Origin of the sequence: Microbacterium sufflavum, from assembly GCF_023101165.1 — a bacterium.
Classification (GTDB): Bacteria; Actinomycetota; Actinomycetes; order Actinomycetales; family Microbacteriaceae; genus Microbacterium; species Microbacterium sufflavum.
The window spans coordinates 3281411-3509298 of the sequence record NZ_CP078076.1 but is presented as its reverse complement, the minus strand read 5'-3'; the positions used below and the strand labels follow the sequence as shown (position 1 = coordinate 3509298).

217 protein-coding genes, 3 tRNA genes, 3 rRNA genes, 1 pseudogene and 1 riboswitch (2 of these 225 running past the window's edge) are annotated in these 227888 nt (G+C 70.5%); of the genes and pseudogenes, 146 read left to right on the top strand and 78 right to left on the bottom strand.

Annotated elements, in window-relative coordinates; translation table 11 throughout:
* Positions 1–39, top strand: partial view of a thioredoxin domain-containing protein gene (locus KV394_RS17045; protein ID WP_247981972.1) — the 3' portion only. Its footprint begins 1764 nt before the window's first position; 39 of the gene's 1803 nt are visible here — the last part of the coding sequence; its start codon lies off the left edge, out of view; its stop codon occupies positions 37–39.
* A 3-nt stretch (positions 40–42) separates the two neighbouring features.
* On the opposite strand, the gene KV394_RS17040 is transcribed toward KV394_RS17045, so the two are convergent.
* Positions 43–261: a hypothetical protein gene (locus KV394_RS17040; protein ID WP_247981971.1), complete on the bottom strand. Its 219-nt coding sequence runs from the start codon at positions 259–261 to the stop codon at positions 43–45.
* Positions 262–451: 190 nt separating this feature from the next.
* Between KV394_RS17040 and hisC the strand changes: the two genes are divergently transcribed.
* The 3 genes from hisC to KV394_RS17025 are packed head-to-tail and all read left to right on the top strand — an operon-like array spanning position 452 to position 3439.
* Positions 452–1564 (top strand): histidinol-phosphate transaminase, encoded by a 1113-nt coding sequence (gene hisC / locus KV394_RS17035; RefSeq protein WP_247981970.1) that lies wholly within the window; start codon positions 452–454, stop codon positions 1562–1564.
* Positions 1561–2952, top strand: a complete 1392-nt coding sequence (locus KV394_RS17030) for an amino acid permease (RefSeq protein WP_247981969.1) — start codon at positions 1561–1563, stop codon at positions 2950–2952. The genes hisC and KV394_RS17030 overlap by 4 nt, the downstream gene beginning before the upstream one ends.
* Before the next feature lie 4 nt (positions 2953–2956).
* Positions 2957–3439: an Lrp/AsnC family transcriptional regulator gene (locus KV394_RS17025; protein ID WP_136028578.1), complete on the top strand. Its 483-nt coding sequence runs from the start codon at positions 2957–2959 to the stop codon at positions 3437–3439.
* A gap of 31 nt (positions 3440–3470) precedes the next feature.
* Here KV394_RS17025 and KV394_RS17020 read toward each other — a convergent pair whose 3' ends face one another.
* Positions 3471–5024, bottom strand: coding sequence for a dolichyl-phosphate-mannose--protein mannosyltransferase (locus KV394_RS17020; RefSeq protein WP_247981968.1), 1554 nt, complete (start codon positions 5022–5024; stop codon positions 3471–3473).
* A gap of 185 nt (positions 5025–5209) precedes the next feature.
* Between KV394_RS17020 and KV394_RS17015 the strand changes: the two genes are divergently transcribed.
* The 13 genes from KV394_RS17015 (at position 5210) to KV394_RS16955 (ending at position 19223) form a co-directional block, all read left to right on the top strand.
* Positions 5210–5536 (top strand): hypothetical protein, encoded by a 327-nt coding sequence (locus tag KV394_RS17015; protein ID WP_136045277.1) that lies wholly within the window; start codon positions 5210–5212, stop codon positions 5534–5536.
* Positions 5537–5568: 32 nt separating this feature from the next.
* On the top strand, positions 5569–5805 hold the full coding sequence (locus tag KV394_RS17010; protein ID WP_136045276.1) for a hypothetical protein: 237 nt from the start codon (positions 5569–5571) through the stop codon (positions 5803–5805).
* 9 nt (positions 5806–5814) lie between these two features.
* The gene (gene rsmI / locus KV394_RS17005) at positions 5815–6636 is read left to right on the top strand and encodes a 16S rRNA (cytidine(1402)-2'-O)-methyltransferase (protein WP_206253074.1); all 822 of its coding nucleotides are present in this window, start codon (positions 5815–5817) and stop codon (positions 6634–6636) included.
* A 16-nt stretch (positions 6637–6652) separates the two neighbouring features.
* Positions 6653–7279 carry a class I SAM-dependent methyltransferase gene (locus KV394_RS17000; RefSeq protein ID WP_247981967.1) on the top strand — a complete coding sequence of 209 codons (627 nt, stop codon included), beginning with the start codon at positions 6653–6655 and terminating at the stop codon, positions 7277–7279.
* Positions 7280–7330: 51 nt separating this feature from the next.
* A complete protein-coding gene (locus KV394_RS16995; protein ID WP_247639076.1) occupies positions 7331–8440 on the top strand; it encodes a LacI family DNA-binding transcriptional regulator in 1110 nt (369 codons plus the stop codon).
* Positions 8441–8583: 143 nt separating this feature from the next.
* The gene (locus tag KV394_RS16990; RefSeq protein WP_247981966.1) at positions 8584–10248 is read left to right on the top strand and encodes an ABC transporter substrate-binding protein; all 1665 of its coding nucleotides are present in this window, start codon (positions 8584–8586) and stop codon (positions 10246–10248) included.
* A complete protein-coding gene (locus KV394_RS16985; RefSeq protein WP_136028586.1) occupies positions 10245–11225 on the top strand; it encodes an ABC transporter permease in 981 nt (326 codons plus the stop codon). Before KV394_RS16990 ends, KV394_RS16985 begins: the two co-directional genes overlap by 4 nt.
* A 55-nt stretch (positions 11226–11280) precedes the next feature.
* The gene (locus tag KV394_RS16980) at positions 11281–12195 is read left to right on the top strand and encodes an ABC transporter permease (protein ID WP_136028587.1); all 915 of its coding nucleotides are present in this window, start codon (positions 11281–11283) and stop codon (positions 12193–12195) included.
* Entirely contained in the window at positions 12192–13919 is a 1728-nt protein-coding gene (locus KV394_RS16975) for an ABC transporter ATP-binding protein (protein WP_247639073.1), read from the top strand. The genes KV394_RS16980 and KV394_RS16975 overlap by 4 nt, the downstream gene beginning before the upstream one ends.
* Positions 13920–13961: 42 nt before the next feature.
* On the top strand, positions 13962–15131 hold the full coding sequence (locus KV394_RS16970) for a glycoside hydrolase family 1 protein (RefSeq protein ID WP_247981965.1): 1170 nt from the start codon (positions 13962–13964) through the stop codon (positions 15129–15131).
* Between the two features lie 28 nt (positions 15132–15159).
* Entirely contained in the window at positions 15160–16701 is a 1542-nt protein-coding gene (locus tag KV394_RS16965; protein ID WP_247981964.1) for a molybdopterin-dependent oxidoreductase, read from the top strand.
* A gap of 40 nt (positions 16702–16741) precedes the next feature.
* Positions 16742–18319 carry a methionine--tRNA ligase gene (gene metG, locus KV394_RS16960; RefSeq protein ID WP_247981963.1) on the top strand — a complete coding sequence of 526 codons (1578 nt, stop codon included), beginning with the start codon at positions 16742–16744 and terminating at the stop codon, positions 18317–18319.
* A 10-nt stretch (positions 18320–18329) separates the two neighbouring features.
* On the top strand, positions 18330–19223 hold the full coding sequence (locus tag KV394_RS16955) for a TatD family hydrolase (protein ID WP_247981962.1): 894 nt from the start codon (positions 18330–18332) through the stop codon (positions 19221–19223).
* Here the strand turns inward: KV394_RS16955 and KV394_RS16950 are convergent.
* Positions 19202–20485, bottom strand: a complete 1284-nt coding sequence (locus KV394_RS16950; protein WP_136036522.1) for an MFS transporter — start codon at positions 20483–20485, stop codon at positions 19202–19204. The two genes, KV394_RS16955 and KV394_RS16950, sit on opposite strands and share 22 nt — an antisense overlap.
* 54 nt (positions 20486–20539) lie before the next feature.
* Between KV394_RS16950 and rsmA the strand changes: the two genes are divergently transcribed.
* Entirely contained in the window at positions 20540–21409 is an 870-nt protein-coding gene (gene rsmA, locus KV394_RS16945; RefSeq protein WP_247981961.1) for a 16S rRNA (adenine(1518)-N(6)/adenine(1519)-N(6))-dimethyltransferase RsmA, read from the top strand.
* Positions 21410–21589: 180 nt separating this feature from the next.
* Here rsmA and KV394_RS16940 read toward each other — a convergent pair whose 3' ends face one another.
* On the bottom strand, positions 21590–22423 hold the full coding sequence (locus KV394_RS16940) for a carbonic anhydrase (RefSeq protein ID WP_247981960.1): 834 nt from the start codon (positions 22421–22423) through the stop codon (positions 21590–21592).
* A gap of 271 nt (positions 22424–22694) precedes the next feature.
* Between KV394_RS16940 and mgrA the strand changes: the two genes are divergently transcribed.
* The 6 genes from mgrA to KV394_RS16910 all read left to right on the top strand — a co-directional run bounded on the left by mgrA (position 22695) and on the right by KV394_RS16910 (position 30181).
* Entirely contained in the window at positions 22695–23762 is a 1068-nt protein-coding gene (gene mgrA, locus KV394_RS16935; protein WP_247981959.1) for an L-glyceraldehyde 3-phosphate reductase, read from the top strand.
* Positions 23763–23769: 7 nt separating this feature from the next.
* Positions 23770–24702 carry a 4-(cytidine 5'-diphospho)-2-C-methyl-D-erythritol kinase gene (locus KV394_RS16930; RefSeq protein WP_247981958.1) on the top strand — a complete coding sequence of 311 codons (933 nt, stop codon included), beginning with the start codon at positions 23770–23772 and terminating at the stop codon, positions 24700–24702.
* 118 nt (positions 24703–24820) lie between these two features.
* A complete protein-coding gene (locus tag KV394_RS16925) occupies positions 24821–25834 on the top strand; it encodes a LacI family DNA-binding transcriptional regulator (RefSeq protein ID WP_247981957.1) in 1014 nt (337 codons plus the stop codon).
* A gap of 185 nt (positions 25835–26019) precedes the next feature.
* On the top strand, positions 26020–27633 hold the full coding sequence (gene mmsA / locus KV394_RS16920) for a multiple monosaccharide ABC transporter ATP-binding protein (RefSeq protein ID WP_407665449.1): 1614 nt from the start codon (positions 26020–26022) through the stop codon (positions 27631–27633).
* Positions 27630–29003, top strand: a complete 1374-nt coding sequence (gene mmsB, locus KV394_RS16915; protein ID WP_136028597.1) for a multiple monosaccharide ABC transporter permease — start codon at positions 27630–27632, stop codon at positions 29001–29003. The genes mmsA and mmsB overlap by 4 nt, the downstream gene beginning before the upstream one ends.
* A gap of 59 nt (positions 29004–29062) precedes the next feature.
* Positions 29063–30181 carry a substrate-binding domain-containing protein gene (locus KV394_RS16910; RefSeq protein WP_136045801.1) on the top strand — a complete coding sequence of 373 codons (1119 nt, stop codon included), beginning with the start codon at positions 29063–29065 and terminating at the stop codon, positions 30179–30181.
* Positions 30182–30333: 152 nt separating this feature from the next.
* Here KV394_RS16910 and KV394_RS16905 read toward each other — a convergent pair whose 3' ends face one another.
* Both KV394_RS16905 and KV394_RS16900 read right to left on the bottom strand, forming a co-directional pair.
* On the bottom strand, positions 30334–31605 hold the full coding sequence (locus tag KV394_RS16905; protein WP_247981956.1) for an MFS transporter: 1272 nt from the start codon (positions 31603–31605) through the stop codon (positions 30334–30336).
* A 304-nt stretch (positions 31606–31909) separates the two neighbouring features.
* Complete coding sequence (locus KV394_RS16900) at positions 31910–33286, bottom strand: HNH endonuclease signature motif containing protein (protein ID WP_247981955.1); 1377 nt, start codon at positions 33284–33286, stop codon at positions 31910–31912.
* 102 nt (positions 33287–33388) lie between these two features.
* Here KV394_RS16900 and KV394_RS16895 point away from each other — a divergent pair, with 102 nt between their 5' ends.
* From KV394_RS16895 to KV394_RS16870, 6 genes are all read left to right on the top strand, one after another.
* Positions 33389–34129, top strand: coding sequence for an alpha/beta fold hydrolase (locus tag KV394_RS16895; protein WP_206253086.1), 741 nt, complete (start codon positions 33389–33391; stop codon positions 34127–34129).
* A gap of 45 nt (positions 34130–34174) precedes the next feature.
* Positions 34175–35998, top strand: a complete 1824-nt coding sequence (locus KV394_RS16890; protein WP_247981954.1) for an ABC-F family ATP-binding cassette domain-containing protein — start codon at positions 34175–34177, stop codon at positions 35996–35998.
* Between the two features lie 41 nt (positions 35999–36039).
* Positions 36040–37806 carry a Na+/H+ antiporter gene (locus KV394_RS16885; protein ID WP_136036320.1) on the top strand — a complete coding sequence of 589 codons (1767 nt, stop codon included), beginning with the start codon at positions 36040–36042 and terminating at the stop codon, positions 37804–37806.
* Positions 37807–37931: 125 nt separating this feature from the next.
* Positions 37932–38834, top strand: coding sequence for a MetQ/NlpA family ABC transporter substrate-binding protein (locus KV394_RS16880; protein WP_136030435.1), 903 nt, complete (start codon positions 37932–37934; stop codon positions 38832–38834).
* Between the two features lie 103 nt (positions 38835–38937).
* Complete coding sequence (locus KV394_RS16875) at positions 38938–39981, top strand: methionine ABC transporter ATP-binding protein (protein ID WP_136030433.1); 1044 nt, start codon at positions 38938–38940, stop codon at positions 39979–39981.
* The gene (locus KV394_RS16870) at positions 39981–40640 is read left to right on the top strand and encodes a methionine ABC transporter permease (protein WP_247981953.1); all 660 of its coding nucleotides are present in this window, start codon (positions 39981–39983) and stop codon (positions 40638–40640) included. Before KV394_RS16875 ends, KV394_RS16870 begins: the two co-directional genes overlap by 1 nt.
* A gap of 18 nt (positions 40641–40658) precedes the next feature.
* Here KV394_RS16870 and KV394_RS16865 read toward each other — a convergent pair whose 3' ends face one another.
* From KV394_RS16865 to KV394_RS16850, 4 genes are all read right to left on the bottom strand, one after another.
* Entirely contained in the window at positions 40659–41582 is a 924-nt protein-coding gene (locus tag KV394_RS16865; RefSeq protein WP_247981952.1) for a pseudouridine synthase, read from the bottom strand.
* A 65-nt stretch (positions 41583–41647) separates the two neighbouring features.
* Positions 41648–42397 carry an SDR family oxidoreductase gene (locus KV394_RS16860; RefSeq protein WP_247981951.1) on the bottom strand — a complete coding sequence of 250 codons (750 nt, stop codon included), beginning with the start codon at positions 42395–42397 and terminating at the stop codon, positions 41648–41650.
* A gap of 73 nt (positions 42398–42470) precedes the next feature.
* On the bottom strand, positions 42471–42965 hold the full coding sequence (locus KV394_RS16855) for a MarR family winged helix-turn-helix transcriptional regulator (protein ID WP_247981950.1): 495 nt from the start codon (positions 42963–42965) through the stop codon (positions 42471–42473).
* Entirely contained in the window at positions 42962–43474 is a 513-nt protein-coding gene (locus tag KV394_RS16850) for a GNAT family N-acetyltransferase (RefSeq protein ID WP_247981949.1), read from the bottom strand. Before KV394_RS16850 ends, KV394_RS16855 begins: the two co-directional genes overlap by 4 nt.
* A 114-nt stretch (positions 43475–43588) precedes the next feature.
* Between KV394_RS16850 and KV394_RS16845 the strand changes: the two genes are divergently transcribed.
* The 6 genes and pseudogenes from KV394_RS16845 (at position 43589) to KV394_RS16820 (ending at position 49168) form a co-directional block, all read left to right on the top strand.
* Positions 43589–43660: transfer RNA gene (locus KV394_RS16845), tRNA-Gln, on the top strand.
* A gap of 1 nt (position 43661) precedes the next feature.
* Complete coding sequence (glmU, locus tag KV394_RS16840; RefSeq protein ID WP_136045702.1) at positions 43662–45092, top strand: bifunctional UDP-N-acetylglucosamine diphosphorylase/glucosamine-1-phosphate N-acetyltransferase GlmU; 1431 nt, start codon at positions 43662–43664, stop codon at positions 45090–45092.
* Positions 45093–45099: 7 nt separating this feature from the next.
* Entirely contained in the window at positions 45100–46134 is a 1035-nt protein-coding gene (locus tag KV394_RS16835; RefSeq protein WP_136030418.1) for a ribose-phosphate diphosphokinase, read from the top strand.
* An 81-nt stretch (positions 46135–46215) separates the two neighbouring features.
* Complete coding sequence (locus KV394_RS16830; RefSeq protein ID WP_247981948.1) at positions 46216–46686, top strand: FMN-binding protein; 471 nt, start codon at positions 46216–46218, stop codon at positions 46684–46686.
* A 15-nt stretch (positions 46687–46701) separates the two neighbouring features.
* Complete coding sequence (locus tag KV394_RS16825) at positions 46702–47580, top strand: FAD:protein FMN transferase (protein ID WP_247981947.1); 879 nt, start codon at positions 46702–46704, stop codon at positions 47578–47580.
* A gap of 14 nt (positions 47581–47594) precedes the next feature.
* Positions 47595–49168 (top strand): annotated as a pseudogene (locus tag KV394_RS16820) (FAD-dependent oxidoreductase).
* On the opposite strand, the gene KV394_RS16815 reads toward KV394_RS16820, so the two are convergent.
* Complete coding sequence (locus KV394_RS16815; RefSeq protein WP_240753228.1) at positions 49162–50670, bottom strand: sensor histidine kinase; 1509 nt, start codon at positions 50668–50670, stop codon at positions 49162–49164. The pseudogene KV394_RS16820 and the gene KV394_RS16815 overlap by 7 nt on opposite strands.
* 11 nt (positions 50671–50681) lie before the next feature.
* Positions 50682–51410 carry a response regulator transcription factor gene (locus KV394_RS16810; RefSeq protein WP_136030408.1) on the bottom strand — a complete coding sequence of 243 codons (729 nt, stop codon included), beginning with the start codon at positions 51408–51410 and terminating at the stop codon, positions 50682–50684.
* Positions 51411–51514: 104 nt separating this feature from the next.
* On the opposite strand from KV394_RS16810, the gene KV394_RS16805 reads away from it, so the two are divergent.
* The gene (locus KV394_RS16805; RefSeq protein ID WP_247981946.1) at positions 51515–52765 is read left to right on the top strand and encodes an FAD-binding oxidoreductase; all 1251 of its coding nucleotides are present in this window, start codon (positions 51515–51517) and stop codon (positions 52763–52765) included.
* A gap of 60 nt (positions 52766–52825) precedes the next feature.
* On the opposite strand, the gene gndA is transcribed toward KV394_RS16805, so the two are convergent.
* Positions 52826–54280 (bottom strand): NADP-dependent phosphogluconate dehydrogenase, encoded by a 1455-nt coding sequence (gndA, locus tag KV394_RS16800; protein ID WP_136030406.1) that lies wholly within the window; start codon positions 54278–54280, stop codon positions 52826–52828.
* A gap of 149 nt (positions 54281–54429) precedes the next feature.
* Here gndA and KV394_RS16795 point away from each other — a divergent pair, with 149 nt between their 5' ends.
* Together KV394_RS16795 and KV394_RS16790 are read left to right on the top strand one after the other, a co-directional pair.
* Complete coding sequence (locus KV394_RS16795; RefSeq protein ID WP_136030404.1) at positions 54430–55488, top strand: D-2-hydroxyacid dehydrogenase; 1059 nt, start codon at positions 54430–54432, stop codon at positions 55486–55488.
* Between the two features lie 11 nt (positions 55489–55499).
* Positions 55500–56021, top strand: coding sequence for a gluconokinase (locus KV394_RS16790; protein WP_247981945.1), 522 nt, complete (start codon positions 55500–55502; stop codon positions 56019–56021).
* Here KV394_RS16790 and KV394_RS17405 read toward each other — a convergent pair.
* Positions 56006–56131: a hypothetical protein gene (locus KV394_RS17405; protein ID WP_275090547.1), complete on the bottom strand. Its 126-nt coding sequence runs from the start codon at positions 56129–56131 to the stop codon at positions 56006–56008. The two genes, KV394_RS16790 and KV394_RS17405, sit on opposite strands and share 16 nt — an antisense overlap.
* 222 nt (positions 56132–56353) lie before the next feature.
* Between KV394_RS17405 and KV394_RS16785 the strand changes: the two genes are divergently transcribed.
* The gene (locus tag KV394_RS16785) at positions 56354–56968 is read left to right on the top strand and encodes a 50S ribosomal protein L25/general stress protein Ctc (protein ID WP_136030399.1); all 615 of its coding nucleotides are present in this window, start codon (positions 56354–56356) and stop codon (positions 56966–56968) included.
* A gap of 96 nt (positions 56969–57064) precedes the next feature.
* The gene (pth, locus tag KV394_RS16780; RefSeq protein ID WP_136036311.1) at positions 57065–57646 is read left to right on the top strand and encodes an aminoacyl-tRNA hydrolase; all 582 of its coding nucleotides are present in this window, start codon (positions 57065–57067) and stop codon (positions 57644–57646) included.
* A gap of 12 nt (positions 57647–57658) precedes the next feature.
* Here the strand turns inward: pth and KV394_RS16775 are convergent, their stop codons facing one another.
* Entirely contained in the window at positions 57659–58336 is a 678-nt protein-coding gene (locus KV394_RS16775; protein WP_247981944.1) for a hypothetical protein, read from the bottom strand.
* A 49-nt stretch (positions 58337–58385) separates the two neighbouring features.
* A complete protein-coding gene (trpS, locus tag KV394_RS16770) occupies positions 58386–59390 on the bottom strand; it encodes a tryptophan--tRNA ligase (RefSeq protein ID WP_136044440.1) in 1005 nt (334 codons plus the stop codon).
* A gap of 60 nt (positions 59391–59450) precedes the next feature.
* Between trpS and KV394_RS16765 the strand changes: the two genes are divergently transcribed.
* Positions 59451–60110: a DUF4166 domain-containing protein gene (locus KV394_RS16765; protein ID WP_136036309.1), complete on the top strand. Its 660-nt coding sequence runs from the start codon at positions 59451–59453 to the stop codon at positions 60108–60110.
* A 43-nt stretch (positions 60111–60153) separates the two neighbouring features.
* On the opposite strand, the gene KV394_RS16760 is transcribed toward KV394_RS16765, so the two are convergent.
* The 6 genes from KV394_RS16760 to sdhC form a co-directional block, all read right to left on the bottom strand.
* On the bottom strand, positions 60154–60993 hold the full coding sequence (locus tag KV394_RS16760) for an exodeoxyribonuclease III (RefSeq protein WP_136030390.1): 840 nt from the start codon (positions 60991–60993) through the stop codon (positions 60154–60156).
* A gap of 9 nt (positions 60994–61002) precedes the next feature.
* Positions 61003–62217 (bottom strand): YihY/virulence factor BrkB family protein, encoded by a 1215-nt coding sequence (locus KV394_RS16755; protein ID WP_247981943.1) that lies wholly within the window; start codon positions 62215–62217, stop codon positions 61003–61005.
* A 101-nt stretch (positions 62218–62318) separates the two neighbouring features.
* A complete protein-coding gene (locus tag KV394_RS16750; protein WP_136030386.1) occupies positions 62319–63086 on the bottom strand; it encodes a succinate dehydrogenase iron-sulfur subunit in 768 nt (255 codons plus the stop codon).
* Between the two features lie 2 nt (positions 63087–63088).
* Positions 63089–64915: a succinate dehydrogenase flavoprotein subunit gene (gene sdhA, locus KV394_RS16745; protein ID WP_136030384.1), complete on the bottom strand. Its 1827-nt coding sequence runs from the start codon at positions 64913–64915 to the stop codon at positions 63089–63091.
* Positions 64916–64934: 19 nt separating this feature from the next.
* On the bottom strand, positions 64935–65375 hold the full coding sequence (locus KV394_RS16740; protein ID WP_136030382.1) for a succinate dehydrogenase hydrophobic membrane anchor subunit: 441 nt from the start codon (positions 65373–65375) through the stop codon (positions 64935–64937).
* On the bottom strand, positions 65375–65809 hold the full coding sequence (gene sdhC / locus KV394_RS16735; RefSeq protein ID WP_136030381.1) for a succinate dehydrogenase, cytochrome b556 subunit: 435 nt from the start codon (positions 65807–65809) through the stop codon (positions 65375–65377). Before sdhC ends, KV394_RS16740 begins: the two co-directional genes overlap by 1 nt.
* A gap of 227 nt (positions 65810–66036) precedes the next feature.
* Here sdhC and KV394_RS16730 point away from each other — a divergent pair, with 227 nt between their 5' ends.
* The 10 genes from KV394_RS16730 to KV394_RS16685 all read left to right on the top strand — a co-directional run bounded on the left by KV394_RS16730 (position 66037) and on the right by KV394_RS16685 (position 77492).
* A complete protein-coding gene (locus tag KV394_RS16730) occupies positions 66037–67152 on the top strand; it encodes a mannose-1-phosphate guanylyltransferase (protein ID WP_136030378.1) in 1116 nt (371 codons plus the stop codon).
* Between the two features lie 149 nt (positions 67153–67301).
* On the top strand, positions 67302–68414 hold the full coding sequence (locus KV394_RS16725; protein WP_136030376.1) for a BMP family lipoprotein: 1113 nt from the start codon (positions 67302–67304) through the stop codon (positions 68412–68414).
* A gap of 106 nt (positions 68415–68520) precedes the next feature.
* Positions 68521–70035, top strand: coding sequence for an ABC transporter ATP-binding protein (locus KV394_RS16720; protein WP_136044442.1), 1515 nt, complete (start codon positions 68521–68523; stop codon positions 70033–70035).
* A complete protein-coding gene (locus KV394_RS16715) occupies positions 70032–71351 on the top strand; it encodes an ABC transporter permease (RefSeq protein WP_136030370.1) in 1320 nt (439 codons plus the stop codon). Before KV394_RS16720 ends, KV394_RS16715 begins: the two co-directional genes overlap by 4 nt.
* Positions 71348–72634 (top strand): ABC transporter permease, encoded by a 1287-nt coding sequence (locus KV394_RS16710; protein WP_136036306.1) that lies wholly within the window; start codon positions 71348–71350, stop codon positions 72632–72634. The genes KV394_RS16715 and KV394_RS16710 overlap by 4 nt, the downstream gene beginning before the upstream one ends.
* A 25-nt stretch (positions 72635–72659) precedes the next feature.
* The gene (locus KV394_RS16705; RefSeq protein ID WP_136030366.1) at positions 72660–73058 is read left to right on the top strand and encodes a cytidine deaminase; all 399 of its coding nucleotides are present in this window, start codon (positions 72660–72662) and stop codon (positions 73056–73058) included.
* Positions 73055–74347: a thymidine phosphorylase gene (locus tag KV394_RS16700; RefSeq protein WP_247981942.1), complete on the top strand. Its 1293-nt coding sequence runs from the start codon at positions 73055–73057 to the stop codon at positions 74345–74347. Before KV394_RS16705 ends, KV394_RS16700 begins: the two co-directional genes overlap by 4 nt.
* Before the next feature lie 50 nt (positions 74348–74397).
* A complete protein-coding gene (locus KV394_RS16695; protein WP_247981941.1) occupies positions 74398–75513 on the top strand; it encodes an adenosine deaminase in 1116 nt (371 codons plus the stop codon).
* 2 nt (positions 75514–75515) lie between these two features.
* The gene (locus tag KV394_RS16690) at positions 75516–76637 is read left to right on the top strand and encodes a polysaccharide deacetylase family protein (RefSeq protein WP_247981940.1); all 1122 of its coding nucleotides are present in this window, start codon (positions 75516–75518) and stop codon (positions 76635–76637) included.
* A 3-nt stretch (positions 76638–76640) separates the two neighbouring features.
* A complete protein-coding gene (locus KV394_RS16685) occupies positions 76641–77492 on the top strand; it encodes a carbohydrate kinase family protein (protein ID WP_240744532.1) in 852 nt (283 codons plus the stop codon).
* A 10-nt stretch (positions 77493–77502) separates the two neighbouring features.
* On the opposite strand, the gene KV394_RS16680 is transcribed toward KV394_RS16685, so the two are convergent.
* From KV394_RS16680 to KV394_RS16635, 10 genes are all read right to left on the bottom strand, one after another.
* Positions 77503–78249, bottom strand: coding sequence for an alpha/beta hydrolase (locus KV394_RS16680; protein WP_247981939.1), 747 nt, complete (start codon positions 78247–78249; stop codon positions 77503–77505).
* A gap of 10 nt (positions 78250–78259) precedes the next feature.
* Entirely contained in the window at positions 78260–79216 is a 957-nt protein-coding gene (locus KV394_RS16675; RefSeq protein WP_247981938.1) for an SDR family oxidoreductase, read from the bottom strand.
* Positions 79216–80166: a bile acid:sodium symporter family protein gene (locus KV394_RS16670; RefSeq protein WP_136030355.1), complete on the bottom strand. Its 951-nt coding sequence runs from the start codon at positions 80164–80166 to the stop codon at positions 79216–79218. Before KV394_RS16670 ends, KV394_RS16675 begins: the two co-directional genes overlap by 1 nt.
* Positions 80163–81455, bottom strand: coding sequence for a flavin-containing monooxygenase (locus KV394_RS16665; RefSeq protein WP_247981937.1), 1293 nt, complete (start codon positions 81453–81455; stop codon positions 80163–80165). Before KV394_RS16665 ends, KV394_RS16670 begins: the two co-directional genes overlap by 4 nt.
* 95 nt (positions 81456–81550) lie before the next feature.
* Entirely contained in the window at positions 81551–82708 is a 1158-nt protein-coding gene (locus KV394_RS16660; RefSeq protein ID WP_136035780.1) for a mannitol-1-phosphate 5-dehydrogenase, read from the bottom strand.
* Positions 82705–83139 (bottom strand): PTS sugar transporter subunit IIA, encoded by a 435-nt coding sequence (locus tag KV394_RS16655; RefSeq protein ID WP_136030348.1) that lies wholly within the window; start codon positions 83137–83139, stop codon positions 82705–82707. Before KV394_RS16655 ends, KV394_RS16660 begins: the two co-directional genes overlap by 4 nt.
* Complete coding sequence (locus KV394_RS16650) at positions 83136–84770, bottom strand: PTS mannitol transporter subunit IICB (RefSeq protein ID WP_136030346.1); 1635 nt, start codon at positions 84768–84770, stop codon at positions 83136–83138. Before KV394_RS16650 ends, KV394_RS16655 begins: the two co-directional genes overlap by 4 nt.
* Positions 84767–86452, bottom strand: a complete 1686-nt coding sequence (ptsP, locus tag KV394_RS16645) for a phosphoenolpyruvate--protein phosphotransferase (RefSeq protein WP_247981936.1) — start codon at positions 86450–86452, stop codon at positions 84767–84769. Before ptsP ends, KV394_RS16650 begins: the two co-directional genes overlap by 4 nt.
* Positions 86449–86730, bottom strand: coding sequence for an HPr family phosphocarrier protein (locus KV394_RS16640; RefSeq protein WP_136030342.1), 282 nt, complete (start codon positions 86728–86730; stop codon positions 86449–86451). Before KV394_RS16640 ends, ptsP begins: the two co-directional genes overlap by 4 nt.
* A complete protein-coding gene (locus KV394_RS16635; protein WP_136030339.1) occupies positions 86727–87044 on the bottom strand; it encodes a PTS sugar transporter subunit IIB in 318 nt (105 codons plus the stop codon). Before KV394_RS16635 ends, KV394_RS16640 begins: the two co-directional genes overlap by 4 nt.
* Positions 87045–87210: 166 nt before the next feature.
* On the opposite strand from KV394_RS16635, the gene KV394_RS16630 reads away from it, so the two are divergent.
* Entirely contained in the window at positions 87211–89133 is a 1923-nt protein-coding gene (locus KV394_RS16630; RefSeq protein ID WP_206253138.1) for a BglG family transcription antiterminator, read from the top strand.
* Between the two features lie 2 nt (positions 89134–89135).
* Here the strand turns inward: KV394_RS16630 and KV394_RS16625 are convergent, their stop codons facing one another.
* Genes KV394_RS16625 through KV394_RS16615 form a run of 3 tightly spaced genes read right to left on the bottom strand, consistent with a single transcriptional unit; the run spans position 89136 to position 91902 of the window.
* Positions 89136–89399: an HPr family phosphocarrier protein gene (locus KV394_RS16625; protein WP_136030335.1), complete on the bottom strand. Its 264-nt coding sequence runs from the start codon at positions 89397–89399 to the stop codon at positions 89136–89138.
* Positions 89400–89401: 2 nt separating this feature from the next.
* A complete protein-coding gene (locus KV394_RS16620; RefSeq protein WP_247981935.1) occupies positions 89402–91072 on the bottom strand; it encodes a phospho-sugar mutase in 1671 nt (556 codons plus the stop codon).
* On the bottom strand, positions 91069–91902 hold the full coding sequence (locus tag KV394_RS16615; RefSeq protein ID WP_136045840.1) for a purine-nucleoside phosphorylase: 834 nt from the start codon (positions 91900–91902) through the stop codon (positions 91069–91071). Before KV394_RS16615 ends, KV394_RS16620 begins: the two co-directional genes overlap by 4 nt.
* A gap of 48 nt (positions 91903–91950) precedes the next feature.
* On the opposite strand from KV394_RS16615, the gene KV394_RS16610 reads away from it, so the two are divergent.
* Entirely contained in the window at positions 91951–93399 is a 1449-nt protein-coding gene (locus tag KV394_RS16610) for an NAD(P)H-quinone dehydrogenase (RefSeq protein WP_136030329.1), read from the top strand.
* Between the two features lie 73 nt (positions 93400–93472).
* Here KV394_RS16610 and KV394_RS16605 read toward each other — a convergent pair whose 3' ends face one another.
* Together KV394_RS16605 and KV394_RS16600 are read right to left on the bottom strand one after the other, a co-directional pair.
* The gene (locus tag KV394_RS16605; protein ID WP_136030327.1) at positions 93473–95239 is read right to left on the bottom strand and encodes an acetyl/propionyl/methylcrotonyl-CoA carboxylase subunit alpha; all 1767 of its coding nucleotides are present in this window, start codon (positions 95237–95239) and stop codon (positions 93473–93475) included.
* A 78-nt stretch (positions 95240–95317) separates the two neighbouring features.
* On the bottom strand, positions 95318–95953 hold the full coding sequence (locus tag KV394_RS16600) for a Maf family protein (protein ID WP_241115746.1): 636 nt from the start codon (positions 95951–95953) through the stop codon (positions 95318–95320).
* A gap of 23 nt (positions 95954–95976) precedes the next feature.
* On the opposite strand from KV394_RS16600, the gene KV394_RS16595 reads away from it, so the two are divergent.
* From KV394_RS16595 to KV394_RS16575, 5 genes are all read left to right on the top strand, one after another.
* Positions 95977–97215, top strand: coding sequence for a class I SAM-dependent RNA methyltransferase (locus KV394_RS16595; RefSeq protein ID WP_247981934.1), 1239 nt, complete (start codon positions 95977–95979; stop codon positions 97213–97215).
* A 41-nt stretch (positions 97216–97256) separates the two neighbouring features.
* Positions 97257–97916: a response regulator transcription factor gene (locus tag KV394_RS16590; RefSeq protein WP_247981933.1), complete on the top strand. Its 660-nt coding sequence runs from the start codon at positions 97257–97259 to the stop codon at positions 97914–97916.
* Positions 97906–99141, top strand: coding sequence for a sensor histidine kinase (locus KV394_RS16585; protein ID WP_136036327.1), 1236 nt, complete (start codon positions 97906–97908; stop codon positions 99139–99141). The genes KV394_RS16590 and KV394_RS16585 overlap by 11 nt, the downstream gene beginning before the upstream one ends.
* The gene (locus tag KV394_RS16580) at positions 99126–100157 is read left to right on the top strand and encodes a DUF962 domain-containing protein (RefSeq protein ID WP_247981932.1); all 1032 of its coding nucleotides are present in this window, start codon (positions 99126–99128) and stop codon (positions 100155–100157) included. The genes KV394_RS16585 and KV394_RS16580 overlap by 16 nt, the downstream gene beginning before the upstream one ends.
* A gap of 216 nt (positions 100158–100373) precedes the next feature.
* Positions 100374–101606 carry an ROK family transcriptional regulator gene (locus KV394_RS16575; RefSeq protein ID WP_247981931.1) on the top strand — a complete coding sequence of 411 codons (1233 nt, stop codon included), beginning with the start codon at positions 100374–100376 and terminating at the stop codon, positions 101604–101606.
* Between the two features lie 21 nt (positions 101607–101627).
* Here KV394_RS16575 and KV394_RS16570 read toward each other — a convergent pair whose 3' ends face one another.
* The 5 genes from KV394_RS16570 to KV394_RS16550 all read right to left on the bottom strand — a co-directional run bounded on the left by KV394_RS16570 (position 101628) and on the right by KV394_RS16550 (position 106197).
* Positions 101628–101876: an acyl-CoA carboxylase subunit epsilon gene (locus KV394_RS16570; RefSeq protein WP_206253146.1), complete on the bottom strand. Its 249-nt coding sequence runs from the start codon at positions 101874–101876 to the stop codon at positions 101628–101630.
* Complete coding sequence (locus tag KV394_RS16565) at positions 101873–103462, bottom strand: acyl-CoA carboxylase subunit beta (protein WP_206253148.1); 1590 nt, start codon at positions 103460–103462, stop codon at positions 101873–101875. The genes KV394_RS16570 and KV394_RS16565 overlap by 4 nt, the downstream gene beginning before the upstream one ends.
* 90 nt (positions 103463–103552) lie before the next feature.
* A complete protein-coding gene (locus KV394_RS16560; RefSeq protein WP_247981930.1) occupies positions 103553–104560 on the bottom strand; it encodes a hypothetical protein in 1008 nt (335 codons plus the stop codon).
* Positions 104561–104641: 81 nt separating this feature from the next.
* Positions 104642–105334: a phosphocholine cytidylyltransferase family protein gene (locus KV394_RS16555; RefSeq protein WP_136030312.1), complete on the bottom strand. Its 693-nt coding sequence runs from the start codon at positions 105332–105334 to the stop codon at positions 104642–104644.
* Between the two features lie 71 nt (positions 105335–105405).
* The gene (locus tag KV394_RS16550; protein WP_247981929.1) at positions 105406–106197 is read right to left on the bottom strand and encodes a hypothetical protein; all 792 of its coding nucleotides are present in this window, start codon (positions 106195–106197) and stop codon (positions 105406–105408) included.
* Here KV394_RS16550 and KV394_RS16545 point away from each other — a divergent pair.
* The 3 genes from KV394_RS16545 to KV394_RS16535 are packed head-to-tail and all read left to right on the top strand — an operon-like array spanning position 106178 to position 109435.
* A complete protein-coding gene (locus KV394_RS16545; protein WP_247981928.1) occupies positions 106178–107587 on the top strand; it encodes an ATP-binding cassette domain-containing protein in 1410 nt (469 codons plus the stop codon). The genes KV394_RS16550 and KV394_RS16545 overlap by 20 nt on opposite strands.
* A complete protein-coding gene (locus KV394_RS16540) occupies positions 107563–109128 on the top strand; it encodes a hypothetical protein (RefSeq protein ID WP_136030619.1) in 1566 nt (521 codons plus the stop codon). The genes KV394_RS16545 and KV394_RS16540 overlap by 25 nt, the downstream gene beginning before the upstream one ends.
* A 40-nt stretch (positions 109129–109168) precedes the next feature.
* Positions 109169–109435 (top strand): DUF3039 domain-containing protein, encoded by a 267-nt coding sequence (locus KV394_RS16535; protein ID WP_028503536.1) that lies wholly within the window; start codon positions 109169–109171, stop codon positions 109433–109435.
* A gap of 2 nt (positions 109436–109437) precedes the next feature.
* On the opposite strand, the gene KV394_RS16530 is transcribed toward KV394_RS16535, so the two are convergent.
* Positions 109438–110763: a nicotinate phosphoribosyltransferase gene (locus tag KV394_RS16530; protein WP_247981927.1), complete on the bottom strand. Its 1326-nt coding sequence runs from the start codon at positions 110761–110763 to the stop codon at positions 109438–109440.
* A gap of 61 nt (positions 110764–110824) precedes the next feature.
* Here KV394_RS16530 and murI point away from each other — a divergent pair, with 61 nt between their 5' ends.
* The 4 genes from murI to KV394_RS16510 all read left to right on the top strand — a co-directional run bounded on the left by murI (position 110825) and on the right by KV394_RS16510 (position 114051).
* A complete protein-coding gene (gene murI, locus KV394_RS16525; protein ID WP_136030623.1) occupies positions 110825–111661 on the top strand; it encodes a glutamate racemase in 837 nt (278 codons plus the stop codon).
* Between the two features lie 32 nt (positions 111662–111693).
* A complete protein-coding gene (gene rph, locus KV394_RS16520; RefSeq protein WP_136030625.1) occupies positions 111694–112431 on the top strand; it encodes a ribonuclease PH in 738 nt (245 codons plus the stop codon).
* Positions 112428–113027, top strand: a complete 600-nt coding sequence (rdgB, locus tag KV394_RS16515; RefSeq protein WP_247981926.1) for an RdgB/HAM1 family non-canonical purine NTP pyrophosphatase — start codon at positions 112428–112430, stop codon at positions 113025–113027. The genes rph and rdgB overlap by 4 nt, the downstream gene beginning before the upstream one ends.
* Positions 113028–113130: 103 nt before the next feature.
* Positions 113131–114051, top strand: a complete 921-nt coding sequence (locus KV394_RS16510; protein WP_136046235.1) for a cation diffusion facilitator family transporter — start codon at positions 113131–113133, stop codon at positions 114049–114051.
* Positions 114052–114066: 15 nt separating this feature from the next.
* On the opposite strand, the gene ligD is transcribed toward KV394_RS16510, so the two are convergent.
* A complete protein-coding gene (gene ligD / locus KV394_RS16505; RefSeq protein WP_247981925.1) occupies positions 114067–116055 on the bottom strand; it encodes a non-homologous end-joining DNA ligase in 1989 nt (662 codons plus the stop codon).
* A gap of 57 nt (positions 116056–116112) precedes the next feature.
* Here ligD and ku point away from each other — a divergent pair, with 57 nt between their 5' ends.
* On the top strand, positions 116113–116922 hold the full coding sequence (gene ku / locus KV394_RS16500; protein ID WP_136030633.1) for a non-homologous end joining protein Ku: 810 nt from the start codon (positions 116113–116115) through the stop codon (positions 116920–116922).
* Between the two features lie 24 nt (positions 116923–116946).
* Here ku and KV394_RS16495 read toward each other — a convergent pair whose 3' ends face one another.
* The 5 genes from KV394_RS16495 to KV394_RS16475 all read right to left on the bottom strand — a co-directional run bounded on the left by KV394_RS16495 (position 116947) and on the right by KV394_RS16475 (position 120161).
* Positions 116947–117711: a DedA family protein gene (locus KV394_RS16495; protein WP_136030635.1), complete on the bottom strand. Its 765-nt coding sequence runs from the start codon at positions 117709–117711 to the stop codon at positions 116947–116949.
* A 78-nt stretch (positions 117712–117789) separates the two neighbouring features.
* Positions 117790–117871: transfer RNA gene (locus KV394_RS16490), tRNA-Leu, on the bottom strand.
* A gap of 66 nt (positions 117872–117937) precedes the next feature.
* Positions 117938–118519 carry a hypothetical protein gene (locus KV394_RS16485; RefSeq protein ID WP_136035702.1) on the bottom strand — a complete coding sequence of 194 codons (582 nt, stop codon included), beginning with the start codon at positions 118517–118519 and terminating at the stop codon, positions 117938–117940.
* Entirely contained in the window at positions 118516–119364 is an 849-nt protein-coding gene (locus tag KV394_RS16480) for an endonuclease/exonuclease/phosphatase family protein (protein ID WP_247981924.1), read from the bottom strand. The genes KV394_RS16485 and KV394_RS16480 overlap by 4 nt, the downstream gene beginning before the upstream one ends.
* Positions 119361–120161 carry a glycosyltransferase family A protein gene (locus KV394_RS16475; protein WP_240753253.1) on the bottom strand — a complete coding sequence of 267 codons (801 nt, stop codon included), beginning with the start codon at positions 120159–120161 and terminating at the stop codon, positions 119361–119363. Before KV394_RS16475 ends, KV394_RS16480 begins: the two co-directional genes overlap by 4 nt.
* A gap of 297 nt (positions 120162–120458) precedes the next feature.
* On the opposite strand from KV394_RS16475, the gene KV394_RS16470 reads away from it, so the two are divergent.
* A complete protein-coding gene (locus KV394_RS16470) occupies positions 120459–121496 on the top strand; it encodes a CpaF family protein (RefSeq protein ID WP_247981923.1) in 1038 nt (345 codons plus the stop codon).
* Positions 121497–122114: 618 nt separating this feature from the next.
* Here the strand turns inward: KV394_RS16470 and KV394_RS16465 are convergent.
* The 4 genes from KV394_RS16465 to KV394_RS16450 all read right to left on the bottom strand — a co-directional run bounded on the left by KV394_RS16465 (position 122115) and on the right by KV394_RS16450 (position 129797).
* The gene (locus tag KV394_RS16465; RefSeq protein WP_247981922.1) at positions 122115–125246 is read right to left on the bottom strand and encodes a type ISP restriction/modification enzyme; all 3132 of its coding nucleotides are present in this window, start codon (positions 125244–125246) and stop codon (positions 122115–122117) included.
* Between the two features lie 609 nt (positions 125247–125855).
* Entirely contained in the window at positions 125856–126248 is a 393-nt protein-coding gene (locus KV394_RS16460; RefSeq protein ID WP_247981921.1) for a hypothetical protein, read from the bottom strand.
* A gap of 93 nt (positions 126249–126341) precedes the next feature.
* Complete coding sequence (locus KV394_RS16455) at positions 126342–127253, bottom strand: hypothetical protein (RefSeq protein WP_247981920.1); 912 nt, start codon at positions 127251–127253, stop codon at positions 126342–126344.
* A 933-nt stretch (positions 127254–128186) separates the two neighbouring features.
* Positions 128187–129797 (bottom strand): recombinase family protein, encoded by a 1611-nt coding sequence (locus KV394_RS16450; protein WP_247981919.1) that lies wholly within the window; start codon positions 129795–129797, stop codon positions 128187–128189.
* A gap of 38 nt (positions 129798–129835) precedes the next feature.
* Here KV394_RS16450 and KV394_RS16445 point away from each other — a divergent pair, with 38 nt between their 5' ends.
* The 7 genes from KV394_RS16445 to KV394_RS16415 all read left to right on the top strand — a co-directional run bounded on the left by KV394_RS16445 (position 129836) and on the right by KV394_RS16415 (position 133415).
* Positions 129836–130126, top strand: a complete 291-nt coding sequence (locus tag KV394_RS16445; protein WP_247981918.1) for a CpaF/VirB11 family protein — start codon at positions 129836–129838, stop codon at positions 130124–130126.
* Positions 130123–130980, top strand: coding sequence for a type II secretion system F family protein (locus KV394_RS16440; protein WP_247981917.1), 858 nt, complete (start codon positions 130123–130125; stop codon positions 130978–130980). The genes KV394_RS16445 and KV394_RS16440 overlap by 4 nt, the downstream gene beginning before the upstream one ends.
* A complete protein-coding gene (locus KV394_RS16435; RefSeq protein ID WP_247981916.1) occupies positions 130977–131915 on the top strand; it encodes a type II secretion system F family protein in 939 nt (312 codons plus the stop codon). The genes KV394_RS16440 and KV394_RS16435 overlap by 4 nt, the downstream gene beginning before the upstream one ends.
* Before the next feature lie 65 nt (positions 131916–131980).
* Complete coding sequence (locus tag KV394_RS16430; protein ID WP_136030645.1) at positions 131981–132160, top strand: hypothetical protein; 180 nt, start codon at positions 131981–131983, stop codon at positions 132158–132160.
* 1 nt (position 132161) lies between these two features.
* Positions 132162–132563 (top strand): TadE/TadG family type IV pilus assembly protein, encoded by a 402-nt coding sequence (locus KV394_RS16425; RefSeq protein WP_247981915.1) that lies wholly within the window; start codon positions 132162–132164, stop codon positions 132561–132563.
* Positions 132553–132987 (top strand): TadE family protein, encoded by a 435-nt coding sequence (locus KV394_RS16420; RefSeq protein WP_247981914.1) that lies wholly within the window; start codon positions 132553–132555, stop codon positions 132985–132987. Before KV394_RS16425 ends, KV394_RS16420 begins: the two co-directional genes overlap by 11 nt.
* Positions 132984–133415, top strand: a complete 432-nt coding sequence (locus KV394_RS16415) for a hypothetical protein (RefSeq protein WP_136045845.1) — start codon at positions 132984–132986, stop codon at positions 133413–133415. Before KV394_RS16420 ends, KV394_RS16415 begins: the two co-directional genes overlap by 4 nt.
* A 12-nt stretch (positions 133416–133427) precedes the next feature.
* On the opposite strand, the gene KV394_RS16410 is transcribed toward KV394_RS16415, so the two are convergent.
* Positions 133428–134657: an MFS transporter gene (locus KV394_RS16410; protein WP_247982877.1), complete on the bottom strand. Its 1230-nt coding sequence runs from the start codon at positions 134655–134657 to the stop codon at positions 133428–133430.
* Positions 134658–134779: 122 nt separating this feature from the next.
* Between KV394_RS16410 and prfB the strand changes: the two genes are divergently transcribed.
* Entirely contained in the window at positions 134780–135892 is a 1113-nt protein-coding gene (gene prfB / locus KV394_RS16405; protein ID WP_136030651.1) for a peptide chain release factor 2, read from the top strand.
* A 47-nt stretch (positions 135893–135939) separates the two neighbouring features.
* Here the strand turns inward: prfB and KV394_RS16400 are convergent, their stop codons facing one another.
* The gene (locus KV394_RS16400) at positions 135940–137070 is read right to left on the bottom strand and encodes a DUF2510 domain-containing protein (protein WP_247981913.1); all 1131 of its coding nucleotides are present in this window, start codon (positions 137068–137070) and stop codon (positions 135940–135942) included.
* A gap of 31 nt (positions 137071–137101) precedes the next feature.
* Positions 137102–138526 (bottom strand): DUF2510 domain-containing protein, encoded by a 1425-nt coding sequence (locus KV394_RS16395; protein WP_247981912.1) that lies wholly within the window; start codon positions 138524–138526, stop codon positions 137102–137104.
* A 163-nt stretch (positions 138527–138689) separates the two neighbouring features.
* On the opposite strand from KV394_RS16395, the gene ftsE reads away from it, so the two are divergent.
* From ftsE to smpB, 3 genes are all read left to right on the top strand, one after another.
* Positions 138690–139778: a cell division ATP-binding protein FtsE gene (gene ftsE, locus KV394_RS16390; RefSeq protein WP_136034315.1), complete on the top strand. Its 1089-nt coding sequence runs from the start codon at positions 138690–138692 to the stop codon at positions 139776–139778.
* Positions 139775–140689, top strand: a complete 915-nt coding sequence (ftsX, locus tag KV394_RS16385; RefSeq protein WP_136034313.1) for a permease-like cell division protein FtsX — start codon at positions 139775–139777, stop codon at positions 140687–140689. The genes ftsE and ftsX overlap by 4 nt, the downstream gene beginning before the upstream one ends.
* 62 nt (positions 140690–140751) lie before the next feature.
* Positions 140752–141228 carry an SsrA-binding protein SmpB gene (gene smpB / locus KV394_RS16380; RefSeq protein ID WP_136034311.1) on the top strand — a complete coding sequence of 159 codons (477 nt, stop codon included), beginning with the start codon at positions 140752–140754 and terminating at the stop codon, positions 141226–141228.
* A 9-nt stretch (positions 141229–141237) separates the two neighbouring features.
* On the opposite strand, the gene KV394_RS16375 is transcribed toward smpB, so the two are convergent.
* The gene (locus KV394_RS16375; RefSeq protein WP_247981911.1) at positions 141238–143106 is read right to left on the bottom strand and encodes a S9 family peptidase; all 1869 of its coding nucleotides are present in this window, start codon (positions 143104–143106) and stop codon (positions 141238–141240) included.
* Positions 143107–143293: 187 nt separating this feature from the next.
* Here KV394_RS16375 and KV394_RS16370 point away from each other — a divergent pair, with 187 nt between their 5' ends.
* On the top strand, positions 143294–144241 hold the full coding sequence (locus tag KV394_RS16370; RefSeq protein WP_136045909.1) for a methylenetetrahydrofolate reductase: 948 nt from the start codon (positions 143294–143296) through the stop codon (positions 144239–144241).
* Positions 144242–144263: 22 nt separating this feature from the next.
* Entirely contained in the window at positions 144264–146576 is a 2313-nt protein-coding gene (gene metE, locus KV394_RS16365; RefSeq protein ID WP_247981910.1) for a 5-methyltetrahydropteroyltriglutamate--homocysteine S-methyltransferase, read from the top strand.
* A gap of 55 nt (positions 146577–146631) precedes the next feature.
* On the opposite strand, the gene lexA is transcribed toward metE, so the two are convergent.
* Positions 146632–147324 carry a transcriptional repressor LexA gene (lexA, locus tag KV394_RS16360; protein WP_136034303.1) on the bottom strand — a complete coding sequence of 231 codons (693 nt, stop codon included), beginning with the start codon at positions 147322–147324 and terminating at the stop codon, positions 146632–146634.
* Positions 147325–147612: 288 nt separating this feature from the next.
* Here lexA and KV394_RS16355 point away from each other — a divergent pair, with 288 nt between their 5' ends.
* Genes KV394_RS16355 through hisH form a run of 4 tightly spaced genes read left to right on the top strand, consistent with a single transcriptional unit; the run spans position 147613 to position 150356 of the window.
* Positions 147613–147981 carry a LysM peptidoglycan-binding domain-containing protein gene (locus tag KV394_RS16355; RefSeq protein ID WP_136034301.1) on the top strand — a complete coding sequence of 123 codons (369 nt, stop codon included), beginning with the start codon at positions 147613–147615 and terminating at the stop codon, positions 147979–147981.
* A gap of 34 nt (positions 147982–148015) precedes the next feature.
* Positions 148016–149110: a histidinol-phosphate transaminase gene (locus KV394_RS16350; protein ID WP_205812823.1), complete on the top strand. Its 1095-nt coding sequence runs from the start codon at positions 148016–148018 to the stop codon at positions 149108–149110.
* The gene (hisB, locus tag KV394_RS16345; protein ID WP_136034298.1) at positions 149107–149724 is read left to right on the top strand and encodes an imidazoleglycerol-phosphate dehydratase HisB; all 618 of its coding nucleotides are present in this window, start codon (positions 149107–149109) and stop codon (positions 149722–149724) included. Before KV394_RS16350 ends, hisB begins: the two co-directional genes overlap by 4 nt.
* A complete protein-coding gene (hisH, locus tag KV394_RS16340; RefSeq protein ID WP_136034296.1) occupies positions 149721–150356 on the top strand; it encodes an imidazole glycerol phosphate synthase subunit HisH in 636 nt (211 codons plus the stop codon). The genes hisB and hisH overlap by 4 nt, the downstream gene beginning before the upstream one ends.
* A gap of 48 nt (positions 150357–150404) precedes the next feature.
* Here the strand turns inward: hisH and KV394_RS16335 are convergent, their stop codons facing one another.
* Positions 150405–151271, bottom strand: coding sequence for a MinD/ParA family ATP-binding protein (locus tag KV394_RS16335; protein ID WP_240745374.1), 867 nt, complete (start codon positions 151269–151271; stop codon positions 150405–150407).
* A 924-nt stretch (positions 151272–152195) separates the two neighbouring features.
* Here KV394_RS16335 and priA point away from each other — a divergent pair.
* Together priA and KV394_RS16325 are read left to right on the top strand one after the other, a co-directional pair.
* Positions 152196–152942, top strand: a complete 747-nt coding sequence (gene priA, locus KV394_RS16330) for a bifunctional 1-(5-phosphoribosyl)-5-((5-phosphoribosylamino)methylideneamino)imidazole-4-carboxamide isomerase/phosphoribosylanthranilate isomerase PriA (protein WP_247981909.1) — start codon at positions 152196–152198, stop codon at positions 152940–152942.
* Entirely contained in the window at positions 152926–153723 is a 798-nt protein-coding gene (locus tag KV394_RS16325; protein WP_136035895.1) for an SseB family protein, read from the top strand. The genes priA and KV394_RS16325 overlap by 17 nt, the downstream gene beginning before the upstream one ends.
* An 18-nt stretch (positions 153724–153741) precedes the next feature.
* Here KV394_RS16325 and KV394_RS16320 read toward each other — a convergent pair whose 3' ends face one another.
* The gene (locus KV394_RS16320; RefSeq protein ID WP_136035894.1) at positions 153742–154140 is read right to left on the bottom strand and encodes a DUF1844 domain-containing protein; all 399 of its coding nucleotides are present in this window, start codon (positions 154138–154140) and stop codon (positions 153742–153744) included.
* Between the two features lie 207 nt (positions 154141–154347).
* Between KV394_RS16320 and infC the strand changes: the two genes are divergently transcribed.
* From infC to argH, 23 genes are all read left to right on the top strand, one after another.
* On the top strand, positions 154348–155022 hold the full coding sequence (infC, locus tag KV394_RS16315; protein WP_136034288.1) for a translation initiation factor IF-3: 675 nt from the start codon (positions 154348–154350) through the stop codon (positions 155020–155022).
* Between the two features lie 74 nt (positions 155023–155096).
* Positions 155097–155291 carry a 50S ribosomal protein L35 gene (gene rpmI / locus KV394_RS16310; RefSeq protein ID WP_136034285.1) on the top strand — a complete coding sequence of 65 codons (195 nt, stop codon included), beginning with the start codon at positions 155097–155099 and terminating at the stop codon, positions 155289–155291.
* Between the two features lie 31 nt (positions 155292–155322).
* The gene (gene rplT / locus KV394_RS16305; RefSeq protein WP_017202428.1) at positions 155323–155709 is read left to right on the top strand and encodes a 50S ribosomal protein L20; all 387 of its coding nucleotides are present in this window, start codon (positions 155323–155325) and stop codon (positions 155707–155709) included.
* Positions 155710–155793: 84 nt separating this feature from the next.
* Positions 155794–156606, top strand: coding sequence for a TrmH family RNA methyltransferase (locus tag KV394_RS16300; protein WP_136034283.1), 813 nt, complete (start codon positions 155794–155796; stop codon positions 156604–156606).
* Positions 156607–156644: 38 nt separating this feature from the next.
* A complete protein-coding gene (locus KV394_RS16295) occupies positions 156645–157316 on the top strand; it encodes a response regulator transcription factor (RefSeq protein ID WP_136034281.1) in 672 nt (223 codons plus the stop codon).
* 3 nt (positions 157317–157319) lie between these two features.
* Positions 157320–158696 carry a sensor histidine kinase gene (locus KV394_RS16290; RefSeq protein WP_247981908.1) on the top strand — a complete coding sequence of 459 codons (1377 nt, stop codon included), beginning with the start codon at positions 157320–157322 and terminating at the stop codon, positions 158694–158696.
* On the top strand, positions 158693–159652 hold the full coding sequence (locus KV394_RS16285; RefSeq protein WP_247981907.1) for a TAXI family TRAP transporter solute-binding subunit: 960 nt from the start codon (positions 158693–158695) through the stop codon (positions 159650–159652). Before KV394_RS16290 ends, KV394_RS16285 begins: the two co-directional genes overlap by 4 nt.
* Positions 159653–159925: 273 nt before the next feature.
* Positions 159926–160672: an amino acid ABC transporter ATP-binding protein gene (locus tag KV394_RS16280; RefSeq protein WP_136034321.1), complete on the top strand. Its 747-nt coding sequence runs from the start codon at positions 159926–159928 to the stop codon at positions 160670–160672.
* A 42-nt stretch (positions 160673–160714) separates the two neighbouring features.
* Positions 160715–161629, top strand: coding sequence for a glutamate ABC transporter substrate-binding protein (locus KV394_RS16275; RefSeq protein WP_136034279.1), 915 nt, complete (start codon positions 160715–160717; stop codon positions 161627–161629).
* 81 nt (positions 161630–161710) lie between these two features.
* Entirely contained in the window at positions 161711–162358 is a 648-nt protein-coding gene (locus KV394_RS16270; RefSeq protein WP_136034277.1) for an amino acid ABC transporter permease, read from the top strand.
* Positions 162355–163281, top strand: coding sequence for an amino acid ABC transporter permease (locus KV394_RS16265; RefSeq protein ID WP_247981906.1), 927 nt, complete (start codon positions 162355–162357; stop codon positions 163279–163281). Before KV394_RS16270 ends, KV394_RS16265 begins: the two co-directional genes overlap by 4 nt.
* Before the next feature lie 49 nt (positions 163282–163330).
* Positions 163331–164371, top strand: coding sequence for a phenylalanine--tRNA ligase subunit alpha (gene pheS, locus KV394_RS16260; RefSeq protein ID WP_136034273.1), 1041 nt, complete (start codon positions 163331–163333; stop codon positions 164369–164371).
* Complete coding sequence (gene pheT, locus KV394_RS16255) at positions 164371–166875, top strand: phenylalanine--tRNA ligase subunit beta (protein ID WP_247981905.1); 2505 nt, start codon at positions 164371–164373, stop codon at positions 166873–166875. Before pheS ends, pheT begins: the two co-directional genes overlap by 1 nt.
* An 81-nt stretch (positions 166876–166956) precedes the next feature.
* Positions 166957–167946, top strand: a complete 990-nt coding sequence (locus KV394_RS16250) for a Rossmann-fold NAD(P)-binding domain-containing protein (protein ID WP_247981904.1) — start codon at positions 166957–166959, stop codon at positions 167944–167946.
* 7 nt (positions 167947–167953) lie between these two features.
* Positions 167954–168047, top strand: a riboswitch (TPP riboswitch).
* Complete coding sequence (gene thiM, locus KV394_RS16245; RefSeq protein WP_136044253.1) at positions 168038–168886, top strand: hydroxyethylthiazole kinase; 849 nt, start codon at positions 168038–168040, stop codon at positions 168884–168886. It overlaps the preceding riboswitch by 10 nt.
* On the top strand, positions 168883–170733 hold the full coding sequence (locus KV394_RS16240) for a bifunctional hydroxymethylpyrimidine kinase/phosphomethylpyrimidine kinase (protein ID WP_247981903.1): 1851 nt from the start codon (positions 168883–168885) through the stop codon (positions 170731–170733). The genes thiM and KV394_RS16240 overlap by 4 nt, the downstream gene beginning before the upstream one ends.
* Complete coding sequence (locus KV394_RS16235; protein ID WP_247981902.1) at positions 170730–171035, top strand: thiaminase II/PqqC family protein; 306 nt, start codon at positions 170730–170732, stop codon at positions 171033–171035. The genes KV394_RS16240 and KV394_RS16235 overlap by 4 nt, the downstream gene beginning before the upstream one ends.
* 239 nt (positions 171036–171274) lie before the next feature.
* On the top strand, positions 171275–172339 hold the full coding sequence (argC, locus tag KV394_RS16230; protein ID WP_247981901.1) for an N-acetyl-gamma-glutamyl-phosphate reductase: 1065 nt from the start codon (positions 171275–171277) through the stop codon (positions 172337–172339).
* A complete protein-coding gene (argJ, locus tag KV394_RS16225) occupies positions 172336–173493 on the top strand; it encodes a bifunctional glutamate N-acetyltransferase/amino-acid acetyltransferase ArgJ (RefSeq protein WP_247981900.1) in 1158 nt (385 codons plus the stop codon). Before argC ends, argJ begins: the two co-directional genes overlap by 4 nt.
* Complete coding sequence (gene argB, locus KV394_RS16220) at positions 173490–174407, top strand: acetylglutamate kinase (protein WP_247981899.1); 918 nt, start codon at positions 173490–173492, stop codon at positions 174405–174407. The genes argJ and argB overlap by 4 nt, the downstream gene beginning before the upstream one ends.
* Positions 174404–175609, top strand: a complete 1206-nt coding sequence (locus KV394_RS16215; RefSeq protein WP_247981898.1) for an acetylornithine transaminase — start codon at positions 174404–174406, stop codon at positions 175607–175609. Before argB ends, KV394_RS16215 begins: the two co-directional genes overlap by 4 nt.
* A complete protein-coding gene (gene argF / locus KV394_RS16210) occupies positions 175606–176535 on the top strand; it encodes an ornithine carbamoyltransferase (protein WP_136035884.1) in 930 nt (309 codons plus the stop codon). Before KV394_RS16215 ends, argF begins: the two co-directional genes overlap by 4 nt.
* Positions 176535–177965: an argininosuccinate lyase gene (argH, locus tag KV394_RS16205; protein WP_206253210.1), complete on the top strand. Its 1431-nt coding sequence runs from the start codon at positions 176535–176537 to the stop codon at positions 177963–177965. The genes argF and argH overlap by 1 nt, the downstream gene beginning before the upstream one ends.
* Positions 177966–178025: 60 nt before the next feature.
* Here the strand turns inward: argH and KV394_RS16200 are convergent, their stop codons facing one another.
* Entirely contained in the window at positions 178026–178604 is a 579-nt protein-coding gene (locus tag KV394_RS16200) for a DUF1349 domain-containing protein (RefSeq protein ID WP_247981897.1), read from the bottom strand.
* Positions 178605–178672: 68 nt separating this feature from the next.
* On the opposite strand from KV394_RS16200, the gene KV394_RS16195 reads away from it, so the two are divergent.
* Both KV394_RS16195 and KV394_RS16190 read left to right on the top strand, forming a co-directional pair.
* Positions 178673–179317 (top strand): SatD family protein, encoded by a 645-nt coding sequence (locus KV394_RS16195; protein WP_136034247.1) that lies wholly within the window; start codon positions 178673–178675, stop codon positions 179315–179317.
* A complete protein-coding gene (locus tag KV394_RS16190; protein WP_136044744.1) occupies positions 179314–180117 on the top strand; it encodes a hypothetical protein in 804 nt (267 codons plus the stop codon). Before KV394_RS16195 ends, KV394_RS16190 begins: the two co-directional genes overlap by 4 nt.
* 1 nt (position 180118) lies before the next feature.
* On the opposite strand, the gene KV394_RS16185 is transcribed toward KV394_RS16190, so the two are convergent.
* Positions 180119–180481 carry a MerR family transcriptional regulator gene (locus KV394_RS16185; protein ID WP_136044743.1) on the bottom strand — a complete coding sequence of 121 codons (363 nt, stop codon included), beginning with the start codon at positions 180479–180481 and terminating at the stop codon, positions 180119–180121.
* 53 nt (positions 180482–180534) lie between these two features.
* On the opposite strand from KV394_RS16185, the gene KV394_RS16180 reads away from it, so the two are divergent.
* Genes KV394_RS16180 through KV394_RS16170 form a run of 3 tightly spaced genes read left to right on the top strand, consistent with a single transcriptional unit; the run spans position 180535 to position 183641 of the window.
* Positions 180535–181488 carry an aldo/keto reductase gene (locus KV394_RS16180; protein WP_247981896.1) on the top strand — a complete coding sequence of 318 codons (954 nt, stop codon included), beginning with the start codon at positions 180535–180537 and terminating at the stop codon, positions 181486–181488.
* 38 nt (positions 181489–181526) lie between these two features.
* On the top strand, positions 181527–182828 hold the full coding sequence (gene tyrS, locus KV394_RS16175; RefSeq protein WP_205812629.1) for a tyrosine--tRNA ligase: 1302 nt from the start codon (positions 181527–181529) through the stop codon (positions 182826–182828).
* A gap of 12 nt (positions 182829–182840) precedes the next feature.
* Entirely contained in the window at positions 182841–183641 is an 801-nt protein-coding gene (locus KV394_RS16170; RefSeq protein ID WP_136044741.1) for a DUF4184 family protein, read from the top strand.
* Positions 183642–183681: 40 nt separating this feature from the next.
* Here KV394_RS16170 and KV394_RS16165 read toward each other — a convergent pair whose 3' ends face one another.
* On the bottom strand, positions 183682–185037 hold the full coding sequence (locus KV394_RS16165) for a CoA transferase (protein ID WP_247981895.1): 1356 nt from the start codon (positions 185035–185037) through the stop codon (positions 183682–183684).
* A 594-nt stretch (positions 185038–185631) separates the two neighbouring features.
* Here KV394_RS16165 and KV394_RS16160 point away from each other — a divergent pair.
* From KV394_RS16160 to rrf, 3 genes are all read left to right on the top strand, one after another.
* Positions 185632–187156: ribosomal RNA gene (locus KV394_RS16160) — 16S ribosomal RNA — on the top strand.
* A gap of 421 nt (positions 187157–187577) precedes the next feature.
* Positions 187578–190679: ribosomal RNA gene (locus KV394_RS16155) — 23S ribosomal RNA — on the top strand.
* Positions 190680–190790: 111 nt separating this feature from the next.
* Positions 190791–190907 (top strand): 5S ribosomal RNA (gene rrf, locus KV394_RS16150).
* Together the 16S, 23S and 5S rRNA genes form the textbook arrangement of a ribosomal RNA operon.
* Positions 190908–190916: 9 nt before the next feature.
* Here the strand turns inward: rrf and KV394_RS16145 are convergent.
* Positions 190917–191774: a hypothetical protein gene (locus tag KV394_RS16145; RefSeq protein ID WP_247982882.1), complete on the bottom strand. Its 858-nt coding sequence runs from the start codon at positions 191772–191774 to the stop codon at positions 190917–190919.
* Positions 191775–191780: 6 nt separating this feature from the next.
* On the opposite strand from KV394_RS16145, the gene KV394_RS16140 reads away from it, so the two are divergent.
* The 17 genes from KV394_RS16140 to KV394_RS16060 all read left to right on the top strand — a co-directional run bounded on the left by KV394_RS16140 (position 191781) and on the right by KV394_RS16060 (position 208271).
* Positions 191781–192791: a tetratricopeptide repeat protein gene (locus KV394_RS16140; RefSeq protein WP_247982876.1), complete on the top strand. Its 1011-nt coding sequence runs from the start codon at positions 191781–191783 to the stop codon at positions 192789–192791.
* The gene (locus tag KV394_RS16135) at positions 192791–193831 is read left to right on the top strand and encodes an HAD-IIA family hydrolase (RefSeq protein WP_247981894.1); all 1041 of its coding nucleotides are present in this window, start codon (positions 192791–192793) and stop codon (positions 193829–193831) included. The genes KV394_RS16140 and KV394_RS16135 overlap by 1 nt, the downstream gene beginning before the upstream one ends.
* A gap of 51 nt (positions 193832–193882) precedes the next feature.
* Positions 193883–194059 carry a hypothetical protein gene (locus KV394_RS16130; RefSeq protein ID WP_168387201.1) on the top strand — a complete coding sequence of 59 codons (177 nt, stop codon included), beginning with the start codon at positions 193883–193885 and terminating at the stop codon, positions 194057–194059.
* On the top strand, positions 194056–194853 hold the full coding sequence (locus KV394_RS16125; protein WP_247981893.1) for a TlyA family RNA methyltransferase: 798 nt from the start codon (positions 194056–194058) through the stop codon (positions 194851–194853). The genes KV394_RS16130 and KV394_RS16125 overlap by 4 nt, the downstream gene beginning before the upstream one ends.
* Complete coding sequence (locus KV394_RS16120) at positions 194850–195770, top strand: NAD kinase (RefSeq protein WP_136031201.1); 921 nt, start codon at positions 194850–194852, stop codon at positions 195768–195770. Before KV394_RS16125 ends, KV394_RS16120 begins: the two co-directional genes overlap by 4 nt.
* Positions 195767–197449, top strand: coding sequence for a DNA repair protein RecN (gene recN / locus KV394_RS16115; RefSeq protein ID WP_247638893.1), 1683 nt, complete (start codon positions 195767–195769; stop codon positions 197447–197449). The genes KV394_RS16120 and recN overlap by 4 nt, the downstream gene beginning before the upstream one ends.
* Positions 197450–197475: 26 nt before the next feature.
* Complete coding sequence (locus KV394_RS16110; protein WP_247981892.1) at positions 197476–199170, top strand: CTP synthase; 1695 nt, start codon at positions 197476–197478, stop codon at positions 199168–199170.
* Complete coding sequence (locus KV394_RS16105; protein ID WP_136035357.1) at positions 199163–199759, top strand: NUDIX domain-containing protein; 597 nt, start codon at positions 199163–199165, stop codon at positions 199757–199759. Before KV394_RS16110 ends, KV394_RS16105 begins: the two co-directional genes overlap by 8 nt.
* Before the next feature lies 1 nt (position 199760).
* On the top strand, positions 199761–200663 hold the full coding sequence (gene xerD / locus KV394_RS16100; protein ID WP_247981891.1) for a site-specific tyrosine recombinase XerD: 903 nt from the start codon (positions 199761–199763) through the stop codon (positions 200661–200663).
* A 153-nt stretch (positions 200664–200816) separates the two neighbouring features.
* Entirely contained in the window at positions 200817–201650 is an 834-nt protein-coding gene (locus tag KV394_RS16095; protein WP_136031369.1) for a ParA family protein, read from the top strand.
* Complete coding sequence (locus KV394_RS16090; RefSeq protein WP_136044934.1) at positions 201634–202482, top strand: segregation and condensation protein A; 849 nt, start codon at positions 201634–201636, stop codon at positions 202480–202482. Before KV394_RS16095 ends, KV394_RS16090 begins: the two co-directional genes overlap by 17 nt.
* Entirely contained in the window at positions 202472–203146 is a 675-nt protein-coding gene (gene scpB / locus KV394_RS16085; RefSeq protein ID WP_247981890.1) for an SMC-Scp complex subunit ScpB, read from the top strand. The genes KV394_RS16090 and scpB overlap by 11 nt, the downstream gene beginning before the upstream one ends.
* Entirely contained in the window at positions 203143–203940 is a 798-nt protein-coding gene (locus tag KV394_RS16080; RefSeq protein WP_136035354.1) for a pseudouridine synthase, read from the top strand. The genes scpB and KV394_RS16080 overlap by 4 nt, the downstream gene beginning before the upstream one ends.
* The gene (locus tag KV394_RS16075; RefSeq protein ID WP_247981889.1) at positions 203937–205073 is read left to right on the top strand and encodes a prephenate dehydrogenase; all 1137 of its coding nucleotides are present in this window, start codon (positions 203937–203939) and stop codon (positions 205071–205073) included. Before KV394_RS16080 ends, KV394_RS16075 begins: the two co-directional genes overlap by 4 nt.
* The gene (cmk, locus tag KV394_RS16070; RefSeq protein ID WP_136031217.1) at positions 205066–205764 is read left to right on the top strand and encodes a (d)CMP kinase; all 699 of its coding nucleotides are present in this window, start codon (positions 205066–205068) and stop codon (positions 205762–205764) included. The genes KV394_RS16075 and cmk overlap by 8 nt, the downstream gene beginning before the upstream one ends.
* A 40-nt stretch (positions 205765–205804) precedes the next feature.
* Positions 205805–207277: a ribosome biogenesis GTPase Der gene (gene der, locus KV394_RS16065; protein WP_206253550.1), complete on the top strand. Its 1473-nt coding sequence runs from the start codon at positions 205805–205807 to the stop codon at positions 207275–207277.
* Positions 207278–207338: 61 nt separating this feature from the next.
* On the top strand, positions 207339–208271 hold the full coding sequence (locus KV394_RS16060) for an NUDIX domain-containing protein (RefSeq protein ID WP_247981888.1): 933 nt from the start codon (positions 207339–207341) through the stop codon (positions 208269–208271).
* 37 nt (positions 208272–208308) lie between these two features.
* Here KV394_RS16060 and KV394_RS16055 read toward each other — a convergent pair whose 3' ends face one another.
* From KV394_RS16055 to KV394_RS16045, 3 genes are all read right to left on the bottom strand, one after another.
* Positions 208309–208680, bottom strand: a complete 372-nt coding sequence (locus tag KV394_RS16055) for an RNA-binding S4 domain-containing protein (RefSeq protein ID WP_136045540.1) — start codon at positions 208678–208680, stop codon at positions 208309–208311.
* Complete coding sequence (locus tag KV394_RS16050) at positions 208680–209348, bottom strand: lysoplasmalogenase family protein (protein WP_247981887.1); 669 nt, start codon at positions 209346–209348, stop codon at positions 208680–208682. Before KV394_RS16050 ends, KV394_RS16055 begins: the two co-directional genes overlap by 1 nt.
* A 65-nt stretch (positions 209349–209413) precedes the next feature.
* A complete protein-coding gene (locus KV394_RS16045) occupies positions 209414–210010 on the bottom strand; it encodes a GNAT family N-acetyltransferase (RefSeq protein ID WP_247981886.1) in 597 nt (198 codons plus the stop codon).
* Between the two features lie 108 nt (positions 210011–210118).
* Between KV394_RS16045 and KV394_RS16040 the strand changes: the two genes are divergently transcribed.
* A tRNA-Pro gene (locus KV394_RS16040) sits at positions 210119–210192 on the top strand.
* A 118-nt stretch (positions 210193–210310) separates the two neighbouring features.
* Here KV394_RS16040 and KV394_RS16035 read toward each other — a convergent pair.
* Both KV394_RS16035 and KV394_RS16030 read right to left on the bottom strand, forming a co-directional pair.
* Positions 210311–210772: a hypothetical protein gene (locus tag KV394_RS16035; RefSeq protein ID WP_247981885.1), complete on the bottom strand. Its 462-nt coding sequence runs from the start codon at positions 210770–210772 to the stop codon at positions 210311–210313.
* A gap of 64 nt (positions 210773–210836) precedes the next feature.
* A complete protein-coding gene (locus KV394_RS16030; protein WP_247981884.1) occupies positions 210837–211295 on the bottom strand; it encodes a hypothetical protein in 459 nt (152 codons plus the stop codon).
* Positions 211296–211557: 262 nt separating this feature from the next.
* Here KV394_RS16030 and KV394_RS16025 point away from each other — a divergent pair, with 262 nt between their 5' ends.
* On the top strand, positions 211558–212169 hold the full coding sequence (locus tag KV394_RS16025; protein WP_247981883.1) for a GNAT family N-acetyltransferase: 612 nt from the start codon (positions 211558–211560) through the stop codon (positions 212167–212169).
* A gap of 4 nt (positions 212170–212173) precedes the next feature.
* Here the strand turns inward: KV394_RS16025 and KV394_RS16020 are convergent, their stop codons facing one another.
* Both KV394_RS16020 and KV394_RS16015 read right to left on the bottom strand, forming a co-directional pair.
* A complete protein-coding gene (locus tag KV394_RS16020; protein ID WP_247981882.1) occupies positions 212174–212827 on the bottom strand; it encodes a response regulator transcription factor in 654 nt (217 codons plus the stop codon).
* A complete protein-coding gene (locus tag KV394_RS16015; RefSeq protein ID WP_456085678.1) occupies positions 212824–214017 on the bottom strand; it encodes a sensor histidine kinase in 1194 nt (397 codons plus the stop codon). Before KV394_RS16015 ends, KV394_RS16020 begins: the two co-directional genes overlap by 4 nt.
* A gap of 171 nt (positions 214018–214188) precedes the next feature.
* On the opposite strand from KV394_RS16015, the gene KV394_RS16010 reads away from it, so the two are divergent.
* The 4 genes from KV394_RS16010 to KV394_RS15995 all read left to right on the top strand — a co-directional run bounded on the left by KV394_RS16010 (position 214189) and on the right by KV394_RS15995 (position 218559).
* Positions 214189–215763, top strand: a complete 1575-nt coding sequence (locus KV394_RS16010) for a multicopper oxidase family protein (RefSeq protein WP_282187162.1) — start codon at positions 214189–214191, stop codon at positions 215761–215763.
* Between the two features lie 155 nt (positions 215764–215918).
* Positions 215919–217154: a Dyp-type peroxidase gene (locus KV394_RS16005; RefSeq protein ID WP_247981879.1), complete on the top strand. Its 1236-nt coding sequence runs from the start codon at positions 215919–215921 to the stop codon at positions 217152–217154.
* A 39-nt stretch (positions 217155–217193) separates the two neighbouring features.
* Complete coding sequence (locus KV394_RS16000) at positions 217194–218075, top strand: phosphotransferase family protein (RefSeq protein ID WP_247981878.1); 882 nt, start codon at positions 217194–217196, stop codon at positions 218073–218075.
* Between the two features lie 58 nt (positions 218076–218133).
* On the top strand, positions 218134–218559 hold the full coding sequence (locus KV394_RS15995) for a DUF2000 domain-containing protein (RefSeq protein WP_247981877.1): 426 nt from the start codon (positions 218134–218136) through the stop codon (positions 218557–218559).
* Between the two features lie 61 nt (positions 218560–218620).
* Here KV394_RS15995 and KV394_RS15990 read toward each other — a convergent pair whose 3' ends face one another.
* The 3 genes from KV394_RS15990 to KV394_RS15980 form a co-directional block, all read right to left on the bottom strand.
* Positions 218621–219187 (bottom strand): flavin reductase family protein, encoded by a 567-nt coding sequence (locus KV394_RS15990; RefSeq protein ID WP_136031245.1) that lies wholly within the window; start codon positions 219185–219187, stop codon positions 218621–218623.
* A gap of 189 nt (positions 219188–219376) precedes the next feature.
* The gene (locus KV394_RS15985) at positions 219377–219883 is read right to left on the bottom strand and encodes an NADPH-dependent FMN reductase (RefSeq protein WP_247981876.1); all 507 of its coding nucleotides are present in this window, start codon (positions 219881–219883) and stop codon (positions 219377–219379) included.
* A gap of 93 nt (positions 219884–219976) precedes the next feature.
* On the bottom strand, positions 219977–220447 hold the full coding sequence (locus KV394_RS15980) for a VOC family protein (RefSeq protein WP_136031248.1): 471 nt from the start codon (positions 220445–220447) through the stop codon (positions 219977–219979).
* A gap of 141 nt (positions 220448–220588) precedes the next feature.
* Here KV394_RS15980 and KV394_RS15975 point away from each other — a divergent pair, with 141 nt between their 5' ends.
* Both KV394_RS15975 and KV394_RS15970 read left to right on the top strand, forming a co-directional pair.
* Positions 220589–220906 (top strand): sugar ABC transporter ATPase, encoded by a 318-nt coding sequence (locus KV394_RS15975; protein ID WP_247981875.1) that lies wholly within the window; start codon positions 220589–220591, stop codon positions 220904–220906.
* Entirely contained in the window at positions 220906–221112 is a 207-nt protein-coding gene (locus tag KV394_RS15970; RefSeq protein ID WP_136031250.1) for a DUF2188 domain-containing protein, read from the top strand. Before KV394_RS15975 ends, KV394_RS15970 begins: the two co-directional genes overlap by 1 nt.
* A gap of 4 nt (positions 221113–221116) precedes the next feature.
* Here KV394_RS15970 and KV394_RS15965 read toward each other — a convergent pair whose 3' ends face one another.
* On the bottom strand, positions 221117–221275 hold the full coding sequence (locus tag KV394_RS15965; RefSeq protein WP_168387264.1) for a hypothetical protein: 159 nt from the start codon (positions 221273–221275) through the stop codon (positions 221117–221119).
* 52 nt (positions 221276–221327) lie between these two features.
* Positions 221328–223460: an RNA polymerase recycling motor ATPase HelR gene (gene helR / locus KV394_RS15960; protein ID WP_247981874.1), complete on the bottom strand. Its 2133-nt coding sequence runs from the start codon at positions 223458–223460 to the stop codon at positions 221328–221330.
* A 128-nt stretch (positions 223461–223588) separates the two neighbouring features.
* On the opposite strand from helR, the gene KV394_RS15955 reads away from it, so the two are divergent.
* Positions 223589–224170, top strand: a complete 582-nt coding sequence (locus KV394_RS15955) for an NADPH-dependent FMN reductase (protein WP_136031252.1) — start codon at positions 223589–223591, stop codon at positions 224168–224170.
* 10 nt (positions 224171–224180) lie between these two features.
* Here the strand turns inward: KV394_RS15955 and KV394_RS15950 are convergent, their stop codons facing one another.
* Complete coding sequence (locus KV394_RS15950; protein WP_247981873.1) at positions 224181–225044, bottom strand: DUF72 domain-containing protein; 864 nt, start codon at positions 225042–225044, stop codon at positions 224181–224183.
* A 99-nt stretch (positions 225045–225143) separates the two neighbouring features.
* On the opposite strand from KV394_RS15950, the gene KV394_RS15945 reads away from it, so the two are divergent.
* Entirely contained in the window at positions 225144–225371 is a 228-nt protein-coding gene (locus tag KV394_RS15945; protein ID WP_136031254.1) for a hypothetical protein, read from the top strand.
* Between the two features lie 532 nt (positions 225372–225903).
* Complete coding sequence (locus KV394_RS15940) at positions 225904–226287, top strand: hypothetical protein (protein WP_206253268.1); 384 nt, start codon at positions 225904–225906, stop codon at positions 226285–226287.
* Positions 226288–226396: 109 nt separating this feature from the next.
* On the opposite strand, the gene KV394_RS15935 is transcribed toward KV394_RS15940, so the two are convergent.
* Positions 226397–227888, bottom strand: the 3' portion of a protein-coding gene (locus KV394_RS15935; protein ID WP_247981872.1) for an error-prone DNA polymerase. The gene runs 1961 nt beyond the window's last position; only the last 1492 of its 3453 coding nucleotides appear in the window; the start codon falls outside the window, past its right edge; the stop codon is at positions 226397–226399.

Below are 227888 nucleotides of genomic sequence, written 5' to 3'. Positions count from 1 at the left end.
CCCACCGCCGACCCCGCCGAGGTCACGAGGGAACGCTGACGCTCATCCCTGGTTGCGCGGATGCCGCCGCGCCACGCGCTCGTTGCCCCGCCGGTAGTCGCCGGTGAGGCGGGCCATCAGCAGTTGCGGGTCGCCGCTCTCGACCTCCGTGAGGAAGTCCCGTGCCCGCGGGCCGCGGAGGACCGTCGCGCGGACGCCGCGATGACGGATCTCGACCTCGTCGCCGTGCACCGTGTACTCGAATCCGGAGGGGCGTCCCATGCGGCGAGCGTACCGCGCGGCGCCCTCCACCCGCTCCCGGAGTCGACTGGGCAATCTGCCCAGGGTGGACGGCACGCCGGGCGTTCGATTGCGCGCGATGCCCACCATTCGCTGCACCGATTGCCCAGGGGGTGACGTGCGTTCTAGGGTGGCGCGACACCACCCGGATCACAGCAAGGATGCTCTGACGATGCCCCTCTCCGCCCGTCCCGGCCTCGACGCCGTCCCCGCCTACCGTCAGGGCCGCTCGGCCCCCGCCGGTGCCTCGAAGCTCTCGTCCAACGAGTCCCCGCATCCGCCCCTGCCCTCCGTCGTGCAGGTCGTCCAGGAGCGCGTCGCCGGCATCCACCGCTATCCCGACATGAGTGCCGCGGCCGTGCGGCAGGCGCTCGCCGCGCGCTACGGCGTCGACGTCGACGAGGTCACGGTGGGAGCCGGATCGGTGGAGATCGCGGCCCAGCTGATCCACGCGGTCGCCGGCGCGGGTGACGAGGTCGTGTTCGCGTGGCGGTCATTCGAGGCGTACCCCTCGCTCGTGCGCATCGCGGGGGCCACGCCCGTGCCCGTTCCGCTCGACGCGCAGCACGGCCACGACCTCGACGCGATGCTCGCCGCGATCACCCCGCGCACCCGACTGGTGTTCGTGTGCAACCCGAACAACCCCACCGGCACGGTCGTCGACGCGGACGCGCTCGAGCGCTTCGTGGCCGCCGTGCCGCGCGACGTGCTCGTGGTGATCGACGAGGCGTACGTGCACTTCGATCGCACGGCGAGCCGCGGCGCCGGCATCGAGCTGTTCCGCCGCCACCCGCACGTCGCGGTGCTCCACACGTTCTCCAAGGCCTATGGTCTCGCCGGCCTGCGCATCGGCTATGCGATCGCCCCGCGCGAGATCGCCGAGGCGCAGCGCAAGGTGGCCGTGCCGTTCGGTGTGACCGACCTGGCGCAGGCCGCCGCCCTCGCGTCGCTCGCGGCGGAGGAGGAGCTGGCCATCCGCATCGACGAGGTGGTCGCGCAGCGCGAGCGCCTGTACGCCGTGCTCACCGCCGCGGGCTGGCCCGCCGTCCCGTCACAGGCCAACTTCGTCTGGGTCCCGTCGGGGGAGCGCACCGCCGAGCTCGACGCCCTCCTGCACGCCGGGGGTGTCGTCGCCCGCGCCTTCCCCGGCGAGGGCATCCGGATCTCGTCCGGCTCCGCCGCCGACATCGACAGGGTCGAGGCCGCCCTCGCCGCCGCGGTCTCCGGCGGCGACGCCGCGCACGATTCCGACCGCGACTCCGACCTGATGGGGGTGTCCGCGTGAGCGTCGAGGTCCCGGTCACGACCACCACCACGAAGGGCCTGCATCCCGGGCTCACCCGGCGCCAGATCTCCATGATGGGGCTCGGCGGCGCGATCGGCGCCGGGCTGTTCGTCGGCTCCGGCCAGGCGATCGGGATCGCCGGTCCCGCGGTCCTCATCTCGTATCTGGTCGCCGGCGGCATCGTCGTGCTGGTCATGGCGATGCTGGCCGAGATGGTCGCGGCACGCCCCAGCTCCGGCGCGTTCAGCTCCTACGCCCAGAAGGCGATGGGGCGCAGCGCCGGCAGCGCGGTCGGCTGGCTCTACTGGATCCAGCTGATCGTGGTGATCGCGGCCGAGGCGACCGGGGCGGCGGGCATCGTGGCCGGCTGGATCCCCGGCGTGCCCGCGTGGGTGTGGGTGCTGGTGTTCGTGGTCGCCCTCACCGCGGTGAACCTGTTCGGGGTGCGCAACTACGGCACCTTCGAGTTCTGGTTCGCGGCGATCAAGGTCGCCGCGATCATCGCGTTCCTCGTGGTCGGCGTGTGCGCGATCGTCGGCCTCATCCCCGGTGTTCCGGCCACGGGTGTGTCGAACCTCGTGGACGAGGGCGGCTTCGCACCCAACGGCATCACCGGCATCGCGGCGGCGCTCCTGATCGTGGTGTTCGCGTTCGGCGGCACCGAGGTCGTGGCGATCGCGGCGGCCGAGTCCGACGACCCGGCGCGCAACATCCGCCGCATCGTGCGCGAGGTGCTGGTGCGCATCCTCATCTTCTACGTCGGCTCGATCTTCGTGATCGTCGCGGTGCTGCCGTGGGACGACCCCGCGGTGGAGGCCGGTCCGTTCTCGGCGGTGCTCGACACGCTCCATGTGCCGGGTGTCGGTCTGGTGATGGACCTCATCGTCGTGGTCGCGCTGCTGTCGGCCATGAACGCCAACATCTATGGCGCCTCCCGCATGGCGTATTCGCTGGGGGAGCGCGGACTGGCGCCGCTGGCGGTCACCCGCACGAGCCTCACGGGCGTGCCGTACCTGGCGGTGCTGGCGTCGGTCGCGTTCGGGTTCGTCACGGTCGGGCTGAACTGGGCGTTCCCCGATGTGGTGCTCCCCGCCCTGTTGAACGTGGTGGGCTCGACGCTGCTGGTGATCTGGACGGCGACCGCGGTCTCGCAGATCGTGCTGCGGCGCCGGGCGGACCGCGCCGGCGAGGCGATGCCGATGCGGATGTGGGGCTTCCCGTGGATCTCGTGGCTGTGCTTGGCCCTGCTCACCGGGGTGATCGCCCTCGCGATGATCGACCCCGCGGCACGCACGCAGCTGCTGCTGACCCTCGGGCTGACGGTCGTGCTGCTGGTGGTGGCGCGGCTCACCCGTGGTGTGTCCCGTCCCGGCGTGGTGCGGGAGTAGCGGCGTGCGCATCGACCGGCTGGACGCCGCGCTGATCCGGTTGCTCACCGAGTCGCCGCAGCTGCCCATCCTGGAGTGTGCGCGGCGGCTGGGCATCGCACGCGGCACCGCCACCAGCCGGCTCGCGCGACTGCACGAGGGCGGGGTGATCGAGGCGATCGTGCCGCGCGTCGACCCGGCCGGCTTCGGATACGGCATGGTCGCGTTCTGCCTGGTCGAGATCGATCAGAAGGTGGGGCACGACGAGGTGGCCGCCGCGCTCGCGGACGCGGTGCCGGAGATCGTGGACATGCACACCGTGACGGGGGCGAGCGACATGCAGCTGCGCCTGGTCGCGCGCGATGCCACGCAGCTGCAGGAGGTGCTCGACCGGGTCGCCGTCGTGCCGGGGGTGGCGCGCACGGCGTCGTCCATCGCGATGCGTACGCACCTGTCGGGGCGCGTGCTGCCGCTGGTCGAGCACGTGGCCACCGACGACGCCGGCTGAGCACCGGCCTCGCCGTCGGGGGCTCCCGTGCTCAGATCCAGCCGGGCAGCCAGTTGTGCAGCCGCCAGAAGTCGTACGGCACGCTGATCCCCAGCCACAGCGGCAGGAAGAACGCCGACACGAGCACGACCACGGTCAGGAACACCACCACGGTGCGCTGTCCGGACTGGCGCCGGTGCAGCGGATCGTCGCGTGTCCCGGCGATGATCCGCAGCGTCATCGTCAGCGCGAGCACCAGGAACGGCATCATGACCACCGTGTAGAACTGGAAGATCGTCCGCTCGGGGAACATCAGCCAGGGCAGGTAGGTCACGGCGAGCCCCACGAGCGGCAGCGTGAGCGCCGGTTCGATCGGCTGACGGGCGATCCACGCGCGCACCAGGCGGTACAGCAGGTACACGCCCGCGGCGACGCCGCCGTACCAGATCAGCGGGTTGGGGATCGCGGAGATCACGCCGATGCAGTGGTCGACCCCGCACGCGGTCGGATCGGGGTCGACCCAGACGGCGGTCGGTCTCAGCAGGAACGGCCACTCCCACGCGGGGCTGGCGTAGGGGTGCCCGCGGCTGAGCCCCACGTGGAAGCCCAGCATCGCCTGGTGGTAGTTCCACAGCGCGAGCAGGGGGTTCGCGTCGCTGCCGCGGTCGTAACCCTTGTCGGTCACGAGCCACCCGGTCCAGCTCGCGAGGTACACGGCCGCGGCCGGCAGCACCAGCAGCACGAACGACACGGGCCCCTGGCGGAACACGGCGGACGCGGGCCACACGACCACACCGCCGCGGCGCCGGGCCAGCGCATCGGTGACCACCACGTACAGCCCGAAGCCGGCCAGTACGTACAGGCCCGACCACTTCACGGCGCACGCCGCCCCCAGCGCGAGACCCGCGGCGACGAGCCACGGGCGGCGCCACAGCACCGGACCCCACAGCGGGTCGGGGGCGTCGGGGTCGCGACGCTCCAGGAGGGGGATGGTGCGTTGCCGGTCGAGCAGCACGAACAGCACGCCGAGCAGCACGAAGAAGGTGAGGATGCCGTCGAGCAGCGCGATGCGGCTCAGCACGATGCTCAGTCCGTCGATCGCGAGAAGGGTGCCCGCCACGGTGGCCGCGACCACTGATCCGGTCAGCCGGCGGGCGATCAGGTACACCAGCAGCACGGAGCCCGCACCCAGCAGGGCCGTGGCCAGCCGCCAGCCGGCGCTGTTGTCGGGGCCGCCGATGGCCATGCCGAGCGCGATGAGCCACTTGCCCAGCGGCGGGTGCACGATGAACGCGCCCTTGTTCGTGAGCGGCAGCTCCTGCAGGGTCTGGAAGGCCTCGTCGGCGCCCTGCCCCCAGACGCCCTCGTAGCCGAGGGTCCACAGCGACCAGGCGTCCTTGACGTAGTACGTCTCGTCGAACGCCAGCTGGTGGGGGTGCCCGACGTTCACGAGCCGCAGCACCGCCGCGAGTGCCGTGACCACGAGCGGTGCGAGCCACCCGATGGCCCGTCCCCAGTCGGCGGCGTGCAGCACGCGGTCGCGCAGCCGCTCGTACCGCGTCGCCCGCGCCTCGGGGGGAGGCAGCAGGGGCTGGGGCGCGGTCACCGCTCCAGCCTAGACACCCCGCTTCCGTGTGCCCGGAAGTGTGCGCTTCGCCGCGGTTTCGCCGCGTGCCGCGTCAGAGCACGAATGCCGATATTCCAGGAGTTCGAGGGCGGGAGCGAGAGCAGTCGAGTATCCGGCGCTGTAGCGTGAGACTGTCCACGTGTGAGGACAGATAGGACGCGTTCATGATCATTCGGTTCTCCTCAAGACTCACCGCGGCCGCGGCTCTGGCCGTCGCATCCGCCCTGGTTTTCCCGCCTTCGGCGTCAGCAAGCGTTGAAGCGGCGATGGGGCGAGGGGCGTCGGTCTCCGAAGTCGCGGTCGTGGGGCGCGCGCTGCCGTCGCGCGACCTCGGTCCGTGTTGGGCGCAGGCCGGGAGAGTTGTCGGAGGCTTTTTCGGTTCGATCGGTGTGACGATCGTCAGTCCCGGCTGGAGTGTCGCCGCATGGGCGGCGTATCTGGGACAGATTGCGCAGGAGAAGCGCACGAGCACCGGGGACTTCGCATGTTGACTCATCCTGTCGAGACGGAGAGGAGGTCCCCCATGGATCAGAGTCCGACGACGAAGGCGCGGCCCAGCGGGGCACGGATCACTGGGTGGATCGCCACTCTGTTCTGCGCCGGCCTGGCTTTCCTCAACGCCGCTCTTGCGACCGAGGTCGCTTTCCGGATCTTCTTCGTCGCCTGCGGGGTGCTGCTCGTGGTGGGCGTGATCTCCATGGTCATCCGCTGGTATCGCGAGAGCCGTCGCGGCGATCAGGATGGCCACCCGCCCGCCTAAGCTGGGCGGGTGATCATCCTCGCCGCCACGCCCATCGGGAATCTCGGGGACGCGTCCCGGCGTCTGGTGGAGGTGCTGGAGAACGCGGAGGTCGTGGTCGCGGAGGACACCCGCACCACGCAGCGGCTTCTGCAGGCGCTGCAGATCGCCAACCGCCCGCGCCTGATCGCGCTGCACGACCACAACGAGAAGCAGAAGGCCGCGGAGCTGGCGGCCCTCGCCGCGGACACCGATGTCGTGGTGATGAGCGACGCGGGCATGCCGACCGTGAGCGACCCGGGCTACGGGCTCGTGGCCGAGGCCGTGGCGCAGGGGGTCACGGTCACCGCGATCCCCGGTCCGAGCGCCGTGCTCATGGCGCTGGCGATCTCGGGTCTGCCGACCGACCGCTTCACGTTCGAGGGGTTCCTGCCGCGCAAGCCGGGGGAGCGCCGGGCGACCCTGACGGCGCTCGCCGCGGAGCCGCGCACCATGGTGTTCTTCGAGTCGCCGTCGCGCCTGGCCGCGACGCTCGCCGACATGGGGGCGGCGTTCGGCGAGGACCGCCGGATCGCGGTGTGCCGGGAGCTGACGAAGCTGTACGAGGAGGTGCGCCGCGGGACCGCCGCCGAGCTCGCCGCCTGGGCCGCCGACGGCGTGAAGGGCGAGATCGTGGTCGTGGTCGAGGGCGCGCCCCGCCGCGCGGTGTCGGCCGACGACGCGCTGGCCCAGGTGCAGGCCCTGGTCGCGGACGGCACGCGCCTGAAGGAGGCCGCGGCCGAGGTGGCGGCGCAGACCGGCCTCTCCACGCGCGACCTCTACCAGGCCGCCCTCGCCGCCCGTACCCGATGAGCTCGGGGGGCACCCGGTGACGACACCGGCGGAGGCGCACGACGCCATCGCGGCCGCCTACGACCGCCGCGCCGCGGAGTACGTCGCGATCGCCGGCACGGTGGAGCAGCTGGACCCCCGCGACCGCGACACGATCGATCGCTGGCGCCGAGCCACCTCGGGTGCCCTGCTCGACGCCGGGTGCGGTCCCGGGCTGTGGACGCGGTTCCTCCACGACGCGGGGCACGACGTGTCGGGCATCGACCTGTCGGCGGAGTTCGTCGCGGAGGCCCGCACGCGGCACCCCGGCCTCGACGTCACCCAGGGCTCCTTCCTCGCGCTGCCGCAGCCCGCCGGGTCGCTGGGCGGCGTCCTCGCGTGGTACTCGCTCATCCACACGCCGCCGACCGAGGTGCCCGCCGCGCTCGCCGAGTTCGCGCGCGTGCTCGCGCCAGGGGGACGACTGCTGCTGGGCTTCTTCGACGGCGAGCCGCGCGCGCCGTTCGACCACGCGATCACGACCGCGTACTTCTGGTCGGCGGAGGCGCTCACGCCGCTGCTCGCCGCCGCGGGGCTCGAGGTCGAGGAGACTGAGACCCGCGCCCGCGTGCCCGGGGAGGCGAGCACGCGCCCGCACGGTGCGCTGATCGCCCGCCGGGTCTGATCTACGCTGTCCTGACACCCGATCCGACGACTCGACCCTGGGGGATCCGCCGTGAGCAAGGCCGCGACCGTGTACGACGTCGCCGCGCACGCGGGCGTCTCGATCGCCACCGTGTCGCGGGTGCTGCGGTCGCCCGATGCCGTACGACCGGCGACCCGCGAGCGGGTGCTCGATGCGGTCACGGCTCTCGGCTACGTCCCGAGCGGGAGCGCGCGCGGGCTGGCCGAGCGCCGGACGGGCGTGCTGGGCCTGTACTTCCCGGGGTTCGACGCGGCGGAGGACGCCCCCGCGCTCGACGTCCTGTCGAGTGCGGGAGCCGCGGCCCCGCCGTTCACGGTGGTGGAGGACGAGGGCGAGCCCGGCGCCCCTGCCACCTCGATGCTGTTCCTGGACGAGGTGCTGCGCGGGGCCGAGCTGGAGGCGTGGAAGCAGGGCTTCGTGCTGATGGTGGGCGTGGGGCGCGACGACCCCGACCGGTCGACCGTGCGGGACATGGCTGGTCGTGTCGACGGGCTCATGGTGCTCGCGAGCAGCGTGCCGGACGACGTGCTGGCGCGGCTCGCGCGCCGCATCCCGGTCGTGGTCCTGTCCGGTCCGCCGCGCGGCGACGACTACGACCATGTCACGGTCAGCAACGCCGAGGCGATGGGCGAGCTCACGCGGCACGTTCTCGCGCAGGTCGGGGAGGGTGCGGTCGCGTTCCTCGCGGGTCCCGCGGACTCGCCCGACGCGGAGCAGCGGCGCGAGGGCGTGGTGGCGGCCGTGGCGGCGTCGGGCCGGGCGACTGAGGAGCTGCGGCTGCTGCGCGGCGACTTCACGCGGGCGTCGGGGCGGCGCGCGGCCGAGGAGCTGCTGCGCGACGGCGCACCCCCGTCCGCGGTGATCGCGGCGAACGACCAGATGGCGCTGGGGGTCGTCGACGTGCTGCACCGCGCGGGCGTGCGCGTGCCCGACGACGTGCTCGTGACCGGGTTCGACGGCATCGATGCCGCCGCCCTCTCCGTCCCCCCGCTGACGACGATCCGGCAGCCGATGATCGAGCTGGGCCGGGCCGCGGTGCAGGTGCTGGCGCGCCGGCTGGAGGAGCCGGAGGCCCCGCCCGCGGTGGTGCGGCTGCCGTTGCAGATCCTCCTGCGGGAGAGCTCCGCGCGACCCGCCTGACGCGCCTCGAACGGACGGGAGCGCGGTGTCAAGGGGTTGCCGATCGCAAATGTATGCGCTTACACTCGCTCATGCGGCTTCGGCCGACGGACGCTCCGACCCGTGGGGCGCCCATCATGACAGAGACGACATGAGGTCCCCCAGTGGCAGAGACGCACACCTTCCGACGCTGGCGCAGAGCCGCCGTCGTGGGGCTCGCGGCCGCGGCGATCGCGCTCAGCGGCTGCAGCATCCAGATCAGCTCCCAGCCCGACCCCTCCATCGGCGAGGACACGATGCTGATCAACGCCGACCACGGCAACCCGTTCTTCACGAAGAACTTCAACCCGTACCTGACCAACACGCGCACCGCCTCGCGGTGGATCTACGAGCCGCTGATCCTGGTGAACCCGCTCGACGGCGAGCTCAACCCGTGGCTGGCCTCCGCGTGGTCGCAGCCCGACGCCCGCACGATCGTGATGACGCTGCGCGACGGGGTCGAGTGGAGCGACGGCGAGGACTTCACGGCCGACGACGTCGCCTTCACGTTCCAGCTGCTGAAGGATGAGCCGTCTCTCGACATCAAGGGCGCCTGGCAGCACATCGACTCGGTCGAGGTCGACGGCTCCGACGTGATCTTCCACCTGCAGAGCGAGGATGCCCCGTCGCTGTCGATCCTCGGCCAGACCATGATCGTGCCGGAGCACATCTGGAAGGACGTGCAGGATCCGGGCACCTGGCGCAACGAGGATCCGGTCGGCACCGGCCCGTTCGTGCTCGGCAACTACAACGACCAGCAGTACTCGATGGACCGCAACCCCGACTACTGGCAGGCCGACCGGATCGAGATCGAGCACATCATCCTCCCGGCGACCAACAGCCAGCTCGACACCGTCACGCGCGGCTACGACTGGGCGTACGCGTTCATCTCCGACGTGGAGGGCACGTGGGGCGCCGCTAGCCCGGACAACACCTGGTGGTTCCCGCCGGGCGGCGTGATCTCGCTGGTGCCGAACCTCGAGGTCGCCCCGTTCGACGACGTCAACGTGCGCCGCGGCATCGCGCTCGCGCTCGACCGCGAGGAGATCGCCGAGACCGCGTCCGAGGGCTACATGAAGCCCGCCGGCCAGACCGGCCTGATCCTGCCGAACCAGGAGCAGTACCTCGACCCCGAGATCCCCGACGCGGGCATGATCGCGCAGGACGAGGACGCCGCGCTCGCCGCCTTCGCCGAGTCCGGCTACACGCTCGACGGCGATCGGCTGGTGGGGCCGGACGGCGAGCAGCTGGAGTTCTCGCTCACCACCGCGAACGGCTTCTCCGACTGGACCCGCGCCGCGCAGACCGTGCAGCGCCAGCTCGGAGACATCGGCATCAAGGTCTCGCTGAAGCTGCCGCAGCCCGCGGGCTACCAGAGCGCGATCGGCAACGGCGACTTCGAGATGGCGATCGGCGGCATGGGCAACGGCGACGTCTACCAGGCGTTCAACAGCCTGCTCTCCAGCGACTTCTACGTGCCGTCCGGGGAGTCGACCACGAACAACTTCGAGCGCTACCGCTCGCCGGAGGCCGATGCGCTGCTCGCGGAGTACCGCGCGACGGTCGACCCGCAGCGCCAGGGCGAGATCGTGCACGAGCTGCAGAACATCGTGTACGACGAGCTGCCCGTGATCGGCATGTATTACGGCGGCATCTGGGGCCTGTTCAACGACGCGAAGTTCACCGGGTGGCCGTCCGCCGACGACCCGTACATGATCCCGCAGAACTACGACTCGGCGCCCCTGATGATCTTCACCCACCTGAAGCGAGTGAACGGAGACGACCAGTGAAGTACGTCGCCCAGAAACTCGGCCTGTTCGTCCTGACCCTGTGGGCCGCGGTCACGCTGAACTTCTTCCTCCCGCGCATGATGCCCGGCTCGCCCGCCGACGCCGCGATCGCCAAGCTCTCGCAGAACGGACCCGTGTCGGATGCGACCAGGGCCGCGATCGAGGCGCAGCTCGGCGTGCCGACCGGCTCGCTGTGGGACCAGTACGTCGCCTACCTCGGTCAGGTCGTACGGCTCGACTTCGGCGTCTCGTACACGTTCTACCCGCAGTCGGTGTCGAGCATGGTGTCCACGGCGCTGCCGTACACGCTGGGCCTGGTGGGCATCGTCACGATTCTCGCGTTCGTGATCGGCACCCTCATCGGCGTGATGGCCGCGTGGCGGCGCGGCACCTGGCTCGACTCGCTGCCCACGCTGACCGGCTCGTTCCTCAGCACGTTCCCCTACTTCTGGACCGCGCTGCTGCTGCTGTTCTTCCTCGGGTACGTGCTGCACTGGTTCCCGACGACCGGCGCCTACTCGGCGACCACGACGCCCGGGTTCACGTGGGACTTCATCGTCGACCTGGTGCGTCACGCGTTCCTGCCGGCGCTGACGATCCTGCTCACGTCGCTCGGCGGCTGGATCATCGGCATGCGCAACGCCATGATCAACACGCTCGGCGAGGACTACATCACCTTCGGTGAGGCCAACGGGCTGCGCGGGCGCACGATCGCGCTCCGCTACGCCGCGCGCAACGCGATCCTGCCGAACCTCACCGGCTTCGGGCTCACGCTCGGCGGCGTGGTGGGCGGCTCGATCCTCGTGGAGCAGGTGTTCGGGTATCCGGGCATCGGCTACCTGCTGTTCAACGCCGTGATCGGGCAGGACTACCCGCTCATGCAGGCGCTGTTCCTGATGATCACCGTGAGCGTGCTCATCGCCAACTTCCTCGTGGACATCCTCTACGGGGTACTCGACCCGAGGACGCGCCGATGATGATCCCTCCTTTCCCTGTCCGCCTGCACTGCGTGCTCGACCCGAGGACCAGACGATGACCTCCACCATGAACGTCAAGATCCCGGCCGATCGGATCGCTGCCCCCAGCCCGTGGCGCTCCTTCGGGCGCATGGTCGGCACCCTGTGGGCCAACGGCAAGGCACGGCTCGGGCTGTGCATCCTCGCCTTCTTCGTCCTGGTCGCGGTGTTCGCGCCGCTCCTCGCGCCGTACGGCCCGAAGGAGAACGGCTTCGAGCGCAACGCCGACGCGTCGTGGGAGCACTGGCTCGGCACGACCGCCGCGGGCGAGGACGTGCTCAGCCAGCTGATCTACGGCGCGCAGGTGAGTCTGCTGGTCGGCTTCGCCGCCGGCATCCTGTCCACGATCGTCGCGGTGCTGATCGGCCTGAGCTGGGGGTACATGCGCGGCTTCGCCGGCGAGGTCGTCGGGTTCATCGTGAACCTGTTCCTCGTGATCCCCGGCCTGCCGCTCATGATCGTGATCGCCGCGTACCTGCAGAACGGCGGCATCCTCATGATCATCGCCGTGATCGTGGTGACCGGATGGGCGTGGGGCGCGCGCGTTCTGCGCAGCCAGACCCAGTCGCTGCGCGGCAACGACTTCGTCACCTCGGCCCAGTTCTCCGGCGACAGCAGGGCCCGCATCGTGTTCCGCGAGATCCTCCCGAACATGACCTCGATCATCGCGGGGACCCTGTTCGGCGCGGCCACCGCGGCGATCCTGGCGGAGGCGGGCCTGGAGTTCCTCGGCCTCGGCGACTCCAGCATCGTCAGCTGGGGCACCATGCTCTACTGGGCGCAGAACTCCAACTCGCTGCTCACCGGGCAGTGGCTGCTGCTGTTCGCCCCCGGTCTGTGCATCGCCCTGCTGGCCCTCAGCCTCACACTCATCAACTTCGGCGTGGACGGCATCTCCAATCCGCGCCTGCGGGAAGGGAAGGGGCGATGAGCGCCATGACCGCGCACACCTCGGATCGCAACGCCGGAATCCTCCTCGACGTGCAGAACCTGTCCGTCGAGTACGCCTCCCCGGGGCAGCAGCCCGTGCAGGCCGTGCACGACGTGTCGTTCACGCTGCGACGCGGCGAGTTCGTCGGACTCGTCGGCGAGTCGGGCTCGGGCAAGTCCACGCTCGGGTTCGCGCTGACCCGGCTGCAGAAGCCCCCGGCGCGCATCAGCGGCGGTCGCATCCTGTTCGACGGGCGCGACATCCGCGAGCTCGACGCCGAGGGACTGCGCCGCCAGCGGCAGGGCGGCTTCGCGATGGTGCTGCAGTCGGGCATGAACGCGCTCAACCCCGTGCGCACGGTCGCAGGTCACTTCCGCGACATCTTCGCCGCGCACGGGCATGTGCCCCGCGAGGCCCGTGAGGCCAGGGCCCGCGAGCTCGTGGGGAAGGTCGGCCTGAAGCCCGAGGTGCTCGACCGCTACCCCGGGGAGCTCTCGGGCGGCATGCGGCAGCGCGCCTCGATCGCCCTCGCGCTGTCGCTGGAGCCGCAGCTCATGGTGTTCGACGAGCCGACCACGGCCCTCGACGTGCTCGTGCAGCACGCGGTGATGGACACGATCCAGGAGCTGCAGCGGTCGGAACGGTTCACGGCGATCCTCATCAGCCACGACCTCGGCATCGTGCTCGAGGCCACCGACCGGGTCATGGTGATGCACGAGGGCCGCATCGTGGAGGACGCCCCGAGCCACGACATCCTGCACCGTCCGCAGGACGAGTACACGCGCATGCTGCTGAGCCACTACGCCGACCCCCGGGCGGAGAAGATCGAGATCCCCGGGTTCCTCGATGTGGGCACCCGCCGCCGCGAGGGCCGCAGCCGCACCGACGTCACCGAGACCCTGCCGACCGTGTCTGCGCGCGACACCCGGCGCGCGGACGCCGCGATCGTGGTGGACGGCGTCACCAAGCGGTACCCGGCGCCGCGGCGCGGGCAGGAGCCGGTGGTCGCGGTCGACGACGTGTCCTTCCGGCTGGAGCCGGGGGAGGCCCTCGCGCTGGTCGGCGCCTCGGGGTCGGGCAAGTCGACGATCGCGAAGATGCTCACCGGCGTCGAGAAGCCCACCGCCGGCACGATCCGCTTCGGCGACACCGACGTCGCCGCACTGAAGCGCCGGGGCCTGCGCGACCTCCGCAAGGACGTGCAGATGGTGTTCCAGGACCCGTATGCGGCCCTGAACCCGCTGCACACGGTCGAGTATGCGCTGTCCCGCCCGATCCGCAACTACACGACGCTGCGCGGCACCGAGGCACGGGCGCGCGTGCTCGAACTGCTGGAGACCGTCGGCCTCACGCCCGTCGAGCAGTTCGCGGCCAAGCTGCCGCACCAGCTCTCCGGCGGACAGCGGCAGCGCGTCGTGATCGCCCGTGCGCTCGCGAGCGACCCGCAGGTGCTGATCGCCGACGAGCCCGTGTCGATGCTCGACGTGTCGCTGCGTGCCGGCGTGCTCGCGCTGCTGGAGGACCTGCGTGAGCGCTGGGGCATCAGCATGCTCTACATCACGCACGACCTGCTGAGCGCGCGCCTGGTCACCGAGAACATCCTGGTGCTCAACGGCGGACGGGTCGTGGAGCGCGGCGAGACCTCGCACGTGCTCCAGCACCCCGAGGACCCGTACACGGTCGAGCTGCTCGACGCCGTGCCCAACCCCTCCCGCGCGCGCTGAACCGCGCCGGGAGATCTGCAAGAAAGAGAGAGGAGCGCATCCGTGCTCGCATTCCCCGACGGCTTCCTCTGGGGCGCCGCGACCGCCGCCCATCAGGTGGAGGGCAACAACACCACGAGCAACTGGTGGGCGATGGAGCACGCCCCCGACTCGCCCATGGTCGAGCCCTCCGGCGACGCCGCCGACCACTTCCACCGCTACCCGGAGGACATGCGGCTGCTGGCCGAGGCGGGGCTGAACTCCTACCGCTTCTCGGTCGAGTGGGCGCGGATCGAGCCGGAGCGCGGCTTCGTGTCACGGGCGATGCTCGACCACTACCGCCGCATGATCGACACCGCGCGGGAGCACGGGCTCGACCCGACGGTCACCCTCATGCACTTCACGGTGCCGCAGTGGTTCCAGCGCGACGGCTTCTGGCGCGCGGGCGACGCGGTCGACCTGTTCTCGCGCTACGTGGAGACCGTGCTGCCCATCCTCGACGGCGTGCGCTACGTGTGCACGATCAACGAGCCCAACATCGCCGCGATGCTGGCCGGGGGAGAGGACGCGGCCAACCTCGTCGCCTACGGCCTGCCCAATCCCGACCTCGCCGTGGCGGACACACTGCTGGCCGCGCACCGCCGGGCCTCCGAACTCGTGCACACCGTGCCGGGCGCGCAGGCGGGGTGGACCATCGCGACCCAGGCCTTCCACTCGACGGGCGAGCCGGGCGCCGACGAGATGCTGGCGGCCTACGGCGACCCGCGCGACCACTGGTACCTGGAGCAGTCGGCCGGTGACGACTTCGTGGGCGTGCAGGCGTACACGCGCACGTTCATCGGTCCGGAGGGCCCGCGGCCGGTCGCCGACGACGTGGAGACGACGCTGACCGGGTGGGAGTTCTACCCGCCCGCGCTCGAGCTGGGGGTGCGCAGCGCGTGGGAGCGCAGTGGCGGGGTGCCGGTGATCGTGACCGAGAACGGCATCGCCACGGCCGACGACACCCGCCGCATCGCCTACACGCAGGGCGCACTGGAGGGCCTGCATCGCGCGATCGCGGACGGCATCGAGGTGCGCGGGTATCAGCACTGGAGCGCGCTGGACAACTACGAGTGGGCGAGCGGCTTCCGGCCGACCTTCGGGCTGATCGGGTTCGACCACGAGACGTTCGAGCGGTTCCCGAAGCCGTCGCTGGCGTGGCTGGGCGAGGTCGCACGACGCAACGCGCTCTGATCCGCTGCGCCGGGGTTACCCTCGGTTCATGACGCACGGGGCGGGGTCGGCCCGGCGGGACCGGCTCCGGTCGGCCGCCGCCGGGCTGAGCGCCGCCCTGCTCGGCGTCGCGCTGGGCGAACTGGCGGCCGCGCTCGTCGAGCCGGCGGCGAGCCCGTTCGCGGTGATCGGCGGCGGGCTGATCGACCTCGCGCCGAGCTGGGCGAAGGACGTCGCGATCGCGCTGTTCGGCACCGGCGACAAGGTCGCGCTGCTCACCGGGATCGCGATCGTGCTCGCGGTGGTCGCCGCGCTCGCCGGGATCGCGGAGCGTCGCTGGTCCGGCGCTGGCGCCGCGGTCCTCGGGGCGCTGGGCGCCGTCGCCGTCGTCGTCGCGCTGATCCGCCCCGGCTCCGGCCCGTTCGCGTGGCTTCCCGGGCTGGTCGCCGGTCTCGTCTCCGTGATCGTGCTGCGCCTGCTGATCCGCCGCCTCCGCCCGGTCGCCGGACTCGCACCGGACCACGAGGATCGCCGCCGCTTCCTGCTGTGGACGGCCGGGGCCGCCGCGGTCGGGCTCGTCGCGCTCATCGGCAGCTCGCTCGCCCGGGGCGCGACGCGCTCCGTCGAAGCCGTCCGTGCGGCGCTGCGGCTGCCCTCCCCGGCTCGCCCCGCCGCTGCTGTGCCCGCCGGGGCCGAGCTCGACATCCCCGGTCTCGCGCCGGTGGTCACCCCGAACGCCGAGTTCTATCGCATCGACACCGCTCTCATCGTGCCGCGCGTGGACCCCGCCGACTGGTCGCTGCGCATCCACGGCATGGTCGATCGCGAGGTCGTGCTCACGTGGGAGGAGCTGCTCGCCCTGCCGCTCGTGGAGGCCGATGTCACGCTCGCGTGCGTGTCGAACGAGGTGGGCGGCTCGCTGATCGGCACCGCGCGCTGGCTGGGGTACCCGGTGCGGGAGATGCTCGCCCGCGCGGGCGTCGACCCCGATGCCGACATGGTGCTCTCGACCTCGGCCGACGGCTTCACGGCCTCGACCCCGCTCGAGGCCCTCACCGACGACCGGGACGCCCTGCTCGCGGTGGGCATGAACGGCGAGCCGCTGCCGCTCGAACACGGCTTCCCGGTGCGGATGGTGGTGCCAGGGCTGTACGGCTACGTGTCGGCGACGAAGTGGGTGACGCAGCTGGAGGTCACCCGCTTCGACAGGGCCGCCGCGTACTGGACGACCCGGGGGTGGTCGGAGCGCGGGCCCGTCAAGCTGCAGTCGCGCATCGACGTGCCGCGCCCCGGGCAGCGTATCGACGCGGGCGACGCGGTGATCGCGGGCATGGCGTGGCAGCAGCACACCGGCATCGAGGGCGTCGAGGTGCGGGTGGACGAGGGGCCGTGGCAGCGCGCGGAGCTGGCCGCCGCGATCTCCGCCGACACGTGGGTGCAGTGGCGTCTGCCGTGGACGGCGGAGAGCGGCGCGCACACCATCGAGTGCCGCGCCGTGAACGCCGAGGGGGAGACCCAGACCGCGGACCGGGCGGCTCCCGTGCCGGACGGCGCCCAGGGCTGGCACCGCGTCGAGGTGACGGTCGCGTGAGCGCGTAACCACAAGTGCCGCGCCACCTAGAATTGTCCCCATGCCCGCAGGCGAATCCTTCTACATCACCACGCCCATCTACTACCCGTCCGACGTGCCCCACATCGGCCACGGGTACACGACGGTGGCGGTCGACACGCTCGCGCGGTGGCACCGCCAGGCGGGGGATGACACCTGGATGCTCACGGGCACCGACGAGCACGGGCAGAAGATGCTGCGGGCGGCGGCGGCCAACGGCGTGACGCCGCAGGAGTGGGTGGACAAGCTGGTCAGCGAGAGCTGGTTCCCGCTGTTGAAGACCCTCGATGTCGCCAACGACGACTTCATCCGCACGACGCAGGAGCGCCACGAGACCAACGTGCAGACGTTCTTCCAGCGCCTGTACGACCGCGGCTACATCTACGCGGGCGAGTACGAGGCGCTCTACTGCGTGGGCTGCGAGGAGTTCAAGCCGGAGTCCGAGATCGTCGACGGCACCGGTCCCTTCGAGGGGCTGAAGGTGTGTGCGATCCACTCCAAGCCGCTGGAGCTGCTGCAGGAGAAGAACTACTTCTTCAAGCTGAGCGAGTTCCAGGACCGGCTGCTCGAGCTGTACAAGACCGAGCCCGACTTCGTGCGGCCGGACTCGGCGCGCAACGAGGTCGTGTCGTTCGTGAGCCAGGGGCTCAAGGACCTGTCGATCTCGCGCTCCACGTTCGACTGGGGCATCCCGCTGCCGTGGGACGAGTCGCACGTGATCTACGTGTGGGTCGACGCGCTGCTCAACTACGCCACCGCCGTGGGCTACGGCTCCGATGAGGAGACGTTCGCGCGCCGCTGGCCCGCGTACCACGTGGTCGGCAAGGACATCCTGCGCTTCCACGCGGTGATCTGGCCCGCGCTGCTGATGGCGGCGGGGCTCGACGTTCCCAAGGGCGTGTTCGCGCACGGCTGGCTGCTGGTCGGCGGCGAGAAGATGTCCAAGTCGAAGCTGACCGGCATCGCGCCGACCGAGATCACCGACGTGTTCGGCTCCGACGCCTACCGCTTCTACTTCCTGTCGGCGATCGCGTTCGGCCAGGACGGCTCGTTCTCCTGGGAGGACCTGTCCGCCCGCTACCAGGCCGAGCTCGCGAACGGCTTCGGCAACCTCGCCTCCCGCACGACCGCGATGATCGAGAAGTACTTCGAGGGCATCGTCCCGCCGGCGGCCGAGTACACCGAGGCGGACCTCGCGATCCAGAAGATCGTCGCCGACGCCGCGACGAAGGCGGATGCCGCGATCGGCCAGTTCCGCATCGACGAGGCGATCTCCGCGATCTGGACCATCGTCGACGCGCTCAACGGCTACATCACCGAGAACGAGCCGTGGGCGCTGGCCCGCGACGACGAGAAGCGCGAGCGTCTGGGCACGGTGCTGTACACGTGTGCCGAGGGCCTGCGGGCCCTGGCGGTGCTGTTGTCGCCGGTGATGCCGCAGTCCACCGAGAAGCTGTGGATCGCACTGGGCGCCGCCGAGACGCTGGGTCGTCTGCAGGACCAGCCGATCCGTGAGGCGGGGGCGTGGGGCGTGCTGAAGCCGGGCACGAGCGTCAACGGCCTCGCGCCGCTGTTCCCGCGCGTGGAGTCCACGGCCTGACCGACACCCCATGACCGAGACGTACGTGCAGCGCCGAGACGGCGACGGGCGCGAAGACCTGCGGTATCCCGCAGCCCCTGAGCCCCTCGCCGTCCCGGTGTACGACAACCACGCGCACCTGGAGATCATGGACGGCGACGAGCCGTTGAGCCTGACGGAGCAGCTCGACCGCGCCGAGGCCGTGGGCATCGCCGGGGTCGTGCAGGCATCGGGCGACATCGAGTCGTCGCGCTGGGCGGTCGAGGCGGCGGCTTCCGACCCGCGCGTGCTCGCCGCGGTGGCGATCCACCCGAACGACGCGCCGACCTATGCCGAGCAGGGCCGTCGCGGCGGTGTCGGTCTCGACGAGGCCCTCGCGGTGATCGACGAGCTGGCGGCGCATCCGCGCACCCGCGCGATCGGCGAGACCGGGCTCGACTTCTTCCGCACCGAGCCGGAGCGCCGCGGGCCGCAGTTCGAGTCGTTCGAGGCGCACATCGCGCTCGCGAAGAAGCACGGCATCGCGATGCAGATCCACGACCGCGACGCGCACGACGCGGTGCTGGAGACCCTGTCGCGTGTGGGCGCTCCCGATCGCACGGTGTTCCACTGCTTCTCCGGCGACGCCGCGATGGCCCGGGTGTGCGCCGACGCGGGCTACCACCTGTCGTTCGCGGGCAACGTCACGTTCAAGAACGCGCAGAACCTGCGCGACGCGCTGAAGGTCACGCCGCTCGACCGACTTCTGGTGGAGACCGACGCCCCGTTCCTCACGCCGACGCCGCTGCGGGGCCGTCCGAACGCGCCCTACCTCGTGCCGATCACGGTCCGCTTCCTGGCCGCCGAGCTCGGCATCGGCGTCGACGAGCTGTCCGCGCAGCTCGCCGAGAACACCCTGCGGGTCTACGGCTCGTTCACCGACTGAGCGTCCACGTCGTCCGGGCCGGTCTGGGCGACCGGTTTCGCGCTCACGATCTGCGAGATCGGCCTCCACACCAGCAGCAGCGTGATCGCTGCGCCGCCGAACGCGAACCACCACGGTGCGGTGAGCCCCCACAGCTGGGCGATCACTCCGCCGAGCGCCTGGCCGACGATCATGCCCCCGAACACCCCGACCATGTTGACCGAGGCGACGCGCCCCTGCAGCTCGGCGGGCACGAGACGCTGCCGGACGGTCGTGGAGATCGTGCCCCACACGAAGGCGTACGCGCCGAAGAAGAACATGATGATCAGCGCCACCCAGCCGGCGGTGGTGAGCGCGAACGCCAGGTGCATCAGCACCTCCAGCGAGAGCACGATGCGCATGAGGGTCGCGAACGACACGTGCCGTTCGAGCCACCCGAAGCTGAACGTCGCGAGGATGCCGCCGGCCGCGGACGCCGTGGTGAGGGCGCCGTACCCCACCGGGCCCATCTGCAGGTGCTCGGTCGCGTACAGCACGAGCACGCCCCACGGCGCCGCCCACGTGACGTTGAAGACGAGGATGATGATCACCAGCATGCGCACGGGCGGGTTGCGCCACAGCCAGCGCAGCCCCTCCGCGATGTCGGTGTGCACGGGCGGGTGTGCGGCGGCGTCCGCCCGGGGCGGCACGGGCGTGCGGGCCATGCGGGAGATCAGCACGACCGCGAGGCTGACGCACAGCACCTCGACCAGGAACGGCCAGGCGTGCCCCGCGGCGAACAGGAACGCCCCGAGGGGAGGACCGGCGAACTGGTTGGCCACGAGGTAGCCGGCCTGGAGCCGCGCGTTGCCGATCCCGAGGTCATCCGGCTTCACGATCATCGGCAGCAGCGTGCTGCTCGCGGTGTCGACGAACACCTCGGCCGAGCCGTACAGGAAGGCCACCGCGAGCACGATCCCGATGTTCGCGGTGCCCGTCACGAGGAACACGCACAGCGCCGCGAGCACGACCGCCCGCGCGGCGTTCGCGATCATCACCAAGCGCCGACGGTCGAAGCGGTCGGCGATGGCCCCCGCGTGCAGGCCGAACAGCAGCCAGGGCAGGAACTGGAGGACGGCGCCGGAGGCGACGAGGATCGGCGACGAGGTCATCGAGGCGATGAGCAGGGGAGCGGCGGCCAGCGCCACGCCGTCGCCGATGTTGCTCGTCCACGACGACGCGAGCAGCCAGCGGAAGTCCCTGCCCATGCGCCGCGGAGCGATCAGTTCACCGAGGGAGGGCATCCCCGCAGGATAGCGAGTGCCGGGGACGGTCGGGCTTTCGGCGAGAATGGACGCATGACCGTCACCCTGCTCGGAGCCGCCGAGATCCGCCGACTGGCCGCCGAGCTCGATGTCACCCCCACCAAGAAGCTGGGCCAGAACTTCGTCACGGACGCGAACACGGTCCGCAAGATCGTGCAGGCCGCGCGCGTGCAGCCGGGCGAGCGCGTGGTCGAGGTGGGGCCCGGCCTGGGTTCGCTGACGCTCGCGATCCTGGAGACCGGGGCCGCCGTCACCGCCGTGGAGATCGATCACCGCCTCGCCGCCCGCCTGCCGCAGACCGCCGCCGAGCACGGCGTTCCCGAGGGGGCGCTCACGGTGGTCGATGCCGACGCGCTGCGGGTGGCCGAGCTGCCCGGCGAGCCGACCGTCCTGGTCGCGAACCTGCCGTACAACGTGTCGGTGCCGGTGCTGCTGCACTTCCTCGAGACCTTCCCCTACCTGCAGCGGGGCGTCGTGATGGTGCAGGCCGAGGTGGCCGAGCGCCTGGCGGCGAAGCCGGGGTCGAAGATCTACGGCTCGCCGAGCGTGAAGGCCGCGTGGTACGGCGAGTGGCGGCTCACCGGCACGGTGTCGCGGCAGGTGTTCTGGCCCGTCCCGAACGTCGACAGCCTGCTGGTCGGGTTCGATCGGTCGGACGGGGAGCGCGGCTCCGAGGCCGAGCGTCGCCGCACCTTCGAGATCGTCGATGCCGCGTTCAACCAGCGCCGCAAGATGCTCCGCCAGGCGCTGTCCGGCGTCTTCGGCAGCTCGGCCGCCGCGACCGAGGTGCTGACGGCCGCCGGCGTGGCTCCGACCGCCCGCGGCGAGGACCTCACGGTCGACGACTACCAGCGCATCGCGCAGCAGGCACCGGCGGTGCCGGACGCGGCGGCCGCGGTCTGACGCCCCGCGCGCGGCCTGAGGTTCTGCCCCTCGACACCGCCGCCTGACGCCCTGCGCGCCGCCTGACGCCCAGCGCGCGGCCTGACGCCCCGCGCGCGGCCTGAGGTTCTGCCCCTCGACACCGCCGGGCTCCCGCCGTCGCGGCGGGAGCCCGGCGGAGGTGCGGGCAGGACGCGGAGCTCAGACCCCCGAGGGGATCTCCGTGAGCGTGCGGTCGTGCAGGGGCTGCACGGGTCGGTGGTTGTCGGGGTACACGGCGGTGAACGCGGCGAGCTCCTCCGCCGACACCGTCACCGGGGTGAGGTAGACGTTCCAGCGCACGCCCTCGGTGCACGGCGGCGTGGTGAGCGAGCCGTCGTACTGCACGCTCATGCCGTCCGCCGGGATGAGCGCGCTCGGGTCGATCTCGTGGCTCAGCGGTGTGCCCTTCTCGCTCACGGTGGTGGTGATCGACGAGAAGAACTCGTCGAGTGCCGTGCTGGCCGGCCCAGCCTGCAGCATCACGCCGAGCACGAGCACCGAGCCGTCCTCGGCCTTGTGCACCAGGTGGAGTTCGGCGGGGGCCGTGCGTCCGTCGATCGTGTGCTCGCTGCTGGCGTGCAGGTGGAACTGCTGCAGCTCGTACGTCTTGCCGTTCACCTCGATCGAGTCGGCCGCGGGGTCCTCCGGGATCGCCTCGATGGTGTGGCCGTTGTTCTCGATGTCGAACGCGGCGGGGGCGTAGTGCGTCACGACCTTCTGCGCGGCGGTCCCCATCTGCACCGTCGAGGTGTCGATGGCGATGGGGGACTCGTGGGAGCTGTCGACGTTCTCGCACGCGGCGCCGAACTTCCCCCAGTGCTCGGGGCCGTTGGAGCCGCGGTACGACCACTCGGCGTCCGCGGAGGCGCCGGGCGAGGGCGACGCAGACGCGGCGGGGGTCGTGGCGGGGGTCGTGGCGGCGGGTGCGCAGCCGGCGAGAGCGCCGATCGCGAGGGCCGCGGTGGACAGAGCGAGAGCGGGGCGGATCTTCATGTTGTTTCCTTCGGAGTGTGCGGCGCGCGCTGCAGGCACAGCGGATCGCCGCGCACCACACCGCGACGCCATCGGGACGATGCCCTGGCGGACTGCGTGATCACCCGGACGGCCAGTTGTCACTGCCCCGCGGCGTCCGAGCGGCACGAGTGTAGGCGACGAAACCCGGAGTTGCCCGTGGTCCCGCACCGCCCGTCGTCCCCGCCTACCAGCGCATCGGGCGCCACGCAACGGCGATCCCGGATCCCACACCGCCCGGTAATCTGGCACCGTGACTGACTCCCCGCGCTTCCGTCCCGATGTCCCCGAGCTCCACCGCCCGTACGCCGCCGACGAGGGCCGCTACGGACGGTTCGCCTACCGTCAGGTCGGGTCGTCCGGCCTCTACCTGCCGCCGATCTCGCTCGGGCTGTGGTGGAACTTCGGCGACAACATCCCGCTCGACAACCAGCGCGCACTGCTGCGTCACGCGTTCGACGGCGGTATCACGCACTTCGATCTCGCGAACAACTACGGTCCGCCCTACGGCTCCGCCGAGAAGAACTTCGGTCGCATCTTCGCGGAGGACTTCCGGCCCTACCGCGACGAGCTCATCATCTCGTCGAAGGCCGGCTGGGACATGTGGCCGGGCCCGTACGGCGACTACGCGAGCCGCAAGTACATCCTCGCCAGCGCCGAGCAGTCGCTCACGCGCATGGGCCTGGACTACGTCGACATCTTCTACTCGCACCGCGTCGATCCGGTCACCCCGATCGAGGAGACCGTGGGCGCGCTCGACACGCTCGTGCGGCAGGGCAAGGCCCTCTACGTGGGCATCTCGTCGTACAGCGCCGAGCGCACGGCCGAGGCGGTCGCCGTGGCGAAGGACCTCGGCACCCCGCTGGTCATCCACCAGCCCGCGTACTCGATCCTGAACCGGTGGATCGAGGACGGCCTCACGGCCACGCTCGAGGAGTCGGGCCTCGGGGCCATCGCGTTCACGCCGCTCGCGCAGGGGCTGCTCACCGACAAGTACCTGGGCGACGGCACCGCCGACCGGGCGCAGCAGCGCGGCTCGCTCCCGAAGGGCAAGCTCACCGACGAGGCCGTGCAGACGCTGCGGTCGCTGAACGACGTGGCGAAGGGCCGTGGACAGTCGCTCGCCCAGCTGGCGCTGCAGTGGACGCTGCGCACCCCGGTGGTCGCCTCGGCCCTGATCGGGGCGTCCCGGCCAGAGCAGCTCGACGAGAACCTCGCCGCGCTCGACGGGCCCGAGTTCTCCGCGGAGGAGCTCGCCCGCATCGACGAGCTGTCCGGAGGGATCGACGTGAACCTCTGGGCCACCTCCTCGGATCTGTGACCCGGTCATGAGCCTCGCCTCGGCCGCCGGATCCGTGCACGTGCGCGCGCCGGGGAAGATCAACGTCTACCTGGGGGTCGGCGGCCGCCACGACGACGGCTACCACGCCCTCGCCACGGTGTTCCAGGCGGTGTCGCTGTACGAAGACGTGATCGCGCGACCGGCGGACGACTTCTCGATCACGGTGTCCGGGGTCGAGGACGACGGCTCCGTTCCGCTCGACGACCGCAACCTGGCGATGCGCGCGGCGAAGCTGCTCGCCACGGCCACCGAGCACACCGGCGGGGTGGCGCTCGAGGTGCGCAAGAGCGTCCCGGTCGCGGGCGGCATGGGGGGCGGATCGGCCGATGCCGCCGCGGCCCTGGTCGCGTGCGATGCGCTGTGGGGGACCGGTCTGTCGCCCGCGCGTCTGCACGACCTCGCGGCGCGGCTCGGCGCCGACGTCCCGTTCGCCCTGCACGGCGGCACGGCGGTGGGCACGGGTCGCGGTGATCAGCTGAACCCCGCACTCGCGCGCGGCCGCTTCGACTGGCTGCTGGTGACGAGCGAGCAGGGCCTGTCGACCCCGGTGGTGTACGAGCGGCTCGACCTGCTGCGCGAGGAGGAGGGCGCGCTCGCCGACGACCCGCCGCTGTCGCTCGACGTGCCGATCCCGGTGCTCCAGGCGCTGCGCACCGGAGACCCGCGGCAGCTCGCCGATGCCTTGCACAACGACCTGCAGGCGGCGGCGCTGCACGAGCGCCCCGACCTGGGTGACACGATCGACCTCGGGATCGCGGCGGGTGCCCTGCACGGGATCGTCTCGGGCTCCGGTCCCACGGTCGCGCTGCTGTGCCCCGATCCCGAGACCGCGCAGGACGTGCAGACTCGGCTGCGGGACGAAGGGCTCGACCCGCTGCACGTGCACGGGCCGGTGCCCGGCGCCCGCATCATCGGCTGAGGTCTCCAGCCGCGACGTCCTCCGGCCCACCGGCCCGTGACGCCTTCGGGATGCACGGCGCGGTCCTGGCAGACATAATGAAGTGACGATGTGACCGTGCACACGCGAGGAGGCAGTGATGTCCACGTCCTCCGAGCGTGCCCGCCTGCCGAGCATCCGCGATGTCGCCCGGCTCGCGGGGGTGTCGCATCAGACGGTGTCCCGCGTGCTGAACGACCACCCCAGCATCCGGCCGGAGACCAAGGCGAAGGTGCTCGACGCGATCGCCGTGCTGGACTACCGACCGAACCTCGCGGCGCGCGCGCTGGTGACGAGCAAGTCGAACATGCTGGGCATCCTGTCCGCCACGATCGGCGAGTTCGGCCCCACCTCGTCCATCGCCGGGATCGAGGATGCGGCGCGCGAGGAGGGCTACTCGGTCTCCACGCTCAACCTCCCCTCGACCACGCCGGAGGCCATCGGCAACGCGGTGCGTCAGCTCGAGCGGGAGCAGGTCGACGGGATCGTGGTGCTCGCGCCACAGGTGCGCGTGTTCCATGTCTTGCGCGGCATGTCCGGCGCGATGCCCTTCGTCACTCTGCAGACGGCGTCGGGCTCGGACGGCGTGAGCCTGTCGGCCGATCAGGTCGCCGGTGCCAAAGCCGCGACGGAGCACCTCATCTCGCTCGGGCACAGCGACATCCTGCACCTGGCCGGACCGCAGGACTGGATCGAGGCGGAGTCGCGCATGCGGGGCTACCTCGACGCGCTGCGCGATGCCGATCTGCCCACGTTCCCGCCCATCCGCGGCGACTGGACGGCGGACTTCGGCTACTTCGCGGGCAAGGAGCTGTCGCACCGCCGCGACTTCACGGCGGTGTTCGCGGCGAACGACCTGATGGCGATCGGACTGCTGCACGGCTTCCGCGACGCCGGGGTGCGGGTGCCGCATGACGTGAGCGTGATCGGCTTCGACGACATCCCGGTCGCGGCCCACGTGGCACCGACGCTGAGCACCGTGCACCAGGACTTCCCGGAGCTCGGGCGCCGTGCGGTGCGCATCCTGCTGGCGCAGATCCGCGGTGAGGATCAGCCCGCGTTCGGGGCGCTGCAGACGCTGCTGCGGGCTCGCGAGTCGGCCGCCGCCCGCTGAGCCGATCCGGCGCGTTCGGAGCGTTCGAATCCCGCGGGCCGCGCCCCTCCACTGATCGAATCCTTTCGATCCGCCGCGCAGCCGGGATGCCCGTGTTCCTGCGGATCGCGGGGAGGTCACGGTCGCGACACGGAATGCCCGCGCCGACTTGACACCGCTCCCGCGGGAGACGACGATGTATCGATGTGAACGGTCACATCGAAGGTGACCGCACGTCGCGAGGAAGATCCGTGAGCACCACTGCAACGTTGCCGACCGTGTCAGGCCCGATCCTGGAGATGCGCAGCATCACCAAGGAGTTCCCGGGGGTCAAGGCGCTCGCCGACGTCTCGATCACCGTCCGCGCCGGCGAGATCCACGCGATCTGCGGCGAGAACGGCGCCGGGAAGTCGACGCTGATGAAGGTCCTCTCCGGGGTGTACCCGTACGGCAGCTACGACGGGGAGATCCTGCTGTACGGCGAGGAGCAGCGCTTCAAGGACATCGCCGCGAGCGAGCAGGCGGGCATCGTCATCATCCACCAGGAGCTGGCGCTCATCCCCGAGCTGTCCGTCACCGAGAACATCTTCCTCGGCAATGAGATCCGCCGCTTCGGCCGCATCGACTGGCAGGCGCAGAAGGAGCGCACGATCGAGCTGCTCGCCCGCGTCGGGCTGAGCGAAGACCCCGACGTGCCGATCAAGACCCTCGGCGTCGGCAAGCAGCAGCTCATCGAGATCGCCAAGGCCCTCAACAAGGACGTCAAGCTCCTGATCCTCGACGAGCCGACTGCGGCCCTGAACGAGAACGACTCCCAGCACCTGCTCGACCTGATCCTGGGGCTCAAGGCCAAGGGCATCGCGTCGATCATGATCAGCCACAAGCTCAACGAGATCGAGCAGATCGCCGACGAGATCACGATCATCCGCGACGGCCGCACGGTCGAGACGCTCGACATCTCCCGCGGCGAGATCAACGAGGACCGCATCATCCGCGGCATGGTCGGCCGGTCGCTGGAGAGCCGCTACCCCGACCGCACGCCCGAGATCGGCGAGGTGTTCTTCGAGGTCAGGGACTGGTGGGTGCAGCACCCGACGGTGCCGGAGCGCATGGTCGTGAAGGGGTCGAACCTGAACGTGCGCCGCGGGGAGGTCGTCGGCATCGCCGGGCTCATGGGAGCCGGGCGCACCGAGCTCGCCATGAGCATCTTCGGCCGCTCCTACGGCACGTTCCTCTCCGGCACGCTCGTGAAGGACGGGCAGGAGATCGAGCTGCCCGATGTCGCCGCGGCCATCAAGCACGGCCTCGCCTACGTGAGCGAGGACCGCAAGGTGCTGGGACTCAACCTGCTCGACACCATCAAGCGGTCGATCGTGGCGGCGAAGCTGTCGAAGATCGCCCACAACGGGGTGGTCGACGCGCGCGAGGAGTTCGCGGTCGCCGAACGCTACCGCAAGGCGCTGCGCATCAAGACTCCGTCGGTGGAGGAGGGCGTCGGCAAGCTCTCGGGCGGCAACCAGCAGAAGGTCGTCCTCGCGAAGTGGATGTTCACCGACCCCGACCTGCTGATCCTCGACGAGCCGACCCGCGGCATCGACGTCGGCGCGAAGTACGAGATCTACGCGATCATCAACGAGCTCGCCGCCCAGGGCAAAGGCGTGATCGTGATCTCCAGCGAGCTGCCCGAGCTTCTCGGCATCTCCGACCGCATCTACACCGTGTTCGAAGGCCGGGTCACCGACTGCATCCCGGCCGACCAGGCGACCCCCGAGGACCTCATGCGCAGCATGACCTCCGCGACCCAGAAAGCATCCGCATGACCACCGACTCGACCACCGCGAAGCGCGGCTTCCACTTCAAGGACATCACGAAGATGTTCGGCGGCGGCGGCACCTCCACGCTGCGCCAGTTCGGCATCCTCGGCAGCCTCGTCGTCATCCTCGTCGTCTTCCAGGTGCTGACGTGGATCGTGAAGGGCACCGGGCTCACGCTGTCGTCCGGGAACCTCATCAACGTCGTCAACCAGTACTCGTACATCCTGATCCTGGCGATCGGCATGGTGATGGTCATCATCATGGGGCACATCGACCTCTCGGTCGGTTCGGTCGCCGCGTTCACGGGCATCGTGGTGGCCAAGGCGATGCAGGACTGGAACCTCCCCTGGCCGCTCGGCATCCTGCTGGGACTGGGGGTCGGTGTGCTCGTGGGAGCCTGGCAGGGCTTCTGGGTCGCCTATGTGGGAGTGCCGGCGTTCATCGTGACCCTGGCCGGCATGCTGTTCTTCCGCGGGGCGAACCAGTGGGTCGGCGACTCGCAGTCGGTGCCCGTTCCCGAGGGCTTCAAGATCATCGGCGCGGGGTACCTGCCGGAGATCGCACTGCCGCTGCCGTTCAACATCCCGACCATGCTGCTGGCGCTCGCCGGTGTGGCGTGGATCGTGTTCTGGGAGATCCGTACGCGTCGCGTGCAGCGCAAGATGGGCTCCGACATGGCGCCGCTGTGGGTCAGCGTCACCAAGGTCGTGCTGATCTCGGCGGTCATCCTCATCGCGGGCTGGCTGTTCGCCACCGGCCGTGAGGGCACCAGCTTCCCGATCTCGGGCGTCATCCTGCTCGCCCTGGTCATCCTGTACTCGTTCATCACGAACAACACCGTGTTCGGCCGGCACATCTACGCGGTCGGCGGCAACCGGCAGGCGGCGCGCCTGTCGGGCGTGAAGGACCGCTGGGTCGACTTCTTCGTCATGATGAACATGTCGGTCCTGGCCTCGCTCGCCGGCATGATCTACGTCGCGAGGGCGACCGCGTCCGGTCCCCAGGACGGCAACGGCTGGGAGCTCGACGCGATCGCCTCGGTCTTCATCGGCGGTGCGGCCGTCTCGGGCGGCATCGGCACCGTGATCGGGTCGATCATCGGTGGTCTCGTGATGGCGTTCCTCAACAACGGCCTCGCCCTGCTCGGCGCCGGCGCCGACGTCGTGTCGATGATCAAGGGCCTCGTGCTGCTGTTCGCGGTCGGCATCGACGTGTGGAACAAGCAGCAGGGACGCCCCTCGATCACCGGCTTCCTCACGCGCCGCTTCGGCCGCAAGCAGGACCCGGCCACCGACACCTTCGACCCGACGAAGACGAATTACCCCACCAGCCAGAAGTACGAAGCCCCCGCCGTCGAGGAGACGCGCGGAAAGTAAGGGCCGCGTCGCGCAGCGCACGCGCGACGAGACCTGCACACACCAGAGAAAGAGATCACATGAAGAAGATTCTTCTGTCGGCGACAGCGCTTGTCGTCGCGGGCGCATTCGCCCTCACCGGCTGCTCCTCAGAGCGCGGCGGTGACACGGGATCGGGTTCCGGCGACGAGGCCACGAAGGGCTTCGCCGCCGACGCCACGATCGGTGTCGCCCTCCCGGACAAGACCTCGGAGAACTGGGTCCTGGCCGGCCAGCTGTTCACCGATGGCCTGGAGAAGGCCGGGTTCAAGGCCGACGTGCAGTACGCGCCGGCCAGCAACACGGTCGCCGAGCAGCAGAACCAGATCCAGGCGATGGTCACCGGCGGTGCCAAGGTCATCATCATCGGCGCGAAGGACGGCAAGCAGCTCACCACCCAGGTCGAGGCCGCGCGCGACGCCGGTGTCGCCGTCATCGCGTACGACCGCCTGATCGAGAACACCGACGCGGTGGACTACTACGTCGCGTTCGACAACTTCGAGGTCGGCAAGCTCCAGGGCCAGGCGCTCCTCGACGGTCTCGCCGAGCGCGCGGGCCACGAGGCGCCGTACAACATCGAGCTGTTCTCGGGTTCGCCGGACGACGCCAACTCCGCCGTGTTCTTCAACGGCGCGATGGAGGTGCTGCAGCCGAAGATCGACGACGGCACGCTGAACGTCGTCTCCGGTCAGACCGAGATCTCCCAGACCGCGACCGAGGGATGGAAGCCGGAGAACGCCCAGCGCCGCATGGACTCGATCCTCACCTCGACGTACGGCTCGGAGACGCTCGACGGCGTCCTGTCCCCGAACGACACGCTCGCGCGCGCCATCATCACCTCGGTGCAGGGTGCCGGCAAGCCCGTCCCGGTCGTGACCGGTCAGGACTCCGAGGTCGAGTCGGTGAAGTCGATCATGGAGGGCGTCCAGTACTCCACGATCAACAAGGACACCACGCTGCTCGTGGAGCAGGCCATCAAGATGGTCGGCCAGCTGCAGAAGGGCGACGAGGTCGACGTCAACGACACCGACCAGTACGACAACGGCAAGAAGGTCGTTCCGGCCTACCTGCTCCCGCCGGTCATCGTCACCAAGGAGAACGCGGCCGAGGCGTACGCCAACGTGCCGAGCCTCCTCGAGATCGTGAAGTCGTACCAGTAACACGATTCGCACAGCGCACGAGCCGTCCGTCCCATCAGGGGCGGGCGGCTCGTCCGCGTGAGGGCCCGTGCCTGTCCGGCGCCCGCGTCACGGGGCTGTGTCGTTCGCGGCGCCCGTGACGCCAGCGCACCGGCGCCGATCACGAGGTCGCGTCACGAGGTGCGCGTCATGGAGGCGCGGGTGAGGAGCAGGAGGGTGAGGGCGATCCCGGTGAGGGCGACCGCGACCCAGACCGGTCCGAGAGGTCCGGTGCCGGTCGCCAGTGCCGCGGCTCCGAGCACGGGGCCCGCGGCCGCTCCGACGTTCAGGGCTGTGGTCGCGGCGGAGCCGGCCATGGTCGGTGCCCCGGTCGCGGCGTACAGCACCCGTGTGACCAGGGTGCTGCCCACCCCGAACGACAGCACCCCCAGCACGAGCACGCCGGCGAGCAGAGCCGCGGGGTGGGTCGCGAGGAGCGCGAACGACGTCCAGCCGGCGAGCAGCAGCGGTCCGCCGATGCCGACCACCAGCCCGGGGTGCCGGTCGGAGAGTCGCCCAGCGACGGTCACACCGACGAACGACCCGACGCCGAAGAGCACCAGGGCGATCGCCACCCATCCCTCGGCCAGGTGCGCGGTCTCGGTCACGATCGGCGCGAGGAACGTGAAGGCGGCGAACGTGCCGCCGTTGATCAGCGCTGCGAGCGCCAGAGCGATGGCGACCGGTCGGGTGCCGAAGACGCGCAGCTCGGCACGCAGGGTCGGCGTGGCCGTGGCCGTGGGTGTGGGTGTGGGTGTGGGTGTGGGTGTGGGTGTGGGTGTGGGTGTGGGTGTGGGCGTGGCCGCGGGCGCGGGCGCGGGTGTGGGTAGGGGTGCGGACTCTGGCCGGAATGGAGCGATCACGCGCGCGGGGACGCCGCGGACGATCCCAAGGAGGGCGGGCACGCAGAGCAGCGCGACCGCCCAGAAGGTGGCGCGCCACCCCCAGACCGCGCCCAGCACGGCGCCCGCGGGAACGCCCGCGACCGTGGCGACGGTGGTGCCCGCCAGGAGCACTGAGATGGCGCGCCCGGTCTGGCCGGGCGGTACCAGCGACGTCGCGGTGCGCAGGGCGACGGCGAGGAAGCCGGCGTTGGCGATCGCGCTCGCCGCCCGCGTGAGGAGCAGGACCTCGAACGACGTGGTGAGGGCGCCGAGCACGTGGCACGCGCCGAACGCCAGCAGGCACAGGAGCAGGGTGAGGCGAGGCGGCCATCCGCGCGCGAAGGCCGCCATCACCGGGGCGCCCACGACCATTCCGATCGCGAAGGCGGAGGTGAGCAGTCCCGCGGACCCGACGGGGATGGCGAGATCGTCGGCGATCGCGGGGAGGAGCCCGGCGAGCATGAATTCGGACGTGCCCATGACGAACACCGTCAGGGCGAGGGAGTAGAGGGCAAGAGGCATCGAGGACTCCGAGGTGAGAGAGCAGAAGGGGTCTTCTGGTCACCACGGCCAGCCCGGTGCGACGGGTGCGACGGGTGCGACGGGGGAGCGCCCGCCCCGGGGGCGGATGCGACGAGTCAGCGAGTGTCGGGACTGGCGGTGCGACCGGCAGCCCCCGACCTGTCTGATTCGGGGCTCGACATGCTTCCACTCTAGGGGGAGGCGCACCCGCCGCACCTGCCGCGCTCGCCGCACTCGCCACACTCGCTGCATCCACCGCTCGCCGCACCCGCCGGCATCATCATTGCGCTCGCAGCCTCGCGACTCAGAACGGTGCCGCGCCCATGTCCGCACCCGCGTCCCATGCGCCTCCACCGGTCCCCGCGCCGCGGCCATCCTGCACACCCGCCTCCGCGAACACCACCGATGGCCGAGGCGGCGGGCGGTCGAGGTAGCTCCGTCCGGCCGGACTCGTCCACTCCAGAAGGCCGCCCGGCCGCTGCCGCACCTGCCACGGGGAGTGGTGCTTGAGGGTGTGGTGTCTGCGGCAGAGGGTCGCCAGGTTCCGGTGCTCGGTCTTCCCGCCGTGGGCCGCATCGTGGCTGTGGTCGAGGTCGCTCTTCCGCGCCGCGAGGCCGCATCCGGGGAAACGGCAGTGCTGGTCGCGCGCTCGCAGGTGCCGGCGGAGCTCCTCGCTCGGCCGGTAGCGGTCGACCGCGAGCATCGCGCCGCTGATCGGATGCGTGAGCACCCGGTCCCACCCCGCGGCGCCGCCGGTCAGATGTCGGGCGGTCTCCGCATCGATCGGCGTCTGGCCGTCGAGCTCAGCCGGAGCGCCCACCGCCGTGGGGTGATCGTCACGAAGAAGGGTCAGCACAGGCACCGTCACCTCCACGCGCGCCCGCAGCTCGCCCAGCAGACCGTCCGCCGTGTCGTGGCCGGCCGGGGTGCCAGTCAGCACCAGATTGGAGAGCAGGTCGGCTCGCAGCTGGTCGACCGTGCGGGTGTCGGGTGTGGCAGGGGAGGGCTCGGTCGCGCCCCGCTCCGCGCGCGCGTTCTCCTGCTGTACGGCGTGAGCCATCTGCGACAGCCGGTCGAACATGCCGTGGACGAGTGCCGCCGGTCCGTGCATGCCCAGGTCGGCCATCCCGTCGCCTGCGTCTTTCACCCAGACCCGCCGCTGCTCGCGGGCGTCGCGGTGCCGTTCGGTGACCGTGCGCTCCTGGAAGCGTTCGGCGAGGCGTCGCACGAGCGGCCGCAGCCGGTTGGGCGAGGTGGTCTGCGCGAGGGCTACGGCGTCGTCGGCGAAGGCCGACCGCTCGGAAGCGTCGTGGAGATGCGCGCCCGCGTCGAGGATCGCGCGCGCGTGCGCCGCGCTGATCAGCCCGCGGCCCTGCGCCTCCCACACCGCGGGGAAGCGCTCGACCAGCCAGGACGCCTCGGACATGCGCCGTTCGACCGCGCGATCGCTCGCGCGCTGGGCCGCGCCGATCTCGGCGGCGACCGTGCGGATCGCCAGGTCGCCGTGGTCGGGGTGGCGCCCCTGCCGGGCGATGTCGACCGCGAGGCGCCCGGCCAGGGCCAGCAAGCCGTCGCGGGCGGCCTGCATGCTGCTCAGCGTCTGCTCCGCCGCGACCAGGCCCGCGACCAGCTCGGCGAGCATCGCCCGCTGGGAGTCGGTGGCGTCGAGCAGCGCGGTCATGACTTCACTCCATCACCGACCACCGACATTCGAACAAAGGATCGAACGAGTATGGACGAAAGTCAGGTCACGGAAAGGTAACGGTCGTGGTTTACTGACGCGATGCTTCTCAACGTCGTCGAAGCCGGTTCGGGCGAGCACACGGTCGTGCTCCTCCACGGCATGATGGGCTCCGCCGAGAGCTGGCACCGCGTCGTGCCCGCGCTGACGGAGCGCGGTTTCCGCGTGCTCGCGCTCGATCTCCCCGGTCACGGACTCTCGCCGCGCGACCCGCAGCTCACGATCGAGAGCGCGGCCGACGCGGTCGTCGAGACCCTGGCGTGCCTCCTCGAGCCCCCGTCCGCCACCCCCGGCCCGCCCCTGATCGCCGCGATGGGACACTCCTTCGGTGCCACGGTCCTCGCCGCGGCCGCCCCGCGACTCGAACCGGCGCTCGCCGTCTACGTCGACGCGGCGCTGACCCTGCAGGGCGGTCAGGATCGCGCGGCGCTGGTGTCGCAGTACGAACACGACCGGCGTGCACGCCTGTCGCCGGCCGAGCTGCGCCGCGCGCGTCCGTTCTATTCGGTCGCCGATGCCGAGGCGGAGGCCCGCGCGGCCGAGCGGTTCGATGCCGCGACGGCCGCGTCCGTGTCGTGCGGCTCCGATGGGCACTGGAGCGCCGCACCGGGCTCGATCGTGGTCCGCGCCGACCCCAGCGCGTGGGTCACCGACGAGGACGCGCGCCGGTTCGAGCACGAGGGCGTCCGCGTGCGGAGCATCCCCGGCGCGGCGCACACCGTCTGGTACAGCCACTTCGACGTGTTCACCGCGGCGCTGCCGGAGCTCTTCGGCTCCCGCTGACGACAGGGCGGGCGGCCGGCGATCCGCGACTACCCTGGAGAGGACATGGCACATCTTCTTGGGGCCGAAGCCCTGCACCTCGAATACCCGACCCGCGTCGTCTTCGACTCCGTCACCCTCGGCATCGAGGAGGGGGACCGCATCGGGATCGTCGGCCGCAACGGCGACGGCAAGTCCAGCCTCCTCGGCATGCTCGCCGGCACCAAGGAGCCGGACTCCGGCCGGGTGACCGTGCGCGGCGGCACCCGCATCGGTGTGCTGACCCAGGCGGATACGCTCCCGGACGACCTCACGATCGGCGCGGCCGTGGTCGGCGACGTGCCGGAGCACGAGTGGGCGGGCGACGCCCGGGTGCGCGATGTGATCGACGGGCTGCTGCGGGAGCTCCCGTGGGACGCGCGGATCGGATCGCTCAGCGGCGGCCAGCGGCGGCGTGTGTCGCTCGCCAAGCTCCTGACCGGCGACTGGGACGTGATCGCGCTCGACGAGCCCACCAACCACCTCGACGTCGAGGCCATCACCTGGCTCGCCGGTCATCTGAAGAAGCGCTGGTCCCCGAACGCCGGGGCGCTGCTGGTCGTCACGCACGACCGCTGGTTCCTCGACGAGATCTGCACCGAGACGTGGGAGGTGCACGACCGCATCGTCGAGCCGTTCGAGGGCGGCTACGCGGCGTACATCCTGCAGCGGGTCGAGCGCGACCGCATGGCCGCGGCGACCGAGGCGAAGCGGCAGAACCTCGCCCGCAAGGAGCTCGCGTGGCTGCGCCGCGGCGCCCCCGCGCGCACCAGCAAGCCGAAGTTCCGCATCGACGCGGCCAACGAGCTGATCGCGGACGTGCCGGAGATCCGCGACAAGGTTTCGCTGCAGTCGCTCGCGGTGTCGCGGCTCGGGAAGGACGTGGTCGACCTGCTCGACGTCGGCGTGACCTACCCGACCGAGGACGGCGGCACCAGAACGGTGCTGAAGGACGTGGAGTGGCGCATCGCACCGGGGGAGCGCACCGGCATCCTCGGGGTGAACGGGGCGGGGAAGTCCACGCTGCTCGGGCTGATCTCCGGTGCCGTCGAGCCGACAGAGGGCCGGGTCAAGCGCGGCAAGACCGTGCAGGTGCGCACCCTCACGCAGCGCCTCGACGAGCTCACGCCGCACTGGAACGACCCGGTGCGCGTGGTGATCTCCGGGTTGCGCACCTCCTACACGCTCGGCGCCGGGTCGAAGGCGCAAGACCTCACGCCCGGTCAGCTGCTGGAGCGGCTCGGGTTCTCGTCGGCGCAGCTGTCGACACCGGTCAAAGACCTCTCGGGCGGCCAGCAGCGCCGGTTGCAGCTGCTGCTCGTGCTGCTCGACCAGCCCAACGTGCTGATCCTCGACGAGCCGACCAACGACATGGACACCGACATGCTCGCCGCGATCGAGGACCTCCTCGACTCCTGGTCGGGCACCCTCCTGGTCGTCAGCCACGACCGGTACTTCCTGGAGCGCGTGACCGACCAGCAGTACGCGATCCTCCCGGGGCCCGACGGCGCCGGACGGCTGCGCCACCTCCCCGGCGGCGTGGACGAGTACCTGCGGCTGCGCGAGCGGGTGGAGGCCGAGGGGCCGAAGCCCTCCGCGAGTGCCGCTGCGGCGGCACCGACCGGCCTCGACGGTGCCGCGCTCCGCACGGCGCAGAAAGAGGTCGCGGCGCTCGAACGACGCATCCAGAAGCTCACCGCGCAGGTCGACGCGGCCAAGCACGCGCTCGCCGACCACGACCAGTCCGACTACGCCGGACTGGGGGAGCGGATGAAGGAGATCTCGGCGCAGGAGGCCGAGATCGAGGAGCTCGAGCTGCGCTGGTTCGAACTCACCGAACAGATCGGCTGAGACCAGGAATATCCTTCTCCCCATAGCGTTGGGAGGTAGGGATGGAAGGCCTTGAAGTCACCGTCCTGCTCGGACTCACGATCCTCGTCGGAACCCTGATCGCCCCGCGCGTGCGTCTCGCGCTCCCGCTCGTCCTCGTCCTGCTCGGACTGCTGCTCGGTTTCGTGCCGGAGCTGCGCGAGGTGCAGCTGCCGCCGGAGACCGTGCTGCTGCTGTTCCTGCCCGTGATCCTGTTCTGGGAGAGCCTCACCACGTCGCTGCGCTCGATCCGCCGCGACTTCCGCTACATCCTGCCGATGAGCACCCTGCTCGTGGTGGCCTCGGCGTTCGCGGTCGCGGGCATCGGCGTGCTGTTCGGGATGCCGTGGGAGGTCGCGCTCATCCTGGGCGCCGCCGTCGCCCCGCCCGATGCCACCGCGGTTGCCGCGCTCGGACGTCTGCTGCCGCGACGCATGTTCATGAAGCTGAAGGCGGAGAGCCTCACGAACGACGGCACCGCGCTCGTCCTGTATGCGATCGCGGTGTCGCTCGCGCTCGGCGGCCAGGTCACGCCGCTCTCCGTCACGTGGGACGTGCTGGTGTCGTACGTCGGCGGGGTCGCGGCGGGCGTCGCGGTCGCCGCGATCGCGTACCTGCTGCTGCGTCGCATGTCGTCGACCATCGTCATCAACGTGACGCTGCTGCTCGTGCCGTTCTCGGCGTTCCTGGTCGCCGAGATGGTGCACGCCTCGGGGGTGCTGGCCGTGGTCGTGGCCGGACTCATCGTGGCCTGGGTGTCGCCGCGCGTGACGACTGCGGCGTCGCGGCGCCAGGCGGACGCGGCGTGGCCCTTCGGCGTGTTCCTCCTCAACGGCGCGCTGTTCGTGCTCATCGGGCTCGAGGTGCAGTACGTGGTGCACGAGGTGCCGCCGTCGGTGATCGGGCGACTGGTGCTGATCACGCTCGCGGTGTGGGCCACGCTGCTGGTCGTGCGCTACCTGTTCCAGCTGCTCAACGTGCTGTTCCAGGGCAGGCCGTCCGCCCGCCCGGCCCCTGGCTCGCGCTCCCGTGCCCGCCTCGTGTCCACCGTCGCGGGGATGCGCGGAGCCGTGTCGCTCGCGATCGCCCTGTCGGTGCCCACGACCGTGACCGAGGGCGGCGCGATCGCCGGCCGCGACGAGATCGTGCTCGTGACGGCCGGGGTGATCCTGCTCAGTCTGCTCGCGCAGGCCCCCATGCTGCCCGCCCTGGTGCGCTGGGCGCGGTTCCCGGTCGACCACGCGGAGGCCGAGGAGTTCGAGCTCGCGGAGCGCGCGATCTCCGGCGCCGCTCTGGCCGCGCTGGACGACCTGGCCGCCGAGCACGGCGTCGGCGCGGAGGTGCGCGATCACGTGCGGGCCGAGGGGTATCGCAACCTGGAGTTCGCGAACGCCCGGACCCTGGCGCGGGAGCAGGCCCTGATCGACGCGGAGGCCGAGGCGCTGGACGACATGCTCGGCGAGCCCGACCCCCTGGGCATCGGCGGGGAGGAGGGCACCGGGGAGCCGGAACCCGACGGCGGCGTCGGCGGCGCGGTCGACCCCGAGTCGAGCGACGGCACGGTGCTGCAGATGATCGCGACCTCGGCCGACGTCGACCTGGCCCAGCGCTCTCCGCTCATCCGGCACGAGGAGCACACGCGACTCAAGCTCGCGCTGCTCGACCGCAAGCGCGAGGTGCTGCTCGGGCTGCGCAGCGCCGGGACCGTGGACGACCTGGTGGTGCGGCGCATCTCGGCCCGGCTCGACCTCGAACAGGTGCGTCTGCAGGGCATCGAGGAGTTCGACTGACCCTCACCCGGTGGTCCGCCCCGGGCGCCGCCGGGACCTGTGACGCCGTGTGACGGCGCGATTCCGCCGCCTGCGCCCGACCTGCCTAACGTAGTCGGGTCCCGCCAGGAAGGAACCCCCTCATCATGTCCCGCCGCACCACCACCGTCCTCGCCGCGCTCGCCGCGGTCCCGCTGTTCGTCGCGCTCTCCGGATGCGCGACGGCCTCCTCCGACGCCGGTTCCGGCGACGCGGGGAACGAGACCGTCAAGATCGGGGTCGTCGGCAAGGGCGACGCGCAGTGGCCCGCCTTCGTCGAGGCTGCCGCCGACGAGGGCATCACGGTCGAGCTGGTCGACTTCGGCTCCTACGAGCAGCCGAACCCCGCGCTGAGCGAGGGCGAGATCGACCTCAACCAGTTCCAGCACATCGTGTACCTCGCCGAGTACAACAACGCCTCGGGCTCCGACCTCACGCCGATCGGCTCCACCGCGATCTACCCGCTCGGCCTGTACTCGAAGAAGTACGACGACGTGGACGACATCCCCAAGGGCGAGACCGTCGCCGTGCCGGACGACGCGTCGAACCAGGCCCGCGCGCTGAACGTGCTGCAGCAGGCCGGCCTCGTCGAGCTGAAGAGCGGCGGCACGCCCTACTCCGACCTCGCCGACGTCGACACCGAGAAGTCGAAGGTGCAGGTGAAGGCGCTGGAGGCGGCGCTCATCCCCACCTCGCTGCCCGATGTCGCCGCTGCGATCATCAACAACGACTTCGTGGAGGACGCCGGGCTCACGTTCGACGACGCGATCGCGCAGGACGACCCCGAGGACCCGAGCGCCCTGCCGTACGTGAACATCTTCGCGGCCCGCGCGGAGGATGCCGACAACGAGACCTACAACAAGCTGGTCGAGATCTTCCAGACGAACGAGGACGTGCAGGCGGGACTCCTCGAGTCCTCCGGTGGCACGGCGGTGGCGCTGCAGACGCCGGTGAAGGACCTCGTGGCCTCGCTGGAGAAGGTCCAGAAGGACGCCGACGCGAAGAAGTGACGCAGTGGGGGTGCGGGGCACCCCCACCCCATGAGGGAGAATCGGGTGGCGCCTCTCGCGTCGCCCGATTCTCCGTTTCCCGAGACCCAGACCGGAGCAGCACATGCCGATCGTCTCCCTGACGAACGTGTCCAAGACCTACCCCTCCCGCAGTCACGGTGAACCGGAGGTCGTCGCCGTCGACGACGTGACCCTCGACATCGACCAGGGCGATGTGTACGGCATCATCGGCTACTCCGGCGCCGGCAAGTCGACGCTGGTGCGCCTGATCAACGCCCTGGAGCCGGCGACGAGCGGCACCATCACGGTCGACGGCGTCGATCTCACCACGCTCGGCGAACGCGAACTGCGCCGCGTGCGCGGCGGCATCGGCATGATCTTCCAGCAGTTCAACCTGTTCTCCTCGCGCACCGTGCGGTCGAACGTGGCCTACCCGCTGACGCTGGCCGGCTGGTCGAAGCCCGACATCGAGGCGCGGGTGACCGAGCTGCTGTCGTTCGTGGGGCTGTCCGACAAGGCGAAGGCCTACCCCGAGCAGCTGTCCGGCGGCCAGAAGCAGCGCGTCGGCATCGCCCGGGCCCTGGCCACCAAGCCCGCGATCCTGCTCGCCGACGAGGCCACCAGCGCCCTCGACCCGCAGACCACGCACGAGGTCCTCGACCTGCTCAAGCGGGTCAACGAGGAGCAGGGCGTCACCATCGTGGTCATCACCCACGAGATGGACGTCATCCAGACGATCGCGACCAAGGTCGCCGTGATGGAGAACGGTCGCGTGATCGAGCGCGGCGACGTGTTCGACGTGTTCTCGGCGCCGCAGAACCCGGCGTCGCAGCGCTTCGTCGGCACGGTCGTGAAGGGCGTGCCGTCGCCGTCCGAGCTCGCCGTGCTGCGCGAGCGGCATCGCGGGCGCCTCGTCACGTTCTCGTTCCGCGACGGCGACTCGTCGCAGGCGCAGGTGTTCCTCGACCTCGCGGCCGCCGGACTCGACTTCGAGCTCGTGTACGGCGGCATCAACGACATCCGGGGCAGGGCGTTCGGGCACCTGACGCTCGCGATCCGCGGCGACTCCTCCGCGATCGACAGGGCGCTCACCACGATCGGTGAGCGCGTGGACGTGACCGTGATCGCCGCAGAGGAGGCCCGCTGATGGATCGTCTGAACGAACTGTGGCCCGAGTTCTGGTCGGCCGCACTGGAGACGCTGTACATGGCGTCGTTCGCGCTCGTGCTCGGCGGGATCCTCGGTCTTGCGATCGGCATCATCCTCTACATCACGCGCCCCGGTGGACTCCTGCAGAACCGGGTCGTCTCGGTGCTCGTCAACCTGGGGGTCAACTTCTTCCGACCCATCCCGTTCGTGATCTTCATGGCCGTCGCGCAGCCGTTCGCACGGCTCGTGGTGGGGTCGGGCATCGGCACCACGGCGGGCGCGTTCATCATCGGGCTCGCGGCGGCGTTCGCGATCGGCCGCATCGTGGAGCAGCACCTCGTGTCGGTGTCGCCCGGCGTGATCGAGGCGGCGCGGGCGATGGGGGCGGGGCCGTGGCGCATCCTGTTCACGGTCGCGATCCCGGAGTCCCTCGGACCGCTGATCCTCGGCTACACGTTCATCGTGGTCGCGCTCATCGACATGACCGCGATGGCCGGTCTGATCGGCGGCGGCGGCCTGGGTGCGTTCGCGCAGATCTACGGTTTCCGGCAGTTCGAGCCGATCGTGATGTGGGCCGCCATCATCCTTATCGTGGTGTTCGTGCACCTGGTGCAGTTGCTGGGAGCGCGGCTCGCCCGGAGGATCATGCGACGCTGACCCCCGGTGGGGCGCGGGTCAGCGTGCCGGGGCGTCCTGCAGGCTCCGGCGGGTGGTGAACACGCGCTCCTCACCGGTGAGCGGGTCGAGGAACCGCAGTTCCCGCGCCAGGAGCTGCAGGGGCCGGGAGAAGTCGTCGGGCTGCTCGGGCAGCAGCTCCGGGTAGAAGCCGTCGTGCAGGATGCCCAGTCCGAGCGCGGCCAGGTGCACGCGCAACTGGTGCATCTTGCCGCTGTGCGGGCGCAGCAGGGTGTGCACCACGCGGTCGTCGGCGTCGATCACGTCGATGAGCGTCTCCGAGTTGGGCTCCCGGGTGTCGTCGACCTGCACGCGCACCTCTCCGCGGTGCTTCTCGATGTGGGTGCGGTACACCAGCGGGAAGCGGGAGGGATCCCAGCCGGCGGGCCGGGCCGATACGGCCTCGTACACCTTCTCGACCCGTCGATCCTCGAACAGCAGCTGGTAGGCGCCGCGGGTGGCGGGGCGGACGGAGAACATCAGTAGCCCGGCGGTCGCGCGGTCGAGGCGGTGGATCGGCGTGAGCTCCGGGTTGCCGAGCCGGTTGCGCAGCCGCACGAGAGCGGAGTTCTGCAGGTACTTCCCGCCCGGGGTGGTGGGCAGGAAGTGCGGCTTGTCGATCACGACGAGGTGGTCGTCCTCGTGCAGGATCTCCTCGGTGAAGGGGATCTCCTTCTCGACGGGCGGCTCCCGGTAGTACCAGACGAACTCCTCGGCGCCCAGCGGCGTCTCCCGCCTGAGCGGTCGTCCGTCGCGGGCGACGATCTCGCCGCGGTCGAACCGCACGAGCAGCCGCTCGGGGTCGAGGTGGAAGAACCGCTCGACCATGTAGTCCGCGATCGTCGGCCAATCCCCGGTCAGCGGAACGTGCAACCGCGTGGCGCCGACGCCGTCGCGCACGGGGAGCGGGGAGGGCATGCCCATTGTTCGGCCTTCGGCAGGAGGGGCGGGACCCCTCCACCCTAGGCGACGGCGCCGGTCGGCTCGGCTCAGTCCGCCCCGGCGGCGATCCAGTCGTCGAACGTGGTGGGGGCGAGCCGGGCTCCCTCGGCGGGGAGCAGCACCTCGCCCGCGAACTCGACGCCCAGAGCCGCACCGCGCCACGAGGCGCGCAGCGGAAGCTCTCGTCCGCGGGCGGCGAAGGTGCGCCTGGCCATGTCGACGGCGTCTTCGGTGCGGGGCCCGGCGATGTCGAAGGATCCGCCCAGCGCGGGGGCAGCGGCCGTCTCGACGAGGGCGACCGCCACGTCCGCCGGGGCGATCGGCTGCAGCAGCAGCGGGGGGACGACGCCCTCGCCGTCGACGATCGACCACTCGGCGATCATGGCGGGGAAGTCGTGGAACTGCGTCGCGCGCACGATCGTGAAGGGCACGGCGCCGCGGGCGACATCGCGCTCCTGGGCCCGCTTGCCGAAGTAGTGCGGGTTGCCCTGCACCCGATCGAGCGCCGCGATCGACAGGGCCACGTGGTGGGCGACCCCGGCGGCGGCTCCGGCGACCAGGAGGGTGCGCGTCACCGTCGCGAACACGCGCTCGGCCTCTGCGACGTCGGACACCGGGGGATTGGTCGCGTCGATCACGGCCTCGACCCCGTCGAGCCTCGCCGCGAGACCCTCGCCCGTCGTCAGGTCCACCCCTTCGCCGCGGCTGAGGGAGATCGCGTCATGGCCTCGCCGTCGCGCCTCCTCCACCACGAGCCGCCCGATCCGTCCTGTCCCGCCTGCCACTGCGATGCGCATGCCGCTCCTTTGTCGTGATCCGTGGCTATCCTGCCCCGGGCCGCCGACATCCGCCGCGCACGCGTGAGCGGCGTCAGGCGTCGAAGCTCAGGCTGAGCTTGCGCAGCAGACCGGCGAGCCGTTCGCGGTCGCCGCGCGACAGTGCCCTGAGCAGCTCGGCCTCCGCGTCGACCAGCCGGGTGATCGCCGCGTCCACCCGGATGCGCCCGTCGTCGGTGAGCGTCACCAGCACGCTGCGGCCGTCGCCGGGGTCGGCCTCCCTGCGCACCAGCCGCCGCCCGACCAGCCGGTCGATCCGGTTGGTCATGGTGCCGCTGGACACGAGGGTCTGCTGCAGCAGCTGCTTCGGAGAGAGCTGGAAGGGGGCGCCGGCGCGGCGCAGCGCCGACAGCACGTCCCACTCCCACGACTCGAGGTCGCTGCGGCGGAACACCTCGCGGCGGGCGCGGTCGAGGTGACGCGACAGCCGGTCCATCCGCGACAGCACCTCGAGCGGGGAGAAGTCGAGGTCGGGCCGCTGCGTGTTCCACGCGCCGACGATCCGGTCGACCTCATCCGCCTCGCTCATGCGTTCATTATCGCGTGCGCCCCGTCGTCCGCCGACCCGCGGGCGGGCAGCTCCAGAGTCAGGAACACGCTGTGCGGATCCGGCCGGTAGCGGCCGAACGCCGCGCACTCGCGGAAGCCCGCGCGGGTGTACATCGCGACCGCGGGCAGGAAGAAGTCGTCGCGCCCGGTCTCCAGCGACACCCGGCGCACCCCGCGGGCGGTGGCGTCGTCGAGGAGGAACCGCACCAGGGTGCGTCCGATGCCGCGGCCGCGCAGTGCGGGGTCGGTGCGCATCGACTTGAGCTCCTCGTGCCCGTGGTCGACCGTGGCGAGGGCGCCCGTGCCGACGATGCGGTCGTCCAGGGTGGCGGCGAACAGGCGCACGTGCGGTGCGAGGAGTCCGTCGATGGGCAGGGCGTGCTGGCTCTCGGGTGGCGCGGTGCCCTGCATCTCGGCGTGATGCGCGGACACGAACGCCGCGAGGTCCGGCGTGGCGGAGGCGATGCGGGTGATGACGACGTCGCTCATGGCCCCAGCATCGCAGAGCCGTGTTTCGTCGCGATGTCGGCCACCCGGGCGTGCATCGGAACACGAGCGGGGACGTGGCAGACTTGTCGGGCGGTGCCCACGCGGGGGCCGCGGTCCGCCGTGGTGTAATGGCAGCACGACAGCCTTTGGAGCTGTGAGGTCTAGGTTCGAGTCCTGGCGGCGGAGCATGACTGGGAACAATCTCGCCATCGTCGTCCTCGCCGCAGGTCAGGGCACCCGCATGAAGTCGCGGCTGCCCAAGGTGCTGCACCCCATCGGCGGCCGACCGCTCGTCGGGCACGTGCTCACCACGGCGCGTCGGCTGCAGGCCGCGCACATCGAGGTCGTCGTGCGTCACGAGCGCGACCAGGTGGTGGCCGCGCTCGCGGAGGACTACCCCGATGCGGTGTTCGTCGACCAGGACGACGTGCCGGGCACGGGGCGGGCCGTGCAGGTCGCGGTCGATGCGCTGCCCGGCGACTTCGACGGCGATGTGCTCGTGCTCTCGGGCGACTGCCCGCTCGCGGACGCCGAGACGCTCACCGCGTTCCTGGAGGAGCACCGCGCCTCCGGTGCGGCGGCCACCCTCATGACGGCCCTGGTCGACGACCCCACCGGCTACGGCCGGGTGATCCGCGACGCGGACGGCGGTGTCGACCGCATCGTCGAGCAGAAGGACGCGACGGCCGAGGAGGCCGCGGTCACCGAGATCAACGCCGGCATGTACGTGTTCCGTGCCGCGACGCTGCGCACGTACCTGCCGCAGGTGGGCGTCGACAACGCGCAGGGCGAGATGTACCTGACCGATGTGCCCGGGCTGCTGCGCCGCGACGGCGACCGCGTGGCCGCCTCGGTCGTCGACGACGTCGAGGTCACGTTCGGGGTGAACGACCGTGCGCAGCTCGCCGAGGTCGGCCGCCGCTTGAACGCCCGCATCGTGCGCCGCTGGCAGCTCGAGGGCGTCACGGTGATCGATCCGGCGACCACGTGGATCGACGACGACGTCACCCTGGCACCCGACGTGACGCTCCTGCCGAACACGCAGATCCTGCGCGCGACCACCGTCGCCGCGGGCGCCACGATCGGTCCCGACACGACGCTGGTCACCTGCGAGGTGGGGGAGGACGCGGTGGTGCGGCGCACCGACGCCACGCTCGCCGTGATCGGCGCCGAGGCGACCGTCGGGCCCTTCTCCTTCCTCCGTCCCGGCACCGTGCTGGGCGCCAAGGGCAAGATCGGCGCGTACGTCGAGACGAAGAACGCCGAGATCGGCGAGGGCAGCAAGGTGCCGCACCTCTCCTACGTGGGGGATGCGACGATCGGCCGCGGGGTCAACCTGGGCGCGAGCACCATCACCGCCAACTACGACGACGTGAACAAGCACCGCACCGAGATCGGCGACGAGGTCCACACCGGCTCGCACACGGTCCTGGTCGCGCCCGTTAGGCTGGGTGCTGGTGCGAAGACCGGTGCCGGCGCCGTCGTCCGCAAGGACGTCCCCGCCGGTGCCCTGGCCATGAGCGTGGCCCCCCAGCGCAACGTCGAGGGGTGGGTCGAGAAGAACAGAGCAGGCACGGGGGCGGCGGACGCCGCGGCCCGGGAGAACACGGCGGAATAGGCGGAGCATGGCCCGGAAGAAGAAGACGGTCGACCTGGATCGCGACAACGGGGTGGCCCCCGGGATCATCGCGAAGACCAAGAAGCGGCTCGTCGTCGCGGGCGGGCGCTCCCACCCCGAGCTGACAGCGGCCGTCGCCGAGGCCCTGGGCACCGAGATCGCGCCGGTGGAGCACCGCACGTTCGCGTCGGGGGAGATCTACGCCCGCTTCGAGGTTTCGATCCGCGGCGTCGACCTCTTCCTCATCCAGACCTTCGGCGAACCGGTGAACGAGTGGCTCATGGAGACGCTCATCATGATCGACGCCGCCAAGCGCGCGTCGGCCAAGCGCATCACCGTCGTCGCCCCCTACTATCCGTATTCGCGCCAGGACAAGAAGGGCCGCGGCCGTGAGCCGATCAGCGCCCGCCTGGTCGCCGACCTGCTCAAGACGGCCGGCGCCGACCGCGTCATGAGCGTCGACCTGCACGCGGCGCAGATCCAGGGCTTCTTCGACGGCCCGGTCGACCATCTCTTCGCCAAGCCGGTGCTGCTCGACCACTTCGAGCGCACGCTGAGCCCGGAGGACCGCGAGATCCTCACGGTCGTCTCGCCCGACATGGGCCGCGTCCGCGTCGCCGACACGTGGTCGGACAGCCTCGGTGCGCCGCTCGCGATCATCCACAAGCGCCGCGACCCGAAGGTCGCCAACCAGGTGTCGGTGCACGAGATCGTCGGCGCCGTCGAGGGGCGCACGTGCCTTCTGGTCGACGACATGATCGACACCGGTGGCACGATCGTGAAGGCCGCTCAGGCGCTCAAGGCCAACGGCGCGCACCGTGTGATCGTGGCCGCGACCCACGCGATCTTCAGCGACCCCGCCTCGGAGCGGTTGCAGGACGCCTCGATCGATGAGGTCGTCGTGACGGACACGATCCCGCTGTCGGCGTCGCGCCGCTGGGACAACCTCACGATCCTGCCGATCGCCCCCCTGCTGGCCAGGGCGATCCACGAGGTGTTCGAGGACGGCTCCGTGACGAGCATGTTCGGCGGCGACGCCTGACGCATCGGCACAGCACAGCCGGAGCATAGGCGCGGTCCCTACCGTCGAAGGATCGACAGACCCCGACCCACGGAGGCCCCCATGATCCGCACGACCGCACCCACGTCCGTCCGCACCGGTTCCGCTCTTCTCGGGGTCGCCGGCCTGGTCGTGCTCGCGGGGTGCGCGGGCACCCCCGACGCCGCCGACTCGTCGAACGCTTCGACGGCGCCGACGGGTTCGATCTCGTCATCCGGCGGGGGCGACGCCGCGGGCTCCTACAACGACGGCACCTACACCGCCGAGGGGTCGTACCAGACCCCGGAGACGGTCGAGCAGATCTCGGTCACTCTCACGCTCGCGGACGGCGTCGTGACCGACGTCGAGGTGACGGGCGACCCGAAGGCACCCGAGACCGAGCAGTATCAGGGCCAGTTCATCGACGGCATCGCGGACGAGGTCGTGGGCAAGCCCATCGACGAGCTGAACGTGAGCCGCGTCGCGGGGTCGTCGCTCACCAGCGGCGGCTTCAACGACGCGCTCGAGTCGATCAAGGAGCAGGCCGCCTCCTAGGCGCGGGGCCTCGTCATGGCGGGTTGGCGTTTCGAGGCGATCGGCACGCACTGGGAGATCGAGACGTCATCGCCGCTCCCGGAGCCCGTCCGATCCGCCGTGTCGGCGGTGATCGAGAGGTTCGACCGCGCCTGGTCGCGGTTCCGGGCCGACTCGGAGGTCTCGCGTCTCGGGCGCGAGGGCGGGACGCTGGCCTCCGCCGACGCGGCGCCCATGCTCGACGCGTATCGCGCGCTGACCACGGCGACCGACGGGGCCGTCAACCCTCTCGTCGCCGACAGTCTCGCCGCCCTGGGCTACGACCGTGAGTACTCGCTCGTGCCGCGGGACCCGCTCGCCGCGCCCGCGGACTGGACGGAGCGGGTCTCGTGGACCTCGACCGGGGTGACCGCGTCGGCTCCGGCCCTGCTCGACGTCGGCGCGCTCGGCAAGGGTCGCCTGGTGGACCTGGTGATGACGGAACTGGCGGAGGTGCCGGACGACGTCGTGGTCGACGCGGGCGGTGACCTCCGGGTCCGCGGCTCCGGTGAGCGCGTCGCCCTGGAGCATCCGTACGACCCGCGGAAGGCCGTGGGCGTGGTCGAGGTGCGTGACGGCGCGCTGTGCGCCTCGGCCGTGAACCGCCGCGCGTGGGGAGACGGGCTGCATCACGTGCTGGACGCCCGCACCGGGGTGCCCGTGCGCACCTGGGCGGCGACCTGGGCGCTGGCGCCCGACGCGATGATCGCCGACGCCGTGGCCACCGCGCTGTTCTTCGACGGGGGCCCGGCGCTCGCCCTGGCCTGGGGCGTGGAGTGGGTGCGCATGACCACCGATGGGCGCCTGCAGTGGTCGCCGGGCTGTCCGGCCAAGCTGTTCACGGTGGGCGGGCCTGGCCGGGCGGCCGCTGACTAGGGAAGAGTGGAACCGTGATCACGACATTCGCCGCTGCACGCCAGCGCGTCCTCGCCGTGCTGGGCGCGCTGTCGATGTACCGCCTGGTGCTGTTCGCCCTCATCGCCCTCGCCGCGATCGCCCTCGTCCTGTCGCTGTTCGGGGTGATCGTGTCGCCGACGCCCGTCGAGCTCGTGGTGTCGTTCGCGGTGCTCGCGGCCGTGATCTCGGCGGTGGACGCGGCGGCGCAGCGTATCCTCCGGCTGCCGTGGCGGATCGAGTCGTCGCTGGTGACCGCGCTCATCCTGCTGTTCGTGCTGCGTCCCGGTGTGGAGCCCGCAGCCTTGCTCGGGTTCGCGATCGCGGGCGCCATGGCGAGCGTGTCGAAGTACGTGATCGCCTGGCGCGGCCGCCACATCTTCAACCCGGCGGCCTTCGGTGCGGCGGTCGTCTCGATCCTCGGCGCGTTCGGAGCCTTCGCGTGGCTGGGTACCTCGTCGTCGTGGTGGGTCGGCACTCCGGTGCTCGCCGTGCCGGTGGTGCTGCTCGGGCTCGCCGTGCTCTGGCGCACCGAGAAGATCCGGGTCGTGTCGTTCTTCCTCGTGGCCGCGGTGGCCACGTCCCTGGTGCGCCAGGCCGTGCAGGCGGCGCAGTTCGACATCCCGTTCGACCTCGTCACGGCGCTGTCGTTCGCGGTGCTGCAGTCGCCGTTCCTGTTCCTCGGCGCGTCATGCTGTCCGAGCCGCTCACGCTCCCGCCGCGACGGCGACAGCAGCTCGCGGTCGCGGTCCTGGTCGGTGTGCTCGCCGGCTGGCCGATCTCGGTGGCCGGGCTGTTCACGCTCGGCCAGGAGCGGGCGCTGCTGATCGGCAACCTGCTCGCCTTCGCGTTCGCGCTGCGCGGCTCGGTGCGGCTCGTGCTGGAGCGTCGCACCTTCGTCACCCCGACCGCGCAGGAGCTCACGTTCCGCGCGAAGGGGCGGGTCCGGTTCCTCGCCGGCCAGTACCTCGAGCTGGACGTGCCGCACCGCCGTCCCGACGCGCGGGGCACTCGACGGGAGTTCAGCATCGTCTCGGCACCGGCCGACCTGCCGACGCTGCGCATCGCGTACAAGAACGGCGACCAGAAGCACCCGTCCAGCTACAAGCGCGCGCTGGCGGCCGCGGAGCCGGGGGCGACGTTCGCGGTCACCGGCACGTGGGGCGACTTCGTCCTGCCGCGCGGCGAGCAGCCCGTGCTCATGGTCGCGGCGGGCATCGGCGTGACGCCGTTCGTGTCGCAGTTGCGGCAGCTGCGGGCCACGGGTCAGCAGCGCGACGTGGTGCTGGTCTACGTCGCCGCGGAGGCCGCGGAGCTCGCGTTCCGGGAGGAGCTGGAGGCGACCGGCGTGCGGACGGTGGTGTTCACGCGCGACGAGCCCACCGGGCTTCCCGCGCACTGGTCCTGGGCGCGGGGCGCGCGCCTGGGTGCGGAGTCGCTCGAGCAGGCCGTGCCCGACCTGGCCGAGCGGCACGCGTTCATCTCCGGACCGCCGCGGCTGATCGCCGACCTCGCGCCGGCGCTGCAGAGGGCGCGCAGCCTCACGACCGACGCGTTCGCGGGTTACTGAGCGGGGGCCGGAGCGGGCGCGGACGGGATCCGCACCGTGAAGGTGGTGTCACCCGGCTCGCTGGTCACGTCGATCACGCCCCCGTGCCCCTCGACGATGGCCTTCACGATCGCGAGGCCGAGCCCGGTGCCGCCGGTCTGACGGGCGCGCGAGGTGTCACCGCGGGCGAAGCGGGCGAAGAGCTCGTCGCGGATCGCGGGGTCGATGCCCGGCCCGTCGTCGTGCACGCGGAGCACGGCGTCGTCGCCCTCCCTGGCGACGCTGAGCGTCACCGTGGTCCCCGCCGGGGTGTGTGCCCTGGCGTTCGCGAGCAGGTTCGCGACCACCTGGTGCATGCGCCCGGCATCGCCCAGGATCAGCACCGGCTCGTCCGGGACCTCGATGCTCCAGTGGTGCTCGGGTGCGGTCGGCCGCGCGTCGGAGAGGCCCTCCAGCGCGAGCTGCGCGAGGTCGACGTTGCTGTAGACGAGCTCACGGCCCTCGTCGAGCCGGGCGAGCAGCAGCAGGTCCTCCACGAGCCTGGTCATGCGCAGCGACTGCGCCTGGATGCGCTCCAGCGACGACGTGGTGCCCTCGATCGCCTCCGGGGCCTTGGCGGGGTCGGTCGCGGCGTCCGCCTGACGGAGGGCGCGCAGGGAGAGCTCGGAGTAGCCGCGGATCGAGGCGAGCGGGGTGCGCAGCTCGTGGCTCGCGTCGGCGACGAACTGCCGCATGCGCTCCTCGTTCTTCTGCCGAGCGGCGAGGGAGACGTCCACGTGGTCGAGCAGCTTGTTGAGCGCCGCGCCCACCAGTCCGGTCTCCGTGCGCGGATCGGCCTCGGCGGGCGGCACGCGCTCGGTGATGCTGACCTCGCCGCGGTCGAGCTGCTGGTTCGCGACCCGGGTGGCGGTCGCGGCGACCGCGCGCAGCGGACGAAGGCTCACCCGGATGGTCACCGCGGTGGTGAGGGCGAGGAGGATCAGGCCGCCCACGGTCGCGAGCACGATCACGGTGAGCAGCTGCGTGAGCTGGTTCTGGATCTCGTCGCGGGGGAGTCCGGTGACCACGACGACGCCGTTGCTCGCGGTGGTCGCGAAGACGCGGTACGAGCCGAGCCCGTCGAACGTGATGGTGCCTTGGGTGCCGAGGGCGACCGTGCCGTACAGCTGTCGCAGCTGCTCGGAGGTGAGGGTGGTCGACCGGTTGCTGAGCTCGGCGCGGTTGTCGTGGAACGCGACGCCCGTGGCACCGGCGACGGGGCTTCCCACCGAGAGCAGCAGCCCGGGCACGGGGTCGATGCGGTAGAGGATGTTCTCGACGGTCGCGTCGGACGGCGCGACCCGCTCGACGACCTGGTCGCGGATCGTGACCGCGTAGCCCTTGACCTTGTCGTCGAGCTGCTGTTCGAGCGTGCTGCCGAGGGTGGCGCTGGTGATGATGGCGACGATGACGAGGATGAGCGACACGAAGCCGATCACGGCCGTCATGAGCCGCGTCTGCAGGCTCATGGGGCGTCGCGTCATCGTCGCTCCGCTCACTGCGGGGCCTTGATCATGTAGCCGACGCCGCGCACCGTGTGCAGCAGAGGAGTGCGTCCGGCGTCGATCTTCTTGCGCAGGTAGGAGATGTACAGCTCGACCACCGACGACTTGCCGCCGAAGTCGTAGCTCCACACCCGGTCGAGGATCTGCGCCTTCGACAGCACGCGGCGCTCGTTGCGCATCAGGTAGCGCAGCAGCTCGAACTCGGTCGCGGTCAGCTCGATCTCGGTGCCGTCGCGCACGACCTCGTGGCTGTCCTCGTTGAGCGTGAGGTCGGCCACGCGGAGGATGGACTGCCCGTCGTCTGCGGTGGCGTGGCCGGTGCGGCGGATGATCGCGCGCAGGCGGGCGATCACCTCTTCGAGGCTGAACGGCTTGGTCACGTAGTCGTCGCCGCCGGCGGTGAGGCCCGCCACGCGGTCGCCGACGGCGTCCTTGGCCGTGAGGAACAGCACGGGCACGAGGTTGCCCGCATCGCGGAGCCGCTTGAGCACGGACATCCCGTCGAGGTCGGGCATCATGATGTCGAGCACGAGCGCGTCCGGCTCGAACTCCTTGGCCACCTGGATGGCCTCGAGGCCGGACGACGCGGTGCGCACCTCCCACCCCTCCATCCGCAGGGCCATGGCGAGCAGGTCGGTGAGCATCTGCTCGTCGTCCACGGCGAGGATGCGCAGAGGGGAGCCGTCGGGGCGGCGCAGTTCGGGCAGGTCGCTGGTCATAGCGTCTATTCTGCGGAATCTCCTATGCGATTTCTATGGAGGCCGCTATGTGTTCTCTGGGAACAGCCCTCCCGAATGTCTGCGCCCGGGTCTACCGTGTGCTCATGACCGACAGCGTCGAGCATCCTTCCCCCATCGTCCACCGTCCCTCCACCGTCTCCGAGGTCGCCGACCTCGTCCGTCGCGCCGCGCGGGAACCCGTCCCGCTGACCGTCGTCTCCGGCGGCCACGGCCCCTGGTCGCACGCCCCCGCACCCGGCATCCGCATCGAGCTCGGCGCCCTGTCCTCCGTCGAGGTCGAGGGCACCAGGGTCCGCATCGGCGGCGGCGCCGTCTGGGGCCACGTGGCCGCGGAGCTCGCGAACCACGGCCTCGCGCTCAGCTCGGGCGACACCGCGAGCGTCGGCGTGGGCGGTCTCACCCTCGGCGGCGGCATCGGCTGGATGGTCCGCGCCTGGGGCCTCGCGGTCGACCAGCTGGTCGGCGCGCAGGTCGTGACCGCGACCGGCGACGTGATCGAGACCTCCGCCGACGAGCACCCCGACCTGTTCTGGGCGCTGCGCGGCGGTGGCGGCAACTTCGGCATCGTCACCCGCTTCGACTTCGAGGCGCACCGGCTCCCGGGCATCGCGCTGGCCGAGAACGTCGTCGACGGTGATGCCACCGACGTCCTCCGGGCGACACGCGACCTGATGCGCGATGCCCCGCGCGAGCTCACCGTCACGTTCATGGACGTGCCGCCGATGGACCCGAGTGCTCCGGCGGGCGCCAGGCTCACCGCGGTCTGGGCCGGCCCCGAGCCCAAGGCGCTGCAGGCCGCCCTCGCCCCGATCGCCGCGCTCGATGGCGTGCACAGTGAGGTCAGTACGCCGGCCTACCGCGACATCCTGCTGGAGATGCCGCAGCCCGAGGCGGAGGAGGCCCCCGCTCCTCCCGGGTTCATCGCGGCCAACGGGCTCATGTCCGACCTCGATGACGAGCTGATCGACCGCCTGATCGCCTTCCGGAGCGCCTATCCGGCGTCGGTCGTGTTCCTGCGCTCGCTCGGCGGCGCCTTCGCCGACGTGCCCCAGGAGGCGACCGCGTTCCCCGCCCGTTCCGCGACCTGGTTCGTGATGGCGGCCGCCTTCGACATCCCCGGACTGCTCGACGACGCCGCGCGCGAGCGCGCTGCCGTCGAGGTCCAGCGGATCGCCGCGGGGCGCCTCGCCGAGTACAGCAACTTCGTCGACACGGAGCAGTCCGAGACGGTCGCCGGCATGTATGCCGAAGAGGCGTTCGCCCGGCTCCGCGAGGTCAAGCGGCAGTGGGACCCGCAGAACCTGTTCCGCCGCAACCACAACATCAGCGTCTGAGCGACGACGCACGAGGGCCCGGGAACCATGCGGTTCCCGGGCCCTCGTCGCACGGAGGCGTCAGTGCGTGTCCTCGGCCTCGATCTCGGTGCGGTCGCCCGACCACAGCGTGTGGAACGTCCCGTCCTTGTCGATGCGCTTGTAGGTGTGGGCGCCGAAGAAGTCGCGCTGACCCTGCACGAGCGCGGCGGGGAGGCGGTCGGCGCGGATGCCGTCGTAGTACGACAGCGACGACGAGAACGCCGGGGCGGGGATGCCCGACTGCGCGGCCGTCACCACGACGCGGCGCCAGGCGGACTGGGCGCGGGTCAGCGCCTCGGCGAAGTACGGCGCCGTCATCAGCACGGGAAGGTCGGGCGTCTCGGCGTAGGCGTCCGCGATCCGGTTCAGGAACTGCGCCCGGATGATGCAGCCGCCGCGCCAGATCTTGGAGATCGCGCCGAGGTCGATGTTCCAGCCGTACTCGGCGGCCCCCGCGCGGATCTCGTCGAAGCCCTGCGAGTACGCGACGATCTTCGACGCGTAGAGCGCCAGGCGCACGTCCTCGATGAACGCATCGACCTGATCGGCCGGCACGGTGAACTCCTCGTCGGGTCCGGGGAGCGACGCGGCGACGGCGCGCTGCTCGGGGTGCGAGGAGAGCGAGCGGGCGAAGGTCGCCTCGGCGATGCCGGAGACCGGGACGCCGAGCGACAGCGCGGTCTGCACGGTCCAGGCACCGGTGCCCTTGGCGCCGGCCTGGTCGAGGATCACATCGACGAGGGGCTTGCCGGTCTCCGCATCCACCTGACGGAGCACCTCGGCGGTGATCTCAATCAGGTACGACTCGAGCTCGCCGCGGTTCCACTCCGCGAAGATCTCGGCGATCTCGGCGGGCGACTTGCCGGTGCCGCGACGGATGAGGTCGTAGGCCTCGGCGATCAGCTGCATGTCGGCGTACTCGATGCCGTTGTGCACCATCTTGACGAAGTGGCCGGCACCGTCGTGACCCACGTGCGTGACGCACGGTTCGCCCTCGGCGACCGCCGCGATGGACTTGAGGATCGGGCCGAGCGTGACCCACGACTCGTCGGAGCCGCCGGGCATGATCGAGGGACCGGTGAGCGCACCCTCTTCGCCGCCGGAGATGCCGGCGCCGACGAAGTTGATGCCCGTCTCCCGCACGGCCTTCTCGCGGCGGATGGTGTCGGGGAAGTAGGCGTTGCCGCCGTCGACGATGATGTCGCCCGGCTCGAACACCTCGACCAGCGAATCGATCACCGCGTCGGTCGGGGCACCCGCCTTGACCATGATGATGGCCGTGCGCGGCTTCTGCAGCGCATCGGCGAACTCCTGGTACGTCCGGGCGGGGATGAAGCCGGCTTCCGGATGCTCCTCGAGGAGGGTCTCGGTCTTCTCGTAGCTGCGGTTGAAGATCGCCACGGTGTTGCCCTCGCGGCTGGCGAGGTTGCGGGCGAGGTTCGACCCCATGACGGCGAGTCCGACGACTCCGATGTTCGCTGATGCTTCGGGCACAGAGGGCTCCTCGATCGTGAAGAAGGGTTGTGTTCAGCGTATCGCTGTGCGGTCGGTCGGTGCGCGATCGTGTCCGCGTGAGGCAGCGGCGGTGCGGCCCGCCTCGACCTCTACGCTGGTCGGAGCAGGCCTGCAGAGAGGGAGTCGCCGTGACGGAGTCCGAGAAGAAGGTGCGCGCCGTGGTGGCGGTGCCGCTGCCCGAGGAGCTGTGCCGGCTCATCGAAGAGCTGGAGCCGCGCCTGGAGGTGGTGAGCGATCCGTCGCTCGTGCCGCCGATGCGCGGGCCCGCGGACTGGTCGGGCGACCCCGGGTTCACGCGCACGCCGCAGCAGCAGGAGGCCTTCGACGCCCTGGTCGACTCCGCCGACGTGCTGTTCGGGATCCCGGACGTCGATCCCCGCGCCCTGGCGCGCACGGTGTCCGCGAACCCGCGGCTGCGCTGGGTCATGACCACGGCGGCGGGCGGCGGGAGCACGGTGCGCGCCGCGGACCTCGGTCGCGCCGACCTGGACCGGGTCGTCTTCACCACGAGCGCCGGCGTGCACGGTGGCACGCTCGCCGAGTTCGCGGTGTTCGCCGTGCTCGCCGGTGCCAAGGGGTTGCCGCGTCTGCTGGAGGATCAGCGCGACCGTCGCTGGCCCGAGCGGTGGGAGATGAGGCAGGTCGAGGAGATGACGGTGCTCGTCGTCGGGTTGGGCGGGATCGGAGCGGAGTGCGCGCGCCGATTCGATGCGCTGGGTGCGCGGGTGTGGGGCACGAGCCGTTCCGGCCGCCCGGTGGAGGGGGTCGAGCGGCTCGTCTCGCCGGATGCGCTGAGCGAGGTGGTCGCGGAGGTCGACGCGATCGTGGTCACGCTGCCCGGTACCGCGCAGACCCGGCACCTGATCGGCGACGACGTGCTGCGGGCGGTGCGCCCCGGGGTGATCGTCACCAACGTGGGCCGGGGGAGCGTGATCGACGAGGCCGCGCTGCTGCGGGCGCTGGACGACGGGCGCGTGGGGTTCGCCGGGCTGGACGTGTTCGAGGAGGAGCCGCTGCCGGAGGACTCGCCCCTGTGGTCGCACCCGCGCGTGCTCGTGAGTCCGCACACCGCGGCGCTCAGCTCCCGCGAGGAGGAGCGCATCGCCCGCCGCTTCGCGGAGAACGCCACCCGCCTGCTCGACGGCCGCGAGCTGCGCGCCGTGGTCGACACCGTCGAGTTCTACTGATCCGGGCGGCGATGAGCGTCCGCATCGTGGTGATGGGGCCGAGCGGCTCGGGCAAGTCGACGGTGGGCCGGGCCCTCGCGGAGGCGCTGGACGCGCGGTTCGTCGACGGTGACGATCTGCATCCGCTCACCAGCGTCGACAAGATGGCTGCCGGTGTCCCGCTCGACGACGAGGACCGCCTGCCGTGGTTGCGGGTCGTGGGCGAGACGCTGCGCGCGCACGACCGGATCGTGATCGCCTGCTCCGCGCTGCGGCGTCGCTACCGCGAGGCGATCAGGGCGGGGGCGCCGGAGGCGTTCTTCGCGGAGCTCGTCGTCGATCCTGCGGTGCTGGCCGCGCGGATGCGGGCGAGGGAGGACCACTTCATGCCGGCGTCGCTGCTGGACTCGCAGCTCGCGGCGCTGGAGCCGCTGGAGGGCGATGAGCGCGGGGTGCGGGTCGAGGCCACGCGGAACCCCGCCGGGGAGGTCGACGCCATCGTCGCCGCGTGGCGGGACGAGGAGCGTCGGAGGGGCGATCAGTCCTTGCGGTAGCCGGAGCGGCCGAGCGAGAACAGTGCGCCCGCGGTGCCGATCGCGGCGCAGAGCGTCATGGCGCCGATGAGCCAGAGGAGGACGTGCGAGAGGAAGGCGCCGTCGAGCATGGGGGTACTCCGAGTTCTGCAGAAGGGACGGTGTCCTCAGCCTATCGGGTGATCCGGTACCATGGACACGTACCTCGGCGAGGGATGCTTCTGCGCGTGCGCGGATCTCCGTAATCGACGCGGCGAAGCAAGCCCGGTGGCTTTCCTCACGCGTCCGCGTTCGAGTTCACAATTCCAAGACCACCGCGCGGCGCCTTCGCTGCGTGCCCCGAAGGAGAACCCATGTCTGAAGACACCACGGTCCACGCCGAGCTGCGCAACAGCTTCGGCAAGGGCTTCGCCCGTCGTCTGCGCGCCGCCGGCAAGATCCCCGCCGTCATCTACGGCCACGGCACCGAGCCCGTGCACGTCGCGCTCCCGGGCCACCAGGTCTCGCTGATCGTGCGTCGCGCGAACGCGCTGCTCGACCTCGACATCGAGGGCACCTCGCAGCTCGCGCTCGTCAAGGACGTGCAGAAGGACCCGGTGCACCAGATCATCGAGCACATCGACCTGCTGGTCGTGAAGAAGGGCGAGAAGGTCGCGATCGACGTTCCCGTCGTCGTCACGGGCGAGTCGGCTCCCGGCACCATCGTCAACCTCGACGCGACCACGCTGTCGGTCGAGGCCGAGGCCACCCACATCCCGGAGCACATCGAGGTGTCGGTCGAGGGTCTCGAGGAGGGCGCGCACATCACGGCCGCCGACGTCACCCTGCCCAAGGGCTCGTCGCTGCTGACCGACCCCGAGGTCCTGGTCGTCGCGATCGCCGTTCCGGCCGCTCCGGTCGAGGACGAGGCCGAGGCCGCCGAGGGCGAGGCTCCCGCCGAGGCTGCCGAGGAGGCCGCCGCGGAGTGATCTCCGACAGCTTCACCACGGAGGGGACGCGATCGCATCGCGTCCCCTCCGTCGTATCCTGACCGGGTGCGCGGCGCCCGCGAGAGAGGACGAGGAATGGCAGTCACTTGGCTCGTTGTCGGACTCGGCAACCCGGGCCCGCGGTACGAGGCGACCCGCCACAACATCGGCCAGCTGGTCGTCGACGAGTTGGCGAGCAGGCGCGGCGAGACGTTCCGTGAGCACAAGGGCGGTGCTCGTGTGGTGGAGACGTGGCTGCGCCCGGGGGCGGACAAGCTCGTGCTCGCCAAGCCGAACACCTTCATGAACGTCTCGGGGACACCGGTCGCCGCACTGGCCCGGTTCTACTCCGTCGCGCCGGAGCACGTGGTCGTGGTGCACGACGAGCTCGACATCCCGTTCGACACGGTGAAGCTGAAGACGGGCGGCGGCCACGGCGGACACAACGGCGTGCGCGACGTGGCGCGCGCGCTCACGACGCCCGAGTTCCCGCGCGTGCGCGTGGGGATCGGGCGCCCGCCCGGGCGTCAGGACCCCGCCGATTGGGTGCTGTCCCCGTTCGGGAAGGACGAGCGGGCGAACCTGCCGCTCCTCGTCGCGGATGCCGCCGATGCGGTCGAGCTGCTGGTGGACGAGGGGCTCCTGGCCGCGCAGCAGAAGCACCACGCGCCCCGCTGAGCGGTCGTGCGCTCAGGCGGGGGAGCCCGCGAATCCGGCGGCACCACCGACGGCGAACGTGACGAGCACGACGGCGGAGAAGATCACGACGCCGAGCACGGCGAGCACGAGCGCGGCGATCCCGGCACCGCGACCCTGCCGACGGCGGATCGCGATGATGCCGAGGACGAGCGCGGCGATACCGAACACCGTCCCGGTCCAGAACGACAGCTCCGCCCACAGCACCTGATCTCGCGCCGGGCTGAGGACGCTCAGGTCATTACCGCTCGAGACGCCGTTGGGGAGTCGTCGGCCGATCTCGAAGGCGCTGATGCCGCCGAGGATCGGGGCCACGACAGCCGCGACGAGGGAGAAGACGAGGGCGAGCGAGCCCAGGACGCCGGAGCGCTGCGGAGCCGCATCCGGCACGCTGTAGGCCCCGGACGGCACCGCGTAGCCGCCCACGGGCACGGCGTAGGCACCGGGAGGGGCGGCGGGTGCGACCGGAGCCGCGGTCGGGTACGCGCCGGGGGCAGCGGCGTATGCCGGGGGTACCGGGGCGGCTGCGTACGACGGCGGGACCGGGGCGGCATCGTATGCGGGCGGGACCGGGGCGGCGGTCGGCGCGGGGGCGTATGCCGGGGGTGCCGGCGGGGGTCCGTCGGGGGTCGAGCGTGCGCCGGGGGGAGGAGGCAGCTGGGGATCGGTCACGCCCCCATCCTAGAGGCGCTGCCGTCCTCGCCCCCGGGCGCCGCAGCCGTCAGACCCGCCGGAGCAGTCCGACGCGGTCGTACACGTCGGACAGCGTCGCATCGGCGACGGCGTCCGCGCGGGCGGCGTTCGCGGCGAGGATGCGGTCGAGCTCGGCCGGGTCGTCGAGGAGCTCGAGCGCGCGCTCCCGCACCGGCCCGAACTCCGCCACCACGACCTCTGCCAGGCCCTTCTTGAAGTCTCCGTAGCCACGGCCCGCGTACTCGTCCTCGATCGCGGCGATCTGCCGACCGGTGAGGGCTGCGTAGATCGTCAGCAGGTTCGAGACACCGGGCTTGTTCTCGCGGTCGAACCGCACCGAGCCCTCGTTGTCGGTCACGGCCCGCATGATCTTCTTGGCCGACTTGGCCGGGTCGTCGAGCATCCACAGGACGCCGGCGTCGCTCTCCGCCGACTTCGACATCTTCGCGGTCGGGTTCTGCAGGTCGTAGATCCGTGCCGTCTCCTTCTGGATGACGGGGATCGGCACCGTGAAGGTGGGACCGAAGCGCGTGTTGAAGCGCTCGGCGAGGTCGCGCGTGAGCTCGACGTGCTGCTTCTGGTCGTCGCCGACCGGCACGACGTCGGTCTGGTAGAGGAGGATGTCCGCGGCCATGAGCACTGGATAGGTGAAGAGTCCGACGCTGGTCGCGTCAGCGCCGTACCGGGCGGACTTGTCCTTGAACTGCGTCATGCGACCGGCCTCGCCGAAACCGGTGATCGTGCTGAGGATCCAGGCCAGCTCGGCGTGTGCGCGCACGTGGGACTGCACGTACAGCGTCGACTGCGAGGGCTCGATGCCCGCTGCGATGTACTGCGCAGCCGTCCGGCGCGTCTTCTCCCGCAGCTCCGCCGGCTCCTGGGCCACGGTCAGGGCGTGCAGGTCGACCACGGAGAAGAAGGCGTCGTACGAGTTCTGCAGCTCTCGCCACTGCAGGAGAGCGCCGATGTAGTTGCCGATCTGGAGGGAGTCGGCGGAGGGCTGCATTCCGGAGTAGAGACGAGGCTTGTTCACCCGTCAATCCTATGCGCCCGTCGCGCGGCCCTCCGCGCGGCCGTCGCCTACGCTGGCGGCATGACCGAGACACCCCCGCCCGCACGAGGCCAGGTCTTCCTCGACGCCCTCGGAGCGGAGGCGGAGCGACTGCATCCGGAACTGCTCGCCTCGTTCCGTCGCCCCTCGGCCGTCGGTCACGCGGAGGGGGTGTTCGCGATCGCGGGAAGCCGCTTCGGTCGATGGTCGGCGCTCGCCCGTCCCGTCGTGGGCCCGCGTCTGCTCGTCACCGCCCGGGGCCGCGCGGTGCCCTTCACGCTGATGACGGTGTCCGGGCGGTCTCCGTCGGGGCGTGCCACGCTCGACTCCGTCCGCGTGTTCGGCTTCTCCCGCGGTGCGCAGGAGATCGCCGACCGTCTGACCGTGAGCGTCCGCCCTGGGCTGGTGCGCAACCTCCTCGGCTCGCGCGGTCGGGTCGAGCTGATCGAGGCGTGCTCCGTGACACCGGAGGGGTTCCTCCGCATGAGCACGGTGCGGGTCGCGCTGCGTCTGTGCGGTCGACGGGTCGCGCTCCGCGGACCCCTCGGCGTGCACGTCGATCTCGTGGACGGCTGGGACGAGGAGCACCGTCGTCGCACGATCGACATGCGCGCGGTGAACCCGGTGCTGGGGACGGTCTTGGAGTACCGCGGGTGGTACCGCGAACAGGACCGGCACGCTGCTGCGCAGCCCGGCTCTTAGCCCGGCTCCTAGCGAGCCGATCCGTGTCCGGGGTGAGGCGTCGTCAGTACGAGTAGTCGACGACGACCGGTGCGTGGTCGCTCCAGCGCTGGTCGTAGGCGGCGGCCCTGGCGACGTGGTAAGCCTCGACCCGTTCCGCGAGAGCGGGAGTTGCGAGGTGGTAGTCGATGCGCCACCCGGAGTCGTTGTCGAATGCCTTCCCGCGCATGGACCACCACGTGTACGGACCGTCGACCTCACCGTGGAAGCGGCGCCCGACATCGACCCAGCCGAGGCCGGTGCCGACCGAGCCATCGGTCCCCGTGATCGACGTGCCCGCCTCGCCGAGGAACCGGTCGAAGTACGCGCGTTCCCGCGGGAGGAAGCCGGCCTTGGTACGGTTCCCGCGCCAGTTCTTGATGTCGAGCTCGCGGTGGCCGACGTTGAGGTCGCCCGTGACGAGGGCGAGGGCGCCGTCGGTGTTCAGCGACGCGAGTCGGGCCTCGAACGCGTCGAGGAACTTCCACTTCTCGTCCTGCTTCGGGGTGTCCGCCTCGCCCGAGTGCACGTAGGCGCTGACCACCGTCAGCGGCCGGTCGCCGATCACGTAGTCGGCCTCGATCCAGCGACCCTTCGAATCGAAGTCCTCGGGCCCGAAGTCGGTGCGGGAAGCGACGGCGGGGAGGCGGCTGGCGATCGCGACGCCTGCGCGCCCCTTCGCCGTCGCCTCGTCGTGCACGAAGGTCCATCCGGGGAGGGCGGCCTCGATGTGCTCGTCCTGACCGCGGACCTCCTGCAGGGTGAGGATGTCGATGTCCGCCGCGTCGAGCCACGAGCTCATCCCGTTGCGAGCCGCCGCTCGGATCCCGTTTACATTGACCGTGGCGATACGCAGATGAGGCATTCCTCCAGCCTAACGAGCGCCTCCGACATCACCGCGGTCCTGGCGGTGGTTGAGCTCCGTGAGCAGACGCTGTGCCAGCGGGGAACCCGCCGGCAGCGGCGGCGGGGCAGTGGCCTCGAGGTGCGCCACTTCCTCCCGTGCGCGGCGCAGCGCCCGCTCGGTCGCCCACACGCGGTACCAGGGGGCGGCATCGCGGTCCGCCTGCGCGTCTCGGGCTCGGATGCGCGCGGCGACGAGCAGCGCCCGGTGCTCGTCGATGCGGCGCTCCGCCTCGGTCTGGGCGAGGAGCGGCAGGTCGCGGTCCTGCGCCGTCACCGCCATCCACGACGCCGCGACGAGCATCACGACGCCGTTCACGCGGAACCACAGCAGCAGTCCGACGAAGATCGCGAACGTGGCCAGGAGAGGGTTCGACGGCGTGTAGCTCAGCAGGAAGCCGACACCGAACTGCAGCACGGTCATGGCCGCACCGCCGAGGAGTGCGCCCGGCCAGATCACTCCCCAGTGCAGCGAGGTCCCGGTGAGGAATCGCACCATCGCGGCCAGGGCCCCGGTCAGGAGCACGAAGGACACGAGCACGGTCCCGATCCGGATGCTGAGGTTCAGCCCGTCCGATCCGGAGTCCCACCCGAGGAGGGTGAGGAGCCAGCGCAGCACGGCCGCACTGGCCGAGCTGAGGGCCGACCCGAGGATCAGGGCCACCCCGAAGATGAGGGCCGCGAGCAGATCGCGGGCCTTCAGCAGCAGGTAGCTGCGGCGGTCGGGCTCGAGCCCGAAGATGTCTCGCACGGCGCGGCGGGAGAAGGTGACCCAGCCGATCGCGGTCCAGATCACCGTGCCCAGGGCGATGAGGCCGGTGACGCCGAGCACGCCGGTCGTGTTGGAGGCGATCTCCTGCACCTGCTGCGGTGTGAACACGCCGCCCTGATCGAGGATCAGGTTCGGGATGTAGTTGTTGATGATGTCGATGAGGCCGTTGACGGCATCTTCGCTGCCGCCCAGCCAGAGACCGGCGATGGCGAAGGCCAGGTACACCGCGGCGAAGATGGCGAACAGCGCCTGATAGCTCACGCCCGCGGCGAGCAGGAAGCCGTTGTGCTGCAGGAAGTGTCGCCACACCCGTACCGGGAACAGTCCCAGGGTGCGCTGCGTCAGCGCGGTCGCGCGCTCGACCGCCGCATCGAGACGACCGGGCTCGGTCGCGGCACCAGTGGGGTCGGACACGACCCCACCCTATCCAAGGCGCCCCACGCCGGGACGCCTCCGAGACGCGCGAAGGGCGGCTCCGCAGTCGGAGCCGCCCTTCGCGCGGGGGAGGAGATGCCTCAGGGGCGTCCGCGAAGGACCGCCTGCTTGACCTCTGCGATCGCCTTCGTGACCTCGATGCCGCGGGGGCACGCCTCGGAGCAGTTGAAGGTCGTGCGGCAGCGCCACACACCCTCCTTGTCGTTGAGGATGTCGAGGCGCACGGCGGCGTTGTCGTCGCGCGAGTCGAAGATGAAGCGGTGCGCGTTGACGATGGCCGCCGGGCCGAAGTACTGACCGTCGGTCCAGAACACGGGGCACGAGGAGGTGCACGCGGCGCACAGGATGCACTTGGTGGTGTCGTCGAAGACCTCGCGGTCGGCGATGGTCTGCAGGCGCTCCTTGCCCTTCTCCGGCACGGAGTTCGCGACGAGGAACGGCTGCACCTCGCGGTACGACGCGAAGAACGGCTCCATGTCGACGACGAGGTCCTTCTCCAGCGGCAGACCCTTGATGGCCTCGACGTAGATGGGCTTCGAGATGTCGAGGTCCTTGATCAGCGTCTTGCAGGCGAGGCGGTTCCGTCCGTTGATGCGCATGGCGTCGGAGCCGCAGATCCCGTGGGCGCAGGAGCGGCGGAACGTGAGCGAACCGTCGACCTCCCACTTGATCTTGTGCAGGGCGTCGAGCACGCGGTCGGTGGAGTAGAGCTCCACGTCGTAGTCGACCCAGTGCGGCTCGGCGTCGACCTCGGGGTCGAACCGGCGGATGTTGAACGTGACGATGAAGGACTGGATGCCGGTGTCTTCGGTCGTCTCCGCGGGGGCTTCGGCGATGGCGTTCGACATGGTCAGTACTTCCTCTCCATCGGCGGGTAGTTCAACTCGCCCTTGTCGTTCTTGGTGAACACGACGGGCTTCCAGTCGAGCTTGATGTGGTCGCTGGGGTCCGACGAGTGCGGGTCGCCCGTCAGGTAGGCCATGGTGTGCTTCATGTAGTTCTCGTCGTCGCGCTTCGGGAAGTCGTCGCGCATGTGACCGCCGCGGCTCTCCTCGCGGTTCTGCGCCGCGTAGACGACGACCTCGGCGATGTCGAGCAGGAAGCCCAGCTCCACGGCCTCGAGCAGGTCGGTGTTGAACCGGTGGCCCTTGTCGTCGACGTGCACGTTCTTGTAGCGCTCGCGCAGCTCGGCGATCACGCCCAGCACGTGCTGCAGCGACTCGTGCGTGCGGAACACCTGCGCGCCCTTGTCCATCTCGTCCTGCAGCGTCTTGCGCAGCACGGCGATGCGCTCGGTGCCCTGGTTGTTGCGCAGGTCCTCGAGCATGCCGGAGACGAACGCGGCGGGGTTCTCGGGGAGCGGAACGAACTCGGCGGTCTTGACGTACTCCACGGCGTTGCGGCCGCTTCGCTTGCCGAAGACGTTGATGTCGAGCAGCGAGTTGGTGCCGAGGCGGTTGGCGCCGTGCACCGAGACGCACGCGCACTCGCCGGCGGCGTACAGGCCGGGCACCACGGTGTCGTTGTCGGCCAGCACCTCGCCGTTGTTGTTGGTGGGGATGCCGCCCATGGCGTAGTGCGCGGTCGGCATCACGGGGACGGGCTCCACGACCGGGTCGACGCCCAGGTACGTGCGCGCGAACTCGGTGATGTCGGGGAGCTTGGTCTCGAGCACCTCGGCACCCAGGTGCGTGCAGTCGAGCAGCACGTAGTCCTTGTGCGGTCCGGCGCCGCGGCCCTCCGCGACCTCCTGCACCATGCAGCGCGCGACGATGTCACGCGGCGCGAGGTCCTTGATGGTGGGGGCGTATCGCTCCATGAACCGTTCGCCCGAGGCGTTGCGGAGGATCGCGCCCTCACCGCGGGCACCCTCGGTGAGGAGGATGCCGAGTCCGGCGAGTCCGGTCGGGTGGAACTGGAAGAACTCGAGGTCCTCCAGCGGGAGGCCCTTGCGCCAGACGATGCCGACGCCGTCGCCCGTGAGCGTGTGCGCGTTCGACGTGGTCTTGAAGATCTTCCCGAAGCCGCCGGTCGCGAAGATGACGGCCTTGGACTGGAAGACGTGCAGCTCACCCGTGGCGAGGTCGTAGGCGACGACGCCGGCGATCTGGGTCTTGCCCGCCTCGTCCTTCACGGTGATGAGGTCGAGCACATAGAACTCGTTGAAGAAGTTGATGCCGAGCTTGACGCAGTTCTGGAACAGCGTCTGCAGGATCATGTGACCGGTGCGGTCGGCGGCGTAGCAGGCGCGGCGGACCGGGGTCTTGCCGTGCTCGGCGGTGTGACCGCCGAAGCGACGCTGGTCGATCTTGCCCTCGGGCGTGCGGTTGAAGGGAAGGCCCATGTTCTCGAGGTCGATGACCGCGTCGATGGCTTCCTTCGCGAGGATCTCCGCCGCGTCCTGGTCGACGAGGTAGTCGCCGCCCTTGACCGTGTCGAAGGTGTGCCACTCCCAGGAGTCCTCCTCGACGTTCGCGAGCGCCGCCGCCATGCCGCCCTGCGCGGCACCGGTGTGCGAGCGCGTCGGGTACAGCTTCGAGATCACGGCCGTCTTCGCGCCGGGGCCCGCCTCGATGGCCGCCCGCATCCCGGCGCCGCCGGCGCCCACGATGACGATGTCGAACTGGTGGTAGTGCACGCCGTCACGGACGACGGAATCCTGGGTCTGGGTAGTCACTTCTCGTATGCCTCTTCTTCTAGCCCTGCGCCTGGCAGGTCTCCCACAGCGTGCTGGACTCGGTCACACCCAGGCAGGGGTCGAACGTGAAGACGACCAGCGTGCCGAGGATGATGAGCAGGCCGGCGGCCAGCCCGAGTGCCCACACGAGTGCCTTGCGGGCGGTGGCGTTGGTCACGTAGTCGTTCACGATCGTGCGCATGCCGTTGGCGCCGTGGATGAGCGCGAGCCACAGCATCAGCACGTCCCACCACTGCCAGAACGGCGTGGCGAACTTGCCGGCGATGAACGCGAAGTCGAGGGCGTGGATGCCCTCGCCGAGCATGAGGTTGACGAAGAGGTGGCCGAAGATCAGCACGACGAGCACGACGCCCGACACGCGCATGAAGACCCAGCCCCACTTCTCCAGGTTCACCCCGCGCTGACGGCGGGCGGGGGCGACGGCGGTCTGAGCGCTCATCAGTGTCCTCCTCCGAAGCCGGCGAATGCGAGCATCAGGTGGCGGGGCACGAAGCCGGCCATGATGATGCCCCAGACGAGCAGAACGCCCCAGAAGAGCTGGCGCTGGTACTTGGCGCCCTTCGACCAGAAGTCCACGGCGATGATGCGCAGACCGTTCATGGCGTGGAACACGATGCCGGCCACGAGCACGACCTCGCCGAGCGCCATGACCGGGTTCTTGTACGTGCCGATGACCGCGTCGTACGCCTCCGGCGACACCCTGATGAGCGCCGTGTCGAGCACGTGCACCAACAGGAAGAAGAAGATGGCGACTCCGGTGATGCGGTGAAGCACCCACGACCACATGCCTTCGCGACCCCGGTAGAGGGTGCCGCGGGGGGTCTTGGACGTGGTTTCCGAAATCGACGGTGTCAAGCGAGCGCTTGTGGACACGGTCGTCCTCCCTGGATCGATGTGACTCGGTCGCGTGCGCCGTCTCGACCCCTCGAAGTGCTGGGGAGGGGCAGGCACGCCCGATCGCCCTCCATCCTATTCCTGTGAGAAGGCCGTGGGCGACGAAGGGGACCCTAACCAGCGGGCGCCGCCCGGATCCGGTCGGGACCGCGTCGCCGCGGAGCGGCTCATGGGGACCGAGCGGGCCGGCTGGGTACGCTGGCCGGGTGAGCGAACCCATCGAGGACTTCTACGCGGTGATCCCGGCCGGAGGCATCGGCAGCAGGCTGTGGCCGCTCTCCCGGGCGGATGCGCCGAAGTTCCTGCACGACCTGACCGGCTCCGGCCACTCGCTGCTGCGCGACACGTGGGACCGCCTCGAGCCCCTCGCCGGACCCGATCGGATCGCGGTGGTCACGGGACGGGCGCACCGGGCGGCGGTGGAGGCCGAGCTGCCCGGCATCGCCGATCTGAACGTGTTCCTGGAGTCGGAGCCGCGCGAGTCCGCCGCGGCGATCGGACTGGCCGCCGCCGTGCTGCACCGGCGCGACCCCGATGTGATCATCGGCTCGTTCAGCGCCGATCACGTCATCCGCGGCACGCGCGTGTTCGAGTTCGCGGTGCGAGACGCGGTCGAGGTCGCTCGCGAGGGGTACATCTGCACGATCGGCATCGCCCCCACGGAGCCCGCGGTCGGCTTCGGATACATCAAGAAGGGCTCCGAGCTCGTCGTCGAGCGTGCCCGTGAGGCCGCGCTCGTCGAGAGCTTCGTGGAGAAGCCCGACCTGGAGACGGCCAAGGCGTACCTCGCCGACCGGGGCTACCTGTGGAACGCGGGCATGTTCATCGCCAAGGCGAGCGTCCTGCTCGACGAGCTCGCCGCGAACGAGCCGGAGCTGCACGCCGGGCTGCTCGAACTGGCCGAGGCGTGGGACGATCGCGAGCGACGGGGCCCCGTCGTCGACCGCATCTGGCCGCGCCTCAAGAAGACGGCGATCGACTACGCGGTCGCCGAGCCCGCCGCGCGTCGTGGTCGCCTCGCCGTCGTCCCCGGGCACTTCGACTGGGACGATGTCGGCGACTTCGCGTCGCTCACCAAGCTCATCACCAACGGCAGGAAGAACGACCTCGCCGTTCTCGGGCCGCGGGCGCGGGTGCTCACGGATGCCGCCAGCGGCATCCTCGTCAGCCAGACCTCCCGCGTCATCAGCCTCGTCGGCGTCAAGGACATCGTCGTGGTCGACACCCCCGACGCGCTTCTCGTCACGACGGTGGAGAACGCGCAGCGCGTGAAGGGCGTCGTGGAGTCGCTGAAGCTGAACGGACAGGGCGACGTGCTCTGATGAGCAGTGATCGGTGCTCATCGGGTGGGTTGATTTCAGCTTTGTAACCTTTCGCCAGCGCCGGGGGCGACGTGCGTGCACGAAGGCTGAAACACTAGGTAACTTTGATCGATCCGCGATGGTCGCGGTTCCGTTGAGGGAGGCATGAGTTGACCATCTCCACCACCAAGAAGCTTCTCGGCGCGACCGTCGCCGCGGGCGTCATCTTCGCGCTCGCCGGTTGCGGCCAGGCACCGACCGACGAGGCCGGGGGATCGGACAAGCCGGCCGACTCCGACTTCCTGCCCTGCCTGATCTCCGACGCGGGCGGCTGGAACGACAAGTCGTTCAACCAGTCGGCCAAGGAGGGCATGGACAGCGCCGCCGAGGAGCTCGACATCAAGCCGCTCGAGTTCGAGTCGGCGAACGACAACGACTACGCGCCGAACCTCGAGACCGCGGTGTCCGAGGGCTGCTCGCTCATCGTCTCGGTCGGCTTCAAGCTGTCGGCCGCCACGGTCGAGTCGGCGCTCGCGAACCCCGAGATCGACTACGCGATCATCGATGACTGGGCCGACAACGACTTCGACGGCGAGGTCGACGCGCCCAACATCAAGCCCCTCGTGTTCGACACGGCTCAGGCCGCCTACCTCGGCGGCTACGCGGCCGCGGCGTGGTCGGCGCAGAGCGGTGTGAACAAGGTCGGCACCTTCGGCGGCATGCAGATCCCGTCGGTCGCCGTGTTCATGGACGGCTACCAGCTCGGTGTCGAGAAGTACAACGAGGACAAGTCGGCTTCGGTCCAGGTCTTCGGATGGGATGCGGCGACGCAGGAGGGCTCCTTCACGGGTGGCTTCGACGCGAACGACACCGCCAAGCAGACCGCTCAGGGCGTGCTCGACCAGGGCGTCGACGTGATCCTCCCGGTCGGTGGCCCCGTCTACCAGAGCGCCGCGGCGGCCATCACCGACAGCGGCAAGGACACCCTGATGCTCGGCGTGGACAGCGACCTCGCGGTTGCCGACCCGAGTGTTGCCGGCATGACGCTCGTGTCGATCATGAAGGCCATCGACGTGGCTGTGCACGACGCGACGATCGCGGCCGCCAAGGGCGACTTCGACCCGGAGCCCTACGTCGGGACGCTCGAGAACGAGGGCGTCAAGCTGTCCGGCTTCGGCGACTTCGAGTCCCAGCTGCCCGAGGGCCTGATGGACGAGCTGAAGACGCTGCAGGAGCAGATCATCTCCGGCGACATCACGGTGGAGTCGAAGAACTCGCCGTGATCTGAAACGGTCCGACACGGGGCGAGTGGTGAGCAGGCTGCCACTCGCCCCGTGCCGTGGACGGACGACGATTCTCCTGAATGACACTTCTGGATAAGGTGCAGATATGAAGCTCGAACTTCGCGGCATCACCAAGCGATTCGGCAGCCTCGTGGCCAACGACCACATCGATCTGGTGGTCGAACCGGGGCAGATCCATGCCCTCCTCGGGGAGAACGGCGCGGGGAAGTCCACCCTCATGAACGTCCTCTATGGCCTGTACCAGGCCGATGAGGGAGAGATCCTCCTCGACGACGAGGTGCAGCACTTCCGCGGCCCGGGTGACGCGATGGCTGCGGGGATCGGCATGGTGCACCAGCACTTCATGCTCGTACCGGTGTTCACGGTCGCCGAGAACGTGATGCTCGGCCACGAGCAGACCAAGGCGCTCGGCACCCTCGACATCGCGAAGGCCCGCCAGCACGTGCGGGACGTCGCCGCGCGCTTCGGCTTCGACATCGACCCCGACGCGATCGTGGGCGACCTGCCCGTCGGCGTGCAGCAGCGGGTCGAGATCATCAAGGCGCTCTCGCGCGACGCGAAGGTGCTCGTGTTCGACGAGCCCACCGCGGTGCTGACCCCCCAGGAGACTGATGAGCTCATGGGCATCATGCGGCAGCTGCGCGACGAGGGCACCGCGATCGTGTTCATCACCCACAAGCTCCGCGAGGTGCGGGAGGTCGCCGACACCATCACGATCGTCCGCCTCGGCCGGATCGTGGGGGAGGCGTCGCCGACTGCGTCGAACGCGGAGCTCGCCTCGCTCATGGTCGGCCGCGCGGTCGAGCTGACGGTGCACAAGGAGGCGCCGCGACTCGGCGAGGGCGGGCTGGCGGTGTCCGGACTGCGGGTGCTCACCCCGGGCGGCGCGATCGTCGTGGACGGCGTCGACTTCACCGTGCGACCGGGCGAGGTGCTCGCGATCGCCGGCGTGCAGGGCAACGGCCAGACCGAGCTCGTGGAGGCCATCGTCGGTCTCGCGGCGCGCGTCGAGGGCAGCATCGTGCTCGACGGCAAGGAGCTGGTCGGCAAAAGCGTGCGCGCCATCCTCGACGCGGGTGTCGGGTTCGTCCCGGAGGACCGCACGGAGGACGGCTTGGTCGGCGGGTTCTCGGTCGCCGAGAACCTGGTGCTCGACCGCTCGGACGACCCGGCGTTCAGTCGCGCCGGCACGCTCAAGCGCGCCGTGCTCGAGGAGTTCGCGCGCGAGCGCATCAAGGAGTACGACATCCGCGCGCAGGGGCCCCACACCCCGGCGGGCACGCTGTCGGGTGGAAACCAGCAGAAGGTGGTCATCGCCCGGGAGATGAGCCGCGACCTGCGCCTGCTCGTGGCGGCGCAGCCCACTCGCGGCGTCGACGTCGGCTCGATCGAGTTCATCCACAAGCGGATCATCGAGACGCGCGACGCCGGGATCCCCGTCGTCGTGGTCTCCACGGAGCTGGACGAGGTCGCAGCTCTCGCGGACCGGATCGCGGTCATGTACCGCGGCACGATCGTCGGCATCGTCCCGGGTGACACGCCCCGGGAGACACTCGGACTCATGATGGCCGGTGCGGCCGAAGGAGAGGTGGCCGCGTGAGCGGAGCGACACCAGGCGCAGGGGACGCGACCAAGGGGCTCCCACCCGAACAGCTCGCCACGAGCACCGGCACCGTGCCGCGCGACCCCTCCGACGTCCCGCCGCCTCCCCGCGCGAACGTCGTCCTGAAGGAGATCCTGCGGGGGAGCGCCGTCACCACGATCCTGGCGATCGTGCTCGCGCTCATCGTGGGCGGCATCCTCATCGCCTTCACGAACGAAGACGTGCAGGAGGCGTCCGGGTACTTCTTCGCCCGTCCGACCGACACGTTGGCGGCGGCCTGGAACGCCGTCTACAACGGCTACGAGGCGCTCTTCCGCGGCGCGATCTTCAACGCCCGCGGAGCCGACTTCGCCGCGCAGATCCGTCCGCTGACGAACACGCTCGGGTTCGCCGCGCCGCTCATCGCGGCCGGTCTCGGTGTGGCGCTCGCGTTCCGCGTCGGTCTGTTCAACATCGGTGCGCGCGGCCAGATGCTCATCGGTGTCGCGGTCGCGGCGCTGCTGACCTTCTCCCTCGACCTGCCGCTGTGGCTGCACCTGCCCGTCACGCTCCTCGCCGGCATCGCGGGCGGGGCGCTGTGGGGTGCGATCGCCGGTCTCATCAAGGCCCGCACGGGTGCGCACGAGGTGATCCTCACGATCATGCTCAACTACATCGCGTACTACCTGCTGCTGTGGATGATCCGGACGCCCGGCCTGCTGCAGAAGCCGGGCACGAACCAGGCGCTCGGCTCGCCGACACCCGAGTCGGCGCAGTTCCCGACGCTGCTGGGCCCGCAGTTCCCGCTGCTGGACGTGGGCTTCGTGATCGTGATCATCGCGACACTGTTCGTCTGGTGGCTCCTCGAGCGTTCCTCCCTCGGCCTGCGCATGCGCGCCGTGGGCGAGAACCCGCACGCCGCCCGCGCCGCCGGCATCAGCGTGCAGCGCATCTACGTCTACGCGATGCTCTTCGCGGGAGGCCTCGCCGGACTCGCGGGGATGAACCAGCTGCAGGGCGCCGTGACCACCGGCGTCACCGAGACCATCGACGCGGGCATCGGCTTCGACGCGATCACCGTCGCTCTCCTCGGCCGCAGCCGCGCGTGGGGCACGTTCGCCGCCGGCATCCTGTTCGGCGCGCTCAAGGCCGGATCGTTCTCGATGCAGGCGCAGGACATCCCGGTCGACATCGTGCTGGTCGTGCAGTCGCTCGTGGTGCTGTTCATCGCCGCGCCTCCGCTGCTGCGCACCGTGTTCTTCCTGCCCAAGTCCGACGCGGAGAAGGCCGCCAAGGCGAGAGCCAAGGCCGCGAAGAAGGCGGTGACGGCATGATGTCGCTCGCACAGACCGAGGCCGCAGACGGCACCGTCCAGCTCGCGACCGTGAAGGAGCGCCACCTCAAGGCGCCCATCGTGCTCGCCGTGCTGACCGTGCTGCTCGCGCTGCTGTTCCTCGCGGTACCCCGTAGCGGCACCAGCACCTTCCGGCTCTCCGACCAGTCGTCGGCGTTCGCACTGCCCGACGTGGCCCTGCCCACCTCGTCGACCTTCTGGTTCGTGTTCGCCGTGCTGGTCGTGATCACGGTCGCCTCGTTCCTGAGGGCATGGGTGTATCGTCCGACCTCGCTCTGGCTGGTCGCTGCCTACGGTGTGTTCGCGGTGTTCGGGTTCCTGGTGTGGGCGTCCGCGGGCGGCCTCGTCCCCGTCACGAGCCTGCTGTTCGGCGCGGTGTCGCTGTCGGTCCCGCTGGTATTCGGTGCCCTCGGCGGCGTGATCGGCGAGCGCGCCGGTGTGGTCAACGTCGCCATCGAGGGGCAGCTGCTGCTCGGCGCGTTCTCGGCCGCCCTGCTGTCGAGCATCACCGGCAACCCGTTCGTGGGTCTGATCGGCGCGATGGTCGGCGGCGTGCTGGTCGCCAGCGTCCTCGCCGCGTTCGCGATCAAGTACCTCGTCGAGCAGGTCATCGTCGGTGTCGTGCTGAACGTGCTCGTCACCGGTCTCACCGGGTTCCTGTACGGCGCGCTCCTGGCACCCAACGAGGCCGAGCTGAACACGCCGGTGCGGTTCACGCGGATCGAGATCCCGCTGCTCAGCGACATCCCGATCATCGGTCCCGTGCTGTTCAACCAGACGTTCATCGGCTACCTGATGTTCCTCACGGTCGCCGTCGTCGCGTGGGGGCTGTACCGCACCCGCTGGGGGCTGCGGCTCCGCGCCGTCGGTGAGCACCCGCAGGCCGCCGACACGGTGGGCATCAAGGTCAACCCGACGCGGTTCTGGAACGTGCTGCTGGCCGGTGCGATCGCGGGCATGGGCGGTGCGTACTTCACGCTCGTCTCGGTGCCGCAGTTCGGCAAGGACATGACGGCGGGACTCGGCTTCATCGCCCTCGCCGCGGTGATCTTCGGCCGCTGGGACCCGATCAGGGCGACGCTGGCGGCACTGCTGTTCGGCTTCGCGACGAACCTGCAGAACCTGCTGTCGATCCTGAAGACGCCGATCCCTGGCGAGTTCATGCTGATGCTGCCGTACGTGGTGACGCTGCTCGCGGTCGCCGGGTTCGCCGGGCAGATCAAGGCACCTGCCGCCGACGGCAAGCCGTACATCAAGTCGTAGGACGCAGGAAGAAGGAACGACCGTCATGACCGACATCGACTGGGACGAGCTGCGCCAGGTCGCCGCCGACGCGATGACGAAGGCGTACGCGCCGTACTCGCGCTACCGCGTGGGAGCGGCCGCCCTCGTCAGCGACGGACGCATCGTCGCGGGCTGCAACGTGGAGAACGCCTCGTACGGCGTCACGCTGTGTGCGGAGTGCGCGCTCGTCGGCGACCTGCACATGTCGGGCGGTGGGCAGCTCGTGGCGTTCGTGTGCGTCAACAACGACGGCGACACGATCATGCCGTGCGGCCGGTGCCGCCAGCTGCTGTACGAACACGCCGTGCCCGGCATGCTGCTGGAGACCGTCTCCGGCATCCGCACGATCGACGAGGTGCTGCCCGATGCGTTCGGGCCGCGCGACCTGGAGGACGCACGATGACCGTTGAGCCGTTCGACGCCGTGGATGTGATCCGCGCCAAGCGCGACGGCGGGGCGGTGCCGGAGTCGGCGCTGCGCTGGATGGTCGACGCGTACACGCGCGGCTACGTCTCGGACGCGCAGATGGCCTCGTTCGCGATGGCGGTGTTCCAGCGGGGCATGGAGCGCGACGAGATCCGCGTGCTGACCGACGCCATGATCGCCTCCGGCGAGCGGATGAGCTTCGCGACCCTCGGCAAGCCCACGGTCGACAAGCACTCCACGGGTGGTGTCGGCGACAAGATCACCCTGCCGCTCGCACCGCTGGTGGCCTCGTTCGGCGTGGCCGTTCCGCAGCTCAGCGGACGCGGCCTCGGTCACACCGGGGGCACGCTCGACAAGCTCGAGGCGATCCCCGGCTGGCGCGCCGCGCTCAGCAACGAGGAGATGTTCGCCCAGATGCAGGGCGACGTGGGAGCGGTGATCTGCGCCGCGGGTTCCGGCCTCGCCCCCGCCGACAAGAAGCTGTACGCGCTGCGCGACGTGACGGGGACGGTCGAGGCGATCCCGCTGATCGCGTCGAGCATCATGTCGAAGAAGATCGCCGAGGGCACCGACGCGCTCGTGCTCGACGTGAAGTTCGGCTCCGGCGCCTTCATGCAGGACATCGACCGCGCGCGGGAGCTCGCACGCACGATGGTCGCACTCGGCACCGACTCCGGCGTCGCCACGACCGCGCTGCTCACGGACATGAACGTGCCGCTGGGCCGCGCGATCGGCAACGCCAACGAGGTGCGCGAGTCCGTCGAGATCCTGGCGGGCGGGGGCCCGGCCGACGTGCGGGCACTGACCGTCGCCCTCGCCAGGGAGATGCTCGCCCTCGCCGGGCAGCCCGACGCCGACGTGGAGGCCGCTCTCGACGACGGCCGCGCGATGGACAGCTGGAAGGCCATGATCCGCGCGCAGGACGGCGACCCCGACGCCGCGCTCCCGGTCGCGAGGGAGACGCACGTCGTGACCGCCGCGTCCGACGGTGTCGTGACGCGCATGGACGCGCTGCCCTTCGGGATCGCCGCGTGGCGCCTCGGTGCCGGGCGGGCCAGGGCCGAGGATCCGGTCATCCACGAGGCCGGCATCGACCTGCACGCCAAGCCGGGCGACCGCGTGACCGCCGGGCAGCCGCTGTTCACCCTGTCCGCGGCCGACGAGGCACGGTTCCCCCGCGCGATCGAGGCGCTGGAGGGGGCGTGGGAGCTCGGCGACCGGGCCCCGGAGGCCGGGCCGATCGTCCGCGAGCGCATCACGGCCTGAGGCCGCGGACGGTAGCCTGAAACCGAAGTCCCGCGACCGAGAGGATCCCCATGTCGATCGATGCGAACGGCGATGCCAGCCTGAACGGCGTCTCCCTGCGGAGCCTGCCCAAGGTGTCGTTGCACGACCACCTCGACGGGGCCGTGCGGCCGGCGACGATCATCGAACTCGCGGACGCCATCGGGCTCGACGTGCCGGAGAACGACCCGCGCGCGCTGGGCACCTGGTTCGCGAAGCAGAGCGACTCCGGCTCGCTGGTCGAATACCTGAAGACGTTCGACCTCACGACGGCCGTCATGCAGACGCGCGAAGGGCTCACCCGGGTCGCGCGCGAGTTCGTGCAGGATCTCGCGGCCGACGGCGTGATCTACGGAGAGGTGCGCTGGGCGCCCGAGCAGCACCAGGCCGCGGGGCTCACGCTGGAGCAGGCCGTGGAGGCCGTGCAGCAGGGCATCGAGGAGGGCGAGGACGCCGCCGACCGCAGCGGTCGCAGCATCCGCGTCGGCCAGCTGATCACCGCCATGCGGCACACCGACCGCGCCAGGGAGATCGCGGAGCTCGCGGTCGACTTCCGCGGCCGCGGTGCCGTGGGCTTCGACATCGCCGGGCCGGAGGACGGCTTCCCGCCGTCGAACCACCGCGCCGCGTTCGACTTCCTCGCCGAGAACTTCTTCCCCGTGACCGTTCACGCGGGAGAGGCCGCCGGACTCACATCGATCCGTTCGGCGCTGCTCGACGGGCGCGCGCTGCGGCTGGGCCACGGTGTGCGCATCGCGGAGGACCTGGAGGTCGTCACGCAGGAGGGCGACGAGGTGCAGGTGCGCTTCGGCGAGCTCGCCCGCTGGGTGCGCGACCGCGAGATCCCGCTCGAGCTGTCGCCGTCGTCGAACCTGCAGACCGGGGCCGTCGCGGCCTGGGGCAACGTGCTGGCCGACCACCCGTTCGACCTGCTCTACCAGCTGGGCTTCGCCGTCACCGTGAACGTGGACAACCGCACCATGAGCGCGACCTCGCTCACGCGGGAGCTGGCGCTGCTGGTGGAGACGTTCGACTACGACCTCGACGACCTCGAGACCTTCCAGTTCAACGCCGCGGCCGCCGCGTTCCTCCCCGTCGAGGAACGCGAGGAGCTCGTGGAGATGATCGCCGAGGGATTCGACGCCTGACCGTGGCTTCCGGGGGGAAGCGACGGGGGCGCGTCGCACTGATCATCTCGCTCGCCGCCGTGCTGGTGGTCGGGGGTGGCGCGGCGGCATACCTGCTGCTGAACCGGGGGGCGGCCGAGGCGGCACCGGCGCGGACGGAGTCGCCGCGCCCCGAGCCGTCGCCGTCGCCGACGCCGCTGACCGCGGTCGAGCAGCTGCTGGCCGACGCCGACAACCCGCTGGCGTGTGCCGTGAGCTTCGCCGGCGAGGGCGCCCCGGCGGATCCGCAGCTGCAGTGGCAGAACGGCCTGTACGTCGCGCTGCCGATCCCGGCCGTGGCGGGGAAGGTGTTCGCCGGGTGGTACCCGACGGCGGCCGACGCGGCGGCCTTCACTCCGGAGGCCCGCGTCAACGGCGCCGACCCCGTGGTGTGCGACGACCAGCGGATCGAGCTGTTCGCGGCCTGGAAGACCCCGGAGGAGAACGCGGCGGAGGGCACGCGCGTGCCGATCCTCATGTACCACCAGTTCACATCGAACCCGGACGGGGAGACGGGCTGGCTGCGCGGGAACTACGCCTACATCGGCGACTTCGACGCGCAGATGAACCACATCGCCACCACGGGCTTCTACCTGCCGACGTGGGACGAGCTCAGCGCGTTCATCGACGGCCGGCTGTTCCTGCCCGCGCGCTCGGTCATCATCACGGACGACGACGCCGACCAGAGCTGGTTCGACCTCGCCGTGCCCGTGATCGACAAGTACCGCCTGCTGTCGACCTCGTTCATGATCACGGCCTACCGGACCGATCCGCCCCCGTCGATCTACGTGCTGCGGCGCTCGCACACCAACGACATGCACCAGGCGGGGGAGAACGGCAAGGGGCGGATGGTGAACTGGACGGCCGATCAGATCGCCGCCGACCTCAACGCCTCGGGCGACGTGCTGGGCGTCCGTGAGGTCATGGCCTACCCCTTCGGACACTACAACGACACGGCGAAGCAGGGCGTGGCGCAGGCCGGCTTCGAGATGGCGCGGACGATCGAGCCCGGGTACGTGCAGATCGGTACGGACAAGCTCGCGCTTCCCGTGGTGCGCATCGACTACGGCATGGGGCTCGACGCCCTGGTGTCGCGGATCGGCTGACGCGTGGCCGCGGTCGTCATCGTCGGTCCCGCCGCCTGGAACAGGATCGTCGTGCTCGACCGGCTGCCGGAGCCGGAACCGCACATGCAGTTCGCCGAGGACAGCTGGGAGACGGTCGGCGGCACGAGTGCGGGCAAGGCGCTGAGCCTGACCGGGCTCGGGCGCGCGGTGGCACTGCACGCGATCGCGGGGTCGGACGACGACGGCCGGCGGGTGCGCGACGCCCTGGCCGCTGCCGGAGTGCCCGTGCACTGGTCGGACGGCGTGACGGAGCGCCACCTGAACCTCATGACGAGGGCGGGGGAGCGCGTGTCGCTGTACCTGGCGACGCCGGAGGCGGGCGACGGGCGCGACGATGCGGCCCTGGCGGCAGAGCTGGCGGTGGCGGACGCGGTCGTGCTCGACCTGGCCGCTGAACCGTTGCGCCTGCTCCCGCTGGCACGGCGGAGCGGCACGCCGCTCTGGGTGGACGTGCACGACTACGACGGCACGGCCGCGTTCCACCGGCCGTTCCTCGCCGCCGCGCATGCCGTGTTCTGCAACGCCGACCGCCTGGACTCTCCGGTGGAGTTCCTGCGGGCCACGGTCGACGCGGGTGCCCAGCTCGCGGTGTGCACGCTCGGCGCGGACGGCGCGGTGGCGATCGATGCGGACGGGACCGAGGTGCGCGTGCGCGCGGTGCCCACCACGGTCGTCGACACCAACGGCGCAGGCGACGCGTTCCTCGCCGGCGTGCTGGACGCCCGACTGGGCGGAGCCGGGCTCGCCGCCGCGCTGGAGGCCGGGGCGCGGACGGCGTCGCTCGTGCTCGGCACCCGGCACCTGCACCCGCTGCTCGACCCCGTCCTCGGCTGAGAGGTGCCGGTCAGCGGGGGACCGACAGCAGGAACCCGCCCACGATGTCGGTGAGCTGCGCGCGCATCTCCTTCTCGGACAGGGTCGGCTCGCCGTCGCCCGCCTGTGGCCCGTAATCGCCGAACGAGGCATGAGAGGCGCCGTCGATCTCGACGAGTTCGGCGTCGGCCGGGAGCATCGGCCGCGCATCGGCGATCTTCTCCGGAGTGGACAGGCCGTCCTCGCTCCCGGCCACGCTGAGCACCGGGAGCTCGGAATCGGACAGGTCGTTCGCGCAGTACGACGCGAACAGCACCAGAGCATCGGCGGCGGTGGCGAGCTGGCAGGCGCGGACGCCGCCCAGGGAGTGGCCGCCGACGGCCCAGGACTCGACATCGGGCGCCGCGGACGTGAAGTCGTCCAGGCCGCGGGGGTCGAAGAACGCGAGGTTCAACCACGGCCGGGTGATGACGACCGTGATGCCCTCCTCGGCGAGGCCCTGGAGCGGGGCCGCATAGGCCCACGGATCGACCTTGGCGCCCGGGATGAACACCAGGCCCCGTTCGGAGTCGCCGTCGGCGGGTTCCAGCACGATGCCTTCGTCGGCGTCGGTCACGGTGATCGCCGAATTGTCACGGACCTCGGCGAGCGGACCCGGTTCGGCCGGCATGACCCCGATCTGGGTGTAGGCGAGCACACCGCCGATCGCGAGGACCAGCACGATGGCCAGAGCCCACAGGACACGTCTCAGGATGCGGCGGCGGGGCTTCTTCTGCACGGAGGCAACGCTACTCCCGTCGGCGGGAGACGGAGGGGTGCGTGGCCAGGTACTCCTCGAACGCCTCCGCCGAGGTGCGCGTGGGCGTGAAGCCGAAATCCTCGATGAGTCGGCGGTTGGACAGCACGGGCCGCCAGCGCAGGAACGGCACCTTCTCCGGCCCGTGCTCGGTGAGCCGGAGCATCCGTCCCAGGCGGAGCGCCGCGTCCAGTGCCCACGCGGGGACCACGAGCTGTCGCTTGCCGAGCCGCGCGGCGATCTGCGGCACCGTGAGACGCCCGTCTCCGGCGACGTTGAACACCCCCGCCGGTCCGTCCGTCGCCGCCCGCACCATCGCGGTCGCGACGTCGTCGACCCAGACGAACACGAAGGGGGAGTCGGAGCCCGCGATGCCCAGGATGCGCCGCCCGTCCCAGAGCGCGGTGATCTGATTCCGCACGGTCGGACCGAGGATCGTCCCGATGCGGAACACGACCTGCTCGAGTCCGGGGTGCTCGCTCCGGCAGTCGGACAGCATCTCCTCGACCAGCCGTTTGTGGCGCGCGTACGGGAACGCGTCGTTGCCGCGCAGAGGCGTGCTCTCGTCGATCCAGGCAGGGTTGTCGGGGTGGTAGCCGTACGCGGCGCCCGAGCTCGACACGACGATCCGACGGACGCCGGTCTCGACGCACGCGGCGAGCACGTTCGCGGAGCCGATCACATCGACCCGGTACTCCCGGTCGACGTCGCGACCCGGGTTCACGATCGCGGCGAGGTGCACCACGGTGTCGATCCGGTGGGCGCGCAGCAGGGGCGCGACGGCTGCGGCATCGGTCACGTCGAGCAGCGCGTTCACGACGCCGTCCCGCGCGGGGGCATCCCGCACATCCGCGGCCACGACCAGCTCCACGTCGTCACGGCGCGCGAGGGCGCTCGCGACGTGCGTGCCGAGGAAACCCGCGCCGCCCGTGATCAGCACCCGCCGCATCAGGCCGCCTCGATGCTCATGCGACCACTCGCATCGCCGTCGGGGCTTCCGGTCCGCCGTCGGGTGTGCCGCGCCCACAGTCCGGCGAGCACGAGTCCGGCGATGATGTCCCAGATGCCCCACCAGCCCGCCACGATGGCCATGCCGCCCAGCCCGTCGAAGAACAGGAAGACCAGGCCCAGGCCGAGCCCGGCGTTGCGGATGCCCACCTCGAAGGTCATGGCCTTGCGCTCGCGGGTGCCCAGTCCGCCGACCACGGCCGTGCCGTAACCGAGGGCCAGCGCGACCGCATCGTGCACGGCGACCACCAGGAGGATGATGCCGAGCACCTGCACGAACACCGTCCAGTTGCCGATCAGGGCGGCCACGATGAAGCCCAGCAGTGCGAGCAGGCTGAACCACTTCACGAAGGGCTGCACGCGCGCGCTCACCCCCGGCAGCTTCGCCCGCAGCAGCAGCCCGAGGGCGAACGGGAGACCGACGATCAGCAGGATCTCGAGCAGCATGCGCCACGGGTCGAGCGAGATGTCGCGCAGCAGCGTGCGTGCGGTCGGGTGCAGCGACCCCCAGAACGTGATGCTCAGCGGCATCGCGACGATGTAGACCAGGTTGCCGACCGCCGTGAGCGACACGGACAGCGCGACGTTGCCGCCCGCGCGATGCGTGAGCACCTGCGAGATGTTGCCGGGCGGACAGCACGCGACCAGCAGCATCCCCAACGCCATCGACGGCGGGACGGGCAGCACCAGCGTGAGCAGGAACGTCGCGACGGGGAGCAGCAGGAGCTGGGCGAGGATCGCGATCGCGAACGGCTTCGGGTGCTTCGCCACGACGCGGAAGTCCTGCGGTGACGTGTCCAGCGCGATGCCGAACATGATCAGGCCGAGCACCACGTTGAGGATCGTGAGTGTGCCGGGGGTGAAGGAGAGCACCACGTCGTCGACGTTCACGCCCCGGCCTCCAGCGACTGCCGCTCCTGCCGGACCGCGCGGCGATAGGCGTCCTTGTTCACGTAGTAGGCCATCCGGTCGAGGCCGAGGTAGTGGTAGCCGCCGGTCACGTCCGGCCACGGGGCCCCGGTCACCCGCTCGCGGAATCGCGCGCCGCGCTCGGGAGCCGTCTCCACCGCGTGCAGGTAGGAGGCGAGGAGCTCGGCCTGCTCGTAGCGCCCCTGCCACCCGATCCCCGACGCCTCGATCATACCCATCACGAACAGCCCGTTGAAGGAGGAGGGGAACACGTTCAGGAACAGCCTCGGGGCCGCTCCGCGCCAGTGCAGGTGCTCCGGATCGACGAACGGGTAGTCGAGGCGGTAGCCGGTGGCGAGCAGGACCAGGTCGTAGTCGTCCGCGCTCCCGTCGCGGAAGTGCACCGTGGAGCCGTCGAAGCGGTCGATGTCGGGTCGGATGCGCAGGTCGCCCTGGCCGAGGTGGTTCAGGACGAGCGTGTTCACGATCGGGTGCGACTCGTACAGCCGGTAGTCGGGCCGGGGGAAGCCGAACCGTACCGGATCGCCCGTGAACGCCCGCAGCACGCGGGTGTCGATCGCCTGCTTGAGCCGGGCGGGCAGCGGTCGGCCCTGGTTGAGCGTGTCGCTGGGACGCCCGAACAGGTAGCGCGGCACGAAGTAGTAGCCGCGGCGCACGCTCATGTCGACCGACGCCGCATGGTGCACGGCGTCGACGGCGATGTCGCACCCCGAGTTGCCCGCGCCGATCAGCAGAACGCGCTTCCCCGCGAGCTGCTGCGGCGACCGGTACGCGCTGGTGTGCTGCAGCTCGCCCGTGAACGCACCGCGGAACGAGGGGACGTTCGGCGTGGCGAGCGTGCCGTTCGCGAGCACCACGCCCGCGTACCACCGGGTGTGCTCGCCGTCCGGTCCCGTGGCGGTGAGGTCCCAGCCGCCGTCGCGGGGTTCGAGCCTGGTCACGGCCGTGTCGAAGCGGAACAGCCCTGTGAGGCCGAAGTGCTCGGCGTAGTCGGTGAAGTACCCCTTGAGCACGCGGTGCCCCGGGTAGTCCGCGGTGGTCCGCATCGGGAACTCCGCGAACTCGGTCGTGGTGCGCGAGGAGATCAGGTGCGCGGACTCGTACATGGTGCTGCGCGGGTTGTCGATGTCCCACAGGCCGCCGACGCCGTGCGACGCCTCGTACCCGTCCACGGCGATGCCGCGCTTCTGCAGCGCTCTGGCTGCTGCCAGGCCCGATGGCCCCGCGCCGATCACGGCGTATCTGTTCATCCCGCTCCCCGCACGTCGCTGTGCTCGAAAAAACGCCCCCGCGCACCGATCGTAGCGGTGCGCGGGGGCGCGTCGTGGACGGTCGCGGCGGCGGATCAGGTGTCGCGCAGGACGGCCTGCCGGGCGGCGACGGCCTCGCGCACCGCGTCGTACAGCGGGTGTTCGGGGTCGAGTCCGGTGGCGCGGGTCGTGAACGCTCCGGCGTCCTCGCTGCGCAGGAGCGCCTGGAGCTCGACGGACTGCTCATCCGCGGGGTCGTCGAACTCGAGAGCGGCGGCGACGGCGGCCACCAGCGCCCCGGTCGGCAGCCCGCGCTCCGCGGCCATCGCGGCGGGGCCGATGAAACGCTCGTGGCGGGAGATCTTGCGCAGCGGCTGCCGCCCCACGCGCTGCACCGTGTCGACCAGTTCCGGGTTGCGGAACCGGTCGAGGATCGTGGCGCGGTACGCGGCGAGCTCGGCCGGATCGAGACCGTGCACCGCCGCGAGCACGGCCGATGTCTCCTGCAGGGCCGCGGACACCCGGGCGGCGATGTCGGGGTCGGCCAGCGCGTCCGAGATGCGCTCGATGCCCGCGCGAGCGCCGAAGTACGCGGTCGCGGCGTGTCCCGTGTTCACCGTGAACAGCTTGCGCTCGATGTACGGCGCGAGGTCCGCGACGAAGTGCGCCCCCGGGATGTGCGGCGGCGCGTCCCCGAACGGCCCCGACTCGATGGCCCACTCCACGTACGGCTCCACCGTGACGTCGACGCCCGCGCCCTCGGGCTGCGCGGGCACGATGCGGTCCACCGCGGTGTTCGCGAACACCGCGCGCGACAGCAGGGCCTCGGCGTCTGCCCCGGCGGCCGCGGCGACCTCGGCGCGCAGCTGGTCGGTGGCGCCGATCGCGTTCTCGCACGCCATGACCTGCAGCGGCGCGGCCGAGGGGGAGCGGAGCGCGAGCCCCGCGACGATCGACGGCGCCACGAAGCGCAGCACCGTCGGTCCCACGGCCGTGGTGACGACGTCCGCGGTCGCCACCTCCTCCGCGACGGCATCGGGGTCGGTGCGGCTGTTCACCGCGCGGAACCCGGTGACGACGTGATCGGTCCCCCCGGGGCCGGCCTCGTGCACGGTGTACTCGTCGACCGCGTTGATGGCGTCGACGAGAGCCCCGGCGACATCCGAGAACACGACCTCGTACCCGCCCTCGTGCAGCAGCAGGCCGACGAATCCGCGCCCGATGTTGCCGGCCCCGAAGTGGACCGCCTTCATGCCTCGTTCACCTCCGACAGGAGCGTGTAGAGCTCCTCCGGGGTCTGCGCCGCGGCGAGCTTCGCGACGTCGTCCTCGTCCGAGAACAGGATCGCGATGCGCGACAGGATCTCCAGGTGCTCGTCCCCGACACCGGCGATGCCGATGACGAAGGTCGCCTGCTCGCCGTCCCAGTCGACGCCGCCGTCGTAGCGCACGACCGAGAGGGCCGAGGCCAGGATGGCGTCCTTCGCGTCGTTGGTGCCGTGCGGGATCGCGAGCCCGTTGCCCATGTAGGTCGACACGGTCTGCTCGCGCTGCCGCATCGCGTCGACGTAGGCGGGGGTGACCGCTCCGGCGGCGACGAGGATGTCCGTCGCCTCCTGGAGGGCGTCGTCCCGCGTCGCACCCGACGGGTGGATCCGGATCTGCTCGAGGGTGAGCACGCTCATTCTTCGTCCTTTCGCTGTTCCCTGACCATCTCGACGACCTCTTCGTACTTCGGCGAGTTCATGAAGTTGTCGACGGAGACATGGATGGAGTTCGGCGACTTCGTCTGCGCCCGCTCCGTGAGCTGCTGCTGCGTGATCACCAGGTCGGCGGTGCCGTCGAGGTTCGCGATCGCCGCGTTGGTCACGGTGACGCCCTCGATCCCGGCCTTCTTGATCTTGTTGCGGAGCACGCTGGCACCCATGGCCGAGGAGCCCATGCCGGCGTCGCACGCGAACACGATCGTGGAGATCGGCCGGTCGGCGACCGCGGTCGCGGGCGCCTCGGTCGCGGCGGTGGCTGTCGCAGCGCCCGACGAGGTGCGCAGCGCGTCCATCGCAGCGGACGACTTGCCCTTGTTCGCCTCGGTCTGCGCGATCGCCGCACCGAACGTGTCGCCCTCCGCCGCGAGGTCGCGCTTGCGCGAGGCCCGCAGGATCACGGCGGTGAGCAGGAACGTGACGGCCGCGGCGAGGATGACGGACAGGTAGACCACGAGCAGGTTCGCGACGCCGGGGCCGATCGCCGCGGCGGTCACCGCGATGATGCTGCCGGGCGCCGCGGGGAAGGCGAGCCCGCCGCCGAGGAGCATATTGGTCGTGACACCGGTCGCTCCACCCGCGATGAGCGCGAGGATCGTCGCCGGCTTGCTCAGCGCGTACGGGAAGTAGATCTCGTGGATGCCGCCGAAGAACTGGATGATCGCGGCACCGGGCGCGGACGCCCGCGCGGCGCCGACCCCGAAGAAGCTGAACGCCAGCAGCAGGCCGATGCCGGGACCGGGGTTCGCCTCGATGAGGAACAGGATCGACTTGCCGGTCTCGGTCGCCTGCTCGATGCCGAGCGGGGTGAACACGCCGTGGTTGATGGCGTTGTTGAGGAACAGCACCTTCGCGGGCTCGACGATGATCGACACCAGCGGCAGCAGGTTCAGCCCGACGAGCCAGTCGACGGCGGCCCCCAGCGCGGTGCTGATGCCGAGCATGACCGGTCCGAACGCGAAGAAGCCGACGATCGCGAGGATCATGCCGAGGATGCCCGCCGAGAAGTTGTTCACGAGCATCTCGAACCCGGGGCGGATCTTGCCGTCCCACAGGCGATCCATCTGCTTCGTGAGCCATGCGGCGATCGGTCCCATGATCATGGCGCCGAGGAACATCGGGATGTTCGTGCCGACGATCACGCCGACCGTGGCGATCGTGGCCACGACGCCACCGCGCTCGCCGTAGACCAGGCGGCCCGCGGTGTTGGCGATCAGCAGCGGCAGCAGGTACGTGACCATCGGGCCGACCAGCCCGACGTACGCCAGGATGTTGCCGCCGTCACCCTCGGCCACGGCGGTCATGGCACCCTGCCAGCCGATCACGGCCGAGTCGCCGCCGCCGCCGATGATCTCGGCGACCCCGGCCCAGTGCCAGCCGAACGGGCTGTCCGCGCCGAAGAAGCCGGCGGGGATGAAGAGCATCGTGATGAAGCCCCAGGCGATGAAGGCCGCGATGTTCGGCATGATCATGCCCGAGAGGAAGGTGCCGAAGCGCTGGACACCCAGGCGGAGGCCGCCGGGTCTCGTGGCGGCAGGTGACGTCGTCGTCATGATGTCGTCTCTTTCTGGTGAGGGGGGAGTGCCGCGGCGAGGGTCGCCACGGCGGTTCGGGCGGAGGAGGCGTCGTCGGCGTCCAGCGCGGCTTCCGCCAGGCTGAGCGCGTCGGACGCGGTGCGTTCGGAGAGGGCGCGGCGCACGTCGGCCAACGCGGACGGCGCCATCGAGAGACTGGTCGCCCCGAGACCCACGAGCACGACCGCGAGGAGGGGGTCGGCCGCGGCCTCCCCGCAGATGCCAACGGGCTTGCCGAGACGGGCACCGGCCGCGCCGACCTCGCGCACCAGGCGGAGCACCGCGGGGTGCCACGGGTCCTGGAACGACGCGACCGAGCCGAGCAGGCGGTCGGCCGCCATCGTGTACTGCGTCAGGTCGTTGGTGCCGATCGAGGCGAAGTCCGCGTGGGCGAGCACCCGGTCGGCGAGCAGGGCGCTGGACGGGACCTCGACCATGACCCCGGCGGTCTTCAGCCCGTACTCGCGTGCGAGTCCCGTGAAGTACACGGTCTCCTCGACCGTCGCGACCATGGGCGCCATGACCCACAGGTCGGCGTCGGTCTCGGCGTCGGCTTCCGCGAGCGCCGTGAGCTGCTCGCGCAGGATGTCCTCGCTCGCGCGCAGCGCCCGGAGGCCGCGGAGCCCCAGGGCCGGGTTCTCCTCGTGCGCGTCGTTGAGGAAGGCCAGGGGCTTGTCGGCGCCCGCGTCGAGCATGCGCACCACGACCTTCCGGCCGGGGAACGCCGCCAGGAGCTCGCGGTACGACTCGCGCTGCTGCGCCACCGTCGGGGCCTGGGACGCCGAGAGGAACAGGAACTCGGTGCGGAACAGCCCGACGCCCTCGGCCCCCCGAGCGACCGCATCGGCGGCGTCCGCAGGCTTCCCCAGGTTCGCCAGCAGCGCGATGGGCGTGCCGTCGGCGAGGGCGCCGGGAGTGGCTGGTGAATCGACGGCCGAGCGTCGGGCCGCGGCGCGCTCCGCGGCTCGGGCCAGGGCCTCGGTGCTGGGCTCGCGGGTCACGACCCCGGCAGCGGCGTCGACGATCACGGTCTCGCCCGTGGTGAGGGCGGTGCCCTCGGACGCCCCGACGATCGCGACGATGCCCTTCTCACGGGCGAGGATCGCGGTGTGCGACGTGGGGCCGCCGTCCGTGGTGATGAGCGCGAGCACCTGGTCGAGGTCGAGCAGCGCGGTGTCCGCCGGGGCGAGGTCGCGCGCGACCAGCACGAACGGGTGCCCGGGGTTCGGCACGCCGGGGGCGTCGACCCCGCGCAGGCGGGCGAGCACGCGCTGGGCGATGTCGTCGAGGTCGGCGGCGCGCTCCCCGAGGTAGCCGCCCACGGCCTCCAGCGTCGCGCGGAACCCGGCGAACGCGTCGTGCACGGCCCACTCCGCGGTGGCGCCGCCGTCGATGCGGGCATCCACCTCGTCCTGCAGCGTCGGGTCCTCGGCGATCATGGCCTGCGCCTCGAGCACCTCCTGCGCCGCTCCTCCGGCGGCCTCGCCGCGCGCGGTCAGCTCCCGCGCCACCGTGGCGACGGCCTCGCGGGCTCGCGCGCGCTCGGCATCGGCGCCCGCGGTGCTGGGCGAGTCGTCCGGCGCCGGCAGCGCCTCGGTCATCCGGACGACCGGTCCCTGGGCGACGCCGAGGCCGATTCCCACCCCGCGCAGCTCGCTCATCCGGCCGCGTCCTGATCGTGATCGGTGGTCAGCAGCTCGGTGAGCGTGTCCAGCACGTCCTCCGCGCCGTCGCCCTCGGCCGTGAGCGTGACGTAGTCGCCGTGCTCGACCGCGAGCGCGATGACGCCGAGGATGCTGGCGGCGTTGACCGGCTTGCCGGAGTCCTTCGCGATGGTCACGGCGAGACCGGAATCCTTGGCCGCCTGCGCGAAGATCTTCGCGGGGCGGGCGTGCAGGCCGTGCGAGGAGCCGATCCGGACGGTGCGAGTGGCGGTCATGGTGTTCCTTTCGGTGTCTCGCCGGCGTCGGCGAGGATCGAGCGGGCGAGCCGGAGGGTGCGGCTGCCGTCGCGGTCGGCGAAGACGTCGTCGGGCAGCAGCGCCACCGGGCCGTCGGCGACGCGGCGGATGTCGGCGAGCCGGTCGCCGAGGTGCGGGCCGATGAGCACGAGGTCGTGGCGCCCTGCGGCGACGGAGCTCTCCGTTCCGGCCGCCGCATCCCAGTCCAGGCCGACGGACTCCGCCGCCCTGCGCAACCGCTGCGCGACGAACGTGCTCGACGCGCCAGCGCCGCACACCACGAGGATCCTCATCGATGCCGCCTTTCCTGAGAACAGTCTGAGAACGCGGAGCGGGGTCGCGCCAACACGTTCCTTTCCGCCCCTGCGGAACCTCGGTTTCCGCGCGCCCCGCCCGTCGGGCTGACATCATGGAGACACGTCGAGACAGTGCGGTCAGCACGCCAGAGCAGGGGGAGTCATGTCGCGCCAGCGCCAGGATCAGCTCCTCGCGCTGCTGCTGCGGCAGGAAGGCTGGGCGACCGCCGGGAGCCTGGCCGACCTCCTCGGCGTGACCCCGCGGAGCATCCGGTCGTACGTCGCCGCCCTCAACGCCCGCACGCCCGGCGCGGCCGTGGTGGAGTCGGGACCCGCCGGCTATCGCGCGGGGTCGGGCGCCCGTGGCGCGCAACGGGTGCGCCAGGGCCGCGAGGCCACGCCCCGCGACCGGTTGCACGCGCTCGTGCGCATGCTGCTCGACGCGCCGGAGGGCGTCGACGTGTTCGACGCCGCCGACGAGCTGCACGTGAGCGAGGCCACCCTGGAGGCCGACCTCGTGCGCGTGCGCGGTCTGCTCGACGGCACCGACCTCACCCTCGACCGCTCGCGCGAGATCGTGCGGCTGCGTGGCGACGAGGCGGCCCAGCGGCGGCTGCTCAGCCGGCTCGCGCACGACGAGATGGACGACGCGTCCTTCCACCCGGAGGTGTTCCGCCGCGCGCTGTCCGGCACGGCGGTCGATCCGCGGGCGGTCGCGCCCTTCAAGTCGGCCCTGGTGGGGGAGCTCGGACAGCTCGGCTACTACGTCAACGAGCTCGCGATCGCCGACGTGCTGCTGCACATCGCGATCGCCGCGGAGCGGGTGGCCGCCGGGCGGTCACTCGACACGCCGCCGACCGGGGCCAGGCCCGAGATCCCTCGCGTGGGCGCGGTGATCGCGCGTCTCGCCGCCGAGCACTTCGGCGTGATGCTCGGCGAGGGCGACAGCGCCCACCTCGCGTCCCTCGTGCTCACACGCATCGTGGCGCCGGGCGGCGACGAGACCCGCGAGGTCGCGCGCAGCGGAGTGGCGCCGGAGGTCGACGCGGCCGTGCGGGCCGAGATCGCCAGGGCCGCGGACGACTTCCAGGTCGACCTGGTCGACGAGACGTTCGTGCTGCGGCTCGCGCTGCACGTGCAGAACCTGCGGCGACGGGCGGAGGAGAGCGCCCTCACGCGCAACCCGCTCACGCGGTCGCTCAAGACCACGTATCCGATGATCTTCGAGGTGGCGGTGTCGATCGCGAGCGGGCTGCACGACCGCCTCGGCACCCCCGTCCACGACGACGAGATCGCCTACATCGCGATGCACGTCGGCGGGCGTCTCGAGCGCAGCCGCAAGGCCGAGTCGATCCTCACGGCGACGATCGTGTGCCCCGGCTATTACGAGCTGCACGAGCTGCTGCGATCGAGCGTCGACCGCTCCCTCGGCTCCGCGATCGAGGTCACGAGCGTCGTCACGAACGTCGACCCCGACTGGGCGTCGTTCGACACCGACCTGGTGCTCAGCACGATCGAGCCCGGCTCACCCGGTGAGCGGTTCGTGCGCATCCAGCCGTTCCTCACCGACGCCGACGTCGACCGCGTGCAGCAGGCCGCGGCCCGCGTCCGCCGCGGCCGGCGTCTCACGCGGCTGCGGGCCGAGCTGGCGCGCTACTTCCTGCCCGACGCCTACGTCTTCCCGCTGCCCGATGCGGGGGAGGAGGAGATCATCCGGCTCCTCGGCGCGCGGCTGGTGGCGGCCGGACTGATCGGCGACGACTACGTGGAGAACACGATCGTGCGCGAACGCCTGTCGTCCACGGCGTTCACCGACGCGCTCGCCGTGCCGCACGCGCTGCAGATGACGGCCACCCGCACCGCGATCGCGATCGGGGTCGCCGAGGGGTCCGCGGCCTGGGGCGACGCCCGCGTGCAGGTCGTCGCGCTCGCCGCGTTCAGCGAGGGCGACCGCGCGGCCTTCCAGACCGTATTCGAGCAGCTCGTCGAGGTGTTCAGCGAGCGCGACAGCGTGCAGCGCATCGTGCGGCGCGGCACCACGTTCGAGGCGTTCCTCGACGAGCTGGTGGCGGTGATCGACGGCTGAGCTCAGCCCCGTGGTGCGAGCACGTCGGCGAGCCGGTCCAGCAGCGTCTCCGCGGCGGGGGATGCCGCCGTCTCCAGCACGACGGCATCCCCCGGCACGATCGCGAGGTCCATGACCGCCAGCACGCTGCTCAGGTCGACGGTCGTCCCGTCGGCGGTGCGCAGCGTCACCGGGCGGTCGTGCGCCTGCACGAGCCGGACGATCTCGGCGACCGGGCGCGCGTGCACGCCGTTGTGCGCGCTCACGACGACGGTCCGCTCGGGCATGGTCAGGAGCGCTCGTCCAGCAGGGCGCGCACTCCGGCCTCGAGCTCGGCGACGGCCGCAGCCGCTCCCTCCGCCGAGTCGCCCCGCGCATCGATGTACACCTTGAGCTTCGGCTCCGTGCCGCTCGGGCGGACGATGACGCGCGAGCCGTCGCTCAGTCGGTACCGGAGCACGTCGCCCGACGGCTGACCGTCCGCGGCGTTCAGCAGGTCCTCCGCCGAGGCGATGGAGCGCCCGCCGATCTGCGTGGGCGGCAGGGTCCGCAGCGCCAGCATGACGGTGCCGATGAGGGCCAGATCGGCCACGCGCACCGACACCTGGGCGCTCGCGAAGTGCCCGTAGGTGTCGCCGAGCTCGCGGAGCAGGTCCGCGATGGTCGCGCCGCGCCCGCGCGCCTCCGCGGCGAGCCCGAGCAGCGCCACGGCGGCGGAGATGCCGTCCTTGTCCCGCACGGTCTCGGGGTTCACGAGGTAGCCGAGCGCCTCCTCGAAACCGAACACGATGCCCGGGGCCCGCGAGATCCACTTGAAGCCGGTGAGCGTCTCGTGGAAGTCGAGGCCGTGGTGCGCGGCGACCGCGCCGAGACCGGGGGAGGAGACCAGCGAGCAGGCCAGCGAGGCTCCGGGCGTGCCGGCGGCCGCACGGGCGGCGCGGGCGCCGAGCAGCAGGCCCACCTCGTTGCCGGTGAGCCGGCGCCAGCCCTCCGGCGCGGTGTCGTCGGGAATCGCCACGGCGAGCCGGTCGGCGTCCGGGTCGTTCGCGAGGATGAGGTCGGCGCGCGTCCGCCGGGCCTTCGCGAACGCGAGGTCCATGGCTCCCGGCTCTTCCGGGTTGGGGAACGACACCGTGCGGAAGGTGGCGTCGGGGCGCAGCTGCTCGTCGACCACGAGCGGCTGCGGGTAGCCCGCGGCCTTCACGATGCGCGACACCGTCTCCCAGCCCACGCCGTGCATGGCCGTGTACACCCACCGCAGCCCGGCCGCGTCGTCCGGAGCCGGGGCCACGGCGGCGGTCGCGGCGATATAGGCCTCGACCACGTCTTCGCGCGCCGTCTCGTACTCCGTGGAGCGCGGCAGCGACCGCACGTCTCCGGCGTCCGCGACCCGCTGGATGTGCGCGGCGATCTCGGCGTCCGCGGGGGCCACGATCTGCGAGCCCTGGTCGGCGCCGCCGAGGTACACCTTGTAGCCGTTGTCGTTCGGCGGGTTGTGGCTCGCCGTCACCATCACGCCGGCGGCGGCGTCGAGGTGGCGTACGGCGAAGGCCAGCACCGGGGTCGGCAGCAGGCGCGGCAGCAGGATCGCGCGCAGTCCCGCCCCGGCGAAGAGCTCGGCAGAGTCCTGCGCGAACACCCGGGAGTTGCGTCGGCCGTCGTAGCCGATCACGACGGTGGGCGTGCCGGCCCCCGCGCGCTCGCGGAGGTACGCGGCGAACCCGGCGGCGGCCTGGGCGACGAGCACCCTGTTCATCCGGTTGCTCCCGGCGCCGAGCTCACCGCGCAGTCCGGCCGTGCCGAACGCGAGCCGACGGCCGAAGCGGTCGTCCAGGTCGGCGACGGCCGCGGCGTCTCCCGCGGCGGCCCTGGTCACGACGCCGGCGAGTTCGTCCCTGGTCTGCGGGTCGGGGTCCTGCCGCAGCCAGGCGCGGGCCTGCGCGAGCCGCTCCTCGCTCACAGGGCCTCGACCACCCTCGCCAGCAGCGCGGAGATCACCGGCTCCGCCTCCCGCCCGGCCTCGATCACCTCGGCATGGCTGAGCGGCGTCTGCTGGATGCCGGCGGCGAGGTTCGTGATGAGCGAGAACCCGAGGATCTCCATGCCCGCCTCGCGCGCCGCGATGGCCTCCAGCGCGGTGGACATGCCGACGATGTGCCCGCCGATCGCCTTCGCCATCTGCACCTCGGCCGGGGTCTCGTAGTGCGGACCGCGGAACTGCGTGTAGACGCCCTCGTCCAGGCCGGGGTCGATGCTCCGAGCGACGTCGCGCAGACGCTTCGCGTACAGGTCGGTGAGGTCGATGAACGTCGCCCCCTCGAGCGGCGAGTCGGCGGTCAGGTTGATGTGGTCGCTGATCAGCACCGGCTGGCCGGGCTTCCAGGTCTCGCGGATGCCGCCGGCACCGTTGGTGAGCACCATGATCTTCGCCCCCGTCGCAGCGGCCGTTCGCACGCTGTGCACCACGCGACGCACGCCGTGGTTCTCGTAGTAGTGGGTGCGCGCGCCGATCACCAGCACGTTCTTCCCGCCGGGGGTGCGGATGCTGCGCAGCGTCCCGACGTGTCCCTCGAGGGCGGGCTTGGAGAATCCGGTGACCTCGGTCGCGGGGATCGTGGCGACCGTCTCGCCGATGAGGTCGGCGGCCTTGCCCCAGCCGCTGCCGAGCGTGAGGGCGATGTCGTGCTTCTCGACGCCGGTGAGGCGCGCGATGTCGGAGGCGGCCGCGGCGGCCACCTCGAACGGGTTCGCGGAGGGGTCGTCGAGGGGGTTGCTGTGCGTTTCAGGCATGGATCCACTCTAGGAAGGTGCAGGCTCGGGGGCCAGGATTGGGGAAGAATGGAAAGCATGTCTTCCACCACTTTCGAGCGCACTCAGCGCGTCGCCGTGCTCGGCGGCGGACCCGGCGGTTACGAGGCGGCCCTGGCGGCCGCCCAGCTCGGCGCCGAGGTCACCCTGGTCGAGCGCGTGGGGGTGGGCGGCTCGGCCGTGCTCACCGATGTGGTGCCGTCGAAGAGCCTCATCGCGACCGCCGACGCCGCGGTCGCGATCTCCGAGGCGAGCGATCTCGGCGTGAACTTCTACGCGAAGGGCGAGAACGGCAAGCCGCTCAAGCCCGAGATCGCGATCAACCTCGCCGCGGTCAACAAGCGGCTGGTCGCGCTGGCCGGGCAGCAGTCCGAGGACATGCGCACGACCCTTCTCGACGCGGGCGTGCGCATCCTCTCCGGCCACGGTCGTCTGGAGGGTCCGAACGCGATCGTCGTCTCGACGGGGGAGCGCGGCACCGACTTCGACCGCGTCGAGGCGGACACCATCGTGGTCGCTGTCGGCGCGTCGCCGCGCGAGCTCGACTCCGCCAAGCCCGACGGCAGGCGCATCCTCACGTGGACGCAGCTGTACGACATGAAGGCGCTTCCCGAGCACCTCATCGTGGTCGGCTCCGGAGTCACCGGCGCCGAGTTCGCCTCCGCCTACATGAACCTCGGCGCGAAGGTCACCCTCGTCTCCAGCCGCGAGCAGGTGCTCCCCGGCGAGGATCAGGACGCCGCCCGGGTGCTCGAGAAGGTGTTCAAGCGCGGCGGCATGCAGGTGCTGTCGAAGTCCCGCGCCGAGAAGGTGGAGGTCACGGGCGACGGCGTGACGGTGACGCTGTCCGACGGCCGCACGGTCGAGGGCAGCCATTGCCTCATGGCGGTCGGCTCGATCCCGAACACCGCGGGCATCGGGCTGGAGGAAGCGGGCGTCGAGCTCGATGACTCCGGCCACGTGCGCGTGAACCGGGTGGCCCGCACGTCGGTGCCGAACGTGTACGCGGTGGGCGACTGCACGAACTTCTTCCCCCTGGCCTCGGTGGCCTCGATGCAGGGCCGCACGGCGGTGTTCCATGCCCTCGGCGACATCGTGATCCCGCTCGAGCTCATCAAGATCACGTCGAACATCTTCACCGCCCCGGAGATCGCCACGGTCGGCTACGGGGTGAAGGACGTGGAGGACGGCCTGGCCGACGGCATGGTCTACAAGCTGCCCCTCGCCGCCAACCCGCGCGCGAAGATGATGGGCATCAAGGACGGGTTCGTCAAGCTCATCGCCCGCAAGGGCTCCGGCACCGTGATCGGCGGCGTGATCGTCGCGCCGAAGGCGTCCGAGCTGATCTACCCGATCGCGATCGCCGTCGAACGGCGCCTCACGGTCGACCAGGTCTCGCGCGTGTTCGCGGCGTACCCGTCGCTGTCCAGCAGCATCACCGATGCGAGCCGGGCCATGCACCTGGTGAACATCTCCTGAGTCCCGCTCCTCCGGGCACACAGGAGAGGGCACCCCGCTGCGGCGGGGTGCCCTTTCCTGTGTGTTCCGGGTGTCAGCTGATGGTGAGGAGCTGGTGCCCGGCGGACACCGTGGCCCCGGCGTCGGCGTTGATGTTGCCCACGACGCCGTCCTTGTGCGCCTGCAGCGGCTGCTCCATCTTCATGGCCTCGAGCACGACGACCAGGTCGCCCTTGACGACCTGCTGGCCGTCTTCGACCGCGACCTTCACGACGGTGGCCTGCATGGGCGACTTGACGGCGTCGCCGGAGGCGCCGGCGTTCGCGGTGGTCGTGTGGCTGCGGCGCGACGGCGGCACGACAGCGGGCCGTCCGGACGAGCCGGCGGAGACCGCGACGCGGTCGGGGAGGCTCACCTCGAGGCGCTTGCCCCCGACCTCGACGACCACCGTGTGCCGAGCACCTGCGGCGGCGGGGGACTCCAGTTCGCCGTCCCACGCGGGGATGTCGTTGTCGAACTCGGTCTCGATCCAGCGCGTGTAGACGCCGAAGTCGCCGTCCTCCGCCGTGAAGGCGGCGTCGCGCACCACCTTGCGGTGGAACGGGATGACGGTGGGGAGACCCGCGACCTCGAACTCGTCCAGGGCGCGGCGCGAGCGCTCGAGCGCCTCGGCCCGGTCCTTGCCGGTGACGATGATCTTCGCGAGCAGGGAGTCGAAGGCGCCAGAGACGGAGTCGCCAGCGGTCACGCCGGAGTCGAGGCGGATCCCGGGGCCGCCGAACGTCTTGAACACGTGGATCGGGCCCGGCTGGGGGAGGAAGCCGCGACCCGGGTCCTCGCCGTTGATGCGGAACTCGATCGAGTGGCCCTGCGGCTGGGGGTCGTCGTAGTCGATGGTGCCGCCCGCGGCGATGCGGAACTGCTCGCGCACGAGGTCGATGCCCGTGACCTCCTCCGACACCGGGTGCTCGACCTGGAGGCGCGTGTTGACCTCGAGGAACGAGACCGTGCCGTCGGCGCCGATCAGGAACTCGCACGTCCCCGCGCCCACGTAGCCGACCTCCTTGAGGATGGCCTTCGACGCGGTGTAGAGCTGCTCGTTCTGCTCCGGGGTGAGGAACGGGGCCGGAGCCTCCTCGACGAGCTTCTGGTGACGGCGCTGCAGCGAGCAGTCGCGCGTGGAGATGACGACGACGTTGCCCGCGGCGTCGGCCAGGCACTGGGTCTCGACGTGCCGCGGCTTGTCGAGGTACTTCTCGACGAAGCACTCGCCGCGACCGAAGGCCGCGACCGCCTCGCGCGTGGCCGACTCGAACAGTTCGGCGACCTCGTCGAGCTCACGGGCGACCTTGAGCCCGCGTCCGCCACCGCCGTACGCGGCCTTGATGGCGATGGGCAGGCCGTACTCCTTCGCGAACGCCACGACCTCGTCGGCGCCGGCGACGGGGCCGGGGGTGCCGGGGGCGAGCGGGGCGCCGACCTTCTCGGCGACGTGACGCGCGGTGACCTTGTCGCCGAGGGCCTCGATGGCCTCTGGCGACGGGCCGATCCAGGTGATGCCCGCGTCGATCACGGCTCGTGCGAACTCGGCGTTCTCGGCGAGGAAGCCGTAGCCGGGGTGCACGGCGTCGGCACCGGCGCGGCGGGCGACGGAGAGGATCTTGTCGATCTGGAGGTAGGTCTCGGCGCTGGTCGAGCCGCTCAGCGCGTAGGCCTCGTCGGCGAGACGCACGTGCAGCGCGTCACGGTCCTGGTCGGCGTAGACGGCGACCGAGGCGATCCCGGAGTCGCGTGCGGCACGGATGATGCGGACGGCGATCTCGCCGCGGTTGGCGATGAGCACCTTGGCGATTGCAGGCATGCTTGCCAGCCTAGCGAGTAGCCCCCCGATCCCTTTGACGACTCTCGACAAGAAACAATTGAAAACGTGGAGGGGAGTCTACGACCACAGGTCGGTCCAGCGGACCCCGAGCTCACCCGCCAGGCGGCGCACGGTCGACAGGGACATGCCGACCACGGTGGACGGGTCGCCCTCCACACGGGTGATGAAGGCACCGCCGAGGCTGTCGACCGTGAAGGCACCGGCCACGAGCAGGGGCTCACCCGACGCGACATAGGCGGCGATCTCCGCGTCGTCCAGGTCGTCGGCGAAGGTCACCGCGGCCTCCGCGACGGCGGTCGCCTCCACCGGGGTCGCGCCGGGGGAGACCCGGAAGACGGAGTGCCCGGAGTGCAGCACCCCGGTGGCGCCGCGCATCTCCTGCCAGCGGCGCGTCGCCTCCTCGGGGGTATACGGCTTCCCGTACACGCGTCCGGCGAGCTCGAACATCGAGTCGCCGCCGATCACCAGGCCGTCGAAGTCGCCGTCGGCGCTCAGCCGCTCGGCGACGGCCGCCGCCTTGGCCCTGGCGAGCAGCAGCACCAGGTCGGCGGGTGCGAGCGGGCCCACGCGCTCCTCGGCCGCGGCGGCGAGGGCGTCCTCGTCGACATCCGGCGCGAGGGTGAGCGGCTCGATGCCGGCCTGGCGCAGCAGCATGAGCCGGGCGGGAGACGTGGAGGCAAGGCAGACGCGCATGTGCACCACCGTATCCTCGAAGGATGACTTCCTCCGCAGCCGACGTGCTCGAACTCGACATCACCGGCATCGCCCACGGAGGGACCTTCGTCGCCCGTCACGAGGGTCGTGTGGTGTTCGTCTCCGACGCGATCCCCGGAGAGCGCGTGCGGGCGCGGCTGCTCACCCCCGCGGGTGCTGCGGACGCGGAGACGCGCAGCTTCTGGCGCGCCGAGACGGTCGAGGTGGTCGAGGCCTCCCCGCACCGGCGCCCGCACCTGTGGCCGGAGGCCGACGTGTCGCGCGACCCCGCCGACCGTCCGGGCGGCGCCGACCTGGGCCACATCGAGCTCGGGCAGCAGCGTGTCCTGAAGCGCCAGGTGCTGAGCGAGGCGTTCGACCGCTTCGCCGGCGCCGGGCTGGAGGCGCCGGAGATCGAGGCCGTGGAGTCCGGAGATGGCGCGCGCTGGCGCACCAGGGTGACCCTGCACGTGGACGACCGCGGTGTCGTCGGCCCGTTCGCGGCGCGCAGCCACCGCGTGGTGCCGGTCGGCTCGTACCCGCTTGCGCGGCCGGCGGTCGAGGCCGCCGCTCTCGCGCTCGACGGTGGTGAGCCGGGCCGCATCGAGCTCGTCGAGCCGACCGACGGCGAGGTCCGGGTGCTGCGTCACCCCGAGTCCGAGCGGCGGGCGCCGCGCCGAGGCCGCCGACCCGCGCCCGAGGTCGTGCACGAGCGCGTGGGCGACCGTGTGTTCCAGGTCGACGCCGGCGGCTTCTGGCAGGTGCACCCGCGCGCGGCCTCGGTGCTCGACGCCGCCGTCTACGGGCTGCTCGACGGGCGGGTGGACCCGGGTGCGACGCACTACGACCTGTACGGCGGGGTGGGACTGTTCGCCCGCACGCTGGCGGATCTGGGCGGCACCGACATCGTCACCGTCGAGTCGAGCAGGCGGGCGACCGAGCACGCCAAGGTCAATCTCGCTCCGGTCGAGGTGTCGGCGGTGACCGCCAGGGTCGACCGTTTCCTCTCCGGCGCGTCGAGCCGCGGCCGTACGGGCGCCGTGGTGCTCGACCCGCCGCGCGCCGGTGCGGGTCGCGCGGTCGTCGAGGGTGTGCACGCTCTCGCCCCGGAGGCGGTCGTGTACGTGGCGTGCGACCCCGTGGCGCTCGCCCGCGACCTCGGCACGTTCCGCGAGCTCGGGTGGCGGGTGGGGACGCTGCGCGGCTTCGACCTGTTCCCGCACTCGCATCACTTCGAGGTCGTCGCGCTCCTCACCCGCTGACGGCGCGGCGACCCGCGAGCGGGACTCAGTAGGCTGTGGGCATGAGCACCGTCGCCCTCATCGACGACCACGAGTCCGTCCGCCTCGGTCTCGAGGCCGCGTTCGCCCGCGACGGGCAGACCGTGGTGTTCTCCGGCAGCACGGTGGGGTCGTATCTGACGTGGCGGTCCAGCGCGGTCGTACCGCCCGCCGACGTGGTGGTGCTCGACCTCACCCTCGGTGACGGGACGACCGTCACCGAGAACGTCACCTCGCTCGTGGCAGACGGGGCGAGCGTGGTCATCCACAGCGTCGCCGACCGGCCGGCCGCGGTGCGGGAGGCGCTCGCGGCGGGTGCCGCCGGCGTGGTCAGCAAGTCCTCGTCCCTCGACGACGTGCTCGACGCGATCCGCACGGTCGCCCAGGGCGAGGCGCTGAACAATGTCGAGTGGGCGAGCGCGGTGGATGGCGACCGGGCCTTCGCGGATGCCCAGCTCTCCACGCGAGAGCGCGAGGTCCTGCGGCTGTATGCCACGGGGCTGCCGCTGAAGGCGGTCGCCGAGCGGCTCGGCGTCGCCTACTCCACCGCGAAGGAGAACATCACCCGCATCCGGGTCAAGTACGTCGAGGTCGGGCGGCCCGCCCCCACCAAGGTCGACCTGTTGCGACGGGCGATGGAGGACGGCATCGTGGCCGCCGACGGGGCGCCGAGTGCCCACTGAGCCGCTCAGCGTCCGCGACGCCTGGAGCAAGATCCCGTCACCCGGCAGCGTGGAGAGCGGTTTCGAGCGCTTCACGTCGAAGCGGATGGAGCGGATCCTCGCGATCGTGGTGGCGCTGGGCTCGGCGGTGCTCGGCGTGCAGGCGCTCATCGCCGCGATCGCGACCCTGTCCAGGGCCGATGTGCCGCACATGCTCCTGCTCGTGGTCGTCTTCGTCCCGCTCATCGTCATGCTCGTGGCGTGCCTGGTCGGCCGCGCGGTACGCGTCGCGGCGGGGATCTTCGCGGTGGTCTACGTGGTCGCGCTCGCCGCGTGGCCCGTCGTCGTCGATCCCGCCGACAAGGTCGCCGGCGCACAACCCTGGATCTTCTTCCTGGTGAACGTCGGGGTGGTCGCCGCGATGCTGGCCTTCCCGCTGCGGCTGCAGTTCGCGTGGGCGGTGGGCGTGCCGTTCGTGTACGGCTACGTCCGGCTGGTGCAGGGCGGGTTCTCGCGCGAGTTCTGGGTCACGACCGCGTTCGACGTGTCGTTCACGCTGATCCTGGGCGTGGTCATCGTGTCGCTCGGCTGGATGTTCCGGTCGGTGGCGGGGGGCGTCGACGAGGCGAGGGGCACGGCGGTGGCGTCCTACGCCACTGCGGCCGCCGCGGCCGCCGCGGAGGAGGAGCGGGTGGCGATGTCGGCGCTCATGCACGACAGCGTGCTCGCCGCGCTGATCGCCGCGGAGCGTGCGGACGGGGAGAGGGCACAGGAGCTCGCGGTCGCGATGGCCAGGGAGGCGCTGACGCGGCTGGCCAACACGGAGGCCGCGGTGGCGGAGGAGGGCAGCGACGAACCGGTCGGCACCGCACAGATCGTCGTCGAGCTGCGCCGGGCGCTGTCGGAGCTCGGCGCGGACGCCATCGTCGAGGAGCGCGGAGGCATCGGCCTCATCCCCGGACGTGCCGCCAGAGCACTGGTGCTCGCGGCGCGGCAGGCGATCGGCAACGCGGTGACGCACGCGCACGGACGGGGACTGCACATCGTCGCGGAAGGCCACGGCGACGAGGGGATCGCGGTCACGATCTCCGACCACGGTCCCGGCTTCGACGTCGACGCGATCGGCCCCGATCGGCTGGGCATCCGCGCATCGATCCTCGCGCGCATGGCCGGTGTCGCCGGCACCGCGCAGATCGTGTCGGATGAGGACGGCACGACGGTCACGCTCGGATGGGAGCGCTCGTGAACCGGACGGTGCGCAGTATCGCGACGTCGCTGGCCGTGGGCTTCGCGCTGTACTTCGTCGCGCGCGGTGTCTGGTGGATCGAGCAGCCGACGGCACCGCTGCTCATGGTGCTCGGTATCGGACTGTTCCTCGCGGTGGTCACCGTCGCGATCCTCGGCCATCCCGCGACCGTGCGGATGCCGCTGTGGACGTCGCTGCTCGCGCTGGCGGCGACCGCGGTGATCCCGGTCCTGGTCACCGTGTCCCTCGACCCCGCCGACCGTACGGCACCGTTCGCCACGTGGTACATCGGCGGCCTCGGGTTGCTGGCCGTCGTGTGCGTCGTTCGGCGGCGACCCGTCATCGGGTGGTCGGCCCTGGCGATCCTGGTCGCCACGGCGTCCGCGGCGCTCGGCGTCGGCGTCGCTCTGAACCTGGGCGTGGTCGGCTCGATCATGTGGGTGGTGGTCGCGCAGCTCCTGGTGATGTTCTGGGACAGGGCGGTCAGGGACACGGAGCGGCTCTCCGAGATCCAGCAGGCGGTGTCGGCCTGGCACGCCACGCAGCGCGTGCGGCAGCGGGAGCGGCGGCTGCGCACGCAGTTCGCCCTCGCCGTCGCCGGGCCCGTGCTGAGTCGGGTCGTCGCCACGCGCGGTGCGCTGGACGAGGACGAGCGGCTGGAGGCGCGACTGGCGGAGGGGCGGCTGCGCGACGAGCTGCGCGGGGCGGACCTGCTGAACGACGACGTCCGCGATGCGATCGAGGCCGCCCGTCGACGCGGTGCATCGGTGACGGTGTTCGACGAGGGCGGGCTGGACGGCATCGGTGAGGACCGACGGATCGAGATCCGGGACGAGCTGGCGCAGGTGCTGCGCTCGGCGGGGACCGGTCGCATCATCATCCGCTCCGCCAAAGACCCCCTGGTGGCGGTCACCGTGGTGGGTCGTGCCGGACGGCGCGCGGCGGACGACGACTCGGTCGACCTGTGGCACGAGATCGTGCGCGAGGCGGGCAGCGAGCCCGCACGGCACTCGTGAGGAGAGTGGGCGAGGGGCGGCGATATCGCCTGCCCCTCGCCGTGCGGACAGTTACCCGAAAACCGTCCGCTGGTGGCCGATCAACGTCTGTCTACCCTGGGACAGAGAGACCAGCCGAACGCGAAGCGTCCCCTTCAGTCTGCGGGGTCGTCAACACCTTGTCTGTAGGTATTTTGGGGGACACGCGCAGCGACGCGTGAGGAGGATCATCGAACGATGGGTACACGGCGGGGAACCAACCTTCCGCGGATGGGCGACTTCAACCAGTCGGTCATCCTCGAGGCGGTCCGGCATGCGGTCGATGGGCTGAGCCGTATCGAGCTGGCGCAGGTCACCGGGCTCTCGGCCCAGACCGTGACGAACATCACGCGCCGGCTGCTCGACGAGGGGCTCATCCGGGAAGCCGGTCGGACCATCAGCGGACCGGGCAAGCCGCGGGTCATGCTGCGGCTGGTGGAGGAGAGCAGGTTCGCGGTCGGCGTGCACCTCGATCCGGCGGTGACGACCTTCGTGCTGCTCGACCTCGCCGGGGAGGTCGTGCGGCGGTCGAGCATGGCGACGCCCGCTGAGGCCCCCTCGTTGATCCTGGCCGATCTCGCGGCGCAGATCGAGGAGCTCGTCGAGGGCTCGGGAGTGCCGCGCGAGCGGATCGCGGGGGTGGGCGTGGCTGCTCCGGGACCGCTCGACGCCACCCGGGGCACGGTCATCGATCCTCCCAAGCTGCCCGGCTGGCACCGGGTGGCACTGCAGGACGATCTGGCGGCCGCGATCGGCTTGCCGGTCGTGCTGGAGAAGGACACCACGGCAGCGGCTGTCGGCGAGCTGTGGACGCGGCGCGGGCCGTCCGACGACTCGTTCGTGTTCCTCTATCTCGGTACCGGCCTCGGCGCCGCCGTGGTGCGAGACGGCGAGGCGGTGCGTGGCAGCACCCGCAACCTCGGGGAGATCGGGCACATCGTGGTCGATCCGGAGGGGCCGAGGTGTGCGTGCGGCTCGCGGGGCTGCGTCGACGTGGTGTGCACCCCCGAGGCGATCGTGGAACGGGCGGAGCAGCTCGGGGTTCTCGCCGGAGGTCGGCGCCCCGGGGACAGGGCCGCACTCGACGCGAGCCTCACCGAACTGTGTGTCAGGGCCGTGGCCGGGGAGGCGTCGGCGGGGGCTGTCGTGCAGCGTGCCGCCGAACACCTGGCGACGCTGACGCTCGTGCTCACGGACCTGCTCGACGTGGACCGGGTGGTGTTCGGCGGTCCGTTCTGGAGACGCCTCGCCGACCTGTCGCTGCCGGAGGTCGCCGCGCGGCTCGCGCGGTCCAGCGCGACGCGAGCCGTCCGGGCGCTCCCGGTGCAGAGCACGGTGGTGGGCGACGATGTCGGTGCGGTCGGCGCGGCGTGCGTCGTGCTCGATTCGATGCTCACGCCGCGCACGTCCGACCTGCTGCTGGGCCGGTGAACGTGCCTCCGGCCGAGCCCGTCAGCCTCGGCCGGAGAAGCGGCCCCAGGGGATGTCGCGGCGCAGGGGACGCCGGAGCGGGCGCTGCGTGCGTTCCCACGCGGAGACGCGCGGCTCGTCGACCGTCGCCTCCGCCTGTTCGGTGGCGTAGGCGTCTCCGATCACGGCGATCAGGGCGGCGAGCTCTTCCTCCGTCGCCGTGCCCCGGGTGATCTCGAGCATCGGAGGGGCCGCTGCCGTGCCCTCCGCCGCAGCGTCCTGCGCCGTCACAGCGGGATGTTCCCGTGCTTCTTGGGCGGCAGCTCGGCCCTCTTGCCGCGTAGAGCGCGCAGGGCCTTCGCCACGGACACCCGAGTGTTGGCCGGCTCGATGATGCCGTCGAGCTCACCCCGCTCTGCGGCGAGGAAGGGGGATGCGACGTTGTATGTGTACTCGTTCGCGAGTCGCGTCCGGACGGCCGCCACGTCCTCCCCGGCCTCCTCGGCCTTCTTGATCTCCCCGCGGTACAGGATGTTGACGGCGCCCTGGCCGCCCATGACGGCGATCTCGGCGGTCGGCCAGGCCAGGTTCACGTCGGCACCGAGCTGCTTGGACCCCATGACGATGTAGGCGCCGCCGTACGCCTTGCGCAGGATGACCGTGACGAGCGGGACCGTCGCCTCCGCGTACGCGTACAGCAGCTTGGCGCCGCGGCGGATCACGCCGGTCCACTCCTGATCGGTGCCGGGAAGGTAGCCGGGCACGTCCACGAGCGTCACGATCGGGATGGAGAACGCGTCGCAGAACCGCACGAAGCGACTGGCCTTCTCGCCCGCCTCGATGTTGAGGGTCCCCGCCATCTGCGAGGGCTGGTTGGCGATGATGCCGACGGAACGTCCCTCGATGCGGCCGAAGCCGATCACGATGTTCGGCGCGAAGAGCGGCTGCACCTCGAGGAAGTCGCCGTCGTCGACGACGTGCTCGATGACGGTGTGGATGTCGTACGGCTGGTTGGGGGAGTCGGGGACGATCGTGTTGAGCGTGCGGTCGGCGTCGGTGGTCTCGAACTCGAACGCGCTCTCGTACGAGGGGAGCTCCGCCATGTTGTTGTCGGGCAGGAAGCCGAGGAGCGTGCGCGCGTAGTCGATCGCATCGTCCTCGTCCTCCGCGAGGTAGTGCGCCACGCCCGAACGCGTGTTGTGCGTGTAGGCGCCTCCCAGTTCCTCCATGCCGACGTCCTCGCCGGTCACGGTCTTGATCACGTCGGGACCGGTCACGAACATCTGGCTGGTCTTGTCGACCATGATGACGAAGTCGGTGAGCGCGGGGGAGTACACGGCGCCGCCCGCGGCCGGGCCCATGATGATGGAGATCTGGGGGATCACGCCGGACGCGCGGGTGTTCAGGCGGAAGATCTCGCCGTACTTCCCGAGCGCGACCACGCCCTCCTGGATGCGCGCGCCACCCGAGTCGAGGATGCCGATGCACGGCATGCCTCCGGCGAGGGCGAACTCCATGATCTTGACGATCTTCTCGCCCGCGACCTCGCCCAGCGAGCCGCCGAACGTCGAGAAGTCCTGGGAGTAGACCGCGACGGTGCGCCCGTGGATGGTGCCGACGCCCGTGACCACGGAGTCGCCGTAGGGGCGCGAGCGGTCCATGCCGAAGGCGGTCGTGCGGTGGCGCACGTACTCGTCGAACTCGACGAAGCTCCCGGGGTCGACGAGGAGTTCGATGCGCTCGCGGGCGGTCATCTTGCCCTTCGCGTGCTGCTTCTCCTTCGCCTTCGCCTCGGCGTCGACGACGGCCTCGGTGTAGCGGGCGCGGAGATCCGCGATCTTGCCGGCGGTGGTAAAGAGGTCGGGCTTGTCCGTCACGGATTCCACCCTAGCGTCGCCGTCGTCGCGTCCGTTGGATGCTCGGCACAACGGGTCGGGCGATCCTTTGGTGAGGTGCGCGCCCTGCCGTCACCGCTCGGCGGTGTCCGCACCCGGACGCTCGGGCAGGCTGTGGTCGCCCGCGCCCGCGACCTCGCCCTCGCCCTCGCCCTCGTCGAGCTCCGCGACCGCGTCCCCGCGACGTCGCCCCGCGACCTCGCCCATGCGGTGGCCCACCCAGCCCGCTCCACGAGCGACCGTTCCGGCTGCTCCCGCGACCGCGTTGCCGGCGTAGCGGGCTCCGCGGAGCATGCGCAGCTCCAGCTTCTCCGCACCCGGCACCGGCTCCAGCTCCGAGGGCAGATCGACGGGGGCTGCCCCGAACGCCCGGTGCGAGGTCGTCAGCACGCGGCGGCCCAGGAGGTGGTTGCCTGCCCCGCCGATCGCCGCGCCGATACCGAACGGCATGGCTTTGCCGACGAAGGATGCGCCGCCCTTCGCCGCGAACTGCTTCACGAACATGCTCTTCAACTGATCGACCAGCGGGCCGACGGCAGCACGAGGCAGCGACTTGGTCACGAGTTCGCCCCAGTACGCCGAGCGGCTGACCCCGCGCCCCGCGATCTGTCCCGCCAGCTGACCGACCAGGTCGACGCCCTCCTTGCCGAGCATCAACGTCATCACCAGCGCCCGCGCGCGGTCGGGATTCCCGACAGCGATCCCATGGACCTCGGCCACCGACTGCGCGAAGAGCGCCGTCGACTCCACGAAACCGACCGTCTCCACGCCGGACAGCGCGAGTGTGACGCCGGTGCCGATCCCGGGGACCACCGCGGTCGCACCGACGGCGGCGCCGCCGGCCGTGACCGCCGCGAGGTACCGCCGCTCCAGGATGCGGATGATCTCCGCGGGCGTGGCGTGCGGATGGCGAAGGCGGATGCTCCGGATGTGCGCCAGGACGAGCGGTCGCTGGATAGAGAGAACGCGGTCGAGGCCGCGCACCATCATCGGGTGTTCGGGTGAGCCGGTCGGCGGGATGCCTTTGTCCCACGGGGCGTCATCCGGCAGGGAGTGGATCTTGTGCACCTTGGGGGCCATGGCGCCGATCCTACGGAATTCCACCGCGAAAACACCGAGAGCCCCGGTCCGCGGGGGACAGGGGCTCTCGGTGTCGTGGAATCAGACGAAGAGGTTCGCGCGCTCCAGGTCTTCTGCGAAGTCGACCTCGACCGCGTAGAGGTCCGAGACGTCCATCGGCTCGAGCAGCAGGCCGTCTTCGGCGATCGCGAGCTCGAGGCCGCGCTCGAAGTAGTCCTGGTCCTCGACGCGCTGCAGCTGACGCATGAACGCCTTCTTCTCGCGGGACGAGATGTAGTTGATGCCGACTGCCTCGCCGAGCCCGCCCTTGACGGTCTTGGACAGCTCCTTGATGTAGCCCTCGGCCGTGACCGTGTACTTGACCTCTTCGTCGCTCACCTTGGCGGTGTTGACGGTCACGAACGACTGGTCGCGCTCGATGTACTCCACCGCGCGGCCGAGGATCATCGGGTCGAACACGACGTCGCCGTTCATCCAGAGCACCCCGCCGCGGCCGGTGGCGCCGAGCGCACGAAGGAGGCTCTTCGACGTGTTGGTCTCGTCGTAGCGGTCGTTGTGGACGTAGTTCACGTTCGGGAACGCCTCGATGATCGTCTCGGCGCGATAGCCCACCACGGTGGTGATGCGCGCATCAGAGCCGAAGGCGGCGCGGATGTTGTCGTGCTGCTGGCGCATGATCGTGCGGCCGTCGTTGAGTTCGGTCAGCGGCTTGGGCAGCGCGCGGCCGAGTCGAGAGCCCATGCCGGCTGCGAGGATGACGGTCTGAAGAGTCACGAGTGCTCCTAAAGGAAGTTGTGTTCACGGTCGGTTCACCGACCAGACACTTCGTCGTGCCGGGAATCATGCTAGCGATTCGGCCTGGGAAGCCCGGGGCCCAGAGGTCCCTGTTGCCATTTCGTGACCGAGTACACACGCAACGCACAGCCTCGGCAACCCCCTTGCATTCCTCCTCGCGTTGCGGTCCGGATGTCGGATTGTCGCGTGGGGCCTTGGCTGGAAGCCGCCCATTGATACCGTAGGACGGTGACTTCCTCCCCTGACGACCGCACCGCCGAGGTGGACACGAACGAGACCCCTTCGGGAACGCCCGACGCGAGCGCGTCAGCGGCGGAGAGCGCGAAGAAGGCGACCGCCGCGACCGCGGCCAAGAAGCCACGTGCGCCTCGCCGCAGCACCACCACCGTGAAGAAGGCGACGGGCGGGGCGGCGGCGAAGAAGAGCGCCGACGAGAGCGGCGCGACGCCACAGCCCACGGGCGCGAAGACGTCGGCTGCGAAGACGTCGGCAGCGAAGACGTCAGCATCGCAAGGCGCGGGATCGAAGGCCTCGTCATCGAAGGCCACGGCATCGAAGGCTGCGGCGTCGAAGGCGGCGCCGAAGACCTCCGCATCGGCGAAGAGCGTCAGCGCAACGGCGGCACCGGCCAAGGCGGCCGCAGAAAATGCCGCCGCGTCGCTCGAGGTCGTGGTGGAGCCGACACCCAAGGGCAGCGTTGATGCTTCAGCCGTGGCGCCCGCAGCGCGCAGCGCCGATGCGGCGCGACTCGCGGCGGCGAGGAACACGGCAGCGCGCACACCCGCGCGACCCCGACAGGCCGGCGCCTCCCGGGCGGCGGCGGTGAAGAACGCGGCGGCCACGCCGACGTCCCCACGGGCGGCGACGTCCACAGCGACCGCTGCGAAGACGGCGGCGGCGAAGGCGGCGGCGGCCAAGTCGGCAGCGGCGAAGAGCACGGCGCGCTCCGCGTCGGCGAAGACGGCGGCGGCCAAGACGGCTGCCGCGAAGGCCGCGGCCGAGAAGGCGGCAGCGGAGAAGGCCGCAGCCGAGAAAGCCGCGGCCGAGAAGGCCGCAGCTGAGAAGGCGCCAGCCGAGATGGCGGCAGCCGAGCAGGCGACGCACGAGGGGACCGGCGAGGAGGCGGCGGCCGACGGGGCTGCCGCGTTCGAGACCGTCACGGAGACGCCCGCCGTGGACGGTGAGGGCGTCGCGATTGCGTCCGCCACCGCGGTGGCGGACGACACGGTAGCTCCGATGTCCGCCGGCTCTGTGGGTGAGGCGGTGTCCGATCATCCGGGCGCGGACACCCTCGTCGCAGAGCTCGAACCGACCGCCGAGAGCACAGCCGTTCCCGTGCCCGCCGATGCGGTGGAGCCCGTGCAGAACCCCACAGCCGACGCGCTGACGGACGGCTCCGTCGTCGTCGTCGATCCGGAGACCTCGCAGGAGCCGCCGCTGCGTGCCGAGGGTTCCCGTGAGGACCAGCCGAGCACCGAGGCGATCCGCATCCGCGGCCTGGTGAAGCAGTTCGGCGACAACCGCGCCGTCGACGGCATCGACCTGTCGGTGCCCGCCGCCTCGTTCTACGGGATCGTCGGACCGAACGGTGCGGGCAAGACCACCACGCTCTCGATCGTCGCGGGGCTGCTGCGCGCCGACGAGGGGAGCGTCGTGATCTGCGGCATCGACCAGGCCGTCGACGCTCTCGCCGCCAAGCGCGTCATGGGAGTGCTTCCCGATCGCCTTCGCACCTTCGACCGCCTGACCGGCCGACAACTCCTCTACTACTACGGACTGCTTCGCGGGCTGGCGGCTGACGTCATCGAGAAGCGCGCCGCGGATCTGGCTCGCGCCTTCGACCTCGGAGACGCGCTCAACCGCGTGGTGTCGGACTACTCCGCGGGTATGACGAAGAAGATCATGCTCGCCGGTGCGATGATCCACTCGCCCCGCGTGCTGGTGCTCGACGAGCCCTTCGAGTCGGTCGACCCCGTGTCATCCGCCGTCATCCTCGACATCCTCCGCGCCTACGTCGCCCACGGGGGCACCGTGATCCTGTCGAGCCACGGCATGGACCTGGTCGAGCGGGTGTGCTCGCGTGTGGCGATCATCGTCAACGGCGAGGTGCTCGCGGAGGGGACGATCGACGAGGTCCGCGCGGGGCAGACCCTCGAATCGCGCTTCGTCGAGCTCGCGGGCTCCAGCGGCGAGGTGGAGGGGCTGGAATGGCTGCACACGTTCTCCGACTGAGGTTCGCGCTCCTCCTCGGCGCACTCCGCGGTGAACGCCGGATCCGCACGCTGCTGTCCTTCGGGGCCGTCGTCGCCGTGACGGTCGTGGTCTGCGTCGCGGTGTTCAGCCTGACCGACGCCTCCGTGCCGGTCGCCAGCGCGGTCACCGTGCTCGGCGGTGCGGCGGTGCTGCTCGGCTTCCTCGTCGGGCCGCTGCTGGTCGGGGCGGTGGACCAGCTCGACCCCCGTCGGTTCGCGGTGTTCGGCGTCGACGAGCGCCGGCTGCCCTGGGTGCTCATGCTCGCCTCGCTGGTGAGCGTGCCGAGCCTCGCCCTTCTCGCCGTCTATGCCAGCGTGTGCATCGTCGCGATCGAGGCGGGCGCGCCGTGGCCACTCGCGGTGATCATGTCTCTGCTCGGCCTGTTCATCACGGCCCTGATCGCCCGGATCGGCATGGCGCTGAACGCGATGCTGCTCCCGGAGCGTCGATCGAGGGAGCTCACCGCCCTGTTCGCGCTCGCCCTGATCGTGATCGCATTCCCCGTCGCCGTGTTCCTCGGTTCGTTGCGATGGGACGGTGACGTGCCCGCGTCGATCGCGACGCTCACGTCGGTGATCGGTGTCACTCCGTTCGCTGCGGCTCCGGCCTCTGCGTTCGCCGCGGCGGCAGGAGAGACCGGGACGGCGTGGGCGAGCGGTGCCGTCGCTGTGGTCACGGCCATCGCCCTCGCCCTCGTCTGGGCGTGGTTCGTCCGTCGTCTGCTGACGACCACCGAGCGGCCCGTCACAGCACGGGAGCGCACGGGCCTCGGCTGGTTCGGCCTGCTGCCGTCCAACGCTTTCGGAGCGATCGCGTCGCGCAGCCTCGTGTACTGGCTGCGGGACCGTCGCTACATCATGAACGTGATCGTCGTGCCCGTCGCCGGGGTGCTGACGGTGCTGCCGCTCATCGTCGCCGGTGTCCCGATCGAGATCGCGGCCCTCATCCCGGTTCCGGTGATGGCGCTGTTCTTCGGCTGGCTCCCCCACAACGACATCGCCTACGACTCGACCGCGCTGTGGACGCACGTGGCGAGCGGGGTACGCGGCCTTCCCGACCGCCTCGGACGGCTCGTCCCGGTGCTCCTCGTGGCCGTGCCGGTGCTCGCGATCGCGGTGCCGCTGTCGTTGCTGCTCGTGGGGAGCTGGACCCTCCTCCTTCCGCTGGTGGGTCTCGCGGTCAGTCTCCTGCTGTGCGCCCTCGGCATCTCGAGCGTGGTGTCGGTGGTCGCACCGTACGCGGTGTCGCGACCCGGGGACAGCCCCTTCCAGCAGCCGCAGCGGCCGACGTCCCACGGTGCCTACGGCCCCGCCGCGGCGTTCCTCGGATCCATCGTCCTGAGCGTGCCGACGATCTGGCTCTTCGCCGCCACGATCGTCTCCGGTTCGGCGTTCGCGCCCGCGGCGTTCTGGGTGGGGCTGTTCACCGGCGCGATCGTGCTCGTCGCCGGGGCTGTGCTCGGCGGGCGCATCTTCGAGCACAGCGGAGAGCGGCTCATGGAGTTCGTCGAGACCGCGTGACGGCCGCCCACCGGCCCCCCGACGCGGCTAGAATCGCGGAATGAGTACTCCGCTGGACAGCCCCGATCAGGGCGGCGTGGCAACGCTTGATCGCGAACTGGAAGAGCTCCTCCGGGAGGAGAACCTCGAACCGGGCGACCACGAGCGCTTCTCGCACTACGTGAAGAAGGACAAGATCCTCGAGTCCGCGATCACCGGGAAGCCGGTGCGCGCTCTCTGCGGCAAGAAGTGGACGCCGGGCCGCGATCCGGAGAAGTTCCCGATCTGCCCGACGTGCAAGGAGATCTACGAGTCGATGGTCGGCTGACCTCAGTCGGCCTCGAGGTAGACGGTCGGGATCGCCGGGTCGGACTTGCTGAGCGCCAGGGCGCGCACCGGCAGCTCCTCGCGCACGCGAAGGTGATGTGCGCGGGCGGCCGCCGTCCCGGCGACTCCCTCGTGCGCGGTATCGATGTCGCCGTCCTCGACGAGAGTGACCTGGAGCGGCCGGCCGTCCGCGTGCTCAGCGGGCGTGTCGAGCTCTTCGAACCCGTCCGAGACGACGACGGTCTCCGCCGTCGCGACGCCGTCGGACAGCGTCCGGAACGCTGCCTTCCGCCCCCCGAACGACGCCTTGTCGGCGGAGGCCTTGGCCACCCCGATCCAGGCTCCGTCGGCATCCTGCCGCGCGACCAGCTTGTACACCATGCTCGCAGTGGGGTAGCCGGACCCGGTCACGACCGAGGTGCCGACGCCGTACGCGTCGACGGGTGACGCGGCGAGAGCGGCGATCGCGTACTCGTCGAGGTCGCTGGTGACGGTGATGCGCGTGCCCGTCGCTCCCAGCTCGTCCAGCTGTGCGCGGACCTCGGCGGCCACGATCGGCAGGTCACCGGAGTCGATCCGGACGCCGCCCAGCTCGGTTCCTGCCACGCGGATCGCCGTCTCGACGCCGCTGCGGATGTCGTACGTGTCGACCAGCAGGGTGGTGTCGACGCCCATGCTCGCGACCTGGGCGCAGAAGGCGTCCTCCTCGGAGTCGTGCAGCAGCGTCCAGGAGTGCGCCGCCGTGCCCATCGTGGGGATGCCCCACGTGCGGCCGGCCTCCAGGTTGCTCGTGGCGGTGAAACCCGCGATGTAGGCGGCGCGGGCCGCGGCGACGGCGGAGCGCTCGGCCGCACGGCGAGATCCCATCTCGGCCAGCGGTCGCTCACCGGCCGCGATGCTCATGCGCGCCGCCGCCGTCGCGACCGCGGAGTCGTGGTTGAGCACGCTCAGCGCGAGGGTCTCCAGGACGACGGCATCCGCGAAGGATCCCTCCACCGTGAGGATGGGGGAGCCGGGGAAGTAGAGCTCGCCCTCGCGGTACCCGCGGACCGAGCCCGTGAAGCGGTAACGCTCGAGGTGGGAGAGCGTCTCGGTGTCGACGACCTGCTCGTCGCGCAGGAAGCGCAGCTCGTCGTCGCCGAACCGGAAGTCGCGGAGCAGGCTCAGCAGGCGCCCGGTGCCCGCGACGACGCCGAAGCGCCGGCCGCCGGACAGGCGACGCGAGAACAGCTCGAACACGCTCGGACGGAACGCGGTGCCGTCCCGGAGCGAGGCGGCGAGCATCGTGAGCTCGTAACGGTCGGTGAGCAGCGCCGTCGACGTGGTCATCCGCCCAGCATAGTGAGCCGCGATACGCGGGCCCTGCCGCGCGCGGGTAGGCTGGGGAGTCATGAATGACGCGCCGATCGGGATCTTCGACTCCGGTGTCGGCGGGCTCACGGTGGCCAGGGCCATCCGCGCCCAGCTGCCCAGAGAATCCTTCGTCTACATCGGCGACACCGCGCACTCGCCCTACGGCCCGAAGCCGATCGCCGACGTGCGCCGCTACGCTCTCGAGGTGCTCGACACCCTGGTCGACCAGGGCGTGAAGATGCTCGTGATCGCCTGCAACACGGCCTCGGCGGCGATGCTGCGCGATGCGCGCGAGCGCTACGACGTCCCGGTGGTGGAGGTCATCGGCCCCGCGGTGCGCCGAGCCGTCTCGACCACGCGCAACGGCCGGGTCGGCGTGATCGGCACGGTCGGCACGATCGGCTCCCGCGCGTACCAGGACATGCTCGAGGTGAACGAGCGCCTGCAGGTCTTCACGGCCGCCTGTCCGCGGTTCGTCGAGTTCGTTGAGGCCGGGGTCACCGGAACCCCGGAGGTGCTCGCCGTCGCGGAGGAGTACCTCGCGCCGCTGCGAGAGGCCGACGTGGACACGCTCGTCCTCGGCTGCACGCACTACCCGTTCCTCCGCGGTGCCATCAGCTACGTGATGGGCGAAGGCGTGACCCTCGTGTCGAGCGATGACGAGACGGCCGGCGACGTCTACCGTCAGCTCGTGCGCGGCGATCTGCTGGCCCCTGCGGATGCCACCGCCACCTACGTCTACGAGGCGACGGGCGACTCGGCCGACGATTTCACCGCGCTCGCCAACCGACTGATGGGCCGCGAGGTGCGCGACGTGCAGCTCGTCCACACCGGCGTCATCACCCTCCCCGACCCCGCGCTCGACGCGCGCTGATCCGCTCGCCCGTCCCGAACCGAGAGAAGCCCATGACCGACATCGTCCGTGCCGACGGCCGTTCCGCCTCGCAGCTGCGCGAGATCACCATCGAGCGCGGCTGGAGCGCGCAGGCCGAGGGATCGGCCCTGATCAGCTTCGGGGGCACCAAGGTGCTGTGCACCGCCTCGTTCACGAACGGCGTGCCGCGCTGGCTCACCGGCAAGGGCAAGGGCTGGGTGACGGCGGAGTACGCGATGCTCCCGCGCGCGACCAACAGCCGCAACGACCGCGAGAGCGTGAAGGGTCGCATCGGCGGTCGCACGCACGAGATCTCGCGGCTCATCGGCCGTGCCCTGCGCGCCGTGGTCGACACCAAGGCGCTCGGCGAGAACACGATCGTGATCGACTGCGACGTGCTGCAGGCCGACGGCGGCACCCGCACGGCGGCCATCACGGGCGCCTACGTCGCCCTTGCCGACGCCATCGAGTGGGGCCGCGAGAAGAAGTTCATCGGGCGCAACTCGACGCCGCTGCTCGACTCGGTCGCGGCGGTGTCGGTCGGGATCGTCGACGGCGAGCCCCTGCTCGACCTCGCGTACGTCGAGGACGTGCGCGCCGAGACCGACATGAACGTGGTCGTGACCGGTCGCGGCCTGTTCGTCGAGGTGCAGGGCACCGCCGAGGGGGCGCCGTTCGACAAGCGCGAGCTCGACGCGCTCCTGGAGCTGGGACTCGCGGGCTGCGAAGACCTGAAGGCGCGGCAGCTCGCGGCGCTGGCGGGGGAGTGACCGTGCGCGTCGTCCTGGCGACCCACAACCCGCACAAGGTCGAGGAGTTCCAGCAGATCGTCGCCCAGGCCAGGCCCGACCTGGAGGTGGTCGGCTATGACGGCCCCGAGCCCGTGGAGGACGGCGTGACCTTCGCGGAGAACGCGCTGCTCAAGGCCAGGGCGGCCGCCGCGCACACCGGGCTTCCGGCGCTCGCCGACGACTCGGGCATCTGCGTGGACGTGCTCGGCGGATCACCCGGTGTCTTCTCCGCGTACTGGGCCGGACAGAAGAAGGACGCGGTGGCGAACCGGGAGCTGCTGCTCGACCAGCTCCGCGACATCGCCGACCCGCACCGAGCCGCACACTTCACGTCGACGATCGCGCTCGTGGTCCCGGGTGGGGCCGAGCACGTGGTCGAGGGGATCTGGCCGGGACGGCTCGCGCACGCGGCGTCCGGCGACGGCGGCTTCGGCTACGACCCCGTGTTCGTCCCGGACGGCCAGGACGCGGGAGCCGAGCGCACGGTCGGGGAGTTCACCGCCGAGGAGAAGCAGGCGCAGTCGCACCGCGCCCGCGCCTTCACCGCCCTGGTGGCCCTGCTCGCAGGACTCTGACCTGGGCGGTCGCGGAGAAGTCCTGCTGACGGTGAGAATCGTTACCCTTCCCGACTAGCCAGGATCGGCCGTTCCGGGGCGATCCCCGGTCTAGCCTGGAGGCATGCACGATCACGCGCCCGCGCCCGGCGGTCTCCGCTCGGCGAGCAGCAGACGCCTGCTCGCCATCTCGTTGACGCTGACCGCCACGGTCATGATCGTGCAGGTGGTCGGCGCTCTGCTCACCGGATCGCTGGCGCTGCTCGCCGACGCGGCCCACATGTTCACCGACGCCTCCGCGCTCGTGATCGCGCTCATCGCGGCCACCGTCGCCGCCCGACCCGCGGACGACCGTCGGACGTTCGGCTACCAGCGCGCCGAGGTGTTCGGCGCGCTGATCAACGCGGTGATCCTGATCGCGCTGGCCACCGTGGTGGCCGTCCAGGGGGTCGAGCGCCTGCTGAATCCGAACACGGTGGAGGTCGCCGGCGGTCTCATGCTCGTCGTCGCGGTCGTCGGCCTGGTGGCCAACGCCGTGTCGATGTGGCTGCTCAGCCGAGCCCAGAAGACCAGCATCAACGTGCGCGGGGCCTACCTGGAGGTGATGGGCGACCTGCTGGGCTCGCTGGCCGTCATCGTCGCGGCCGCCGTGATCCTGCTCACGGGCTGGATGCCGGCCGACGCCATCGCCTCGCTGTTCATCGCGGCCATGATCATCCCGCGGGCGATCTCGCTGTTGCGCGAGGTCTTCTCGGTGCTGTCCGAATCGGCTCCGAAGGGCACGGCCGTCAGCGAGATCCGCACACACCTGCTCGGCTATGCAGGGGTGGTCGGCGTACACGACGTGCACGTGTGGCAGCTCACGCGCGGAGCCCCGGTGTTCACCGCCCACGTGAGTGTGGAGCCCGCACTCCTGGCGGACGGGCGCTCCGCCGCTCTCCTCGCCGACATGCAGTCGTGCCTCGCCGACCACTTCGACGTGGCGCACTCCACCTTCCAGATCGAGCCAGCCGAGCAGTCGGACTGCGAGCCGCACCACGCGTGACACGGCGACCGGCGCTCACTCCTCGACGGTGATCTCGTCAGGGGTCTTGTCCGGCCGGAGGCCTCGCCACCGCGCGTGACGGAGGATGCCGTCCGGTGTCCAGTTGCCGAACTCGACCTCGCCCACGAGCTCCGGTCGCACCCACAGCGCGTCCGAGGCGTCGGGCCTCGGCACGCCGTCGAGCGGCGGAGCGGACACCCGCAGCGGCTCGAGGCGCGCCATCAGCTCGCGGAGCATCCGGTCGCTGAACCCCGTGCCGACCCGTCCCACGTAGCGCAGTTCTCCCTCGTCGGGCACGGCCAGCAGCAGGGACCCGAGCGTGCCGTCGCGTTCGCCCTTGCCCGGACGGATGCCCACGATCACGGCCTCCTGCATGCGCGTGTTCTTCAGCTTGAGCCAGGACGGTGAGCGGACGCCGGGGCGGTAGCGGGACGCGGGGTCCTTGACCACGACGCCCTCGAGACCGAACTCGTCGCTCGCGCCGAGGGCCGCGTCCACGTCGTCGAACACCGGCGGCACCTGGACCGGCGCCTCGAGGTCGGCGACCAGGTCTTCCAGCAGCGTGCGGCGTTCGCGCAGCGGCATGCCCGTGAGGTCGTGCCCGTCGAGCCGGAGCAGGTCGAACAGCATGTAGACGACGGGCGTGCGCACCACCTCGCGCTCGATCTCGCGCGGGCGGGTCAGGTGCATCCGGTTCTGCAACAGGGAGAAGCTCGGCCGTGCGTGGGCGTCGAACGCGACGATCTCCCCGTCGACGATCGCCTCGTCGACCGGGAGGAACGGCGCCCCGTCGGCCGTGAGCTCGGGGTATCGCGCGGTGATGTCGGTGCCGCGCCGGGCGTGGAGCAGCATACGGCCGTCGCGCCAGGTGCCGATCGCCCGGATCCCGTCCCACTTCACCTCGACCCACGACGGGGAGCTGAGGCCCCGAGCGAGCGCCGGCGTGCCGGTCTCGGCGAGCATCGGGTCGAGCGAGGGCAGTGTGGTGCCCGCGGTGGGCGCGGCGGCGGTGGCCAGCGGGCGCCGCTTGCGGGCGGGGGACTCGGCCGGCCGGGATGTGGCGGCGACCGCGGACTCGCGCGCGGGAGGCGCCGCGACCGGAGCGGCGGTGTGGGGGGACGGGTGGAGCGATGCGAGCGGATCGATGCCCGAGGCGGCCCGTGCCAGCACCTCGTCGAGTTCGAGGTGCGCGAGCCCCGGATCGTCGAGCTCGTCCCACGTGCGCGGCGCCGCGACCCACGGCCGCTCGCGCCCCCGCAGCGAGTACGGGGAGATCGTGGTCTTCTTGGCGTTGTTCTGGCTCCAGTCGAGGAACACGCGCCCGCCACGGACGGCCTTCGACATCACGCTGGTGGCGAGGTCGGGGTGCTCGTTCTCGATGATGCGGGCGAGCTCCTTCACGACCGCGGAGACCTCGGTGCTGGTCTGTTCCCCTGGCAGGGCGGCGTAGAGGTGGATGCCCTTGCTGCCGCTGGTCACCGGGAGCGGATCGAGGCCCATGCCCCGCAGGAGCACCCGGGCCAGGCGGGCGACCTCGGCGCACGCGGGCAGCCCGACGCCCGGGCCGGGATCGAGGTCGAGCACCAGGCGGTCGGGGCGTCCGGGCAGACCGTCCGCCGTGAACCGCCACTGCGGCACGTGCAGCTCGATCGCGGCCACCTGGGCGAGCCACACCAGCGTCGGCACGTCGTCGACCAGCGGATACTCCTTCGGTCCGTCGGAGTGCTGGATGGCCTGGCGGGCGATCCACTCCGGGGCGCCGGGTTCGAGCTGCTTCGTGAAGAACGCGTCGGCCGGGGCCTCTGCGGTCCCCACCCCCTCCACCCAGCGCTTCCGGGTGACGGGGCGACCGTGCAGGAGCGGCAGCAGCTGCGGCGCGATCGCGGTGTAGTAGGCGATGATCTCGCCCTTGGTGGTGCCGGTGGCGGGGTACACGATCTTGTCGAGGTTCGTGACGCGCAGCCGTCGGCCGTCGATCTGCACGACCTGCGCCTCTCCCACCATGGGCCCAGCGTAGTCAAGGGCTGGTCGTGACAGGTGGGGCTGGTGTCTACTGGTGGGATGAGGACCATCTGGAAGGGCGCACTGACGTTCGGGCTCGTGAACGTCCCGGTCAAGGTGTACTCGGCGACGGAGGACCACGACGTGCCGCTGCATCAGGTGCACGACAAGGACGGCGGGCGCATCCGCTATCAGCGCACGTGCGAGGTGTGCGGCGAGACCGTCGCGTACTCCGACATCGACCGCGCCTACGTGGAGGACGGACAGACGGTCGTGCTCACCAAGGACGACCTCGCGGCCCTCCCGGCGGAGAAGAGCCGGGAGATCGACGTGGTCGAGTTCGTGCCGTCCGACCAGGTCGACCCGCTCACGCTCGACAAGCCCTACTACCTCGAGCCGGATTCGAAGTCGCCCAAGGCGTACGTGCTGCTGCGCAAGACGCTCGAGCAGACCGACCGCACGGCGATCGTGCGCTTCACCCTGCGGCAGAAGACGCGACTCGCGGCGCTGCGCGTGCGGGGCAAGGTGCTGGTGCTGCAGACGCTGCTCTGGTCGGACGAGGTGCGCGAGGCGGAGTTCCCCTCGCTCGACGAGGACGTGCGGATCTCGAAGAAGGAGCTCGAGCTGTCGTCCTCCCTGGTCGACAGCTACTCCGCCGACTTCGACCCCGAGGAGTTCGTCGACGAGTACCAGAAGGAGCTCCGGACCCTGATCGACGCGAAGATCGACGCGGGGGAGACCTTCGATGTCGCGGAGACCTTCGGAGACACCGAGAAGGCGGCGGACGGCGGCGAGGTGATCGACCTCATGGAGGCCCTGCGGGCGAGCGTGGCGCGGTCGAAGGAGAAGCGCGCGAAGAGCGCCGGCTGACCGTGCCGGACCCGGTGGACCGGGTCAGTGCTTGCCGTCGCCGTCCAGGTCGGGCGCGCGGTCGAACACCTCAGGATCGAGGGCGAGCTCCTCGGCCTCGCGGTGGTCGGTCACCACATCCTCGCCCGCCGCCGCGGCCTTCTTCGCCTTGTGACGCTCCGTGAGGTAGTGCCACAGCGTGACCGCGGCCGTGCCGCCGACGGCGATCAGGAGGATCACGTCGATGTAGTCGACGACGAGGTCGCGCACCCAGGGGATGTACGCGATCAGGTAGCCGACCATCGTGAGTCCGAAGCCCCACAGCATCGCGCCGATGAGGTTGTAGAGGGTGTAGCGCCGCCACGGCATGTGGCCCACCCCGGCCGCGACCGGGGCGAAGGTGCGCACGATGGGGACGAAGCGGGCGAGGATCACGGTGATGCCGCCGAACCGCTCGAAGAAGGCGTTGGTGCGCTCGACGTTCTTCCTGCTGAAGAGGCCGGACTCCTTGCGTTCGAAGATGGCCGGACCGCCCTTGTGGCCGATGTAGTAGCCGACCTCGCCGCCGATAAATGCCGACAGCGCGATGAGGAGCGTGACGACCCAGATGTTCACGCCGAAGACGTTGCTGGTGTGGGTGAGCAGCCCGGCGATGATCAGGAGCGTGTCACCGGGGAGCAGGAAGCCGACCAGGAGCCCGGTCTCGGCGAACACGATGAAGCACACGACGAGCAGTGCCCAGGGCCCTGCCGCGGCGATGATCGTCTGCGGATCCAGCCAGGGGATGAGGGCGGTCGGTGCGTGCAGCATGCTTTCGAGCACGGAAGGAGTCCCGTCGGTCGTGAATTGTCGGCGGTAGTGCGATGAGGGATGCCACAGCACCCGTCGTGCGGAAGGTGGGACTTGAACCCACACGCCGTGAGGCACAGGAACCTAAATCCTGCGTGTCTGCCAATTCCACCACTCCCGCGCGGTGGGTTCAGTCTACTGACCCGGGCCGAGCTCCATTCTGGGGATCGGCCCGCAGTTTCCCGTCTCAGCGGCGCGGATCGCGCTCGAGTCCGACCACCGCGACGACGGCTCCCGCGACCAGGGCGCCGAGCCCGCCCATCGCCATGTCCCCGATCGTGTCCTCGTAGGTGACGAAGATCTCCGTCGTGATGAACGTGCGGCCCGCCCACTCGACCATCTCCCACAGCGCGCTGGCCGCGAGTCCGATGAGCGGGCAGACGACGAGCGGGAGACGCGGGCGGAACGCGGGGGAGCCCTGGGGAGGGACGATGCCGAGGCGCGCGAGCACCACGTAGCCGGTGGCGGCGATCACACCCGTGCAGAGGAAGTGCACCACGAGGTCCCAGCCCGGCAGCGAGCGGTACAGGTCGAACACGTTGCTCACGGCCGCGATCAGCACGATCGCTCCGACCGCGAGGTCGGCTCCCCCGCGCAAGCCGAGCGCTCGGGGCAGCATGAGGGCCGGGAGCGCGAACGCCAGCACGCCCGCGTCGGTGGGGGTCGACCAGATCGCCGCGATGATCACGCTCAGCACGCCGATCGCCCGCACGCCGTCGGCCGCGTACTCGGCGACGGTGCGGGGCGGGCGGAGGAAGTCGTCTTTCATGCGCCCTCCCCGAGGGGAGCCGGTGCCGGCGGAGCGAGGTCGACCAGGGCCTGAACCGGAAGGTGGTCCGACGGCCAGCCGCCGCCGTGCTGCCGCGGATCGATCCCCGCCCGGACCACGTGGACCTCCGCGGACGCGAGGATCGCATCGATGCGTCGGCCGACCCGGGGGGTCCGGTAGTGCGCGAACGTGCCCCACGCCGGCGTCGCCCTGGTGTCTGCCACACGCCAGGTGTCGCGCAGCGCCCCGTCCGCGGTGAGTGCCCGCCACGGCGCCGAGCCCTCGGCCGCGTTGAGGTCTCCGGTGACGACGACCGGTGTCCGCACCGCGACCGCTGCGGCATGCACCTCTGCGGCCTGCCGCCTCCGGGCCCACGGCGAGAACGCGTCCAGGTGCGTGTTGAGGAGCGTGAACTCGACCCCGCAGCGCCGGTCGCGGAACCGCGCGCCCACGACGACCCGCGGCAGGACGCTCGTCCACGCGATCGAGCCCGGCACCTCGGGACGGTCGGACAGCGCGCGCTGCCACCCGTCGAGCAGCTCGAGCCGCTCCCTGTCGTAGAACACCGGGCATCCCTCGCCGCGGGGACCGGGACGCCGACCGTGGCCGATCGAGCCGTACGCAGGGCCGAGGGCCGCCCGGATCGCACGCGCCTGCGCGGGCAGGGCCTCCTGCACCGCGAGCACCGTCGGCTGCTCGGCGCGCAGCATCGCGGCGACGCGGTCCCGGCGGGCGCTCCAGCGATCGGCCGCCCGCACCGCCAGCACACCGAGGTCGCGGCGCACGTTGACGCTCATGATCAGCAGCTCGGTGTCGCGCGGACGGCCGAGGAGCGGCGCGCTCACGACCGCGACCTCGCCGGAGCGGCGACGCCGAGCCGATGCAGCGTGCGGCGCAGGGCCAGCCGCGTCCACCGCACGGGCGGGAAGTCCTCCGGCCAGTGGATCAGCACCGTGCGGACGCCGCGGTGCACGCGGCGGGCGAACGAACGGCCGCTGTGGAAGGGACGCATCGAGATGCCCATCCCCGCCTCGCGCGCCCAGCGGATGCGGTGGCGTTCGCCGAGGTGGAACGCGAGGTCGAGGTCGTCGTGCACCTCGGGGTCGTCGCGGTGCACGCGGTCGCGCACGTCGCGCCACGCCCAGCGCCGGAGCGCGAGGTTCGAGCCGAACAGCGGTGCATGTCCGAGGGCGCTGCCGCACACCAGGGCGTAGGCGAGCAGATACGCGGTCGCGAGCGGGCGGCGCAGCGGTCGCGGTCCGTCGAGGAAGAGCGCGCCCCCGGTCCACGCCGCGACCCCGGGGTCGCGCACGCAGGCCGCGAGCATGACCTCGACCCACTGCCGGTCCGGGATGCAGTCGGCATCGAGACGCAGGAGCACGTCTCCCGACGCGGCGTCGTAGCCGGCTGCGCTCGCCGCGGCCGTGCCGGGTGTCGCGCAGTGGATGAGCCGCACGCCGTGAGCGGACGCGACCGCGCCGGACGCGTCGGTGGAGGCGTTGTCGACCACCAGGATCTCGTCCGGGGCGCGCGTCTGCGCGGCGAGCGCCGTGAGGCAGCGGTGCAGTTCGGCGGCGTCGTCCTTGACCGGGATCACCACCGTGACGGTGGGGTCGGGGGTGGCTGGTGTGGCGCGCTGCACGTCGTCTCCTCGCGGCTCGTCGGCCCAGCGTAGGCGGCGGGTGGGACCTGCCGCGACACGGTTGACAGCGCCCGGGGCTGGTCGATAGGGCGGTGTGGATAACTCCGGAGGGGCAGCGGCGATCCTTGTCAGGATGCTCGGGTGATCCATCCCTCCACGGCCATCGCCGAACACGTCCGTCGTCGCCTGCGTGCCGAGGGCGTCGACCCGGCCGACGACCCGGAGCGTGCGAGATCCATCGCGCGCTCGGAGGTGCGGCGCTACGACGATCTCGCGCTGGCGCGCGGGGCGGAGCCCGTGGACGACGAGACCGCGTGCATCAGCGAGGTGCTCGCCGCGATCGGCGGCTTCGGCGTCCTGCAGCCGCTCCTCGATGCGCCGGACATCGAGGAGATCTGGGTCAACGGCGACGGGGGCGTGCACGTGGCCCGCGGCGGCACATCCGAGCGCACCGGCCTGCGCCTCGACGAGACCGTCGTGCGCGACCTCGTGGAGCGCATGCTGCACTCCTCGGGACGCCGCGTCGACATCGGCCAGCCGTTCGTCGACGCGTCGCTGCCCGACGGCTCTCGGCTGCACGTCGCGATCGCCGACGTGGTGCGCGGCGCGTGGAGCGTGAACATCCGCAAATTCCTCACCGGGCACCGCACGCTGGACGAGCTCGTCGCGCAGGGCTCGCTGCCGCCCGCGACGGCGGCGGAGCTGGCGACCGCCATGCGCGAGGGGGCGACCGTGATCGTGTCCGGGGCGACGCACGCGGGCAAGACGACGATCCTCGGGGCGCTTCTCGCGGCGTGCGCGTCGTCTCAGCGCATCGTCACGGTGGAGGAGACCTTCGAGCTGGCGGTCGGCGGGCCTGACGTGGTGGCGTTGCAAGGACGGCAGCCCAGTCTGGAGGGCACGGGGGAGATCACCCTGCGACGGCTGGTGAAGGAGGCGCTGCGCATGCGCCCGGATCGGCTCGTGGTCGGCGAGGTGCGCGACGCCGAGGCTCTCGACCTCGTCCTGGCGCTCAACACCGGTGTGCTCAACAACGCAAAACACACATTAGACGAAGTGGACGTAGCTCTACTGATTCGTACTCCAGCGACGAAGGTCTGCCTCCAGCTGGGCGTAGATACGTCTGACCGAGGGGGCACGGATTTCGAGTGGACGCGCCCGGAAGCCGCCCGCGCTGCGGCGTCCATCACGACGCCAGATCAACTTGTCGATCAGCGGCCAATAGTCGGCAGCTGCCGAGTGGCTGATCCGGTTTGCTCCGACTTGGGAGGATTCATTCACGCAGCACCGAAAAGCACCGAGACAGATATCCACCGCCGAACTCAGGTGGGATGAATTGTTGTTGGTCATACCGAACAGCAGTATCCGGTCGTCCACTCGACGATTTCGGCCCGCCACGTCGAGCCCTTCTGTGAAACGCCTCGTGAAGTTCCGAAACTCGTCGTGGCCCCGCGCCGTATCGACGCGGTCGATGAGCATGATGCCCTTGTCCTGAGCGTCGCCAAGGAACTCCCAGTAGGCCATGGTCAAGGTGTTGATGGCCTGTTCGATGACGGCGTTGATATGTTGATCGCCCCGAATTCGAGAGTGCACCAGCGTCGCCGCGAATTGGACGCCTGCGTCTGGCAACCGAGCTAGCAAGTCTGCCTTCGCCGCCTCATGCGTCGCGACCTCCTGCCCTGAGCCGCCAACGGAGAACTTGAAGCTGGCATCTGGCGCGTAGCCATACTCGCGACGTACCGCTCTAACAGCCTGGTCAACGGATCCGGCCGAGTCGGAGTTCAGGAGCAGCCCGCCGTAGATGAAGAACTGATCCTCCAGGGGAGGCTTATTTGTCTCGTCAGTGAGCATCCAGTGCATCTCAGGATGCTACCCGAGACGAATTCGCGCGCTACAAGTAGTAGTTAATCGCCCCCGTTTCATGCGTCGGCCCCGAGCCAAGAGAGCTCGGTATCACCCACTCGTTGTGCCGACGTAGTCGGGAGACGCCGCATCTAGCTCATCCATCGCCACCGCTGTTGCCTCGAGCGTCGCGACGATCTGCTGATATCGAGTGAAGTCGGCGTTCGACAATGACTTATTGCGGCGATCCTGAAGCCACTGATACGCCGGTCGGTAGCCCCCGATGAACTGAGACCAAGCGGCCTCGCTCACATCCCCGAAGAACTGCGTTTCGTTGATCCAAACAGATCCGTCTTTGTACCTAACGGTGCGGACCACGTCATCGCCAACGATCGGGAACGTCGTCCTGGTCGGTAGCTTTCGCGAGAGCAGATGGAGCTCTCGAAGCTGTGCGCCGAGCTCAGCGATCTTGTGGAACGAATCGGCCGTAGTTGGCTTCGGTATCTTCGGGAATCCCGAGACCATCAGTTCCGCGTATGCCTCTCTAAACTTCGGTGTGTAGAGGACACCATATACGTAGTCGAAGATTTCCTGTGGGGAAGGAGACATGGCAAGCCCAGCCGTGAGCTCGGCTACCTGAGCAGGATCGAGGTTGGACTCTTTCGTGCCGTCGCTCGCAAATACGTATAGCGGAAAGAGCGAGTTTGAGTCGTACGAGTTGAACGCCTTGTGTCCAATCGGCATATTGCTTACGAATGCGCCAGGGTTTGTCTTCTGTAGCCGAGTAGTTACGAGGCCCACGTTAGGCCGCTTCGCTTGTAGAAAGTGGGTCATGACCTCTTCGCGCCATCGCCAGAGGACCTTGTTGCTGAAATAGGTGTAGCGATGGTCAAACGGTCGATAGGCAATCGATATGAGCTTGCTGCTATCGAAGTTTAGTGCGCCCCGGTTGGCGAGCACCCAAGGCGCGTACGCTTCGCCTAGTCCAAACTCTTCGGTCATGGCTGCTGCGTCGTAATCGCCCTTGACAAGTTTCTTCACTCGTTGCTCGATGACGCTCTTGTTCGTATCGACTATGAAGCTGTCGCCTCGGGTGACAATTCCCGTTGATCCGACGCGGAAAAGTTTGTCGACCGGGATGCCGCGATCGTACTCTTCCTTTCCGCGCGTCCCTCGGGGAACGAAAAAGAGGAACTCAGGATCGAGTTCAAGATCCTGCCATTCCAGCTCGTGATCGATCATGGCCGCGAACTTGTCAGCACGCTTACCCCAGAGTTCGCTGTGGTGAACGGTCGCCAGATCAGAACTTTCTGTAGTCTTTACCGCGATGATGATACCGACACCTTGGCGTATCGGGAAGACGTTCTCATCCTTTGACCCATCCGGCGCGACTTCTCCTTTGTTAGCGTTGCCGTGAAGGTCGAGCACGTAGATGTCGTCGAACGTGCGCAGCAGATGCCAGCGCATCCCTCTGAACGTTGGATTGTCCAAGTAGCCGTTATTTGTGATCATCGCGACTATACCGGTGCCGTTAGCTGCGATCATTCCCTCAGCGAACGAGAGGAACTTCACATAGTCGTCGTTCAGCCAGGTCTTTTCCTCATCGAGTTTACCCAAGCCACCAGGCTCAACCTTGTACTTTTCAACGAGCTTGTTTGCGAACTTGGTGCGGTTGTTGCTACTGGCTGAGTAGGGGGGGTTCCCGAGAATAACCATGATCGGCCGGTTGGTCTTGACATCCGCGGCGAGTTGGCTCTCCTCAGTGACCGCCTCGGACAGGCCGAACTCGAGCAGACCCGGTTCGGAGGCGAGACCTTCCTGGAGTGTATTAGTGAGAAACACATTCACGCGTGCCGCACTTTTTGGAGCGCCGGTCTCAGCAAGCGTCATCCCAAGCTTGAGATGTGCGACGGTGTAAGGCGCCATCATGAGCTCGAAACCGTGCACGCGAGGTAGCAGATCCTCGTCGACGTACTTCGGCCAACGCCCTTGCTGACCAGCAAACTGCGTGTGAATGTACTTGATCGTCTCATTAAGGAAAGTGCCGGTTCCGACGGCGGGATCGAGCAATTGCACTCGGTGAAGGTCGACTTCAGCGGACGACTCGACACGGGCGGCTTCGGCTTCCGCGGTGAGCGGGTGCGTGCTGGTCTTAGGCGTATAGGAGACCTTTTCTGTGTCCGCTAGTCCGTCAGATATCCCGAAATGCTGCTGCAGCACTTCGTCCACCCGGCGCACGATGTACCTCACCACGGGAACTGGGGTGTAATACGCACCCATAGATCGTTTCATTCTCGGGTCATAGGTAGCGAGGAAGTCCTCGTAGAAGTGGATGATCGGGTCCTTTTCGGATCTCGTCACTTCAGACACCTTTAGGTGCTTTGTTACGATGCCTTCGACATCGCTGACGCGGAATACTGCACACAACTCGTCGACGATATACCCAAGCCTGTCGTCGAACTCGGCGCCCGCGATGTGGTCGAAAAAAGCGCGGAGGAACGGGTTTGTTTTTGGGACAAGGTCCCTGGCTTCCTGACGGGAGAAGGTTGCAGGACTGTTATCAGCATATCGCGCAACGAAAAGTCCGTAAACAAGCGTCTGTGCGTACATGTCCGCAAACTTGGGCGGGTCGATGTCCGGCACAAGTCGGTCCTTGATCATCTGCATGATCTTGCTGAGTTCTTCGTCGCCATTCTTCACGAAATTGTCGACGTCGTCCCGGAGTCGTCGAGCCTTTGCACCCATGAGTGTGGCCAGACGGCGGCCAGACGTGATCTTCTCTGGGGGCAGAGCTACGAACTCGGATATCTCGCGGATCAGTGCATCGATCGCTTCCGCGTCGAATGTGAGCCCGGTGGGCGTGCGGGATCCAATCACAATGGTCTTGTACTTTTCGCCGTTCCGATAGAATCGGAAATCGAGATAGTTAGTCAGAAACAGGTTGGCGTACCCTCGATATCTTTCCATCTGTTCGGAACCCTCGACGCTGTCGAGTTTGATATCGATGTCTTTTGCCTCAGCGTATCCCCGCACAATCGCCGAGTTGTCCTTTTGAAGGAAAACAAAATCGGGGTTGCCGTGCTCGGATTTCTTCGGGTCATTGATGGCGATGATGTTCTCGAACGCCTCCATGACCGTCTTCAAAGCCGGGCGATACGCGTGCTCTTTCGCGTGTCCCGTTGCGTACTGACTGCTGAGTTCCTTGCAGTATGAAGTTAGGGCGGCGCGCAGAGAGCTGTTCATGGTGAGCGTCAGTCTATCCACGGCCTTCGGCACCGCGACAGCTCCACGAGTCCATCGACGCTCCGCAGCGATGGACTCGTGCTCCGCGGCGCCCGCCGCTGCTAGAACGACGAAAAGCCCCCGCACGAGGCGGGGGCTAGAGGGCGCGAGAAAACAATCGACCGATACGTATGGAGGAGAAGACGCTATGCCGCACCGGGGAGGCAACGGCCCGGGGAGGGGAGTAGCCCCCCACCGGGATCGGCGACGCGAGTACCCACGTTTACACGTCTCGCGATAGTTGTGAGGAGCCCGTCGCGCCGAGTTCCAGTCGGCCACGGGCTCACACCGCGCGGCTCCCAGTCCGCCGTGTGCACTCGCAACGCCTCATAAGGGGAAGGGCTGCAAGCTCACTAAGGACACCATGGCGGGGAGCGCCGTGCAGATGGGATATGTCCGGCGCACCGGAGCGATCGTTCTACACTCTGGCGGCGCGCTCCCGCAGTGCCGCGACGCGCGCTGCCCGGGCGGCAGGTGCCTCGCCGAAGGCGGGAGCCGTGCCAGCCTTGCGCATGTCCCGGCGGGCGATGCGGACCGCTCGCTCGGCGCTGGAGGTGTTCGTACGGCGGCTCATGCGAGTGCTGTCCCGGCGGACATGGCGGCGCGGGCGGGCGTCGCCCTGTATCCGTAGTTGGCGAGCCACTCGCGCAGTTCGTCAAGGGTTGCCTCGTTGGGGCGGGCGAGGACAAACGCTCCCATGGTCGGAGTGAGCGTGCAAAGCGCTGCGGCGGTAAGGAGCTCGACGATGTCTTCGGGGATACCGAAGCGGGACGCGGCGGCGTGCCGTGCAGCGGCCCATCGGCCCTCGTAGGCCTCTAGTGCAAGGCCAGCGCCGACTAGAACAAGGGCGTCGTCGGCGACCGTGGCCAGCCCGCGGGCGGCATCTTCGTCACGCACGAGACGGACGAATGCGGCGGTGCGGGAGCCGGTCGGATCGGAAATCGGGAGGGGAGCGACATGCATGAGTGATGGTCCATTCGCAAATAAAAGGGGCGAGCCCGCCCGCCGTGAACGCGGGCGGGCTCGCAGGGATGGCGTCAGGCGCGAGAGAAGGTGCTACACGCCGGTCGAGATCCGGACGGCGCCGCCGTGGTCCAGGAGAGTGACGCTGCCGTCCTCGTTGTCGACGGGGAGCGGCATTGCTTGCACCGCGGCGAACGTACCCACGAGGGAACGGTCGGCGGCCACGTTGCTGTCGTAGTCGTTCACCACGCGAACAGCGAATTGCGCACTGTTGTCGTCGCTGAACACGGGCGTCACGATGCTCGCGCCGTACGCGGCGCCCTGGGGCACCATGGGGGCACGCGCGACGAGCGTGAACGCTTGCGGGACGAACGCGACGATGTCCTCGGGGTCGAGGCGGGTGGATTCGACGACCTCGAAGCCGCGGACCTTACCGTCGGCGTCGAAGCCCTGTCCGACGGGCGCGTCGAGGAGGTCGGCGTACACCGACGAGCCGACGGCGGCACGGAGGATCGCGTCGCCGGGGACGCCGTTGTCGCGGAGCTCGCGACGGGCGGCGGTGAACGCCTTGGCCGGAGTAGCCGCCGAGTACATGATGCTCGCCTCGGCGGGCGTGGCCGACATCGCCGAGGCGGTGAGAGCCTCGATCTTGGCGGCGATGGCTCGCGTCTGCGGAGCCAGGACTTGGCGCCCGTAGTCGGTCATCGAAAGCGAGAGGTCGCCCTCGGAGAGCACGGCGAGGTTATAGACGTGGTCGGCGAGCGTGACCTCGATGAATTGCTCCGAGAGCTCGTCGGCCACGAGCGCCGTTGTCTTGTCGTACACGCCGCGGGTGCGCGTCGGGATGGCCGCGGGAACCGGAACGCGGACCTTGTTGCCCTTGCCGGGCATGAACTCGGCCTCGACGTCGCGGCTGATGAGCGCGGCGAGGTTGAAGTCGCGTCCCACGAGGACGGCGGCGAGCTTGGCGACGTTGTTGATGTCGAGATTGAAGGTGTTAGCCATGGTGGCGGGTCTCCTAGGGGAGTGTTAGCGCTGGCGCGCCTGAAAATGGATGGGTGGAGACCGCGTCTAGCGGTGGTGACGTGCTCGCGCCTTGGCGGTCACGTCGGATTAGACGGTGGCGCCCTGGGGGCTTCCACTTGGAGCCGCGACGAGGGCGTCATCCCGCGCCGGAGCGACCGGTGCGGGGTGCCCGCTGTCCCTCGTGCCGTCGCGAATCGGCTGTGAGGCGGGCGGGTGGGCCGACTCGTGGGATAGCGAGACGGATGCATGTGGGGGCTCGCCCTACGAGGCGAACTTGAGCGCGAAGCCCTCGCGAGCGAGTACCGAAAGATCCGCTGTGAGAGCGGCTCGGCGCTGAGCATGGCGACGGACTCGACACGAGCCGGAGCACGTCAGGGCGTGACGGCGGGCCGCGATGAACGTGCGGCCACAAGTGAGACAGTCGAGGCGGTGAGACAATGCAACCCCTTTCCGAAGGGTGAAGTAACGATTTCTCGTGCTACTTGGATATACCGCCTCGGTGCCCACCCATGCCCAGGGGGTCTCGACGCGTAGCTAAACAACGGGACCGTTTTTTAACTACGCGGTCTCTTTTTAACTACGCGGTCTCGACTTTTTAATTACGCGGTCTCGACCCGCATTAGAAGTTAGTGGTTGGGAAATAGCGAAAGCACCGTCCCTGAGGCGGCTTTTTCCGCGAAAACACGCGGAAAAACCAGGGACGGTGCCCAGGGACGGTGCCTCAAAGCACCGTCCAATTCCGTCGAGCACCGTCCCTGAGACCTCAAGCACCGTCCCTGCGGGAGGGTGAATAGGTGAACATAGGCGGCCCGTTGTGCACCTAGTAACACACCAACGCGCGACGAGGGACGGTGCTCAGGGACGGTGCTCAAGAGGCACCGTCCCTGCCGCAAGGGCAGCGGAGTCTGACTTCTACTCGTTCACCCGATCGGCAGACGCCGCGCGGCGAGCCTCTTGCCGCTCGCGGACCCATGCCACACCGCGGGGGCCAGAGTTCCCCACGGACACGACGCCGAGTTCCTCGGGCGAGGGCCGCCAGACGATGCCGAACCGCTCCGGGTCGAACTTTTTCCCGCCGCGCTGACCGTTCGCCACGGTGATGTGGACGATGGCTGCCGAGAGGAATGCTCGCCGCTCTTCAATGTCGGCGCGCTCCCAAATCTGGGCAATAGTCTCGCCAGTGTTGACGAGCTCGACTTCGGCGGGCGGCGGACCCTGGGCGGCGAGCTCGCGGACACGTCGCCGCAGAGCTCTCTGCTGAGCCTCCAAACGATCCTCAGCACTCTCGTCTAGGTCAGGGTCGGCGAGCCGCGCGCTGACGGCGGCAAGGGCGTCGCTCGCCTCGGCGAGCGCAAGCGCCGGAACCTCCCGCGCGACGGGGGAAAAGAGGGGCTTGCTTCCGAAGCTCTTGAGGTACAGGCCTTCTACGTAGTCCTCCAATTTGTGAGCCGTGACCGCAGGGGCACCGCCACCCTCGGGGCGACACTTCTGCGCGCGCGAGCGTTTGGAGCATGAGTAGCGCGCTACGCCCTCGCCAGTTACTCCCGCATACATCGGACCCCCGCAATACGCGCACACCAGGAGCCCCGAGAGGAGACGTGCTCGCTTGAAGGTCGCACGTTTACGACCCGCGAGCGGTGATGCGGCGTTACGCGCCTCCAGCGTGGCCCGACACGCTCGCCAAAGGTCGAGAGGGAGCACGGGCTCCCATACCTGCCTAGGGTTGCCCTCTTCGTCGCGGAGAACATCGAACTTGCGCTCTTCTGGAGTGGACCCGGGCACGCGCGCGGACACGCGCCCGACGATTGAATGGCCCATGAGAGCGCGACGCACGGTTTGGAAGGACCACGCCGCCGCCGACGGTGGCTTGAGTGTTGATGCGTTGAGGCGTTGAGTGACAGCGAACAGGGCCTCACCCGCGACGATGCGCCGGGCGGCATCCGTGAGAAGCTCGACCGCTTGGGGGTCCGGCTCCAGAGCTCGTCCGGTTCCGCTGGGATGCGGAACCGACCGATAGCCGACAGGTGCTCGACCGCCGTGCCACCGCCCGACCTCCTTGGCGTGGCGCACGAACGAAGAGACGCGGGCTGAGGTGTTCTCGGCCTCCATCCGGGCGACCTCGGCGAGCACGGAGGCGATGATGCGCCATGCAGGTTGATCGCTGTTGAGTCCGTCCTGCATCGCGACGAAAAGCGCGGCGGGCCGAGCGTCGAGTGCGTCGATGAGAGCCGAGACGGCGGACAAGCCTTGTCGGCTCCAGCGGTCAAATTTCCACACGAGGAGAGCATCGGCCCTGCCCTCTCGGAGCATGCCGAGCGCCTCGAACGCGCGTGCTCGCGACTTGCGCCCCGAGACGCCGTCGTCGACGAGCTCGGCGACGACGGAGAGTCCACGGCGCTCGGCCTCGACGGTGAGGTCGTTACGCTGACGCTCGATTGACGTGCTCGAGTCGTCGCGAGCGTCGCTCAGCCGGAGGTATAGAACCGCCGAGCGTCGGGGCGGTGGAGTGGCTCGGGGCGTCATGTGTCAATAGTACGTCCAGCGTGCCGGGGGCGTGCACGGTGCACGCCAACAGCGCGGCCGAGGCGATCGAGAAGCTTTGCCTGCTGCCCCTGCTCGCCGGACGGAACATCGACCGAGGTTTCATCGCTCCCGCCCTGGCATCCGCGATCGACCTCGTGGTGCACTGCGAGCGGGATCGGGAAGGACGACGCCGCGTCCGCGAGATCCTCGCCCCGTCCGGCGAGGTCCGCGACGGTCGCGTGCAGTGCCGGACGGTGTACGACGCGACCGCGGAAGCGCGGGACCGGGTGGCGTCGTTCGCGGACCTCGTCGGGGGAGCACAGGCGTGAGCGTGCTGCTCGGGGCGATGCTGGCGGCGGGCCTGCTCCTGGTGCTCTCGCCCTGGCTCTGGCCGGCGGAGCGCCGGGCGCCGCGTGCGATTGCTCAGGGGCGCCTCACACGGCTCGGGGAGGAGGCCGGTTTTCCCGCGCTTCCCGCCTCGGCGCTGATCGCCGCGATCGCCGCGGCGGCCCTCATCGCCGGGTCGATCGTCTGGCTCATGACCGGGGTCGTGGTGCTCGCCGCGCTGGCGATCCTCGCGGGAGGGGTCGCCCCCGTCGCCTTCCTGCGCGGCCGAGGGCGGCGGCTGCGGCGACTGCGGCGGCAGCTCTGGCCCGACGTGTGCGATCTGCTGATCGCGTCGATCAGGGTCGGGCTGTCGCTCCCGGACGCGGTGGCGTCGCTCGGCGAGTCCGCACCGCCCGCACTCCGCCCCGCTTTCCGCGCGTTCGCTCGGGACCTGGAAGGCAGTGGCCGGTTCGAGTCGAGCCTCGACCGGCTGAAGGATGCGCTGGCCGACCCGATCGGCGATCGCATCGTCGAGACGCTGCGGATGGCGCGGCAGGTCGGGGGCACCGAGCTGATCGGGGTGCTGCGCGCCCTGTCGGCGTCGGTCAGGGCGGATGCGGCGCTGCGCGGAGAGGTCGAGGCACGGCAGTCGTGGATCCGCGGGGCCGCGGTGCTGGGGGCGGTCGCGCCCTGGGTCATCCTGACGCTGCTGGTGCTGCGACCCGAGGGAGCCAAGGCCTACGGCACCCCCGAGGGGGTGGTGGTGATCTGCGTCGGCGCCGTGGTGTCGGTCGCGGCCTTCCGCATCATGGTCCGCATCGGGCGTCTCCCCGAGCCGCGGCGGTGGTTCGGATGACCGGGATCACGGCGCTCGCGGCCGCGGTCCTGCTGGGAGGCGGTTTCGCGGCCGGGGTCCTCCTTCTGCTCGCGCGGCTGCCTCGGGGGCGGGCGGCACCGCTGATGTCTCGGATCGCCCCCTACGTGCGCGACGTGGTGGACGATGAGCGGCTGCCGGCGACGGCGCTTCCGGGCGTCGGACGCCTCCCCGCGCACCGGAGCTCGCCGGGCGAGCGGGTGCGCGATGCCCTCGAGCGTCTGGTGGGCGACGGCGACGTGCTGCGCAAGCGCCTGGCGCAGGCGGGGTCGGCGCTGAGTCCTGTCGCGTTCCGGGGCAGACAGCTCGCCTGGACGCTGGCGGGCATCGCGACCGGTGCGATCGCGGTGATCGTGCTCGTGCTCACCGGTCGCTGGTCGGTGCCGGTCGGTGTGATCCCGCTGCTCGCCGGCGCAACGGCCGCGATCGGCTACGACATGCAGCTCTCCGCCCGCGTCAGGGCTCGGCGCACGCGGCTCGCCGACGAACTGCCGACGACCCTCGAGTTCCTGGCGCTGTGCCTCTCGGCCGGCGAGAGCTTCCTCGACGCGGTGCGGCGCGTGGCCGGGGTGGGGTCGGGCGAGCTGACCGGGGAACTGCGCCGCGTCGTGTTGGAGGTGGGGACCGGGTCGACGCTCGCGGAGGGGCTGGGCGATATGGCCGCACGGCTGGAGCTGCCCGGCCTCTCGCGCGTGGTGGACCAGATCGTCGCCGCACTGGAGCACGGAGCACCGCTGGCCGCCGTGTTGCACGCCCAGGCCGGCGACGCGCGGGAGGAGGCCAAGCGCACCCTCATCGAGCAGGCGGGGCGCAAGGAGATCCTGATGCTGCTTCCGCTGGTGTTCCTGATCCTGCCGCTGTCGGTGGTGTTCGCGATCTATCCCGGGCTGTTCATCCTGCGGCTCGGCCTCGGCTGACGTGCCTGGTGCCCGCCTGTGGATAACCGCGCACGCGGGTGGGCGCTCCCGGGCAGACTGACGGCATGATCACACGCCTGCGTTCTCCGCTCCGTGCCCTCGCCGACGACGAGAGGGGAGACGTCCCCGGCTGGGTGCTCGTGACACTCATGACGGCGGGGTTGGTCGTGGTGATCTGGGCCGTCGCGGGGCCCGCGCTGACCTCGCTGTTCGAGCAGGCGATCCAGCGGGTGTCGGGTCTCTGACGTGCCCCTCCGTGCGGCCGTGATCGATGACCGCGGGTCGAACCCGGTGGAGTTCGTCCTGGTCGGCACGCTCCTCACCGCCCTCACTCTCGCGGTGCTGCAGCTGGCGCTCGCGGTCTACGTGCGCAACGTGGTGCACGACGCGGCGGTGGAGGGCGCCTACTACGCCGCCCTCGCAGACGTCTCGCTCGGCGAGGGGAAGCAGCGCACGCAGGATGTGATCACCCGCGCGATCGGCCCCGCCTACGCGGAGGACGTCGCCGTCGGGACGTCGCGCGTCGCGGACCGGGAGTCGGTCGACGTGCGGGTGAGGACCAGCCTGCCGGTGTTCGGCCTGATCGGCGTGCCGTACGGGCTGCAGGTCGAGGCTCACGCACCGGCGGAGTCGTTCGATGCGGGATGATCGCGGCTCGAGCTCCCTGGAGTTCATCGCCGCCGGGGTTCTGATGCTCGTGCCGCTGCTGTATCTGGTGATCGTGCTGGGCTCCGTTCAGGAGCAGACGCTGGGGGTCGAGGCCGCCGCCCGGCACGCGGCGCGCGTGATCGCGACCGCTCCCGACGCGAGGACGGCCGCCTCCCAGGGTGATGCGGTGCTGTCGAGCATCGCATCGCAGTACGGCATCGACGACGACGACGTGCAACTGGCCGTGACGTGTCTGCCACAGGGCGTTCCGTGCCCCTCCGCCGGTGCGACCGTCACGGTCTCGGTCGCCACCAGCGCCCGCCTGCCGTTCGTGCCCGCGGTCCTGGGCCTGGACAGAGCCACGTCGGTGCCGATCGAGGCCGTGTCGGCGCAGAAGGTGTCGCGTCAGTGGGGTGCCGAGTGAAGGCGGGGGACGCCGCCCGGGGCACGGACGCGGAGGAGGGGAGCGTGCTGCTGCTCGTGCTCGGCTACGTGCTGCTCGCGCTCGCCGTGATCTTCGTGTGCGCCTGCGCGACCGACCTGTACATCGCCCAGAAGCGCCTGGACGCCCTCGCCGATGCGGCCGCGCTCGCCGGAACCGACGGCTTCGTCCTCACGGTGCAGGGGCAGACGCCGCGCGCGGAACTCACGGACGGGGCGGTGGCGGCGCAAGCCCGGCCGCTCGTGGACGGTGCGGGCGGGGACGAGGTGCTGGTGTCGGCGACCTCCCCGGACGGGGCTTCGGCGCGCGTGACCGTTCGCACGGCGTGGCATCCACCGCTCGTGTCGCCGTTCGTGCCGGAGGGTCTTACGCTGCAGGCGACCGCGACGAGCCGCACCGCCCTGCGGTGACCAGCCGGGGCCTCAGGCCTCCGCGGGCGGATCCGGGCGGGGGACGAAGCGGGGGATCCACCGCAGGAACCCGGCAGCGCCGAGCAGTCCGATCACGCCGATGGCGCCCGCGGCGACGGAGAGCGTCGACACCGCGGTGATGGCGGAGACGAGGAGCGGGGCGACGGCGCCGCCCGCATCGGTCAGCGTGCGCCAGGAGCCGAGGAAGGCGGCGGGCTCGCGCTCCGGGGCGACGTCGGCGCCGAGCGTGAGCAGGATGCCGCTGGAGAGCCCGTTGCCCACGCCCAGGACGGCGGCGAACATCCCGAACCACAGCACCGCGGCATCCCCGTCGTGGGTGAAGGCCAGGGCGAGGAACCCGACACCCATGAGCAGCATCGCAGGCATGGCCGCCCACAGCCGCCCGAACCGGTCCATCACCTGCCCGCTCGCGTAGAAGAGGGCGAAGTCGATCGCGCCCGAGACCCCGACGACCAGCGCGATCGTCGACGCGTCGAGCCCCAGCGACAGGCCCCACAGCGGCAGGACCACCTGCCGGGCGGAGCGGACGGCGGACAGAGACGCGGCGGCGAGACCGAGCCGTGACAGCAGTCGTCGCTGCCGCCACATGGTCTGGAAGATGCCCGCGCGCTCGACCGTCGGGATCGAGCCGCTCACGGCCTCTCCGCTGTCCTCCACGAAACGCTCGGTCGAACGCACCGGCGGGATCGTCGCCTCCGGGTCCGGCCCGAACAGCACGAGCAGCACCATCACCACGAGGCAGACGCCGAAGAACCAGATCGCCGCGGACTCGCTGCCGAACAGCTGCAGAAGCCCCGCGGCGACGAACGGGCCGATGAAGATGCCCAGACGGAAGCTGCCGCCCAACAGGGACAGCGAGCGCGCACGGAACGGCAGGGGAACGCGCGTGGTCATGAACGCGTGCCGCGCCAGCCCGAACGCGGCCGCGCACAGCCCGAGCACGAACACGGAGGCCGCGAGCACGCCGAGCGACGGCGCGAACAGCATGCCCGCTCCGGACAGCAGCGCCGCCGTTCCGGCGATCACCATCGTGTATCGCTCGCCGATGCGGCCCACGGCCCAGCCGGCCGGGAGGTTCCCGCAGAGCTGTCCCACCACGAGCGCCGACGCGACCAGCGCCGCCGTCGCCACGTCCGCACCCATCGACGCGGCGATCACCGGGATCAGGGGGATGACCGCCCCCTCGCCGAGGGCGAAGAGGACGGTGGGCAGATACACCATCGGTCCGAACTGACGAAGGACCGTGGATGCGCTGCTCACCCTGCTCACGCTACTCCCGCGCGGGAGCAGCACCCGACGACGGCGTCCCCGCGGGCGCGGGCGGCACGTTAGGCTGAGGTGTCATGCTCGAACTAGATCTCTCCGCCGAAATCCAGGCGCTCAGGCACACCTTCGGCGACATCAGCGAGGTCGTCGATGTCAACCGTCTGCGCGAGGACATCGCGCGACTCAGCGAGGAGGCCGGTGCGCCCGACCTCTGGGACGACACCGAGAACGCGCAGAAGGTGACGAGTGCGCTGAGCCACCGTCAGTCCGAGCTCGCGCGCATCACTGGCATCGCCCAGCGCCTCGACGACCTCGAGGTGCTCGTCGACCTGGCCAACGAGATGGGCGACGAGGACTCCGCCATCGAGGCGCGCAACGAGCTCGGCACCCTGACCGACCTCATCAACCAGCTCGAGGTGCAGACGCTCCTCGACGGCGAGTACGACGAGCGCAGCGCGATCGTCACGATCCGCTCCGGGGCGGGTGGCGACGACGCCACCGACTTCGCGGAGATGCTCATGCGCATGTACCTGCGGTGGGCTGAGCGGCACAAGTACCCCGTCAAGGTGATGGACACCTCGTACGCCGAGGGTGCGGGCATCAAGTCGGCGACCTTCGAGATCGATGCCCCCTACGCGTTCGGCACGATCTCCGTCGAGGCCGGCACGCACCGCCTCGCGCGCATCAGCCCCTTCGGCTCGGCCGACAAGCGGCAGACGTCGTTCGCCGCCGTCGAGGTGATCCCGCTGATGGAGGAGGCCACCGAGGTCGACATCCCGGAGAACGACATCCGCGTCGACGTGTTCCGCTCCTCGGGCCCGGGTGGGCAGTCGGTCAACACGACCGACTCCGCCGTGCGCATCACGCACCTCCCGACCGGCATCGTCGTGTCGATGCAGAACGAGAAGTCGCAGATCCAGAACCGGGCAGCCGCCATGCGCGTGCTGCAGAACCGCCTGCTGCTGCTGCAGAAGGAGCAGGAAGCGGCGAAGAAGAAGGAGCTGGCGGGCAACATCACCGCGAGCTGGGGCGACCAGATGCGCTCCTACTTCCTCTACGGCCAACAGCTGGTGAAGGACCTCCGCACGGGGCAGGAGTCGGGTAACCCCGCCGCGGTGTTCGACGGCGACCTCGACGACTTCATCTCCGCCGGCATCCGCTGGCGCAAGCGCCGCGACGACGACGACTGACGCGCGAAGGCCCCGGATCGCTCCGGGGCCTTCGTCGTGTGCGGCGGTCAGCGAGCGGCGCCGCGCAGCGTGCCGGTCACATCGTCGTAGCTGTAGGCGATGCACTGGATCGCGCGGTCGCCCGCACGGGTCCACGACGCCTTCGTGGGCTGGTAGCTGTAGAAGTCCAGCTCCGACTGCTCGTACGGGACGCCGACGAATCCCTCGAACTGCGCCAGGCAGCCGTCCCACGCCTCGTCGAGCAGTGCGCTCTCGCCGGGGAAGGTCTGGTCGTCGACCTCGTAGATGAAGTACACCTCGTCGGTGTGCGGCTGATCGCACGGCACGACCGGGAGCTCGAAGATCGTGTCCTCGCCGGTGTAGTCCACGTAGGGGAGGCAATCGCCCACCTCGAGGTCTTCGAACGCGACCATCTCGGCGCCGTCGATCGTCGACGGGTCGACGGGCGAACCGGACTCCGTCGCCGGCGTGCTCGGCGACGGCACCGGGTCTCCGGACGCCTCGACCGACGTGAGCCCGACCGCGATCAGGGCGACCGCGCCCGCGAGGGTCGAGCCGAGCACGGCCACGGCGAGCCCGGCGATGCCCGGCCACTTGGTTCCCCGCAGGAACAGCGAGACGAGCGACACGACGAAGCCGGCAGCCACGACGACCCATCCGATCGGCGCCGTGAGGGGCACGCACGCGAGCACGACCCCGACCAGCGCGACCGCGAGCCCGACCAGGCCGGGGATCGACGGACGCCGCGCGGTCGTGCTCGACGCGGCGGCCGGTGCGCCCGGGGAGATGGGTCCCGGTGGCACGGCCGCTCCGTTGCCCGGGGCCGCGGTGGCTGCGGACCCCGAGGCTGCGGCGTACGGGGGCGCCGCGTACGGGGAGGACGGGGTGAACGGCGAGGACGGCGGCACGAACGGCTCGAAGGCCGCCTGGACCGGGGTGGCTGCGAGCGGCACCGCGGGCGTCGGCATCGCGGGCGTCGGCACCGCGGGCGTCGGCATCGCGGGTGCGGGCTCGGTCCCCGCGGTGGAGGCGGGAGGCTGCGGTACGCCCGACGACGCCGGGATCTCGGGAGTGGTGGGATGCGGGTCGATGCTGCGGACGTGCGCGGTCCACTGCTGGCCGTCCCACCACCGCAGGCTGCCGGAGCCGTCGTCGTACCAGCCCTCGGGTGTCGTCATGAGCGGTGCCTCTGTCTTCTTCGGGCGACGCTCAGCGCGCGGTGGCTTCCACAGTCACGCGGGCGACCTCCTGGAACAGCTCGTCGCTGACGATCACGACGTACGATCCGCTCTGGGCGACATCGAACGACACGGTGCCCTGCGTGGTCTCACCCGCCGGGAGTTCACTCGATTCGAGCGTGGCATCGCCGAAGATGTCGTAGTCGCCCTCGGCACCCTCCGCGGTCTCGACCGAGAAGTACAGCGGGTTCACATAGGTCGTGCCCTCGAGCGTCTCCCATGTGAGGTCGATCACCAGGTAGCCGCCGTTGGTCGCCTCGAAGTCCGAGCCGTTGGTGGTGCCCCAGGTGGCGGACGTGATCGTCAGCTCCGCGCTGCCGGACATCTGCGTCACGGTGATCGGATCGCCGAGGCTGCCCTCGACGACCGTGCCGGAGCCGGTGCCGTCGTCCGTTCCGGAATCCGTGCCGGAGTCGCTCGTCCCCGTGTCGGAGCCGTCGTCGGGCAGCGAGTCGGAGCGGTCGACCTGGCTGGCGACGGCACCGAGGAAGAACACGAAGCTCATGATCGCGGCGATGATCGCGCCGAGCACCGAGACGCCCAGGCCCGTGATGCCCGGCCACTTCTTGCCCTTCAGGAACAGGGAGATGAGCGACACGATGAAGCCCGCGCCGAGGAACAGCCACGAGAAGACGACCGTGAACGGCGTGAAGGCGAGGAGCAGGCCGAGGGCGGCGAGACCGAGGCCGACGAGGCCCAGCACGGAGATCTTCGCCGGCGCCGGGGCTGCCGCGGCGTAAGCCGGAGCGCCGGGGTAGCCGCCGCCCTGAGCGGGATACGTCTGCGCGGTGGGGTAGGCCGCCTGTCCGGGGTAGCCGCCCTGGCCCGCAGCCTGCGCGGCGGGGGAGTACTGCCCGGGGTAGCCGCCCCGCGGAGAGGCGGCCAGTCCGGCGGGAGGCTGCACTCCGGTCGGAGGCGGCGTGACCGTCCCGGCCGCCGTGGCTCCGGGCGCAGACCAGTCGGCCACCGGCGCGGCACCGGGAAGCTCGTGGGCGCCCGAGGCCGGCGCGGCCCAGTCGCTCGCGGGCTCGGGTGCGACCACGGCCTCTGGCGCGTCGGCGGCGGGTGCGGCGGTGGCGTCGGGCGTGGTGGCGTCGGGCGTGGTGGCGTCGGGTGCGGCGGCGTCAGGTGCGGTGGCGTCGGCGGCGGTCGCGTCGGGCGTGGTGGCGTCGGATGCGGTGGCCTCAGGTGCGGTGGCGTCGGGGGCCGTGGCCGCGGGCTGCGCGTCGGGCACCGCCGCGGCGGGCGCACCCGGCGTCGTCTCGGACTCGGATGCCGGGGACTCCTGGGCGGGCACAGCGGGCGTCTCGGGCGCGAAGTGCTCGGTCCACTGCTGGCCGTCCCACCACCGCAGCCGACCGGAGCCGTCGTCGTACCAGCCAGCAGGTGTCGTCATGGAAGTCCCCTCCGTGTGCGCGCTCGCGTGGGTGACGCGAATCGACTCTCCATGTATAGCAGTGGGCAGCGACGCCGACACCGTTTGCACAGGTCGACGGCCTGAGGCCGCGCGGGGTGTCGCAGCGGGTCAGCGCAGAGCCCGCGCTTAGGCTCGAATCGCCATGATTCGGTTCGAGAACGTCACGAAGCGCTACCGCGGGACGTCGAAGCCCGCCCTGTCCGGAGTCGACTTCGAAGTGCAACGCGGGGAGTTCGTCTTCCTCGTCGGCGCTTCGGGATCGGGCAAGTCGTCCTGCCTGCGGCTCATCCTGCGGGAGGACGTGCCCACCAGTGGTCGCGTCGCCGTCCTCGGTCGCGATCTCCGCTCCCTCGCGAACCGGAAGGTGCCCTACTTCCGTCGCCACATCGGTTCCGTGTTCCAGGACTTCCGCCTGCTGCCGTCCAAGACCGTGCACCAGAATGTCGCGTTCACGCTGCAGGTCACCGGCTCCTCGCGCGGTTTCATCCAGCAGGCCGTGCCCGAGGCCCTGGCGCTGGTCGGGCTCGAGGGCAAGGAGAAGCGCATGCCGCACGAGCTCTCCGGCGGTGAGCAGCAGCGCGTCGCGATCGCCCGTGCCCTCGTGAACCGTCCGCAGGTGCTGCTAGCCGACGAGCCCACCGGAAACCTCGACCCCGCGACCTCCGTCGACATCATGCAGCTGCTCGCCCGCATCAACGCCGGTGGCACGACCGTGCTCATGGCCACGCACGAGGCGGGGTTCGTCGATCAGATGCGTCGCCGCGTGATCGAGCTGCGCGACGGCGAGATGGTGCGCGACGAGGTCCACGGCGGCTACGGCGACACCTCGAACATCCCGCGACTCGCGCCGGAGGAGGTACGGGGAGCCGCCGCCGCGGCCGCCCTCACCGCGGTGCAGGAGGTGCAGCGGCAGACCGCCGACCTGTCGGTGGTGCGTGCCGCCCTGGCGGAGGAGCTCGACGCGCAGCGCCGCGCCGCCGCAGCCGCGGCCCCGCAGCCGGAACGTGAGCCGCAGGTGGTCGAGCCGCCCGAGCCGCCGCGTCGCGGAGTGGTGGAACCGCCGGATGAGGCGGAGCGTGCCCCGGCCGCGGAGAAGGCTCCGGTCGAGCGTCCGGCCACCCCCCGCACGCACCCGATCGTGCTGCCGGAGGTCGACGTCGCCGAGCTCGGCGTGGCCGACCGTCTCGGCCTCTCCGACCAGGACGACGAGGAAGTGGGCCCGACCTCATGAGAATCGGCCTGATCCTGACCGAGGCCCTCGTGGGTCTCCGTCGCAACATCTCGATGGTCATCTCCGTCGTGCTGGTGACGTTCGTGTCGCTGACCTTCGTGGGCGCGGCGATCCTCATGCAGTCCCAGATCGGCGTGATGCGGGGCTATTGGGCCGAGCGTGCCCAGGTGGCGGTGTACATGTGCTCGGCGGTGTCGGAGTCGGACACCTGCGTCGACGGCGCCGCCAGCGAGGAGCAGGTCGCCGCGGTGCGCGCCCAGCTCGAGGGCGACGCGCTGGCGCCGCTGATCAGCTCCATGACGTTCGACACCAAAGAGGAGACGTACGCCAAGCTCGTCGAGCAGGTGGGCGAGGAGCAGGCGAGCGTGCTCACGCCCGACCAGGCGTTCGAGGTGTTCTTCGTGACGATGAAGGATCCGGGGCAGTCGCAGGTGCTCGCCGAGGCGTTCAGCGGACAGGCGGGCGTGGAGCAGGTGCAGGACCAGCTGCAGTACCTCGAGCCGCTGTTCTCCGCGCTCACCGTCGCGACCTACATCGCGGTCGGGATCGCCGTGCTGATGCTGATCGCCGCGACCCTCCTGATCGGGACGACCATCCGACTATCGGCCTACGCGAGACGCAAGGAGATCGGGATCATGCGCCTGGTGGGCGCATCCAACCGGTTCATCCAGACGCCGTTCGTGCTGGAGGGCGTCTTCGCAGCCTTCCTCGGCTCGGCGCTCGCGTGCGCGGCCGTCGTCGCCGGGGTGCACTTCGGCGTCAACGGCTACCTGCGCGGGCGGGTCCCGTTCATCACGACCTGGGTCACCATGAACGACGCGTTCCTCGTGGTGCCCGTGCTGGTGGGGATCGGCGTCGTGCTGGCGGCGCTGTCGGCCGGCTTCGCGATCCGTCGCTGGCTGCGCACCTGATACCCTGAAAGGCTGCTCGGCCGGATCCTCGGTCGAGCTCGTCACGGCAACAGGAGAGCATCATGCCCAGGGAACGCGGGGAGAAGGTCGTCGCGACCAATCGTCGCGCGCGTCACGACTACACCATCGAGAAGTCGTACGAGGCGGGAATGGTGCTCACCGGCACCGAGGTCAAGTCACTCCGTCAGGGGCGCGCGAACCTCAGCGACGGATACGCGTTCGTCAAGGGGAACGAGGTGTTCCTCGACGCCGTGCACATCCCGGAGTACTCGCAGGGGCACTGGACCAACCACTCCGCCAAGCGCATCCGCAAGCTGCTGCTGCACCGTGAGGAGATCGCCAAGCTCTCCCACGCGGTCTCGGCCGGTGGTTACACCCTGATCCCGCTGAAGCTCTACTTCTCCGACGGCAGGGCCAAGGTCGAGATCGCTCTCGCGAAGGGAAAGCGCGAGTACGACAAGAGGCAGACGCTGCGCGAGCGGCAGGACACGCGCGAGGCCGAGCGGGCCATGCGCCTGCGCAACCGCGTCGGCGAGTAGCCCGCGCCGTCAGGGCGCCGGGGTGAAGCCGAACACGCGGCCGAGGAACGCGAGCTCGCGCTGCAGAGCGTCCACGATGTTCTCCGCGCTGCGGAAGCCGTGCCCCTCTGCCGGATACAGCGCGTACTCGTGCTCGATGCCGTTCGCGGCGAGGGCGTTGCGGATCGCCTCGGACTGCGACGGAGGCACCACGCGGTCCTCGCCGCCCTGGAGCAGCAGCACGGGCACGTCGATCCGGTCGGCGTGCGTGAGGGGTGAACGCTCGACGTACACGTGCTCGTCCTCCGGCAGCCGCCCGACCAGACCGTCGAGGTACGGCGCCTCGAAGTCGTGCGTCTCGGCGGCCAGCAGGCGCAGGTCCGCCACACCGTAGCGGCTGATGCCCGCCGCGAAGGTCCCGCCCCGCACCAGCGCCGACAGAACGGTCCAGCCGCCGGCCGAACCGCCGCGGATCGCGATGCGCGCGGGATCGGCGAGCCCCGCATCGGCCAGGCCCCGCGCGGCGGCGACCACGTCGTCCACGTCGACCACACCCCACTGCCCGACGAGGCGGTCGCGGTAGGCGCGGCCGTAGCCGGTGGAGCCGCCGTAGTTCACATCGAGCACGCCGATGCCGCGGCTCGTGAAGAACGCGACCTCGGACGACGCGGCCCCCGTCACATGCGCGGTCGGTCCTCCGTGGACGAACACGATGTACGGCGGAAGCTCGCCGGGAGCCGCGGTGTGCGCGGGGTTCGCGGGCGGGTAGGCGAACGCGTGCACCGAGCCGTGCGCGCCGTCCACCACGATCGGCTGCGCGCCGGGCATCCACTCCGGATCGGACGGGACCCCGCCCGCCACGGCCTGCACGCGGCCCGAGTCGAGGTCGACGCACCACACCCCGGGCGTGGTGCCCGAGCTGTTGCCGCTGAGCAGCACGCGGGAGCCGGACACGTCGTCCACGCTCACGTGCCCGTCGGCGGGGAGGTCCAGCGCGGTGCTCGTCGTGCCGTCCGCCGGGAGCACGTGCACCTCGTCGCGGCCGTTCGTGCGCACGGCGACCACGCGTCCGTCCGCCAGCGGCTGGAACCACCGGTTGCCCAGCACCCACAGGCCGTAGCCGGTGTCGGCGTCGGTCCTGGTCAGGGCGACCGGCGCGGCTGCGGGTGTCACGCCGTCGACGTGAAGGCGCTGCACCTGCCAGCGCCCGGACGTGTCGTCGGCGTACACGAGCGCGGTGTCGTCGAGCCACTCCGGCTGCAGGGCCGCGGACGACGCGACGCGCACGACCTCGCCGTCGGCGAGCGACGCGATCGCGAGCTGCGCCTCGTCCCACGGCATCGTCCGCTCGTGCCACTCGACCCAGGCCACCCGCGTGCCGTCGGGCGACAGCGCCGGGTGCGCGAAGAAGCCCGTGCCCTCCGCGATCACCCGGAGCGCGCCGTCGTCCTCGGCCGCGGAGCCGTCCACCGGGATCTCGACGATGCCGCGCCGGTGCGGGTCCGGACGGAGGTCTTCGCGCACGGCCAGCAGTCGTCCGCTCTGCAGTCGGAGTCCGCCGTACGACGCACCGGCGGGCGTGAGCGGCTCGGGCTCGCCCCCGGGGACGAGGCGATGCACGCGCTGATCCGCGCCCGAGACGAAGAACAGCGCACCGTCGCCGGCCGTCCACGCCCCGCCGCCGTACTCGTGCACGCGCGACCGCGCGCTCCACGGAGCCGGCAGGATCTCGGCGCCGGAGGAGCTGCGTACGGTCACGCGTCCGGCTTCGGCCGGCACGGACTCGCCCCACCAGATCTCCGACCCGGCGAACCGGGCGCCGTCGATGCGCGGTGCGGAGATCGCGACAGACGCGGCGGTGAAGGGGGAGGGCCAGGAACCGAAGGGCAGCGACGACATGCCTCGAGCCTAGGCGGACCGACACACGGCGTCACACACGTGCGGGCCCGCGCGGGGCTGTTCTAGGTTGCTGGAAACGCCCGGTTCGTCCAGGGCGTGGAGCGACAGCCGAGCCCGGCACCCGCCCGCGAACGACACGCCTCCCGTGCCGTCCGCGCGCCCCGGCCCCCTGTCCCCAGGAGTGAAGATGTCCACCGAGATCGACACCACCGGCACCGCCCGCGTGCCGTTCTCCTTCGAGCTCTACCCCCCGCGCAACGCGTCGAGCGAGGAGGCGCTGCACGAGACCGTCCTGCGCCTGGCCGCAGCCGGTCCGGAGTTCCTGTCGGTGACCTACGGTGCCGGCGGCTCCACCGGGGGGCGCTCGCTCGACGTGCTGCGCTTCATCCGCACCCACACCGACGTCGAGCCCCTCGCACATCTCACGTGCGTCGGCAACACCTACGCCGGGGCGACCGCGCTCATCCGCGAGTTCCTCGACGCGGGGATCCTCAGCTTCCTCGCCCTGCGGGGCGACCCGCCCGCCGGGCAGACCGAGGACTTCCTCGGCGACCTGGAGAGCGCGGCCCAGCTCGTCCAGCTGATCGACCGCGTGCAGGCCGAGCGTGCGCCGTACGAGGAGTCGCCGGTTCCCGGGATCCCCGGTGCCGCCCGGGTCGCGCCGCGGCGGAGGGTGAACATCGCGGTGGCCGCGTTCCCGAAGGGCCACCCGCGGGCGACCCACCGCACGCAGGACGTGGAGGCCCTGCTCGCGAAGCAGGCCGCCGGTGCGACGTTCGCGATCACGCAGCTGTTCTTCCACGCCGACGACTACCTGGCCTTCGTGGAGCGTGCCCGCGCGGCCGGGGTGACCATCCCGATCCTGCCCGGCATCATGCCCATCACCTCGCCCGCTCGGCTTTCCCGCGTGCTGGAGCTCACGGGAGAGGAGCTGCCCGGAGAGCTCTCCATCGCCCTCGACGTGGAGCCGACCGCCGAGGGGCGCCGCGAGATCGGCATCGCCTGGGCCGCGCGCCTGGCCGCGCAGGTCGTGGCCGGCGGCGCCCCCGGCGTGCACCTCTACGCCTTCAACCAGCACGAGACCGTCCTCACCGTCCTCGCCGAAGCCGGCATCCTCCCGGCTCTGCGCCGTTAGACCCCCGCCGAAAGGAAACACCATGACCGCATTTCCCGAGGGAACCATCCTCGGCTACCCCCGCATCGGCCGTCGCCGCGAGCTCAAGAAGGCCGTCGAGGCGTTCTGGGCGGGCCGCATCGACGAGCAGGAGCTGGAGCGCACGGCCGCCGAGCTGCGCGCCGCCACCCGAGAGCGGCTCGCCGCGCTCGGCCTCGGTCGGGACGACTCCGCGATCCCGGAGTCCTTCTCGTTCTACGACCAGGTGCTCGACGCCGCGGTGACCGTGGGCGCGATCCCCTCGCGCTTCGAGCACCTGCGCGCCGCCGACGGCACGGTCGGCCTCCCGGCGTACTTCACGATCGCGCGGGGCGAGAGGGAGCGCGCGCCGCTGGAGATGACGAAGTGGTTCGACTCGAACTACCACTACCTCGTGCCGGAGATCGGTCCGGAGACGGTGTTCTCGCTGTCCAGCGACCGGCTCGTGCGCGAGGTCGCAGAGGCCGCTGCCGCAGGCTTCACCACGCGCCCGGTCGTGGTCGGCCCGGTCACCCTGCTGGCGCTCGCGAAGGCCTCGGACGACGCCCCCGAGGGCTTCGATCCGCTGTCGCGCCTGGACGACGTGCTCCCCGTGTACCGGGAGCTGCTCGCCCGCCTCCGGGCCGCGGGAGCGACCTGGGTGCAGCTCGACGAGCCGGCGCTCGTGAGCGAGTCGCTCCCCGCCGACACCGCCGCCCTGGCGACCGCGGCCGAACGTGCACTCGCCGTGCTCGGGGGAGCGGAGGACCGTCCGTCGATCCTCGTCGCCGCCCCGTACGCGGCGCTTGACGCCGTGTTCCCGGTCCTCGCGGCCGCGCCCGTCGAGGCGATCGCGGTCGACCTGGTCCGTGGCGCTGTGCCGTCCGTGGCGGAGGGTCTCGCGGACAAGACGCTCGTCGGCGGCGTGATCGACGGGCACAACATCTGGCGGGGCGACCTGGCCGCGGCGTTCGCCACGCTCGAGCGTCTGCGCGACCTGGGGGCCGCGGCCGTGTCGGCCTCCACCTCGACCTCGCTGCTGCACGTGCCGCACGACGTCGCCGACGAGACCTCGCTCGACCCCCGCCTGGTGTCGTGGCTGGCGTTCGCCGATCAGAAGGTGCAGCAGGTCGGCGTGCTGGCCCGCGGGCTGTCGCACGGCCCCGAGGCGATCGCCGCCGAGCTCGACGAGGCCTCGGCGGCCCTGCGCGACCGGCTGGATGCGCCCGGCGTGCGCGACGGCGCGGTGCGCGAGCGGGCGCTGGTCGACGCCGACTTCTCGCGGGTGTCCTACGAGGAGCGGGAGAGTGCGCAGGAGGCGCTCGGCCTCCCGGTCCTGCCCCTGACGACGATCGGGTCGTTCCCGCAGACCGCCGACATCCGTCGCGCACGGGCACGGTTCACGCGCGGTGAGATCCCCCGCGACGACTACGACGACTTCCTGCGCCGGGAGATCGCCGCGGTCGTGTCGCTGCAGGAGGACCTCGGACTCGACGTGCTGGTGCACGGGGAGCCGGAGCGCAACGACATGGTGCAGTACTTCGCCGAGAACCTCGACGGCTTCGCGGTCACGGAGCACGGGTGGGTGCAGTCGTACGGCTCCCGCGCCACACGCCCGTCGATCCTGTGGGGCGACGTCTCCCGGGCGGCACCGATCACGGTCGACTGGTCCGGATACGCGCAGTCGCTCACCGCGAAGCACCTCAAGGGCATGCTCACGGGGCCGGTGACGATCCTCGCGTGGTCGTTCGTGCGCGACGACCAGCCGCTGGGGGAGACCGCGAACCAGGTCGCCCTGGCGCTGCGCGAGGAGATCGCCGACCTCGAGGCTGCGGGCATCGCCGTGATCCAGGTCGACGAGCCGGCCCTGCGCGAGCTGCTGCCGCTGAAGAAGGCCGATCAGCCGTCCTACCTGGACTGGTCGGTGGCGTCGTTCCGTCTGGCGACCGGTGGGGCAGCACCGGGCACGCAGGTGCACACGCACCTCTGCTACTCGGAGTTCGGTGTCGTGATCGACGCGATCCGCGCGCTGGACGCCGACGTCACGTCCATCGAGGCCGCCCGCAGCCGGATGGAGGTCGTCGCGGACATCGCCGAGGCCGGGTTCGACCACGGCATCGGCCCCGGCGTCTACGACATCCACTCCCCGCGGGTTCCCGCGGTGGAGGAGGTGGAGTCCCTGCTGCGTCGCGCCGTGGAGGAGATCCCCACGCGGCAGCTCTGGGTCAACCCGGACTGCGGCCTCAAGACCCGCGGCTACGAGGAGACCACCGCGTCGCTGCGGAACATCGTCGAGGCCACGCGCCGCGTGCGCGCCGAGGTGGGCGCCTCGGTCTGATGATGTGACGAAGGCCCTCTCCGAGCGATCGGGGAGGGCCTTCGTCGTGTCCGGGTCAGACGGCTCGCAGCACCGCGACGACCTTGCCGAGCACCACGGCCTCGTCGCCGAGGATGGGCTCGAAGGCGGTGTTCCGCGGCAGCAGCCACGTGTGTCCATCGCGGCGACGGAGCACCTTGACGGTGGCCTCGCCGTCGAGCATCGCCGCGACGATCTCGCCGTTCTCGGCGTCGTGCTGCGAGCGGACGACGACCCAGTCGCCGTCGCAGATGGCGGCGTCGATCATCGACTCGCCGGAGACCTTGAGCATGAACAGGTCGCCCTTGCCGACGAGCTGCCGGGGGAGCGGGAAGATCTCCTCGACCTGCTGGTCCGCGGTGATGGGCACGCCGGCGGCGATGCGGCCGACGAGGGGCACGAGCGCGGCGTCGCCGACGGGAGTCGTGACATCGGCCGGGTTCTCGGCGCCGGAGCCGGTGCCGGGCAGGTCGATCAGCACCTCCATGGCCCGCGTCTTGCCCGGGTCTCGACGCAGGTAGCCGCTCAGCTCCAGCTGGCCGAGCTGGTGCGTGACGCTGGAGAGCGACTTGAGCCCGACGGCGTCGCCGATCTCGCGCATGCTCGGCGGGTAGCCGTTCTGGGCGATGGCGGCCTGGATGACCTCCAGGATCGCCATCTGCTTGGGGCTGAGGCTCTTGCGACGGCGGGTCCGCGGCGCCTCCGACTCCGGGGCTGTGGTCTCGCTCATGATGCTCCTTCAGTGCGTGAGATCCGACGTCGCTCTTCGAATGTCGGTGGCCCGTGGTGGGGTGTCCTTGTCGAAACCGTATCCGAGAATCGCGCCGATCTGGAAGATCTGTTCGAGCGTGTCGGACGATTCGTGGACAGGGTTTCGAAGACAGCTTGACAGATGTTCGAACTCGAAGATATCTTCGGAACGTAGCTTCGCATTCACGGCTCCCGGCCGAGTCGCGGATGCGAACGCTACGCCAACCTCCCCGGGCCCTCGCGGCGCCGGGACAGTGAAGGAGCAGACATGAGCACCATCAGCCTCAGCACCGCGACCGCGATCTCCGCCACGGCCCGTCCGGCCACGCGGCTCCGGCTCACGGCTCGCGGTCGCGGTGTGCTGCTCGCGGTCGCGTCCGTCCCGCTCGCCGTCGGCATCGCCTTCGCGGCGATCAGCGGCGGCAGCGCCATCGCCTCCGGTGCCGACAAGCCCGTGGCCGCCGTCGAGACCATCACGGTCATGCCCGGTGACACCCTCTGGTCGATCGCCGGCTCGATCGCTCCCGAGGCCGACCCGCGCGACGTGATCGGCGACATCAGCCGCATGAACCTGCTCCGCGGCGGAGAGATCCAGATCGGTCAGGAGCTCGCGATCCCGGCGCAGTACGCGGAGTGACGCATGGCCGTCGGTGCCGCCTCGTCCTCTTAACATGGATAGGGTGACCCTCTCCCTCAACGATCTCCCGCTGCGCGACGATCTGCGCGGACTCACTCCGTACGGCGCACCGCAGGCACCGCTCCCGATCGCCCTCAACGTCAACGAGAACACGCATCCCGTTCCTGACGAGGTCGCCAGTGACATCCTCGACGACATCGCCGTGGCGATCCGCGACGTCAACCGCTATCCCGACCGGGAGTTCACCACGCTGCGGGAGGCGTTCGCGGACTACCTCGGTCACGGGCTCACGGCCGAGCAGATCTGGGCGGGCAACGGCTCGAACGAGGTGCTGCAGCACATCCTGCAGGCGTTCGGCGGACCGGGGCGGACGGCGTTCGGCTTCGCTCCGACCTACTCGATGTATCCGCTGATCGCGCAGGGCACGGGTGCGTCATGGGTCGCCGGCACCCGGCACCCCGACTACTCGATCACCCCGGAGGAAGCCGCGGAACAGGTGAGCGCCGCCGACCCCGACGTGGTGATCCTGTGCTCGCCCAACAACCCCACCGGTACGCCGCTCGGGCTCGACGTCGTCGCGGCGGTCTACGAGGCCGCGCGCGGCGTGGTGATCGTCGACGAGGCGTATCAGGAGTTCGCACCGCACGACGCGCCGTCCGCGCTCACGCTCCTCGACGGCCGTCCGCGGCTCGCTGTGTCGCGCACCATGAGCAAGGCCTTCGCGTTCGCCGGAGCGCGCGTCGGCTACCTGGCCGCAGACCCCGCGTTCATCGACGCGCTCCGCCTCGTGCGGCTGCCGTACCACCTGAGCGCGCTCACGCAGGCCGCGGCGGTGGCGGCGCTGCGCAACGCCGACGTGATGCTCGGCATGGTCGAGGAGATCGTCGAGCAGCGCGACCGCATCACAGCGACGCTGGAGGCACTGGGGTACACGCCCCACGAGTCCTGGTCGAACTTCGTGCTGTTCGGTGGCGTGGCCGACCCGCAGGCCACGTGGCGGCAGTTGTACGACCGCGGCGTGCTCGTGCGCGACGTCGGCATCCCCGGCCACCTCCGCGTCAGCGCGGGCACCGAGGCCGAGACGACCGCGTTCCTGGACGCCCTGGCCTCGATAGGATCGGCATCATGACCACCCCCGCGAACCCCGCCCGCACCGCGCGTCGTGTGCGCAGCACGTCGGAGTCGACCGTCGAGCTGGAGCTGAACCTCGACGGCACCGGGGTGAGCCGCATCGACACCTCGGTGCCGTTCTTCGACCACATGCTGACGGCGTTCGCGAAGCACTCGCTGACCGATCTCACCGTCCGCGCCTCCGGTGACACGCACATCGACGCGCACCACACGGTGGAAGACGTCTCGATCGTGCTGGGTCAGGCCATCCTGGAGGCGCTGGGCGACAAGGCGGGCATCTCCCGCTACGGCGATGCGCTCGTGCCGCTCGACGAGGCGCTGGCGCAGGCCGTCGTCGACATCTCCGGTCGTCCGTACCTCGTGCACGAGGGCGAGCCCGTCGGTTTCGAGCAGCACCTCATCGGCGGGCACTTCACGGGCTCGCTCGTGCGCCACTCCTTCGAGGCCATCGCGTTCAACGCGGCGCTGACGGTGCACGTGCGCGTGCTCGGCGGCCGTGACCCGCACCACATCGCCGAGGCGGAGTACAAGGCCTTCGCGCGCGCGTTCCGTCAGGCGAAGGCGCTCGACCCGCTCGTCGACGGCATCCCGTCCACCAAGGGGGCCCTGTGAGCGCGGCACCCCGCGTCGCGGTCTTCGACTACGAGTCAGGCAACGTGCACTCCGCGGTCAAGGCGCTCGTGGCTGCGGGCGCCGACGCGGTGCTCACGCGCGACCGCAGTGAGGCGCTCGAGGCCGACGGCTTCGTCGTGCCGGGGGTCGGGGCGTTCCAGGCCGTGCGTGATGCGCTGCACGCGCACGGGGGCGACGAGATCATCGGGCGGCGTCTCGCGGGCGGTCGCCCCGTGCTGGGCATCTGCGTCGGCATGCAGGTGCTGTTCGAGCACGGGGTCGAGCGCGGCCACGACACCGCGGGCCTGGGGGAGTGGCCGGGCGCGGTCACCGAGCTCAACGCTCCCGTGCTGCCGCACATGGGCTGGAACACGGTCGACCCCGGCGAGGACACGGTGCTGTTCCGCGGCATCGAGGAGGAGCGGTTCTACTTCGTGCACTCCTACGCGGCGCAGTCGTGGGAGCTCGACGTGATCCCGCCGTTCCCCCAGCCGGTGCTGACCTGGGCCACCTACGGCGATCCCTTCCTGGCGGCCGTGGAGAACGGACCGCTGTCGGCGACGCAGTTCCACCCGGAGAAGTCGGGCGAGGCGGGCATCCAGCTGCTGCGCAACTGGGTCACCAGCCTCTGAGCCCGTGAGCCGGGGGCTGTCGCACGCGGCCGGTCCGGCCGCTCGGCGTCAGAGCCCTCTGGCGACGGCGGCCGCCGCCGACAGCCACGCTCGCTGCGTCCGTCCGGCGAGGGCGGTGTAGCGCAGCGGGCCGTCGACCATCTCCCGGTCGAACGGGATCGCATGCACCTCTCGGCAGAGCGAGCGATACCCGTCGGACACCGCGCCGATCTCGGTCGGTGTCGCGTGGGGATCGGCCTGCGAGACGATCACGACCGCCTGCTCGACGAGGTGAGCCGAGCGCTCGTCGCGTTCGGCGAGGGCCTCGAGCAGGAGGGCCCCGGCCTCGGCGTGGTCTCCGCGGGAGGTGGTCGCGACCACGAGCTGATCCGTGTGGTCGATCATCCGGCGCCACAGCGGGTCGGTCTCATCGTTGCCCGAGTCGACGAAGATGAGTCGGTAGAACCGGGAGGCCACCGTGTGCAGCACGTCGACCTCGGCCGGGCCCAGGCGATCGTCGTGTGCCAGGCGTGGCGGCTGCGAGCGGAGGACGTCGAACCGGTCGCGCGGCTGGTGATGAACGTAGTCCGCCAGGTCAGCGGCTTGGGCGCCCGGGCTGATCAGGCGGCTGCTGTCGGAGAGCATCTCCCGCAGGGTGTTGCGGTGTGATGCCGATTCCGTGCGCCAGCCGAGGGTCCCGCGCGTCTGGTGGTTGTCCCAGGCGAGCACGCCCGCACCCCCGAACCGGGCGAACACCGCGGCGAGAAGCGCTGTGGTGGGTGTCTTCCCCGCGCCGCCCTTGCTGTTCACGATCGCGATCGTGCGCGGCCCGGACCACTGGCGACTCACAGCGGCCTCGTCGCGGCGGAACGCCTCCTCGACGGAGCCGGGACCGAAGTCCATGCCGATGCGGTTGAGGGCGCCGCGGAACCCCATCCGGGCGGGCTCGGCCGGAAGCTCCTCGGTGAGGAAGGACGGGCGGGTCGTGGTCTCGCGCTGCGGCGAGCGACGGCGGCTTCGCCCTGACGATGCGGCGTGCGCAGATGCGTTCTGCGCGGAAGCGTCGGCGGATCCGGCGGCGCGGGACTCGGCGGGTTCGGGGGACCGGGGGGATGCGGATGCGTGGGCAGGGGACGCGACGGGTTCGGGGGACTGGGCGGATGCGGATGCGGGGGCGGGGGTCATGATCTCTGCCGGTGTGCTGGTGGGGGTGGGCGCCACAGCCGGCATCTGTGCCTGTGTCGGTGTCTGTACCGGTGTCGGTGCCGGTGTCGCGGTCGGTGTCGGTGCCGGTGCCGGCGTCGCGGTCGGTGTCGGTGTCGCGGTCACCGTCGGTGTCGGTGTCGGTGTCGGTGTCGGTGTCGGTGTCGGTGCCTGTGTCGGTGTCTGTACCGGTGTCGGTGTCGGTATCGCGTTCGGTTCCGTTGCCGAGGCCGGTACCGGTGCCGAGGTCGGTGACGGTGTCGCGGCGCGCGTGGTTGCCGCGATCTGTGCGGGTGCGCGGGTGGGGGTGACCGCGGGGGTCGCGGACTGGGACGCGCGCCCCGAAGCGCGTGCGGGCCACGGCGCCGGGGAGGCGGACGACTCGGCGGCCGGGCGGGGAGCGGCCGAGCCGCGGACGGCGGACCGGGGGCGGGGGACGGCGATCTCCTGGTCGGCTCGGACGCGTCGGTACTCGGACGGGGGCCCTGGTTCTCGCGCTGACATCCGTAGCATGTTACCCGACGAAATGTCAGGCATGGACGGCGGCGCCGCTGCGACCGATGGCCGGCGTCATGCATTTGAGTGGGTGCCGACCGCCGCGGTAGCCTCGTGTGTCGCGCCCGCTCGGGCCGCAGAGCCACCCGAACCAAGGACCCCATGAACGACTTCGCGCAGTCACCTTCGCTCACGCTCCTCCCCGCGGTGGACGTCGCCGGCGGCAAGGCCGTCCGACTCACTCAGGGCGAGGCGGGCACCGAGACGAGCTACGGCGACCCGCTCGACGCCGCAGGGGAGTGGGTCGCGCAGGGTGCCTCCTGGATCCACCTGGTCGACCTCGACGCGGCGTTTGGCCGCGGCAGCAACGCACCGATCCTGCGCAGGGTCATCAAGCAGTTCCGCGGCGTGAACGTGGAGCTCTCCGGAGGCATCCGCGACGATGCGAGCCTGGAGGCGGCGCTCGAGAGCGGCGCGGCGCGCATCAATCTCGGTACCGCCGCGCTGGAGAACCCGGAGTGGGCGGCCGACGTCATCAGCCGCTTCGGCGAGGCGATCGCGGTCGGCCTCGACGTGCGCGGCACCACTCTCGCCGCCCGGGGCTGGACCAAGGAGGGCGGCGACCTCTGGGAGGTGCTGGAGCGCCTGGAGGATGCCGGCTGCAGCCGCTACGTGGTCACCGACGTCACGAAGGACGGCACGCTCCGCGGCCCGAACCTGGAGCTGCTGCGCGAGGTGACCTCGCGCACGCCGAAGCCGGTCGTGGCCTCCGGCGGGGTCTCCAACCTCGACGACATCGCGGCGCTGCGCGAGCTGGTGCCGCTGGGCGTCGAGGGCGCCATCGTCGGCAAGGCGCTCTACGCCGGAGCCTTCACCCTGGCCGAGGCGCTGGATGTCGCCGGAGACTGACCCCCACGGCCACGGCCCGGAGGCGCACAACCACGCCGATTCCGCGGGTGTTCCGTGGGAGGGCCGCAGCTTCGAGTCGAACCCGCACGCGGCCGACGACGGCTCCGCCGATCCCGCCCTGCTCGACGCCCTTCAGCGCTTCCGGGCGGGCGAGGGATCGCAGGCGGAGGTCGTCGACGCCTTCCGCGCCGCGCGCGTGCTGATCCCGCTGATCGCGGAGAAGGGCGAAGAGGGGGTCGCGCCGAGCGGGCTCGCGGTCGACAAGACCCAGGAGCTGTCGATCGTCACGGTCGCGGCGCCCGATGGCCGGCGCGTCCAGCCCGTGTTCTCCTCGGTCGAGGCGATGCAGCGGTGGGACGCGACGGCGCGACCGATCCCGGTGGAGGCGGTGCGTGCGGCTCTGGCCGCATCCGCGGAGGACACCGACCTGATCGTGCTCGACCCCACGTCCGACACGGAGTTCGTGATCCGGCGCCCCGCGGTCTGGGCGGTCGCGCAGGGGCACGCGTGGGAGCCGAGCTTCCTGTCGCCCGAGGTGTTCACGGCGCTGCAGGAGAGCGTCGCGCACGAGCTCGCGGTGATCGACGTGGCCGTGGCCGCGGGCGACCCCGACGCCCGCCTGCGCGGGCCCGAGCTGGTCGTGATCCTCGAGCTGGTCGACGGGCTCGAGCGCGAGGTGCTCGACGCCGTGCTCGGTCGTCTGGCTCAGCGCTGGGCGGCCGACGACCGCATCGCCGTGCTCGCGGACTCGCTCACGGTCAAGCTCCGCCGCAGCGCCTGAACCGCGACGGGCGCCGGCTCAGGTGACCGGGCCGGTCCACTTCTCGCCGGGGCCCTTGCCGATCGGGTCGGGGATGGTCGATGCCTCGCGGAACGCGAGCTGGAGCGAGCGGAGGCCGTCGCGCAGCGACCGCGCGTGCATGTCGCTGATCTCGGGGGCGCCGGCGGTGATGAGCCCGGCGAGGGCGTTGATGAGCTTGCGGGCCTCGTCGAGGTCGAGCTGTTCGGCCGCGTCGGGCTCGTCGGCCAGGCCGAGCTTGACGGCGGCGGCGCTCATGAGGTGCACGGCCGCGGTCGTGATGACCTCGACGGCGGGGACGTCCGCGATGTCGCGAACCGCGGACGAGGCCGCCTCCTCCTGTCGTGCCCAGCGCTCTTCGCGCTCGCGTGCCGCCTCGTCGGGTGCCTGGTTCGTCACTTCGCCTTGCCTTCTGTTAGACTTTGGCGGGCTCCGGAGCGTCATGCTCTGGAACGAAAGAGGATTCACTTCCCACCCGCGCTTGCCGTTCCAGGCTACCGGGTCTTGCACTCCGCCGGTTCACTCGTCACGAGAGGACCGGTAGACAGGGTGTGGAGCCGGCGTCTGAGTGCCGGCGGGTGGGAGACGAGTTCGATTTCGCCCGGGATGCATCCGCATCACGGTGGCCGAATCACATCGTCTAAGGAGCTCCGCATCAGCGATCCCCGCACCAATGAGCGCATCCGAGTCCCCGAGGTCCGCCTCGTCGGCCCCTCGGGTGAGCAGATCGGCGTTGTCCGCATCGAGGCAGCGCTGCGTCTCGCACAGGAAGCCGATCTCGACCTCGTTGAGGTCGCCCCGAACTCGAAGCCGCCCGTGGTCAAGATCATGGACTACGGCAAGTTCAAGTACGAGGCCGCCCAGAAGGAGAAGGAAGCGCGTCGTAATCAGGCGAACACGATCCTCAAGGAAGTCCGCTTCCGACTGAAGATCGAGGCGCACGACTACACGACGAAGCTCAAGCGCGCCGAGGGCTTCCTCAAGGCCGGCGACAAGGTCAAGGCGATGATCCTCTTCCGCGGTCGCGAGCAGTCGCGCCCGGAGCAGGGTGTGCGCCTGCTGCGCAAGTTCGCGGAAGACGTCGCCGAGTTCGGCACCGTCGAGTCGAACCCGACGATCGACGGCCGCAACATGGTCATGGTGGTCGCGCCGATCAAGAGCAAGTCCGAGGCGAAGCAGGAGCAGAACGCGGTGCGCGACGCGCAGCGTGCGGCGAACAAGCAGGCTGCCCGCGACGCCAAGAGCGACTCGGCCGCCCCGGCCGCACCCGCCGCGGAGTGACATCCGCCCCACGAACTCCCGCAACGCGGGTAGACACCGTCGCCTGAGAAGGCGCCATCACGAAGGAAGAGAAGATGCCGAAGCAGAAGACCCACTCGGGTGCTAAGAAGCGCTTCAAGATCACCGGCAGCGGAAAGCTGAAGAAGCAGCAGGCGAACATGCGCCACAACCTCGAGCACAAGTCGAGCCGTCGCACCCGTCGTCTGAACCAGGACCAGGTGCTGTCGAAGGCTGACACCAAGGTCGCGAACAAGCTTCTCGGTCGCTGACGCGCCGAACGCACGATAGGAACACAGGAAAATGGCAAGAGTCAAGCGGGCAGTCAACGCCCACAAGAAGCGTCGGGTCATCCTCGAGCGCGCCTCCGGCTACCGCGGTCAGCGTTCGCGCCTCTACCGGAAGGCCAAGGAGCAGGTCATCCACTCCCTGGTCTACTCGTACCGGGACCGTCGCAAGCGCAAGGGTGACTTCCGTCGCCTCTGGATCCAGCGCATCAACGCCGCCGCGCGTCAGAACGGCATGACGTACAACCGCTTCATCCAGGGCCTCGGCCTCGCGGGCGTCACGGTCGACCGTCGCATGCTCGCCGACCTCGCGGTCAACGACGCGGCCACGTTCACCACGCTGGTCGAGACGGCGAAGAAGGCTCTGCCCTCCGACGTCAACGCGCCGAAGTCGGCTGCGTAAGCATCTCGCTCCGAACGGGCGTCTTCCTGCGGGAAGGCGCCCGTTCCGCGTTTCCGGGCGTCGTCGTCGCCCTAGACTGAGATCGTGCTGGAGAACCCTCGTTCCCCCCGAGTCCGTGCCGTCGCCAAGCTGACCAAGCGCAGCGCGCGCACCGAGACCGGGCTGTTCCTGCTGGAAGGACCGCAGTCGGTCCGCGAGGCGCTGACCTACCGCCCCGAGGCGATCGTCGAGCTGTTCGCGACACCCGGCGGCTGGGAGCGGCATCAGGACATCCGGGCGAAGGCGGCCGACGCCGACGTGCGGGTCGAATACGTCACCGAGGACGTGCTGCACGCGATGGCCGATACCGTCACCCCGCAGGGCCTCGTCGCTGTCGTGCGGCAGACCCCGACCTCGGTGCGCGACATCTTCGACGCGTCGCCCCGGCTGGTCGCGATCTGCGAGGAGGTGCGCGACCCGGGCAACCTGGGCACCATCATCCGCGCCGCGGATGCCGCAGGAGCGGACGCCGTGGTGCTGACGGGACGCACGGTCGACCCCTACAACCCGAAGGTCGTGCGCGCGACGACGGGCTCGCTCTTCCACCTGCCGGTGTCGGTCGGCGCCGAGCTGCCCGATGTCGTCGACCGCGCGCACGCCGCCGGTCTGCGCATCCTCGCGGCGGATGTGAAGGGCGACGACCTGCTGGGGGCCCGCGCGGACGGCGTGCTGGCCGAGCCCACCGCCTGGCTGTTCGGCAACGAGGCGCGCGGCCTGGAGGACGAGGCGCTGGAGCTCGCCGACCGCGTCCTGCGGCTGCCGATCTTCGGTCGTGCGGAGTCGCTCAACCTCGCCACGGCGGCGAGCGTGTGCCTGTACGAGAGCGCGTTCGCGCAGCGCGCGGCGCCGACGGGCTGAGCGGGCGGGAAGAGCGGGGAAGCGGGGAAGCGGGGGCGATGAGGGTACTGATCGTCGAGGACGACGAGCGGGTCGCGGCGGCACTGGAGGCGTTCCTGGCGCGCTCCGGGTACGCGACGGTGCGGGCGTCCGACGGTGCGCAGGCGCTCACCCTCGTGGACGCCGACACCGAGGTCGTGCTGCTGGACCTCGGGCTGCCCGACGTGGACGGCATCGACCTGTGCCGTCGCATCCGCGGGCGCTCCGACGTGCCGATCGTGATCGTGACCGCCCGCAACCAGGTGGCCGAGCGCATCAAGGGGCTGCGGGCGGGCGCGGACGACTTCGTCGTGAAGCCGTACGACGTGCACGAGCTGCTGGCGCGCATCGAGGCCGTGACGCGACGCTCCCGTCCCCTGCGCACCGAGGCGGACACCCGGGTGCTGTTGCACGACGGGAGCGTGCACATCGACCTGGTGGCGCGCGAGGTGCGGGTCGACGGCGCCGTGGTGGGCCTGACCCGCAAGGAGTTCGACATCGTGGGTGTGCTCGCCCGCTACCCCGGGGTGGCGGTACCGAAGGAGCGGCTGATCCGGGAGGTGTGGAACACGGACTGGCGCGGCTTCGGGCACTCGCTCGAGGTGCACGTGGCGGCGATCCGGCGCAAGACCGGCGACCGCGGCTTCATCGAGACGGTGCGCGGTGTCGGCTACCGCCTCGCGGAGTCCTGAGTCGTGCGCCGTCGCCTGATCGTCATGTTCCTGGTGCCGCTGGTCGCGGTCCTGGTGTCGCTCGGGGGAGTGGCGGCGTGGAGCGCGTCGCGCAGTGTCCAGCAGGCGTTCTACACCGAGCAGCTGGGCGACCTCGGCTACTTCGTCACCAGCGCACGACAGGCGCTGCGCTCGGGCAGCCCCGCGGTGGTCGACGCGGAGGAACGGCGCTTCCAGGAGGTGTACGGCATCGAGGTGACCGTGTTCGACCTCGCGGGGGCCGCGTGGGCCGCGGGCGCGCACGGCGACGCGGTGCTGTCGGAGGCGGATGCGGAGCGCGTGCGGCTGGCGCTCTCCGGCCGTCGCGCCGAGCAGCCCGCGCCCGCGCCGCCGTGGGCCGTACCGGATGCGGCGCTCGTGGAGCCGGTGTTCGACGACGGTGACGTGATCGGCGCGGTGCTGGTGGCCGGCGACGTCGACCGTCCTCGCGCCGCGATCCTGCAGCAGACGCTGCTCCTGGGCGCCGTCGTGGTGGTGCTGAGCGGGCTCGGCGTGCTTCTCGTGGCCGGGCTCGCGCGGTGGGTGCTCTCGCCGGTGCGACGGCTGGACGAGGCGATGGTGGCGATCGAGCGCGGCGAGATGGATGCCAGGGTCGCAGAGGACACCGGGCCCCCGGAGCTGCGGCGCATGACGCGGGTGTTCAACGGCATGGCCGACGAGATCGAACGGGTGATGACGCGGCAGCAGGAGTTCGCGTTGAACGCCTCGCATGAGCTGCGCAACCCGCTGAACGCGCTGCTGCTGCGGGTCGAGCACCTCGCGACCGGCCTCGGAGCGGAGTGGGACGCCGACGTGGAGGAGACGCGTGAGGAGGGCCGGCGGATGAGCCGCATCCTGGAGACGCTGCTCGGGCTGGCCCGCGGCGGGCGCACGGACTCCACGCTGTCGGCCGTCGACCTGGCGGCCGTGGCGTCGCGGCGGCTGGAGGCCTGGCGCGACGTGGCCGAGCATCGGGGCATGACGCTGCACCGCACCGGCGAGGACTCGGTGATGACGATCACGGACCGCACGATCGTGGAGGCCGCCCTGGACGCGGCGATCGACAACGCCGTCAAGTACTCGCCCGCCGGAGGCACGATCGAGATCGGGGCGCGGCGCCACGCCGACGGGTGCCATCTCACGGTGCGCGACCACGGGGCGGGGCTCAGCCGGGAGGACGCGGAGGCGGCGACGGATCGGTTCTGGCGCAGCGCCGACAGCGGCGACCAGCCGGGCACGGGCCTGGGGCTGGCGATCGCGACGGACCTGCTGACGACGGTCGGCGGAGAGCTGCGGGTGAGCTCGGCCGACGGCGGCGGGCTGCTGGTCGCGCTGGTGCTCCCCGCGGAGGGCGCCGCGTGAGCCGGGTGGGGCGCCTGCTCGCCGGACTGCTCGTGACGTGCCTGGCGCTGACGCTCGGGGCGTGTGCGACCCGGTCGGGCGAGTGGGGCGACGAGGAGTACACGATCGCGAGCGGAGGCTCGACGGGTGTGTACTTCGCCTACGGCACCGCGGTGGCCGACGCGGTGTCGAGCGCCAGGACGGTCGACCTGGTGGCGGAGCAGACGGCCGGATCGGTCGACAACCTGCTGCGGGTGAGCGCCGGGGAGGCGCTGCTGGGGTTCGCGCAGGGCGACGCCGCTGCCGACGCGGTGGCCGGGACGGGAGCTTTCGCCGAGCCGCAGGACGTGACGGCGGTCGCACGGCTGTACGACGAGTACCTGCAGGTGGTCGTGCGCGGTGACTCCCCGGTGCACGACCTCGCCGATCTCGCCGGGATGACGGTGTCGCTCGGGGCGGAGAACTCGGGGGTCAACGTGATCGCGGGGCGCGTGCTGGACGCGGCGGGGGTGGACGCGGCGTCGATCCGCGACCCCCAGCTCGACCTCGGTGCGTCGATCGCGGCCATGGCGGAGGGCGAGATCGACGGGTTCTTCTGGGTGGGCGGGCTGCCGACCCCGGGGATCGCGCAGCTGGCACGGACCGCGGACGTGCGCCTGCTGCCGATCGAGCAGGAGTGGGTGAACGAGGTCAACGACCGCTACTCGCACGCGTACAGGCCTGCCGACGTGCCGGCGGGGACGTACGGGCTCGCTGCCGCGGTCACCACCCTCGCCGTGCCGAACTACCTGGTCACGGCGGGCTCGACGCCCGCGGGGGTGGTGCGCGATGTGCTGGCGACGCTGTTCGATGCCAGGACGGCTCTCGCGCAACAGGTGCCGGCGGCGGCGCTGCTCGACCGGAGGTCGGCCATCTTCACGGGTCCGGTGCCGTTGCACCCCGGCGCGCAGGAGTACTACCGCGACCTGCGGGGGTGATCCGCGGCGGCCGTCCGGCTGCTCAAGAAATCCTCAAGAAGTCGGACGGCACCCGAGCAGCTCTGCCAGGGTGAGGTCGATCGCACACGATCGGACACCTGCTGCCTGCTGTCGCTGGGAGCGTGGCAGCAGGGCGATCCCACGGCCCGAGGGGGCGGGCCGTGGGGCGACCCTGCACTGCCGCATTGTCGCCGCGATCAGGTGATTACGAACGTGTAAACCTCACCGTGGTGCCTGGAACCGCGCGCAACGCGTGGCTAGTTTGGAGAAATGATGACCTCTGAAACCCCTCTCGTCGTCGTGGAGAACGTCCAGAAGCACTACGGCGAGTTCCAGGCGCTCAGCGACATCGACCTGACCGTGAACACCGGCGAGGTCGTCGTCGTGATCGGCCCGTCCGGGTCGGGCAAGTCGACGCTGTGTCGCACGATCAACCGCCTGGAGACGATCACGAGCGGCTCGATCCGCATCGACGGCAAGGAGCTCCCCGCCGAGGGCAAGGCGCTCGCGCACCTGCGCGCCGACGTCGGCATGGTGTTCCAGTCGTTCAACCTCTTCGCCCACCTCACGATCCTGGAGAACGTGACGCTCGGGCCGATCAAGGTCCGCGGCCTCAAGAAGTCGGAGGCCGAGGCCGAGGCGATGACGCTGCTGAAGCGCGTGGGCGTCGCGCAGCAGGCGAACAAGCTCCCCGCGCAGCTCTCCGGCGGCCAGCAGCAGCGCGTCGCGATCGCGCGGGCCCTGGCGATGCAGCCCAAGGTCATGCTGTTCGACGAGCCCACCAGTGCGCTCGACCCGGAGATGATCAACGAGGTCCTCGACGTCATGGTCGAGCTCGCCCAGGACGGCATGACGATGATCGTCGTCACGCACGAGATGGGCTTCGCGCGCAAGGCCGCCGACCGTGTCGTGTTCATGGCCGACGGCCGGATCGTCGAGGAGGCGAAGCCGGAGGAGTTCTTCACCAACCCGAAGAGCGACCGCGCCAAGGACTTCCTCTCGAAGCTCCTCACCCACTGACCCCACCAGACCCTGCACCCACAGCACACGAAGGAGACGCACATGCGACGCACACGGACACTGGCAGGCATCGGGATCGCGGCGGCGGCGCTGCTCGCCCTGACCGCCTGCAACAGCGGCACCCCGTCCAGCACCGGAGCACCCGAGGACGGCGACGAGGACACCTCGAGCGCCACGCCGTGGACGGTGCTGGAGGACGTCAGCATCGACGGCAGCCCGACCTTCGACCGGATCTCGGAGTCGGGGACCGTCAAGGTCGGCGTCAAGGAGGACCAGCCCGGTCTCGGCTACCTCGACCCCGTGACCGGCGACCGCACCGGCTTCGACGTGGACATCGCGCGCTGGATGGCCGCATCGCTCGGCGTGGACCCGGAGAAGATCGAGTTCCAGGCGATCGCCTCCGCGAACCGCGAGCAGGCCATCGTCAACGGCGACATCGACTACTACGTCGGCACCTACTCGATCACCGACAAGCGCAAGGAGCAGATCTCCTTCGCCGGCCCGTACTTCGTCACCGGTCAGGGCCTCCTCGTCGGCGCCGACAGCGACATCGAGAGCGTGGACGACCTGAGCTCGTCCACCACGGTGTGCTCGGCGACCGGCTCGACCCCGATCCAGAACATCAAGACGAACTACCCCGATGTCCCGACCAAGGAGTACGACACGTACTCCAAGTGCGTCGAGGACCTGAAGAACGGTCAGGTCGACGCGGTCACGACCGACGAGGCCATCCTCATCGGCTACGCCGCGCAGGACCCCGACAACCTGAAGGTCGTCGGCGAGCCCTTCAGCGAGGAGCGCTACGGCATCGGCGTGGCCAAGGGCGACGACGCGCTGGTCGAGTACTTCAACACGCAGCTGACCGACGGTGGCGACATCTGGCAGCAGATCTTCGACAACAACCTCGGTGCCTCCGGTGTGAAGGCGGAGCAGCCCGAGGTCGACCCGGTCGGTTGATCACCGCGGGGCGGGCGGCACGGTCGCCCGCCCCGCTTCCGTCGCCTCATCTGACGTAGAAACGAACCGAAAGGCACAGCAGTGGGAGTGATCTCAGACCACCTCGATCTCTGGGGTGAAGCGCTGTGGGGGACCATCGCGCTGTTCCTCGGCGGTGGCCTCATCGCCGTGGTGCTCGGCCTCATCGTGGGCGCGGCCAGGGTGTCGCCGGTTCCGATCGCGCGCGCCGTCGGTGGCGTGTACGTGAACTGGATCCGCAACACCCCGCTCACGCTGGTGATGTTCTTCTTCGCGTTCTGCCTCCCGATCCTGCTGGGGGAGCGGGTCAACGCCCTGCTCCTCGCCGTGATCGCGCTGGGCCTCTACACCGCCACCTATGTCGCGGAGGCCATCCGCGCCGGCATCAACACGGTCCCGGTCGGGCAGGCGGAGGCCGCGCGGGCGATCGGACTGAACTTCGGCCAGGTCATGCGCTACGTCGTGCTCCCGCAGGCGACGCGGTCCGTGGTCCCGCCGCTCATGAGCGTGCTGATCGCCCTCATGAAGAACACCACGGTGGCCGCCGGGTTCTCGGTGGTCAACCTCGGCACCATCCGGGCGGCACTGAGCGAGCGCGGCGAGAACGCGCTGGTCGTGCTGCTGTGGGTCATGGTCATCTTCGTCGTGCTCGTGCTGCTGCTCAGCTGGGTGCAGCGCGTGCTCGAGAACAAGTGGAGGATCGCGCGATGAGTTCCGTCCTGTTCGACGTCCCCGGGCCCCGCGCGGTCGCCCGCAACCGTCTCATCGGCGCCGTCACGGTGCTGGTGGTGCTGGCCGTCCTCGGCTGGGTGGTCTGGCGGTTGTACGCCACCGGCCAGTTCGCCCCCGAGAAGTGGAACATCTTCACCTACTCCGCGGTCTGGGTGCGCTTCGGCGAGGGACTGCTGAGCACCCTGGCCGCCTTCGCGGTCGCGGGGGTCGGCTCCCTCGTGCTCGGTTTCGTCCTCGGCATCGGCCGGCTCTCCGAGCACGCCTGGGTGCGTGAGCCCGTGCGGTGGATCATCGAGATCCTGCGGGCCGTGCCCGTCCTGATCCTGATGATGCTGCTCTACTACGGTCTTCCCGTGCTCGGCGTCAAGATGCCGCCCTACTGGGCCGTGGTCATCGCGCTGATCGTCTACAACGGCTCCGTGCTCGCCGAGGTCCTGCGCGCCGGGATCGAGTCGCTGCCGCGCGGACAGCAGGAGGCCGGTTACGCGATCGGTCTGCGCAAGACGGGGGTCATGTCGCTCATCCTGCTCCCGCAGGCCGTGCGGGCCATGATGCCCGTGATCATCGCGCAGCTCGTGGTGGCGCTGAAGGACACCGCGCTCGGCTTCATCATCACGTACCAGGAGCTGCTGTACGTCATCAACCAGATCGGCAACCAGGCGCCCTACGGCTCGCCGCTGATCCCGGCGGCGATCGTCGGCGGCTCGATGTACGTCGCGGTCTGTCTCCTGCTCTCCTACATCGCCTACCGGCTGCAGCGTCGGGCGAAGCGCTCGCCGAAGGCGGGACCGGCCGAGCCGGACCCCCGCCAGCACGACGGCGAGACGAACACGTCGCTCATCGTGATGCAGCGGGGACTGGGCAAGCACGACGCGAACAACTCCGGCGGCCCGGGTCTCTGAGTCGCGACCGGCGCGGGACGCGCGTCCCGCGCCGGTAGACTCGACTCCCGTGTCAGAGTCTCCGGAAATCACCCCCGACGCGGTCGAAGCCGCCGTCGCCGACGCCCTCGCGGCGATCGATGCGGCCGCCGACACCGCCGAGCTGAAAGCAGCCCGAGCCGCGCACGTCGCCGAGGGATCGCCGCTCGCGGTCCTGAACGCCTCGATGCGCCAGGTCGCCCCCGAGAACAAGGCCGCGTTCGGCAAGCTCGTGGGCCAGGGACGGGGGCGCGTGACCCAGGCGCTCGCGGCGAAGGAGGCCGAGCTGGCCGCCGCCGAGGTCGCCGCACGGCTCGAAGCCGAGCGGGTCGACATCACCGCGGTCCCCTCGCGCACGCGCGTCGGTGCCCGCCACCCGCTCACGCTGCTCCAGGACCAGGTCGAGGACATCTTCGTCGGCATGGGATGGGAGATCGCGGAGGGGCCGGAGCTCGAGCACGAGTGGTTCAACTTCGACGCGCTGAACTTCGACGTCGACCACCCCGCCCGCCAGGAGCAGGACACGTTCTACGTCGACCCGACCTCGCGTCACCTGGTGATGCGCACGCACACCAGCCCGGTGCAGGTGCGGTCGATGCTCGACCGCGAGGTGCCGATCTACGTGCTGTGCCCCGGGCGGGTGTACCGCACCGACGAGTTCGACGCCACGCACCTGCCGGTGTTCACGCAGTTCGAGGGGCTCGTGATCGACAAGGGCATCACGATGGCGCACCTGAAGGGCACGCTCGACCACTTCGCGCGTCAGCTCTTCGGGCCGGAGGCGAAGATGCGCTTCCGCACCAACTACTTCCCCTTCACGGAGCCGTCCGCTGAGCTCGACCTGTGGCACCCGACCTTCAAGGGCGGCGCGCGCTGGATCGAGTGGGGCGGCTGCGGCATGGTCAACCCGAACGTGCTGCGCGCGGCAGGGATCGATCCAGAGGTCTACAGCGGCTTCGCGTTCGGCATGGGCATCGAGCGGGGACTCATGTTCCGCAGCGATGTGCAGGACATGCGCGACATGGCCGAGGGCGATGTCCGCTTCAGCGAGCAGTACGGGATGGTGGTGTGATGCGCGTCCCGCTTTCGTGGCTGCGTGAGTACGTCGATCTGGCTCCCGAGACCACGCCCGAGGATGTCCTCGCGGCGCTGGTGACGGTCGGCTTCGAAGAGGAGGACGTGCACCGCTTCGCCATCACGGGTCCCGTGGTGGTCGGCCAGGTCGTGTCGCTCGAACCGGAGCCCCAGTCCAACGGCAAGACCATCAACTGGTGCCAGGTGGACGTCGGGGAGGAGCACGGCGGCGTCCGCGGGATCGTCTGCGGGGCGCACAACTTCGTCGCCGGGGACAAGGTCGTCGTGACCCTTCCCGGTGCGGTGCTGCCCGGCCCGTTCCCGATCGCCGCGCGCAAGACCTACGGGCACGTGTCCGACGGGATGATCGCCTCCGCGCGCGAGCTCGGCCTCGGCGACGAGCACAACGGCATCGTCGTGCTGTCCGACCTCGGCATCGATGCCCCGGTGGGCACCGACGCCATCGCGCTGCTCGGCCTCGACGACGTCGCGGTGGAGATCAACGTGACCCCCGATCGCGGCTACGCCTTCTCGGTCCGCGGTGTCGCCCGCGAGTACGCCCACGCCACGGGCGCGACCTTCCGCGACCCCGCGGAGCGCGACTTCGCCGAGCTGCAGCCCGGCTCCGGTCACACGACCGTCGTCGACGACCGGGCCCCGGTGCGCGGCAACGTCGGTGCGAGCGAGTTCGTCACGCGCGTCGTGCGAGACGTCGACCCGTCCCGCCCGACGCCGCCGTGGATGATCGCCCGGCTGAGCCTCGCCGGCATGCGGTCGCTGGGCGTGCTGATCGACATCACGAACTATGTGATGCTCGAGCTCGGGCAGCCGCTGCACGGCTACGACCTGGACAAGCTCGCGGGCGGCATCACGGTGCGTCGCGCGACGCCGGGCGAGAAGATGACCACGCTCGACGGCGTGGAGCGTGCGCTGCACGAGGAGGACCTGCTCATCACGGACGAGTCCGGTCCCATCGGCCTCGCTGGTGTCATGGGTGGCGGCACGACCGAGATGAGCGACACCACGCGCAACGTGCTGATCGAGGCCGCGACGTTCGACCCCACGACCATCGCCAGGACGGCCCGTCGCCACAAGCTGCCCAGTGAGGCCTCCAAGCGCTTCGAGCGGGGCGTCGACCCGCTGATCCCCTTCGTGGCCGCGCGTCGGGCGGCCGACCTCATGGTTGAGCTCGCCGGCGGAACGCTCACCGACGAGGGCGGCGCGCTGTTCGCCGAGGTGTTCGTGGGGGACATCGCGCTGCCGGCCGGGTTCGTGCAGGGGCTCATCGGCGTGGACTACACCGACGACGAGATCACGAGCGCCCTCACGACGATCGGCGCCGAGGTGACGGAGGCGGAAGCCGGCTGGACCGTGATCCCGCCCACCTGGCGACCCGACCTCACCGACAAGTGGACGCTCGCGGAGGAGGTCGCCCGCATCCACGGGCTCGACCGCATCCCCGCGGTCTTGCCGACGCCGCCGTCCGGTCGCGGCCTCACCGCCCACCAGCAGGGTCGTCGCCGCGTGGCGAACGCACTCGCGGCGGCGGGCTTCGTCGAGACGCCGGCCTTCCCGTTCACGACCGAGGCGCAGAACGACCTGCACGGTTCCGCGTCGGGGGAGCACCTGCCGAGCATCCGCCTGGCGAACCCGCTCGACGGGCAGGCCCCGTACCTGCGCCGCTCGCTGATCCCGGGGCTGCTGCAGACCGCGCACCGCAACATCGCCCGCGGCATGACCGACCTGGCCCTCTTCGAGACGGGCCTCGTGTTCCTGCCGGAGCCGGGCGTCGAGTACGGAACCGACGAGGTGCCGCCGCTCGGCGTGCGCCCCTCCGACGAGACGCTCGCCGCGCTCGACGCGTCCATCCCACCCCAGGAGCGCCACATCGCGGTGCTCCTCACCGGCAACGTGTCGCCGCGTCAGCCGGGTCGTCCCGCCGAGGCGTCGGGGCTGGTCGAGGCGCTCGACGCCGTGCGCGTGATCGCTGCCGCCGCGGGCATCGACATCGACGTGCGACAGGCGCAGCGCGCCGCGCTGCATCCCGGCCGCACCGGGGCGCTCGTCGCGGCCGGCGAGGAGGTCGGCTACGTCGGGGAGCTGCACCCCTCGGTGGCGGAGGACGCCGACCTGCCCGGTCGCGCCACCGTGCTCGAGCTCGACCTCGACCGCATCCTCACCCTCGCGGGGACGCGGATCGTGGCGGCCTCGCTGTCGACGTTCCCCGCGGCCACGCAGGACGTGTCGCTGACCGTGGCCGCCGATGTGCCGGCGGGCGAGGTGCGGGCGGCGCTCGCCGAGGGTGCGGGCGCGCTGCTGGAGTCGGTGCGACTGGTCGACGACTACCGCGGTGAGGGCGTGTCCGAGGGAGCCAAGAGCCTGACGTTCGCGCTGCGTTTCCGCGCCGACGACCGGACGCTCACCGCTGCGGAGGCGACCGACGCCAAGCTGGCGGGTGTCGCGGTCGCGGCGGAGCGATTCGGCGCCGCACTGCGCGACTGATCGACCCCGTCGCGAAGGCCTTCCGCTCTGCCCTGAGCGGAAGGCCTTCCGCGTTTCCCCGGATGCTGCTGGCATGGGCACATGACGGATGTGCTGATCCTGGGCGGGACGGGCTGGCTCTCGGGGCGGATCGCCCACGGCTGGCTGGAGGCGGGCGCGGACGTGACCTGCCTCGCGCGCGGGGGGCGTGCCGCTCCCGACGGGGCGGCGCTGATCGTCGCCGATCGGGACGCACCGGACGCCTATGCGGAGGTCGCCCACCGCGAGTGGGATCACGTCGTGGACGTCTCCTCACGGGCGGCACACGTCGCGGGGGCCGTCGCGGCCCTGGGCGATCGTGCGGCGCAGTGGACGTACGTGTCGTCGATGTCGGTGTACGCCGATGACATGACCGCGGGCGCCGACGAGTCCGCGCCGCGTCACGCGCCGGCGCGTGACGGCCAGGGGGAGGACGACTACGCGGCCCAGAAGGTCGCGGCGGAAGACGCCGTCGCGGCCCTCGGCGCACGCGCGCTCGTCGCGCGTCCCGGGCTGATCGTGGGCGACGGAGACCCCAGCGATCGCTTCGGCTACTGGGCCGCCGCCTTTCTCCGCGCGGCCGACGGTCCGGTGCTCCTGCCGCCCCTCGACGGGAAGACCGCGCAGGTGATCGATGTGGACGATCTGGCGGCGTTCCTCGTGACGGCGTCTCCCGGTTCTCCCGTGAATGCGATCGGCGATGCGCGTCCGCTCGGGGAGGTGCTGGCCGCCGTGCGTCGTGCCGCTGGTCACGAGGGGGCGACGGTGATCGCCGACGCGGATCGGCTGGTGGCCCAGGGCGTGGAGTACTGGATGGGCCCGCATTCGCTCCCGCTCTGGTTGCCCGAGGAGATGACCGGATTCATGACGCGGTCGAACGCCGCCTATCGGGCGCGCGGCGGGGCGCTGCGTCCGCTGGCCGACACGATCGCGCGCGTGATCGACGATGAGCGCGCACGCGGCGTCGACCGGGAGCGGAGGGCGGGGCTGACCCGCGCCGAGGAGCTGCGGATCCTCGCGGCCGTCACGGAGGGACCCGCCGGGGCTCGCTAGACTGCGAGGCAGTGACACGGGGTGCCGCATCCGCGGCTGAGATCACACCCGTCGAACCTGATCTAGTTCGTACTAGCGAAGGGATGTCGCGATGAGCGATCTTCTGCGTCCTGTTTCCACCCCCGACCTCGCCGCCTCGGCGGGAAGACTGCGGGAGGCGCTGCGGCAGTCGCCTCCGTTGACGCACTGCGTCACCAACGCGGTCGTCACGGGCTTCACGGCCAACGTGCTGCTCGCCCTGGGCGCCGCGCCCGCGATGGTCGACATCGTCGGCGAGGCCGAGATGTTCGCCGGTGTGGCCTCCGGTCTGCTGATCAACCTGGGCACGCCGACGCCCGAGCAGCGCGCCGCGAGCGTGGAGGCCGTGACGGGAGCCGCGGCGTCCGGCACCCCGTGGGTGCTCGACCCGGTCGCGATCGGCGTGCTGCCAGTGCGCACGACCCTCGCGCATGAGCTCGCGGCGCGGCGTCCGACCGCGATCCGCGGCAATGCGTCCGAGATCCTCGCCCTGGCAGGCCACACGGCCGGCGGTCGCGGCGTCGACGCGACCGACGGCACCGAGGCCGCTGCCGGGGCGGCGCAGGAGCTCGCCCGCACCACGGGAGCCGTGGTGGCCGTGTCCGGGCCCGTCGACCTGATCACCGACGGCGATCGCGTCGTGCGCATCGCCAACGGCCACGAACTGCTCACGCGCGTGACGGGTGGCGGCTGTGCTCTGGGCGCCGTGATGGCGGCCTTCCTCGGAACCGCTCGGCAGACGGGAGACGATGCGCTCACGGCGGTCGCCGCGGCGACCCTCGTCTACACCGTGGCGGCTGAGCACGCCGCCCCGGTCGCCGCAGGGCCCGGCACTTTCGCTGTCGCGCTGCTGGACGCGCTCGACGCCGTGACCGCGGATGACGTCGCCGCGGGCGCCCGCGTGTCGGAGGAGACCCGATGAGTGCCGACTTCTCGCTGTATCTCGTCACCGATCCCGGGCTGTGCGGGAAGCGCGGTGTGGTCGAGACCGTGCGCCGCGCGGTCGACGGCGGCGCACGCATCGTGCAGCTGCGCGACAAGCACGCCGCGCACGAGGAGACCGTCGAGCAGCTCATCGCGCTCTCCGCCGTGATCGACGGGCGGGCGCTGCTGGTGGTCAACGATCGTCTGGACGCCGCTGTCGAGGCGCGGGCGCGCGGCGCGCGGGTCGACGGCGTGCATCTCGGCCAGGCCGATGCGTCGGTGCGGCGTGCGCGAGAGCTGCTCGGTCCGGACGCGCTCATCGGACTCACCGCGAACACCCGTGAACACCTCGATGCCGTGCGCGCACTGCCGCAGGGCACCATCGATTACCTCGGTGTCGGGGTGATCCGCCCCACGAGCACCAAACCGGACCACCCGGAGCCGCTCGGCGTCGAGGGGTTCGCGGCCTTCGCGGCCGAGAGCCCGCTCCCGTGCGTCGCGATCGGCGGGGTCGGCATCGATGACACCGAGGCGCTCCAGGCCGCAGGCGCGGCGGGGCTCGCCGTGGTCTCCGCGCTCTGCGCCGCCGCGGACCCCGCGGAGACGGCCTCCGCGTTCCGTCGTCGTTGGCGGGCGGGGGTCGTGCCGCGTGTGCTCAGCATCGCCGGCAGCGACCCGTCGGGCGGCGCCGGCATCCAGGCCGACCTGAAGGCGATCGCCGCGAACGGCGGATACGGGATGGCGGCGCTCACCGCCCTCACGGCGCAGAACACGCGGGGAGTGCGGGCGGTCCACGTTCCTCCGGCGGATTTCCTCCGCGCGCAGCTGGACGCCGTGTCCGACGACATCGTCATCGACGCCGTGAAGATCGGGATGCTCGCCGACGCCGAGGTCATCCGCACGGTGGCCGACTGGCTCGATGTGCAGCGCCCCCCGGTGGTGGTGCTCGACCCGGTCATGGTGGCGACATCGGGCGACCGTCTGCTCGCCCCCGACGCGGAGCGTGAACTGCGGGGGCTGCTGACGCGCGCCACGGTGGTCACGCCGAACCTCGCCGAGCTCGCCGTGCTGGTCGGTCGCCCCGTCACCGACTGGCCGGATGCGCTCGCCGCTGCTGAGGAGCTGTCGGCCGACATCGGCGCCGCGGTGCTCGTGAAGGGCGGGCATCTCACGGGTGACGAGGCGCCGGATGCGCTGGTGGACGCGGAGCGCGGCCTGCGGGACGAGTTCCCCGGAGCGCGCATCCCCACCACCAACACGCACGGCACCGGCTGTTCCCTGTCGTCGGCGCTCGCCACCCTGCTCGCCCGCGGTCTCACGCCGTCCGACGCGGTGCGTGCCGCGCGCGCCTGGCTGCGAGAGTCGCTGCGGGCGGCGGGTGCGCTCGCCGTGGGGCAGGGACATGGGCCCGTCCACCATTTCGCTGGAATGTGGGACCGCGGCGACCTGGAAACCCGGCAGACGGCGGAGGAGATCGCCGGCGACTGGTGGCAGGACATCGCCGACGTGCGCGACGGGATCGACGCGCTGCCCTTCCTCCGCGGTCTCGCCGACGGCACACTCGCGCGCGAGCCGTTCCTGTTCTACCTCGCGCAGGATGCGCTGTACCTGCGCGAGTACGCGAGGGTGCTCGCGGCCGCGGCGCGGACCGCCCCCACCTCGGCGGAGCAGGCGTTCTGGGCGCACGCGGCGCACGGATCGATCGTGGGGGAGCTGGAGCTGCACGCGTCGTGGCTCACGCCCGAGCGCGGGGTGAGCGCGGAGACGTTCGCGGCGGAACCCGCGCCCGCGACCACCGCGTACCTCGACCATCTGCGGCCGGTCGCGTTCGGCGGGTCTCGATGAACTCCCTCGTCGCCGCCGTGCTGCCGTGCTTCTGGCTGTACACCGATCTGGGCAGGCGGCTGCACGCGGGAGACTTCGGCGCGGAGGCCCGTGATCCCGATCACCCCTATGCCTCGTGGCTGTCGACCTACGCCGATCCGGCGTTCGAGGAGGCGACGGCGCAGGCCATCGCTTTCGCGACCGCGGCGGCATCGCGGTCTGACGCCTCCGGACGGGAGCGCATGCGGCGCGCGTTCCGCACGTCGAGCGCACACGAGCTGGCGTTCTTCGCCGCGCCGCTGGAGGCCGCAGCCGTCGGATGACGGTGGGGATTTGCGGTGGCGACGACGGCCGCGCTACTGTCGCGACATGCCTTCGGCCGCCACCGCTCCTTCGACGCTCGCTCCGAGCGTCATCGCTGTGCGCCGACGCCGCGGCCGCCGACTCTAGGCGACCCCGCCCTCCTGCCTGCGCGTGCGCGGCGGTCGAGTGCCGGTGTCGCCGCCTTCGGCCCCGCCCCCGGTCCCGAAATCGTCGAGGACCCGACCGTTAAGGTAGAAGCATGACGTACTCCGTCGCCGTCTCCGGCGCATCGGGCTATGCAGGCGGCGAGATCCTCCGCCTCCTGGCCGCCCACCCCGACATCGAGATCCGCACCGTCACCGCGCACTCGAACGCCGGTCAACCGCTCGTCGACCACCAGCCGCACCTCCGCTCGCTCGCGCATCTCACGCTCCAGGACACGACTCCCGAGATCCTGGCCGGTCACGACATCGTGATCCTCGCCCTCCCGCACGGTCAGTCGGGGCAGTACACCGACGCGCTCGGCGACGTCCCGCTGGTGATCGACGCGGGTGCCGACCACCGGCTCACCTCGTCGGCCGCCTGGGACGCCTTCTACGGCGGCGCGTTCCATGAGCCGTGGGCGTACGGCGTTCCCGAGCTGCCGGTCGCGGGCGGACGGCAGCGCGACGCGCTGCGCGGGGCGACGCGCATCGCGGCTCCCGGATGCAACGCCTCCACGGTCAGCCTGAGCCTCGCACCGGGTGTCGCCGCCGGAGTGATCGACCCGTCCGACATCGTGTCGGTCCTCGCCGTCGGCCCGTCCGGGGCGGGCAAGAGCCTCAAGCCGAACCTGCTCGCCAGCGAGATCCTCGGCTCGGCCAACCCCTACGCGGTCGGCGGCACCCACCGGCACATCCCGGAGATCCGGCAGGCGCTCGCTGCGGCCCGTCCGGCCGACGCCGACGCCTCGGGCGCCGACATCCGCATCTCGTTCACGCCGGTGCTCGTCCCGATGTCGCGGGGCATCCTCGCCACCTCCACCGCGCCGATCGTCGAGGGCGCGACCGACGCGGAGATCCGCGCGGCCTGGGAGAGCGCGTACGGCGAAGAGACCTTCGTGCAGCTGCTGCCGGAGGGCAGCTTCCCCCGCACCGCCGACGTCCTGGGCGCCAACACCGCCCTGATCGGCCTGGCGATCGACCGCTCCGCCAACCGGGTCACCGTCGTCACCGCCGTCGACAACCTCGTCAAGGGCACGGCCGGTGCCGCCATCCAGTCCATGAACATCGCGCTGGGGCTCCCCGAGGCCCGTGCCCTCTCGATCAACGGAGTCGCCCCGTGAGCGTTACCGCACCCGCAGGATTCGAAGCAGCCGGGGTCGCCGTCGGCCTCAAGTCCACCGGCAAGCCCGACGTCGCCGTGGTCGTGAACCGGGGTCCGCGCAAGGTCGGAGCCGCGGTGTTCACCAGCAACCGCGCCAAGGCGAACCCCATCATCTGGTCGCAGCAGGCCGTGGCCGACCGGGTGGTCGAGGCCGTGGTGCTCAACTCGGGCGGGGCGAACTGCTTCACCGGCAGCTTCGGCTTCCAGACCACGCACCAGACCGCCGAGACGGCCGCCGAGCTGCTGGGCATCAGCGCGGGCGACGTGCTCGTCTGCTCGACGGGCCTGATCGGCACGGGCGACGAAGCCTTCCGCGCCAAGGTGCTCGAGGGCACGGCGCAGGCCATCGCCGAGCTCAGCGCCGACGGGGGAGAGAGCGCCGCACACGCCATCATGACCACCGACACGGTCGCGAAGACCGCTGTCGTGTCGCGCGACGGCTGGACGATCGGCGGCATGGCGAAGGGCGCGGGCATGCTCGCCCCGGGCCTGGCGACCATGCTCGTGGTGCTCACGACCGACGCGGTGCTGGAGCCGCTGCAGGCCGATGAGGCGCTGCGCCGTGCGACGGGACAGACCTTCGACCGGCTCGACTCGGACGGGTGCATGTCGACCAACGACCAGGTCACGCTGCTGGCCAACGGGGCCTCCGAGGTCGTGCCCGACCTCGACGACTTCGCCGAGGCGCTCACCGCGCTCTGCCAGGAGCTCGCGGTGAAGCTGCAGGGTGATGCGGAGGGGGCGAGCCACGACATCACGATCGAGGTGCGTCACGCCGTCACCGAGCAGGAGGCCGTCGAGGTGGGCCGTTCGGTCGCGCGCAACAACCTCTTCAAGGCCGCGATCTTCGGCAACGACCCCAACTGGGGGCGGGTGCTCGCGGCGATCGGCACCACGAACGCGCAGTTCGACCCGTACGACGTGGACGTGTGGATGAACGGGGTCCGGGTGTGCACGGCGGGCGGCCCCGACCGTCCGCGCGAGGAGGTCGACCTCACGCCGCGCGCCACCCGCCTGCTGATCGACCTCAAGGTCGGCGAGGCCACCGCGACGGTGCTCACGAACGACCTGACCCACGACTACGTGCACGAGAACAGCGCCTACGCCTCATGACCGACATCCAGGACACCACGCCCGACGTCGCCGCGCAGAAGGCGACCACGCTGATCGAGTCGCTGCCGTGGCTGAAGACCTTCCGCGACCAGATCGTCGTGGTCAAGTACGGCGGCAACGCCATGGTCTCGGACGAGCTGCAGGAGGCCTTCGCGCAGGACATCGCCTACCTCCGCTACGTCGGCGTGCAGCCCGTGGTCGTGCACGGCGGCGGGCCGCAGATCTCCGACATGCTGCAGCGGCTGGAGATCCCGAGCGAGTTCAAGGGCGGATACCGGGTCACCAACACCGAGGCGATCAGTGTCGTGCGCATGGTGCTCACCGGGCAGGTGAACCCGCAGCTCGTGGCGAAGATCAACTCGCACGGGCCGATCGCCACGGGGCTCAGCGGAGAGGACGCCGGTCTGTTCGGCGGGCGTCGCCGCGGCGTGGTCGTCGACGGCGAGGAGATCGACCTCGGCCGGGTCGGCGACGTGGTGCAGGTCGACCCCACCGCGGTGCTCGACCACCTCGCGGCCGGTCGCATCCCGGTCATCTCGAGCATCGCGCCCGACCTCGACCACCCCGGCCAGTCGCTGAACGTGAACGCGGATGCGGCCGCCGCGGCACTCGCCGTGGCGCTCGGGGCGCGCAAGCTGGTGATCCTCACCGACGTGCCGGGGTTGTTCGCCGACTGGCCCAACCGCGACTCGCTCGTGTCGCACCTCACCTCGGATGCGCTGATCGAGATGCTGCCGCGCCTGGAGTCGGGCATGATCCCGAAGATGCGGGCGTGCCTGGACGCGGTCGAGGGCGGCGTGGACGCCGCGGCGATCATCGACGGACGGGTACCGCACTCGGTGCTCGTCGAACTGTTCACCAGTAAGGGAATCGGGACCGAAGTGGTCCTGGGAGAGAAAGGGGCGACGGCATGACCGTCTGGCAGGACGACGCGGCACGTGATCTCGTGCTCAACGCGGGGGAGCGGCTGGCGCTGCTGACCCGTGGAGAGGGCTCGTACCTGTGGGATGCCGACGGCCGACGCTACCTCGACTTCCTCGCCGGCATCGCGGTGACCTCGCTCGGTCACGCGCACCCGGTCTTCGTCGACGCGGTCGCCACGCAGGCGGCCACGCTCGCGCACGTCTCGAACTACTTCGCGACGCCGCCGCAGCTCGCGCTCGCCGCACGGCTCAAGCGTCTCGCGGGTGCCGGCATCGACGGGCGCGTGTTCTTCTCCAACTCGGGGGCCGAGGCCAACGAGGCCGCGTTCAAGCTCGCGCGCCTGCACGGTGGAGCGGAGCGCCCGCGCATCCTCGCGCTGGAGAACGGGTTCCACGGTCGCACCATGGGGTCCCTCGCGCTGACGGCGAAGGAGTCGATGCGCGCGCCGTTCGCGCCGATGCCGGGCGGGGTCGAGCACATCCCGGCCACCGTCGAGGCGTTGGAGGCCGCGATGGACGACCGGGTCGCGGCCGTCATCGTCGAGCCCATCCAGGGCGAGGCCGGTGTCGTCGAGCTGCCGGAGGGCTACCTCGCGGTGGCGCGCTCGCTCACGCTCGCGCACGGGGCTCTGCTGATCGTCGACGAGATCCAGACCGGTGCCGGCCGCACGGGCGAGTGGTTCGGCTTCAGTCACGAGGGCGTCACGCCCGACGCGATCACGCTCGCCAAGGGCATCGGCGGCGGGTTCCCGATCGGGGCCCTGGTCACCTACGGTGCCGCGAGCGCCCTGTTCACTCCCGGTTCCCACGGCTCCACGTTCGGCGGCAACCCGCTCGCGACCGCCGTGGCCGACGCGGTGCTGGCCGAGATCGAACGCGCGGATCTGGTCGGCAATGCGGCCCGCCGTGGCGCCGAGCTGCGCGAGATCATCCTGGGCATCGACTCGCCGCTCGTCGCGGGTGTCCGCGGCCGTGGCCTCCTCGTCGGCGTCGCGCTCACCGAGCCGGTCGCCGGAGCCGTGGTCGCGGCAGCCCAGGAGCGCGGTCTGATCGTGAACGCCGCGAACCCCGAGACCGTGCGCATCGCGCCCGCCCTCACGATCGGCGACGCCGAGCTGGCCGAGTTCCGCGAGCTGTTCGCGGCGAGCCTCGCCGACGTCCACTCCTCCGCCCCCGGAAAGGTACCCGCATGACCCGCCACCTGCTGCGCGACGACGACCTCACGCCCGCCGAGCAGGCGGAGATCCTCGACCTCGCCCTCGAGCTCAAGAAGGATCGCTGGGCCGACAAGAGCCTCGCGGGCCCGCAGACCGTCGCCGTGATCTTCGACAAGTCGTCCACCCGCACCCGGGTGTCGTTCGCGGTGGGCATCGCGGATCTGGGCGGCAGCCCGCTGATCATCTCGACCGCGAGCAGCCAGCTGGGCGGCAAGGAGACGCCGTCCGACACCGCACGGGTGCTGGAGCGCCAGGTCGCCGCGATCGTGTGGCGCACGTACGCGCAGGCGGGACTCGAGGAGATGGCGGAGGGCACCCGCGTTCCGGTCATCAACGCCCTGTCCGACGACTTCCACCCCTGTCAGCTCCTCGCCGACCTGCTGACCATCCGCGAGCACAAGGGCGACCTGAAGGGACTGACCCTGACGTTCTTCGGCGACGGGCAGAGCAACATGGCCCACTCCTACGCGCTCGCCGGGGTCACGGCGGGCATGCACGTGCGGATCGCCTCGCCCGAGGACTACGCGCCGCGCGCCGATGTGATCGAGGCCGCCGACCGCCGTGCGGCGGAGACCGGCGGCTCCATCACCCTGTTCACCGACCCGGTCGAGGCGGCGGCGGGTGCCGACGTCGTGGTGACCGACACCTGGGTGTCGATGGGCAAGGAAGAGGAGAAGATCGCACGCATCCGCGATCTGGGCGGTTACAAGGTGACGCCGGAGACCATGCAGCTCGCCGACGACGAGGCGATCTTCATCCACTGCCTGCCCGCTGATCGTGGCTACGAGGTGGACTCGTCGGTGATCGACGGGCCGCAGAGCGTGGTGTGGGACGAGGCGGAGAACCGCCTGCACGCGCAGAAGGCGCTGCTGGTGTGGCTGCTCGGCAAGAAGGACGCGTGATGACCGGACAGACGCACGAGGGCACGAACGAGGGCGCGCTGTGGGGCGCCCGCTTCGCCACGGGCCCCTCGCCCGAGCTGGTGGAGCTCAGCCGCTCGACCCACTTCGACTGGATCCTGGCGCCGTACGACATCGCGGGTTCGCACGCGCACGCCACGGCGCTCGCCGCGGCCGGGTATCTGGAGCCGGACGAGGCCCAGCGCATGCACGATGGGCTGGACGCGGTGGCTCGCAGGGTCGCCGACGGCACGCTGCTGCCCGTCCCGACCGATGAGGACGTGCACGGTGCGCTGGAGCAGGCGCTGATCGCGGAGCTCGGGCCGGAACTGGGCGGTCGGCTGCGCGCCGGACGCAGCCGGAACGACCAGATCGCCACCCTCGTCCGGATGTACCTGATCGATCACGCCCGGGTGATCGCGCGCGACCTGCTGCGGGTGATCGATGCCCTGGTGGCGCAGGCCGAGGCCCACCCCGAGGCGATCCTTCCCGGCCGCACGCACCTGCAGCACGCCCAGCCCGTGCTCCTCGCGCACCACCTCCAGGCGCACGCGTGGCCGCTCGTGCGCGAGCTGGAGCGCCTGGTCGATTGGCGTCGTCGTGCGGGCGTCTCGCCCTACGGCGGGGGAGCGCTCGCCGGCTCGACACTGGGGCTGGACCCGGCTCTCGTCGCGACCGAGCTGGGCCTCGATCGCCCGGCCGAGAACTCGCTCGACGGCACGGCCGCGCGCGATGTGGTGGCCGAGTTCGCGTTCATCGCGGCGATGACGGGCGTGGATCTGTCGCGCCTGTCGGAGGAGATCATCCTCTGGAACACCCGCGAGTTCGGCTTCGTCACGCTCGACGACGGGTACTCGACGGGCTCGAGCATCATGCCGCAGAAGAAGAACCCCGACATCGCCGAGCTCGCGCGCGGGAAGTCGGGGCGGCTGATCGGCAACCTGTCCGGTCTGCTGGCGACGCTCAAGGGCCTCCCGCTCGCGTACAACCGCGACCTGCAGGAGGACAAGGAGCCGGTGTTCGATTCGGTGCAGACCCTCGAGGTCGTGCTGCCGGCGTTCGCGGGGATGATCGCGACGCTGCGCTTCGACACGGAGCGGATGGCGGAGCTGGCGCCGCAGGGCTTCTCCCTGGCGACCGACGTGGCGGAGTGGCTCGTGAAGCAGCGGGTGCCGTTCCGCGATGCGCACGAGATCTCCGGCGCGCTGGTGCGCGCGTGCGAAGAGCAGGGGATCGGTCTGGAGGAGGCGTCGGACGAGCTGCTGCGGTCGGTGTCCGAGCACCTGGTTCCCGCGGTGCGGGAGGTGCTGACGATCGAGGGCTCCGTGGCGTCCCGGTCGGGCGTGGGCGGGACCGCGCCGGTGCGCGTGGCCGAGCAGCGCGCCGAGCTGGTGGCCAGGGCCCAGGCGGCGGCGCACGCTCTCGGGCTGTGAGCGGAGGGGGCCGCGGTCGTCCGCGGCCCGCTCCCGTCTCGGCGGTCTCGACCCGCGCGGCTAGTGCAGGTCGGCGTCTGCGGTGGTCCGCTCCCAGCGTGTGAAGCGGACGGTGAGCCCGGCGCGCGTGGGTGCGGCGAGGAACGGTCCGGCCGCGGCGGGGGCCTCGCCGTCGAAGGGCGCGACCCGCACGAGACGCCAGGGTCCGCCGTCGGCGGCGGCGCGGACGATCAGCGCGTCGCGCCAGCGGCTGACGCGGACGGTGATCTCGCTGTCCCGCCAGTCGTCGACGTGTCCGACCGACCAGTCGGAGACCACGGCGGTGACGACGGCGCCGAGCCCGAGGTGGCCGTCGGCGTGTTCGACGCCCGCCTTGACCCAGTGCTCGTCGTCGGCGCGCACGAAGAGGCCGGCCTGGTCGAACTGTCCTTCCCAGGGGGCGCGGAACGACACCTCCATCGCCTCGCCGACGGCCAGGGGAGCGAGGAGTGCGTGCTCGGTGTCGTGCACGAAGCCGTACGCGGTGTGCCGCCAGGCGTCGCTGCCCTCGGCGGCGGTCACGTCGAGGTGCGCTCCGCTGTCCGCGACGTCGGCGGGCGCGTGGGTCCAGGTTCCTGCGCTCCAGGGCATGATGCTCATATCAGGCATATCTCCGATCTATAACCAAAACATGCATAAACTCTGCTTATTCGTGCTACGGTTATTCCATGGTCATCGCCGTGATCGCCGACATCGTGGGCTCCCGCGAGCTCGACGACCGCAGTGCCGCCCAGCGGGCGCTCGACGACACCATCGCCGAGGTCGAGTCCGACCGACCTCTCGCACTGCAGCCGCTCACGCCCACGGTAGGGGACGAGCAGCAGGCCGTCTATCGAGAGCTGACCGATGCGCTCACCTCGCTCCTGATGATCCAGCTGCGGCTGCCGGACGACCTCGCCTTCCGCTTCGGGATCGGCGTGGGGGAGGTGCGCGCCGTCGATTCGATCCACGGTGAGCTCGCGGACGGGCCGGGATGGTATGCCGCGCGCGCCGCGATCGAGACCGTCCATGCCCGCGAACAGCGCGCCGTGCCGCGGACGCGCACCTGGATTGTCGGTGCCCCGGGTCAGGATGAGGTCATGCCCGCCGTGATCGCCGCCGCCAACGCCTACGTCCTCGTCCGCGACGAGCTCGTCGGCGCCATGACCGCGCGCGAGCGACGCCTCACCTACGGTCGGCTGATCGGCCGGTCGCAGCAGGAGCTGGCGGCACAGGAGAGCATCACGCAGCCCAGCGTCTCCAAGTCCCTGCGCAGTGCGGGGGCGGCGGCGCTCATCGAGGGACTGGCGGCGTTGCGAGGGGAGGGCGCATGATCCTCGCCGGCTTCCTGCTCCTCGCCATCGGCGCGGCCGATCTGGTGCGTCAGTTCGTGCCCCGTCGCTGGCTCGGATACGTGGTCGCCGCCGCGGTCATCGTGCTGCTCGGCATCGGAGGGGAGGCGCTCCTCTGGGCCGTCCTGGGCCTCGCCGGAGGTGCCCTCTGGGTGTGGAGCATGCCGGACGGCCGACCCTCCCGCGCCGGCTTCTGGCCCGCGGTCGCCGTGGCCGCCCTCAGCATCGGCGCGGTCGTGTGGGTGGGTGCGCGCGACGAGACCGGGCTCATCGGCGAGCTCTGGACGCTGCGGTCGCCCTTCGGCGAGGTGTCGTTCGACCTCGCCGTGCTCGCGCTCGGAGCCGGGGTCTTCCTGCTGGAGTCGTCGAACCTCGTGGTGCGGGCGGCCCTCGACGGCGAGCACACCTGGCGGCCGGCCGACCCCGCCCCGATCGCGGTCGCCCCGGAGCCGTCGTCGCCCGAGACCGCCGAACCCGCTGCGGCGGGTGCGGCGCATGCCCCGGTGGAGGCGGTGCTGCCGGCGACCGATCCGCGCAACGGCTTCAAGGGCGGGCGGCTCATCGGACCGCTCGAGCGCGTGCTGGTGATGATCCTCACCCTCGCGGCCGCCTATCCCGTGCTGGCGGCCATGCTCGCGGCCAAGGGCATCGTCCGGTTCCCCGAGATCTCCCGCGACGGAGAGACCGGCGCCAGGGCCGAGTACTTCCTGGTCGGCAGCCTCGTCAGCTGGGTCATCGGGCTCGGTGCGGCGTTCCTGGTGTGGTGGGCCGCGCACACCTGAGTCAGGCCAGCTGCCTCCGGTACCAGGTCAGCTTCTCCTGGAGGCGGCGCTGCTGCGCGAGGACCTCCGCGAGCTGCCGCTCCACGGTCTCGGCGTGTTCCTCCAGGAGGGCGATCCGCTCGGGGATGGTGTCGTCGTCGCGGCACAGCTGCCCGTACCGCCGGAGACGCTCCACGGGCATCCCGGTCTCGCGCAGGCACTTGAGGAACTCGAGCAGCCCGAGCTCCGCATCGGTGTACACCCGGTGGCCTCCGGCCGTGCGCGGCACCGCGGGCAGGATGCCCTCGCGTTCGTAGTACCGCAGGGTGTCGATGCTGAAGCCGGAGCGGGCGGCGGTCTCGGCCGGCGTGTAGGTCGTGGTCATGCCGTGATCCTAGGGCTTGACCTGGAGTGCGCTCCAGGTTGCATGCTTCCTGCATGACCGCTTCTCCGCATCGCGCATCCCCGATCGTCCTCGGTGCCATGTCCTTCGGCACCCTCATCGATGAGGACACCTCCTTCGCCCTGCTCGACCGCTTCGTCGAACGCGGCGGCAGCTGGATCGACACCGCCGACTGCTACAGCTTCTGGGCCAGCGACACCGGGCACGGCGGGGCGTCCGAGGCGGTGATCGGTCGGTGGCTCGCCGCTCGCCCCGGTGTCCGCGAGCGCATTCGTCTGTCGACGAAGGTCGGTGCCGAACCGCTGTGGCCGGGCTCGTGGCCCGCGCACCGCACGGGCCTGTCGCCGCGGGCGATCGCGCAGGCTGTCGAGGGCAGCCTGTCGCGCCTGGGCGTCGACACCATCGATCTGCTCTGGCTGCACCAGGAGGATCGCGCCGTCCCCATCGAGCGGACGGTCGACGGCCTCGCGTCGCTCACCGGCAGCGGGACGGTCCGGCGCGTCGGCGCGTCCAATCATCCCGCCTGGCGCATCGAGCGGGCCCGCGCTCACGCGGCGGCGATCGGCAGCGCGCCGCTCGATGCGCTCCAGCTCAACGCGACCTATCTGCGCGTGCGCCCCGGCACGTTGCCGCCGGGGGTGGTGCACCCGTTCGGCGTGCTGAGCGACGAGCAGCGCGACTACGCCGCCGCGAACGGTCTGGAGACCTGGGCGTACACGCCCCTGCTGTCCGGGGCGTACGACAACGCGGCGAAGGCGATCCCCGAGGTCTACGACCACCCCGGCACCGCGCGGCGCCTCGCGGTCCTCGACCGGATCGCGCACGCGCACGACGCCCAGCGCGGGCAGATCGTGCTGGCATGGCTGCTCGCGCACGGCATCCGGCCGATCCTCGGGGGGAGCAAGATCGCGCAGCTCGACATCGCGCTGGACGCGGCCGAGCTCGCCCTCGCGCCCGAGGAGATCGCCGAGCTCGACGGTGCGGTGTGAGGCGGGATGCCGCACCGCGCGCTGCTAGCCTGGAGCGCGTGTCAACTCCCGACCTGACGACCGCACCCCAGGCGATCGATCCCACGTTCGAGAACGTGTGGGACGAGATCGTATGGCGTGGCCTGGTCCACGTGTCCACCGACCAGGAGGCGCTGCGCGCCCTGCTCGCGGGAGACCCCATCACGTATTACTGCGGGTTCGATCCGACCGCGCCGAGCCTGCACCTGGGTCACCTGGTGCAGCTGCTCCTGCTGCGTCGGCTCCAGCTCGCCGGGCACCGGCCGCTGGGTCTCGTCGGCGGCTCGACCGGGCTCATCGGCGATCCCCGTCCGACCGCGGAGCGCACGCTCAACACACGCGAGACGGTGGCCGAGTGGGTGGATCGGCTGCGGGGACAGGTGGAGCGCTACCTCAGCTTCGAGGGCGACAACGCGGCCCGCATGGTGAACAACCTCGACTGGACCGCGCCGCTGTCCGCCATCGACTTCCTGCGCGAGATCGGCAAGCACTACCGCGTGGGCACGATGCTGAAGAAGGACGCGGTCGCCGCGCGCCTCAACTCGGACGCGGGCATCAGCTACACCGAGTTCAGCTACCAGATCCTGCAGGGTCTCGACTTCCTGGAGCTCTACCGTCAGTACGACTGCCGTCTGCAGACGGGCGGGTCCGATCAGTGGGGCAACCTGACCAGCGGCACCGATCTGATCCACCGTGTCGAGGGTGTGTCCGTGCACGCGATCGGCACGCCCCTGATCACGAACAGCGACGGCACCAAGTTCGGCAAGAGCGAGGGCAACGCGATCTGGATCGATGCGGAGCTCACCAGCCCGTACGCGTTCTACCAGTTCTGGCTGTCGACGGCCGACGCCGATGTGATCGAGCGGCTCAAGGTGTTCACGTTCCTGACGAGGGCCGAGATCGAGGAGTACGCCGAGCTCGTCGCGACCGAGCCGTTCCGACGCGCCGCGCAGAAGCGTCTGGCGCTCGAGGTCGTGGCGACCGTGCACGGCATCGAGGCCACGGCGGCCGTGATCGCCGCGTCGGAGGCACTGTTCGGACAGGGCGACCTGACCGCGCTCGACCCGGCGACGCTGCGTTCCGCGCTCGATGAGCTGCCGCATGCGACCGTCGCGCCCGGGACGCCCGTGGTCGATGCGCTGGTCGCGACCGGGCTCGTGTCGAGTCTGTCGGAGGCGCGGCGGGCCATCGCACAGGGCGGAGTGTCGCTCGACGGCGAGCGGGTGGCGGACGACACGGCGACCGTGCAGGGCACTCTCCCCGGTGGCGTCTCGGTGCTGCGCCGAGGCAAGAAGACCCTCGCCGGCGTGTTCCTGAGCTGACGCGGCCTCCGGATGCCGTTCACGCCGAGTCACGCGATCGTCGCGCTGCCGTTCGTGCGCACGCCCCTCGTGCCCGCGGCGATCGCGATCGGCGCGATGACGCCGGATCTCCCGCTGTTCCTGCGCGGCGTGGGTCTCGACTACTCGTTCACGCACACCGTGGCCAACGTGATCTGGACGGCGCTGCTGGCGTTCGTGCTCTTCCTGCTCTGGCGCCTGGTGCTGCGGCCGTCGGTCGGTGAGCTGGTGCCGCTGTGGGTCGCGCGTCGGCTGCCGCGCGAGTGGGACGACCGCGGCGCCGTGGCCGCGGGCCGTGCGGTGGGGGTCGGTCTCGGTCGCCCCTGGTATCCGCTGCTGCTCGCGGTGTCGCTCGTGCTCGGCGTGCTGTCGCACATCGCGTGGGACGCGTTCACGCACGAGGGGCGCTGGGGCGTCGCGCTGTTCCCGATGCTGGATGAGCACTGGGGTCCGCTGCTCGGGTACAAATGGGTGCAGCACGGCTCGAGCGTGCTGGCGTTGCTCGGCCTCGGGCTGTGGGCCGCGCTGCGGCTGCGGCGTGCGGTGCCTCGCGACGCGGTCACCCGGTGGCTGCCGTCGCCGGTGCGGGTGACCTGGTGGCTCTCGCTGCCGGTGATCCTGGCGGCGGCGTGGGTGATCGGTCTCGCGGTGCTCGGTCCCCTCACGGCGGAGTTCACCGTCGCTCACCTGGCGTATCGCGTGCTGCCTCCGGCGTGCGCGGTGTGGGGTGCGCTCACTCTCGTGCTGTGTGCCGTGGTGGCTCTGCGCCGAGGAGACCCCGTCCGGTCGCGCTGACCGCGCGCGGCACCAGCGGCTGTCGTCACCAGCGCGGTCGTCACCAGCGCGGTGCGTCCGATCCCCACGGGTGCGGCGCCGTGAACGCCGTGCCGGGGATGACCGGTGCCGCGGTGACGAGGGACACCCCGTCGACGTCGAACCTCGCCTCGTGCGAGGCCGCGTCCGGATCCGGCGCAGCGACCGGGTCCGTGCGGCGCGGCATCCCGAGAATTTCGGCGGCGACCCGGCGCAGCGAGGTGCGTGCGATCCAGGATCCGCCCTCGCGCGCACGCCGTCCGAGCAGCGTGGTCACCGCCGCGGCGAGCAGGTAGCCGCTGCTGTGGTCGAGCGCCTGTGCGGGCAGCGCTCCGGGCACGCCGTCGTCGCCCTCGATCACCGCGATTCCGCTCTCCGCCTGCACCAGGCTGTCGAAGCCCGCGCGCTCCGGCGCGTCGGCACCCCACGCGCTGAGCTCGGCCACGACGAGACCGGGGTACCTCTCGACGAGGGTGTCGGGAGACAGGCCGAGTCGTGCGAGCGACGCCGGACGGTACCCCAGGACGATCACGTCGGCGGTGGCGAGCAGAGCGGACATCGCCGGGTCACGGGCATCGAGGATCGTGCTGCGCTTCCCGTGACCGGTGTCGAGGTGCTGCCAGGGGAGCTCGGCGATGGCCGGGGGATCGATCCGCAGCACGTCGGCACCGAGCAGGGCGAGTGTGCGTGTGCAGACGGGACCGGCGATCACGCGCGTGAGATCGAGCACGCGGATTCCGGTGAGGGGAGACGGAGGCCCGGACGTCGGACGACCGGAGGGCGCGGCATCGCCGACACGGGCGACCTCGATCAGAGGCATGGTGCGGAGACGGGCGTCGTGCTCCGGCTGCTCGGCCCGCACGGAGACCGCGAGTCCTCCGTGGTGCACGATCCGCTGCACTGCCTCGTCGCGGGGGAGCGCGGCGAGAGCTGCGGCGACGTCGGGGCGGTCGGCGTCGGGCGCGAGCCCCAGGGCGGAGCGGAGACCGCGAGCGTGATGGGGGTAGTTGCCGTGGGTGCGGATCCACCCGTCGGCGGTGGCCCAGAACCCCGAGAGGGGAGACCAGATGGGCGGGGGAGCACCGTCGACCGTCAGGAGACGGTCGCTCCGGTATGCGGCGGCGACCCGGGCGACATCCAGGTCCGCGACCCTGCGCCCCGCCGCCAGCGTCGCGGCGGCCGTGCTCCCCAGCGCGAGCTCCCCGGCGGCGGTACGGGCAGGGAGCGGGACGTCGCCTAGACCGGGGAGGTCTGCGAGCGCGTCGTGCACGGCAGCGGGCTCTCCGCCGATCTCTGTCCAGACCCGGCGCAGCAGGGCGGCGCTCGGACGGGTCCTCGCGGGAGCGGCGGCACGGGGGGAGGGACGGTGGGGGCCCATGGCGCGATGCTACTCCGCGGCTTCCGAGCGGAAAAACCCGGCTGATCCGGGCTGATGTGGTCCTGTCGCGGTGCCGACACGCCCGGGGGTGGTGCCCCGATTTGCCAGAACCCCGGAACCCACGTAACTTATTACTTGTTCGCCCCACAGGGAAGCGGAGAAGCCCAGAGCTTCACCCCCCTCAAGCGGAGAACCACCTCCCACTCCTTCTCTCTTGAGAGATCAGGCGCGTGCGTCTAGGATGGGAGATCCACCCCTTCTGCGGCTGTCTCAGCTGCGCAGCGGATCCTCGATCTGCCCGGCGCGCTGATTTGACAAGCGAGTCGGGATGGCTAAGATAGAGAAGTTGCCCTGCGGGCCTGGTTGTGATGGCTGGGTCGTGGGAGCATCCGATCCTTGAGAACTCAACAGCGTGCACTTGTCAAATGCCAAATTATCCTCGTTCAGCTTCGGCTGGGTGAGAATTCCTTTGGATCAAAGACCAACTCCTTTTGGGGGGTTGGCATTCGGATGAAGTCAGCAATGATGTCATCTCTTTGGTCAGTTTCAAACTCGCTGCGGCCTGGTTTTTCCCCGGGTTGTATGCAATTTCTTTTTACGGAGAGTTTGATCCTGGCTCAGGATGAACGCTGGCGGCGTGCTTAACACATGCAAGTCGAACGGTGAACACGGAGCTTGCTCTGTGGGATCAGTGGCGAACGGGTGAGTAACACGTGAGCAACCTGCCCCTGACTCTGGGATAAGCGCTGGAAACGGCGTCTAATACTGGATATGTGACGTGACCGCATGGTCTGCGTTTGGAAAGATTTTTCGGTTGGGGATGGGCTCGCGGCCTATCAGCTTGTTGGTGAGGTAATGGCTCACCAAGGCGTCGACGGGTAGCCGGCCTGAGAGGGTGACCGGCCACACTGGGACTGAGACACGGCCCAGACTCCTACGGGAGGCAGCAGTGGGGAATATTGCACAATGGGCGGAAGCCTGATGCAGCAACGCCGCGTGAGGGATGACGGCCTTCGGGTTGTAAACCTCTTTTAGCAGGGAAGAAGCGAAAGTGACGGTACCTGCAGAAAAAGCGCCGGCTAACTACGTGCCAGCAGCCGCGGTAATACGTAGGGCGCAAGCGTTATCCGGAATTATTGGGCGTAAAGAGCTCGTAGGCGGTTTGTCGCGTCTGCTGTGAAATCCCGAGGCTCAACCTCGGGCCTGCAGTGGGTACGGGCAGACTAGAGTGCGGTAGGGGAGATTGGAATTCCTGGTGTAGCGGTGGAATGCGCAGATATCAGGAGGAACACCGATGGCGAAGGCAGATCTCTGGGCCGTAACTGACGCTGAGGAGCGAAAGGGTGGGGAGCAAACAGGCTTAGATACCCTGGTAGTCCACCCCGTAAACGTTGGGAACTAGTTGTGGGGTCCATTCCACGGATTCCGTGACGCAGCTAACGCATTAAGTTCCCCGCCTGGGGAGTACGGCCGCAAGGCTAAAACTCAAAGGAATTGACGGGGACCCGCACAAGCGGCGGAGCATGCGGATTAATTCGATGCAACGCGAAGAACCTTACCAAGGCTTGACATATACGAGAACGGGCCAGAAATGGTCAACTCTTTGGACACTCGTAAACAGGTGGTGCATGGTTGTCGTCAGCTCGTGTCGTGAGATGTTGGGTTAAGTCCCGCAACGAGCGCAACCCTCGTTCTATGTTGCCAGCACGTAATGGTGGGAACTCATGGGATACTGCCGGGGTCAACTCGGAGGAAGGTGGGGATGACGTCAAATCATCATGCCCCTTATGTCTTGGGCTTCACGCATGCTACAATGGCCGGTACAAAGGGCTGCAATACCGTGAGGTGGAGCGAATCCCAAAAAGCCGGTCCCAGTTCGGATTGAGGTCTGCAACTCGACCTCATGAAGTCGGAGTCGCTAGTAATCGCAGATCAGCAACGCTGCGGTGAATACGTTCCCGGGTCTTGTACACACCGCCCGTCAAGTCATGAAAGTCGGTAACACCTGAAGCCGGTGGCCTAACCCTTGTGGAGGGAGCCGTCGAAGGTGGGATCGGTAATTAGGACTAAGTCGTAACAAGGTAGCCGTACCGGAAGGTGCGGCTGGATCACCTCCTTTCTAAGGAGCATCTGACACTTTCGGGTGTCCAGAACCCAGATCGAAGGCGTACGTTCTTCGCTGGGAGCTCATGGGTGGAACATTTGACATGGTGCGAAGGATGTTGTTCTTCTTCAGTACGCCGCTTCGGTGGTTGGAACGGGGAGGGTGACGGATGTCGCACCTGCACGCTGTTGGGTCCTGAGGGACCGGATGCGCTTTGACCTTCGGGTTGGAAGCATTTGGTTACTCTGGGCCTTTCGTTGTTTCCCCGGTGGGGAAGCGGTGAAGGGTACCGCCCGTACTTTGAGAACTACACAGTGGACGCGAGCATCTTGCAACTGATCTTCGGATTGGTTGCGCAAGATGATCTTAAAGATCATTAGTCAATTTCTGATCCCGCCTTCGGGTGGGGTCGAGTTTTTGATTCGAACTCATGTGATTTCAAGTCTTTAAGAGCAAACGGTGGATGCCTTGGCATCTGGAGCCGAAGAAGGACGTAGCAATCTGCGATAAGCCTCGGGGAACTGATAAGCAAGTTTTGATCCGAGGGTGTCCGAATGGGGAAACCCCGCTGGGCGGCGTGCCGACCTAGTGACTCCCGCCTGAATATATAGGGCGGGTAGAGGGAACGTGGGGAAGTGAAACATCTCAGTACCCACAGGAAGAGAAAGCAACCGCGATTCCGTTAGTAGTGGCGAGCGAAACCGGATCAGGCTAAACCGAGTGTGTGTGATATCCGGCAGGAGTTGCATATTCGGGGTTGTGGGACTCACCAGTCAGTTCTGCCGAACTGGCGACGTTACAGAAGCGTATAGACGAACGGTCTTGAAAGGCCGGTCATAGAGGGTGCCAACCCCGTAGTCGAAATGCGTGTTCTGGCGTGGAGAGTATCCCAAGTAGCACGGGGCCCGTGAAATCCCGTGTGAATCTGTCAGGACCACCTGATAAGCCTAAATACTCCCAGATGACCGATAGCGGACAAGTACCGTGAGGGAAAGGTGAAAAGTACCCCGGGAGGGGAGTGAAATAGTACCTGAAACCGTTTGCTTACAAACCGTTGGAGCACCCCTGGTAGGTGTGACAGCGTGCCTTTTGAAGAATGAGCCTGCGAGTTAGCGATATGTGGCGAGGTTAACCCGTGTGGGGTAGCCGTAGCGAAAGCGAGTCTGAATAGGGCGATTCAGTCGCATGTCCTAGACCCGAAGCGAAGTGATCTATCCATGGCCAGGTTGAAGCGACGGTAAGACGTCGTGGAGGACCGAACCCACTTAGGTTGAAAACTGAGGGGATGAGCTGTGGATAGGGGTGAAAGGCCAATCAAACTTCGTGATAGCTGGTTCTCTCCGAAATGCATTTAGGTGCAGCGTTGCGTGTTTCTTGCCGGAGGTAGAGCTACTGGATGGCCGATGGGCCCTACAAGGTTACTGACGTCAGCCAAACTCCGAATGCCGGTAAGTGAGAGCGCAGCAGTGAGACTGTGGGGGATAAGCTTCATAGTCGAGAGGGAAACAACCCAGACCACCAACTAAGGTCCCAAAGCGCGTGCTAAGTGGGAAAGGATGTGGAGTTGCTCTGACAACCAGGAGGTTGGCTTAGAAGCAGCCACCCTTGAAAGAGTGCGTAATAGCTCACTGGTCAAGTGATTCCGCGCCGACAATGTAACGGGGCTCAAGCACGCCACCGAAGTTGTGGCATTGACATTATTGGTAGGCCTTCGTGGTCCAGCCGTGTTGATGGGTAGGAGAGCGTCGTGTGGCCAGCGAAGCGGCGGTGGAAACCAGCCGTGGAGGCTACACGAGTGAGAATGCAGGCATGAGTAGCGAATGACGTGTGAGAAACACGTCCTCCGAAAGACCAAGGGTTCCAGGGTCAAGCTAATCTTCCCTGGGTAAGTCGGGACCTAAGGCGAGGCCGACAGGCGTAGTCGATGGACAACGGGTTGATATTCCCGTACCGGCGAAGAACCGCCCAAGCTAATCCAGTGGTGCTAAACGTCCGAGCCTTCACATCGTCACCTTCGGGTGACACCGTGGAGGGGAGCACGTGACCCCATGCTGGTGCGGTTAGCGTATTAACAGGTGTGACGCAGGAAGGTAGTCCAAGCCAGGCGATGGTTGTCCTGGTGCAAGTGCGTAGGCCGAGTCATAGGCAAATCCGTGACTCATGAGGCTGAGACACGATGCGGATAAAAAGTGGATGATCCTATGCTGCCGAGAAAAGCATCGACGCGAGGTTCTAGCCGCCCGTACCCCAAACCGACTCAGGTGGTCAGGTAGAGAATACCAAGGAGATCGAGAGAATCGTGGTTAAGGAACTCGGCAAAATGCCCCCGTAACTTCGGGAGAAGGGGGGCCTTCGACGTATTAGGACTTGCTCCGAAAGCGTTTGGAGGCCGCAGAGACTAGTGGGTAGCGACTGTTTACTAAAAACACAGGTCCGTGCCAAGTCGCAAGACGATGTATACGGACTGACGCCTGCCCGGTGCTGGAAGGTTAAGAGGACCGGTTAGCCGCAAGGCGAAGCTGAGAATTTAAGCCCCAGTAAACGGCGGTGGTAACTATAACCATCCTAAGGTAGCGAAATTCCTTGTCGGGTAAGTTCCGACCTGCACGAATGGCGTAACGACTTCCCAACTGTCTCAACCGCGAACTCGGCGAAATTGCATTACGAGTAAAGATGCTCGTTACGCGCAGCAGGACGGAAAGACCCCGTGACCTTTACTACAGCTTGGTATTGGTGTTCGGTGTGGCTTGTGTAGGATAGGTGGGAGACTTTGAAGCGGTGACGCCAGTTACCGTGGAGTCATTGTTGAAATACCACTCTGGTCACTCTGGATATCTAACTTCGAACCGTAATCCGGTTCAGGGACAGTGCCTGGTGGGTAGTTTAACTGGGGCGGTTGCCTCCCAAAAAGTAACGGAGGCGCCCAAAGGTTCCCTCAACCTGGTTGGCAATCAGGTGGCGAGTGTAAGTGCACAAGGGAGCTTGACTGTGAGACTGACAGGTCGAGCAGGGACGAAAGTCGGGACTAGTGATCCGGCAGTGGCTTGTGGAAGCGCTGTCGCTCAACGGATAAAAGGTACCTCGGGGATAACAGGCTGATCTTGCCCAAGAGTCCATATCGACGGCATGGTTTGGCACCTCGATGTCGGCTCGTCGCATCCTGGGGCTGGAGTAGGTCCCAAGGGTTGGGCTGTTCGCCCATTAAAGCGGTACGCGAGCTGGGTTTAGAACGTCGTGAGACAGTTCGGTCCCTATCCGCTGCGCGCGTAGGAAGTTTGAGAGGATCTGACCCTAGTACGAGAGGACCGGGTTGGACGAACCTCTGGTGTGTCAGTTGTTCCGCCAGGAGCACCGCTGATTAGCTACGTTCGGGATGGATAACCGCTGAAAGCATCTAAGCGGGAAGCCGGCCTCAAGATGAGACTTCCATACCTTCGGGTGAGAGGCTCCCAGCCAGACTACTGGGTTGATAGGCCAGATGTGGAAGCACGGTAACGTGTGCAGCTGACTGGTACTAATAAGCCGATGACTTGATAACACACCGTTCGTTGGTGCTTGCGTCCACTGAGTGGTTCTCGATGTACGGTCGAGAACCACCTTCGATCACACACACGTGTGAACCTAGGTTTGATTGAAACATCAATAGTGTTTCGGCGGCCATAGCGTGAGGGAAACGCCCGGTCACATTCCGAACCCGGAAGCTAAGCCTCACAGCGCCGATGGTACTGCAGGGGGGACCCTGTGGGAGAGTAGGACACCGCCGGACTCCTTTTAGTCAAAATGGCCACCCATCGTTGGGTGGCCATTTTGCGTTTGACGAACAACGAGAATAGGGAGCACCATGCCGGAAGAGGAAGAGCGCCGTCCGCGTCGCAGTGACGATGGAGGACCGCGCGGCAACCGTTCCGGTGGGCGCCCTGTGTATCGCGATGGTGCCTCGCGCCCACGATCTGGCTCTGATGCCCGCGGTTCGCGAGGTGAGGCTCGCCCTGACCGTGATGGTGGGCAGCGTCGTGAGGGCGGGTACAGCCGTGATGGCGGCGGTCAGCGTCGTGAGGGTGGCTACAGCCGTGATGGCGGTCAGCGTCGTGAGGGCGGCTTCAACCGTGATGGCGGTCAGCGTCGTGAGGGCGGCTTCAACCGTGATGGCGGTCAGCGTCGCGAAGGGGGCTACAGCCGTGATGGCGGTCAGCGTCGTGAGGGTGGCTTCAGCCGTGATGGTGGGCAGCGTCGTGAGGGTGGCTTCAGCCGTGATGGTGGGCAGCGTCGCGAGGGTGGCTACAGCCGTGACGGTGGTCAGCGTCGTGAGGGTGGCTTCAGCCGTGATGGCGGTCAGCGTCGCGAGGGTGGGTACAGCCGTGACGCGGCTCCTCGTCGCGAAGGGGGCTACAGCCGTGATGGTGGTCCGCGTCGCGAAGGGCGGACGGAGCGTGAGCGGGGGAGTGACCGGTCCCGGTCGTTCCCGCAGCGCGGCGGTGCCGGGCGTGAGCGTCCGGCCAACGCGTCGAACGAGCGTGCCCGGTTCGACGAGCCGACCGTTCCGGACGAGGTCACGGCCCGGGATCTGCACTCCTCCGCGCGCAACGAGCTGAAGACGCTCAGCAAGGAGAACGCGGAGCACGTCGCCCGACACCTGGCGATGGCCTCGCGTCTGATCGACGAAGACCCCGCGTTGGCGCACGAGCATGCACTGGCGGCGTCGCGCCGGGCCGGTCGCATTGCGATCGTCCGCGAGACGCTCGGCATCACGGCCTATGCGACAGGTGACTTCGCCCTGGCTCTTCGCGAGCTGCGCACCTATCGCAGGATCTCCGGGAAGGACGACCAGATCGCGCTCATGGTCGACAGCGAGCGCGGAATCGGCCGTCCTGACCGAGCGCTCGAGACCGGTCGTGCCGTGGACCGCTCCACCCTCGACACCGCGGTGCGGGTGGCTCTTGCGATCGCGATGTCGGGCGCGAGGCTCGACCAGGGCGACCTGGAGCTGGCTCTCGGTGAGCTCGAGATTCCCGAGCTCGATCCCGATCGTGCGTTCGAGTGGAGCCCGGCACTGTTCTCCGCGCGGGCAGCCGTCCTGGAAGACCTCGGACGCACCGACGAGGCAGAATTCTGGGCCCACCGCGCCGACGTCGCGGCGGAGGCGCTCGGCGTCGACGAAGCCGGCGACGAGGAGATCTACGTCGAAGACGGCCTCATCGACGACGAGTTCCTGGACGATCACGGTGACAGCACTGCTTCGTCTGACGGTGACCCCGTTGGCGGCGGTGACGCCGTTGGCGGTGACGGCACCCGCGACGATGCCGCCCGCCTCGACGGTGACGCCGTGGACGGTGGCGTGGATGCTGATGGTGGCGTGGATGCTGATGGTGACGCCGTGGACGGTGGCGCGGATGCTGATGGTGGCGTGGATCGCGACGCGGACCTCGACGTCGAGGCGGGCCGAGACCTGGACAGCGACGACGATGCTGCCTCTGGACGCGACGGCGACAGCGATGGTGCCGGGACCGAGCTCTTCGGTGAGGACGGCGAGGCCGAGCCCACGATCGAGGCCGAGCCCACGATCGAGGATGAGGTTCGCGAGCTCCTCGGCGAAGACGTCGACGAGGTCGGCGAAGACGACGAGCCCGGTTCCTCGAAGCCGGAGGCGTGATGGCGCTCTTCACGCGCAGGCGTCAGACGCCCCGCACTCCGCTGGACGGCGTCGACACGATCCTCGCCGACCTCGACGGAGTCGTGTATGCCGGGCCCGGGGCCCTGCCGCACGCCGTGGAGAGCCTCAACGCCGCAGCCGCCACGGCGCGTCTGGGGTACATCACCAACAACGCGGCGCGGACCGACGCATCCGTCGCGGCGCACCTCACGAGCCTGGGCCTCACGGTCGCGCCGCACGACGTGGTCACGAGCCCGCAGGCGGCCATGCGACTGCTCTCGGGGATCGTTCCCCCTCCCGCGACGATCCTCGTCGTCGGAGGCGACGGTCTCGTCGATGAGGTGCAGAAGGCCGGGTACACGGTGACCCGCAGCGCTGACGCCGACCCACAAGCGGTCGTGCAGGGCTTCGCCCCCGAGGTCGCGTGGACCGACCTCGCCGAAGCGGCCTTCGCGCTCAAGGTCCCCGAGGAGGAGGGCGGCATCCCCTGGATCGCCACCAACACCGACTGGACGATCCCGCGCGAACGCGGCGTCGCCCCCGGCAACGGCACCCTCGTGTCCGCGGTGCACACCGCCGTCGGGCGGCTGGCCACGGTGGCGGGAAAGCCGGAGACCCCCATCTTCCAGGAGGCCCTGGACCGCTTCGGCGCGTCCACGGCGCTGTTCATCGGCGACCGCCTCGACACCGACATCATGGGAGCGAGCCGAGCCGGCATCGACTCCGCCCTCGTGCTGACCGGGATCGACCGCCCCAAGCACGTGCTCGCGGCGCCCGAGGGGTCGCGCCCGACCTACATCCTCGGCGACCTCCGCGGGCTGCACGAGCCGTACCCTGTCCCGACGGTGACGGACGGCGTGTACGACGTCGGCGGCGCGGCGGTGCGGGTGCACGGCGCGGACGTGGAGATCGTCGCGGAGTCCGGGAACCAGCTCGACCTGCTGCGGGCCGGAGCTGCCGCGATCTGGGCCTCGGGCACTCCGGTGTTCGTGCTGCGCGTGCCCGAGCGGCTGTACGACGACCCGTTCCACCGCCCCTGACCACACGCGTGGCTCCGTCGGCTGTCCGAGGAGCCGCGTACAGTGGAACCCGTGAGCGATGAGACGACCGGTGCGCCGACGGACGGCCTGTGGAGCCGCCTGCGCCTGATCGAAGGGCAGCCGCTTCCGGCTCGCGCCGACGCTTACTCCGCGCTGCACGACGAGCTCTCGCGGCGGCTGGAGAGCGGATCACGGCTCGACCAGCGGGAGACCCCGGGAACACGATGACGCGACTCGACGCCGCCCTCGCCTCGCGGGGACTCGCCCGGTCGCGCAGCCATGCCGCCACCCTCATTGCGGAGGGCCTCGTGAGCGTCGACGGTCGCCCCGTCGTCAAGGCGTCCACGCCGGTCCAGGACGACAGTGAGCTCACCGTGGCCGGCGCCGACCACTACGTCGGGCGCGCCGCGCACAAGCTCGTCGCCGCCCTCGACGGCTTCGGCGTCGCGGTCGCCGACCGGCTCGCGCTCGACATGGGCGCCTCGACCGGCGGATTCACCCAGGTGCTGCGCGAGCGCGGTGCGCGGCGGGTGCTCGCGGTCGACGTCGGACACGGACAGCTGGCTCCCGTCATCGCCGCGGACGACGGGGTCGTGTCGGTCGAGGGCTTCAACGTGCGGCACATGACACCGCAGAGCCTCGCGGACGCGACGGGCGAGCCCGCGCCGCCCGACCTGGTCGTCGGCGACCTGTCGTTCATCTCGCTCGAACTCGTCCTCCCGGCGATCGCCGCCGTCGCCGCGCCGGGCGCCGACGTGCTGCTGCTCGTGAAGCCGCAGTTCGAGGTCGGGCGCACCGCGGTGCGCGGGGGACTGGTCACCGATCCGGCCACCCGCGCCGACGCCGTGGCCCGCGTCGTCTGGAGCGCGTGGGACGCGGGGTTCGGGATGCTCGGCATCCTTCCCTCCCCGATCCTCGGCACGCACGGAAACGCGGAGTACCTCGTGCACCTCGCGCCGGGACGCGGTAGCAATCCGACAGAATGGATGGACACCATCAACCGGCTGGCAGGGGGACGATGAACGAGCGCTGGATCCTGGTGGTCGCGCACGCCGGCCGCGTCGAGACGGTGGAAGCGGCCCGTCGCGTGACCGATGCCCTGCGGGGAGCGGGTGCCCGCCCGGTCCTCGCGCCCGACGACCACGATGCGCTCTCCGCCGTCGACCCGTTCTTCGCCGACGTCGACGTCCTGGGCGTCTCCGCCGACCCGACCGCGCTCGAGCTGGCCATCGTCCTCGGCGGTGACGGCACGATCCTGCGCGCCGCGGAGCTCGTGCGCGACAGCGGTGCCCCCGTGCTCGGCATCAACATGGGCCACGTCGGCTTCCTCGCCGAGATCGACCCCGACGACATGGACGACGCGGTGCGCCGTGTGATCGCCCGCGACTACGACGTGGAGGAGCGCCTGGCGCTCTCGGTGCGGGTGAAGGACGCCGCCGGCGACGTCGTCTACGAGACCTGGGCCCTGAACGAGGCGACGGTCGAGAAGGCCAGCAGGGAGCGCATGATCGAGGTCGTGCTGGAGATCGACGGCCGCCCGCTGTCGAGCTTCGGCTGCGACGGCATGGTCGTGTCCACCCCGACGGGATCCACCGCCTACAACTTCTCCGCCGGCGGGCCCGTGATCTGGCCGACCGTGGAGGCCATCGCCGTGGTGCCGCTCTCCGCCCACGCGCTGTTCGCGAAGCCGCTCGTGGTGAGCCCCGACGCGGCGGTCGCGATCGAGATGCTCGAGCGCACGGACGGCTCCGGCATCCTCTGGTGCGACGGCCGACGCTCGCACGAGCTCCCGCCCGGAGCGCGTGTGGTGGTGCGACGGTCCTCGCGGCCGGTGCGCCTCGCGCGCCTGCACCCGACCGCGTTCACGAACCGGCTGGTGCGCAAGTTCCAGCTGCCGGTCGAAGGGTGGCGCGGACAGGACCGGAGGAACCAGCCGTGATCGAGGAGATGCGCCTGCGGGGCCTCGGTGTGATCGCCGACGCCGTGCTCCCGCTCGGACCGGGGTTCACCGCCATCACCGGCGAGACCGGTGCGGGCAAGACGATGGTCGTCACGGGGCTCGGGCTGCTGCTCGGACAGCGCGCCGACTCGGGCGCCGTGCGCGCCGGAGCCGGCCAGGCCTCGGTGGCGGGAGTCTGGGTCGTGCCCGAGACAGGGGACGTGGCAGACATCGTCGCCGACGCCGGGGGCGAACTCGAACCGGTCGGTGGCGGCAGCGCCGAACTGTACGTGTCGCGCACCCTCAACGCCGAGGGCCGAAGCAGGGCGAGCGTGGGGGGTCGCGCCGCTCCGGCCGGCGTGCTGTCCGCCCTCGCCGACGAGCTGGTGGTCGTGCACGGCCAGTCCGAGCAGTTGCGGCTGCGGTCCGCCGCTGCGCAGCGCGACGCCCTCGACCGCTTCGGCGGTGACGCGATCGCCCGGGCGCTGGAGCACTACGGCACGGCCTTCGAGCGCTGGCGCGGCCTCGACGCGGAGATCGCCGAGATCACGGGCAACCGCGACCGCCGGGCGGAGGAAGCCGCGCGACTGCGGGAAGACCTCGCGCTGATCGAGGCGACCGCACCCGAGGCGGGTGAAGATGCCGAACTCGCGGCCCGCGCCGAACGGCTCGCGAACGCCGAGGAGCTGCGACTGGCCGCCTCGCTCGCGCACGGGGCGCTCTCGAACGAGGAGGGCGAGCCGGATGCGTCGGCACTGGTCGCGGAGGCGCGGCGGGCGCTCGAACGGGTCTCGGATGCGACGCTCGCGGAGGTCGCCGAGACGCTCGCCGACATCGGCTACCGTATCGCCGACGCCGCCGGGCAGCTGTCCGGCTTCCTCGCCGACCTCGACGAGTCGGGCCCGCACGAACTCGCCGCGGTCGAGGAGCGGCGGGCGGCACTGGGCGTGCTGATCCGTGCGCACGGGTCCCTCGACGACGCCATCCGACTGTGGCAGACGGGCTCGACGCGCCTCGCGGAGCTCGACGACGACGGCGAGCGACTGCAGCGTCTCACCGCCGAGCGGGAGGAGGCGCGTACCGCGCTCGACGCCGCGGCGGACGCCCTGACCGCCGTCCGCACGGAGGCCGCCGTCCGCCTGGGCGACGCCGTCACCGCGGAGCTCCACGCGCTCGCGATGCCCGATGCCCGCCTGGAGGTCTCGGTCACCCCCGGCGCCGAGAGCACGCACGGGCGCGACGACGTGGCGATCCTGCTGGCCCCGCACCCCGGAGCCGAACCGCGGTCGGTGGCCAAGGGTGCCTCGGGCGGCGAGCTGTCGCGCGTGATGCTCGCGATCGAGGTCGTCATCGCGGCGACCGACCCGGTGCCCACGTTCGTGTTCGACGAGGTCGACGCCGGCATCGGCGGGGCCGCGGCCATCGAGGTCGGCCGGCGACTCGCCCGGCTGGCGGAGAAGTCGCAGGTGATCGCGGTGACGCATCTGGCGCAGGTCGCCGCGTTCGCGAACAACCACCTCACGGTCGTCAAGTCCAACGACGGGGCCGTCACCGCCTCGAGCGTGCGGCGTCTGGAGGGGGAGGAGCGGGAGGCCGAGATGGCGCGGCTGCTGTCCGGCCTCGCCGATTCCGACGCCGCGCTCACCCATGCCCGCGAACTTCTCAGCCTCGGCGTCTGAGGGAACTGTTAGGATAGAAGCCCGTGATGAACTCTTCTTCTGCGGGGCCCAAGAACGACACGACCAAGCACATCTTCGTGACTGGTGGTGTCGTTTCGTCTTTGGGCAAGGGCCTCACCGCGGCCAGCCTGGGCAACCTGCTCACCGCCCGCGGACTCCGCGTGGTCATGCAGAAGCTCGACCCGTATCTGAACGTGGATCCGGGCACCATGAACCCGTTCCAGCACGGCGAGGTGTTCGTCACCGACGACGGCGCGGAGACCGATCTCGACATCGGCCACTACGAGCGCTTCCTCGACATCAACCTGTCGCAGGCGGCCAACGTGACCACCGGCCAGATCTACTCGCAGGTCATCGCGCGCGAGCGTCGCGGTGAATACCTCGGCGACACCGTGCAGGTCATCCCGCACATCACCGACGAGATCAAGCGCCGCATGCGCCTGCAGGCGACCGAGGACCCGCGCCCCGACGTCATCATCACCGAGGTCGGCGGCACGGTGGGCGACATCGAGTCGCAGCCGTTCCTGGAGGCCGCGCGTCAGCTGCGTCATGAGCTCGGCCGCGACAACGTGTTCTTCGTGCACGTGTCGCTCGTGCCGTTCATGGGCGCCTCCGGTGAGCAGAAGACCAAGCCGACGCAGCACTCCGTCGCAGCTCTCCGTCAGGTGGGCATCCAGCCCGACGCGCTGGTGCTGCGCAGCGACCGTCCCGTGAGCGCGAGCAACCGCAACAAGATCGCCCTGATGTGCGACGTGGACGTCGAGGGCGTCATCAACACGGTCGACCTCCCGAGCATCTACGACATCCCCTCCACGCTGAACGAGCAGGAGCTCGACTCGTACATCGTGCGGCGCCTCGGTCTGGACCAGAAGGCGGACGACGTCGACTGGACGCGGTGGAACAAGGTGCTGCACGCGGTGCACAACCCGAAGCACGAGGTCACGATCGGCCTCGTCGGCAAGTACATCGACCTCCCCGACGCGTACCTCTCGGTGACCGAGGCCCTCAAGGCCGGCGGTTTCGCGCAGGAGACCAAGGTGCACATCCGCTGGATCCCCTCCGACCTGTGCGAGACCCCGGAGGGCGCCCAGGAGCAGCTCGCCGAGCTCGACGGCATCTGCGTGCCGGGCGGCTTCGGCATCCGCGGCATCGAGGGCAAGCTCGGCGCGCTGAAGTTCGCGCGCGAGCAGGGCATCCCCACGCTCGGCCTGTGCCTCGGCCTGCAGTGCATGGTGATCGAGTTCGCCCGCGATGTGGCCGGCATCGAGGGCGCATCGTCGAGCGAGTTCGACCCGGAGACGAAGGAGCCCGTGATCGCGACCATGGCCGAGCAGGTCGAGATCCTCGACGGCGGCGACCTGGGCGGCACCATGCGGCTGGGGCTCTACCAGGCCGCCCTCGCGGAGGGCTCGCTGGCGCGGGAGCTGTACGGCACCGCGGAGGCGTCGGAGCGGCACCGCCACCGCTACGAGGTCAACAACGCGTACCGCGACCGGCTGTCCGAGGCCGGGCTGGTGTTCTCCGGCCTGAACCCCGAGCTGGACCTGGTCGAGTACGTGGAGCTGCCGCGCGACGTGCACCCGTACTACATCGCCACGCAGGCCCACCCCGAGCTGCGGTCGCGCCCGACCGACCCGCACCCGCTGTTCCGCGGACTGGTGGGTGCGGCGATCGAGCGGCACCGCGCGAGCGAGCTGTTCGACGTCAGCGCCGATGAGTGACATCGGCGCCCTGCCCGACGGCGGTCCGCTGCGCGACGAGCCGCTCGACCCCGAGGTCCTGTCCTCCGAGCTCGTGTACGAGGGGCGGGTGTGGGACGTGCGCTCCGACCGTGTGCGCTACGGCGACGGTGAGATCGTGCGCCAGTACGTCGCCCATCCCGGCGCGGTGGCCATCGTCGCGCTGGACGACGAGGGCCGGGTGCTGCTGATCCAGCAGTACCGGCACCCGATCCGGCACCGCGATTGGGAGCTGCCCGCCGGTCTGCTCGACGTGCCGGGGGAGGACCCTGCCGCGGCCGCGCAGCGCGAGCTCGCGGAGGAGGCCGACCTGGTCGCGGCGCACTGGGAGCCCCTGGTGTCGTCGTGGACCACGCCGGGCGGGAACGACGAGCTGATCCAGCTGTTCCTCGCCACGGGCATCACGGCCGCCGACGCCGCGCACTCCCGGGAGGACGAGGAGGCCGACATCCGGCTCGCCTGGGTGCCCCTCGACGACGCGGTGGCCGCGGTGCTCGACGGTCGCATGCGTAACGGCATCCTCGCGATCGGTGTGCTCGCGGCCGCGCAGAGGCTCCGCGACCGGGGCTGACATGCTGCTCGATCGCGCCCTCGACGCGTATCTGCGTCACGTCACGATCGAGCGCGGACTGAGCGCGCACACGATCGCGGCGTACCGACGCGACCTCGACGGGTACCGGGGGTGGCTCGCCGCCGAGGGCATCACCGACACGACCGAGGTGACCCCCGCGGTGATCGACCGCTTCATCGCCGAGCGTGCGTCCGCCGAGCCCGCCCCCGCGGCCACGAGCCTCGCCCGGTTGCAGTCGTCCGTGCGCGGGTGGCACCGCTTCCTGGCGCGCGAGGGGATCGAGGCCGAAGACCCGAGCGGCCGGCTGCGTCCGCCCAAGGCCCCGCGGAGGCTGCCGAAGGCGCTGACGATCGAGCAGGTCGAGCGCCTGCTCGCGGCGCCGTCGCCGGAGGAGCCGCTCGGCATCCGCGACCGCGCGCTGCTGGAACTGCTGTACGCCACGGGCGCCCGCGTGTCGGAGGCGGTCGGGCTCGACGTCGACGACCTCGCGCACGGGGAGGTGCTGCGGCTGCGCGGCAAGGGGTCGAAGGAGCGCATCGTGCCCGTGGGCTCGTACGCGCGTGACGCGGTCGACGCGTACCTGACGCGGGTGCGCCCCGGGCTCGCCGCGAAGGGCAGAGCCTCGGCGCGCCTGTTCCTCGGCGCCCGCGGTGCGCCGCTGTCCCGGCAGAGCGCGTGGCTGGTGATCCGGGCGGCGGCGGAGCGGGCGCAGATCACGGCCGAGGTGTCGCCGCACACCCTGCGGCACTCGTTCGCGACGCATCTGCTGCAGGGCGGCGCGGACGTGCGCGTGGTGCAGGAGCTGCTCGGGCACTCGTCGGTCGCCACGACTCAGATCTACACGCACGTGTCGGTCGACGCGCTGCGCGACGTGTACGCCACGTCGCACCCGCGGGCCCGCTGACTCGCGCGGTCGCCTGGGTCCGCCGCCGCGCGCCGGGACGGCCCGTGACCGGCCCGGCCGCTACAATCGAGCAAGCACGAAGGAGCAGGAGAACCGGTGGCTGAGAACGCGGCGAAGTCCAGGGCGAAGGCGAAGAAGGCCGACGACACCCCCATGGGACCCACCGGCCGCCCCTACCGCGGCTTCCCGATCCCGGCGCCGCTGAAGTCGCACGGTCCCGCGCGCATCATCGCCCTCTGCAACCAGAAGGGCGGCGTCGGCAAGACGACCACCTCGATCAACCTCGCCGCGTCCCTCGCGGAGTACGGCCGCAAGGTGCTCGCCGTCGACTTCGACCCGCAGGGCGCGCTGTCCGCTGGCCTGGGAATCCAGACCCACGACGTCCCCACCGTGTACGACCTGCTGCTGGACACGAAGCGCGACGCGCACGAGGCGATCGTCCACTCCAACGTCGAGGGCCTCGACGTGCTGCCCGCGAACATCGACCTGTCGGCCGCCGAGGTGCACCTGGTCAACGAGGTGGCCCGCGAGACCATCCTCGCGCGGGTGCTCCGCCAGGTCGCGGGCGAGTACGACGTCATCCTGATCGACTGCCAGCCCTCGCTCGGCCTGCTCACGGTCAACGCTCTCACCGCCGCGCACGGCGTGATCATCCCGCTCGAGTGCGAGTTCTTCGCCCTGCGAGGGGTGGCGCTGCTGATCGAGACCATCGACAAGGTGCGCGACCGTCTGAATCCGTCGATCACGATGGACGGGCTGCTGGCGACCATGTACGACCCGCGCACGCTGCACTCGCGCGAGGTGCTGGAGCGGGTGGTGGAGGCCTTCGGCGACGACGTGCTGGAGACCGTGATCGGCCGCACGGTGAAGTTCCCCGACGCCTCGGTCTCCGGCGTGCCCATCACCGAGTTCGCGCCGGAGCACGCCGCCGCGCAGGCGTATCTGCGGCTGGCGCGGGAGCTGGTCGCCCGTGGCGCCGTCGCCTGAGCAGGCCGAGACCGATCCGACCGCCGAGGCCGTCGCCCCCGCGGAGGGCGACACGGGCTTCCGCGTCTCGCTGTCGAACTTCGACGGACCGTTCGACCTGCTGCTGAATCTCATCTCGAAGCACGAGATGGACATCACCGAGGTGTCGCTGAGCGCGGTCACGAACGAGTTCATCGCCTACCTCGCCGAGCTGGAGGACGAGGAGGAGCTCGACCAGGCGTCGGAGTTCCTCGTGGTGGCCGCGACGCTGCTCGACATGAAGGTCGCCGGCCTCCTGCCGCAGGGCGAGCTCGTCGACGCCGAGGCCGTGGCGCTGCTGGAGGCGCGCGACCTGCTGTTCGCGCGCCTGCTGCAGTACCGGGCGTTCAAGGAGGTGTCGGCGTGGTTCGCGCGGTGCCTGCAGCGGGAGGACCGCCGTCACGTGCGGGCGGTGCCGCTGGAGGAGAAGCACCGCCGCAAGACGCCGGAGCTGGTGTGGTCGCTGAGCGCGGACGACTTCGCGGCGCTGGCACTGCTGGCTTTCGCGCCCAAGGAGATGCCGCACGTCGGGCTCGATCACCTGCACGCACCGCTGGTGAGCATCCGCGAGCAGGCGGCGATCGTCGTGACGCTGCTGCGCGGCACCGAGTCGATCAGCTTCCGCGAGCTGGTCGCAGGCGTCACCGAGCCGGGGATCGTGGTGGCGCGCTTCATCTCCGTCCTGGAGCTGTACCGCCACGCGGCGCTTTCCTTCGAACAACTGGAACCGCTCGGCGAGCTGACGCTCCGCTGGGCCGCCGACACCTGGTCGGACGAGACACTCGCGACCCTGGGGGCCGACTATGACCGATGACGTGACCGAGACCGAGACCGCGCCGGAGGTCGCACCCGGGCCGGAGGTCGCACCCGGGCCGGAGGTCGAGCCCGGGGGTGACGACGCCGCGACGGTCGTGGGCTCCGAGCTGCCGCTGAGCGAGCGCGTCGAGGCGATCCTCTTCATCGTGGACGAGCCGATCGGCCTGGTCGCCCTCGCGGCCGCGGTCGGCGCGCCGGTGCCGGCCGTGCGGCAGACGCTCGAGGCGCTCGGGGACGACTACGACGGACGGGGCCGAGGACCGCGGCGCGGCTTCGAGCTGCGCGAGGTCGGTGGCGGGTGGCGGCTGTACGTGCGCGAAGACCTCGACCCCGTGGTGGCGGAGTTCGTGGGCGGGCAGGCGCCCGCGCGGCTGTCGCAGGCGGCCCTGGAGACGCTCGCGGTGATCGCCTACAAGCAGCCCGTCACCCGCAGCCAGGTCGCGTCGATCCGCGCCGTGAACGTGGACTCGGTCGTGCGCACGCTGCTCGCCCGCGGCCTCATCACCGAGCTCTTCGCGGACTCCGAGACCGGGGCGATCAACTACGGCACCACCGACGCGCTGCTGCAGCACCTCGGCATCAACTCGCTGGACGAGCTGCCGCCGATCTCGCCGTTGCTGGACGACGGCGCCGACGGCTTCGACGAAGGGACCCTCCGATGAACGCTGCCCACGACGACGCCACCGGGCCCGAGGGCGTGCGGCTGCAGAAGGTCCTCGCGGCGGCGGGCGTCGCCTCGCGTCGTGTCGTCGAGCAGTACATCGTCGAGGGGCGCATCCGGGTGAACGGGCAGACCGTGACCGAGCTCGGCCGTCGGATCGACCCCGAGCGCGACCTGGTCGACGTCGACGGCACCGCGGTGCAGCTCGACGTCACCAAGCGCTACGTGATGCTGAACAAGCCCACCGGAGTGGTCAGCAGCATGCGTGACGAGAGCGGGCGGCCCGACCTGCGTCGCTTCACGAAGGACTATGAGGAACGGCTCTACAACGTGGGGCGCCTCGACGCCGAGACCAGCGGGCTGCTGCTGCTCACGAACGACGGCGAGCTCGCGCACGTGCTGGCGCATCCGTCGTTCGGTGTGACCAAGGTGTACATCGCCAAGGTGGACGGCACGGTGACCCCGCAGACGATCTCCACGCTCACGAAGGGCATCGAGCTGGAGGACGGCCCCATCGCGGCGGACAAAGCGCGGCTGCTGGACACGTCGCGCGGCTCGAGCCTGGTGGAGCTCACGCTGCATTCAGGGCGCAACCGCATCGTGCGTCGGATGATGGCCGCGGTCGGCCACCCCGTGACCGAGCTCGTGCGCCGGCAGTTCGGCCCGCTGCACCTGGGAACCCTCCCGGCGGGGAAGACGCGTGACCTGAGTAAAATCGAACTCGGTGCGCTGTTGACCCTCGCGCGCCGTGAATCCGGTGTCGCCGCGGCGCCAGGCGAGCAGGAGACCGAATGACCGACACGACGAGTGCGCCCACGGCGCGGAAGACCGGTGCCGTCGCGCCGCGTCTGTCCGGCACCGTCCGCATCGTCGGTGCCGGCCTGCTCGGCGCGAGCGTCGGTCATGCGCTGCGGGCCAAGGGTGTCGATGTGGCGCTCACGGATGCCTCCCCGGCGCAGCTGCGACTGGCGGTGGACTACGGCGCCGGTCGCCTCGCCGCCGACGACGACACTCCCGCGCTGATCGTGGTGGCCGTGCCGCCCGACGTCACGGCCGACGTGGTGCAGGCCGAGCTGGAGCGGTACCCGGACGCGGTCGTGACCGACGTCGCGAGCGTCAAGCTCGAACCGTTCCGGACGCTGCGCGACCGCGGCGTCGACCTCGCGCGCTACATCGGCTCGCACCCGCTCGCGGGGCGTGAGCGCGGCGGCGCCATCTCCGCCCGCGCCGACCTCTTCATCGGGCGGCCCTGGGTGGTGTGCCGCGACGAGGACACGAAGGCCACGGATCTCGCGCTGGTCGAGGCGCTCGCGCTCGACGTGGGCGCGATGCCGCTGGAGATGACGCCGGAGGAGCACGACCGATCGGTCGCCCTCACCTCGCACGTGCCGCAGGTCGTCGCGAGCCTGCTGGCCGCGCGGCTCGCGGGAGCCGAGGAGGGCGCGCTGCGCCTGGCGGGTCAGGGCGTGCGCGACACGACGCGCATCGCCGCCTCCGCGCCCGAGCTGTGGGTGCAGATCCTCGGCGCGAACGCGGGGCCCGTCGTGGAGATCCTCGACGCGCTGGCGGCCGACCTGGGCGATGTCGCGGAGGCGCTGCGGGCGCCGGCGGCCCCCGGCGCGCGCCGTGTGATCGCGGAGACCATCCGGCAGGGCAACGACGGCGTGGATCGCCTGCCGGGCAAGCACGGCCAGAACCGGCGCTTCGAGACGCTCGTGGTGATGGTCGACGACACCGCCGGACAGCTCGGCCGCCTGTTCGGCGAGCTCGGCGAACTCGGCGTCAACGTCGAGGACCTGCGTCTGGAGCACTCGCCCGGCGCACAGTTCGGTCTGGCCGAGATCAGTGTCGACCCCGCGGCGCTGCACGGCGCGATCACCGGGCTCCAGGAACGCGGCTGGCGCATTGCAGGGAACACGAATGACTGACACCTCCACCGTCTCCGCCACGAAGTTCATCGCCATCGACGGGCCGGCCGGTTCCGGCAAGTCCAGCGTCTCCAAGGCGGTCGCGCGCCAGCTCGGCTACGGCTACCTCGACACCGGCTCGGCGTACCGGGCGCTCGCCTGGCATGTGCTGGAGCAGGGCGCCGACACCGATGACGCGGCCGCCGTGCGCGCCGCCGCGGCCGACTTCCCGGTCCGTCTCGGCCTCGACCCCGACGACCGCACGGTCCGGGTGGGCGACACCGACGTGACCGACGCCATCCGCGAACCGCGGGTCTCCGGCGCGGTGAGCGGCGTCGCCCGCGTGCCCGAGGTGCGCGCGCAGGTGAACGAGCTGTTCCGCGCGCTGGTCGCCGACGCTCCGTACCCCGCTGTGGTCGTGGAGGGCCGCGACATCACGACGGTGGTCGCGCCGGATGCCCCCGTGCGCATCCTCCTGACCGCCGCCCCCGAGGTGCGCGCGGCACGCCGTGCCGGCGAGCTCGCGGGGGAGAACGCCGCCGCCGTCGCCGCGGCCCTGCACCGACGCGACGCCTCCGACAGCGCCGTCGTCGACTTCCTCAACGCCGCCGAGGGCGTCGAGGTCGTCGACTCGACCGAACTCGACTACCCCCAGACCATCGACGCCGTGCTCACGGTGATCGAACGACTCCGAGGAGCACACCGTGGCTGACGACGAATACGAAGGCGGCCCCGACCAGCTCGCCGAGAAGATGGAGAACCTCGACGAGCACCTCGCCGAGCAGCGCGCCGAGACCCTGCGCGCCGGTCTCGCCGACTACGAGCTGGACGACGAGGACGCCGCGCTCCTCGCGGGCGTCTCGCTGGGCGAGGACGGCATCGAGTTCCTGCCCGCGCTGCCGGTCGTCGCGATCGTCGGACGGCCGAACGTCGGCAAGTCGGCGCTCGTGAACCGCATCCTCGGGCGTCGTGAGGCCGTGGTGGAGGACACCCCCGGCGTCACGCGCGACCGCGTCACCTACAAGGCCGAATGGAACGACCGTCGCTTCACGCTCGTCGACACCGGCGGCTGGGAGCCCGACGCCCGCGGCATCGACCGCTCGGTCGCGGCGCAGGCGGAGGTCGCGATCGACCTCTCCGACGTGGTGCTGTTCGTGGTCGACGCGATGGTCGGCGCCACCTCGACCGACGAGCACGTGGTCAAGCTGCTGCGCAAGAGCGGCAAGCCCGTGTTCCTGGTCGCGAACAAGATCGACGACGCCCGGCAGGAGCCGGAGGCCGCCGCGCTGTGGAACCTCGGTCTCGGTGAGCCCCACCCGGTCTCGGCCATCCACGGCCGCGGCGTGGCGGATCTCCTGGATGCCGTGCTGAAGAAGCTTCCCGAGATCTCGGCGGTCGCGAAGCAGGAGATCGGCGGGCCGCGACGTGTCGCGATCCTCGGTCGCCCCAACGTGGGCAAGTCCTCGCTGCTGAACAAGGCCGCGGGGGAGGAGCGCGTCGTCGTGAACGACCTGGCGGGCACCACGCGCGACCCGGTCGACGAGGTCGTGGAGCTCGGCGGCAAGATGTGGCGTCTGGTCGACACGGCCGGTATCCGTCGCCGCGTGCACATGGCGCAGGGCGCGGACTTCTACGCCTCGCTGCGCACGTCGGCCGCACTGGAGAAGGCCGAGGTCGCCGTTGTGGTCCTCGACGTGTCGGAGACGATCAGCGAGCAGGACGTGCGGATCATCGACCTCGTGCTGGAGTCGGGCCGTGCGCTCGTCCTCGCGTTCAACAAGTGGGACCGTCTGAACGACGACGACCTGGAGAACGCCGACCGCCGCCGGTACCTCGAGCGCGAGATCGAGCAGGACCTCGCGCACGTGGCGTGGGCTCCGCGGGTGAACATCTCCGCGAAGACCGGGCGACACCTCGACAAGCTGGTGCCCGCGCTGGAGACGGCGCTCGAGAACTGGGACCGCCGCATCCCGACCGGCAAGTTCAACGCCTTCCTCGCCGAGCTCGTGGCGGAGCACCCGCACCCCCTGCGCGGGGGCAAGCAGCCGCGCATCCTGTTCGGCACGCAGGCCTCGACGCGTCCGCCGACGTTCGTGCTGTTCACGACCGGGTTCCTCGACCCGGGCTACCGCCGGTTCATCCAGCGGCGCCTGCGCGAGCTCTACCCGTTCGAGGGGACGCCGATCGTCATCAACATGCGCGTGCGGGAGCGCCGCCAGCGCTGACGCGTTCCGGCGTGTGTCGCCGGGTGGCGCCGCGATGCCGATGCTGTGAAAAGCTGAGGGGGTGACAGTCGTACCCCCCGCTCCCGGCGAACCGCGTCGCCCCGAAGGACCGCGCAACCCCGGCGACGCCTGGGTGGTCGCAGACACGGGGGAGCGCTACTGGGGGCGGTTCGGCGCGGCCGGTCTGCTCGCGGTCGACGCGACGCGCGGGATCCTGCTGCAGCACCGCGTGTCGTGGAGCCACTTCGGCGGCACGTGGGGGTTGCCCGGCGGTGCGCTGCACGAGGGCGAGTCGGCGATCGTCGGGGCGATCCGGGAGGCGCAGGAGGAGGCGGGCGTGCCGGACGGCGCCGTGCGTCCGCGCTTCACGAGCGTCCTCGACCTCGGCATCTGGTCGTACACGACGGTGGTCGCCGATGTGCGCAGTCCGTTCGACCCGGTGATCAGCGATCCGGAGAGCGTGGCGCTGGAGTGGGTCCCGGTCGACCGCGTGGACGAGCTGCCGCTGCACCCCGGGTTCGGGGCGGCGTGGCCGATGCTGCGTGCTCAGCTCGATGTGTTCCCGGCCGTGGTGGTCGACGGGGCGAACGTGGTCGGGTCGGTGCCCGACGGCTGGTGGAAGGACCGAGCCGGTGCGGCCGCGCGCTTGCGTGACCGGCTGGCCGGGCTGGCGGTGCCCGCGGACGATCTGGGGCTCGCCGGAGACGACTGGTACCCGGAGGTGGCGCTCGTAGTCGAGGGTCGTGCCCGCGACATCGGGACCGAGGCCGCGGAGACCGGTGCTGCCGAGGCCGGAGTCGCGGAGCCGGCGCTGGCGGTCGTGCGGGCCGATGCCGCGGGCGATGACGCGATCGTGGCCGAGGTCGAGCGTCGGGTCGCGGGGGCGCAGCGGGTGCTGGCGGTCACGAGCGACCGGGAGCTGCAGGCGCGGGTCGAGGCCGCGGGCGCGCAGGTGCGGTCGAGCGGGTGGCTGCGGAGGCTGCTGGACGCCTGACGCGAGCGGACGGGTCCGTCGGGCGGATGCCGCGGGGTCAGTCGGGCGGGGTGTCGCGGCCGCGGAGGCGGTCGATCTCGCGGCGCTCGCGTTTGGTCGGGCGGCCGGCGCCGCGGTCGCGCAGGCCGAGCGCGGCCTGCGGTTCACGTTCGGGTGTGCGGTCTTCGTAGGCGAGGGCGGCGAGTGGGGCGCCGACGCGTTTGACGAGCAGCTGCCGGACGATGAGGATGCGGTCGAACCCCGAGATGCGGATGCGCAGCTCGTCGCCGATGCGGACCGTCTGGGCGGCCTTGGCCTTGTCGCCGTTCACGCGCACATGCCCCGCACGGCATGCGGTGGTCGCGGCCGACCGGGTCTTGTACACGCGGACGGCCCACAGCCAGCTGTCGACGCGGACGCTGTCAGCCATCACGAGGCCTTCCGTGCGAGGACGACCAGGGTGCCCGCGATGAGGAGCCCCTGTCCGAGCGTGTAGGTCGCCATCACGGCGGGGCTGCTCCAGGCCGGGAGAGCATCGGGGAGGAAGAGCCGGAACGCGAGGATCGTGTCGCTGGCGAGGAAGAACGCGCCGCCCACCGCGACGAGGGGGTGGCAGCGGGCGGCCATCGCGGCCGTGCCGCCCAGCAGCAGCCCGTAGGCGGCGACGGCGATCAGCAGGGGGCCGGTGTGCGGGCCGAGCGTGAGGATCATCGCGACCCACCACGCCGCGTACACCAGCGTCCACCAGGGCAGCCGACGCCGGGCGAGGTGCCGCGCGAACAGCACGATGTACGCCACGTGCGCGAGGCCGAAGAACCCGAGCATGAGCGGAAGCTCGGGGGCGGCGGGGAACAGCGCCCCCGCGCCGTCGCCCAGCCAGGAGAACAGCAGCGCCGCGAGCACGAGCACGAGGGCGGAGCGCGGCCGGAGGCGTGGGGCGGCCACGAGCACCGGTACCGCGAGCAGCGGCATGAGCAGCAGCTTGGTCGCAGCGGCCAGGTCGTGGTCGAGCGCGAGCAGCACGACGTGCAGCAGCGACACCGCGACGTACGGCGCGAATGCCCACACGATCGGGCGGGAGAGGGTGCGGCGGCGCATCCCCTCATCGTATGGCCGCGGCGGTATATCCGGGGGAGCGGGGGTGTGCCGCGGGGTGGCGGGGGTCATGCGTCGGTGCGGGAGGACAGGTCGAGCGTCACGAGCACCCGTCCGGGCTTCATGACCGTCTGCTCCGTGAAGCCTGCGCCGAGGAAGGTGTTCAGCGTGCCGTGGAACAGGTCGTTCGCGCGCTGCTTCTCGCCGCGGGTGTCGACCGGGTAGCCCTCGACCAGACGCGCTCCGGAGGCCGCGGCGTAGTCGACCGCCGCCCGCAGCAGCGCCGCGTTGAGTCCGGTGCCCCGGTGCTCGCGGCGCACCACGAAGCACGTCACCGCCCACACGGACGGGTCGTCGAACGGCTCGGCGGACGACGCGGCGATGATGCGCGTGCGAGGGATGCGGGCCTGGGCGGTGCGCGGTCCGATACGGATCCAGCCCGCGGCCTCGCCGTCGACGTAGGCCACGAGCCCGGGCGGCGGACCCTCGTCGATCTCGGCCCGGAACATGTCGGTGCGCTGCGACGTGGTCGTCGTGTTCCAGTCCTTGTTGCTCAGCATCGGCCAGATGCACTGGCAGCTCGCCCCGTCGCCCCCGCCCGTGAGAGCCTGCTGCACATCGTCCCAGCGGTCGGACGTGGCGAGTTCGGTGGTGATCGTCGGCATGACCGCGACGGTACGCGGTGGGTCCGACACCCCGCAACGCCCCGGTTCGCGAGAGGGCCTCGGGTACGGCTAAGATAGGGGAGTTGCCTGCGCGAGAGTGCAGAACAACGGGCTGTGGCGCAGCTTGGTAGCGCACTTGACTGGGGGTCAAGGGGTCGCAGGTTCAAATCCTGTCAGCCCGACAGAACAGAAAAGCCCCGGTGAGAGCATCCTTCTCACCGGGGCTTCGTCGTCTTCGCACGCGATCGCTGCGAGCTCTTCGTGCGCGGTGGCTCGGGCGTTGTGCTCGTGTTCGCGCTGTCAGCTCTTGCGACGATTGCTCATCGTCTGGATGCCCCAGGCGATGAGCCCGCCGACGGCGCCGATCACCGTTCCGACGATCAGCCCGCTGGGGATGGCCGCGATGCGTGGGATCAGGCGCGCCCCGGCACCGTCACCGAGGGACGGCGGAGTGCCGCGATAAGCGAAGTCCCAGAGGAGTTGGTGCGTGATGACGAGCATCACCCCGAAGATCACCCCGATGACCAGCACCGTCAGGAACGGCTTGGGGACGCGCGCTACGACAGCGACGACGATCCACAGCACGACCGGGCCTATCGCGAGCACCCACGTGATCGGGCTGCCCTCGTCGATCACATGCAGGTCGTGGAGGATGACCCTGATGAGGGCGACGGCCGCGAGTCCGACGAGTGCCAGAGCCGACAGCCCGAGAGGGTTTCGTCGTGCGGTGGGAGAAGGAGGAGGTGGGTTCTCGGAGATCATGCGCCAACGGTAGGGGCGGGTGCCGCGGCGGATGGTCCGTACGGGGGCGACAATCGTGGTCGCATCAGGACGACGTCCGGCGCGACGGACGGTTCCTCCGTCGCCGGCGACGGGCCCTCTGGATCGACTCGGCGACCAGGCCGCTGAGCGCGCCGAACCCAGCGGATCGCCCGATCTCGATGGTGGCGGCGACGAGATTCAGGCCGATGCCGTGGTCGGGCCAGTCGCCGATGGCCACGGTGGTCGCCCCGAGGAGGAGGGCGAAGAGAACCCCGGACAGAGTGAGCGTCAGAACCGGTCGCGGAACATGGCCGAAGCCGGCACCCAGGACCCAGATGACGAAGGTGGCGAGGAAGGCGACCATCACGGTCGTCACCCCGCCGACGACCGCTTCGAGACCGATCAGTCGCAGGAGCGGCCACAGAAGCCCCAGGACGCCGAAGCCCATCACGGCCGGCCAGCTCAGTCGGGGACGTGGGCCGGGGATCTCTGGTGGCTGCGACGGCGTCGGTGACTCGCTCATCCTGTCAAAGTAGGCAACGGGCCCCTGGGGTCGCGTGCGCTCTGGATCAGTTGTGCTGTCGCTCTCGGACGACCGGGTCCTGCTCCTCCTGTCGCGCATCGCGACGGCTACCACCTCGAGCGGCGCGGGGGATGCGGGTCACCGTGCGAGGACAGCGGGGTCGTCACGGGGCGATCCGAGAAGTCGATCGAGGCGAGCATTCGGCGACATCACCGTCGCGCCACCGTGGGGTGATGACCGCTCGACGACGAGGACTGCACCGATGAGACATCGCGAACCGTACCTTCACCTTCGTTCTCTCGACCGCGCCGATGTGGCGGAGGTCGCGGCGCTGCTCGGGCGTGGAATGGCCGACAGCCCGCTCCACGTCGCGGTGTATGGCGGCGATGAAGCGAGGCGGACTCGTCGCCATGAGTCGCTGATGAGTGTGCTCCTCTCCGGTTCGCCCTCGATGCGGGTCGTCGGCGTCGAGCAGGGTGGGTCGCTGATCGGTGTCGCCGCGGCGGTACCCCCGGCGCGCTGCCGGCCCCCGGCGAAGACCCGGCTGCGGCTCCTCTCGCGTGCGCTGACCTTCGGCCCAGGCGCCGCTGCGCGCCTGCTGGCCTGGAACCGGGCATGGACAGCGCGGGACATCTCAGAACCGCACGTGCATCTCGGGCCGGTGTCGGTCGATTGGCACCTGCGCGGGCGGGGGATCGGCACTCTCCTGATGCTCAGACACACGAGCCATCTCGACTCCATAGGCGTGCCCGGCTACGCCGAAACGGATCGCCCGGAGGTAGTCGGCTTCTACCGGAGGCACGGATACGCGGTCATCGGAGAGGCAGATGTTCTCGGCGTTCCGAACTGGTTCCTGCGGCGCCCGCCTCGATGAGAGCTCACGACGTGACGAGCCCGGAACGGTGAGCGATCACCACGAGCTCTGGACGGTCACGCGCACCCACCTTCGCGAGGATCCGACTGACGTAGGTGCGCGCGGTCGCCGGGCTGAGGTGCAGGATGGCAGCGATCTCGTCGTTCGTATCGCCGTGTCCGATCCGCGCAAGGACCTCGATCTCCCGGGCGCTGAGGACGGCGAGTCGGGGATCCGGGGTCGCGGCGGCCCGACCGGACGCGACCATGCCCATCAGTCGTTCGACGATCGCCGGTGAAAGCAGTCTTTCTCCCTGGCCGGCCCGCGTCACGGCGTCACGCAGGTCATCCCGCGGCGTGTTCTTCAAGAGGTAGCCGACCGCCCCTGCACGGATGGCCTGAACGACGTCCGTGTCGTCGTCGAACGTCGTCAGGACGACGACACTGGTGTCGTGCAGCCGGTGGTCCGCGCGGATCACGCTCGTCGCCTCGATGCCGTCCATCACAGGCATCCGGAGGTCCATGAGGACGACATCTGGTCGGTACTTTCGGACCGCCTCCACGCCGCTCCTGCCGTCGGTGGCCTCGGCGACCACCCGGATGCTGCCATCCCGCGAGAGCAGCGTCCGCAGGCCGGCGCGGACGAGGTCCTGGTCATCGACGAGGACGACGGAGGTCATGCCCTCACCGCCAGGGGAAACGAGGCGTACACCGCGAAGCCGGCGTCGCGTGGACCTGCGGAGAACGTGCCGCCGAGCAGGTGAACGCGCTCTCGCATCCCCTCCAGCCCTCGCCCGGGCCGGACCGAGTCGTCGGACGGCTCCGTGGTGCGCGGCCTGCCGTCGTTGACGATGCTGACGGCGACAGCATCGTCCGCCTGCCTTATGTCGACGTCGACGCGCGCCGCGTCGGCATGTCGCACGACGTTGGTGATGGACTCCTGCACGATCCGGAACACGGCGGCTTCGACGGTCGACGGCAGCGCGGCGGAGATGGAGACACTCGCGCGCACCGTCAAGCCGGCCTGCGTCGCCGGGAGGATCGCTGACTCGAGGTCGTCGATTCCGAGCGGGGGGCGCGTCGCGCCCTCCTCCCTCCGCAGGTTCGCGACAGTACGGCGCAGATCCTCGAACGTCACCGAAGCGGTGCTCGCGATGATCGCCAGCGCCTCACGCGCCGCCGCGCTGTCCTCGTCAGAGGCAGTACCGGGGTCCAGCGCTTCCTCCGCGATCTGCGCATGCAGAGTCACCACCGTCAGCGCGTGCCCCATCGAGTCGTGGAGTTCACGTGCGATCGAGAGCCGTTCGGACATCGCGCGTTTCTCTGCCTCCCGGGCGTACCGTTCGACGGTCAGGGCCGCGATCTGAGAGGACTTCTGGCGGAGCTCCCGCCGGGATCTCACGTTGTCTCCCAGGGCGATCGCCGCTGCGAGTAGGAGAGCGTGTCCAGGCAGTTCGTAACCCACGACCACGGCGGGGTCCTGTCCGATGGCGAGCCTGTACGCCACCGAGATGACCAGGACGGTCACGGACGTGGCGATCGATGCCCCTGTGCGACCGTATTCGGCGGCCGAGAACACCGCGGCCGCGAGAGGCACCGCGATCCCGATCGCCGGGTAACCGGACGCGTAGTAGGCGACGACCCCTGCCGCGGAGAGTACGACGACGACGACAGGGTGGCGTCGCCGGGCCAGCATCAGTGCACCGAGGCCGACCGCCCACAGATAGGCCCACCCGTCCGGTTCTGCCCCGTCGATATCCGCGGCGATGAAGAGCGACACGACGAGAGTCACGCCGATGCCGAGGAGGCCGTCGAGCACCCAGGGAGCAGGACGCGAACCTGCCTCCGCCGCGGGCGCGTTGTCGGTCATGCTGTCATGGTAGGTCGGTCCGTGCTGGTGTGTGAGTCGTTGGAAAGCGACATCTCGGCGACCGCGGGAGTGCGAGTCCGGTGCGGAGAACCTCGGTGTCGCCCGGAAGCGACTCGACTTGTCGACGGGGGAGGGACGGCTTCCTCTGCACGGATTCCTAGCTTTACTGGCATGACCAGGATCGCCCGTGGGGCCGAGCATGTCGCACGACGCTCTGCATCGAGCCGGGGACGGCTCCTCGGTCCGGCGATCCTCTTCGGCGCTCTGCTCCTGACCGCTGCCGTGACGTTCACCGCCTGCGTGTTCGACTCGGGGTTCGGCCAGGACACGTCCGTCTTCACGCCGACGAAGCCACCCGCGTTCGAGACTCCGCTACCGATCCCCCCGCTGGCGGAGTCGGAGGTCGTCGACGGTGTTCGAGTGTTCTCGCTCACCGCCCAGGAGGGTCAGATGCAGTTCCTGGAGGGGATGACCACCCCGACCTGGGGTTTCGACGGCGACTACCTAGGCCCCACACTCCGGGCGCATCGTGGGGAGAAGGTGGCCGTCGAGGTCACCAACGCGCTCCCGGAGACCACGACGGTCCACTGGCATGGCATGCATCTGCCGGCTGCCATGGATGGCGGGCCGCACCAGCCGATCGAATCCGGCGGGCGCTGGCGGCCCGAGTGGCGGGTCGACCAGCCCGCCGCCACGCTGTGGTACCACCCGCACCCGCACGGCGAAACCGAAGAGCACGTCCTCCGCGGGCTTTCGGGCATGTTCATCCTCGACGATGAGCACAGCCAGAGCTTCGGGCTGCCCACGGAATACGGAGTCGATGACGTTCCGCTCATCGTGCAGGACAAGAAGTTCCGTTCCGACGGCGAGTTCCAGTTCGACTCTCAGGGCAATGAGGTCGGCCTTCTGGGGAATGTCCTGCTGACCAACGGAGCATGGGGCGCGGTCCTCGACGTCTCCACCGAGCTCGTCCGATTGCGGATCCTCAACGGGTCGAGCGCGCGCACCTACGACTTCGCGTTCGACGACCAGCGCGACTTCTCGCTGATCGCCACGGACGGCGGGCTGCTCGAGGCGCCGCACATCACCGATCATGTGCGTCTGTCGCCCGGCGAGCGTGCTGAGATCGTGGTGGCGATCGCCCCGGGGACGGAGACGATGCTGCGCTCGCTGCCGCCTGATCTCGGTGATGTCGCCGTGCCCGGTGCGTACGGAGGGTTGGACGAGTTCGACGTCCTCCTCCTGCGTGCTGCTGATCAGCTCCGGGCGTCCCCGCCACTGGCGGAGCGGTTCGGCGACATCTCCCGCTTCACCGCGGTCGACGCCGACAACGCGCGCATCTTCGACGTGCAGAACCGCGAGATCAACGGCCGCCGCATGGACATGAATCGTATCGACGAGGTCATGCAGGTCGACTCGACCGAGCTGTGGGAGGTCACCAATCGAGACCTGTTCCCGCACAACTGGCATGTTCACGACGTGCAGTTCCAGGTCCTCGACATCGACGGGGAGACGCCGGGGCCAGAACTCTCGGGATGGAAGGACACCATCTATCTGGAACCTCGTCGCGTCTACCGGATCATGATGCGATTCGAGGACTACGTCGATGACGAGAACCCGTACATGATCCACTGTCACCTTCTCCTTCACGAGGACGAGGGGCTGATGTCGCAGTTCGTGGTCAGCCGAGATGAAGCCAGCCGCAATGCGGGACCCGTCGATCCCAACGGAGGACACGGACATTGAGCACCCAGGAAGCCAGTGATGACCCGTCGGAGAGGGAGGCGGTGGTCTCACCGGGATGGCGGGACGGACGCACGGAGGGCGGGCCGAGGCGTGTGGCGATGTCTCGCCGCGCCCTCCTGGGCTCAGCGCTGGCAACCGCAGGCGGGGCGGCCGCGATGGGGTTCGCGACCGGGCGTCTCACGCTGCCGAACGCGGAGACTGCACGCCTCTCCGCAGATCCCGGGGCCGCGACGACGATCTCGCCGTTCGGTGCACACCAGGCGGGAGTCGCCACCGCGCAGCAGCAGTATGTCACTCTTGTCGCGGCCGATCTGGCCGTGACGGACGCGGTGTCGCTTCGCCGCTTCTTGGCGGACGTCTCGCGCACGATCGTCGCCATCGTGCGGGGTGAGGACACGCCGCCCTCGTCGATGTATCCCGACGGCGCGGTGACCCCCACCGACTTCGCGACCGGGCTGTCTCCTGTGGGTCTGACGGTCACGGTGGGCGTCGGCCCTGGCGTCTTCGCCCTGCCCGGGGTCGCCGGCGAAGCGCCCCGACGGCTGCGGCCACTTCCCGAGTTCACCGGCGATCACCTCGACCCGCGCTGGGGAGGGGGTGACCTGCTGTTTCAGATCTGCGCCGACGATCCACAGGTCGTCAGTGCCGCGACGCGAGCTGTGCGCGCCCGAATGCCCGGATCTGCGGTCATCCGCTGGACCCAGTCCGGATTCCTCAGTTCCCCGCACGACGGCGGCACTCCGCGGAACATGTTCGGTCACAAGGACGGAACGTCCAATCCCCGCATCGGAACCCGAGAGTTCGCGGACGTCGTCTGGGCGCTTCCCGACGAGCCATCGTGGTTCCGCGGGGGTACCTACCTCGTGTTCCGAAAGATCCGGATGCTGACGGCGAGCTGGGACCTCACAGCGCGCGACGAGCAGGATGCGGTGATCGGGCGCCGCCGCGGGGATGGCGCTCCGCTGACGGGGAAGGGCGAGTTCGACGCCCCCGACCTGGACGCCGTGGGGGCAGACGGCACCCCGGTGATCGCAGCGGACGGGCACATCCGCCGCGCTCATGGCTTTCCGATGCTGCGCCGCAGCTACACCTATGACTACGGATTCCTCACGGCGATGGCCGGCGGCAGCCCGGATCCGCTCAAGCATCCCGAGGACCATCCTCATGCTCCGGGAACGAAGGACCACCATCATGGCGGGCACGGAAAGCTCGACGTCGGGCTACTGTTCTGCGCCTACGGCAACGACCCCGATCGTCAGTTCATCGCCGCGCAGACGCGTCTCGCCGAGAACGATCGGCTCAACCGGTTCATCCAGCACACAGGCAGCGCGATCTTCGCCGTCCTGCCCGGGTTCGGCGAAGACGGATACGTTGGCGACACGCTGGTATGACGTCGTCACCCGCTCCCGACCGAGGATCTGAGGAACGAGATGAAAGAGGAGATCGTCACGACATCCGCGGTGACCCCGTCGGATCGCGCCCACCTCGCCGAGTTGGGGCGGCGATCGCGACTGTGGTCGCCCGGCGACGAGCCGACGCTCGTGACTCGGGGAGCCGAGAATACGACGTTCGCTGTCGGGGACTACATCGTCCGACGTTCCGCGGACCTCGAAGCCGTCGATCGCGAGGTCGAGCTGCTCACGACGCTCGCCCGTGCGACGTCGGTGCCGACGCCGACACCGGAGTTGCATGAAGCAGAGCGCGGGACGTTCGCCTACCGACGGCTTCGAGGTACTCCGTTGATCCATCGGCGCGAACGGGACTCGAAGAACGTGCAACGGGCCCTCATAGACGTGTTGTCCGCGTTCCGGGAGGCTCTTCCGGTCACGCGGCTGCCCGTCGATCGGTACCCGAATGAAGAGTGGCACCGGGACGCTGTGCAGACCTACCGGTCCGTGCGGAGTCACCTGAGCGCCGAGCAGGCTCGTCTCGTGCGCGCCTTCCTGGATGAGTCGCCGCCGCCCACACGATCGCTCATCATCGCTCAGCACAATGATCTGGGAGCTGAGCACATCCTCGTCGACGACCGGGGGCACGTGACCGGCGTCATCGACTGGACTGATGCGGCGCTGACGGACCCGGCACGCGACATCGGGTCGATCTACCGAGACCTGGGGCCCGACGCGGCGGTCTGCGTCGGAGAGGCCCTGGACGGCCCTCCGAGTGACGACGAACTCCGTCGTATCCGCTTCCACGCCCGCTGCCGATGGCTCGAGGATGTCGCCTTCGGCATCGGAGACCCGCTGAGGCGCCGGCCCTATCTCGACAATGCCTGGACCACCTTCGACCACACGTTCGCGGGCGGATCATGAGGGGCTCGGATCGACCGGCCGGCCCGTTCCGGCCGCGGCCGCGACCGAAGGAGTACACATGGAACCGCAGACTGTCCGCTTCGACACACGGATCGCGGTACTGATCCACGACGGCCTGATGCCCTGGCAGGAGCTCAACGTCACGGCGTTCCTGATCAGCGGCATCGCCACCAGCGCCCCGGGTCTGATCGGCGATATCTACGCGGACGCGGACGGAAACGAGTACCTCCCCATGCTCCGCCAACCCGTGCTCGTGTTCACGGCGGACTCGGAGCAGCTCGCACGAGCTCGCGAGCGAGCCGTCGAACGAGGCTTCGCGACGAGCATCTACACCCGTGACCTCTTCGCTACCGGAGACGATGCGTCCAACCGAAGAGCCGTGGCCGGGGTGTCCGCCGCAGATCTCGATCTGGTCGGTGTCGCGCTGCGCGGCCCCAAGAACACGATCGACCGCATTACCAAAGGTCTGGGCAGACACATCTAGCCGCCTGATCGAGGAAGCGAGAGATCCGAAGGGTGGTCGACGAAGCCGAGCGTGCGCCGGGTCAGGGGAGGAGCGAGTGCGCGCCCAGGGCGTGCCAGGTGCGGTCGTGGTAGACGAGGGCGCGCTCGGCGTCCCGGGCGATGTGCGCCTGCAGGCCGTGCGCGGCGATGACGGTCGAGCCGCCCGCCTCCATCCGGCTCACGACGGCGCAGCGCACCCAGGCGCGGGCTCCCGCGAACACGGGCTCCCCGGTGGCGAGCGGGGCCCAGGCGTTCGTATCGGCGAAGCGGTCGATGCCGCTGGTCGCCCCTAGGCGCGCGAGCTCGATGTCGTCCGCATCCAGGAGGTGCACCACGACCGTCGCGGCCGAGGTCAGGGTCTCCGCCGCCGACGACAGCGCCGACACCGAGAACACCAGCAGCGGAGGATCCACGCTCACCGACGACACCGACGACGCCGTGAGCGCCACGGGGCCGTCCGCCCCCTGCGCGGTGATCACGGCCACGCCTCCCGGGTGCCCGCGGAACACGGCCTTGAACGTGTCGGCGCCGACCGACAGCCGGTCCAGCACGTCGGAGGCGGCACGCTCGCGGGCGGGGGACGAGGACGAAGCGGCGGGGGCGGTCATGCCACGACGGTACGCACGGCCCCCGCGACCGCGCACGTGCACTGCAACACGGCGACATGCGCCGCCACATGCCGTCGCTCCGGCTCTCACACGGAAGACCGCTCCTCACATGGGCGTCTGCGTCGATCGTCCTCTCGGACCGTCCCTCGACCGCGGCACTCGCGTTCCGCTCGCTTCACCCGCCCCTGGTCAGTGCGCGAGCAGCGATTCCAGCGCCCGGCGGTGCGGGGCGAGCCAGGCGGACACGAGGCGGGTGCGGTCGTCGGCCTCGGCGGCCGGGAACGCGAGGCCGCGCACGGGCACCGTCGCCCCGAGCTCGACCAGCAGGGGGCGCAGCGTGTGCTCGACGGCGAGGGTGTGGGCGGGGGAGCCGATCGTGAGGACGGGCACCGCGACGACCCCGTCCAGCCCGCCCGTGTCGACCCGGTCGAGGAACGCCTTCAGCAGCCCGGTGTAGGCGGCCTTGTACGTGGGGCTCGCCACGACCACGACATCCGCCGTCGACACCTCTTCGACCAGGGCGTCGATCTCGGGGTCGGGCACGACGAAGACCCGGTCGGCATACGCCGCGAGCTCGATCGTGGGCAGCACCTCGGCGCCCACGAGCTCGGCGAGCTGCGCCGCGATCTCTTCCGCGACGCTCGTGGTGCGGGAGGACGGGTGGGGGTTTCCCACGAGGACCGCGATCGACGTCATGAGTCGATTTCAGCCCGGCGGGCCTGGCCCGGGCAAGCGCGGCGACGCGTAGCGTCACGAAACCCGAGGACGCGCCCAGGTCCCGGGCGCGGGTCAGCGGTCGCGGGCGTCGTCCGTCGTGAAGCCCTCGCGCGCCGCACGCTCCTCCAGCGTCTCCAGCTCCTGGAACAGGGTGATCTGCCACCCCGCTGGGCCCTGGATGCGCGCGTTGAGGCTCCGGAACGGCGTCTGCACGGGTGGCGCGATCACAGCGGCACCACCCTCCTCGGCGGCCGCGACGGCCTGGGCCGTGTCGTCGACCTCCAGGGCGATGCGCAGCGCTCCGGGCGTGTGCGGTGCGCCCTCCACCTCGTCGATGTTCGCGGCGTGCGTCGGCGTCGCGAGCTCGATGGTGGCGATGCCTGCGTGCAGGATCGCCACGCGGTCGTCGCCGTCGGTCGCGTAGGCGAGCTGCTCGGGCATGCCCAGCACGTCGCGGTAGAACCGGAGGGCGGTGTCGAAATCGTCGGTCTCGATGATCAGCCGCAGCTGCGTCGGGGTGGGGGCGGGAGTGGTCGCTGTCATGCCCTCATCCTGCCCCCGTCCGCGCGCGCCGTCACGGGTTCCGACGCCGCCGGAACCTACCCGCTGTGGTCGGCCCGCTCAACCCCCTCGGCACCGGGAACTCCGGGCGGCACACTGGGCGGACCGATCGAAGGAGGAGACATGGCATCGACACCCGACGACGTCGGCGGTCAGCCGCTGCGCGACGGCGACGCGACCACTGAGGCAGACCCGCGGGACGATCCGGCGCAGGCGGAATGGGAGCGCACGGAGGCCCTCGACGACGGCGCCTCCGCCGACGAGCTCGACACGGCGACCGCGACCGGGCGCGACCCGGACGAGATCCCCGATCCCGACGACGAGGTCCCCGCGGGCGACCTGCCCGGCTCCGGCCCGCAGCCGGAGAGCCAGGGCGAGGACCCGGTGCTCGCCGACCTCGGCGACGAGGGACAGGGCGACCTGGGCCCCGGTGACGTGTGATGGCCGTCACCGCCGTGGTCACGCGGTCGAAGAACGGCCAGTGGGTGAACGAGGCCGAGGGTGCCCCCGAGCTCTCGCGCAGCTACGCCAGCCGGGACGAGGCGATCGAGGAGGGGGAGGCGCTGGCGTCGGAGCACGGCGTGCGCCACACGGTCGAGATCAGCGAACCGACCGGCACGATCGTCGACCAGGACGACAGCGTCTGAGCCCTCAGCGCAGGCGGCCGAGGTCCTCGCGGTCCCGCGGCTCCTCGCCGTCCTGCGGCTGCTGGAGGTGCCCGCACTCCGGGCACCTCCAGCCGCCGGGCACCGCGAGCATCACCACGTCGTCCTCGGGACAGTGCGGTGCCGTGCGCTCGGCGTTCGTCATCGTCTCAGGGTAGAACCGCCGGCCCGCGGCGGATAGCGACCTTCGTCCGGGATCACCCGAGCAGGATGAGTTCCCGCGTGCTCCGGGTCATCGCGACGTAGCGGTCCACCGCGCCGGTCAGGTCCTCGCCGAACCGCTCGGGGTACACCAGCACCACGAGGTCGAACTCCAGTCCCTTGGCCGAGGTCGGCGTGAGCGAGCGCACGCGGGCGGTCGGGGCGAACGAGGAGTCCCCGATCACGCAGGCCACACCGTCGGGGTTCGCCGCGAGCCAGTCGTCGAGCACGGCGGGCAGCTCGGCCACGGCACCGGTCCGCACCGGGATGCCGCTCTCGCGCACCGAGGTCGGGACGTTCGCGTCGGGCAGCGCCGCGAGGATTCCGGGGGCCGCGACCGCCATCACCTCCGCGGGGGTGCGGTAGTTCACCCCGAGGTGGGCCACGCTCACCTCCCGCACGCCGACCCGGGCGAGCCGCTGCTGCCAGGTCTCGGTGAAGCCGTGTCTCGCCTGGGCGCGATCGCCGACGATCGTGATGCTGCGCGAGGGGCACCGGGCGAGCAGCATCCGCCACTGCGCATCCGTGAGCTCCTGCGCCTCGTCGACCACGATGTGCCCGAACGGCCCGGCGAGCTCGTCCGGCGGCAGCATGGGCGGTGCGTCCACGCCGACGAGCACGTTGCGGGCGTCCTGGCCACGCAGGATCGACATCACCTTCATCTCGCTGTCGTCGTCCTCGATCAGGTGGTCGACCACGTGCGACATCTGCTCCTGCGCCGAGGCGATCACGGCGTCGCGGCGGTGGGCGGCTCGCACGGCCTCCGGGTCGCCGATGCGCCGGTGTGCCGCGTCGAGCAGCGGGAGGTCGGCGTCGGTCCAGGCATCCGGACGGTCGCGCTGCAGCAGCGTCACCTCGTCGGGGGTCAGCGCGGGGGCGCACGCCCGCAGGAACTCGGGGGAGCTCCACAGCCGAGCCACCACCTCGCCCGGTGTCAGCAGGGGCCACGCGCGCACGAACGTGCCGGTCAGCTCGTCGTCCTGTCGCAGCCACCGTCGCACCGCGTGGGGCGGCACCTCGTCGTCGTCGACCTGTTCCACCAGCAGTTCCAGCAGCTCTTCCCACACCTCGTCGCGCGCCTCGTTGTGGGTCGCGGCGGGGTCGGCGCCCGCGAACACCTCCGCCCACTCCTCGCGGCTGAGCCACAGGTCGGCCCACGGGGAGTCGAGGCGGGTCGCGTGGCCGGGCGGCCGCTCGAACGCGGTGGCCGCGGCGGCGAGCACGGCCTCGGGGTCGAGCGCGGCCTTGAGCGCGGCGATCCTCTGGTCGGCTTCGGGCGGGGCCGTCGCGCCTTCCGGGGTGAGGTCGCGGAGGGTGCACAGCCGCACGGTGTCCTCGCCGAGGCTCGGCAGCACGTCTTCCACGTAGGCGAGGTAGTGCGGGTTCGGGCCCACCAGCAGCATCCCGCCCGCGCTCGCGGTGAGGTGCGGTTCGGCGTAGAGCAGGTGGGCCGCGCGGTGCAGTGCCACCACGGTCTTGCCGGTGCCCGGACCGCCGTCCACCACGAGGGCGCCGCGGGACGGGGTGCGGATGATCGCGTCCTGGTCGGCCTGGATGGTCGCCAGCACGTCGCGCATGCGGGCGGTGCGGTGCGTGCCGAGGCTCGCGATGAACGCGGACTGGTCGTCGAGGGAGGCCGCGCCGTCGAAGCCGTCGGCGGTCAGGGCCTCGTCCCAGTAGTCGCTGATGCGGCCGTCCGTCCACCGGTATCGGCGGCGGGAGATCAGACCACGGGGGTCCTCCAGTGTCGCGGCGAAGTAGGGCTCGGCGGCGGGCGCACGCCAGTCGATCAGCAGCCGGGTGCCGTCGGACGCGGCGAGCCCGGTGCGGCCGATGTAGACGGGCTCGCCGTCAGCGGGGGTCATGCGGCCGAGGCACACGTCGATGTCGAAGCGTTCGAGCACGCGCAGGCGCGACGACAGCCGCCGGATCTCGAGGTCGCGGTCCACGGCGGCGCCCCCGGAGCCGGCGCGCACGCGACGGACGTCGTCGAGCCGTCGGGCGACGTCGGCGCGCTGACCGTCGAGTTCGGCCGCGATGCGCTGGAGGTGTCGGCGATCGGCGTCGATGAGGGCGGGAGCGGTCTTGGCCTGTTTCTCGGGGGAGAGGTGGAAGGGGTCGATGGGCATGAATCTCCTTCGCGTTCCACGCGCCGGAGCGCGCGCAGACCGTCGATTCTGCCCGCGGGGTGGGGCCTTGCGGCAAGCCCCCACCGCGGAGATATCCTGGAAATGCAGGGAGAGACGGGGGACTCACCATGGCCCATCGGATCGGCTACCTCATCGGCAGCCTGGCGTCGGACTCGATCAATCGCACCCTCGCGAGGGCGCTGGTGCGCCTCGCGCCGCCCAGCCTGGAGCTGGAGGAGATCCCCATCCGCGGCCTTCCCCTCTACAACCGCGACGACGAGCTCGAGCCGGTCGAGGCGGTCACGGAGTTCAAGCGCGCGGTGGAGAGTGCCGAGGGCCTGCTGTTCGTGTCGCCCGAGTACAACCGGTCGATCCCCGGCGCGTTGAAGAACGCGATCGACTGGGGCTCGCGCCCGTGGGGTCACAACTCGTTCGCCCGCAAGCCGAGCGGCATCATCGGTGCGTCGACCGGGGCGATCGGCACGGCCGTCATGCAGTCGTCCATGCGCAGCGTGCTGAGCTTCCTCAACGCCCCGCAGCTGAACGCGCCGGAGGCGTACATCACGTTCCGGCCCGAGGTGTTCGGTGCGGACGGCGAGGTGCACGACGAGGGCACGAGAGACTTCCTCGCGCACTACATGGAGGAGTACGGGGCGTTCGTCGAGCGGGTACTGTCGCTTACCGCGCCGGGACACGTCGGCGACCGCTGACGCCTCGCCGTCACGCCGGTGGGGCGTCCACGAGGGCGCGCAACGCCAGGGCGTCGTGCGGGGCGTGACCGCGGGCGTCGTTGTCGAAGTACACGAACACGTCGCGCGGGCGGCCGTCCGCGGCGCCCGACCCGTCGGCCCAGGCCCGGATGAGCGTCGCCCACTCGCGCAGCTCGGTGCCGGTGTACCCGCTGTGGTACAGCATGCGTGCGCCGTGGAGCCGGATGTACACGTGGTCCGCGGTCAGCGCGTCGAACCTCGGCCATCGCCCCGCGGTGTCCGCGACCACCAGCGCGGTGCCGTGCGCCTGCAGCAGCGTCAGGCTCGCGGGGTCGGCGAAGGTGGCGGAGCGCGGTTCGAGCGCGTAGCGCAGCGGCCGGTCGGCGTCGATGTCGAGCCACGCGCGGTCACGGAGGCGTTCGTCGTGGCCGCGGGCGAGTTCGAGCGCCTCCCCGGTGGTGCGGGGGAGGCTGTCGAGGAACGACTCCAGGAGCGCCGGCACGAACTTCTGGCGCTCCGGCAGCTGCCACAGGATCGGCCCGAGCCGTTCGCCGAGCGCCAGCACGCCCGAGGCGAAGAAGTTCGCGAGGGCCTGGTCGACCGCGCGCAGGCGCAGCATGTGCGTGACGTAGCGCGACCCCTTCACGGCGAACACGAAGTCGTCCGGCACGCTCGACGCCCACGTGCGGTAGCTCTCCGGCCGTTGCAGCGAGTAGAACGAGCCGTTGAGCTCGACCGAGGGGAACTGCTCCCCGATGTACTCGAGCTCGCGGCGCTGCGGCAGGCCGCGAGGGTAGAAGTCGCCCCGCCAGCGGGCGTAGCGCCAGCCCGAGACGCCGATGCGGACGCGCCCGGTGAGGGGTCCCCCGGTCACGGTGCCGCCTCCGCGAGGGGGTGCGTAGCCGTCAAGCCCCTTGCCGCTGGCCGACGGGCGTTACAGGGTGGGAGCATCCGCCGAACGAGAGGAGACGCGATGTCCCTGAGCGACCAGCCGATCGACGAGGTCAAGCCGGAAGCCGACCTGCAGGAGCAGGAGCGGCCCGATCTGGAGGTGCCGGACGACCCGGAGGTGACGACGACCGGCGAACCGGACGTGCACTCGGTCGAGGCCGACCCGGCCGATGCGGCCGAGCAGCGGCACGAGGTGCCACTGGACGACGACGACCTCGACGACGCCGACGCCGACGACGACGTGCTGTAGGGCGATGCGGCACGCGCGGCGTCCCCCGGGTGCGCGCGGTGAGCGGGCGCCGAGTCTGTGGAACGCGCCGGTGGGACGAGAGGCGCTGCGGGAGCGGTGAAGGCCCCGCGGGTGCCTCCCGTCCGACGCGGGGTGCGAGTCGTTCGGAACGCGGTCGTCATGGGGGGTGACGCTAGCCCCGCGGTGGCGTGTGCGGGCCGGGGTTGACCGCGGCCCTGCCGACGGCTAGTCGGGGACGGCTGACGGGCGAGGATGTGGGGCGCCGTGGCGCGGGGTATGCCCTCTCGACCGGACCGCCCCAGCACGGTGCTGTCGAGAGGGCTCACCGTCCTTCCCGGACGGTTGGGGAGGCGGCGAAACTTCCGCTGCTCTCGACGGCTGATTCCCCAGTTCCTCAGCCTGTAGCCCCCGCTACGAAGAGCAGAATATCGCTTAATCGTCGTGTCCGCCATTTGGGGGACAAAGAAAGTTGCGAAGAGGTTTTCGCCCGGGGTGTCTGTCGGGTCCGGTGGCGGTTTCGTAGGGTGGGGGAATGGACAGGATGCTCGTGTTCGCCGGTCAGGTCGCGCTCCCGCTCGGGCATCGGATCGAGGTGACCGAGCACGATGAGGGAGAGGGCCGAGAGCCGATCGTGCTGTCGGTGGTCGACCTCGACACGGGGATCCGGTACCGGCGCGGCGAGGAGGCGCGCGGCGCGCTCTCGCGCTGGATCGGACGGGTTCTGGAGTGCACGGTCACGGTCAGCGGCGGCGTGACGCGCACGGCGCTGCTCGTGGACCCCGTCGGGCCTGCGGCGAGCGAGGCCGGGGTCGCGCTGCGGGGAGCGGATGCGGCGGTGGAGGCGGCGAAGGCGGAGGCCGACCGCTGGGGTGGCACCGACCGCCCGCCGGCCGAGGAGCCCGAGCGCTTCTGGTGACGCACGCGGGCCGCGCGGGGCCGGTGCGGGTGCCCGGCGCGGTCTCGGCGGACGTCCCTCGCTTCTGACGTCCTTCGCTTCTGAGGGGCCTGCGCTGTCGGTGCCCGGGTCATCGGAAGTCCCGCGATCGGTGGGCCACGCCGGTCTGCAGATCCTCGAAGGCGTCGGCGAGCACGTTGACCACACCCTCGGGTGAGCGTTCGAGGATGCCGCGGATGATGAGTGCCGGCGACTCGCGGGCGATCCGGCCGAAGCGGCCCCAGACGCCGGTGGAGCAGATCACGTTCACCAGACCGCTCTCGTCTTCGAGGTTCACGAAGGTGACCCCGGCCGCTGTCGCCGGTCGCTGTCGGTGGGTGACCAGCCCGGCGACCTCGATGCGTCGTCCCGTCTCGTGCTTCTGCAGATCGGCCGCGGTCAGCACCCCGCGGGTCTGGAGGGCTGCGCGGAAGTGTGCCATGGGGTGGTCGTCCGTCGAGATGCCCGTGGCCCAGAGATCGGCCGAGAGCCGTTCGTAACTCGTCTGGTCGGCGAACAGGGGAGGCTGCACAGCCACGGTCGTCCCCGGCAGGAAGCGGGAGCGGTCGTCGGCCGCGGCCCCGGCGAGCCAGATCGCCTCCCGCCGTTCGAGGCCGAGGCACGCGAAGGCGCCGGCGGTGGCGAGGGCTTCCAGCTGCGCCGCCGTCGCATCGGTCCGCCGCACCAGGTCGTGGAGATCGCGATAGGGGCCGTGGGCCTCACGCTCGGCGACGATCCGTTCCGCCAGCGGCACGCCGATGCCGCGGATGCCGCTGAGCCCGAGTCGCACTGCGAACCGCCCGTCCCTGCGGTGTGCCGCCGACTCGTCCGGCGCGCTCCGGTCGAAGCGCAGGACTTCCGGTTGCGGATCCGCCAGGCAGCTCTCCCTGCCCGTGGGCCCGGTGCCGCCGTCCGCGGCGACGGGTTCGAGCAGCTCGGTGGCCCCGGACAGGTGCAGATCGGGGCGGCGCACCTCCACCCCGTGCCGGCGGGCATCCGCCGTGAGTGTCGCGGGGGAGTAGAACCCCATCGGCTGCGACCGCAGCAGCCCGGCGAGGAAGGCCGCCGGGTAGTGCAGCTTCAGCCAGGAGCTCGCGTAGACGAGGAGCGCGAACGACAGCGAGTGCGACTCGGCGAAACCGAAGTTCGAGAACGCCTGGATCTGCGCGTAGATGCGGTCGGCGTCGTCGTCCACGAGTCCTCGCCTGGCCATCCCCGCGTAGAGCTTGCCCCGCACCTTCTCGATCTTCTCCAGCCCTCGTTTGGACCCCATCGCCCGCCGCAGCAGGTCCGCCTCGTCGGCCGTGCAGTCGCCCACCGCCGTGGCCATCTGGATCAGCTGCTCCTGGAAGATGGGGATCCCCAGGGTGCGCTTCAGGATGTCCTCCAGGTCGCTGTGCGGGTAGGGGATCGGGAAGTCCACCGGCGCCTCGCCCCTGGCCTCCCGCTCCCTGTTCTCCTCGTCCGTCCGGTCCTTCGCCATCTTGCGCCGCACGAACGGATGCACCGCGCCACCCTGGATGGGACCGGGGCGGATCAGGGCGATCTGGATCGCGAGGTCGTAGAAGCGGCGGGGCTGCAGG

Coding starts and splice junctions, on each gene's coding strand:
- KV394_RS17040 (WP_247981971.1), bottom strand. CDS start 261: ATGGGACGCCCCTCCGGATTCGAGTACACGGTGCACGGCGACGAGGTC.
- hisC (WP_247981970.1), top strand. CDS start 452: ATGCCCCTCTCCGCCCGTCCCGGCCTCGACGCCGTCCCCGCCTACCGT.
- KV394_RS17015 (WP_136045277.1), top strand. CDS start 5,210: ATGATCATTCGGTTCTCCTCAAGACTCACCGCGGCCGCGGCTCTGGCC.
- KV394_RS17010 (WP_136045276.1), top strand. CDS start 5,569: ATGGATCAGAGTCCGACGACGAAGGCGCGGCCCAGCGGGGCACGGATC.
- KV394_RS16980 (WP_136028587.1), top strand. CDS start 11,281: ATGACCTCCACCATGAACGTCAAGATCCCGGCCGATCGGATCGCTGCC.
- KV394_RS16975 (WP_247639073.1), top strand. CDS start 12,192: ATGAGCGCCATGACCGCGCACACCTCGGATCGCAACGCCGGAATCCTC.
- KV394_RS16965 (WP_247981964.1), top strand. CDS start 15,160: ATGACGCACGGGGCGGGGTCGGCCCGGCGGGACCGGCTCCGGTCGGCC.
- metG (WP_247981963.1), top strand. CDS start 16,742: ATGCCCGCAGGCGAATCCTTCTACATCACCACGCCCATCTACTACCCG.
- KV394_RS16955 (WP_247981962.1), top strand. CDS start 18,330: ATGACCGAGACGTACGTGCAGCGCCGAGACGGCGACGGGCGCGAAGAC.
- KV394_RS16950 (WP_136036522.1), bottom strand. CDS start 20,485: ATGCCCTCCCTCGGTGAACTGATCGCTCCGCGGCGCATGGGCAGGGAC.
- rsmA (WP_247981961.1), top strand. CDS start 20,540: ATGACCGTCACCCTGCTCGGAGCCGCCGAGATCCGCCGACTGGCCGCC.
- KV394_RS16940 (WP_247981960.1), bottom strand. CDS start 22,423: ATGAAGATCCGCCCCGCTCTCGCTCTGTCCACCGCGGCCCTCGCGATC.
- KV394_RS16930 (WP_247981958.1), top strand. CDS start 23,770: ATGAGCCTCGCCTCGGCCGCCGGATCCGTGCACGTGCGCGCGCCGGGG.
- KV394_RS16925 (WP_247981957.1), top strand. CDS start 24,821: ATGTCCACGTCCTCCGAGCGTGCCCGCCTGCCGAGCATCCGCGATGTC.
- mmsB (WP_136028597.1), top strand. CDS start 27,630: ATGACCACCGACTCGACCACCGCGAAGCGCGGCTTCCACTTCAAGGAC.
- KV394_RS16910 (WP_136045801.1), top strand. CDS start 29,063: ATGAAGAAGATTCTTCTGTCGGCGACAGCGCTTGTCGTCGCGGGCGCA.
- KV394_RS16905 (WP_247981956.1), bottom strand. CDS start 31,605: ATGCCTCTTGCCCTCTACTCCCTCGCCCTGACGGTGTTCGTCATGGGC.
- KV394_RS16900 (WP_247981955.1), bottom strand. CDS start 33,286: ATGACCGCGCTGCTCGACGCCACCGACTCCCAGCGGGCGATGCTCGCC.
- KV394_RS16895 (WP_206253086.1), top strand. CDS start 33,389: ATGCTTCTCAACGTCGTCGAAGCCGGTTCGGGCGAGCACACGGTCGTG.
- KV394_RS16890 (WP_247981954.1), top strand. CDS start 34,175: ATGGCACATCTTCTTGGGGCCGAAGCCCTGCACCTCGAATACCCGACC.
- KV394_RS16885 (WP_136036320.1), top strand. CDS start 36,040: ATGGAAGGCCTTGAAGTCACCGTCCTGCTCGGACTCACGATCCTCGTC.
- KV394_RS16880 (WP_136030435.1), top strand. CDS start 37,932: ATGTCCCGCCGCACCACCACCGTCCTCGCCGCGCTCGCCGCGGTCCCG.
- KV394_RS16875 (WP_136030433.1), top strand. CDS start 38,938: ATGCCGATCGTCTCCCTGACGAACGTGTCCAAGACCTACCCCTCCCGC.
- KV394_RS16870 (WP_247981953.1), top strand. CDS start 39,981: ATGGATCGTCTGAACGAACTGTGGCCCGAGTTCTGGTCGGCCGCACTG.
- KV394_RS16865 (WP_247981952.1), bottom strand. CDS start 41,582: ATGGGCATGCCCTCCCCGCTCCCCGTGCGCGACGGCGTCGGCGCCACG.
- KV394_RS16860 (WP_247981951.1), bottom strand. CDS start 42,397: ATGCGCATCGCAGTGGCAGGCGGGACAGGACGGATCGGGCGGCTCGTG.
- KV394_RS16855 (WP_247981950.1), bottom strand. CDS start 42,965: ATGAGCGAGGCGGATGAGGTCGACCGGATCGTCGGCGCGTGGAACACG.
- KV394_RS16850 (WP_247981949.1), bottom strand. CDS start 43,474: ATGAGCGACGTCGTCATCACCCGCATCGCCTCCGCCACGCCGGACCTC.
- glmU (WP_136045702.1), top strand. CDS start 43,662: ATGACTGGGAACAATCTCGCCATCGTCGTCCTCGCCGCAGGTCAGGGC.
- KV394_RS16835 (WP_136030418.1), top strand. CDS start 45,100: ATGGCCCGGAAGAAGAAGACGGTCGACCTGGATCGCGACAACGGGGTG.
- KV394_RS16830 (WP_247981948.1), top strand. CDS start 46,216: ATGATCCGCACGACCGCACCCACGTCCGTCCGCACCGGTTCCGCTCTT.
- KV394_RS16825 (WP_247981947.1), top strand. CDS start 46,702: ATGGCGGGTTGGCGTTTCGAGGCGATCGGCACGCACTGGGAGATCGAG.
- KV394_RS16815 (WP_240753228.1), bottom strand. CDS start 50,670: ATGACGCGACGCCCCATGAGCCTGCAGACGCGGCTCATGACGGCCGTG.
- KV394_RS16810 (WP_136030408.1), bottom strand. CDS start 51,410: ATGACCAGCGACCTGCCCGAACTGCGCCGCCCCGACGGCTCCCCTCTG.
- KV394_RS16805 (WP_247981946.1), top strand. CDS start 51,515: ATGACCGACAGCGTCGAGCATCCTTCCCCCATCGTCCACCGTCCCTCC.
- KV394_RS16790 (WP_247981945.1), top strand. CDS start 55,500: ATGAGCGTCCGCATCGTGGTGATGGGGCCGAGCGGCTCGGGCAAGTCG.
- KV394_RS17405 (WP_275090547.1), bottom strand. CDS start 56,131: ATGCTCGACGGCGCCTTCCTCTCGCACGTCCTCCTCTGGCTCATCGGC.
- KV394_RS16785 (WP_136030399.1), top strand. CDS start 56,354: ATGTCTGAAGACACCACGGTCCACGCCGAGCTGCGCAACAGCTTCGGC.
- pth (WP_136036311.1), top strand. CDS start 57,065: ATGGCAGTCACTTGGCTCGTTGTCGGACTCGGCAACCCGGGCCCGCGG.
- KV394_RS16765 (WP_136036309.1), top strand. CDS start 59,451: ATGACCGAGACACCCCCGCCCGCACGAGGCCAGGTCTTCCTCGACGCC.
- KV394_RS16760 (WP_136030390.1), bottom strand. CDS start 60,993: ATGCCTCATCTGCGTATCGCCACGGTCAATGTAAACGGGATCCGAGCG.
- KV394_RS16750 (WP_136030386.1), bottom strand. CDS start 63,086: ATGTCGAACGCCATCGCCGAAGCCCCCGCGGAGACGACCGAAGACACC.
- KV394_RS16740 (WP_136030382.1), bottom strand. CDS start 65,375: ATGAGCGCTCAGACCGCCGTCGCCCCCGCCCGCCGTCAGCGCGGGGTG.
- KV394_RS16720 (WP_136044442.1), top strand. CDS start 68,521: ATGAAGCTCGAACTTCGCGGCATCACCAAGCGATTCGGCAGCCTCGTG.
- KV394_RS16710 (WP_136036306.1), top strand. CDS start 71,348: ATGATGTCGCTCGCACAGACCGAGGCCGCAGACGGCACCGTCCAGCTC.
- KV394_RS16705 (WP_136030366.1), top strand. CDS start 72,660: ATGACCGACATCGACTGGGACGAGCTGCGCCAGGTCGCCGCCGACGCG.
- KV394_RS16700 (WP_247981942.1), top strand. CDS start 73,055: ATGACCGTTGAGCCGTTCGACGCCGTGGATGTGATCCGCGCCAAGCGC.
- KV394_RS16695 (WP_247981941.1), top strand. CDS start 74,398: ATGTCGATCGATGCGAACGGCGATGCCAGCCTGAACGGCGTCTCCCTG.
- KV394_RS16675 (WP_247981938.1), bottom strand. CDS start 79,216: ATGCGGCGGGTGCTGATCACGGGCGGCGCGGGTTTCCTCGGCACGCAC.
- KV394_RS16665 (WP_247981937.1), bottom strand. CDS start 81,455: ATGAACAGATACGCCGTGATCGGCGCGGGGCCATCGGGCCTGGCAGCA.
- KV394_RS16660 (WP_136035780.1), bottom strand. CDS start 82,708: ATGAAGGCGGTCCACTTCGGGGCCGGCAACATCGGGCGCGGATTCGTC.
- KV394_RS16655 (WP_136030348.1), bottom strand. CDS start 83,139: ATGAGCGTGCTCACCCTCGAGCAGATCCGGATCCACCCGTCGGGTGCG.
- KV394_RS16650 (WP_136030346.1), bottom strand. CDS start 84,770: ATGACGACGACGTCACCTGCCGCCACGAGACCCGGCGGCCTCCGCCTG.
- ptsP (WP_247981936.1), bottom strand. CDS start 86,452: ATGAGCGAGCTGCGCGGGGTGGGAATCGGCCTCGGCGTCGCCCAGGGA.
- KV394_RS16640 (WP_136030342.1), bottom strand. CDS start 86,730: ATGACCGCCACTCGCACCGTCCGGATCGGCTCCTCGCACGGCCTGCAC.
- KV394_RS16635 (WP_136030339.1), bottom strand. CDS start 87,044: ATGAGGATCCTCGTGGTGTGCGGCGCTGGCGCGTCGAGCACGTTCGTC.
- KV394_RS16630 (WP_206253138.1), top strand. CDS start 87,211: ATGTCGCGCCAGCGCCAGGATCAGCTCCTCGCGCTGCTGCTGCGGCAG.
- KV394_RS16625 (WP_136030335.1), bottom strand. CDS start 89,399: ATGCCCGAGCGGACCGTCGTCGTGAGCGCGCACAACGGCGTGCACGCG.
- KV394_RS16615 (WP_136045840.1), bottom strand. CDS start 91,902: ATGCCTGAAACGCACAGCAACCCCCTCGACGACCCCTCCGCGAACCCG.
- KV394_RS16610 (WP_136030329.1), top strand. CDS start 91,951: ATGGAAAGCATGTCTTCCACCACTTTCGAGCGCACTCAGCGCGTCGCC.
- KV394_RS16605 (WP_136030327.1), bottom strand. CDS start 95,239: ATGCCTGCAATCGCCAAGGTGCTCATCGCCAACCGCGGCGAGATCGCC.
- KV394_RS16600 (WP_241115746.1), bottom strand. CDS start 95,953: ATGCGCGTCTGCCTTGCCTCCACGTCTCCCGCCCGGCTCATGCTGCTG.
- KV394_RS16595 (WP_247981934.1), top strand. CDS start 95,977: ATGACTTCCTCCGCAGCCGACGTGCTCGAACTCGACATCACCGGCATC.
- KV394_RS16590 (WP_247981933.1), top strand. CDS start 97,257: ATGAGCACCGTCGCCCTCATCGACGACCACGAGTCCGTCCGCCTCGGT.
- KV394_RS16580 (WP_247981932.1), top strand. CDS start 99,126: ATGGGAGCGCTCGTGAACCGGACGGTGCGCAGTATCGCGACGTCGCTG.
- KV394_RS16575 (WP_247981931.1), top strand. CDS start 100,374: ATGGGTACACGGCGGGGAACCAACCTTCCGCGGATGGGCGACTTCAAC.
- KV394_RS16560 (WP_247981930.1), bottom strand. CDS start 104,560: ATGGCCCCCAAGGTGCACAAGATCCACTCCCTGCCGGATGACGCCCCG.
- KV394_RS16540 (WP_136030619.1), top strand. CDS start 107,563: ATGGCTGCACACGTTCTCCGACTGAGGTTCGCGCTCCTCCTCGGCGCA.
- KV394_RS16535 (WP_028503536.1), top strand. CDS start 109,169: ATGAGTACTCCGCTGGACAGCCCCGATCAGGGCGGCGTGGCAACGCTT.
- KV394_RS16530 (WP_247981927.1), bottom strand. CDS start 110,763: ATGACCACGTCGACGGCGCTGCTCACCGACCGTTACGAGCTCACGATG.
- murI (WP_136030623.1), top strand. CDS start 110,825: ATGAATGACGCGCCGATCGGGATCTTCGACTCCGGTGTCGGCGGGCTC.
- rph (WP_136030625.1), top strand. CDS start 111,694: ATGACCGACATCGTCCGTGCCGACGGCCGTTCCGCCTCGCAGCTGCGC.
- KV394_RS16510 (WP_136046235.1), top strand. CDS start 113,131: ATGCACGATCACGCGCCCGCGCCCGGCGGTCTCCGCTCGGCGAGCAGC.
- ligD (WP_247981925.1), bottom strand. CDS start 116,055: ATGGTGGGAGAGGCGCAGGTCGTGCAGATCGACGGCCGACGGCTGCGC.
- ku (WP_136030633.1), top strand. CDS start 116,113: ATGAGGACCATCTGGAAGGGCGCACTGACGTTCGGGCTCGTGAACGTC.
- KV394_RS16495 (WP_136030635.1), bottom strand. CDS start 117,711: ATGCTGCACGCACCGACCGCCCTCATCCCCTGGCTGGATCCGCAGACG.
- KV394_RS16485 (WP_136035702.1), bottom strand. CDS start 118,519: ATGAAAGACGACTTCCTCCGCCCGCCCCGCACCGTCGCCGAGTACGCG.
- KV394_RS16465 (WP_247981922.1), bottom strand. CDS start 125,246: ATGAACAGCTCTCTGCGCGCCGCCCTAACTTCATACTGCAAGGAACTC.
- KV394_RS16460 (WP_247981921.1), bottom strand. CDS start 126,248: ATGCATGTCGCTCCCCTCCCGATTTCCGATCCGACCGGCTCCCGCACC.
- KV394_RS16455 (WP_247981920.1), bottom strand. CDS start 127,253: ATGGCTAACACCTTCAATCTCGACATCAACAACGTCGCCAAGCTCGCC.
- KV394_RS16450 (WP_247981919.1), bottom strand. CDS start 129,797: ATGACGCCCCGAGCCACTCCACCGCCCCGACGCTCGGCGGTTCTATAC.
- KV394_RS16435 (WP_247981916.1), top strand. CDS start 130,977: ATGACCGGGATCACGGCGCTCGCGGCCGCGGTCCTGCTGGGAGGCGGT.
- KV394_RS16430 (WP_136030645.1), top strand. CDS start 131,981: ATGATCACACGCCTGCGTTCTCCGCTCCGTGCCCTCGCCGACGACGAG.
- KV394_RS16420 (WP_247981914.1), top strand. CDS start 132,553: ATGCGGGATGATCGCGGCTCGAGCTCCCTGGAGTTCATCGCCGCCGGG.
- KV394_RS16410 (WP_247982877.1), bottom strand. CDS start 134,657: ATGGTGTATCTGCCCACCGTCCTCTTCGCCCTCGGCGAGGGGGCGGTC.
- prfB (WP_136030651.1), top strand. CDS start 134,780: ATGCTCGAACTAGATCTCTCCGCCGAAATCCAGGCGCTCAGGCACACC.
- KV394_RS16400 (WP_247981913.1), bottom strand. CDS start 137,070: ATGACGACACCCGAGGGCTGGTACGACGACGGCTCCGGCAGCCTGCGG.
- KV394_RS16395 (WP_247981912.1), bottom strand. CDS start 138,526: ATGACGACACCTGCTGGCTGGTACGACGACGGCTCCGGTCGGCTGCGG.
- ftsE (WP_136034315.1), top strand. CDS start 138,690: ATGATTCGGTTCGAGAACGTCACGAAGCGCTACCGCGGGACGTCGAAG.
- ftsX (WP_136034313.1), top strand. CDS start 139,775: ATGAGAATCGGCCTGATCCTGACCGAGGCCCTCGTGGGTCTCCGTCGC.
- smpB (WP_136034311.1), top strand. CDS start 140,752: ATGCCCAGGGAACGCGGGGAGAAGGTCGTCGCGACCAATCGTCGCGCG.
- KV394_RS16375 (WP_247981911.1), bottom strand. CDS start 143,106: ATGTCGTCGCTGCCCTTCGGTTCCTGGCCCTCCCCCTTCACCGCCGCG.
- KV394_RS16370 (WP_136045909.1), top strand. CDS start 143,294: ATGTCCACCGAGATCGACACCACCGGCACCGCCCGCGTGCCGTTCTCC.
- metE (WP_247981910.1), top strand. CDS start 144,264: ATGACCGCATTTCCCGAGGGAACCATCCTCGGCTACCCCCGCATCGGC.
- lexA (WP_136034303.1), bottom strand. CDS start 147,324: ATGAGCGAGACCACAGCCCCGGAGTCGGAGGCGCCGCGGACCCGCCGT.
- KV394_RS16355 (WP_136034301.1), top strand. CDS start 147,613: ATGAGCACCATCAGCCTCAGCACCGCGACCGCGATCTCCGCCACGGCC.
- KV394_RS16350 (WP_205812823.1), top strand. CDS start 148,016: ATGGATAGGGTGACCCTCTCCCTCAACGATCTCCCGCTGCGCGACGAT.
- hisB (WP_136034298.1), top strand. CDS start 149,107: ATGACCACCCCCGCGAACCCCGCCCGCACCGCGCGTCGTGTGCGCAGC.
- KV394_RS16335 (WP_240745374.1), bottom strand. CDS start 151,271: ATGGGGTTCCGCGGCGCCCTCAACCGCATCGGCATGGACTTCGGTCCC.
- priA (WP_247981909.1), top strand. CDS start 152,196: ATGAACGACTTCGCGCAGTCACCTTCGCTCACGCTCCTCCCCGCGGTG.
- KV394_RS16325 (WP_136035895.1), top strand. CDS start 152,926: ATGTCGCCGGAGACTGACCCCCACGGCCACGGCCCGGAGGCGCACAAC.
- infC (WP_136034288.1), top strand. CDS start 154,348: ATGCATCCGCATCACGGTGGCCGAATCACATCGTCTAAGGAGCTCCGC.
- rpmI (WP_136034285.1), top strand. CDS start 155,097: ATGCCGAAGCAGAAGACCCACTCGGGTGCTAAGAAGCGCTTCAAGATC.
- rplT (WP_017202428.1), top strand. CDS start 155,323: ATGGCAAGAGTCAAGCGGGCAGTCAACGCCCACAAGAAGCGTCGGGTC.
- KV394_RS16295 (WP_136034281.1), top strand. CDS start 156,645: ATGAGGGTACTGATCGTCGAGGACGACGAGCGGGTCGCGGCGGCACTG.
- KV394_RS16280 (WP_136034321.1), top strand. CDS start 159,926: ATGACCTCTGAAACCCCTCTCGTCGTCGTGGAGAACGTCCAGAAGCAC.
- KV394_RS16275 (WP_136034279.1), top strand. CDS start 160,715: ATGCGACGCACACGGACACTGGCAGGCATCGGGATCGCGGCGGCGGCG.
- KV394_RS16265 (WP_247981906.1), top strand. CDS start 162,355: ATGAGTTCCGTCCTGTTCGACGTCCCCGGGCCCCGCGCGGTCGCCCGC.
- pheT (WP_247981905.1), top strand. CDS start 164,371: ATGCGCGTCCCGCTTTCGTGGCTGCGTGAGTACGTCGATCTGGCTCCC.
- KV394_RS16250 (WP_247981904.1), top strand. CDS start 166,957: ATGACGGATGTGCTGATCCTGGGCGGGACGGGCTGGCTCTCGGGGCGG.
- thiM (WP_136044253.1), top strand. CDS start 168,038: ATGAGCGATCTTCTGCGTCCTGTTTCCACCCCCGACCTCGCCGCCTCG.
- KV394_RS16240 (WP_247981903.1), top strand. CDS start 168,883: ATGAGTGCCGACTTCTCGCTGTATCTCGTCACCGATCCCGGGCTGTGC.
- KV394_RS16235 (WP_247981902.1), top strand. CDS start 170,730: ATGAACTCCCTCGTCGCCGCCGTGCTGCCGTGCTTCTGGCTGTACACC.
- argC (WP_247981901.1), top strand. CDS start 171,275: ATGACGTACTCCGTCGCCGTCTCCGGCGCATCGGGCTATGCAGGCGGC.
- argB (WP_247981899.1), top strand. CDS start 173,490: ATGACCGACATCCAGGACACCACGCCCGACGTCGCCGCGCAGAAGGCG.
- KV394_RS16215 (WP_247981898.1), top strand. CDS start 174,404: ATGACCGTCTGGCAGGACGACGCGGCACGTGATCTCGTGCTCAACGCG.
- argF (WP_136035884.1), top strand. CDS start 175,606: ATGACCCGCCACCTGCTGCGCGACGACGACCTCACGCCCGCCGAGCAG.
- argH (WP_206253210.1), top strand. CDS start 176,535: ATGACCGGACAGACGCACGAGGGCACGAACGAGGGCGCGCTGTGGGGC.
- KV394_RS16200 (WP_247981897.1), bottom strand. CDS start 178,604: ATGAGCATCATGCCCTGGAGCGCAGGAACCTGGACCCACGCGCCCGCC.
- KV394_RS16195 (WP_136034247.1), top strand. CDS start 178,673: ATGGTCATCGCCGTGATCGCCGACATCGTGGGCTCCCGCGAGCTCGAC.
- KV394_RS16190 (WP_136044744.1), top strand. CDS start 179,314: ATGATCCTCGCCGGCTTCCTGCTCCTCGCCATCGGCGCGGCCGATCTG.
- KV394_RS16185 (WP_136044743.1), bottom strand. CDS start 180,481: ATGACCACGACCTACACGCCGGCCGAGACCGCCGCCCGCTCCGGCTTC.
- KV394_RS16180 (WP_247981896.1), top strand. CDS start 180,535: ATGACCGCTTCTCCGCATCGCGCATCCCCGATCGTCCTCGGTGCCATG.
- KV394_RS16170 (WP_136044741.1), top strand. CDS start 182,841: ATGCCGTTCACGCCGAGTCACGCGATCGTCGCGCTGCCGTTCGTGCGC.
- KV394_RS16165 (WP_247981895.1), bottom strand. CDS start 185,037: ATGGGCCCCCACCGTCCCTCCCCCCGTGCCGCCGCTCCCGCGAGGACC.
- KV394_RS16140 (WP_247982876.1), top strand. CDS start 191,781: ATGGCCTCGCGTCTGATCGACGAAGACCCCGCGTTGGCGCACGAGCAT.
- KV394_RS16135 (WP_247981894.1), top strand. CDS start 192,791: ATGGCGCTCTTCACGCGCAGGCGTCAGACGCCCCGCACTCCGCTGGAC.
- KV394_RS16125 (WP_247981893.1), top strand. CDS start 194,056: ATGACGCGACTCGACGCCGCCCTCGCCTCGCGGGGACTCGCCCGGTCG.
- KV394_RS16120 (WP_136031201.1), top strand. CDS start 194,850: ATGAACGAGCGCTGGATCCTGGTGGTCGCGCACGCCGGCCGCGTCGAG.
- KV394_RS16110 (WP_247981892.1), top strand. CDS start 197,476: ATGAACTCTTCTTCTGCGGGGCCCAAGAACGACACGACCAAGCACATC.
- KV394_RS16105 (WP_136035357.1), top strand. CDS start 199,163: ATGAGTGACATCGGCGCCCTGCCCGACGGCGGTCCGCTGCGCGACGAG.
- xerD (WP_247981891.1), top strand. CDS start 199,761: ATGCTGCTCGATCGCGCCCTCGACGCGTATCTGCGTCACGTCACGATC.
- KV394_RS16095 (WP_136031369.1), top strand. CDS start 200,817: ATGGGACCCACCGGCCGCCCCTACCGCGGCTTCCCGATCCCGGCGCCG.
- scpB (WP_247981890.1), top strand. CDS start 202,472: ATGACCGATGACGTGACCGAGACCGAGACCGCGCCGGAGGTCGCACCC.
- KV394_RS16080 (WP_136035354.1), top strand. CDS start 203,143: ATGAACGCTGCCCACGACGACGCCACCGGGCCCGAGGGCGTGCGGCTG.
- KV394_RS16075 (WP_247981889.1), top strand. CDS start 203,937: ATGACCGACACGACGAGTGCGCCCACGGCGCGGAAGACCGGTGCCGTC.
- cmk (WP_136031217.1), top strand. CDS start 205,066: ATGACTGACACCTCCACCGTCTCCGCCACGAAGTTCATCGCCATCGAC.
- der (WP_206253550.1), top strand. CDS start 205,805: ATGGAGAACCTCGACGAGCACCTCGCCGAGCAGCGCGCCGAGACCCTG.
- KV394_RS16055 (WP_136045540.1), bottom strand. CDS start 208,680: ATGGCTGACAGCGTCCGCGTCGACAGCTGGCTGTGGGCCGTCCGCGTG.
- KV394_RS16050 (WP_247981887.1), bottom strand. CDS start 209,348: ATGCGCCGCCGCACCCTCTCCCGCCCGATCGTGTGGGCATTCGCGCCG.
- KV394_RS16045 (WP_247981886.1), bottom strand. CDS start 210,010: ATGCCGACGATCACCACCGAACTCGCCACGTCCGACCGCTGGGACGAT.
- KV394_RS16035 (WP_247981885.1), bottom strand. CDS start 210,772: ATGATCTCCGAGAACCCACCTCCTCCTTCTCCCACCGCACGACGAAAC.
- KV394_RS16030 (WP_247981884.1), bottom strand. CDS start 211,295: ATGAGCGAGTCACCGACGCCGTCGCAGCCACCAGAGATCCCCGGCCCA.
- KV394_RS16025 (WP_247981883.1), top strand. CDS start 211,558: ATGAGACATCGCGAACCGTACCTTCACCTTCGTTCTCTCGACCGCGCC.
- KV394_RS16020 (WP_247981882.1), bottom strand. CDS start 212,827: ATGACCTCCGTCGTCCTCGTCGATGACCAGGACCTCGTCCGCGCCGGC.
- KV394_RS16015 (WP_456085678.1), bottom strand. CDS start 214,017: ATGACCGACAACGCGCCCGCGGCGGAGGCAGGTTCGCGTCCTGCTCCC.
- KV394_RS16010 (WP_282187162.1), top strand. CDS start 214,189: ATGACCAGGATCGCCCGTGGGGCCGAGCATGTCGCACGACGCTCTGCA.
- KV394_RS16005 (WP_247981879.1), top strand. CDS start 215,919: ATGGGGTTCGCGACCGGGCGTCTCACGCTGCCGAACGCGGAGACTGCA.
- KV394_RS16000 (WP_247981878.1), top strand. CDS start 217,194: ATGAAAGAGGAGATCGTCACGACATCCGCGGTGACCCCGTCGGATCGC.
- KV394_RS15995 (WP_247981877.1), top strand. CDS start 218,134: ATGGAACCGCAGACTGTCCGCTTCGACACACGGATCGCGGTACTGATC.
- KV394_RS15990 (WP_136031245.1), bottom strand. CDS start 219,187: ATGACCGCCCCCGCCGCTTCGTCCTCGTCCCCCGCCCGCGAGCGTGCC.
- KV394_RS15985 (WP_247981876.1), bottom strand. CDS start 219,883: ATGACGTCGATCGCGGTCCTCGTGGGAAACCCCCACCCGTCCTCCCGC.
- KV394_RS15980 (WP_136031248.1), bottom strand. CDS start 220,447: ATGACAGCGACCACTCCCGCCCCCACCCCGACGCAGCTGCGGCTGATC.
- KV394_RS15975 (WP_247981875.1), top strand. CDS start 220,589: ATGGCATCGACACCCGACGACGTCGGCGGTCAGCCGCTGCGCGACGGC.
- KV394_RS15970 (WP_136031250.1), top strand. CDS start 220,906: ATGGCCGTCACCGCCGTGGTCACGCGGTCGAAGAACGGCCAGTGGGTG.
- KV394_RS15965 (WP_168387264.1), bottom strand. CDS start 221,275: ATGACGAACGCCGAGCGCACGGCACCGCACTGTCCCGAGGACGACGTG.
- helR (WP_247981874.1), bottom strand. CDS start 223,460: ATGCCCATCGACCCCTTCCACCTCTCCCCCGAGAAACAGGCCAAGACC.
- KV394_RS15955 (WP_136031252.1), top strand. CDS start 223,589: ATGGCCCATCGGATCGGCTACCTCATCGGCAGCCTGGCGTCGGACTCG.
- KV394_RS15945 (WP_136031254.1), top strand. CDS start 225,144: ATGTCCCTGAGCGACCAGCCGATCGACGAGGTCAAGCCGGAAGCCGAC.
- KV394_RS15940 (WP_206253268.1), top strand. CDS start 225,904: ATGGACAGGATGCTCGTGTTCGCCGGTCAGGTCGCGCTCCCGCTCGGG.